This is a genomic window from Wenjunlia tyrosinilytica (genome assembly GCF_014646055.1).
Lineage (GTDB): Bacteria > Actinomycetota > Actinomycetes > Streptomycetales > Streptomycetaceae > Wenjunlia > Wenjunlia tyrosinilytica.
On record NZ_BMMS01000019.1, the window covers coordinates 1 to 183,254 of the forward strand.

The following is a 183,254-nucleotide window of genomic DNA, read 5'->3' on the forward strand; positions in this document are numbered from 1 at the left end:
ACCGCGCACTGTCCGCAGCGCGGGCACCGGTCGAGCGCGGCGTCGCACGTCTGAAGTCGTGGCGGATCCTCCGCAGGGCACGACGCAGTCCGAATCGAATGTCGTCAATCACCGCAGCCATCCTCGCCCTGGAGCGGCAGCGCTGAAAACGCTCAGTGGACCGACTCGGGGGAGACCCATGACGACCGCGGGCTGAAGAACCGGCCGACCGAGGACGTCAGGCGGGTGCCGATCCCGCCTCACCTCGTCGCCGTGCTCCGCGAGCACCTGGCCACCTTTGGCACAGCGGACGACGGGCGGCTGTTCTTCAGTGAGAAGGGGTCGGTCGTCCCGTCCTCGACCTACTACCGCGTGTGGCAGGAAGCTCGGCTCCTCGCGCTTCCGCCGGCAGTCGCGGCCTCGCCGCTCGCGAGTCGGCCGTACGACCTCCGGCACTCGGCTCTCTCGACGTGGCTCAACGCCGGTGTAGACCCAACCGAGGTGGCCGAGCGAGCCGGCAACAGCGTCGAGGTGCTCCTGACCCGCTACGCCAAGTGCCTCGACGGACGGCAAGACGTCGCCAACCGGCGTATTGAGGATCTGTTGCGCGAGTACGAGTGATCGCAGACGACGGTAGCTCCGATGCCCCCGGACTTGTTCCGGGGGCATCGGCATGCTTTGGCCGTCAGGGGCGCTCCTCTCCTGCGGAATTCCGCGCCGGTGGCTCCGGGGTGTATGTCGGGCCGGGCCATGAAGTCAGGTCGGCTTCCCTCACTCGTTCAGAGGCGCCTCTCATGCGCATTACGCGTATGAGGCCCAGAGTTGACCACGTCTAATTGCGTCTACTTGCAGGGGTAAAGGATCATGCCGACGTTTGTTGCGCTGCTGAACTGGACCGACCAGGGAGTCCGCGGCTACAAGGACACCCCGCAACGCGCCGAAGCCTTCACGGCAGCGGCTCAGAAGCTCGGGGTGAAGGTCCTGAACCTCTTCTGGACCGTCGGCCCGTACGACATCGTGGCTGTCGTGGAGGCGCCCGACGACGAGACTGCCACCGCAGTGCTCCTACAGGTCGGCGCGTTGGGCAACGTCCGTAGCACGACCCTGCGAGCCTTCGGCCGGGAGGAGATGGACCGCATCATCGCCAAAGCCACTGGCTGAGGGACTTCCACGTCGAGGTTCTGTTGGTACGAGTGACACGCTCAAGGCGGTACCCCCCACGGCCCCTAGACCTGTCCGGGGCTTGGGGGGACGGGCATGACCTGCGCTTACGTCCCAAGATCCCGTCCACGCCTCGTCCACAGCCCCCGACATACGCCCGCTCCGAGCGGCACACGCCTGCACATACGCGAAGACCCCGGCTTCAGCGTTTCCGCTGGTGACGGGGTCTTTAGGCACCTCATACAGGGTGCCCCCGGCAGGATTCGAACCTGCGCACACGGCTCCGGAGGCCGTTGCTCTATCCCCTGAGCTACGGGGGCGTGTCGTTGTGCGACGTGCAGAACACTACCAGCTCCGACCGGGTGGCCGGGTACAGGGTTTTGGGGTCCTACCGCGCCCTCGCCTCTTGATCACGACTGGGCTCGGGCGCCCGTCTCGGGTGCTTGCGGCCCGTCTTGCCAGGGCCTCCGCCAGCCCCGCCGCCTCCGCGCGGAGTGCCTTGTCCTCCTCCGCCATGCCCCGCCCCCGCGGAGCGCCGTACCCTCCCCCGCACCCACCGGGTGCCCGCCCGGCCCGCTTTCCCCGGGACCAGGTTCGCCGTCCCGGCGGCCCCCCCGCCCTCCGCCGCGGCGAGGCGCACGGCCCCCGCGCCTCGCGGGCCCACCCCCCTCGCTGCGAGACGGGCGCCCCCGCCTCCCGCGGCGAGGCGCACGGCCCCCACCCCCCCTCGCGGGCCCCCGCCGCCCTCGCACCCCTCGCGGCGAGATGTCCGTCCACTCCCCTCGCACCCCTCGCGGCGAGATGTCCGTCCACTCCCCTCCGCCTCCCGCGCCGAGCGCGTTGCCGCCCCCCGCACCCCCGCGCCGAGTGCATTGCCGCCCCTCGCACCCCTCGCGGCGAGATGTCCGTCCACTCCCCTCCGCCTCCCGCGCCGAGCGCGTTGCCGCCCCCCCGCACCCCCCCCGCGGCGAGATGCCCGTCCCCTCCCCACGTCCCCCGGCGCCGAGCGTTTTACCGCCCCCTCCCCTCCACGAGCGCATTGCCGCCCCCCGCTCCGCCCCCGCGCGAGCGCGTTATCATTCTCCGCCCCGCACGTTCAGGCTCCCCGTCGGACGTCCCTCTCACGGGGCCGAAGTGGGCAAAACGCGGACGCACCGTGCGGCGCGCGCCTAGGCTCTCGGTTGTGGCTGGCATGTCCGGTCGGGTCCTTGTCGTCGACGACAGCAAGGTGATCCGGCAGTTGATCAGGGTCAACCTCGAGCTTGAGGGCTTCGAGGTCGTGACCGCGGCCGACGGTGCCGAGTGCCTGGAGATGGTCCAGCACGTCCGTCCGGATGTCGTCACTCTCGATGTGGTCATGCCCAGACTCGACGGCCTGCGCACAGCCGCCCGGCTCCGGGCCGACCCCGCCACCCGCGACCTCCGCATCGCCATCGTCAGCGCCTGTACCCAGATGGACCTCGAGAGGGGGGAGGCCGCCGGCGTCGACGCCTACCTCGGCAAGCCCTTCGAGCCCGTCGATCTGGTCCGCGTCGTGAGGCAGCTGATGCACATGGGGCAGCAGGACGCCGCTGAGGCGGAGGAGCCCGGAGCGGCCTCCGCCAGCGGGCGTCCCGGAGGGTGAAACCCGATGGCGGGGGGACCCCCGTTCTCCCATACCCTTGACCCGTGACACCCGCAGAGCTCTCCCACGCCATCCTGTCCGCAGTTCGCTCCGCCGTGGAGGCGGGGGAGCTGTCCGTTCCCGTGCCCGAGCAGGTCACGGTCGAGCGACCGAAGAACAGGGACCACGGCGACTACGCCACCAATGTGGCGCTCCAGCTCGCCAAGCGCGCGGGGAAGCCGCCGCGGGAGGTCGCCCAGGTCCTCGCGGAGCGGCTGAAGGCGGCGTCCGGGGTCAAGAGCGTGGACATCGCGGGCCCCGGCTTCCTCAATGTCACCCTCGACGCCGCCGCCCAGGGCGAGCTGGCCCGGACGATCGTCGAGGCGGGCCAGGCGTTCGGGCGCAACGAGACGCTCAAGGGGTTGCGGATCAACCTCGAGTTCGTCTCGGCCAACCCCACCGGCCCCATCCACATCGGCGGTGTCCGCTGGGCCGCCGTCGGTGACTCCCTCGGCCGGATCCTGCGGGCCTCGGGCGCCGAGGTCACCACCGAGTACTACATCAATGACTTCGGTGTGCAGATCGACAAGTTCGCGGGCACGCTCCGGGCGGTGGCCAACGGCCGGCCCGTACCCGAGGACGGGTACAAGGGGGAGTACGTCGACGAGCTGGCGAAGAAGATCGCCGCGGGCCACGCCGGGCTGCTGGAGAAGGACGAGCGGGAACAGCTCGCGGTCTTCAAGGCCGAGGGCCTCAAGCTCATGATCGCCGAGATCCGGCGGTCGATGGAGGAGTTCGGGGCGCACTTCGACGTGTGGTTCTCCGAGCGGAGCCTGCACGAGTCGGGCGAGGTCGAGCAGGCGATCGAGCGGCTGCGGGCCCAGGGCCACGTCTTCGACCGGGAGGGCGCGGTCTGGCTGCGCACGACCGACTTCGGCGACGACAAGGACCGGGTGCTGGTCAAGGCGAACGGGGAGACCACCTACTTCGCCTCCGACGCCGCGTACTACCTGGACAAGCGGGACCGGGGCAACGAGACCTGCGTCTACATGCTCGGAGCCGACCACCACGGGTACGTGGGGCGGCTCAAGGCGATCGTCGCCTGCGCCGGTGACGATCCCGAGCACAACATCGAGGTGCTCATCGGGCAGTTCGTGAAGATGCTCAAGGACGGTGAAGAGGTCCGCATGTCCAAGCGGGCCGGCAACATCATCACCATCGACGACGTGATCGACTGGATCGGCGTGGACGCGGCGCGGTACTCCCTCGCCCGCTCCAGCACCGACTCGACGCTCACCCTCGACATCGACCTGCTCACCAGCCAGAAGACGGACAACCCGGTCTTCTACGTGCAGTACGCGCACACCCGGATGTGCGGTGTGCAGCGCAACGCGGCCGAGATGGGCGTCGACAAGGGCCCGGCCGAGGACTTCAAACCCGAGCTGCTCACCCATGAGCGGGAGAACGAGCTGCTGGGGGCCCTCGCCGAGTTCCCGCGGGTGGTCGCCGCCGCGGCGGATCTGCGCGAGCCGCACCGGGTCGCCCGCTATCTGGAGCGGCTGGCCGGGATGTACCACCGCTTCTACGGTGACTGCCGGATCCTGCCGCTCGGCGACGCCGAGGTGACGGATCTCAACCGGGCCCGGCTCTGGCTCGCCGACGCGACCCGGACGGTCATCGCCAACGGTCTCGACCTGCTCGGTGTCTCCGCGCCCGAGCGCATGTGACACGAACTTCCCTGGAGAACCTGTGAGTCGCTCCGCACACCCCGCAGGGCCGCGCTACGCGGACGTGATCCCCGAGGGGCACTACGCCGCCCCGCCCGCCGATCTGAATGTGCTCGACCCCCGGATCTGGTCCCGGACGGTCGACCGCAACGAGCACGGGGCGGCCACCGTCGGCGGGCTGGACGTGCGCGCTCTCGCCGAGGAGTTCGGCACTCCCGCGTACATCCTCGACGAGGACGACTTCCGGGCCCGGTGCCGCGCCTGGCACGAGGCGTTCGGTGGCGAGGCGGACGTCTTCTACGCCGGGAAGGCCTTCCTCAGCCGGGTCGTGGTCGCCTGGCTGAAGGAGGAGGGCCTCAACCTCGACGTGTGCTCCGGCGGCGAGCTCACCACGGCGCTGGCCGCCGGGATGCCCGCCGACCGGATCGCGTTCCACGGCAACAACAAGACGATGGACGAGCTGGAGCGGGCGGTCTCCGCCGGGGTCGGCCGGATCGTCGTCGACTCGTTCCAGGAGATCGTCCGGCTGGCGGACGTCGCGGCCCGGCACGGGGTGCGGCAGCGGGTCCAGATCCGGGTCACGGTCGGTGTCGAGGCGCACACGCACGAGTTCATCGCCACCGCGCACGAGGACCAGAAGTTCGGCCTCGCGCTCAGCGGCGGCCAGGCCGCCGAGGCCGTCAGGCGGGTGCTGAACCTCGACTCGCTCGAGCTCGTCGGCATCCACTCGCACATCGGGTCGCAGATCTTCGACACCTCCGGGTTCGAGGTGGCCGCGCACCGGGTCGTCGGCCTGCTGCGGCAGATCCGCGACGAGCACGGTGTGGAGCTGCCCGAGATCGACCTCGGAGGAGGCCTCGGTATCGCCTACACCTCGGGCGACGACCCGAGTGAGCCGCACGAGATCGCCAAGGCGCTCGCCGAGATCGTCACCCGCGAGTGCACGGCGGCGGGGCTGGCCGTGCCGCGCCTGTCGGTGGAGCCGGGCCGGGCCATCGTGGGCCCGACGGCGTTCACCCTCTACGAGGTGGGCACCGTCAAGCCGCTGGAGGGCCTGCGCACCTACGTCAGCGTGGACGGCGGGATGTCGGACAACATCCGTACGGCGCTGTACGACGCCGAGTACACCGTCGCGCTGGTCTCGCGCGCCTCGGACGCCGAGCCGATGCTCAGCCGGGTCGTGGGCAAGCACTGCGAGTCCGGGGACATCGTGGTCAAGGACGCGTTCCTGCCGGCGGACCTGGCCCCGGGCGACCTGCTGGCGGTCCCGGCGACCGGCGCGTACTGCCGGTCGATGGCCAGCAACTACAACCACGCGCTGCGCCCGCCGGTGGTCGCCGTCCGCGACGGCGTGGCGCGCGTGATCGTCCGACGCGAGACCGAGGAGGATCTCCTGCGTCTGGATGTTGGATGACGGAAATCTCATCTCAGATCCTGGACCGGACATAGATCTGTCCGGCAGGTCAACGAGACTGGTTTCGACGAGTGCACGCGAGAAACGAGGTCGGATGATGCGTACGCGTCCGCTGAAGGTGGCGCTGCTGGGCTGTGGAGTGGTCGGCTCAGAGGTGGCGCGCATCATGACGACGCACGCCGACGACCTCGCCGCGCGTGTCGGAGCTCCCGTCGAACTCGCCGGAGTGGCCGTGCGCCGCCCGAACCGGGTCCGCGAGGGCGTTCCCGCGCACCTGATCACCACCGACGCCGTCGAGCTGGTCAAACGCGACGACGTGGACGTGGTCGTCGAGGTGATCGGAGGGATCGAGCCCGCACGGGGCCTGATCACCACCGCCATGGAGCACGGGGCGAGCGTGGTCAGCGCGAACAAGGCGCTGCTCGCCGAGGACGGGGCCGCGCTGCACGCCGCCGCCGTCGAGCACGGGGTGGACCTCTATTACGAGGCCGCCGTCGCGGGCGCGATCCCGCTGATCAGGCCGCTGCGCGAGTCGCTGGCCGGGGACAAGGTCAACCGGGTCCTCGGCATCGTCAACGGCACCACCAACTTCGTGCTGGACCGGATGGACTCCACCGGCGCGGGCTACTCCGACTCGCTCGACGAGGCGACCGCCCTCGGGTACGCGGAGGCGGACCCCACCGCCGACGTCGAGGGCTTCGACGCCGCCGCCAAGGCCGCGATCCTCGCCGGAATCGCCTTCCACACCCGGGTGACCGCGGCCGATGTGCACCGTGAGGGCATCACCGAGGTCACCGCCGCCGACATCGCCAGCGCCAAACGCATGGGCTGTGTGGTCAAGCTCCTCGCGATCTGCGAGCGGTCCGCCGACGGGAAGTCCGTGACCGCTCGGGTCCACCCGGCGATGATTCCGCTCAGCCATCCTCTGGCCAGCGTTCGTGAGGCGTACAACGCGGTCTTCGTCGAGGCCGACGCGGCCGGGCAGCTGATGTTCTACGGTCCGGGCGCGGGCGGCGCGCCGACCGCCAGCGCCGTCCTCGGCGACCTGGTCGCCGTGTGCCGCAACAAGCTCAACGGGGCCACCGGGCCCGGCGAGTCCGCGTACACGCGGCTTCCGGTCAGCCCGATGGGCGATGTCGTCACCCGCTACCACGTCAGCCTCGACGTGGCCGACCGGGCGGGTGTGCTCGCCCAGGTGGCGGCAGTCTTCGCCGAGCACGGCGTCTCCATCGACACCGTGCGGCAGCAGGGCAAGGACGGGGAGGCCTCGCTGGTCGTGGTCACCCATCGCGCGCCCGACGCGGCCCTGTCGGGAACCGTCGAGGCCCTCCGGAAGCTGGAGACGGTCCGCGGCGTGGCGAGCATCATGCGTGTGGAAGGGGAGTAACCCAGTGAACGCTGGAACGGCGAGCCGCCGAGTCGGGGAGCGTGACCCAATGAGCCCAGTCGCCGACCGGCCGGTACAGGCAGCCACGCACCAGTGGCGCGGCATCATCGAGGAGTACCGCGACCGGCTGCCGGTCACCGCGGACACTCCCGTCGTCACCCTCCTGGAGGGTGGCACACCGCTGGTCCCGGCGCAGCTGCTCTCCGAGCGCACGGGCTGCGACGTCTACCTGAAGGTCGAGGGAGCCAACCCCACGGGCTCGTTCAAGGACCGCGGGATGACGATGGCCATCACCAAGGCCAAGGAGGCCGGCGCGCAGGCCGTCATCTGCGCCTCCACCGGCAATACCTCCGCCTCGGCCGCCGCCTACGCCGTCCGGGCGGGGATGGTCTGCGCCGTGCTCGTCCCGCAGGGCAAGATCGCGCTGGGCAAAATGGGCCAGGCGCTGGTCCACGGCTCGCGGATCCTCCAGGTGGACGGCAACTTCGACGACTGCCTCACCCTGGCGCGCGGCCTGTCGGAGAACTACCCGGTGGCCCTGGTGAACTCGGTGAACCCCTCGCGCATCGAGGGGCAGAAGACGGCCGCGTTCGAGATCGTGGACGCGCTCGGCGACGCCCCGGACGTCCATGTCCTCCCCGTGGGCAACGCGGGCAACATCACCGCGTACTGGAAGGGCTACACCGAGTACGCGGCCGACGGTGTGTCGACCCGCAACCCGCGCATGTGGGGCTTCCAGGCCTCCGGGTCCGCCCCGATCGTGCTCGGCGCGCCGGTCAAGAGCCCGCAGACGATCGCGACCGCGATCCGGATCGGCAACCCTGCCTCGTGGAAGCAGGCCGAGCTGGCCCGGGACGCGTCCGGTGGCTTCATCGACTCGGTGACCGACCGTCAGATCCTTTCCGCCTACCGGCTTCTGGCGTCCCGTGAGGGCGTCTTCGTGGAGCCTGCGTCGGCGGCGAGCGTCGCCGGGCTGCTGAAGGCGGCCGAGGAGGGCAAGGTCGACCCGGGCCAGCGGATCGTCTGCACGGTGACCGGGAACGGGCTCAAGGACCCGGACTGGGCCGTGGCGGGCGCGCCGCAGCCGGTCGTCGTCCCCATCGACGCGGAGGCGGCGGCCAAGCAGCTCGGGCTGGTCTGAACGGACGCCACCTGACGGGTGTCACCCGGACGGGGCCGGCGGGGAGACGAGGGGCGGGCGGCGGAAACGCCGACGACGTCACCGTTCGCCCGTGTTTGGGCCGCCTTTGAGCCACCGACAGGCCGGGGAGCACGGCCGGGCGCTCGACACGCATCGTGCGCTCTCCGTGCGCCGTATGTCGCAGGTGAACCTGTCTTCGATAGGCTGTGCACATCCAGCGGCATATTCCGCCGCCCAGGATCACCCGTCGGGTCGCGGCCGAAGCGGGTCGCGGGGGCCGTCGCGGGCCCCGCGGCACAGGTCACCGACACCCCCACCCGGCAAGCACAGCAGCACCCCGCCCAGCGGCGCCCGCGGCGAAGCGAGCCCCGCACCGCAGGGCAGGGGAGTACGGCAGATCCACATCAAGGAGAGTCCCCGCGTATGGCCGGTCCAGCGTTCCGCGCCGCCGCAGTCCGGGTGCGCGTCCCCGCGACCAGCGCCAACCTCGGCCCCGGATTCGACGCCTTCGGTCTCGCCCTCGGGCTGTACGACGACGTGGTCGTGCGCGTCGCCGACTCCGGTCTGCATGTCGACATCGCGGGTGAGGGCGCCGACACCCTGGCGCGCGACGAGCGGCACCTCGTCGTCAAGGCCATGAGGACCACGTTCGACCTGCTCGGCGGCCAGCCGCGCGGCCTCGAGGTCGTCTGCGCCAACCGTATCCCCCACGGCCGCGGGCTCGGCTCGTCCTCCGCCGCCATCTGCGCGGGCATCATGGCCGCGCGGGCGGTCACGATAGGCGGCCCGGAGCGCCTGGACGACGCCGGACTGCTGGAACTCGCCACCGAGATCGAGGGCCACCCGGACAATGTCGCCGCGTGCCTCCTCGGCGGCTTCACGGTCGCCTGGAGCGAGAACGGGGCCGCGCGCGCGATCAGACTCGACCCGAACTCGTCCCTCGCCCCAGTGGTGTACGTACCCTCCGTCCCCGTGCTCACTGAGACCGCGCGCGGCCTGCTGCCGCGCAACGTCCCGCATGTGGACGCGGCCGCCAACGCGGGGCGGGCCGCGCTGCTCGTCGAGGCGCTCACCCGCCGCCCCGAGCTGCTGCTGCCGGCCACCGAGGACCGTATCCACCAGGAGTACCGTGCTCCCGCGATGCCGGAGAGCCTGGCGCTGGTCGCCTCGCTGCGTGCCGAGGGCGTCCCCGCGGTGATCTCCGGAGCGGGCCCGACCGTGCTCGCCTTCGCGGAGGAGGGCACGGCGGACAAGGTGGCCCACCTCGCGGGGGAGAGCTGGGCGGCACACCGCCTGGAACTGGACACGGCGGGAGCGTGCGTGCTCCCGCTGGGCGCATGACCGGCGCCGTCCGCCGGGGCGCGGCCCGCTCCAGCACCGGCGGAACGACAACTGGGGGAGGCGGGAAGCGTTGACCTTCGCTGTCGGAAATCCGACGACCCTCGCGGTCGAAGGGGTGAGAAGCCCGGCCGTTGGAGGGCTGGGGATCTCGGCCATCGACGGGCTGGGGATCACGGCCCTCGACGGGGCGAGGATCTTGGCCCTCGACGGGGCGGGTACCTTTGCTGTCGGACGGTCCGCCGTGTTCGCACGAGCGGCCGGGTTTGAGCATCCGTCCCGCCGGGGAACGGAATGCACCGGGATCGAGCAGGCGGCGCTGAGCGCCGGGACCGTGCCGGGCAGCGCCGCCGCGGTACCAGCTGCCCGAAGCGCCCGTCGCGACCGGAACGGGAGCGCGCGGGGATGCCGCGGCCGCGCCGGAGGCCCCGCCCGGGCCCGCGCGACGGAACCGCGACACGATTGGCGGTTCGGGAGAGGGGGAATGTTTGTTGGATCCGGTAGTGTTAACCTCATGTCTGCACCAGACGCCCTGAGGGGCGCGGTGCTCTGTGTTCCGACACAAGGGGGACCCCGATCGCGGGGGTGACCCGAAATTCGGGACCGCCATTCTTCCGGGAAATCACCCCACCATCTGCGCATCCTGCCTGAGTGGTGACGGCTGTCCAGTACCGGAACCGGCGCGAATGACCGCACATCTCTTTCGCGCCTCCTGCCGGCCGAGAAGACCAGCAGGGTTGGATCTCTCCGCCCGCAGGGCGGACCACCGCCCCGGATCCGTGCCGAGGAAGGCACAGATCCGGACAGCACAACCGGTCGCCGAGCCAGACAGGCCGACGCCCGCTCCAGGGAAGGACCCTTCGTGAGCGACACCACCGATCTGATGGGCGTGCGCCCGGACGCCGCGCCCGCCCCGGACGCTCCTGCCGCGCCTGCCACCGGTGCTGCCCCCAAGCGCCGCCGGTCGGGCACTGGCCTGAACGGCATGGTCCTGGCGGAGCTCCAGCAGCTCGCCTCGGGGCTCGGAATCAGCGGGACCGCGCGGATGCGCAAGAGCCAGCTGATCGAGGTGATCAAGGAAAAGCAGGCCGCGCAGGGCGGCGGCGAGGCCGCGCCCAAGGCCGCGGCGGCCACCGAGAAGGCCGGCGGCGAGGCTCCCGAGAAGCCCAAGCGCCGCACCACCTCCCGGGCCCGTACCGGCGAGAAGGACGGCGGAGAGAGCGCCGCCCAGCAGCAAATCGACATCCCCGGCCAGCCGGTCTCGGACGAGCCGCCGGTCGAGCGCCGCCGCCGCCGTGCCACCTCGGCCGCCGGTTCCCCCGACACGGCCGTGGCCGAGACCGCCGCCGCCGAGGTCGAGGGCACCAAGGACGCCAAGGCCACCGCGGCCGTGGACAGCGCCGAGGGCAGGGCCGCCAAGGCCGCCGACAAGCCCGCCGCCGAGGCCGCGAAGGCCGGTGACGACCGCGAGGGCGGCCGCCGCGGCCAGCAGGGCCAGCAGAAGGACGGCCGCCGCGAGCGCGGTGACCGCGGCGAGCGGGGCGACCGTCAGCAGCAGCGTGACCGCCGCAAGGGCGGCGACACCGACGGCGGCGGCGACCGCCAGCAGCGCGGCGGCGGGGACAACCGCGGCAGCCAGCAGCCCCAGGACGACGACGACTTCGACGGTGGCGGCCGCCGCCGCCGTGGGCGCTACCGCGACCGGCGGGGCCGTCGCGGGCGCGAGGACTTCGGCAATGAGCCGCAGGTCGCCGAGGACGACGTCCTGATCCCGGTCGCGGGCATCCTCGACATCCTCGACAACTACGCGTTCATCCGCACCTCCGGCTACCTGCCGGGCCCGAACGACGTGTACGTCTCGCTCGCCCAGGTCCGCAAGAACGGCCTGCGCAAGGGCGACCACGTCACCGGCGCCGTGCGCCAGCCCCGCGAGGGCGAGCGCCGTGAGAAGTTCAATGCTCTGGTGCGCCTGGACTCCGTCAACGGCATGGCGCCCGAGACCGGCCGCGGCCGTCCAGAGTTCGGCAAGCTGACCCCGCTGTACCCGCAGGAGCGGCTGCGCCTGGAGTCCGAGCCGGGCGGCCTGACCACCCGGATCATCGACCTGGTCGCGCCCATCGGCAAGGGCCAGCGCGGTCTGATCGTCTCGCCGCCGAAGGCCGGCAAGACGATGGTGCTCCAGTCGATCGCCAACGCGATCACCCGAAACAACCCCGAGTGCCACCTGATGGTCGTCCTGGTCGACGAGCGTCCGGAAGAGGTCACCGACATGCAGCGGTCGGTCAAGGGCGAGGTCATCTCCTCGACCTTCGACCGTCCGGCCGAGGACCACACCACGGTCGCCGAGCTCGCCATCGAGAGGGCCAAGCGCCTCGTGGAGCTGGGCCACGACGTCGTCGTCCTGCTGGACTCCATCACCCGTCTGGGGCGCGCCTACAACCTGGCGGCCCCGGCCTCCGGACGCATCCTGTCCGGTGGTGTGGACTCGACCGCGCTGTACCCGCCGAAGAAGTTCTTCGGCGCCGCGCGCAACATCGAGGACGGCGGCTCGCTGACCATCCTGGCCACCGCGCTGGTCGAGACCGGCTCGCGGATGGACGAGGTGATCTTCGAGGAGTTCAAGGGCACCGGCAACATGGAGCTCAAGCTCGACCGCAAGCTCGCCGACAAGCGGATCTTCCCCGCGGTGGACGTGGACGCGTCCGGTACCCGCAAGGAGGAGATCCTGATGAACGGCGAGGAGCTGGGCATCGTCTGGAAGCTGCGCCGGGTGCTGCACGCCCTGGATCAGCAGCAGGCCATCGAGCTGCTGCTGGACAAGATGAAGCAGACCAAGGGCAACGGCGAGTTCCTGATGCAGATCGCCAAGACGACGCCGGGTATGGGCAACAACGACTGACGTCGTCCCCGTCGTTCTCCGGGCTCGGGGCCCTTCCGTCCGCGTTCTTCTCCGCGGGTGGGAGGGCCCCGAGTCGTTCCCGGATGCTCCATTCGTGACAATGGGGACAGAATGGGATCGCAGGGATTATTGATAAGGAAAGGATGGGATAGGCCGCAGGAGCCACAGAAGGCCCGGTACCGGGTCCACGTGCTCCCCGACGTCTCGCGTCCGCGCGAGATGTCACTCGTCTCCCCGGTCGCGCCGGGGCGGACGAGGAGAGGGGTGCAGAGAGGGCGGAGAGCGGATGGCGGACGAGCAGCGCGAGGGGGCCCGTGGCCGGCGTGGGGGGCGCCCCCGTACGCCCCGGCGCCGGGCCCTGGTGGTCACCGCGTGGGCGGCGGCCGGGGTGGTGCTGCTGGGCGGGGGCGGACTGGCGTACCTGTACTTCGAGTTGGACGGGAAGCTGCGGGGCGTGGACATCGACCGCGCGCTCGGGCGGGACCGCCCCGACAACGTCGACAACGGCTCCATGGACATCCTGGTCCTCGGCTCCGACTCCCGGTCGGGGGACAACCGCGTGTACGGCGACGACGCGACAGGCACGGCCCGCTCGGACACGGCGATGGTGGTGCACATAGCGAAGGGCCACCGGAAGGCGGGGGTGGTGAGCATCCCGCGCGACACGCTGGTGGACCGTCCGGAGTGCCGGCGGACCACGGCGGGCGCCGATGGCAAGAGCGCCAAGGGGTCGATAGCGCCAGCCGCCAATCGGGTGATGTTCAATGAGTCGTACGAGATCGGGGGGCCGGCCTGCACGGTGAAGACCGTGGAGGCGATGACGGGGATCCGGATGGACCACTTCATCGAAGTGGACTTCTCGGGCTTCAAGGGGCTGGTGGACGCCCTCGGCGGTGTGACGGTCACCACAACGGAGCCCATCCACGACCTCGACAGCCGCCTCGACCTCCCGCCGGGCGCGCACCACCTCAATGGAGAGCAGTCCCTGGGCTTCGTCCGGACGCGGCACGGGATCGGGGACGGCAGCGACCTGGGGCGGATCGGGCTCCAGCAGCAGTTCCTGACGAGCCTGCTCACGCAGGTGCACGACATCGGGGTGTTCGGCAGCCCGGCCAAGCTCTACAAGGTCGCGGACGCCGCCTCCAAGGCCATCACGACGGACTCGGAGATCGCGTCGATCAGCGGCCTGCGGAAGCTGGCCGCCGGCCTGAAGCGCATCGACGCGGGCGACCTGACGAAGGTGGTCCTCCCGGTCGACTACGACGCCACCGACCCGAACCGCGTCATCCCGAAGGATCCCGAGGCGGACCAGGTCTGGTCGGCCCTGCGCGAAGACCGCCCCATCCCCTGGACGGCGACGACGGACGAACCGGCCCTGGCCGAGCCCAAGCCCGCCCCACCCACCCCGAAGTCCCCGGCAGTCCCAAAGCTGACCCCGAGCCCCAGGTAGCGGCGCCCGCGGCGGGCTGCGGCCTCCCCGCCGCGGGGGTGGAATATCTCGGGGGCGGCCCCGGTTTGGGGAGTACGTGCCTGTCCTGGCAGACTGGTACGTCGGCCCCGGTTCACGCACGGCAACAGGCCGTGTGACCCGGTGCCCTCCCGATACCTAGGAGAATCCCTTGAAGCCCGACATTCACCCCGAGTACGTGGAGACCCAGGTCACCTGCACCTGTGGCGCTTCCTTCACCACCCGCAGCACCGCGAAGGAAGGCGCCATTCGCGCCGACGTGTGCTCGGCGTGCCACCCGTTCTACACGGGCAAGCAGAAGATCCTCGACACCGGTGGCCGCGTGGCCCGTTTCGAGGCGCGCTTCGGCAAGAACGCCGGGTCCTCCAAGAAGTAGCGACTCCCCAGCGCCGGTCCTCGGTCGCCCCCGTTTCCGCAAGAGGGCGACCGGACCGGCGCTTTGTCGTCCCCTTGAGTCCCCTTCGTCCCCCCATCCACACACCCGAGGCGCAACCAGAGGGGTGCCCACACCATGTTCGAGGCGGTCGAGGACCTGATCGGCGAACACGCCGACCTCGAGAAGAAGCTTGCCGACCCGTCGGTCCACGCCGACCAGGCCAACGCACGCAAGCTCAACAAGCGGTACGCGGAGCTGACGCCCATCGTGGCGACCTACCGCGCGTGGAGGCAGCACGGGGACGACATCGAGACCGCCCGGGAACTCGCGGCCGAGGACCCCGACTTCGCCGCCGAGGTGAAGTCGCTCGAGCAGGGGCGCGAGGAGCTCACCGACCGGCTCCGCCTCCTCCTCGTCCCCCGTGACCCCAGCGACGACAAGGACGTCATCCTCGAGATCAAGGCGGGCGAGGGCGGCGAGGAGTCAGCCCTGTTCGCCGGAGACCTCCTGCGGATGTATTTGCGATACGCCGAGCGCGTCGGCTGGAAGACCGAGATCATCGAGGCCAACGAGTCCGATCTCGGCGGCTACAAGGACGTCTCCGTCGCGGTCAAGGCCCGCCAGTCCTCTTCGGGGGCGAACGCCGAGGCCGGCCAAGGCGTCTGGGCGCGCCTGAAGTACGAGGGCGGCGTCCACCGCGTGCAGCGCGTGCCCGCCACCGAGTCCCAGGGCCGCATCCACACCTCCGCCGCCGGTGTCCTCGTCCTGCCCGAGGCCGAGGACGTGGACGTGGAGATCAACCCCAACGACCTGCGGATCGACGTCTACCGCTCGTCCGGCCCCGGCGGCCAGTCCGTCAACACCACCGACTCCGCCGTGCGCATCACCCACCAGCCCACCGGCATCGTGGTCTCCTGCCAGAACGAGAAGAGCCAGCTCCAGAACAAGGAGCAGGCCCTGCGCATCCTGCGCGCCCGGCTCCTCGCCGCCGCCCAGGAGGAGGCCGAGAAGGAGGCGTCCGACGCCCGCCGCAGCCAGGTCCGCACCGTGGACCGCTCCGAGCGGATCAGGACGTACAACTTCCCGGAGAACCGGATCTCCGACCACCGGGTCGGCTTCAAGGCGTACAACTTGGACCAGGTGCTCGACGGCGACCTGGGCACGATGATCCAGGCGTGCGTGGACGCCGATTCCGCGGCCAAACTGGCCGCGGCCCAGTGACCCCGCCAGGAGGGCCTCAGTGAACCTGCTGCTCGCGGAGGTGGCCCAGGCCACCCAGCGGCTGGCCGACGCCGGCGTGCCGTCTCCGCGTTTCGACGCGGAGGAGCTGGCCGCCTACGTGCACGGGGTCAAGCGGGGAGAGCTGCACAACCTCCCCGACGCCGACTTCGACGCACGCTACTGGGAGGCCGTGGCCCGCCGGGAGGCGCGCGAGCCGCTCCAGCACATCACCGGCAGGGCGTTCTTCCGCTACCTCGAGCTCCAGGTGGGCCCGGGCGTGTTCGTCCCGCGCCCGGAGACCGAGTCGGTCGTCGGCTGGGCGATAGACGCCCTGCGCGCCATGGACGTCGCCGAGCCCCTCGTCGTGGACCTGTGCACCGGCTCGGGCGCCATCGCGCTCGCCCTGGCCCAGGAGGTGCCGCGCAGTACGGTCCACGCCGTGGAGCTCGACGAGGGGGCCCTGGAGTGGGCCAGGCGCAATACCGAGGGCAGCCGCGTCGTCCTGCACCAGGGCAACGCGCTGACCGCGCTTCCGCACCTCGACGGCCAGGTCGACCTGGTCATCAGCAATCCGCCGTACATTCCCCTCGAGGAGTGGGAGTACGTCGCCCCCGAGGCGCGCGACCACGACCCGCAGATGGCGCTGTTCTCGGGCCAGGACGGCCTCGACACCATCCGCGGCCTCGAGCGCACGGCCGGCCGCCTGCTGCGCCCCGGGGGCGTCGTGGTGGTCGAGCACGCGGACACTCAGGGCGGCCAGGTCCCGTGGATCTTCAACGAGGAAGCGGGCTGGACCGACGCCGCCGACCACCGGGACCTCAACAACCGGCCCCGGTTCACCACCGCACGCAAGGCCACGCCGTGACGGCCGCGGCCACCGCCCCCCCGCCAGCACCCGCTCCCCTCCCAGCCACCGACCAGCTACCGAAGTGAACGCCGCCAAGGAGGCCCCCTGATGGCACGCCGCTACGACTGCTCCGACGCGTCCGACCGCGCCATCGGACTGCGCGAGGCCGCGTCCGCGGTACGCCGCGGAGAGCTCGTGGTGCTGCCGACCGACACGGTCTACGGCGTCGGCGCCGACGCCTTCTCCGCCGAGGCGGTCGCCGATCTCCTGGCGGCCAAGGGGCGGGGCCGCTCCATGCCGTCGCCGGTGCTCGTCGGCTCCCCGAACACCCTGCACGGCCTGGTCACCGACTTCTCCGAGCAGGCCTGGGAGCTCGTCGACGCCTTCTGGCCGGGCGCGCTGACCCTCGTCGCCCGGCACCAGCCGTCGCTGCGCTGGGACCTCGGCGACACCCGCGGCACCGTCGCCGTGCGCATGCCGCTGCACCCGGTCGCCATCGAACTGCTCACCGAGACCGGCCCGATGGCCGTCACCAGCGCCAACCTCACCGGCCGGCCCGCCCCGCAGGACTGCGACGCCGCCGAGGAGATGCTGGGCGACTCGGTCTCGGTCTACCTCGACGGCGGCCCCACCGCGGACAATGTCCCCTCCTCCATCGTGGACGTCACCGGCCGGGTGCCGGTGCTCCTGCGCGAGGGCGCCCTGTCCGCCGAGGAGTTGCGCAAGGTCGTACCGGGCTTGGGGGTAGCCAGTTGACCAGGCCCCAGGGGCCGGCAGCACGCGGACATGCGGTGTACGAGAGGGCCATATCGGCCGCCGTGTCCCCGCATGACCGTTTCCGTATCCTCCACGTGTGCACCGGCAACGTGTGCCGCTCCCCGATCGCCGAGCGGCTCACCCGGCACGAGCTGCGCAAGCGGCTCGGCGACCGGGCGTCCGGCATCGTCGTGGAGAGCGCGGGCACATGGGGCCACGAGGGCGCCAACATGGAGACCAACGCCGCCGCCGTGCTCACCGAGTACGGCGCCGACACCGAGGGCTTCATCGGCCGTGAGCTCCTCGACGAGCACGTGGTCGAGGCCGATCTCGTCCTGACCGCCACGCGCGACCACCGTGCCCAGGTGATCTCCATGGGGCACGCGGCCGGGCTGCGCACGTTCACGCTCAAGGAGTTCACCCGCCTCGTGCGGGCCATAGACCCCCACACCCTCCCCGAGGAGGGCGGAGTGATCGAGCGGGCCCGCGCCCTGGTGCGGGCCGCCGCCGCGCTGCGGGGCTGGCTGCTCGCCCCCACCCCGGACGCGGACGAGGTCTACGACCCCTACGGCGCCCCCATCACCGTCTTCCGCAACTGCGGGGACGAGATCTACCACGCCCTCGCCCCGGTGGTGACCGCTCTGACCGGCGTATGCCGCTGAGCGCACCTACAGTGGGAACCGAGTACTCCGTCCCACGCCGGGAGCCCTCATGTCGGTCGCCGGTCTGCCGCCCTCTCCCTCCGACGTGCTCCAGCGCGCCGCACCAGCCACCGCGGGCCCGGACTTCGGGGCGCTCGCGGAGCGGGACCCCGAGCTCGCCGGGATCCTGGCCGCCGAGACGGACCGGCAGCGCGGTGGCCTCCAGCTGATCGCGGCGGAGAACTTCACCTCCCCCGCCGTGCTCGCCGCCCTCGGCAGTCCGCTGGTCAACAAGTACGCGGAGGGCTACCCGGGCCGCCGCCACCACGGCGGATGCGAGGTCGTCGACCGCGCAGAGCAACTGGCCGTCGACCGCGCCAAGCGGCTGTTCGGCGCCGAACACGCCAATGTCCAGCCGTACTCGGGCTCCTCGGCCAACCTCGCCGCCTACGCCGCCCTGCTCGTCCCCGGCGACACCGTCCTCGCGATGTCCCTGGAGCACGGCGGGCACCTCACGCACGGCTCGGCCGCGAACTTCTCCGGGCGCTGGTTCCGCTTCGCGGGATACGGGGTGCGGCCCGACACCGGTCTCGTCGATCTCGACCAGGTCCGCGACCTCGCCCTGACCCTGCGCCCCAAGGCCATCGTCTGCGGGTCCATCTCCTATCCGCGCCACCTCGACTACGCGGCGTTCCGGCGGATCGCAGACGAGGTCGACGCCTACCTGGTGGTGGACGCGGCCCACACCATCGGCCTGGTCGCGGGCGGCTCCGCCCCCAACCCCGTGCCCTACGCGGATGTGGTGTGCGCCACCACCCACAAGGTGCTGCGCGGCCCCAGGGGAGGGCTCATCCTCACCGGCGCCGCGCTCGCCCGGCGCATCGACCGGGCCGTCTTCCCGTTCTCCCAGGGCGGCCCGCACATGAACACCGTGGCCGCCAAGGCCGTCGCCTTCGCCGAGGCCGCCGCTCCCGCCTTCGCCGAGTACACCCGCCAGGTCGTCGCCAACGCCCGCGCGCTCGCCGACGGCCTGGCCGACGAGGGGCTCGAACCCGCCACGGGCGGCACGGACACGCATCTGGTGGCCGCGGGGACACGGCCGCTGGGCGTGGACGGGCTCGAGGCGCGCTCGCGCTGCGCCCGCGCCGGCATCGTGGTCGACAAGTGCAGCCTGCCCTTCGACGAGCGGCCGCGCAGCTCGGGCTCCGGGATCCGGGTGGGTACGTCCTCGGTGACCACGCAGGGGATGCGCGAGCCGCAGATGGCCGAGGCCGCGCGGCTGATCGGCCGGGCGCTGCGCGACGCCGACGGCACCCGGGCATCGGGTCCGGACGGTACCGCGGCCGCGGTGGCCGCGCTCGCCGCCGCCCACTCTCCGTATCCGCCGCGTTGAGCGGTCCGGGTGCCGCCGCCGTATGTACTTCCGGGCGGGCCGCAACCGTCCACGGTCGGCAGGTGTCTTCTCCTGTGTCCGCCGTGTCGCGGACGTGCCTGGAGTACGCTCGCCGTTCGCAGTGCGGGGAAGGACGCTAATAGGGTGTGACGGGTGAGGACCAGCGAGACCAGCCACCGAAGCGGGGCCAGCCGTGCGTGAATATCTGCTGACCCTCCTGGTGACAGCGACCGTGACGTACCTCCTGACCGGCCCGGTCAGGAAGTTCGCCATCGCCGCCGGGGCCATGCCGGAGATCCGCGCGCGTGACGTGCACCGCGAGCCGACTCCGCGGCTGGGCGGGATCGCCCTGTTCGGCGGGCTGTGCGCCGGACTGCTGGTCGCCTCCCAATTGCGCGACCTCGGCAAGGTGTTCACCGAGACCGACGAGCCCCGTGCGCTGCTGGCCGGGGCCGGGCTGATCTGGATCCTGGGCGTCCTGGACGACAAGTGGGGCGTGGACGCGCTGATCAAGCTCGGTGGCCAGATGGTCGCCGCGGGCGTCATGGTCATGCAGGGCCTGCAGATCCTCGCGCTTCCCGTGCCGGGCCAGGGTGTGGTCACCCTCACGCCCGTGCAGAGCACATTGCTGACCGTGGCGCTCGTCGTCCTCACCATCAACGCGGTCAACTTCGTCGACGGCCTCGACGGCCTCGCCTCCGGCATGGTGTGCATCGCCGCCATCGCGTTCTTCATGTACGCGTACCGGATGTGGTTCGGGCACGGCATCGAGGGGGCCGCGCCCGCCACGCTGTTCAGCGCGATCCTCATCGGCATGTGCGTCGGCTTCCTGCCGCACAACATCCACCCGGCGCGCATCTTCATGGGTGACTCCGGGTCGATGCTGATCGGCCTGATGCTCTCCGCGTCGGCGATCTCCATCACCGGTCAGGTCGACCCCGATCTCCTCGCGGACTTCAGCGGCTCGCAGACCAAGGCCGTGCACGAGATGGTGCCGGTCTACATCCCGCTCCTGCTGCCGCTGACCGTCATCGCGGTGCCCATGGCGGACCTCTTCCTCGCGATCGTGCGCCGCACGTGGAACGGCCAGTCGCCCTTCGCCGCCGACAAGCAGCACCTGCACCACCGGCTGCTGGAGATCGGGCACTCGCACAGCCGAGCCGTGCTGATCATGTACTTCTGGTCCGCGCTGATCGCACTGGGCGCCGTGGCGTTCTCCGTGCAGTCCAACACCACGGTGATACTGCTGATCATCGTCTTCCTGTGCGCGGTGGGACTCGTGGTGCTGCTGATGCCGCGGTTCCGTCCGAGGGTCCCGCTCTGGGCCAACGCGATCGTGCCCCCGCGCTACCGCCACCGCGGTCTTCGTCACCCACAGCGCGGCGAGCCCGTTGAGCCCGCGTTGGAGGAGCCGCTGAGCGAGGCGGACCAGGCGGCGCTCGGTTCGCTCAACGGCGCGACGGCCGTCGGTGAACGGCACCGGTTCGGTGCCCGTCCGCCCGCCCACTCGGGCGCCGGATCGCCTGGCGCGGAAGGGTAGTTGGGGGTTCTGTCGTTGTCAGCACCGGCGACGCCTGGTAATCCTTGGGTGTGACGGGTACCACAACAAACAGGTAAAGCTCTCATCAAATAGTTTGTGATACCGTTCACTAACACCCAGGGGAACAGCCGAAAGACCAAGACGAGACGGTCTTCCGGCGTGAGGCACGCCTCCCTCCTGGGGATACGCTTCTGATCGACGTCCGACCGCTTTCGCGTCACCGTCAGTCACCATGTGTACATCGCCCCCAACTTCCGCTGGAGCTGCCCACATGCAGTCCAACGACGCCCGGATCCTTCTGAGCGCCGCGATCCCCACCGCAGCCGCCGGCCTCGTCGCCGTGGGTGCCAGTGGGTGGATCTCAGGTGGGAAGGGCGCCATCGGTGCGGCTGTGGGGGCAGCTCTCGTGATCGCGTTCTTCAGCGCCGGGCTCATCGCCCTGCAGAAGACGGCGAAGGCGCTGCCGCACCTGTTCCAGGCCATGGGGCTGCTGGTCTACACGACGCAGCTCCTCCTGCTGGCGATCGTGCTCGCCGTCTTCCGCGGCACCGATCTGTTCAACCTGCGCACGTTCGCCCTCTCGCTTCTCGCGTGCACCGTGGTCTGGGTGATCACCCAGGTCCGCGGCCACATGAAGGCCAAGATCCTCTACGTCGAACCCGAGACCGCGGCCAAGTCGCCGGAGCCTCGGACATGATCGTCGGGGGCGGCTTCAGGGGCCTTCCCGGCGCCTGCTATCGTCCGGTGCCAACTACGGCTGAACGCGCCAAGGCGGCCGCGGCCCACGGGACGGGCCGGCCGCTCACGCCGATGACGCCTCCCGGGCTTCTGCGCCCGCCCTCAATCTGCAAAACCAGTCCAGTGCCGTTCCGCGGACGTGTGCCGCGCCGACACATCGAGGTTGCCGTACCCATGCGTCACGCCGAAGGAGCTCGCGGTGAGTGCTGACCCCCAGATGCTCGCCAACGAGATCGACTGCCACATCTTCGCTGATTGCGGCTTCCCCTCTCCTGGCCTCAACTCCTTCATGTTCAAGCCGATGTTCGAGGTCGGCGGCATCGAGTTCAACAAGCCGATGCTGCTGGCGCTGATCTCGACGATCGTGGTGACCGGATTCTTCTGGGCGGCGTTCGCCAGGCCGAAGGTCGTCCCCGGCAAGCTCCAGATGGTCGGTGAGGCGGGCTACGACTTCGTCCGCCGCGGGATCGTCTACGAGACCATGGGCAAGAAGGACGGCGAGAAGTACGTCCCGCTGATGGTGTCGCTGTTCTTCTTCATCTGGTTGATGAACCTCTGGTCGATCATCCCGTTCGCCCAGTTCCCGGTGACCTCGCTCATCGCCTTCCCGGCGGGACTCGCCGCGCTGGTGTGGTTCACCTGGATGACGATCAACTTCAAGAAGCACGGCTTCGTCGGCGGCATCAAGAACCTCTGCTACATGCCGGGCCTGCCGAAGGCGATCTACCCGCTGCTGATCCCGATCGAGTTCCTCTCGAACGTGATCGTCCGCCCCTTCACGCACGCGGTCCGGCTGTTCGCCAACATGTTCGCCGGCCACCTGCTGCTCGTGATCTTCACGATCGCCAGCTGGTACCTCCTCAACGGTGTAGGCATCGCCTACGCGGGTGTGTCGTTCGTGATGGTCATCGTGATGACCCTCTTCGAGATCTTCGTCCAGGCGTTGCAGGCGTATGTGTTCGTGCTCCTGGCCTCGAGCTACATCCAGGGCGCCCTGCACGCCGACCACTGATCCACCCGAACCGTCCCCGCCACACTCGTCCGGTGGCCAACCCCCACCGGCCAACCACCCCGCAAAGGAAAAGCAGACATGCTGAACCTGCTCGCTGCCGCCTCCAACGGCTCCGGCGTCTACGGCTCCGTCGCCTCCATCGGCTACGGCCTCGCTGCGATCGGCCCCGGCATCGGCGTCGGCATCATCTTCGGTAACGGCACCCAGGCCCTCGCGCGCCAGCCCGAGGCCGCCGGTCTGATCCGCCAGAACCAGATCCTGGGCTTCGCGCTCTGCGAGGCGCTCGCGCTGATCGGCATCGTCATGCCGTTCGTCTTCGGCCAGGGCCCCAAGGGCTTCTGACCAACACCTCTTAGACGAAAGGTCCAGACGTGAATCTCCTGCAGATCGCTGCGGAGGAGCAGAACCCTCTGATCCCCGAGATTCCGGAGCTCGTCGTCGGCCTGCTCGCCTTCGCGATCGTCTTCGCTCTCTTCGCCTGGAAGCTCCTGCCCAGCATCAACAAGGTGCTGGACGAGCGCCGGGCGTCGATCGAGGGCGGCATCGAGGAGGCCGAGGCTGCCAAGGCCGAGGCTCAGCGGGTGCTCGAGGAGTACCGCGAGCAGCTCGCCGACGCACGCCACGAGGCCGCGCGCCTGCGCCAGGAGGCGCAGGAGCAGGGCGCGACGCTCATCGCAGAGATGCGCGCCGAGGGCCAGCGGCAGAAGGAAGCCATCATCGAGGCCGGCCACGCTCAGCTCGAGGCCGACCGCAAGCAGGCCGCCGAGGCGCTGCGCCGGGACGTCGGCAGGATCGCCACCGATCTGGCCGGCCGTGTCGTGGGCGAGTCGCTCGAGGACCACGCCCGCCAGAGCCGTGTGATCGACCGCTTCCTCGCCGAGCTCGACGAGCGGGCCGAGGAAGGCGCTGCCCGATGAGTGCCGGAACGGCGATCCGTCGAGCGGGCCCGCGCAGTGCCGCAGTCGTCATCGAGCTTCAGGGCTCGCGAGACGGGGAGCGTGACCGATGAGTGCCGGAACGGCGATCCGTCGAGCGGGCCTGCGCAGTGCCGCAGTCGTCATCGAGCTCGTGGGATCGCGAGACGGGGAGCGTGACCGATGAATGGAGCGAGTCGGGAGGCGCTTGCCTCCGCGCGTGAGCGCCTCGACGCCCTGGCGGACAACCGGTCCGTGGACGTCGCGAAGCTCGCCGAGGAGCTCGCCGCCGTCACCGCGCTGCTCGACCGCGAGGCGTCGCTGCGCCGGGTCCTCACGGATCCGGCACGGGAAGGGCAGGCCAAGGCCGGCCTCGTCGCCGGGCTGCTGTCCGGCCAGGTCGGTGCCGAGACGATCGACCTGCTCAGCGGCATGGTCCGCTCGCGCTGGTCGAAGCCCCGCGACCTGGCGGACGCGCTCGAGGAGCTGGCGGCCACGGCCGAGCTCGTCGTCGCCGGGCGTTCCAACGGCCTCGACGAGGTCGAGGACGAGCTGTTCCGGTTCAGCCGGATCCTTCAGTCGTCGACCGAGCTGCGGCTGGCGCTGACCGACCGCACCGCGAGCAACGCCGCCAAGGCCGAGCTCATCGGCTCGCTGCTGGGCGGGCGGGCCAACGTGGTCACGCAGCGGCTCATCACGCGACTGGTCTCGCACCCGCGTGGCCGTAGCCTTGAGGTGGGCCTGGAGGCCTACTCCAAGCTCGCCGCCGCACGCCGCGGGCGCACGGTGGCCGTGGTCACCACCGCGGTCCCGCTCGACGCGCGGCAGAAGGCCCGCCTCGGCGAGGTCCTGGCCAGGCTGTTCGGGCGTGAGGTGCACCTGAACCTCGACGTGGACCCCGAGGTCCTCGGCGGGATCAGCGTGCGGGTCGGTGACGAGGTCGTCGACGGCTCGATCAGCAGGCGCCTCGAAGAGGCGGCGCGCCGCCTCGCCGGCTGAGCGAGGCCTCGTGCCGGGCACCGCCACGGTGGTCGGCCACAAGTCAAAAGCATTGATTGATGCGGCCCGAGTTGGGCCGTGCCAGATACGCGGTCGCCTGTGCCGGCGGCCCGGGCCCAACTAGGGAGAGCAGGGACACCAGATGGCGGAGCTCACGATCCGGCCGGAGGAGATCCGGGACGCGCTGGAGCACTTCGTCCAGTCGTACAAGCCGGACGCGGCCTCGCGCGAGGAGGTCGGTACCGTCACCGAGGCCGGTGACGGCATCGCCAAGGTCGAGGGTCTGCCCTCGGCCATGGCCAACGAACTGCTGAAGTTCGAGGACGGCACCCTCGGCCTCGCCCTCAACCTCGAGGAGCGCGAGATCGGTGTCGTCGTCCTCGGTGAGTTCAGCGGCATCGAGGAGGGCCAGCCGGTCCAGCGGACCGGCGAGGTTCTCTCGGTCGCGGTCGGCGAGGGTTACCTGGGTCGCGTCGTCGACCCGCTGGGCAACCCGATCGACGGCCTCGGCGAGATCGAGACCTCCGGCCGCCGCGCCCTCGAACTGCAGGCCCCCTCGGTCATGCAGCGCAAGAGCGTCCACGAGCCGATGCAGACCGGCCTGAAGGCCGTCGACTCGATGACCCCGATCGGCCGTGGCCAGCGTCAGCTGATCATCGGCGACCGCCAGACCGGCAAGACCGCCCTGGCGATCGACACGATCATCAACCAGCGTGACAACTGGCATTCCGGCGACCCGAAGAAGCAGGTCCGCTGCATCTACGTCGCCATCGGCCAGAAGGGCTCCACCATCGCGTCCGTGCGTGGCGCGCTGGAGGAGGCCGGAGCGCTGGAGTACACCACGATCGTCGCCGCCCCGGCGTCGGACCCGGCGGGCTTCAAGTACCTCGCGCCCTACACCGGCTCCGCCATCGGCCAGCACTGGATGTACGAGGGCAGGCACGTCCTCATCGTCTTCGACGACCTGTCCAAGCAGGCCGACGCCTACCGCGCCGTCTCCCTCCTGCTGCGCCGCCCGCCGGGCCGCGAGGCCTACCCGGGTGACGTCTTCTACCTGCACTCGCGTTTGCTGGAGCGCTGCGCCAAGCTCTCCGACGACATGGGCTCCGGCTCCATGACCGGTCTGCCGATCGTCGAGACCAAGGCGAACGACGTGTCGGCGTTCATCCCGACCAACGTCATCTCCATCACCGACGGCCAGTGCTTCCTGGAGTCCGACCTGTTCAACGCGGGCCAGCGCCCGGCGCTGAACGTGGGTATCTCGGTCTCCCGTGTCGGTGGCTCCGCCCAGATCAAGGCCATGAAGTCGGTCGCCGGCCGGCTGCGTGTGGACCTCGCCCAGTACCGCGAGCTCGAGGCGTTCGCCGCCTTCGGCTCCGACCTGGACGCGGCCTCCAAGGCGCAGCTCGAGCGCGGCAAGCGCATGGTGGAGCTGCTCAAGCAGGGCCAGTACGCGCCGTACCCGATCGAGGAGCAGGTCGTCTCCATCTGGGCCGGTACCACCGGTCAGCTGGACGACGTGCCGGTGAACGACATCCGCCGCTTCGAGCGGGAGTTCCTGGACTACCTGCGCCGGGAGAAGAAGGACCTGCTCACCGTCATCTCCGAGACCGGCAAGCTCCCCGACGAGACCGTCGAGGCACTGACCGAGGCCGTCCGCACCTTCAAGCGCCAGTTCGAGACCTCGGACGGCAAGCTTCTCGGTGAGGACACGCCCCAGGTCAGCACCTCCAAGTGACGAGAGGGACCTGCTGACCCATGGGATCCCAGCTTCGGGTCTACAAGCGCCGAATCCGCTCCATCACCGCCACCAAGAAGATCACCAAGGCGATGGAGATGATCTCCGCCTCGCGCATCGTCAAGGCGCAGCGCCAGGTCGCGGCGTCGACGCCCTACTCGAGCGAGCTCACCCGCGCGGTGACGGCGGTGGCGACCGGCTCCAACACCAAGCACCCGCTGACGACCGAGGCGGAGGCCCCGACGCGGGCCGCGGTGCTGCTCATCACGAGCGACCGCGGCCTGGCCGGAGGGTACTCGGCCAACGCCATCAAGGCGGCGGACCGGCTCACGGAGCGCCTGCGCTCCGAGGGCAAGGACGTCCGGTCGTACATCGTGGGCCGCAAGGGTGTCGCCTACTTCAGCTTCCGCGAGCGTGAGATCACGCAGTCGTGGACGGGCTTCACCGACCGGCCGACGTACGCCGACGCCAAGGCGGTCGCCTCCGCCCTCATCGAAGCCTTCACCACGGCGACGTCCGAGGACGGGGTGGACGAGCTGCACATCGTCTTCACCGAGTTCGTCTCGATGATGACGCAGGCGCCGGTCGACCACCGGCTCCTCCCGCTCAGCCTCGACACCGTCGAGGAGGCCCAGGAGAAGAAGAGCGACGAGATCCTCCCGCTCTACGACTTCGAGCCGTCGGCGGAGGGCGTGCTCGACGCGCTGCTGCCCCGGTACGTCGAGAGCCGGATCTACAACGCGTTGCTGCAGTCGGCCGCTTCCGAGCACGCCGCCCGCCGCCGCGCGATGAAGTCGGCGACCGACAACGCCGAAGAGCTCATCAAGTCGCTCACGCGGCTTGCCAACGCGGCCCGCCAGGCCGACATCACCCAGGAAATCAGCGAGATCGTCGGTGGCGCCAACGCCCTGGCCGACGCGACCGCGGGGAGTGACTGACAACTATGACCACCACTGTTGAGACGGCCACGGCGACGGGCCGCGTCGCGCGGGTCATCGGCCCGGTCGTCGACGTGGAGTTCCCCGTCGACGCGATGCCGGAGATCTACAACGCGCTGCACGTCGACGTCGCCGACCCGGCCAATGCCGGCGAGACCAAGACACTGACCCTCGAGGTCGCGCAGCACCTCGGCGAGGGCCTCGTCCGCGCCATTTCGATGCAGCCGACGGACGGCCTCGTCCGCTCGGCGGTCGTGACCGACACCGGTTCCGCCATCTCGGTCCCGGTCGGCGACATCACCAAGGGCAAGGTGTTCAACACCCTTGGCGAGATCCTGAACGTGGACCCGTCCACGGTCGAGGTCACCGAGCGCTGGCCGATCCACCGCAAGGCCCCGGCGTTCGACCAGCTCGAGTCCAAGACCGAGATGTTCGAGACCGGACTGAAGGTCGTCGACCTGCTGACCCCGTACGTCAAGGGCGGCAAGATCGGCCTGTTCGGTGGTGCGGGCGTCGGCAAGACGGTCCTCATCCAGGAAATGATCATGCGTGTGGCCAAGCTGCACGAGGGTGTTTCCGTGTTCGCCGGTGTCGGTGAGCGCACCCGTGAGGGCAACGACCTCATCGACGAGATGACCGAGTCCGGCGTTCTGGACAAGACCGCGCTGGTCTTCGGCCAGATGGACGAGCCCCCGGGCACCCGTCTTCGGGTCGCGCTCGCCGGTCTGACCATGGCGGAGTACTTCCGCGATGTGCAGAAGCAGGACGTGCTGCTCTTCATCGACAACATCTTCCGGTTCACCCAGGCCGGTTCCGAGGTGTCCACCCTGCTCGGCCGTATGCCGTCCGCGGTGGGTTACCAGCCGAACCTGGCGGACGAGATGGGCATCCTCCAGGAGCGCATCACCTCGACCCGCGGCCACTCGATCACCTCGATGCAGGCGATCTACGTCCCGGCGGACGACCTCACCGACCCGGCCCCGGCCACCACGTTCGCGCACCTCGACGCGACCACGGTGCTCTCCCGGCCGATCTCGGAGAAGGGCATCTACCCTGCGGTGGACCCTCTGGACTCCACCTCCCGCATCCTGGACCCGCGGTACATCTCGCAGGACCACTACGACTGCGCGACCCGTGTCAAGGGGATCCTGCAGAAGTACAAGGACCTTCAGGACATCATCGCGATCCTCGGTATCGACGAGCTCGGCGAGGAGGACAAGCTGGTCGTCCACCGCGCCCGCCGTATCGAGCGCTTCCTGTCGCAGAACACCCACGCGGCGAAGCAGTTCACCGGTCTCGACGGCTCGGACGTCCCCCTGGACGAGTCGATCGCCGCGTTCAACGCGATCGCCGACGGGGAGTACGACCACTTCCCCGAGCAGGCGTTCTTCATGTGCGGTGGCCTCGACGACCTGAAGGCGAAGGCCAAGGAGCTGGGCGTCTCCTGAGCCCTGTGCTCCGGTGGAAGGGGCGGCCCGGTGCCGCCCCTTCCCCGCACTCCCGTTATTCTTTGAACCGACAACGCCTGTCAGGTCAGACAGGCGCTGACCCGAGGAGCCGTCTTGGCTGAGCTGCACGTCGAGCTGGTCGCCGCCGACCGCAAGGTCTGGTCGGGCGAGGCCACGATCGTCGTCGCGCGCACAACGTCGGGCGACATCGGCGTCATGCCGGGACACCAGCCGCTGCTCGGCGTGCTGGAGTCCGGGCCGGTGACGATCCGCACGACCGACGGCGGCACGGCCGTCGCCGCTGTGCACGGTGGCTTCATCTCGTTCGCGGACAACAAGCTCTCGATCCTCGCTGAGGTCGCCGAGCTGGCCGACGAGATCGATGTCGAGCGTGCGGAGCGGGCGCTCGAGCGCGCGAAGTCGGACGCGGACGCTGTCGCCGAGCGGCGCGCCGATGTCCGGCTGCGTGCCGCCACGGGCACGCACTGACCGGTCGCCGAGCAGTCGGCCGCCGATCGCGGTCGGCGCCCGGTGGGCCACACGTATTGGCAGGTGGAGATCGGCAAAACCTAGGCGAGGAGGTCGGTGCGCGTGATCCTCGCTTTGCAGGTGTTCGGCGCCGTTGTCGCGGTGGGTCTGCTCGGGCTGTTCGTCTTCGGCCTGCGCAGGCGCCTCATTCAGCGCTCGGGGGGCACGTTCGACTGCTCCATGCGCCTGCGCATGCCACAGGATCTGCCCGCGCCCGACCATGAGGAGCCCTCCGAGGACGGCGAGGAGCCGGCCTCCGGACCCGAGCCGGGCGGCAAGGGATGGGTCTTCGGGGTCGCCCGCTACAGCGGGGACCGCGTCGAGTGGTTCCGGGTCTTCAGCTACGCGCCCCGTCCCCGCCGGGTGCTCGAACGCTCCGAGATCGAGGTGCTCCGCCGCCGCACACCGAGAGGCCAGGAGGAGCTCGCCCTGCTGTCGGGGGCCGTGGTCCTGACCTGTCGCCACCGGGGTTCCCTGCTCGAGCTCGCGATGAGCGACGACGCCCTGACCGGCTTCCTGGCCTGGCTCGAGGCCGCGCCGCCCGGGCAGCGCGTCAACGTCGCCTGACGCCTGACAGCTGACGCCTGGCGTCTGCCTTCGCACCTCCGCGCCGCATCCGGGTCCCGCAACCCGGGAGGCGGCGGGCGGTTGCCGCCTCCCGGGCCGTTTCTCGGGGCCCGGTGGGCCCGCGGGGGCTACTTCAGACCGCTGTCCAGCGCGGTCATCAGCGTCCCCGTGTCACCGGACATCTCCCAGACCATGCCTCCGAGCAGGTTCTTGCTCTTGATCCAGGCGGTCTTCTTCCCGATCGACCAGGTGTCGTCGAAGCTCCACCACTGGCCATTGGCGCCCGAGTAGCCATAGGTCGCCACCGACTGCTCGTCGTGGTACACGGTCATGGGCACCGAGGCGATGAGGTTGGCGTAGCCGCGTGTACCGGCCTCTTCCGGGAACTGCCCCGGCGCCGCCCCGTTCGCGCTCTGCCACTCGCCGTGCACCCCGCCGTCGGCCACCTGCTGCCAGCCTCGGCCGTAGAAGGCCAGGCCCACGGTGAGCTTGCGCGGGTCCACTCCGGCGCCGAGGTAGTGCTGGATCGCCGCGTCCACGCTGAAGTGGAACGAGTACGGGTCCTGGTCGTCCTTGTAGAGGTTGCCCTGGTGGCCGGTGCGGTTGGGCTCCCAGGAGTTGTCGCTGCCGGCTCCGTGGAAGTCGTACCCCTGGACGTTGGCGAAGTCCATGTAGTCGAAGACGCTGGGTGTGCCGTCCTTGGTGGTGATGTCCCAGCCCGCGTCGACCTTGGCCGGGTCGGCCGGGGTGAACGCGGTCAGCAGGTACTTCTTGCCGGTGGTGGCGGACAGCGCGTCCATCTGCTTGCGGAACTCCGCGCACAGCAGGGTCAGATTGGCCTTGTCGGCGGGGGAGACATGGTTGCCGGGGTGGCCCTCGGCGCCCGGCCACTCCCAGTCGAGGTCGATGCCGTCGAAGACTCCGGCGGCGGCACCGGTGCCCCCGCGGCCGTTGGTCACGGGCAGGTTGCCCTTGATGTACATGTCGACGCAGGACTTCACGAACTTCTGCCGGGACGCGTCGGTCTTCGCGGCGTCGGAGAAGTACTTGGAGTAGGTCCAGCCGCCCACCGAGATCGTGGCCTTGAGGCCCGGGTACTTGGCCTTGAGCTTCTTGAGCTGGTTGAAGTTTCCGGCGAGGGGCTGGTCCCAGGTGTCGCCGACGCCGTCGACGGACTCCCCGGCGCTGAAGCCCTTCTCGTAGTCGGCCCACGAGTCGCCCGCGCCGTCACCCTGGTTGGGGTCCTGGGGGTTGGGCGAGGTGGCCTTGGTGACCCCGTTCATACAGGTCAGGTCGGTGGGGTTGATGTTGCTGAAGGCGTAGTTGAGGTGGGTGAGCTTGGACGCGGCACCGGTGGTGTCGAGGCTCTTGATCGTGTAGGCGCGGCCGTAGATGCCCCACTGGACGAAGTAGCCCACCTTCACGAACGACCCGGGGGTGCTCCCGCCGGTCGTGCGGACGGTCACCGGGTCGCCGGCCGGTCCCACCTGGTCGGCGGTGTCGCGGGCCCTGACGGTGAAGGTGTAGTCGGTGCCCGCGGTCAGCCCGGTGACGGTCGCGGTGGTGCCGGTCACCGTGGTGGCGACGGTGGCGCCCCGGTAGACGTCGTAGTTCTTGACGCCCTTGTCGTCGGTGGCGGCGCTCCAGGTGAGCTTGACGGAGGTGTTGGTGATCTCGCTCGCCGCCGGGGTGCCGGGCTTGCCGGGCGGCTGGTCGCTGCCGCCGCCGCTGGTGCGGATGGTGGTGGCGGGGCTCGCGGGGCCGGTCTGCCCGGCGGTGTCTCGGGCCCTGATCGTGTACGTGTAGGGGGTGTCGGCGGTCAGGCCGGTGTCGGTGAACGAGGTCCCGGTGACCGTGCCGACGACGCTGCCGCCGCGCAGCACGTCGTAGTTCCTGATGCCTTTGTCGTCGGTGGCCGCCGCCCACGTCAGCGAGATGCTGGTGGCGGTGACTCCGGCCGAGGCGGGGGCGCCGGGGGCGCTGGGCGGGCTGTCGGCGGAGGAGCCGTCGCAGGGCCCGCCGTCGAGCTTGCAGCCGCTGGGGCTGCCGGTCCCGGAGGCGACGAATCCGAAGGTGGCGCTGGCTCCGGGCGCTATGGAGCCGTTGTACTCCCGGTTCTTGGCCGTGTAGTGGTTGGCCGGGGCCTGGGTGATCAGCGAGTCCCAGTAGGCGCCCACCGAGGTGCCGGAGGGGAAGTCCCACTCCACCGTCCAGCCGCTGATGGGCGAGGTGCCGGTGTTCTTGATCGTGTACTGGGCCTGGAAACCGGAGTCCCAGGTGGAGGTCTTGGTGAAGGTCGCGGTCGCGGTGGCGGCCCGCGCCGGGGAGGCAATGGCCACCAGGGCCGCGACAGGCAGGAGGAGGGCGGCGAGGGCGGCCGTCGTTCTGCGTCTGAAGGCCCTCGATGGAGTGGTCGCCTTGCGGAGTGCAGTTCTCAAGGGTGCTCCTCGAGTTCGCGGGTGGAAGGAGCCTGCACCGCCCGGGGAACGCGTCGTGACCCGCTGTCATGGCACGCTCACCGCATTGCCTGGAGAGTAGAAAGGACTAGACCAACGGTCAATAGGTCTAGACCCACAGATCGTCCAGACCCGCGGATCGCCGCCGGGATCGTTCACCACCGTGACCCGTCGAGGCCGGAGCCGACGGATCGTCAGGGGCCCGCCGATGCCCGGCCGCCGACGGGGGCGATGGAGACCGGACCCGTGCGGCGGTGCTCGGCGGCGGTACCTCGGGCCCGGCGCCTCAGCGAGGGCCGGGCCGGTGCCACGGCCCTCAGAGGCCGGTGCTCAGCGATTCTCGCCGGGGACCCACAGGACGTCCCCGCGCTCCTTGTTCGCCGTCCGCGCCAGGATGAACAGCAGGTCCGACAAGCGGTTCAAATACGTGGCCGTCAGCGGGTTCATCGTCTCGCCGTGCGTCTCGAACGCCGCCCACGTCGAACGCTCGGCCCGTCGCACCACCGTGCACGCCTGGTGCAGCAGCGCCGCCCCCGCGGTACCGCCCGGGAGGATGAAGCTGCGCAGCTTCTCCAGGTCCTCCAGAAAGGTGTCGCAGTCCGCCTCGAGCCGGTCGATGTACTGCTGCTCCACCCGCAGCGGCGGGTACTTCGGGTCCGGCACCACCGGAGTCGCGAGGTCCGCGCCCACGTCGAACAGGTCGTTCTGGACGCGGGTGAGGACGGTGACGACCTCTGGCGGCAGGTCGCCCAGCGCGATGGCCACCCCGATGGCGGCGTTCGCCTCGTTGGTGTCCGCGTAGGCCCCGATGCGCGAGTCCGTCTTGGCGGTGCGGCTCATGTCGCCGAGCGCGGTCGTGCCCGTGTCGCCGGTCCGGGTGTAGATGCGCGTGAGGTTGACCATGGTCCGAGCCTAGCGAGGTGGTGGCGTCGGTCCCCGGATGCGTGGCGAACCGCACATACGATTCACCGATGGAACGGTTCCGAGTGGTGGGCGGGGCACGTCTCGCGGGCAGCGTGACGGTCCCCGGAGCCAAGAACAGCGCGCTCAAGCTGATGGCGGCCGCCCTGCTGGCCGAGGGCACCAGCCGCCTGGGCAACATCCCGCGCATTCTCGACGTCGAGATCATGGCCGAGCTGCTGCGCCGCGTCGGCTGCGTCGTGGACCTCGAATGGACCGGTGACGGCGGCCACTCGGGTACCGCCTGGATCACCTCCCCCGAACGCCCCGGCCACGAGGCCGACGAGCAGCTCGTGCGGCGGATGCGGGCCTCGATCAGTGTGCTGGGGCCCCTGCTCGCCCGGCGCGGCGAGGTGCGGATCGCGCTGCCGGGCGGTGACGCCATCGGCTCCCGCGGCCTGGACATGCACATGAGCGGGCTGGTGGCGCTCGGCGCCGAGGTGGTCACCGAGGACGGCTGCCTGGTGGCGAGGGCCCCCGACGGGCTGCGGGGCAGTCAGGTGAAGCTGGACTTCCCCAGCGTCGGCGCCACCGAGAACATCCTCATGGCGGCGGCGACCGCTCGCGGCGCCACGGTGATCGACAACGCGGCCCGTGAGCCGGAGATCGTCGACCTGTGCACCATGCTCCAGGACATGGGCGCCAAGATCGGCGGCGCGGGCACCTCCACCATCGAGGTGCAGGGTGTGGACCTGCTCTCGCCGGTGGTCTACGAGACGCTGCCCGACCGGATCGTCGCCGGTACCTACGCCGTGGCCGCCACCATGACCCGCGGCGATGTGACGGTGCGCGGGGCCAGGCCGGAGCACCTGGAGATCGCCCTGGACAAGCTGGTCACGGCGGGGGCGTCCGTGGGCCGGGTCCCCGACGGCTTCCGGGTGCGGATGGAGCGCCGTCCGACGGCCGTGGATGTGATCACCCTGCCGTACCCGGGGTTCGCCACCGACCTCCAGCCGCAGTTCGCCGCGCTCAACGCCGTCGCCGAGGGCTCGGCGATGGTCACCGAGAACATCTTCGAGGCGCGGTTCGTCTTCCTGCGCGAGCTGACCCGGCTGGGCGCGCAGATCGAGATGGACGGCCATCACGCGGTCGTGCGCGGTGTCGAGCGGCTGACCGGGGCGGAGGTGATGGCCAGCGACGTCCGGGCGGGGGCCGGCCTGCTGCTCGCGGGGCTCGTCGCCGAGGGGGAGACCACCGTGGGAGAGATCCACCACATCGACCGGGGCTACGCCGGCCTGCTGGAGCAGCTGCGGGGCCTCGGTGCCTCCATCGAGCGGATCGGGGACGAAACGGCCGGGGGCGAACGGACGGGTGACGGACCGGCGACGTGACGCTCGCCTCCATTAGCTGCGGCGCCGGGTGAACGAGCGTTAAGGTCCGGCCAGGAACACCGACAAGAGGGGACAGGCAGTGGCGAAGAAGCTCGTCGTCATCGGAGCCGGGCTGATGGGCTCGGGCATCGCTCAGGTGTCGGCCCAGGCCGGGTACGACGTGGTCCTGCGCGATGTCACGGACGAGGCGCTCGTCAGCGCCAAGGCTGGCATCCAGGCCTCGTACGAGAAGTTCGTCTCCAAGGGCAGGCTGGAGGCCGCGGACGCCGAGGCAGCGCTGGCCCGCATCACCACGACCACCGATCTGGACGCCGCCGCCGAGGCCGACATCGTGGTCGAGGCGGTGTTCGAGAAGATCGAGGTCAAGCAGCAGATCTTCCGCGACCTCGACGGCATCGCCAGTGACGAGGCGGTGCTCGCCTCCAACACCTCCGCCATCCCGATCACCAAGATCGCGGCGGTGACCAAGCGCCCCGAGCGCGTGGTCGGCACCCACTTCTTCTCGCCGGTCCCGCTCATGCAGCTGTGCGAGCTGGTGCGCGGCTACAAGACCGACGACGCGACGCTGGCCGCGGCCCGTGAGTTCGCCGAGAGCGTCGGCAAGACCGTGATCGTCGTCAACCGCGACGTCGCCGGGTTCGTGACCACCCGTCTGATCTCCGCCCTGGTGGTCGAGGCCGCCAAGCTCTACGAGTCGGGGGTGGCCTCGGCCGAGGACATCGACATCGCCTGCAAGCTGGGCTTCGGCCACGCCATGGGCCCGCTGGCGACCGCCGACATGACCGGTGTGGACATCCTGCTCCACGCCACGAGCAACATCTACACCGAGTCGCAGGACGAGAAGTTCGCCCCGCCGGAGCTGATGCGGCGCATGGTGGACGCGGGCGACATCGGCCGCAAGAGCGGCAAGGGCTTCTACAGCTACTGAGCCACCCGGTGTCCACGCACCGCTCTGACGGGCCCTCGGCTCCCCTCGCTTGCCGCCGCTCTGCACCCCACCTCCGTTCGAACCGGTGGGGCGCAGGGCCGTCGCGACGGCGCCGACCCCCCGCCGGGGTGAATTCGGTATCGGTTCGTTCACGGACAGCGACTTGGGGGTGCGCTCGGCCGTCGGATGTGATGAACCGTATGACATGAACTTGGCCGTATCTTCAGAACCCGCGGGAGCGCGAATGCATATCAGGGGCGACCACGCCGTGCTCGCCGTAGGAGGCCGCCTCGATGTCCGGAGCGCCGCGGACGCCCGCACCGTCCTGCACACCGCGGTCGACGCGGGCCAGGGGGACCTCGTACTCGACCTCAGCGAGCTCGACTCGTGGGACGCCACCGGACTCGGCGTCATCATGGGAGCGCACCGCAGGGCCGGCCGCCGCGACCGCACGCTCGTCCTGCGCGCCGTGCCCCCGCAGATGCAGCGCCTGCTCGTCGCCACCCGGCTCCACCGCATCCTCTGCGTCGAGGGCGGCATCTCGGTCGACGGGGGCGGTCCGGAGGATCACGCCCGGGAGGACGGCAACGGGCTACGGGCGGATCACGTATCACCTCTGCCATTGGTTGATGGCCGCGCGACGGTCTAAGGTTCGTTTTTCAGCGCGTCATCCGGCGCGCCGCCGTTGACAACCGGCAAGGCCGAGGACCCCGGCACAACGCAACAGGGGGCGGAAGCGATATGGACCCACACACCGGGGGATCCGAGGAGCACCAGCCGGATCCGTTCGAACTGCCCGAACTGCCCGAGCTGCCCCGGCGCGGCGAGGAGCCGACCGGCGGCGCACCGGCTTCGCCGAACGACCCCTCGTCGACGACCGGCTCATCCACGTCCGGTCCCTCCTCGTCCGGTCTCCCCGCCTCCGGCCGGCCCTCGTCCGGCCCGCGCGACTCCTGGCCGAGCGCGTCGGGACTGCCCAAGTCCGTGCCGCCGACGTTCCCCACGTCCGGCCTGCCCAAGTCCGGCCTGCCCAAGTCCGGTGCGCCCAGTGCCAGTGAGACGACCGGCAGCCTTCCCGTCCTGCGGCAGACACCACCCGTGGCCGCCCGCGTCGAGCGCCCCGTGGACATCGTTGCCGGTGACTTCCTGCTGACGATCAACACCGTGGACGGCAGCGAGGTCACCCGCTGCCCCGACGGGATCAGGCCGCGGCCGGAGCGCCTGTCCCGCGAGCAGCGCGAGTTGGCCCGCCGCTCCGAGCAGGCGCCGCCGCTCGCCGGGCGCCCCGGCCCCCAGATGCCCCTGCTGGAGCGGGACGAGGAGCGCGACCGCCTGGTCCGCCTGCTCTCCCGGGGACGCTCGGTCCGGGTGACCGGGCCCTCCGGCTCGGGCCGGACCTCCCTGCTGGCCGACGTCGCCGACAGCTGCGCCCGTGTCGCCCCGGACGGGGTCATCCATCTGTCCGGCTACCGGCGCACTCCCCGCGACCTGCTCCACTCGCTCTACGCGGCCGTGCACCGCGCCCCCGGATACCGGCCCGACCGGGCCCGCCTGCTCGGATATCTGGGCGACGTGGGCGCGGTGGTCGTGGTGGACGACGTCGAGTTCGGCGGCGCGGCGCTGGACGACCTGATCGCCTCGGCGCCGGAGTGCGCCTTCCTGATCGCCGCAACCCCGGATGTCCCCTCGCCCTCTCCCGAGTCGCCGATCGAGGAGGTCTTCCTCTCCGGGCTCAGCAGGGTGGCGTGCCTGGAACTCCTCGAACACTCCGTGGACCGGCTCCTGGAGGACGAGGAGGCGGCCTGGGCGGCCGATCTGTGGTTCGAGTCCGAGGGCCTGCCGCTGCGATTCGTCCAGGCGGGCGCCCTGCTGCGCCAGCGGGACGCCCACAGGACCCGGCTCGCCGAGGACCTGGAGGCGTGCGAGCGCAGCCCGTTCGACGCCGACGAGGCCGAAGAGGGCGCCGACGACACCCCGTTCACTCCTCCGGCGGCCGCCGTGCCGCTTCCCTCACTGGCCGAGAGCGCTGCCCCCGCGGCCCGGCTGGCCGGTGAGCTGACCGAGGCGGGGCGCGAGACCCTGCGGTTCGCCGTCGCGTTGGGCGGTGAGTGCCCCAACGCGGGGCATCTGCCCGCCCTCGTCGGAGACACCCACGGCGACACCGCGCTGGCCGAACTGGTCGCCCGCGGTCTCGCCGTCCCCGTCGCCGGGCACTACCGCCTCGCGGCAGGGGTGCGGACGCAGCTCATCGGCCTGGAGCCGCCGGGGGACCACGCGCTGACCGCCGCCCGGCACTTCGCCTGGTGGTCGGGGCACCGTTCCGTCACGGTGGAGCGGGTCGCCGCCGAGTCGGAGGCGCTGCTGGCGGCCATGGCCGCCGCCCGCGACCAGGGGCACCACAGCGCGGCCGTCCTCCTGGCCCGCTCCGCCGCCCCGGCGTTCGCCGCCGCCCTGCACTGGAGCGCCTGGGAGCGGGCGCTGCGGATCGGGCAGGAGGCCGCCCGGCTGGCGGGCGAGGTGGCGCAGGAGGCCTACTTCCACCACGAGTTGGGCGTCCTCGCGCTGTGCACCAACAACAGTGACCGGGCCCGGGCCGAGCTCGAGGCGTCCATAGCGCTGCGCGGCGCGCTCGCCGACCGCACCGGAACGGCCGTGGGGCGGCGTACTCTCGCCCTGGTCTCCGAGCGGCCGCCGGTGCCCGACCCCGAGCCCGTCCCGCCCGGGGGGCGGCCTCCGGGCGGCCCGCGCTCGCAGATCGTGACGGCGGCCCTGCCCTCGCTGCCCACCGGCCCGCAGGCCGGGCACGGCGCCGACACCGGGGCGACGACCGTCATATCGCCCCGGCCGACGCCGCGGGGCGCGAACCGCCCGGCCGCGGTCGGCGCCCGAAGAAACCTTGTTGCGGCCGGTGCCGGCCTGCTGCTCGCGGCCGTGCTGGGCACCGTGGTGACCCTGGGGAGCGTGTCCGGCGCCGGAGACGAGACCAAGACACCGATGAAGGTGGCCCCGGTCGAGTCGCAGACCGCCACGGACACCGACGACACCGTTCCTGCTCCCGACCCGGCGAAGCCGTCCCCGGCGCCGTCCAGGAGCGGCAGCGAATCGCCAGCCGGCCCGTCGGGGCAGCCGACGGTGAGGCCGCCCATGGGCAACCCCGGTGGCGGTCTCCCGCACCAGAACGGGCCGACGCCCAGGCCGACCAAGAGCCACGGCGACGGGAGCAGCAGCAGCAGCCCCAGCAAGTCGCCCAAGCCCAAGCCGTCGGGGTCCTCGAGCAAGCCGTCGGACGACCAGTCGCCCACGCCTCCGACAAGCCCCTCGCCGTCGCCCTCGCCGACGACAGGGCAGCCCCAGCCGCCGCACAACTCGGCCAGTGGCAGCGCCTCCCCCTCCGGAAGCGGCGCCACGCAGAGCAGCGCCCCGCCGGTGGCGTAGGGCCGCGCCGGCAGGCCCATGGAACGCCGGGAGGTTCCGTCCGCAGCCTGTGGACGGAACCTCCTTCGCTTGTGCGGCGGCGGACCGGGGACCGGACCGCCGTGCGGGACCGCGGTCCCCGCGCACGCGGGCGCCGGACGGCCGTGCCGGGCCGCGGGCGCGGCACCGGCGCACCCGAGCGCCTGGCGGCGGCGCACCGTGGGCGCCTGGCGGCGCGCTGCACCGTGGCGTGGCGCCTGGCGGCGCCCGGAACCGCCGCTAGAACAGCCGCAGCTTGTCGTCCTCGATACCGCGCAGGGCGTCGTAGTCCAGCGTCACGCAGTCGATGCCGCGGTCGGTGGCCAGGACACGGGCCTGGGGCTTGATCTCCTGCGCCGCGAACACGCCCTTCACCGGGGCCAGTACCGGGTCGCGGTTGAGCAGTTCGAGGTAGCGGGTGAGCTGTTCGACGCCGTCGATCTCGCCGCGCCGCTTGATCTCGATGGCGACGGTGGCGCCCGCCGCGTCGCGGCACAGGATGTCGACCGGGCCGATCGCCGTGGGGTATTCACGCCGAATGAGGGACCAGCCGTCGCCGAGCACCTCCATCCGGTCGGCGAGCAGCTCCTGGAGGTGTGCCTCCACACCGTCCTTGATCAGTCCGGGGTCCACTCCGAGCTCGTGGGAGGAGTCGTGCAGCACCTCCTCCATGGTGATCACGAGCTTCTCCCCGGTCTTGTTGACCACCGTCCATATGCCGCTCTCCTCCTTGAGGGTGCAGGGCGGGGACATCCAGTTGAGTGGTTTGTAGGCCCGGTCGTCCGCGTGGATGGACACCGAGTTGTCGGCCTTGACGAGGATGAGCCGCGGGGCCGACGGCAGGTGGGCGGTGAGCCGGCCTGCGTAGTCGACGGAGCAGCGGGCAATGACGAGACGCACGGTCCGCAGGCTAGTCGACCGGGTGCCGCGGGGGCGATTCGAGCGGTCATCGCGGTTGATCCCGGACGTCGGACGTCTGGCCGGTTGTCGCCGTATTCGCCTGGCCGGAATTTCCCAACTGCCCTACCTTGCAGGGGAGGACCGCGTCCGCGGTCCATTCCGCGCGCAACCGGCATGGCGGTCACAGACCACTCATAGCCGCTCGACCGTCTTCGTGAGGCCCCCCGGACCCGGGGGCCGCGAGAGGAGAACCCCATGTCGCTCGACGTCTCACCGGCCCTGTTGGATCAGGCCGAGCGAGGCGAGGTCGACGAAGCGGACTTCGTCGACTGCGTCCGAACCTCCCTGCCGTACGCATGGGAGATGGTCAGCTCCCTGGTGGCACAACTGAAGGTGGACGGCGGTGACTTCGCCGACAACCAGGTTCCTCCGCCGGACGAGCAGGCACGTGGGCAACTCCTGAGGGCTCTTGCCAGTGATGCCATCCGCGGCTCGCTGGAGCGGCATTTCGGAGTACGTCTGGCGTTCCAGAACTGCCATCGCGTCGCGGCCTTCCCGCTGGCCGGGACCTCCGACGACCGGTACACGAAGTTCACCTCGCCCCGCGCTCAACTGCTCAACCAGTCGCCGATGCTGAGGGACTGCTGAGAAGACTTCCGAGGGAGCTTCCCGAGGCCACTTCCGAGGGCGGTCCGAAGCGACTCGAGGCGATCCGGAGTGATCCGAGGCAGCCGAGGAGCAGGTCGGGGACCGCCGTGTCCCGGGGGTGCTACCGCAGCCGGGGTAGCACCTCGCCGCCCAGCCGGGCCACATTCCGCTCGGTCTCGGCAACGTCTCCCGAGCCCTCGACCAGCAGGGCGAAACGGCGGATGCCGGTGCGTTCCGCCGTCTCGTTCAGCCGCCGCGCACACAGCTCCGGCGGTCCCACGGCGTGCAGCGAGCACAGCAGATCGGTGTAGGCGTGCGGGTCGCGCATCCTGCGCTCGCGCCCGTCCACGGTGACATGCGCGCCCAGTCCCTGCCTCAGCCAGCCCGGCATCGCCTTGACGAGGGTCTCCACGGCCTCCTCACGGGTGTCGGCGACCTGGACGACGCCCGCCGAGACATGCTCGATCCGGTGCACCTGCTCCAGCGAGTGCCCGTGGGCCAGCGCCTCGGTCCGGTAGGCGGCGACCATCCTGGCCTTCTCGTCGTCCCCGCAGTGCATCCCGAGCAGCATGGGAACGCCGTACCGGGCGGCGAGCCGCAGCGAGGCCTGGGAAGTGCAGGCGACCACGACGGGCGGGGCGGCTCCCGGGCCCGCGACGGGGGCGTGCGGGAGCTCACTGGGGCGCGGCACCACGGGTACTTCGCGGAACGAGTACCGGGGCCCGTCGGCGCCCACGGCCGGCTCACGCAGCCAGCGCATCAGCAGATCGAGCGATTCCGGGTAGCCGGCCTCGTAGGCCTCGACCCCGGCGCCGAACACCTCGAGGTCGACCCACGGCCCTCCGCGGCCCACACCCAGGGTGAACCGGCCACCGGTGGTGAGGTGGAGCAACGAGGTCTGCTCGCCGAGCGCCACCGGATGCGAGGTCGGCAGCACACTGACCGCGGTGCCCACCCCGATCCGCCTGGTGCGCCCGAGCAGGAGCGCCGCGAGCGTCACCGCCGACGGGCAGACGCCGTACGGAACGAAATGGTGTTCCGCCACCCACACATCGTCGAGACCCGCCGCCTCCGCGGCCTCGGTGGCACGCAGCACACGGTGCAGCGCCTCCGTGTGCCCCTGGCCGGGGAACTGAGCGGCGAGAAGAAATGCCCCCACGCGCATGCGGCACCCTCCTTGAGTGCGATGCCCCCGCGCCTTCTGCGGCATTAACGCCTGACACATGCCCAGGACACGGAGACAATCGGAATAGAGGTGATTATCAGCCACGCAGGATGTGAGGGGGCGGAGATTGACGAGCCGGTGACCGGGTACCTCGCGGTTGCGTACCCTTGACGGTGACCCTTTTGCGCACGCGGACCGCGTGCCCGCCCAAGCGAGAGGCTGATCTCCGTGTCACCGCGCCGCAACCGCCCGCAGCGGGCCGACTCGCCCGAGTCGCCCGAGACCTCAGGCGTCGGCGGCGGCTACGGGCTCGAACGCACGGAGGACTGGCGCGGCGAGGACTGGGTCGTCCGCCCCGTGGCGGGCAGCGCGGGCAAGCACTACCGCTGCCCGGGGTGCGACCAGGAGATCCCGCCGGGCGTCGGCCATGTGGTGGCCTGGCCCCAGTTCGGGGGAGTGGACGACCGCAGGCACTGGCATCGCGCCTGCTGGACCGCACGCGAACGGCGCGGCGCGAAGATCCTCAGAGGGAGGAACGCGCCGCGCCACTGATGCCGCGGGTCGGGCGTCGAAGGGCCGGGCTCGAACGCTGACGGGCAGGCCGGTCAGACGTCGGCGTCGGCGGGCAGGCCGGTCAGACGTCGCGGCCGCGCAGTACCGCGTACGCGGCGCCCAGCATGCCTGCGGTCACGAGGCCGAGCAGGCCGAGCAGGCCCCATCCGCCGTCGTCCCCGTGGATCGGGACGCCGTACAACTGGCCGACCAGATTGGGCATGGAGTACTCCTGGAGCTTCTCCTTCACCGAGATCTGGGAGATGAACAGCGAGGCCAGCAGCGGCAGCAGCACCACCCCCAGCATCGAGGTGATCGCACCCGCGCTGTGCCGCAGCAGCACCCCGACGGCGAGCGAGAGCAGACCGAGCAGGGCCATGAACAGGCCCACGCCGACCGTTGCCCGCAAGAACTCACCCATGCTCGCCGAGGCCGTGTCCACCTGGTGCTCGGCGGAGCCGTCGAACCGGTTGATGCTGCGCCCTTCCAGCGCGGCCTTGTTGAGCAGCGCCACGATCGTGCAGGCCAGCGTGGACAGCGTGAAGGTCACCAGGAAGAAGACGATCGCCTTGGCGGCCAGCACCCGCCCGCGCTGCGGCGAGGCGGTGAACGTGGTGCGGATCATGCCGGTGCCGTACTCCGAGGTGATCACCAGCACCCCGAGCGTCACGATGCACAGCTGCCCCAGGAGCACCCCCGGCAGTCCGAAGCTGAGGATGGGCGAGTACTCGTACTCGTTCTCGCCCACGGTGCCGGTCATCAGCATGCCGATGCCGACCACCAGAAGGAACATCACACCGAGCGACCACAGCGTGGAGCGGACGGTGCGGATCTTGGTCCACTCCGAGGCGATGGCGTGCCCGAGGTGCGTACGCACCACCGGGATGGGGGAGCTGTAGGCGCCGGGCGGGGCCGGCAGGGGGGCCTGGGCGGGAGCAGGGTAGTGGGTCATGGCTTCAGGACTCGCTCTCGCGCTTGGACAGACTCGGTGCGGCCGCGGGGGCGGGAGGCGCGTCCTGCGGCGGAGGCGGAACGGCGGGCGGCACCGCTGTGGGCGGCGCGGCGACCGGCGGTGCCATCGCCCCGGGATGCGGCCCGGCGGGAGACACGCCGACAGGCCCGGCGGGCGGTGCTCCGAAGCCCTGCGGCGGCGGGGCCGTCTGGTACGGGTTGGGGCCGGGCGCGGGCTGCCACTGGTGCTGCGGCGCGGCGTGGGGCGGCGGGTAGCCGCCGTACTGCGCCTGGGCCGGGACCGGACCGGCCTGCTGGAGGCCGAAGCGCTGGTCCTGCGTCGACCGGTAGTCCACGGCGGCCTGCGTCATCCGCATGTACGCCTCCTCCAGCGACGCCTGGTGCGGGGAGAGTTCGTGCAGCCGCACACCGAGGTCGAACGCCAGGTCGCTGATGTGCGGCAGGGCGAGCCCCGACACACGCAGCGCGCCGTCCTGTTCGGGCTGGACGTGCGCGCCCGCCTCGGACAGCGCGCGGACCAGCTTCTCGGAGGTCTCGGGGGTGCGCACCCGTGCGTACCCGGCGGAGTTGCGCGCGATGAAGTCCTTCACACTCATGTCCGCGAGCAGCTGTCCCCGGCCGATCACGATCAGATGGTCGGCGGTGAGCGCCATCTCGCTCATCAGGTGGCTGGAGACGAAGACCGTGCGGCCCTCGCCGGCGAGCTTGCGCATGAGGTTGCGCACCCAGTGGATGCCCTCGGGGTCGAGCCCGTTGACCGGCTCGTCGAACAGCAGCACCTGCGGATCGCCCAGCAGCGCGCCCGCGATGCCGAGGCGCTGCCCCATGCCCAGGGAGAAGCCCTTGGAGCGCCGGTGTGCCACCTCCTGGAGCCCTACGACGCCCAGGACCTCGTCCACCCGGCGCGCGGGTATGCCGGACAGCTGCGCCAGGCACAGCAGGTGCTGACGGGCGCTGCGCCCGCCGTGGACGGCCTTGGCGTCGAGCAGGGCGCCCACCTGACGGGGGGCGTTCGGCAGATCGCGGAAGCGCCGTCCGCCGACCGTGACCTGGCCCGACGTCGGGGCGTCGAGCCCCAGGATCATCCGCATGGTAGTGGACTTGCCCGAGCCGTTCGGGCCCAGGAAGCCGGTCACCGCGCCGGGCCGGACCTGGAACGTCAGGTTATCGACCGCTGTCTTGACGCCGTAGCGCTTGGTGAGGCCGACTGCCTCGATCACATTTCCCGCCCCTCGTAGTGAACCGATCCCCCCGAAGGGCCCGCGTGGGCCCCGTGGGAGTTGAGAGGCTACTTGGCGGGTTTTGGTTCCGTGGGCGACGGGTCGGACACGGCAGGAGAGCGGGTCGGCCGTGCCGGCGCGCACGGCCGAACGCCTCGGCGGGACTCAGGCGTCGCGCCTGCTCATCACCAGGTACCCGCCGAGGAGCGCCACGGCGACCCAGGCGCACATGATGCCCAGCCCTCCCCACGGCCCGTATGCGGAGCCGTCGCTGGAGGGAACGACCTGCATGATCTTCTGGCCCGCCTGGTCGGGGAAGTAGCGGGCCACGTCCTTGGCGACGGGAACGGCGGCCAGGATCGTCGAGATCAGGAAGAAGAACGGCATCAGGATGCCCAGCGACAGCAGGGGGCTGCGCAGCATCGCGGCGACGCCCATCGAGAACAGCGCGATCAGCGTCATGTAGAGGCCGGCGCCGAACACCGCGCGCAGCACACCGGGTTCGCCGATGCCCGTGCGGTGCGAGCCCAGAAGCGCCTGCCCGAGGAAGAACGAGGCAAAGCTCGTCACCATGCCGACCACGAACGCCAGAGCGGTGGCCACGGCGAGCTTGGAGAACAGGAACGCGGCCCGCTGCGGCACGGCGGCGAGCGAGGTGCGGATCATTCCCGAGCTGTACTCGCCGGCGACCACGAGCACACCGAACACGATGACGGCGAGCTGCCCGAGGAACATCCCCGAGAAGCTGGTGCCCGCCGCGTCGAAGGTGAGCCGGTCCTGCTGGGAGAGGTTGTCGAACTGGGCGTTCGTCAGCGCGCAGAGGCCGGCGCTGAGCGCCACGGTGACCAGGAGCGCCGAGGCGAGCGTCCACATCGTGGAGCTCACGGACCTGACCTTGGTCCACTCCGACCGCAGGACCGCGGGTGTGAAGATCATCGTGCCGACCCCTTCCTCCGCTTCGCCGACCAGTCCGCGCCCCAGACCGGCACGCCCTCCCGACCGCCCTCCCGATCGCCCACCCGATCGCCCACCCGATCGCCCACCCGACCGTCCTCCCGACCGCCTGCGACGCCGCCGTCCCCGCCTTCCTCCAGGCCTCGAGGCGCCGCCGCCCCCTCCCGGTCGCCCGGCGCATCCGCCAGGCCCGCGGTGCTGTGCGCGTGGTACTCGACCGACTCGGCCGTCATCCGCATGAACGCCTCCTCCAGCGACGCCTGCTGCGGGCTCAGCTCGTGCAGGGTGACATGGTGCTGCGCCGCGAGCTCGCCCAGCTTGGCCGCCTCCATGTCGGCGACCTCGAACGAGCCGTCCGCCGCCACCTGCGGTGAGACGCCCACCGCCGAGAGGACATCACGCAGCCGCTCAGGCTCCGGGGTGCGCACGCGCACGAAGGAACGGGAGTTCTGGCCGATGAAGTCCGACATGGAGGTGTCCGCCAGCAGCCTGCCCTGCCCGATCACCACCAGATGGCCGGCGGTCAGCGCCATCTCGCTCATCAGATGGCTGGAGACGAAGACGGTGCGGCCCTCGGCGGCCAGCCGCTTCATCAGGTGGCGAATCCAGTGGATGCCCTCGGGGTCGAGCCCGTTGACCGGCTCGTCGAACATCAGGATCTCGGGATCGCCCAGCAGTGCCGCGGCGATACCGAGGCGTTGGCCCATGCCGAGGGAGAACCCCTTGGTGCGCTGCCGGGCCACCGCGCTCAGTCCCACGACGTCCAGGACCTCGTCCACCCGGGAGCGCGGGATGCGGTTGCTCTGCGCGAGGCAGAGCAGATGGTTGTACGCGCTGCGCCCGCCGTGGACGGCCTTGGCGTCCAGCAGGGCGCCGATGTACTTCAGCGGCTCCTTCAGCCGGGCGTAGCGCCTGCCGTCGATGCGTACCTCTCCACCGGTCGGGTGGTCGAGGTCGAGCATCATCCGCATGGTCGTCGACTTGCCCGCGCCATTGGGGCCGAGGAAGCCCGTGACCACACCGGGCCGCACGGTGAACGTCAGACGGTCCACGGCGAGCTTGTCGCCGAACCTCTTCGTCAGCCCCTCGAGCTCGATCATTACGTCACGCTAAGCGGACAAAGGGCCCATCGCCACCCGAAGCGGCGAAGGGCCCGAGCCGGCCGGACCGGCGGGAGGGAACGGCGCCCAGGACGCGCCGCTCCCTCCTGATCGTCGTACCGCTGCGCTGCCGCAGTGGTGCTGTTGTCGCTGTGCCGTTGTCGCTGTGCCGTTCTCCGTGCGTCGTTCTCGGTGCGCCCCGCTCAGCGGGACTGCTGCGCCGGAACCCCGCGGGAGATCGGCTCGTCCTCGGGAACCGTGGCTGCCGCGACCGCCGCGCCGGTGAGCGTGGCGAGCATCTCGCGCACGTTCGTCAGCTGGGCGTTGATGCTGTCGCGGCGGTTGGTGAGGGCGGCCAGCTCGCGCTCGGACTCGCTGCGGATCCGGTCGGCCTTGGCGTTCGCGTCCGCGACGATGTCCTCGGCCTGGCGCTGCGCGGTCTCCACCGTCTGGCGGGCGCGGCGCTCGGCGTCGGTGCGCAGCTTCTCGGCCTCGAGGCGCAGCTGCTCGGCGCGGTGCTCGATCTCGGCCAGGCGCTTCTCGGCCTTGGCCTGACGCGAGGCGAGGTCCCGCTCGGACTGCTCGCGGCGCTTGGCCAGGTTGGTCTCGAAGTCGGCCGCGGCCTGGGCGGCCTTGGCGCGGGTCTCCTCGAAGAGGGCGTCCGCCTCCTCGCGCTTGTTCTGCGCGTCCTTGCTGGCGTCGGCGCGCAGCTGCGACGCCTCACCCTTGGCCTTCTCGACGATCCGGACGCCGTCGTCCTCGGCCTTGGCCTTGCGCTCGGCCGCGTACGCCTCGGCGTCGGAGCGGACCTGGGCCGCGGCGCCCTCGGCGAGCTCGCGGTGCTGGTCCGCGGCGCGACGGGCCTCCTCGCGAAGGTCCTTGGCCTCCTCCTCGGCGAGGCGAAGGATCTTCTCGACTCGGGCACCCAGGCCGGCGTACGAAGGCTCGGCCTCGTTGATCTGCGCCTGGGCGTTCTGCGTCTCGAGGTGGAGCTCCTCGATGCGCTTCTCAAGTGCCGTGATCCGGCCCAGGGCACTGTCGCGGTCGGCGACCAGCTTCGTGATGCGATCGTCCACCTGCGTGCGGTCGTACCCGCGCCGCACGAGTTCGAAGCCGAAGGGGGAGGAAGTGTCGCTCATGGGGTTCCTGTCGAGTGAGACGTCGATGAGACCGGTGAGGTGATAGAGGGAATCCTAGGGCTGAGTGCGGCGTGTCATCGAGTCAATGCGGTGGGAATCTGGAGAATGACCGCTCAATCGAGTGGAGCGTCATCGGAGCGCTTGCCACTCGTACGGGTGGTCCCGGCGCCCGCTCCGGCCTTCACGCCGCCCTTCGGGGTCCCATTGGCACCGTTTGACGGACCCTCGAAACCTTCCAGTGCTTCCAGGACATCCTGGACACGGGCGATCTCCGCGTTGATGTCCTTGCGCCTTCGCACCAGTTGGTCGAGCTCCCGCTTGCCCTCCTCGACGATGCGCCGGGCCTCGGCCTCGGCCTCCGCCTTCGCCTGCGCCCCCTCCTTCTCCATGGAGACCTTCTTGAGCTCCGCCTCCTTGAGCAGGCCCTCGGCCTTGCGCACGGCGGCGATACGGACCTTGCTCGCTTCCGAGGAGGCGTTGGAGGCGACCTCGGACGCCTTCTCCTCGGCGTCGGCCACGAGCATGCGGGCGCGCTCCTCGGCCTCGGCCATCTGCTCGGTGGCGGCGGCGACCAGCTTGTCCACGCGCTCGCCCGCGGACTTCATCGCCTCCGCGGACTCCTTGCGGGCCCGCGAGTGCAGCTCCTCGACCTCGGCCTCGACGCGCTCGCGCAGCTCCTCGGCCCGCTCCCTGATCGCGGTGGAGTCACGGCGGGCCTCGGCCAGCATGGTGTCGGAGTCGGTACGGGCCCGCTCCACCATCGTGTTGCCCTCGACGGTGGCCTCGGAGACCAGCCGGTCGGCCTCCTTGCGCGCGGCGCCGACGAGGGCGTCCGCCTGCTCCTCGGCGGTCGCGGCGGTGCGCACGGCCGCCTCACGGGCCTCGGAGGTGAGCCGCTCGGCCTCCTGCGACGCAGTGGTGACCAGGGTGTCGGCCTGCTCTGCGGCCTCGGCGCGCCGCCGGTTTGCCTCCTCGCGGGCCTCGGCCCGCAGCCGGTCGGCCTCCGTGATCGCCTCGTTGACGGTGCGGTCGGCCAGCGACTTGGCGGCCTCGGCCTCCTCGTTGGCCTCGGCGCGGGTCCTCGCCGCCTCCTTGGAGGCGCGCTCACGCTCGGCGTGGGCCTCGGACCGCAGCTGGTCGGCGGCCGCCTGGGTCTCCCCGCGCAGCCGCTCCGCCGCGTGCTCGGCGGCCGAGCGCAGCCCGGCGATCTCCTGCTCGGCGGCCTCGTGCAGTCCGGCGACGGACTCGCGCACCTGCTGGGCGGTGTGCTCGGCGGCGGCGACGAGCTCGGACGCGCGGCGGTCGGCCTCGCTGACCAGCCGGTCCGCCTCGGTGCCGGCCTCGTCCACCCGCTTGCGCGCGGCGGCGAGCAGTTCCTCGCTCTCCCGCCGGGCGGCGGTGCGCTCCTGCTCGGCCTCGGTACGGGCCGCGCTCAGCAGCTCCTCGGCCTCCCGGCGGCGGCGGGCGGCCTCCTCCTGGGCGGCGGTCAGCTCCTGGGCGGCCTCGGTGTCGGCGCGCTCACGGGCGGCCTGCGCCTCGCTGCGCAGCCGGTCGGCGTCGGCCTGGGCGTCGGCGCGCAGCTGCTCGGCCTCCGCGGCGGCCTCGCTGCGCAGGCGCACGGCGAACGACTCGCCCTCGGCGCGTGCGGCGGCCGCGTCGGAGGCGGCCTCGGTCCTGACCCGATCCGACTCCGACTCCGCCTGCTCCTGGAGGGTGCGCACACGCTCGGCGGCCTCGCTGCGGATGCGCTCGGCCTCGGCGACCGCGTCGGCGCGCAGCCGCTCGGCCTGGGCCTTGGCGTCCTCCAGCTCGCGCTCGGCGGAGGCGAGGCGCTCGTCGGCCTCGGTCCGGCGGCGGTTGATCTCCTCGGCGGCGTCGGAGGCGAGCCGGGCGGCTGCCTGCTCGGCCTCGGAGCGGACCGCGGCGGCCTGACGCTCGGCCTCCTCGACCTTCTGCTCGGCCTGGCGGCGGCCCTCGGCCACCAGTTCCTCGGCCTCGTTCCCGGCGCGCTCCAGCGCGGCCCGGGCCTGCGTGCGCAGTGTCGCGGCCCGCTCCACCGCCTCGGTGCGCACCCGCTCGCTCTCGGTGCTCGCGCCCTGGCGCAGCTCGTCGGCGTCGCTCTTGGCCTTGGTCAGCAGCTCCTCGGCGGTCCTGGCCGCCTCCTCGATCTGCTGGACGGCCTCACGGCGGGCCTCGCCGCGGATGCGCTCGCCCTCGGCGACGGCGTCGGCCCTCAGCTGCTCGGCCTCGCCGCGCAGCCTGCGGGCCTCGTCCTGGAGCTGCGAGGTGCGCTCGCGGAACTCCTTGGTGTCGTCGTGAGCGGCGTTCTGCAACTGGGCGGCGGCCTCGGCCGCCTCGGTGCCGCGCCGGTCGGCCTCCGCCTGGGCCTCGGCGCGGATGCGCTCGGCCTCCTCGGCGGCGGCCTGCGTGGTGGCCTTGGCGTCCGCGGACGCCTTGGTCAGGATCTCCTCGGCGGTCTTGGCGGCCTTGGACAGATGGGCGGCGGCGTCCTCGGAGGCGGCGGCGCGGGCGGCTTCCGCCGCCTCGGCCTTCACCCGTTCGGCGGCGCCCTGGGCGTCGGCCCTCAGCTGCTCGGCCTCCGCCTTGAGGGCCTCGGCCTCCTTGGTGGCCTCCGCGACGAGCCGGGCCACTTCGTTGCGGGCGGTGCGGGTGCGCTGCTCGTTGTCCGCGTCCACGTTGGCCAGGCGCCTGGCGGCGGAGGCCGCGGCCTCCTCGCGCAGCCGCTCCGCCTCGGCGCGCGCCTCGCGCAGCAGCGTCTCCGCCTCCTGCTTGCGCTCCTCGGCGCGGCGGGTGAGCTCCACGACCTCACGGCGGGTCGTCTCGGCCTCGCTGCGGGTCGAGGTGCGCAGTGACTCCGCGTGATCGGTGGCCTCCTGGGCCTGGGTGGAGGCGGCGTTCAGCAGCCGCTCGGCCTCCGTACGGGCCCGGCGCAGCAGCGCCTCCGCCTCGGCCCTGGCGGCCTCGGCGTCGGAGGCGATCCGCTCACGGGCCTGCTCCGCCAGGCGCTGGGCCTCGGCGCGGGCGGCGGCCAGACCTGCCTCCGCCTCGGCCCTGGTCTCCTCCAGGAGGCGCTGGGCCTGCGCCTCCGTGCGGGCGCGAAGCTGCTCGGCCCACGCCACGTTGTCGTTGACGTGGCTCTCGACGGTGCTGCGGCGCTCGGCCAGCTCCTCGTCGAGCCTGCGGCGTCTGCTGACCGCCTCGGAGTGCCACTCGGACTCGAGCTGGGACTGGCGCTCCGCGGTCTCCTGGAGCATCCGCTGGGTGGCGGCGCGGGCCTCGCGCAGCTCGCGCTCGGCGTCGGTGCGCAGCTGGTCGGCCTGGATCTGGGCGTTGCGCAGGAGCTGCTCGGCCTGGTGGCTGATGCCCTCGTAGGCCCGGGGCTGGGCAAGCTGGCGGCGCGCTTCGTGCAGCTTGGCCCGCAGGACCTCCACCTGGTAGGCGAGGTCCTCGGCATGGTCGACCGCCTTGTTCCGCTCGGTACGAACCCGATCCATCTCGGCTTCGAACTGAGAGAGGTGGTCGTCAACCTCGTAGCGGTCGTTGCCCCGCACTGCGCGGTCCCATCCGTCTCCTGGTCGAGGGCCCGTGACCGGGCGGCGCTGGCCGCCCCGCCTTCCCGATGAGCCTTCTTGGTGAACATGGCCTTGCGGAGAATGGTGTCAGATCAACGGCGGGGCGTGGGCCGTCCACCGGCGCACCCCCGTCGCGACCGTCCCCCATCACCGCGCCGACCCCCGCACTCTACCGGGCACGGGCGATCTGCCGGACCTGTCGGGACCAGCGGATTCGCCCCGGCGAGCCGGGGCGGGCCCCGTGTCAGTGCTTCTCGGCCGAGGTGACCAGCTCGGTGAGGACGCCTCCGCAGTCCTTGGGGTGCAGGAACGTGATGCGCGAGCCCATCGAGCCGACGCGCGGCTCGTCGTAGAGGACTCGCACGCCCTTGTCCCGGATGGCGGACGAGTCGGCGTCCACGTCCTCGGTCCCGAAAGCTATGTGGTGCACCCCCTCGCCGTTCTTGGCGAGCCACTTCGCGACGGTGGAGTCCTCGCGGGTGGGCTCGAGGAGCTGGAGGTAGGAGGCGCCGCCGTCGGAGGTCTCGTTGATCTTCAGCATGGCCTCGCGAACGCCCTGCTCCTCGTTCACCTCCGTGTGGAAGACCTCGAAGCCGTAGGTCGACCGGTAGAACTCGACGGTCTTGTCGAGGTCGAAACAGGCGATGCCGATGTGGTCGATGCGGGAGAGCATGGGGGATGCCTTCCGTGAGTGGCGCCGAGGAGGGTCGTGGACTCGACTGCGGTCCTGGCTGTGCGGTCCTGGCTGTGCGGTCCCGGCGTTGTGGTCCTGGCCGGGGATACGTGGCCGAAGGGGTGGTCCACTCAAGTCCATCGCGCGTTTGTGCCGTAACGCAACGTGCCCGCCGTCACACCTCGGCGCCGATGACGCGGCCGGTACCGCTCAGTATCTTGGGCGATAACCCTCGTTAACCGCCACCCTCATGCCGCGAAGGGGCCGTGCCATGACTTCCAAGGCAACAACGTCCGTGATCGTTGCGGGCGCCCGCACTCCCATGGGCCGCTTGCTCGGCTCGCTCAAGGGCTTCTCAGGAGCCGAGCTCGGCGGGTTCGCCATCAAGTCGGCGCTGGAGCGCGCGGGCATCACCGGCGACCAGGTCCAGTACGTGATCATGGGCCAGGTCCTCCAGGCAGGTGCGGGCCAGATCCCGGCACGCCAGGCGGCCGTCAAGGCCGGCATCCCCATGAGCGTTCCCTCGCTCACCGTCAACAAGGTGTGCCTCTCCGGCCTCGACGCCATCGCGCTGGCCGACCAGCTGATCCGCGCGGGTGAGTTCGACATCGTCGTGGCCGGTGGCCAGGAGTCGATGACCAACGCCCCGCACCTGCTGCCCAAGTCCCGTGAGGGCTACAAGTACGGCGCCGTCCAGATGCTCGACGCGATGGCCCACGACGGCCTCACCGACGCGTACGAGAACATCGCGATGGGTGAGTCGACCGAGAGGCACAACACCCGTCTGGGTATCGAGCGCGCCCCGCAGGACGAGTTCTCCGCGCTGTCCCACCAGCGGGCGGCCGCGGCGCAGAAGAACGGCGTCTTCGAGGCCGAGATCACCCCCGTGGAGGTCCCGCAGCGCAAGGGCGACCCCGTGGTCGTCAGCCAGGACGAGGGCATCCGGCCCGAGACCACCGCGGAGGGTCTGGCCAAGCTGCGCCCGGCGTTCACCAAGGACGGCACCATCACCGCGGGCTCCTCGTCCCCGATCTCCGACGGCGCCGCGGCCGTCGTCGTGATGAGCCGGGCCAAGGCCGAGGAGCTGGGTCTGGAGTGGATCGCGGAGATCGGCGCCCACGGCAATGTGGCCGGCCCCGACAACTCGCTCCAGTCGCAGCCGTCCAACGCCATCCGGCACGCCCTGGGCAAGGAGGGCCTGAGCGTCGGCGACCTCGACCTGATCGAGATCAACGAGGCGTTCGCGGCCGTCGCGGTGCAGTCGATGAAGGACCTGGGCGTGTCGCCGGAAAAGGTGAACGTCAACGGCGGCGCCATCGCGCTGGGCCACCCGATCGGCATGTCCGGCGCCCGTATCGTGCTCCACCTGGCGCTGGAGCTCCAGCGGCGCGGAGGCGGCGTCGGCGCGGCCGGGATGTGCGGCGGCGGCGGCCAGGGCGACGCCCTGATCGTCCGGGTGCCGAGCGCCTGAGCGCCCCGCCGACCGGACCGGACCAAGGAGCCACGTGAGCACCAGGACCATGGACGTGCCCGCCCTCGTCGAGCAGGCGAGGGCGGGGCGGCCCCGCGCGGTCGCCCGGCTGATCTCGCTCGTCGAGGGGGCCTCGCCGCAGCTGCGCGAGGTCATGGCGGCGCTGGCGCCGCTGTCCGGGAACGCGTACGTGGTGGGCCTGACCGGCTCGCCGGGCGTCGGGAAGTCCACGACGACGTCCGCCCTGGTGACCGCGTACCGCAAGCTCGGCAAGCGGGTCGGCGTGCTGGCGGTCGACCCCTCCTCCCCGTTCTCCGGCGGTGCGCTGCTCGGTGACCGGGTGCGGATGCAGGAGCACTCGGGGGACTCCGGGGTCTACATCCGCTCCATGGCCACCCGGGGCCACCTCGGCGGCCTTGCCTGGGCGGCTCCGCAGGCCATCCGGGTGCTGGACGGGGCGGCCGGGTGCGACGTGATCCTCGTGGAGACGGTCGGCGTGGGGCAGTCCGAGGTGGAGATCGCCGCCCAGGCGGACACCTCGGTGGTGCTGCTGGCCCCCGGCATGGGGGACGGGATCCAGGCGGCGAAGGCGGGGATCCTCGAGATCGGTGACGTCTACGTCGTCAACAAGGCCGACCGGGACGGCGCCGAGTCCACGGCCCGCGAGCTCAACCACATGCTGGGCCTGGGCGAGTCCCGTGAGCCCGGCGACTGGCGGCCGCCCATCGTGAAGACGGTGGCGTCCAAGGGGGAGGGCATCGACGAGATGGCCGAGGCGCTGGAGAAGCACCGCGCCTGGATGGAGGAGCGCGGGGTGCTCTCCGCGCGCCGCCGCAAGCGGGCCGCGGGCGAGGTCGAGAGCATCGCGCTGACCGCGCTGCGCGAGCGCATCGGGGACCTGCACGGCGACCAGCGCCTGGACGCGCTGGCCGGGCGCATCGTCGCGGGGGAGCTCGACCCGTACGCCGCCGCGGACGAACTCGTGGAAGGGCTCACCAACGGCGGGACGGCCGACCGTGCCTGAGACGGCCGCCCCGCGGCCGCCCTACGGCCGCAGGGTCCGCAGGTGCTCCACCACCGGGATGAGCGCCTCGTGGTAGTCCGCCAGCGACCTCGGGGTCATCCGGTCGATGAACAGGCGCCGCACCGACTCCACATGCGCGGGAGCGACCTTGCGCATGGTGTCCCACCCGTGGTCGGTCAGCACGGTGTAGAGGCCGCGCCGGTCGGACTCGCAGTTCTCCCGCCGCACCAGGCCGGCGTTCTCCATCCGGGTGATCTGGTGGGACAGGCGGCTCTTGGACTGGAGGGTGGCCTTGGCGAGATCGCTCATCCGCATCCGCCGCTCGGGCGCCTCCGAGAGGTTGACCAGGATCTCGTAGTCGTTGGACGTGAGCCCGAACGGCTGGAGGTCGCGTTCCATCTGGTGGTTGAGCAGTCTGCTGACCTCCAGGTGCGTGCGCCAGGCCTGCTGTTCCTTGCCGGAGAGCCAGCGGGGCTCCGTCGGATCCTCGCCGCTGTCTCGGCTGCCGTCGTGCTTGTCCATGGGGAAGATTCTAACCTAAAAGTTTAAGATTAAACCAGTTGTGCTCCGGACGTGCGCCGACGCCCGTCCGATCGGTCGGCCCGGTTCCCCGAGCCGACCGACCGAGCGGACGCCTGCTACCCGAACACTACTTCTATAGTCCCAAGCGGCGCTGGATACTGCCCAACTGACCCGACAGCTGGGGCATTCCGGGGATGCCCTGCGCCTGGCCGCCGGCCGGTCCGCCCGCGTGGCCGGGGCCCGTCGCGCCGGTCGCCTGCTCGGGCATCAGCACCTCGGTCGACTGCAGCAGGACCTGGCCCTCGCCCACGAACTCGAACTGGTGCTCCTCGCCCGACGTCCCGCCTATGCCGGTCAGCGCCCGGATACCGCCCAGGACCCCGCGCATGTAGCCGTGGTCGTAGTGGTGGCAGGGCGAGGGGCAGTCCGCCCAGCCCACCAGCGCCTGCGGGTCCACCCGGATCGGCGGCTCCACGAAGTGCACGGCGCCGTTGGAGGCGGCGACGAACTTCCCCGTCCCGATCAGGGTGAGGAACCCGGGGATGATCGACTGCTTGAGCGACAGCCCCGGCTCGAAGGCGAGCAGATTTCCCGAGCGGATGGTCAGATTGCCGTTCTCCAGATCGTACGAGTTGATGTCGAACGCCCGGTCGGCCAGCAGCATCTTGCCGTTGCCCTCGGCGACCACCCAGTCCGAGGCGTGCAGCGGGGAGTGGAAGTTCGTCGCCACGAGGCGGTCCAGCGGCCCGTGCCCTATGCCGTGGAAGTCGATCTGCCCGTAGTAGGCGATCATCTTCCCCTTCTGCAGGAACCACTGGCCCTGGAGATCGACGCTGAAGGCGTACGGGTTGACGTTGTCGTTGCTCGGCAGCGTGTACGGGTCGAAGACGACCGGCCCGCCACCGGACTGGTACTGGGTCACAGCTTCTCCTCCGACGCCTGCACGTACACCGTCCCATTGCCGGAGAGCTCCAGCTGGAACGCCTCACCCGAGCCGCGGCCGACCATGTCCCGCCAGCCGAGGGCGGTCGACAGCTTGTTGCGTACGTCGCCGCGGTGTGCGACGTACGCCTGCGGGTCCACATGGATCGGGCGCTGCGGCGTTATCGGCAGCTCGATCACACCGCCGTGCGCCATCACCGCCACCGAGCCCTTGCCCGCCAGCGTCGTGGTGAACAGGCCCTGGCCGGTCACCTGGCCCCGGATGACGCCCATGACGCCGCCCTGCGAGCCCATGAACATCGTGCCCTGCTGGAGCGTGCCCTCGAAGGCCAGCAGCCGGTCCGCCTCGACGTAGAGGGTGTCGCCGGCCATGTCGATGCAGTGCACGTTGTGACCGCCGTGCCCGAACATCACCGAGCCATGGCCCTCGACCGTCATCAGCGGCACCTGCTCATTGGCGACCCGTCGGCCGATCATCGAGCCGATCCCGCCCTGGCCGCCGGTCATGTTCGGCGTGAAGGTGACACTGCCCTTGTACGCGAGCATCGCGCCGCGCTGGCTGAACAGCTTCTGACCGGGGACGACCTGCGCCTCGATCATCTTGGAGTTGATCCGGTGGAAGCCCATCAGAGGTCGCCTCCGATCGTCTGGCGCTCGCTCGGCTGCACATAGACGAGGCCGTCGCCCTCGAAGCGGATCTGGAATGTCTCCCCGGAGCTCTCGCCGACGAATGTGCGCCAGGTCACACCCGTCTGCAGGTCCTGCCGCAGATTCCCGGTGTGCGCCACATAGGCGCCCGGGTCCACCAGCAGCGGAGTGCCCGCCGAGACCCGCAGCACTATCGCGGGGCCGTCCGACATCAGCGCCGCCTGCCCCACGCCCTCGACGGTCGTGGTGAACAGGCCGTTGCCCTGCGTGGCCCCCCGAAGCCCCGTGAAGGTCGTGCCGGTACGCAGCGTCGCCTCGGTGCACAGCAGATTGCTGGCCTCGACGTAGAGCTTCTCGCCGTTGAGCCGCACCAGATTGATCTCGGTCGCCCGCTCGGCGAAATAGCAGGTCCCGTGCCCCTTGACCTCCATCACCGTCATGCTCTCTCCGGTGAGCCGCCGCGTGACCATGCCACGCAGCCCCTCACCGCCCCCCGACATCTTCTTGAAGGACATCTGGCCGTCATAGGCCACCATGGATCCGTTGCGGGCCTTAACGGCGTCGCCCGTCATGTCGACGGCGAGCACCTTGGTCCCTTGGAGTCGAAACTGCGCCACGGAACGAGAAGGTATCCGCCGCAACCGGGGGCGACCAGGGGCGGAGCCGCTTTGTGGCACCTCTGAGACAGACCCGGCGGAAGCCGGGCAATGAAGCCGGGCAATAATGGAAGCGCTTGTGCTTGCGTTCACAAACTCAGGAGGCAACCCGTGAAGACCAGCACCGCCCTGCGCCGCCTGCGCCTCGTCTCGACGCCGGAGGCGATCTCGTTCCTGCTACTGCTGGTCTGCTCGGTCCTCAAGCGCACGACCGACTTCAACGCCGTCCCGGTGATGGGCAGCATCCACGGCGTGCTCTTCATCCTCTACGTCGTCTTCTGGGCCGACGCCCGGAACAAGGTCCGGTGGAGCAACGGTCGCGGCCTGCTCCTCCTCGCCCTGTCCGTGCTGCCGACCGGCGGCTTCTTCGCCGACCGCATGCTGCGGGCCGAGGAGCGGACCGTCGCCGTCACCGACACGGCCGCGGCCACGGCCTGATCGCCGCCTGTCCGCTGACGTCCCTACGCGGACGTCAGCACGCGGATGTCAGCACGCGGACGTCACCCGAGGAGGACACGCCGCGGATCACACGCGGAGAACACACTGGCCGTGCGGCCCGGCAGCGGGCACCACGGCCAGGTCGTGCGGTGGAGCGTCGTGCGGTGGAGCGGGGTGCTACTTGACGTTGACCCCGGCCCAGGCCTTGTTCACGGCCTTGTACTCGGCGCTGGTGGAGCCGTACAGCTTCTTCGCCACCGCCAGGGTGCCGGTGCGGGCGCCGTGGTAGTCGGTGGTCGAGGTGAACTGCGTGGTCAGCGACTTGTACCAGATCAGCGCGGCCTTGGTGCGGCCGATGCCGGTCACCTTGGAGCCGTCGTAGGTCGGGCTGTTGTAGGTGTTGCCGTTGATGATCTTCTTGCCGCTGCCCTCGGCGAGCAGGTAGAAGAAGTGGTTCGCGATACCGGACGTGAAGTGCGGGTCGTCGTTACCCACACCGTCGAACCAGTAGTCGTACGAGATGCCGTCCTTGGACGGCTTGTCCATGTACCGCAGCGGCTTGCCGTTGCCGAAGATGTTGATCTTCTCGCCGATGTAGTAGTCCGGCTTGTCGACGGTGAGGTTCTTCTTGAACTCCACCATCGTGCCGTAGATGTCCGAGGTGCCCTCGTTGAGGCCGCCGGACTCGCCGAAGTAGTTGAGGTCGGCCGTGGCGCTGGTGACACCGTGGCTGATCTCGTGGCCCGCGACGTCGAGCGAGGTCAGCGGACGCTTGTCGCCCTCACCGTCGCCGTAGGTCATGCAGAAGCACGCGTCGGACCAGAAGGCGTTGACGAAGCCCTTGCCGTAGTGGGTACGGCTGAGCGAGCCCTTGTTGTCGTTCTTGATGCCCTTACGGCCGAAGGCGCTCTTGTAGTAGTCCCACGTCGCCTCCGCGCCGAAGTGGGCGTCCACGCCGGCCGACTGGCGGCTCGTGGTCTTGCCGTTGCCCCAGATGTTGTTGGCATCCGTGAAGAGCGTGCCCTTGCCGTCGCTCTCCTTGTTCCCGAGGTCGGTGGTGTACAGACCGCCGCGGGTGTTGTCCTTGAGCTGGTACCGGGTGCCGGACTTGTGCGTGGTGATCGTCACCTTGCCGACGCGCACACCGTTGCCGCTGCCGGTCTTGATGCCCTCGAAACTGGCGATGACGGCGCCGGTCCTGGCGTCCGTCACCACGTGCAGCTCGCTGGGCGCGCCGTCGTGCTGGACACCGTCGACCACGGTCTCCCAGGCGAGGGCGGGCTTGCCGGAGGCGGCCCACACGACCTTGCGCGGGGCGGCGGCGGCGCCGACCGACTTGAGGGCCTCGTCACCCTTCTTGTGCGTCTTCAGCAGCGCCTTGGCGGTGGCGGACGCCTTCGCCTTGGCGGCGGAGGCGGCCACGGCCGGGGTGGTGCCGGCGACGGCGATCTTCGCACCGGTCGCCTTGGTGACCGACGTCGTGGCGCCGTGCTTGTCCTGGTGGACGACCAGGTCGCCCCCGAGGACGGGCAGGCCCGCGTAGGTGCGCTCGTAGCGGAGGTGGCGGCTGCCGTCCGCGTCGACTATCGCATCCTTGACCTTGAGCTGTTCCTTGGCGCCGAGCCCGAGGCTCTTGGCCACCCCGGCGGACTCGCTGCGAGCGAGCGAGAGCGCGTCGGCCTGGCTGCGGCCGATGGGGGACTGGTTGTTGGGCGTGGCGGTGGCGGAACCGGAGAGGACTCCGGTAACGACCATCGCGGAAGCGGCGGCGACTGCCCCGAGGGCCAACTTCTTGCGCAACATATCTCCTTGTGTCCGCTGTTTGTGAGGCAGCGGGCGAGGCCCGGATCCGCCTGTCGCGGTCCGGGCACTGTGAGGACGCGGGTTCGCGTTGTTGGAGCTTTGCACCGTTACCTATTCGAATGCAGCTTCATACGCATGTTCGGCTCGTTGTGTAGGTCACACTTCGTCAAGCGGAATCCGCGATGAGGCTGATATGGCGACAAAATTCCCTGTGGACCGTTGTGTTCCGCTGCTGTCGAGGCGTCAGAGGCCCTCGAACCAGCCAGATTTGAGCCACGGGGCGGTAAGCGGCGTGTCGGTGACAGTTCGGGGTCGAAGGGGACGTATCCTCCGTCCGCGCGAAGCGGCGGCACCACCCTTGTACACGGTGGTGCGGCCTTCTGTTCGCTTATCACTGGTTTCTGTCTCTACTCGACCGGCGTCCGGCGAGCGGGCGGAGCGGCTGCCGGTACGGGCGCCCTGGCGATGAACTCCGCCGGGGCGCCGAAAGATGTCGCAGTCGCCTCGCCGAGGCCGACGGACTCGCCCGAGGACTCACCCGAGTGGGTGAGATCGGCGGTGGCACCGGTTCTCGGGTCCGGAGGGAGGAGTCGGGCCGGTCGTGGTGGCCGGAAACGGCGCGGCGCCACCGCGGCACCGCCGTTGGAAACGCCGCGCCGGGTCGGGTCTCTCGCGATGGTTCCGGTGGCTGAGACAGGGACGAGGCGCCGATGACCGGCCGGTACGGTGGAGCCGTGCCGAAGCCGCTGAGTCTGCCGTTCGACCCCATTGCCCGAGCCGACGAGCTGTGGAAGAAGCGCTGGGGATCGGTCCCGTCGATGGTCGCGATCACCTCGATCATGCGCGCCCAGCAGATCCTGCTCGCGCGGGTCGACGCCGCCCTCAAGCCGTACGGTCTGACCTTCGCCCGCTACGAGGCGCTGGTCCTGCTCACCTTCAGCAGGGCCGGCGAACTGCCGATGTCCAAGATCGGCCAGCGCCTGATGGTGCACCCCACGAGCGTGACCAACACGATCGACCGGCTGGAGCGCTCGGGCCTGGTGGCCAAGCGCCCCAACCCCGCGGACGGCCGGGGCACCCTCGCCTCCATCACCGGGAAGGGCCGCGAGGTCGTCGAATCGGCCACCCGGGACCTCATGGCGATGGACTTCGGGCTCGGGGTGTACGACGACGAGGAGTGCGCGGAGATCTTCGCCATGCTGCGGCCCCTGCGGGTGGGGGCCGGCGACTTCGAGCCGCAGTGAGGAAGAGGAAGGCGCCAGGAGTGTGGGGGCCCGCCCCCGTCGGCCCGGGTCCGCGATGTCGGCCAGGGCTTGCGTCCCAGGCGGCCCGGACCCGCAGGTCGAGCCGCCGCCCCCACCCCTGTCCAGCGCCCGTCCAGCGCCTGTCCTGGGGGCAGCGGTCCGCGGCCCCGGGCCGGGTGCGGGTCCGGCGGGGAGTGGGGCCGGTGCAAGGCGCAGGCGCGGCGGGGTTACGCTCGTGCGCATGAAGTCGAGTGTCTTGACCCGGTACCGCGCCATGGCCTACATCACGGCCGTGATGTTGCTCGTGCTCTGCACGTGCATGGTCTTCAAGTACGGGTTCCACCGGGGTGAGGGCCTCACGCTCGTGGTCTCCCAGATCCACGGTGTCCTCTTCATCATCTACGTGGTCTTCGCCTTCGACCTCGGCTCCAAGGCGAAGTGGCCGCTGGGCAAGCTGCTGTGGGTGCTGGCCGCGGGCACGATCCCGCTGGCCGCCTTCTTCGTCGAGCGCCGGGTGACGAGCGAGATCGCGCCCCTGGTGAGCGGCGAGCGGCAGACGGAACCGGCCAAGGCCTGATCCGCGCCCCGCGCCCGTACGCGTCCGAGAGCGGCCGCCCCCGACACTGGAGGGGGCGGCCGCTCTCGCCCTGTCCGGCGTTCGGCGTCCGAGGTTCGGCGTCCGAGGTTCGGGGACCGGCGTTCGACGTCCCCCGTTGGGCAGGGCGGCCGCGGTGCCACGGCCGCGGCGCCGAAGGCTCGCTTTGCCTGTGACGGGGGTCGCAGCCATAATTAGTTGGACGTCCTACTATTTTTACGAGGGCGACGGGGCCCGAGACACGAGGTGGAGGACGACATGGACGCTGCATCCATCGAGGAGGGCCGCCGCCGCTGGCAGGCGCGCTTCGACTGCGCACCCAAGCGCGACGCCGACTTCACCACCCTGTCCGGCTCGGAGGTCGAGCCGGTGTACGGCCCCGCGCCGGGCCAGGACGTCGAGGGCTTCGAGCGCATCGGATGGCCGGGGGAGTACCCGTTCACCCGGGGCCTGTACCCGACCGGCTACCGGGGGCGCACCTGGACGATCCGGCAGTTCGCCGGGTTCGGCAACGCCCGGCAGACCAATGAGCGCTACAAGATGATCCTCGAGGCCGGCGGCGGCGGCCTCTCGGTGGCGTTCGACATGCCGACGCTGATGGGCCGGGACTCCGACGACCCGCGTTCGCTCGGCGAGGTCGGCCACTGCGGTGTGGCCATCGACTCGGCCGCCGACATGGAGGTGCTCTTCGACGGCATCCCGCTCGGCGACGTCACCACCTCGATGACGATCTCCGGCCCCGCCGTCCCGGTCTTCTGCATGTACCTGGTCGCCGCCGAGCGCCAGGGGGTGGACACCGGCGTCCTCAACGGCACGCTGCAGACCGACATCTTCAAGGAGTACATCGCGCAGAAGGAGTGGCTGTTCGCCCCCGAGCCGCATCTGCGCCTGATCGGCGATCTGATGGAGCACTGCGCGAGCAGGATCCCGGCGTACAAGCCGCTCTCGGTCTCGGGCTACCACATCCGCGAGGCGGGCTCCACGGCCGCCCAGGAGCTGGCCTACACCCTCGCCGACGGCTTCGGCTACGTGGAGCTCGGGCTCAGCCGCGGCATGGACGTCGATGTCTTCGCGCCGGGCCTGTCCTTCTTCTTCGACGCCCATCTGGACTTCTTCGAGGAGATCGCCAAGTTCCGCGCCGCCCGCCGGATCTGGGCCCGCTGGATGCGCGACGTCTACGGGGCGAAGACGGACAAGGCGCAGTGGCTGCGCTTCCACACCCAGACCGCCGGTGTGTCGCTGACCGCCCAGCAGCCGTACAACAACGTCGTTCGCACCGCCGTCGAGGCGCTCGCGGCCGTGCTCGGCGGCACCAACTCCCTGCACACCAACGCCCTGGACGAGACCCTCGCCCTGCCCTCCGAGCAGGCGGCGGAGATCGCGCTGCGCACCCAGCAGGTGCTGATGGAGGAGACCGGCGTCATCAATGTCGCCGACCCCCTCGGCGGCTCCTGGTATGTCGAGGCGCTGACCGACCGCATGGAGGCGGAGGCGGAGCGGATCTTCGACAAGATCAAGGAGATGGCCGAGCGGGCGGTGCCCAACGGCGACCACCACATCGGGCCGATGACCTCCGGCATCCTGCGCGGTATCGAGGACGGCTGGTTCATGGCCGAGTCGGCCGAGGCCGCCTTCCAGTACCAGCAGGCCCTGGAGAAGGGCGACAAGAAGGTCGTGGGCGTCAACTGCCACCACGGCTCGGTCACCGGCGACCTGGAGATCCTGAGGGTCAGCCACGAGGTCGAGCACGAGCAGGTGCGCGTCCTGGCCGACCGCAAGGCCCATCGCGACGACGCCAAGGTGCGCGACGCGCTGGAGGCGATGGTCCGCGCCGCCAAGGACGGTGCCAACATGATCGAGCCGATGATGGACGCCGTCCGCGCCGAGGCGACCCTGGGCGAGATCTGCGGCGTCCTGCGCGACGAGTGGGGTGGTTACACGGAGCCCGCGCGCTTCTGACGGCCCGGCGGAGTGCGCGGCCCCGCGGCGCTCAGGCGAGCGCCGCCAGGCCGTCCAGCAGGAGTGCGGTGAAGCGGCCTGCCCAGTCGCCGTCGACGGGCTCGCCGCTCACCAGCGTCCGGTGCACCACGGCCCCGGCGATGACATCGAAGATCAGGTCGATGGCGGCGCCGGGGTCGCTCGTGTCCGGCGGAAGCTCCCCGCGCTCCTGGGCGCGGGCCCGGCCCCTGACCACCAGTCGCTTCTGCGGCTCGACGATCGTCTCCCGGATGCGGCGGCGCAGCTCCGGATCGCGGGTGGACTCGGCCACGACCGCCATCAGCGCCGTCTTGGTCTCGGGCCGGTCCAGCAGGGCCGCGAACTGCTGCACCACGCCCTCCACGTCCGCGCGAAGGCTTCCGAGGTCGGGCAGCTGTATCTCGTCGAGCAGCGCGGCGACGGCATCCACGACGAGTTCGTTCTTCGAGGGCCAGCGGCGGTAGAGGGTGGTCTTGGCGACCCCGGCCCGGGCCGCCACGTCACCCATCGACAGCTTGCCCCACCCCAGCTCGACGAGGGCGGCACGGGTGGCGTCCAGGATCGCCCGGTCCGCCTCCGCGCTGCGCGGCCGGCCGGCCCGTCGGAGGTATCCGTGGCCTCTGCCTGTCTGTGGCACGCGCAGACCCTACCTTTCCGCCTCCGAGCCGCCATGGCCTGAAGTGAGCCAAATCACCACCGATGGCGCACGCGGGGTTGCGGAGCGCGGTCCGGCAGGTATTACGCTACGGGTCGTAGCGAAAGAGCGCGACCACTGGCAGGACGTACGGGCCGAGGTGGGGACCAGGGCCCGGGGAACACGCACAAGAACGGGGGAACCACCGCTCGGGCACAGCACGTGTGCGGCGGTTCACGGACTCATTTCACGGGTACCGCGTCGAGGGGGGAGGATAAGACCTATGCAGCCACGGAACATGTCCATGAGCGGCGTGGTCGACCTCGCCGCGGTGAAGGCGGCGGGAGAAGCCGCGCAGAAGGCCCAGGAGGCCCGCGAAGCAGCGGCCAGGGCCGGAGACCAGGGCGGCCTCCCCGGGGCCGCCGAGGGCCTGGTCTTCGATGCCTCCGAGGCCACTTTCGAGACCGACATCCTCCAGCGTTCCGCCCAGGTGCCCGTCGTCATCGACTTCTGGGCGGAGTGGTGCGGTCCCTGCAAGCAGCTCGGACCGGTCCTGGAGAAGCTCGCCTACGACTACGCGGGCCGGTTCGTCCTCGCGAAGATCGACGTCGACTCCAACCAGGCGATCGCCCAGCAGTTCGGCATCCAGGGCATCCCGGCCGTGATGGCGGTCGTCGCCGGCCAGCTCGTCCCGCTCTTCCAGGGCGCTTTGAACGAGTCGCAGGTGCGGCAGTATCTCGACCAGCTCATCCAGGTGGCCGAGCAGCAGTTCGGCATCGTCGGCACCGCCGCCCCGGCCGGTGCGGAGGACGAGCGCGCCGAGGCTCCGCCCGTTCCGCAGTCGCCGGAGGACATCGCGCTGGCCGCCGCCCACGACGCGCTCGACAAGGGCGATCTCGGCGGGGCCATCCAGGCGTACAGGAACGTGCTGGCGCAGAGCCCGGCCAACGCCGAGGCGAAGGTGGGCCTCGCCCAGGCCGAGCTGCTGAAACGCGTCCAGGAGTCGGACCCGGCGAAGATCCGTGAGGCCGCCGCGTCCGCGCCGGACGACGTGGAGGCGCAGATCGCCGCCGCCGACCTGGACATGGTGGGGGGGCACGTCGAGGACGCGCTCGGCCGCTTGGTGGAGGCTGTGCGCCGGACGTTCGGCGAGGACCGCGACAAGGCCCGGCTGCACCTGCTGGAGCTCTTCGAGGTCCTCGGGGCGGACGATCCGCGCGTCGTGCAGGCCAGGGGGGCGCTCGCCCGAGTGCTCTTCTGATCACGCGCGCCCTCCAGGCGCCGTAGCACGCGCACCGGCTGACGATTTGTCGGCTTGCTGATCCATGACTCCCCGCTTTACCAAAACTTGGCAAAGCGGGGAGTTGGCTACCCTCGGTGAAATGCCCGCCTGTCTTCGTGTCGATGCAGGCGGGATTGTCGTTTTTCCTGACGGCTTCCTTACGCACTCTGCGTGTTCGCCGTTGTTTACGTGACCATGGTTTCGCCATCGCGCCGTTACTCGCTAGTAACGAACCACTTGTGCGCCCGCTCTCGATGGACCACGATCGGCCAAGCTCGGTCCATTCCTCCAGCCCGACAGCCACTCGGTGCTGTGGCGGGTGGGTCCCCACCGGGCCGGACGACGGCGCCGTCGCCGTCCGCGGACAGGGGGGTCCCCGCTGACCTAGCAGGGCCTGTCCGGCAAGGTTGCGCGAGAGCGTGGCCAGTGGTTGTCGCTCGGGGGTGATCGCCGATGCCGCCGGTCTCACCGTCCGCGTTTCCGCGGAGGGTTAGGGCTGGGGTCAGTGCCGGAAAAGGCGCTGTGCCGCCACGCCGTGACCGGTGGGAGCCGACGGCGCTCTCCTTCCCGAGGACGTAGCACTTCTCCCATCCCAGGCCCGTCCGCACCAGCGGCGCAGCCGGAGATGTACGTCCGAGAAGGAGGAAAGTCATGATGTCCCAGGCTCGTGGCCGCACCAGATGGAAGCGGTTTGCGGTAGTCATGGTGCCGAGTGTGGCCGCGACCGCCGCGATAGGCGTCGCGCTCGGTCAGGGTGCGCTCGCCGCGTCGTTCAGCGTCTCCGGCCAGCAGTTCAAGGTGACCGCCGACACGCTCGACGGCACCGGTTTCAGCCAGTACGGCGCCATCGACTCCGGTAAGTCCGGTGCGCACCCGGTTGCGGTGGTCGGCCTCGACCACGCGAACATCAGCAACCTGTGCCAGTCGGTCGTCGTCCCCGTTCCGGTCTTCGGCGACATCTCGCTGAAGCTCACCGCGGGTACCGGCGCGAAGAAGGTGGAGGCCGACAACCTCTACATCGACGCCGACGACCTCAGCGCGAACGCGACGTTCCACAAGATCGACATCGGTGTCTCGGTCGACGACCTCTCCAAGGGTCCGAAGCCGTCGAAGGGCGACAAGGTCCTGCCGGACTCCTTCGCCCAGCAGGCCGAGTCCGTCCACTTCGAGGACGTCAAGCAGCGTGCGTGGGCGACCACCGCGGGCACCTTCAAGCTGAGCGGTCTCGGCATGAAGGTGGAAAAGGGCAAGCACGAGTGCTACTGAGCACTGCCCCGCCCTTGACGCGCTGAACGGTGCGCGGGGACGGGGCCGTCCACGGACCACCGCGGACGCTCCGTCCCCGCCACCGGCCGAGCCGCCCCGCCCCGCGCGCGCCCAAGAGACCCTCCTGACCGGTGCCGGGCCAGGAGGGACCGCTCAAGAACCACCGAACGACCAGTCCAGGGAGCTGCCGAGATGAGTGCCGAGTCGCGACGACGGCCGACCGAAGGTGGATTCGGCCGAGCGCGCGTTTCTTTCCGGAACTGGCGCGGCCAACGCCCATTCTGGGGTGGTCTGCTGACACTGCTCGCCGGACTGCCGATCGCCTACTTCCCGTACGCCAACCTCTCGCTCGGCTCGCTCACCGTGCGGATGGCCACGACGGCCGGTGCCGGTTCGCTGATCATCGGCGTCCTGCTCATGGTGCTGGGTCTGACCATGTGGTTCCAGCCGATGTCGAGGGTCTTCGCCGGTGTCGCGGCGATCCTGCTGTCCCTGGTCTCGCTGGTGGTGTCCAACTTCGGCGGATTCGTCATCGGCTTCCTGCTGGGGCTGATCGGCGGCGGGCTCGGTATCTCCTGGGTGGCCGGAGAGGTAGTGGAGGACGGCGACGACGGCGACCCGGCCACGCGCCCGGGCCCCGCACCCGACGCGGGCGGCGAGCCGGCGGCTGCCCCGGCGCAGCCGGTGAGCGCGGGTTCCACCGACCAGCCGACGAACGGGAGGGACCACCGTGCCGGGTGACCAGGCTCAGGACGTGACTCACGTCCAGAACCGGCCCACAACGGGACCACGCCACGCAGCCCCGAAGAAAGCCCTGCTGACCCGGCTCCAGATACCGGCCGGCAAGGCCATAGCGATCGCGGCGATGCCGACCGCCGTGCTGATGGGCATGGGGCTCACCCCGCGGCTCGCCCAGGCGGACGAGACTCCCGGCAAGAACTCCTTCAAGCCCGGTCCGTGCGTGACCGCGTCCGACTCCCCCTCCCCCTCGGCGCAGGCCAAGGACGCGAAGGACGGCAAGGACGCCGAGAGCACCAAGGACTCGAACGACGGCAAGGGCGGCGCCAGCGCGTCCCCCTCGCACTCCTCGAAGCCCGGCAAGTCCCCCACGCACTCCCCGAAGCCCGGCAAGTCCCCCACGTCCGTGGACCCCTCGGCCGACGGCCCCGGCGACGACAACTCCAAGCCGGAGCCGAAGCCCTCGCAGAGCACCACCCCCGCTCCGCAGGAGTCCGAGCACGGCGGCATCCTGGACCCGATCCTGGATCCGCTCGGGGACATCCTCACCGGCGGTCACAGCGACGACGGCGCCAAGCCGGAGCCGAGCGACTCCGCCACGCCCACACCGTCCGCGACCCCGTCCAAGCCGGGCTCCGAGGGCAAGCCGGGCGGCGGCGGGGACGGCGGGACCACGGGCCCGAAGGCCGACGCGACCAAGCCGAGCGACGACGCCGACAAGCCCGGCGGCAGCGACGACGACGCGCCGGGCAAGCCCAGGCCCAAGAACAGTGCCTCGCCCTCGCCGAGCGCGAGCGCGAGCCCGAGCGAAGACGCCTCGCCCACCCCGGACCCGGACGGCAAGACGCCGTACCCGTGCCCGGAGGAGGGCCACGTCAAGGGCGACAACGAGCAGACCCCGAACATCCTGCCCAAGGACCCCTGGACGCTCAAGGCCAGCCGGCTCGGACTGCACGGCCTCAAGTACGACGGCGTGGTGAATGTGAGGACTTCGGCGGGCACCACCAAGCAGGCACTGAAGTTCCGTGCCTCCGGGATCGACATCGGCGACCTGCACCAGCTGGTCGACGGGCCCCTCGGCGTCACCATGCACATCGAGGCCCGGTCGGGCAGCACCTCCACCATCCGCGGTGGCGAGGTGACGATGTACACGGAGAAGCTGTCGGGCAAGCTGCTCGGGATCATCCCGATCACCTTCACCCCGGAGTCGCCTCCGCCGCTGACGCTGCCGGAGCTGTTCTTCACGGACGTCACGGTGGTCCAGGCGGGCCAGTTCGGTGGCAACCTCACCGTCCCCGGGCTGCACGGCTACTCGACCAAGTAGCGCGCGACCGAGCGGTCCGCAGCGTTCGGGAGAGCAACGCACAGCGCGGCGAAGGGCGCCCCTTCCCACGGGAGGGGCGCCCTTCGCCGCGCGGGTGAGCCGCTTACGGCTGCTCGTTGGCGCCGAGGTGGTGCACCCGGACCATGTTGGTGGTGCCGGGGACACCGGGCGGGGAGCCGGCCGTGATGATGACGGTGTCGCCCTCGGTGAACTGCGGGAGCTTGAGCATCGCCAGGTCGACCTGCGTGACCATGTCGTCGGTGTTCTCGATGAACGGCACGACGGACGCCTCGACACCCCAGCTGAGCGCCAGCTGGTTCTGCGTGGACTCGTCGGTGGTGTACGCGATGATCGGGATCGGGGAGCGGTAGCGCGACAGGCGGCGTGCGGTGTCACCCGACTGGGTGAAGGCGACCAGCGCCTTGGCGTTGAGGTAGTCACCGATCTCGGCGGCGGCGCGGGCGACCGATCCGCCCTGGGTGCGCGGCTTCTTGCCCGGGACGAGCGGCTGGAGGCCGCGGGAGAGCAGCTCCTCCTCGGCGGCGGAGACGATCTTGGACATCGTCTTGACCGTCTCGATCGGGTACTTGCCCACCGAGGACTCGGCCGAGAGCATCACGGCGTCGGCGCCGTCGAGGATCGCGTTGGCCACGTCGGAGGCCTCGGCGCGGGTGGGCCGCGAAGAGTTGATCATCGACTCCATCATCTGGGTGGCGACGATCACCGGCTTGGCGTTGCGGCGGCACAGCTCCACCAGGCGCTTCTGGACGACCGGCACCTTCTCGAGCGGGTACTCCACCGCGAGGTCGCCGCGCGCCACCATGACGGCGTCGAACGCGTCCACGACCTCCTTCATGTTCTCCACGGCCTGCGGCTTCTCGACCTTGGCGATGACGGGGACACGGCGCCCCTCCTCGTCCATGATCCGGTGGACGTCCTTGATGTCCTTGGCGTCCCGGACGAAGGACAGCGCGACCATGTCGGCACCCAGCCGCAGGCCGAATCGCAGGTCCTCGATGTCCTTCTCGGACAGGGCCGGGACGTTCACCGCGACACCGGGCAGGTTGATGCCCTTGTGGTCGGAGACGACCCCGCCCTCGATGACGATCGTGTGCACACGCGGTCCGTCGACCTCGGTGACCTCGAGGCAGACGGCTCCGTCGTTGATGAGGATCCGCTCGCCCTTGGTGACGTCGCCGGGCAGACCCTTGTAGGTCGTGCCGCAGATGTGCTTGTTGCCCTCGACGTCCTCGGTGGTGACGGTGAACTCGTCACCGCGTTCGAGCTCCACCGGGCCGTCGGCGAACGTCTCCAGGCGGATCTTCGGGCCCTGGAGGTCGACGAGGACGCCGATCGGGCGGCCCACGGCCTCCGACGCCTCCCGCACGCGGTGGTACCGCTCCTCGTGCTCCGGGTGGGAGCCGTGGCTCATGTTGAAGCGGGCCACGTTCATGCCTGATTCGATCAGCAGCTTCAACTGTTCGAGGCTGTCGACGGCAGGGCCCAGGGTGCAGACGATTTTCGAGCGGCGCATGAATGTGATCCTATCCACATGATTTTACTGACAGAAACTGACGTTATGTGACCAGAGGGTGACGCTTGGGGGGTGTCGGCGGTCACGCGCTGCTCACCAAGGCATACGCCTGCTGTGCGATCTCCAGCTCCTCGTCGGTCGGGACGACGGCCACGGCCACGCGGCTGCCGTCGGTTGAGATCAGTCGTGCCGAGTCGTCGCGCACCGCGTTGCGGACCGCGTCCACTTCGATGCCCAGCGCCCCGAGGCCCTGCAGTGCCGCCTGCCGGACGGCGGCCGAATTCTCTCCGACGCCCGCGGTGAACGCCACGGCGTCCACCGTGCCCCCGGTTTCCGCCGCGAGCACGGCGAAGTATGCACCGATGTACTTGCGAAGGCGGTGGGTGTACACGTCGAATGCGAGTTGAGCCGCCGCGTCCCCGGCCGCCATCCGCCGGCCGATCTCGCGCATGTCGTTGTCCCCGCACAGCCCCAGCAGGCCGCTCCTGCGGTTGAGCAGGGAGTCCACGGCGTCCGTTGACATGCCGGCGACCCTGGTCAGATGGAACACGATCCCCGCGTCCAGGTCACCCGAGCGGGTGCCCATGACCAGGCCCTCCAGCGGGGTCAGGCCCATTGAGGTCTCGACACACCGCCCTCCGGCCACGGCGGACGCGCTCGCGCCGTTGCCGAGGTGCAGCACCACCGAGTTGACCTCGGAGGGGTCCTTGCCCAGCAGCCGCGCGGTGGCGCGGGAGACATAGGCGTGGGAGGTGCCGTGGAAGCCGTAGCGGCGCACACCGTACTTGTCCGCGACCGCGGTGTGGATCGCGTACCGCGCGGCGTACTCCGGCATCGTCGCGTGGAAGGCGGTGTCGAAGACCGCCACCTGCGGCAGATCCGGGCGCAGTGACCGGGCGACCTCCAGGCCCGCGATATTGGCGGGGTTGTGCAGGGGCGCCAGCGGGACGAGCCCGCGGATCGTCTCCAGTACCTCGTCGGTCACCAGCGTCGGTTCGGTGAACGCGGTGCCGCCGTGCACCACACGGTGGCCCACCGCGGCAAGCTCCGCGGACTCCAGACCCAGCCCCTGCCCGTCCAGCTCACGGGCGACGATGCGCAGGGCCTCGCGATGGTCGGCCACCGCTCCCTCGCCGATCCGCTCGACGATCCCCGCGGCCGCGCGGGACTTGTCGGCCATGTCGATGAGCTGGTACTTCACCGACGAGGAACCGGAGTTCAGGACGAGGACCCGGGTGGGCTTCACTGGCGCTTCCCCCTCCTGGGGCTTGCTTTCGCGTTCTTCTCTCGGTGGCCGCGGTCCCGGTGGTCGCGGTCTCGATGGTCACAGCGACTGGGCCTGGATCGCCGTGATGGCCACGGTGTGGACGATGTCGGTGACCAGGGCGCCGCGCGACAGGTCGTTGACCGGTTTGCGGAGCCCCTGGAGCACCGGGCCGATGGCGACGGCGCCCGCCGAGCGCTGCACCGCCTTGTAGGTGTTGTTGCCCGTGTTCAGGTCGGGGAAGACCAGGACGGTGGCCCGGCCCGCCACGGGGGAGTCGGGGAGCTTGGTGGCGGCCACGGTGGGATCGACCGCCGCGTCGTACTGGATGGGGCCCTCGACCAGCAGGTCCGGGCGGCGCTCGCGCACGAGCTCGGTGGCCCTGCGCACCTTGTCGACGTCCGCCCCCGAGCCCGAGGTGCCGGTGGAGTACGACAGCAGGGCGACCCGGGGCTCCACACCGAACTGGGCGGCGGTGGCTGCCGAGGAGATGGCGATGCCCGCGAGCTGCTCGGCGTCGGGGTCGGGGTTGACGGCGCAGTCGGCGTAGGCGAGGACCTTGTCGGCCAGGCACATGAAGAACACCGAGGAGACGATCGACGCCCCTGGGGCCGTCCTGATGATCTCGAATCCGGGGCGGATCGTGGCGGCCGTGCTGTGGACGGCGCCGGAGACCATGCCGTCGGCCAGGCCCTCGTGGACCATCAGCGTGCCGAAGTAGTTGACGTCCGCGACGACGTCCTGGGCCAGCTCCACGGTCATCCCCCGGTGCGCCCTGATCCGGGCGTACACCTCGGCGAAGCGCTCCCTCAGCGGGGAGGTCGAGGGGTCCACCACCCGGGCACGGGCCGGGCGGGCGGGGTCGAGGCCGGCCGGCCGTGAGGCGTCGGGGCCGAGGGCGTCGGTGCTGTCGGCGGAGGGGGAGTCGGCGGAGGGGGAGTGGGCGGAGGCGGAGTGGGCCGAGAGGGGGTTGGCGGCGAGGGAGTGGGCCGAGAGGGGATTGGCGGAGGGGGTGCCGGGTCCGGCGGCGTCGAGCCCGAGATCGATCCCCAGGTCGGCGATCCGCTTGCGGATCACCTCCTCGTCGCCGAGCAGGGTCAGATCGCACACATTGCGGCGCAGCAGCACCTCGGCGGCACGCAGCACCCGTTCCTCGGCCCCCTCGGGCAGCACCACATGCCTGCGGTCGGAGCGGGCGCGCTCCAGCAGCTCGTGCTCGAACATCATCGGGGTGACCCGCTCGGTGCGCGAGACGGACAAGCGCCGGGTGAGCTCGGCGGTGTCCACATACAGCTCGAACAGGCCCAGCGCCATCTCGGCCTTCCTCGGGCTCGCCCCGGTCAGCCGTCCCTCCAGCGCGCTCAGGGATGTGGCGGTGGGGTAGCTCAGCGCCGGTACGGAGATCACGGGGGTGCCGGGGGCGAGGCGGGCGGCCAGCGCCGTGACATGGGCGGACGGCCGCTCGTCGAGGGTCAGCAGGATGCCCGCGATGGGCGGGGAGCCGGCCGCGTGGGCGGCCAGCGAGCCGATGATCAGATCCGCTCGGTCTCCGGGAGTGAGGACCAGGCACCCCTCGGTGAGGGCTTCGAGGAAACGGGGGAGCATGGCGCCCCCGATCACGATGTCGCGTACGTCCCTGGCCAGGCCGTCCGCGTCCCCGAGCAGCACCTCGCCGCCGACCGCCTCCACCACCTGGGAGACGGTGGGGGCCGAGAGCGCGGGCTCGTCGGGCAGGGCGTAGACGGGTATGGGCGCCGACTCGTTCAGCGGACGGGCGACGGCGGCCCGGTCCCCGGGCGCGACCCGGTTGGCGATCATGGCGATGATGTCGCAGCCGAGGTCGTGGTAGGCCTGGTAGGCGTTGCGGACCTCGGCCCGCACGGACTCCGGGCTGTGTCCGAGCCCGCCGACGACCGGCAGGACGGAGGAGCCGAACTCGTTCGCCAGGCGGGCGTTGAAGGCCAATTCCGCCGGGAGGTTGGTGTCGGCGAAGTCGGTGCCGAGGACCAGCACCACCTCGTGGTCGCGGGCCACGTCGTGGAAGCGTTCGACCAGCCGGGAGACCAGTTCGTCCGGTCCTGACTCGGCCTGGAGCTCGGCGGCCTCCTCGTACGTCGTGCCGTACAGGCGTGAGGGCGGCAGGTCGAGGCGGTAGCGGCCACGCAGGAGGTCGGCGGCGTGGTCGGTGCGGTAGCCCGTGGGGGAGCCGGGGTCGGCGTGCCGCAGCGGACGGAACAGCCCCACCCGGTCCACCTGGCGGGTGAGCAGGTCCATGACCCCGAGCTCGACGACCTGGCGGCCGTCGCCCCGCCCGATTCCCGTGATGTACACGCTGTGCGCCACGCCTGCTCTCCCGTCTCCGGCTCGCTGCCGTGTGCTGCTCGTGCCGTCCCTCGTACCTGCTTCGTGCGGTCCTCTGTGGTCCTGCGGCCCGGCCCGGGCGGACCCCGGACGACTCCAATGCCGGTGGGCAAACCCGGTGGGCAAACCCGGTGGGCAAACCCGGTGGGCAAACCCGGTGGGCAAACAAGGACGATTGTCCCTGGATCCCCCTTGACAGTACCGGTGCCGCTGGGTAAGTAGCTCGGTGGCCCTTGGTCCCTGACATGCCGGTCCGGACCGGCATGTCCGGTCTCAGTGAATCGATCTCCGCGTTCGACCCCGGCGACCGTCCCCCGTCCCCGTCACCCTGCCCACCACGGCCCGCGGGATGCGGCCGGGACCTGTGGAACGATGACTTTCCCGGTCAGGGCGATCGATCGGGGAGACCTGCTGTGCGCATCGGCGTCATGCCGTCGTCATGCGCATCGGCATCCCGACCAGCGGCGGCGACCGCGCCGGGCCGAACGCGGTGACCAGGTCCGCCGTGCACCGCGGGACGACCGAGCGCAACGCTCAAGACCGCGGCGGAGCCCCACCAGCGTGATGGTGGTGGAGGTGATGGGCCGTCATACGGAGTGGGTCACCCCGCGGGAGTCGGGCAGCAAGGACATCTTCGGCCAGGTGCGGTTCGCCGGGATCGGCAACCGCCTCGGCACGCGGTCGAGGCGGCGCGCAAGGGCGCGTTCGGGATGACGGCGCCGCGCGGCACGGCGATTTGAACTGGCGCCGCGCGGCGGCGGAGGTGGCCACCCGCCTGAAGACCGTTCCGCCGGAGCGCGTGGGACGGGGCCGAGTCGGTCGTCCAGCTCCATGACCGTCCCGGCCCCGCCCCGCGGTTCAGCCGTTGTACATGTCGGCCGCCGTCCGTGGCGGCCGTTGTCCGTGTCAGCCGTTGTACGTGGCCAGCACCTTGGTGAAGTCGTACGTGTTCTGGCTGATGCCGCTGCACGAGTCGGCGTCGGAACCGGAGCCGCACTTGCGGTCGCGGTTGACCGACCAGAAGCTGACCCGCGCCAGGTGGTGGCTGGTGGCGTAGGAGACCATGGACTTGAAGTTGGCGAGCGAGACGGTCTCACCCGCGACGTCCGTCTTGCCGTTCATCGACGAGAAGCCGCTCTTGCGGTAGGCGGCGTCGGAGGAGAGGCCGTAGGCGCTCGCCACCGTGTTCTTCAGCCCGTCCACGGCCGACTTGGTGGCGGCGGCCATGTCCACGTTGCCCTCGTCGAAGTCGAACGGCATGAGGGCCCAGCCGTCTATGTCCAGGCCGTTGGCCGCACCCCGCTTGACCAGGTCCTTGCCGTTGGAGTCCGGGCCGGAGCGGGTGGTGCCGAAGGTGACGTAGACGGTCACCCCGGGGTTGTTCGCCTTGATGATCTTCAGCGCGTCGACGACCCGCTCGCGGACGGTCGAGCTGGTGAACTCGCCCGCCTCGATGTCGATGTCGATCGACTTGAGCTTCAGCGCGTTGATCGCCTTCTGGTAGGCCCCGGCGAGCGCCGTGGCCGACGAACACTTCTGGCCGAGCTTGTTGCCGCTCCAGCCGCCGAAGGAGACCGTGACGTCGCCGCCGGCGGCCCGGATCGCGTTGATTGTCGACTGGTCGGCGCCGCCCGTGAGCGCCCGGTCGCCGTCCCACTTGGGGTTGCACCCGCCGTCGGAGAGGATGAACGCCATGGTGAACTGCTTGATGCCGGTGGCGCTCATGACCGAGGTCGCCGACGGCGGGTTGCCCCAACCGAGGTAGAGGTAGGGGCCGTTGAGGCCGACCGGGCCGGCGAGCTTCGGCGCCGCCGCGGGGGCGCCCGCGTGGTTGGGGGAGGCCACGGCGGTGGCGCCCAGGGCGGCGCAGGCGGCGAGGCCGGTGGCGGCGGCCAGTGCCAACTTGCGCGGCCCCTTGCGGCGGGCAGCCTTGTTCTCACCGTTCATATCGCTGATCTCCTGTGTGGGGGGGGAAGGGCGGTGCCGGGAGTCACGGGGTCCAGTAGTTGTGTGTGACGACGAGCATCGACTGCAGCTGCACGCTGGTGGAGTAGTAGTCGGTGCTGCTGGGGGTGGTGGCGAGCATCTTCTTCCAGAGCGCGTCCAGCCATGCCTGGCTGCCCGAGTCGGTCATCGCCGAGACGGCGAACGGGGCGAAGAACGCGGGCTCGTTGTTGCTGCTGAAGGCGCTGCCGTTGAGCTTGTAGCCGTCGTAGATCTTCGACGGATTGCCCGCGGTCTTGGTCTTGACCCAGGCATTGAGCTTGCGCGCGGCCGTCTTGGACTTGGCGTCGCCGTTGATGACCGCGTCGGAGCCGATGCGCCACGGGTCACGGCAGGCGTTCCAGTTGTAGTGGCCGTCGTGTTCGTCCTCCAGGACCTCGCCCGGCGCGGGCTTGGGGGTCGTGGTGGTGTTGACGACGAAGTCGGGGAGCAGGCCCGTGTCCGGGGCGTAGGAGGACTGGAGGTTGGCGATGACGGTCTGGGTCTTGCTCAGGACGGCGTCCCAGGTGGTGTCGCCGGTGGCGGCCTTGAACGCCTTGAAGTGGCCGGCCATCCAGTCCGAGGTGCGGGAGATCTTGTCGTCGCTGCCGGAGGACCAGTCGCCGAGCTTCATCAGCTTGGTGCTGCTGTTGAGTTCGCTCGCCTTGATGGCGTTGATCCTCTTCTTGGCCAGATCCAGGTAGTCGTTGGTGCCGTCGCTGCCCCACTGCTTGTCCGCGAGGAGGAGGCCGTAGGCGATGTCGAGGTCGCCGTCGGTGGCGGAGTCCGAGCCGTTGACGCTCTTGCAGCTCTTGTCCTGTTCGGCGGCGTGGAGGTTGGAGTTGTTCACCGACTTGTGCGCGAGGACGTACTTGAGGATGCCGTCGAAGATCTTCTTGGCGTCGGGGTCGGAGCCCGCCATGAGGGCGGTGATGACCATGCCGTAGCCCTGCGCCTCGGCGACGTAGGGGTGGTCGGCGTCGGCGGCGTAGACCTCGTACCAGCCGTTTCCGCAGTTCTGCTTGATGAAGTACGACTTCCACTTGTTGTAGAAGTTGACGACGGCCTTGTCGAGCACCGCCTGATCGCCCGTGGGCTTGAGGGTGCCCGAGGCGTAGGAGAAGGAGTGGCTGCCGAAGGGAACGGCGGGCGTGTCGACGGCGCTCGCTCCCGGGGCGAGGCCGAGCCACGCACCTCCGCCGCAGATGACGGCGGTGGCGGTGAGGAGGGCTGTGGATTTGCGACTGGACATCGAACCTCCATGCGAGGGCTGCCGTGTTCACGGGAGCTGGCGCGAGAGGAAGTTATCCAGCCGTCATGGCCTGTACAAGAGATAGGTTAGTAAAGTTTCCTAACGGTTACCCGGAAGCCAGTGGACAAGGACCGGTTCGCGCCGCAGCCCCCGCCTGCGGCGGGCGTCCGGGGGAGCGTCGGGCGGCTGCGGCGGGGCTGGCGGCGCAGGGCAACGGTCGCACCTGCGGCGCGGTGAGCAGGCGGGAAGCGGCGCCTCTGTGGCGCGCGGCGGCGCCGACGGCGGTACCGGCGCAGGGGTGGGCGCAGGGGTGGGCGCCTGCGGCGTGCTGGTGGCGCGGGGAAGCGGTCGCGCCTGTGGCGCCCGCGCGCGATGAACCGCTTGCGCGGCGGCGGGGGATGGGTGCGGGGGTTCGTCGCCGACGCGCCACCGAAGCACAACGCCCGCGGCGGGTCGGCAGGTGGGCGCGGCGCGGGCCGATGTGGATCGGTGCGCCGACGACGGCGCCGGCACCGGCCGTGGAGGCGGCCAACCCGGCTCTGCCGGCGGCGGCGCGGTGGAGCCGACGGCCCGGCGGGTGCGCCGCGGCATCGGTCCGCGCCCGAGGGCGACGTGACGCGTGGTTGGCCGGGCGGCGCGGAGTCCGGGATTGGGGTGACCGGCGGTGTGCGGTGAGTCGGCGGCCGTGCGCGGGCGGAACGCCGCCCCGCAACCCTCGACGGCGCCGGGTGGCGAGCGGGCATGCTCACGCCGGCGAGCGGGCGCGCTTGCGCCGGCGGGCGGCCGAGCGGGTGCGACTCGGCGGCGGGACGCCGGCCCGAGTGGGCGGCGCCGAGTTCTGGTGTGCGCGGTGCCCGGCCCCCACTGCTTCCTTCACGAGGGGAGTGGCAGTCCCTCGCTCCTGCTCTCTCCTGCGCAACTCTCCCATGGCGAAGCACGGCCCTGGCGGGGTGCCGCCCCGATTGCCCTCCCGGCCCCGAAAGGGGTTCTCGGGGCCGCCGTCCTCACAGCGGCGGCCCCGAGAGTCTGCGGGTGTCGGAGGCCGGTGACCCCCGCTGACCGATCCGATCATGTCCGTGGCAGCAAACTCTGCGCCATCCTTTCGATCAGGACTGAAAGGTCTGCTCACTTTTCGGACAGAATCGAGAAATTGTTCGGTCAACTACCGTCTAGAGGTCGGCCAGCGTATTCCAGAACATCAGCTCGTACCCCTGGAGCATCCGGCCGTACCCCCGCGACCGCTCCAGCGACGCCCCCATGTCCAAACCCCACTGCACGGCCCGCAGCGACTTCTCCTGCACCTCCGGATCCGGCTCCGCGAAGAAGTCGAAGAACCCCCGTGCCTGCGCCCCGAAGCCGTAGTGCCGCTCCAACGCCTCGCTGACGGTCGCGCAGTAACCGCCCCACGCGGCGAAGTTGGCCGTCAGGGCCAGCGGTACCGACGTCGGGTCGGCGTTGAGCGCCATCCACGCCATGTAGGCCGGATACCCTTGGCACCCCGGCTGAGGCTCATAGGAACGCAGCGAACTCCCGTCGTGCCCGCACGCGACGGCGAACGGTGTCAGCCTGCCCAGCGCCTCGGACTCCCCCCGCGCCAGATCCTCGAAGAACTCCGCGACGGGCGAGTCCGCCGGCGAACGCGCGGCCAAGTGCAGGAAGCTGCGGCGGTCGCTCGAGACGATGTGCCTCTGCTCGGCGGCCAGCGCTCCCAGGGTCCGGCGGGACGCCTTTCCTTCGGCGATCAGCCCCACCAAGCGGTTGGCGCCGCTCTCCGGCGCCAGCTCCCGCTGGACCGCCTCCACCGCTTCCCATGCCGAACGGGCCATGCCATCACCCCTGTGCACTCGGGTCCGCTGTCAATTGTGCCAACGATCCCGGCCCTGTCGGGGGTTCGGTGTCCGGGGCCACCGTCCCCTCCCCGGTGGCCCCGGGCACCGGGGCATGCAGAATGGCCATGGCATACGAAGAACCACCATGGTTTCGTTCAGCGCCGAAACCAAGGGGTGAGTTTCGGCCGCAATCACCCCGTCCCGAGTGAACAGAGCATGTACTGCTCCCCATCTTCGCGGGGCGAAGGCCGAAAAGCGTGGTTGCCGCCGAACCCCAGTACGTAAAGTCTGTGTGTCATCGACTTGTCACGGCGCGTCACCGAGGCGTGCCGGAAGAGGCCATGGGGTGCCGAGTGCTTCTCATCGCGTTCACCACGCAGGACCTGGCCAAGGTCTCGTTCCGCGGCTTCGACCCGTGGACGGAGGCCGTCCTCAGTATCCGCGTCCTGCGCGACAGCGGCCGTGCGGGCGCCTTCGGCGAGTGGCGGCGGACGACAGCAGGGGAGATCGCCGGGCGGGGGCTGGGCCCCGAACTGCACGTGCTCGCCAAAGGCGCCCCGCAGCCACCGGACGACGGGCCGCTGCGCGAGGCGCTCGACTGCTACCGCGCCTTCGCGATCGAGCCGTACCGGCGCCGCATAGCCGCCGTCATCGAGGCAGAACTCCAGGCCCGCGCCAAGCTGCTGATGCAAAGCGGCCATGCCATGGCGCTGGACGGGCTGGGCTCGCACACCCGCTGGTCGGGCTCGGTCCTCGAGGCCCGTTCCGCCGAGCCCGGCGAGGTGCGCCTCGGCGGTGGGGGACTCGTCCTCCAGCCGTCGTTCTTCTGCCCGCCGGAGCATGTCCTGCTGACCGGCCCTCAGGAGCGGCCGGTCCTCGTCTACCCGGTGCGCCAGAGCGCCGGCGCCCCCGACGACCTCGCCGAGGACGACGCCCCCCGATACGACCTCGGGGCCCTGCTCGGGGTGACGAGGGCGACGGCGCTGGAGGCGATATCGGACCGGTGCAGCACCACGGAGCTGGCCCGGCGGCTGCACACCTCGCTCGCCACCGCCAGCCAGCACGCGGCCGTGCTGCGCGAGACCGGGCTCGTGGCCACCAGTCGCTGCGGCCGCAAGGTCGAGCACACCCTCACGCCGCTGGGCGAACGGCTCCTGATCACCGCCGCCGGAGCGGCCGGCGGCTGACCCGGCGGCCGATGGCGGACCCAGGAACCGGCCCGAGCGTCGGACCAGAACCGGACCAAGAACCGGCCCGAGCATCGAAGGACGGGCACGGGGCAGCCGACACAGAAGGGGAGGAGGGCTGCCCCGTGCCCGGTTCAGGAGTGTGCGCTCACGCGTCCACGGTCGCCCGGTCCGGCTTGTCCAGTGACGGAGCCGTTCCGGCCGGGACAACCGCCTCGCCCGCAGGAGCCGCCTCCCCGTGCCCGTTCTCCACGAGCGTGGTCTCGTCGAACGGGATCCGCCCGGCGAGCACCTGGTCGGCCCTGGCCCTGTCGAACTCCTTGGTCCACGTACCGATCAGGACGGTCGCCACCGCGTTGCCCGCGAAGTTGGTCAGCGCCCGCGCCTCGGACATGAAGCGGTCGATTCCGACGATGAGCCCCACACCGTCGACGAGTTCGGGCCGGTGCGACTGGAGGCCGCCCGCCAGGGTCGCCATGCCCGCACCGGTCACCCCAGCCGCACCCTTGGACGCGATGACCATGAAGACCAGCAGAGAGATCTGCTGACCCAGCGAGAGCGGCTTGCCCATGGCCTCGGCCACGTACAGCGAGGCCATCGTCAGGTAGATCGCGGTGCCGTCGAGGTTGAACGAGTAGCCCGTCGGCACGGTGATACCGGCCACCGGCCTGCTCACGCCCAGGTGCTCCATCTTCGCGATCAGCCTCGGCAGCGCCGACTCCGACGACGAGGTGGACAGGATCAGCAGGAACTCCCGGCCGAGGTACTTCAGCAGCGCCAGCAGGTTCAGCCCGGCGAAGACGCGGAGCATCGTGCCGAGGACGAGGAAGACGAAGACCAGGCAGGTCGCGTAGAAGCCGAGCATGATCACGGCGAGGCTCTTGAGCGCGTCCACGCCCGTCTGCCCGACCACCGCGGCGATCGCGCCGAAGGCACCGACCGGGGCCGCCCACATGATCATCGACAGGACTCGGAAGACCAGACGCTGGATGTGCCCGACGCCCCGCAGGATCGGCTCGCCGGCCGAGCCCATCGCCTGGATGGCGAAGCCCGCCAGCAGGGCGACCAGCAGGGTCTGCAGGACCTGGCCCTCGGTGAACGCCGACACCATCGTCTTGGGGATGATCCCCAGCAGGAAGTCGACCGTGCCCTCGCTGCCGCCCGCGGCCTGCGTGTGCCCGGCCGCCTTCGCCGCCTCGGACAGGTGCAGCCCGTCGCCCGGGTGCAGGATGTTGCCGACCACCAGGCCGATGGCCAGCGCCACCGTGGACATCACCATGAAGTAGGCGAGTGCCAGACCGCCGACCGCGCCGACCCTGGCGGCCTTGCGCACCGAGCCGACGCCCAGCACGATCGTGCAGAAGATGATCGGCGAGATCATCATCTTGATCAGGCTCACAAAGCCGTCACCGAGCGGCTTGAGCTCCACCGCCGTGTCCGGAGCCGCGAACCCCACGGCGATACCGAGGAGCACGGCGACGATCACCGCGAGGTAGAGGTAGTGGGTCCTGTCCCGGCGCCGCCCGGGGGTGAGGGCCGTCCGCGGCGCCCCGGGGGGCTCTGGGGGGCCGGCTTGTGCGCTGTCCGCGGCCATGGAGGTCTCCTTCGTGCGTGTCCCGTGGGGTGGAGTCCCGCTGAATATGCGCCCCGGAGTGACACGGGTCACGCTTGCGTTCATTTCGTTCACGCCACGGCACCGAAACGCCTCGTTCACCCCGGGGAAACGATTCGGCCGCGAGGTGCACACTGGTGGGCATGCCGGAGCACCACCCGCCCCGTCCCCGTCCCCGCCGCCCCGACCCCCGCCGCTCGCACCCGCGCCGCCGCAGCCTCGCGGGACAGCTGTTCGCGATGCAGGTCGTCGTCGTGGCCGCGGTCGTGGCCGGGTGCGCGGTGCTGGCTTATTTCAACGCCCACACCCAGGTCCGTGAGGCCGCCCGCAAGCAGGTCGTCGCCACGGCCGCCGCCATCGCCGCCGCCCCCACCGTCCGGAAGGCCGTCCAGGAGCCCGACCCCAGCCGTACGCTCCAGCCCTACGCCGAGAAGGTCCGGCACGAGTCGGGGGTCGCCTTCGTCACGATCATGGCGCCGGACGGCACCCGCTACACCCATCCCGACCCCAGCCGCATCGGTGAGCATTTCCTCGGCCACACCCGCAGGGCGCTTCAGGGCGAGACCTTCACCGAGACCTACACCGGCACCCTGGGGCCCTCGGTCCGCGTCGTCACCCCGGTCTTCAACGACAGCGGCAGGGTCAGCGCCCTGGTCAGCGCGGGGATCACCGTGGACGCGATCTCCGGGCAGGTCCGCAAACAGGTGCTGCCGATGATCGGCGTCGCCGCCGCCGCCCTGATCCTGTGCGGGCTGGGCACCTACTTCGTCAACGCCCGGCTGCGCCGCCACACCCACGGCATGGGTGCCGGTGAGCTCAGCCGGATGTACGACTACCACCAGGCCACCCTCCACGCGGTCCGGGAGGGCCTGCTCCTGCTCGACGGCAGACGCCGGGTCGGCCTGTGCAACGACGGCGGGCGCGAACTGCTCGGCCTGCCGGAGGACGTCGAGGGCAGCGAGGTCGCGGCGCTCGGCCTGCCCGCGTCACTGACCGCCGCCCTGCTCTCGGACGAGCCACGGGTGGACGAGGTGCATCTGACCGACCAGCGGGTCGTGGTCGTCAACACCTCGCCCATCGCCACCGAGAGCGGAGGCACGGTGGTGACCCTCCGCGACCACACCGACCTCCAGGCCCTCACGGGCGAGCTGGACTCCGTGCGCGGCTTCACCGAGGCGCTGCGCTCGCAGGCGCACGAGGCCGCCAACCGGCTGCACGCCGTGGTGTCCCTCATCGAACTCGGTCGCGCCGACGAAGCCGTGGAATTCGCCACGGCGGAGCTGGAGCTCGCCCAGGCGCTCACCGACCAGGTGGTCGCCGCGGTCGCGGAACCGGTGCTGGCGGCGCTCCTGCTGGGAAAGGCCGCGCAGGCCAACGAGCGCGGGGTCGAGCTGTCCATCACCGCCGACAGCGAGATCGACGACGGGGTGATTCCCTCGGGGCTCGGCTCCCGCGACCTGGTGACGATCCTCGGCAACCTGATCGACAACGCGGTGGACGCCGCCATCGAGGGCGCCGGCCGCCGGGGGAGCCGCCCCAAGGTGACGGTGACCGCGCGCGCGGCCGGGGGAGAACTGCTGATCCGCGTGGCCGACAACGGACGGGGGGTGGACCCGGCCGCCGCCCGCGAGGTCTTCCGGCGGGGCTGGTCCACGAAGACCGGCGCCACGGGTACCGGGACGGTGGCCGCCACCCGCGAGTCCCCCGCCGACGCGGCCGCTTCGGCCGACGCCCCCGGAACCCAGCCCTACGGCCGCGGCCTGGGACTCGCCCTCGTCGAGCAGGCGGCCCGCCGCCACGGCGGGTCCGTGGACATAGGCCGGGACGAGGGAGCGGTCTTCACCGTCCGCCTGCCCCTGGACCGGGTCGAGGTGGCCGGGTGATCCAGGTGCTCGTCGTCGAGGACGACGTGGTCGCGGCCGACGCCCACCGGATGTACGTGGAGCGGGTCGACGGCTTCGCCGTGGCCGGGGTGGTCCACTCGGGCACCGAGGCCCTGCGCTTCCTCAACCAGCCGGGACCCGACCGGCCGCAGGTCGACCTGGTCCTGCTCGACCTCTACCTCCCCGACGGGCACGGGCTCCAGGTCTGCCGGTCGCTGCGGGCCGCCGGGCACACCGCCGACGTCATCGCGGTGACCTCGGCACGGGATCTGGCGATGGTGCGTCAGGCGGTGTCCGTCGGCGTGGTCCAGTACCTGCTCAAGCCCTTCACCTACCCGACGCTGCGCGACCGCCTCGAGCAGTACGCCCGCTTCCGCGAGGACATGGCCGGGGCCGGGCAGGCCTCGAGCCAGGACGACGTGGACCGGGCGCTGTCGGCGCTGCGCGGTCCCCGTTCCGCCGTGCTGCCCAAGGGGCTCAGCGGCCCGACCCTGGAGGCCGTGACGACGGCGCTGCGCGAGGCCGGGGAAGGGCTGTCCGCCGGTTCGGCGGGCGCCGCCGTGGGTGTCTCCCGGATCACCGCCCGCCGCTATCTCGAGCACCTGGTGGACACCGGTCTCGCCGAACGCACCCCCCAGTACGGCCAGGTGGGCCGCCCGGAGCTCTGCTACCGCTGGGCCGGGGCCACTTCGCCGTGACCCCGGCCCCCGCCCCGGACCCGGACCCCCCGCCCCCGGGCCGTGTGGAGCGGGCTCGGTGGAGCGGGCTCACTGGAAGAGCTGCCCCCGCACCGCCCCACCGGGGAACTGCGCGGTGTGGACGTTGGCGTAGAAGCCGCCCGGGTGGTGGCGGACCTCCTTGACCACGGCGGGGTTCTGGTTGGGCACGGTCCCGGAGATCGCGAAGATGTTCTGCGGCACGGGCGTGGTGAACAGGGGCACCTTCACATCGCCGTTCTTGCCGAAGCCGCCCTGGTGGATGTGGCCGAGCGTGGGCGCGCCGATGTTGACCCAGGCCAGCGAGTAGTCGACCTCGGTGCCCCGGGGGTGCAGGAAGGCGATGGCGTGCCCGTCGGGGTCGCCGACCGCGACCTTCGGGTCGGCACCGGGGACCTCCTGGCCGCCGTCGGCCAGCGCGTGCAGCTTGCCGCCCCGGACGATGTCGAGCGGGTTGACCGGGTGGCTCAGCGGCTTGAGCTGTCCGCGCACGGCACCGCCCGGGAACTCCTTGCTGTGCAGGTTCACGTAGAACCCGTCGGGGTTGCTGCGGATGTCCTGCGCCAGCTCGGCATCGGTCACCGACACCTGACCAGCCGCGGAGTCCACGGTGTCGGGCATCGCCGTGCCGAACAGCGGCACCTTCACATCCCCGTTGGCCCCCGCCTTCCCCTGGTGGATGTGGCCCAGCGTCGGGGCGCCGATCCCCCTCCACTGGAGGGCGAAGGTCACCCGGTCGCCCTGGACGCGGACCAGTGCCACCGCCTTGCCGTCGGGATCACCCACGGCAGGGCCGCCCGGCGCCTGCACTTCCTGGCCACCGGTCAGCCGGGCGCCCAGGAAGACCGAAGGGCCATGGGCCGGGGTCATCGGAGCGGACTGATGTGCGGAGCCCTCAACGGCCCCGTGCCCGGCGCCGTGAGTGCCATGGGCCACCGCGGGGGAGGCGGCGGCGATGCCGAGGGTCAGTGCGGCGGCCGAGAGGGTGAGTGCGCTCTTTCGCATGGTTTGCATCCTTCCGAGAAGTGTGAGTGCACCCGGGAATACGCGACCCCCGTCCGAAGCGTTCAATCGCTTCCAGGATTAGACGGATTCAAAAACTATTGAACCTCTGGGCGCCCCCGTCCGTAGTGACTCGTGAACACCGGTCAGGAAATATCTCTACGAAACGACGAGGACGGTCACCATGCGTGCACGAACCGCTCTGCTCGCGACACCGCTGGCGCTGCTCGGTCTTGCCGCCTGCGGCGGGGGCGACGGGGGAAGCGGCAAGGCAGCGGACTCCCCGAAGGGCGGTGCGAAAGCCGCGACTTCGGTCAAGGTGGCGCAGTCCGACCTCGGCCCGATCCTGGTGGACCAGCAGGGCCGCACCCTGTACGCCTTCACGAAGGACAAGGACAGGGCGAGCAACTGCGACGCCGACTGCATCGCGGTCTGGCCCGCGCTCACCGGCAAGGACCAGGCCTCGGCGGGCAAGGGCGCGGACAAGGCGCTGCTGGGGAAGGCCGAGCGCACCAAGGGCGCCGTGCAGACGACGTACGGGCAGTGGCCCCTGTACTACTACGTGGGTGACTCCGCCGCGGGGGACACCAGCGGCCAGGGCCTGGACGGCGAGTGGTTCGTGGTGGGCGCCGACGGCAAGCTGATCCGCAAGTCCGCCTGAAGGCGCGGCTCCCGGTGCCTACACCGGCTTCAGCCACACCGTCGCCAGCGGCGGCAGCGCGAGCTGGATGCTGCCGCGGCGCCCGTTCCAGGCCACGGCCTCTGCCTTGACCGACTCCGGCGCCACCACACCGCTGCCGCCGTAGGACAGCGCGTCGGTGTTGAGGACTTCGCGCCAGGCCTCCCCGGCGGTGTCCGGGACCCCCACTCGGTAGTGCTCGCGCACCACGGGCGAGAAGTTGCTCACGCACACCAGGGGAGTGCCCTGGTCGTCGTAGCGGACGAAGGAGAGGACATTGTCCTCGGCCGCCTCGCCGTCGATCCAGGAGAAGCCGTCGGGTGAGGCGTCGAGGCTCCACAGCGCGGGGGTGTCCGCGTAGACGTGGTTGAGGTCGCGGACCAGGTCGCGGACGCCGCGGTGGTCCGGCTCGGCCGGGTAGGCCGGGTCGAGCAGCCACCAGTCGGGGCCGCGGTCGTGCGACCACTCCGCGCCCTGGGCGAACTCCTGGCCCATGAACAGCAGCTGCTTGCCCGGGTGGGCCCACATGAAGCCCAGGTAGGCGCGGGTGCTTGCCCGCTGCTGCCACCAGTCCCCGGGCATCTTCGAGACCAGGGAGCCCTTGCCGTGCACCACCTCGTCGTGGGAGATCGGCAGGCAGTAGTTCTCCGAGTAGGCGTAGACCATGGAGAACGTCATCCCGTGGTGGTGGTACTTGCGGTGCACCGGCTCCTTGGACATGTACTCCAGGGAGTCGTGCATCCAGCCCATGTTCCACTTCAGGCCGAAGCCGAGGCCGCCGAAGCCGCCGGGCCCGGTGTGGTGGGTGGCGCGGGTGACCCCGTCCCAGGCGGTGGACTCCTCGGCGACGGTCACGACGCCCGGGCAGCGGCGGTAGACGGTGGCGTTCATCTCCTGGAGGAACGCGACCGCGTCGAGGTTCTCCCGGCCGCCGTGCCGGTTGGGCGTCCACTGGCCGTACTCGCGCGAGTAGTCGAGGTAGAGCATGGAGGCGACCGCGTCGACCCGCAGGCCGTCGATGTGGAACTCCTCGCACCAGTACACGGCGTTGGCGACGAGGAAGTTGCGGACCTCGTTGCGGCCGTAGTCGAAGACGAGGGTGCCCCAGTCCGGGTGCTCGGCCGTCGCAGGGTCGGGGTGCTCGTAGAGGGTGGTGCCGTCGAAGCGCGCCAGCGCCCACTCGTCCTTGGGGAAGTGCGCCGGCACCCAGTCCATGATCACGCCGACCCCGGCGCGGTGCAGGGCGTCGACCAGGAACTTGAAGTCGTCCGGGGTGCCCAGCCGCGAGGTGGGGGCGTAGTAGGAGGTGACCTGGTAGCCCCACGACCCGCCGAACGGGTGCTCGGCCACCGGCATGAGCTCGACATGGGTGAAGCCCAGGTCCTTCACGTACCGCGGAAGCTCCTCGGCCAGCGCCCGGTAGTCCAGCCCCGGCCGCCAAGAGGGCAGGTGGACCTCGTAGACGGAGAACGGCGCCTCGTGCGCCGACCGCTCGGAACGCGTCCGTATCCAGCTCTGGTCGGACCAGACGTACTCGGAGACGGTCACGACGGAGGCGGTGGCGGGCGGGACCTCGGTGGCCCGCGCCATGGGGTCGGCCTTCATCGTCAGGGAGCCGTCGCGGCGGGCGACCTCGTACTTGTAGAGCGTGCCCGCGCCCACCTCGGGGACGAACAGCTCCCAGACACCCGACGAGCCGAGCGAGCGCATCGGGTGGCTGGTGCCGTCCCAGTTGTTGAAGTCCCCCGCCACCCGCACGCCCAGCGCGTTGGGCGCCCAGACGGTGAAGCGGGTGCCGGTGACCGTGCCGACCGTGGTGACATGCGAGCCGAGCGCCTCCCACAGCCTCTCGTGGCGGCCCTCGCCGATCAGGTGCAGGTCCAGCTCGCCGAGGGTGGGCAGGAAGCGGTAGGGGTCCTCGACGGTGTGCTCGGTGCCGTCGTAGGTGACGACGAGCCGGTGGTCGGGGATGCAGGTGAGCGGCAGGGCCGCGGTGAACAGCCCTCCGGCCTGGGGGATCAGCTCGGCCCGCAGGCCCTCGGCCTCCACTCGGACGCTCTCGGCGAACGGGCGCAGCACCCGCACGGCGATGTCGCCGTCCGGGAGCCGGTGGGCGCCCAGGACCGAGTGCGGGTCGTGGTGGACGCCACGGCGCAGGCGGTCGAGCTCACCGGACGTCAGGGAGGCCGGGGATGCCTGCGGCCGCGTGGCGGAGGCGGCGGCCGGGGGCGCGGGGTCGGCGGAGGCGGCGGTCGGAGCCGGCTGCGGCTGCGTGGAGGGAACCGGACGCTTTCCGCTGCCGCCGTCCTCACCTGGGGTGGGCTGGGGAAGGAAAGCGGGCTCCCCGGATACGGACTCGGACGGTTGGCGCGGGGTCACGGGAGGTCCTCCTGGTAACTGGTCAGTGGCTGGGGGATGCGGACAGGCGCTCGATCGCGGACATGGGGATGGGCAGCCACGCCGGGCGGTGCCGGGCCTCGTAGAGGCACTCGTAGACGGCCTTGTCGGTCTCGAACGCGCGCATGAGCACATGTTCCCCGGCCGGGTCGTGGTCTCCGGTCGTCGCGTATCCGGCGAGGAACGCCGAGCGGTTGCGCTTCGCCCAGGCCTCGGCGAGCGGGCCCGCGCCGTGGTGCCTTGCCGCGTAGTCGAACGAGCGCAGCATGGCGGCGACGTCCCGGACGGCGGGCTGCGGGCGGCGCCGCTCCTCGATCGGCTGGGCGGGCTCGCCCTCGAAATCCAGCAGCACCCAGCCGTCGGGGGTGCGCAGCACCTGCCCGAGGTGGAGGTCGCCGTGGACCCGCTGGGCGGGCAGGGTACGGCCACCGTGGCCGAGTTCGGCGAGGTCCTGGAACGCCGATCGCAGCGCGGTGCGGTACGGCTGGAGCGCGGGGACGGCGGAGGCGGCGGCCTCCAGACGGGCGGTCATGCCGTCGGCGAGGCCTTCGATCTGGGTCTCGCCGAGGGTCTCGACCGGCAGTGCCCGGGCGAGCGCGGTGTGCACCTCGGCGGTGGCCTGCCCGAGCAGGAACGACTCGGCGGTGAAGTCGCCCTCGGGCACGGAGGCCAGGGCCAGCTCCCACCCGTCGGCCGTGCCGGGCAGGAAGCGCTGGAGCAGCCCCAGGGTGACGGGCTCGCCCGCGCCGTCGCCGTCGCCGTACGGCCAGACGGTCTCGAACCAGCCCACCGGCGCCGGTACCCGCGTGCTGCCCGCCGCGGCCAGCGCCAGCGTCAGCTCCAGATCGGGGTTGGTGCCGGGGCTGACCCGGCGGAAGACCTTGAGGATGAGCGAGTCGCCGAAGACCACGGAGGTGTTGCTCTGCTCGGCGGTGCCGACCCTGGGCCCCAGCCCGGTGGGGATCTCGGCGCCGGGGGAGCGGTGGAAGCCCAGGCATGAGAAGCGGTCGCCGTCGCGCAGATGGCCCAGCAGCCGCCCGGCCAGCGCGGGATCGTGCAGCGCGTCGAGCACCAGCAGTCCGTCGTGCGCCCCGCCGTCGATGCGGCCGATGAGGGCCGGGGCCAGGGACGTGGGCAATGTGGTACGGGTGCCGACCAGCAACTGGTAGGTGTCGCCCGCGCCGGAGCCCAGGTGCCGCACCCGCAGGAGCAGGTGCACCAGGCCGGAGGAGTCGCCCGCGGGTGCGGCGAGTTCGGTGCCGGACAGCACCCGGATGTCCGTGATGGGTCTGCCCTTGCCGGAGAACCACCGCTGCTGCGGCAGCCATCCATGGATCAGGGGGAGCAGGGCGTCGAGCAGCTCGCCGCCCGCGGCAGGGGCCCGCCGCAGGCCGGGCGCACCACCCGTCCGCGCGGCGGAGGTGCTCCAGGAGGTGTCTGACATGACGTCCTTTCCCCGGGGGCCTCTCTCGGTGGCCGGGAGTGTCCCGGATTACGACGGTGGCTGTCCGGCGGAAGGCGCCGTGTCGTGCGAGGATCGTCCGTCCAGGGGGTGCAACTGGCCCAGGGGGCCTGACGGCCGGCCCGGTGGCGCCGGGGACCGTGCCGCGGTCTCCCGGATGCGCCCCGAGGGGCGCCGGCGCCGGGGTGGCCGGCCGGTCCGATGCTGGGAAGCCTGCCCGGGGCTGCTCCGGGGAAACCGTTCCGCCCGCACTCTTCGCGGCAGTTCGGGCGGATCGGTCGACACCTCGTCAGCCCGCTTCGTCCCGGCGCAGCCTGAACCAGTAGAAGCCGTGTCCCGCGAGGGTCAGCAGGTAGGGCCACTCACCGATCGCCGGGAAGCGCACCCCGCCGATCAGCTCCACCGGATGGCGTCCGTTGAACGCCTGGAGGTCCAGCTCCGTCGGCTGGGCGAACCGCGAGAAGTTGTTGACGCACAGCACCAGGTCGTCCCCGTACTCGCGCAGGTACGCCAGCACACTGGGGTTGCTCGACGGCAGCTCGGTGTAGGAGCCGAGGCCGAAAGCGATGTTCTGCTTGCGGATCTCGATCATGCGGCGGGTCCAGTGCAGCAGGGAGCTGGAGTTGCTCATCTGCGCCTCGACATTGGTCACCTGGTACCCGTAGACCGGGTCCATGATCGCCGGGAGGAAGAGCCTTCCGGGGTCCGAGGAGGAGAAGCCCGCGTTGCGGTCCGGCGTCCACTGCATCGGGGTGCGCACCGCGTCCCGGTCGCCGAGCCAGATGTTGTCGCCCATGCCGATCTCGTCGCCGTAGTAGAGGATCGGAGACCCGGGAAGGGACAGCAGCAGGGCGGTGAACAGCTCGATCTGGTTGCGGTCGTTCTCCAGCAGTGGGGCCAGCCGTCGGCGGATGCCGATGTTGGCCCGCATACGCGGGTCCTTGGCGTACTCGGAGTACATGTAGTCGCGCTCTTCGTCCGTCACCATCTCGAGCGTCAGCTCGTCGTGGTTGCGCAGGAAGATGCCCCACTGGCAGCCGGACGGGATCGCCGGGGTCTTGGCCAGGATTTCCGAGACCGGGTAGCGGGACTCGCGCCGTACCGCCATGAAGATGCGCGGCATGACGGGGAAGTGGAACGCCATGTGGCACTCGTCGCCGCCCTTGGAGAAGTCGCCGAAGTAGTCGACGACGTCCTCGGGCCACTGGTTGGCCTCGGCGAGCAGCACGGTGTCCGGGTAGTGCTCCTCGATCTCCTTGCGCACCTGCTTGAGGAAGTCATGGGTGCGCGGGAGGTTCTCGCAGTTGGTGCCCTCCTCGGAGAACAGATAGGGCACGGCGTCGAGCCGGAAGCCGTCGATGCCGAGGTCCAGCCAGAACTTCAGCGCGGCCAGGATCTCATCCTGGACCTGCGGGTTCTCGTAGTTCAGATCCGGCTGGTGGCTGAAGAACCGGTGCCAGAAGTACTGCTTGCGGATCGGGTCGAAGGTCCAGTTCGACGTCTCGGTGTCCACGAAGATGATCCGGGCGTCCTGGTACTGCTTGTCGTCGTCGGCCCAGACGTAGTAGTCGCCGTAGGGGCCCTCCGGATCGGAGCGGGAGGCCTGGAACCACGGATGCTGGTCGCTGGTGTGGTTCACGACGAAGTCGATGATCACGCGCATGCCGCGCTGGTGGGCGGCGTCCACGAATTCCACGAAGTCCGCGAGGTCCCCGAACTCGGGGAGCACCGCGGTGTAGTCGGAGACGTCGTAGCCTCCGTCGCGCAGCGGGGAGGCGAAGAACGGCGGCAGCCACAGGCAGTCGACGCCCAGCCACTGCAGATAGTCCATCTTGGCGGTCAGGCCCTTGAGGTCCCCGACGCCGTCACCGTTGCTGTCCTGGAAGGAGCGGACGAGGACCTCGTAGAAGACGGCCCGTTTGAACCATTCCGGGTCCCGGTCCTTGGCGGGGGTGTCCTCGAACGTGTCCGGGACGGGTTCGTTGACGATCAATTGGGTGACCCTCCGATCTGCGAGGTGGGTCGCAGGGAGAAGACGTGCGCCGGGGCACGGCCCGGTTCGAGGCGCACGTAGTTGTCCCTGCCCCAGTGGTAGGTCTCGCCGGTGAGCTCGTCGCGCACGGCGAAGGAATCGGCCCAGTCCAGGCCGAGTTCCGGCATGTCCAACGAGACGGTCGCCTCGCGGGTGTGGTGGGGGTCGAGGTTGACGATCACGAGAACCGTGTCGTACGCCGGGACGGCCTCGTCCTGGTCGTCCCCGTGCCCGCCCGTCCTCAGCCGTGACTCCTCCGGCAGACGGGTCCGCTTGCTGAACACGAGCACCGCGTCGTTGTCCGCGTGGTGGAACCGCACGTTGCGCAGCTCCTGGAGCGCCGGATGGCGCCGCCGTGCCCGGTTCAAGGTGGTGATCAGCGGGGCGAGGCTCCGCCCCTGCGCCTCGGCCGCGGCCCAGTCGCGCGGACGCAGCTGGTACTTCTCCGAGTCCAGGTACTCCTCGCTGCCCTCGCGCACCGGGGTGTTCTCGCACAGCTCGAAGCCCGCGTACACACCCCACGTCGGGGAGAGCGTCGCCGCCAGCACCGCGCGAGCCTCGAACGCGGCGCGGCCCCCGTGCTGGAGGTAGGCGTGCAGGATGTCCGGGGTGTTCACGAAGAAGTTCGGCCGCATGTAGGCGGCGGCCTCGCCGGACAGCTCGGTGAGGTACTCGGTGAGCTCGCCCTTGCCGTTGCGCCAGGTGAAGTACGTGTACGACTGCTGGAAGCCGATCTTCCCCAGGGTGTGCATCATCGCCGGCCGGGTGAACGCCTCGGCCAGGAAGATCACGTCGGGGTCGGTGCCGTTGATGTCGGCGATGACCTTCTCCCAGAAGACCACCGGCTTGGTGTGCGGGTTGTCGACGCGGAAGATCCGCACACCGTGGTCCATCCAGTACCGCAGGACCCGGACCGTCTCGGCGACGATCCCCGCCATGTCCTTGTCGAAGGAGATGGGGTAGATGTCCTGGTACTTCTTCGGCGGGTTCTCGGCGTAGGCGATGGTGCCGTCCGCCCGGTGGGCGAACCACTCCGGGTGCTTGGCGACCCATGGGTGGTCCGGCGAGCACTGGAGCGCGAAGTCGAGGGCGACCTCCATGCGCAGCTCACGCGCCTGCTCCACGAAGTGGTCGAAGTCCTCGATCGTGCCCAGGTCCGGGTGAACGGCGTCGTGGCCGCCCTCGGGGGAGCCGATCGCCCACGGCGAGCCGACGTCGTGCGGGCCCGCCGACAGCGCGTTGTTGGGTCCCTTGCGGAAGGCTGCGCCGATCGGGTGGATGGGCGGCAGGTAGACCACGTCGAAGCCCATCGCGGCCACGGCGGGCAGCCGCTTGGCGGCCGTGCGGAAGGAGCCCGACCGCGGCGCCCGGGCCCCCCTCGGATCGACCACCGCGCCCTCGGAGCGCGGGAAGAACTCGTACCAGGAGCCGTACAGCGCCCTTCGCCGCTCGACCCGCAGGGCCTGGGGGCGGGAGGAGGAGACCAGTTCACGCAGCGGAAACCTGCTCAGGACCCGCTCCACCTCGGGCGTCCGGGTCGCCGCGAACCGCGCCATGGGGGTGCGGTCCTCGTCCCGCAGCGCGTCGAGCGCGTCCAGCACCAACGGCCGGCCGTCCTCCTTGGGCACCCGGCGCGCGGCCCGCTCGAAGAGGGCGGCGCCCTCCGCGAGCATCAGCGGGACGTCGATGCCGGCGGGGATCTTGATGCCCGCGTTGTGCTTCCAGGTGGCGACCGGGTCGCTCCACGCTTCGACGGTGAACGACCACCTGCCCTCCGCCGTCGGCGTGACCTCGGCTCCCCAGCGGTCGGTGCCGGGGGCGAGCTCACGCATGGGCGTCCAAGGCCCGCGTCGGCCGCTGGGGTCGCGCAGGACCACGTTCGCGTTGACCGCGTCATGCCCTTCGCGGAAGACCGTGGCGGTGACGTCGAAGGTCTCACCGACCACGGCGCGGGCGGGCCTGCGCCCGCATTCGACGGAGGGGCGGACGTCCAGGACGGGGATGCGACCGATCATTGCCTCACCTGGGGGTTGCTGATCGTGCTGGGACCGAGGAGAACGCTCGGGTGGGGACAGGAATACGTACTGGCCGTGCTTCGGGGGAGCCTTCCCCGCCGATCCGCAAGGATGCCTGGGGGCAGCGGTTCTGGTTTCCACATGTGACGATCAAGGCATTGTAAAAGCAACGTAACGGTGAAACCGCGATTTTAACGACGTTTCGGGCATGGCGAAGCACCGGCGCCCGACCCCGTACGCGATGACACGTGACGCTGACCAGCACTCTATGGAGCGATCCGGCCACAGTCGATGGTGCACCGTCAGCAGAGTCGTACGGGTGAAATCCTCGTATACCTTCCGTGCGTTGAGCACGCCGTTCGGCGCCAATGCGAGAGCGGATGCAGTCCGTGCCGTTACCGTCGGACCTTGTGAAGGCTATTCGTCGGTTCACCGTGCGTACGGTGCTGCCGGAACCCCTGCAGCCGTTGACCGAGCTGGCCCAGAACCTGCGCTGGTCCTGGAGCCCCGAGACCCGAGAGCTGTTCGAATCCCTCGATCCCGAGACCTGGCAGGCCACCGGGGGCGACCCGGTGAAGCTTCTGGGCGCCGTCTCCGCCCAGCGCCTGGCGGACCTCGCCCAGGACAGCGCGTTCCTCGAGCGGCTCGCGGCCGCCTCCGAGGACCTGCGCGGCTACCTGACCGATCCCCGCTGGTACCAGGCAGCGATCGAGAACGCCCCGCCCGCCCCCCACGGGGACGACGCGGAACTGCCCGCAGCCATCGCCTACTTCTCCCCCGAGTACGGCATCACCGAGGTCCTCCCGCAGTACTCGGGCGGCCTCGGCATCCTCGCCGGGGACCATCTCAAGGCCGCCAGCGACCTGGGTGTGCCCATCATCGGGGTCGGCCTGCTCTACCGCCACGGATACTTCCGCCAGTCCCTCTCCCGCGAGGGCTGGCAGCAGGAGCACTACCCCGTCCTCGACCCCAATGAGCTGCCGCTGACCCTCGTCCGCGAGGACAACGGCACCCCCGCTCTGATCAGCATCGCCCTGCCCGGCGGCCGCTCCCTCAAGGCGCACATCTGGTGCGCCCAGGTCGGCCGGGTCCCGCTCCTGCTGCTCGACTCCGACATCGAGGAGAACAGCGCGGGCGAACGGGACGTCACCGACCGCCTCTACGGCGGCGGCAGCGAGCACCGCCTCCTCCAGGAGATGCTGCTCGGCATCGGCGGAGTCCGTGCCGTGCGCGCCTTCTGCCGCCTCACCGGGCACCCCGCACCCGAGGTCTTCCACACCAACGAGGGCCACGCCGGCTTCCTCGGCCTCGAACGCATCCGGGAGCTCGTCGCCGAGGGCAACGGGCTCGGCTTCGAGGCGGCCCTCGAAGCCGTCCGCTCCGGAACGGTGTTCACCACCCACACCCCGGTGCCCGCGGGCATCGACCGCTTCGACCGCGAACTCGTCTCCCGCCACTTCGGCGAGGACGGGGCGCTGCCCGGCGTCCCCCTGGAGCACATCCTGCCGCTCGGCAGCGAGAGCTACCCGGGCGGAGAGCCGAATCTGTTCAACATGGCGGTGATGGGCCTGCGCCTGGCCCAGCGCGCCAACGGCGTCAGCACACTGCACGGCCAGGTCAGCCGGGAGATGTTCAACGGCCTGTGGCCCGGCTTCGACTCCACCGAGCTGCCCATCACCTCCATCACCAACGGCGTCCATGCCCCCACATGGGTGGCACCCGAGGTACTGAAGCTGGGGGCCCGGCAGGCCGGCGCCGAGCGGGTGGAACGCGCCATGATGGTCGGCGCCTCGCCCCGGTGGGAAGCCGTCGCCGAGATCCCCGACGCCTCGATCTGGGAGCTGCGCAGGGTCCTGCGCGCCCAGCTCGTCGAGGACGTGCGGCGAAGGCTCTACGACGCCTGGCGCCAGCGCGGCGCGGGCGCCGCCGAACTCGGCTGGGTCTGCGATGTCCTGGACCCCGACGTGCTGACCATCGGCTTCGCCCGCCGGGTTCCGTCCTACAAGCGGCTCACGCTGATGCTGCGCGACCGCGACCGGCTCACCGAGCTCCTGCTGCACCCCGAACGGCCCATCCAGATCGTCGTGGCGGGCAAGGCGCACCCGGCCGACGACGGCGGCAAGCGGCTGGTGCAGGAGCTGGTCCGCTTCGCCGACGACGCCAAGGTGCGCCACCGCATCGTCTTCCTGCCGGACTACGGCATGAAGATGGCGCAGCACCTGTACCCGGGGTGCGACGTCTGGCTGAACAACCCGCTGCGCCCGCTGGAGGCGTGCGGCACCTCCGGGATGAAGGCGGCGCTCAACGGCTGCCTGAACCTGTCGGTGCTGGACGGCTGGTGGGACGAGTGGTTCGACGGTGACAACGGCTGGGCGATCCCCACCGCCGACGGCATCGGGGCCGAGGGGCATCCCGAGCCCGACCGCCGCGACGACCTCGAGGCTGCGGCGCTGTACGACCTGGTGGAGAACCAGGTGGCACCGCGCTTCTACGACCGGGGCGCTGACGGCGTGCCGCAGCGGTGGATCGAGATGGTGCGGCACACCCTGGTCACCCTCGGCCCGAAGGTGCTGGCCGGGCGCATGGTCCGCGACTACGTGGAGCGGCTGTACGCCCCGGCGGCGCAGGCCAACCGCAGGCTGGCCGCGGGCGGCGCCTCCGAGCTGGCCTCATGGAAGGCGAGGGTCCGGGCCAACTGGTCCCGGGTCGCCGTCGACCATGTGGAGACCACCGGGCTCGGTGACGCGCCGGAGCTCGGCGGAGCGCTCTCGCTGCGGGTGCAGGTGGCCCTGGGCGACCTGGACTCCGGGGATGTGGACGTGCAGGTGGTGGCGGGCCGCGTCGACGACGGGGACCGGATCACCGACGGCACCGCGGTCGCGCTCAAGCCCGCGGGGCGGCCGGACCTGGAGGGCCGCTGGCTCTTCGAGGGACCGCTCGCCCTCGACCGCACCGGCCCGTTCGGCTACACCGTGCGGATCCTGCCCTCGCACCGGCTGCTGGCGTCCGGCGCCGAGCTGGGGCTGGTGGCGATTCCCGCGGAGTCCGAGGGGATGTCGTCCGGCGTGCTGCGGTAGCCCCTGGGGACCGCGGTACCGAGTACGGCACGAGCGCCCGGCAGCGTCATCGCCACCGGGCGCTCGGCGCTTGCGGGCTACGGCTAGAAGGTGAGCTTCCAGCTGTCGATGTAGCCGGTGTCGAACGAGTACACGTCCTGGACCCGCAGCTTCCAGACGCCGTTGGCGGCTTCACTGGAGGCGTTCACGGTGTAGGTCGTGATCACGTTGTCGGCGGAGTCGCTCGCGCTGGAGTTCTTCAGCCGGTAGGCGGACCCGTCGGGGGCGACCAGGTCGATGACGAGGTCACCGCGCCAGGTGTGCTTGATGTCCACACCCACCTGGAGGTTGGAGGGGGCGCTCCCGGTACGGCCGCTGACCGTGATCGGGGACTCCACCGCCGCGCCCGCGTCGGGGATGTTGACGTTGTTGGTGTTCTCGAAGACGTTGCCGCCGCCGACCGGGTTGACCGTCCAGGTGAACGAGGCGGTGCCGGTCTTGGCCTGGGAGTCGGTCACCGTGACGGTCACATTGCTGGTGCCCGCGGTGGTCGGGGTCCCGGAGATCAGACCGGTCGAGGAGTTGATCGACAGGCCGGCGGGCAGCCCGGTGGCCGAGTAGCTCAGGGCGCCGGGGTTGGTGCTGGTCGCCTGGATCTGCAGGCCGGCGGCCTGGCCCACGGTGCCGGTCTGGTTGCCCGGGTTGGTGACCGAGACACCGCTGACGATGCGGCTGCCGACACCGATGCCCGCGAACGCGTTGGCCACGTTGTTGTAGCTGGTGCTGCCGTTGCCGAACAGGTCGGCGGCGGCCTTCAGCGCCTGGGTGCGGGCGTCCGCGTAGTTGCTGTTGGACGTCAGGTACGACGACAGGGCCTTGAACCAGACCTTCTCGGCGTTGGCGCGGCCGATGCCGGTGACCGGCTGGCCGTCCTTGGTCGGGCTGTCGTAGTGGACCCCGTTGATGTCCTTGGGGCCGCTGCCCTCGGACGCCAGGTAGAACCAGTGGTTGATCGGGCCCGACGAGTAGTGCACGTCGATGCCGCCGATGCCGGAGTACCAGCTGTCGGGCGAGGTGCCGTCGCGGCTGGGCTTGTCCTGGTAGCGCAGCGGGGTGCCGTCGCCGTTGATGTCGATCTTCTCGCCGATGAGGTAGTCGCCGACGTCCTTGCTGTTGTTGGCGTAGAACTCGACGGCGCTGGCGAAGATGTCGCTGGTGCCCTCGTTCAGGCCGCCGGACTCTCCGCTGTAGACCAGCTTGGCGGTGGCCGCGGTCACGCCGTGGGTCATCTCGTGGCCGGCGACGTCGATGGACGTCAGAGGCTTGGCGTTGCCCGAGCCGTCACCGTAGGTCATGCAGAAGCAGGAGTCGCTCCAGAACGCGTTCACGTAGGCGTTGCCGTAGTGGACACGCGAGTAGGCGCCGACGCCGTCCCCGCGGATGCCGCTGCGGCCGTGCACATTCTTGTAGTAGTCCCAGGTCAGGGCCGCGCCGTAGTGGGCGTCGACACCCGTGCTGGCCGCGTCGCTGTTGGTCCCGTTGCCCCATACGTCGTCGGCGTCGGTGAACAGCGTGCCGGTTCCGGAGCTGCCGTGGTTGAGGTTGTAGGTCTTGTGGGCACCGCGTGCGGTGTCGTTCATCTGGTACGTGCTGCCGGACTGCGCCGTGCCGATGGTCACCTGGCCGCTGTAGATGCTGTTACCGGTGCCCTGCTTGACGCCCTGGTACTCGTACAGCTTGGCGCCGGTGGTGGCGTCGGTGATGACGTGCAGCTGGCTCGGGGTGCCGTCGTCCTGGAAGCCGCCGACGACCGTCTCCCATGCGAGGGTCGGCACACCGCGGGCGGCCCAGATCACCTTGCGCGGCGCGCGGTCGGCGCTCGCCTTCTTGGCGCCCTGGGAGCGGGCCGACTTCAGCGCCGCCGCCTGCGCCTTGGCCGCCGTGTACGCGGCGGTGGTCGAGGGGACCTTGATGGTGGCGTTGGTCGCCCTGGTGACCGACTTGGTGGCCCCGCTGCTCGCGCGGTGCACGATCAGGTCGCCACCGAGGACGGGCAGTCCGTCGTAGGTGCGGTTGTACCGCGTGTGGGTCGTCCCGTCGGCGTCCTTGACGACGTCGGTGACGATGAGCTTCTCCTTGCCGCCGAGGCGCAGGGCCTTGGCGGTGTCGGCCTTGGTCTCGTTGGCCGACCGCAGGAGCTCGGCGCGGTGCGCCGGGGTGAGCTTGAGCGGCAGGGCCCCGGCCCTGACCTTTTCCACGACCTTTTGCGGCTGGGCGCGGCCGCCCGGCCTGGCGCCGGCCGGCGCCGACTGGACACCCACGGCGAGCAGGGCGGTCACGGCGACGAGTGCGCCCGCGGCGGTGCGGCGTGAAGCCGAGGTTCTGCCGCCGGGCATGGTGGAGCGGGAGGATCGTCTCACTCGGACTCAATCTCCTTCTGCATCGGTCACGCTGTCGTGACCGTGTGAGGAACCGGCTCCGGCAGGGTGTGCCGTCCGGGCAGAGCGATGAGCACGGTGCGGAAAGTGCGAACTGCGGAATCGGCCTCCGGCGGCGGGAGTGAGGTTCCCGCCAGTCGGCCGAAGGAAGCCTGCCACCGATGGGGCACTTCTGTCAGGAGCGCGACAAAAATTGGCCGTATTGCGTCAGACGCTCTTGCGAACGGGCAGCTCAGGCTGGCACTGTCCGTTGTGCTGTTGCCTGGGTTCGGATAACGGAACGCCGCACGGGTTCGAAATGGGCTCGAACACAGTCTGAACAGCCGTACGGAAGAGGGTCTAGACCAGACTGTCGCGCCACGCCCTGTGCAGCGTCGCGAACCGTCCGGTTCCACCGATCAGCTCCGCCGGCCGCCCGTCCTCGACGATCCGCCCCGCGTCCATCACCAGCACCCGGTCGGCGATCTCCACGGTCGACAGCCGGTGCGCGACGATGACCGCCGTACGGCCGGCGAGCACCGTGTGCATGGCCCGCTGCACCGCCCGTTCACCCGGGATGTCCAGCGACGACGTCGCCTCGTCCAGGATCAGCACCGCCGGGTCCGCCAGCAGTGCCCGCGCGAACGCCACCAACTGGCGCTGACCCGCGGAGATGCGCCCGCCGCGCTTGCGGACATCCGTGTCGAATCCCTCCGGCAGCGCGGCGATGAAGTCGAACGCGCCGATCGCCCGCGCCGCCTCCTCGACCTGCTCGCGGGTGGCGTCCGGGCGGCCCACCGCGATGTTCTCGGCGACCGTCCCCGAGAACAGGAACGACTCCTGAGTCACCATCACCACCCCCCGGCGCAGCTCCGGGGTCTCCAGGTCTCTCAGGTCCACGCCGTCGAGCCGGACCCGCCCGCCCGTGGGGTCGTAGAAGCGCACCAGGAGCTTGGCCAGCGTGGACTTGCCCGCGCCGGTCGCCCCCACCACCGCGACCGTCTGCCCCGCCGGGATCTTCAGATCGAAGCGCGGCAGCACCTCGACGCCCTCGCGGTAGGCGAACCGGACCCCGTCGAAGACGACCTCCCGGCCGGGCTCCTCGCCCTGGGGCGCTGGCAGTGGCACCGGCTGCCGCGGCTCCGGCACGGCGGGACGGTTGGCCAGCAGCGCGGCGATCTTGTCGAGCGCGGCCGCCGCCGACTGATAGCTGTTCAGGAACATCCCCAGCCGGTCCACCGGGTCGTACAGGCGGCGCAGATAGAGCACGAAGGCCGCCATCACACCCAGCTCCAGACCGCCGTCCGCCACCCGGTAGGCGCCCCAGACGAGGATCGCGGCGATCACGGCATTGGCCATGGTCCGCGCGCTGACCACGAAACGCGCCATCTCCAGGGCCGAGTCGCCGTTGGCCCGGCGGTAGGCGCTGTTGAGCCGGTGGAACTCCTTGTCGTTCGCCTCCTCGCGGCGGAAAGCCTGCACCGGCCGGATCCCGTTCATCGTCTCGGTGAACCGCACGATCACCGAGGCCACCGCCGTACGGGTGCGCCGGTAGACCTCCCGGGTGCGGCGGCGGAAGGACCGGGCGATGAAGTACAGCGGCACGAAGGAGGCCGCCGCCGCCGCCCCCAGCTCCCAGTCCAGCGCAAGGAGGACGACCGAGATGTAGACCGCCGACAGCGCCACTTGGATCAGTTCCTCGAGCCCCTCGGACAGCAGCTCGCGCAGCGCGTCCACATCGCTCGTCGCCCGCGCGATGATCCGGCCGGAGGTGTAGCGCTCGTGGAAGTCCAGGCTCAGCGCCTGGGCATGGCGGAAGATCCTTCCCCGCAGGTCGAGCAGGACATCCTGGCTGACCCGGGCGGACACCCGGATGAACAGGGCCTGGAGCAGCCCGGAGGCGAGAGCGCAGACGATGTAGACGCAGACCACCGCGATCAGCGGGCCGGAGTCGTCGCGCCGCAGGGCCGGGATCGCCCGGTCGATGGCGAACGCCACCAGCAGGGGCCCGGCCAGGACCGCGGCCTGCTGGAGCAGGATGACCCCCATCGCCAGCGCGGTGCGCCACTTGTGCGGGCGCAGGAGCGAGCCCAGCAGGGCCCGGGAGACCCCGGGGGGTGACGGGTGCTCGTCGGTGTCGTCGTCGGGAGCGGCGGGTGGCGGTGTCCCCGGGGACCGCGCGGGTTCGCGATGGGGAGCCTCTGGAGCCTGAACGGTCTGCGCCGGCCGGCCGTCGGCAAGGGCGCTGCCGTCCTCCTCGGGCGGTTCGGTGACGGTGGTCATCGGATGGGGCTCCTCTCACCGGACATCAGTTCGCGGTAGGCGGGAGAGCTGTCGAGGAGTTCATGGTGGGTTCCGACCGTCGAGATCCGGCCATTGGAGAGCAGGGCGACACGGTCGGCGAGGAGCACCGTGGACGGCCGGTGGGCCACCACGAGGGCCGTGGTCGTCGCCAGCACCTGCCGCAGCGCGCCCTCGACCAGTGCCTCGGTGTGCACATCGAGCGCGGACAGCGGATCGTCGAGCACCAGGAACCTCGGCTGCCCCACCACCGCCCGCGCCAGGGCGAGCCGCTGGCGCTGCCCCCCGGACAGGCTCAGGCCCTGCTCGCCGACCTCGGTGTCGAGCCCCTGGGGCAGCCCGTGCGCAAAGTCGGCCTGAGAGGTGGTCAGGGCCTTGTGCAGCGCCGCCTCCCCGGCACCGGGCGCCCCCATGGCGACGTTCTCCCGGACGGTGGCCGAAAAGAGGGTGGGCTCCTCGAAGGCGACCGCGACCAGCTTCCGCAGCCGGTGCCGGGGGAGCTCGGCGATGTCCACTCCGTCGAGGGTGATCCGGCCGCCGGTCGCCTCGTACAGCCGGGGCAGCAGCGCGGTCAGTGTCGTCTTGCCGCAGCCGGTGGCACCGACGAGCGCCATCGTCTCGCCGCTCCTGATGTGGAGGTCCACACCCGTCAGCAGATCCGGCGACCCCTCGGGGGCGTCGGGGTAGCGGAAGCGCACCCCCTCGAACCGGATGCCGTCGGGCGCGGCCGGGGCCTTCGGTGTGCGGGGGGACCTGGGTGGGTCCGCGGCCATCGGCGTTCCCCCGGTGTCCGCGGTGTCGGCGGTGTCTCCGGTGTCCCCGGTGTCGGCGATGTCTCCGGTGTCCCCGGTCTCCGGCGCGTCCGGGGTCGTGGGGGTGTCCATGACCTCGAAATACCGGTCGGCGGCCGAGGCGGCGTCATTGCTGTACGCCAGCAGCCACCCCAGTGACTCCACCGGCCAGCGCAGCGCCAGGGCCGTGGTCAGGAACGCGACCAGTGTGCCCGCCGTCAGCTCTCCGTCCGCCACCCGCGTGGCACCGATCGCCAGCGCCGAGCCGATCGCCACCTCGGGCAGCGTCATGATGACGGCCCAGATATCGGCGAGCAGCTCGGCCTTCCTCAGCTCGGTGGTCCTCAGCTCCCGGCTGCGCCGCCAGAAGTCCCGGGCCATGCTGCGGTGACGGCCGAACGACTTGATGACCCGGATGCCGAGCACCGACTCCTCGACCACGGTGGCGAGGTCGCCCGCCTGGTCCTGTGCCTTGCGGGCGGCGAGCGCGTACCGGGTCTCGAAGTAGGAGCACAGCACGACCAGCGGCGCGGTCGGCAGGAGCAGGACGAGGCCCAGCAGCCAGTCCTGGCTGAGCAGGACGACGATGCCGACGACGAACGTGACCGCGTTGACGAGCAGGAACACCAGCGGGAAGACCAGGAAGAGCCGCAGCACGGACAGATCGCTGGTCGCCCTGGAGAGCAGCTGCCCGGACGCCCAGCGGTCGTGGAACGAGGTCGGCAGCCGCTGCAGATGCCGGTACAGGTCCGCGCGCATCGACGCCTCGACCCCGGCGAGCGGGCGGGCCACCAGCCATCGCCGCACACCGAACAGCCCCGCCTCCGCGAGGCCCAGCAGGAGCACCAGCGCCGCCGGCCACCACACCCCGCCCGGATCGCCGTGTGCCACGGGCCCGTCGACGATCTCCTTGAGCACCAGGGGAATGACCAGTCCGACGCAGGAGGCGACCGTCGCCACGGCAGCCGAGGCCAGCAGGCGCACGCGGACCGGGCGGACATAGGGCCGCAGACGCAGCAGGGAGCGGACGGGGGAGCGTTTGGAGGGAAGGTGCGACGGATTCCTGGACATCACGTGCGAGCTTAGGGAACGGTACTGACACTCCTCATCTGCTTTTCCCGCCGCGTCCGGCGGGCGCGGCACGGGCCCGGCCGTGGCGCGGGCACGGCGCCCCTGCCGGGCCCGTGTGCCCGAAGCGCCCCGAGCGCCGTCGCACCCCCGCCCCGCCTCACCGCCTCACCGCCTCACGGAACAGCCACCACCCCTGCCCGCCCCACCGGCACGGCCCTCATCAGCATCAGCGACCGGCCGCGCAGCGTGACACACCCCCCGGCCGGATACCGCGCCTCGGGCCCGTCCGACTGGTCCTCCAGCGCGGTGTCCACGACCACCTCGTACTCCTTCGCCCACGGCCGCCCCGGCAGGGTGAACCGCATCGGCTGCGAGGACGAGTGCAGCACCAGCAGGAAGCTGTCGTCGACGACCGGCCGCCCCTTGCGGTCCCGCCGGGGTATGTCACGGCCCGACAGGAACATCCCGAGCGTGGCCGTCGGCGCGTACCAGTCCTCCTCCGTCATCTCCCGCCCGCGCGTGTTGAACCAGGCCAGGTCCCGAAGTCCCCCCGGGTGCTGCGGACGACCGGAGAAGAACGCGTGGCGGCGCAGCACGGGGTGCCTGCGCCTCAGCGAGATCAGCCGTGAGGTGAGGTCGAACAGGGAGCGCCATCCCTCGTTGCCCGGGCGGTCCTCCAGCAGGGACCAGTCGACCCAGCCGATGGGGTTGTCCTGGCAGTACGCGTTGTTGTTGCCGCCCTGGGTGCGCCCCATCTCGTCGCCCGCCACCAGCATGGGCACACCCGTGGACAGCAGCAGGGTGCCCAGCAGATTGCGCAGCTGCCTGCGCCGCAGCGGGACCACGGCCGGATCGCTGGTCTCACCCTCGTAGCCGCAGTTCCAGGAGCGGTTGTCGTTGGTGCCGTCCCGGTTGTCCTCGCCGTTGGCCTCGTTGTGCTTGCGCTCGTAGGTGACCAGGTCCCGCAGGGTGAAGCCGTCGTGCGCGGTGATGAAGTTGACCGAGGCGTACGGTCGGCGGCCGTTGTGCGCGTACAGGTCGGAGGAGCCGGACAGCCGGTAGCCGAGGTCGCGCACATCGGGGTGGGCGCCCCGCCAGAAGTCCCGCACGGCGTCGCGGTACCTGTCGTTCCACTCCGTCCACAGCGGGGGGAACGCTCCGACCTGGTAGCCGCCGCTGCCGATGTCCCAGGGCTCGGCGATGAGCTTGACCCTGCTGAGCACCGGGTCCTGGGCGATGACGGCGAGGAACGGCGAGAGCATGTCCACGTCGTGCATGGAGCGGGCGAGGGCGGCGGCCAGGTCGAAGCGGAAGCCGTCCACGCCCATCTCCGTCACCCAGTACCGCAGGCTGTCCGTGATGAGCCGCAGCACGTGCGGCTGGACGACCGCCAGGGTGTTGCCGCATCCGGTGTAGTCGGCGTAGCGGCGGGGGTCGTCCTGCACCCGGTAGTAGCCGCGGTTGTCGATGCCGCGCAGGGAGAGCGTCGGCCCGAGCTCGCTGCCCTCGGCGGTGTGGTTGTAGACCACGTCGAGGATGACCTCGATCCCCGCGTCGTGCAGGCCGCGCACCATCCTCTTGAACTCGCCCACCTGCTGGCCGCGGGTGCCCGAGGCGGCGTACGCGGCGTGCGGGGCGAAGTAGCCGATGGAGTTGTAGCCCCAGTAGTTGGCCAGCCCCCGGCGCTGGAGATGGTCCTCGGAGGCGAACTGGTGCACGGGCAGCAGCTCCACGGCCGTCACCCCGAGCCGGACCAGGTGCTCCACGGCGGCGGGGTGGGCCAGCCCGGCGTAGGTGCCGCGCAGCTCCTCGGGGATGCCGGGGTGCGTCTTGGTGAAGCCGCGCACGTTCATCTCGTAGATCACGGAGTCGGCCCACGGCGTCTTGGGGCGCCGGTCCTCCGACCAGTCGTAGCGGTCGTCCACCACCACGCCTTTGGGGACGAATGGGGCGGAGTCGCGATTGTCCCTGACGGTGTCGGCCACCTCCGGTTCGGGCCAGTCGCGCACATGGGCGTACACCTCGGGCGGCAGGGCGAACTCCCCGTCCACCGCGCGGGCGTAGGGGTCAAGCAGGAGCTTCGCCGGGTTCCAGCGCGCTCCCGTCCAGGGGTCCCAGCGGCCGTGCACCCGGTAGCCGTACCGCTGCCCGGGGCGGATGCCGGGTACGAATCCGTGCCAGATCTGGTGGGTCTGGTCGGTCAGCAGGCGCCGGGTCTCTTGCCCCTCGTCGTCGAACAGGCACAGCTCGACGGCCTCCGCGCCTCCGGCCCACATCGCGAAGTTGGTGCCCGGCAGACCGTCGGGGCCGATGTGGAAGCGGGCGCCCAGCGGCTGCGGTCGCCCCGGCCACACCTCGACCTCGGGCACGCCGGGGACGGCGTGGACCCTGGCCGTGTCCGGGACCGCCTCGACTCTGAGCGGCCGCGGTCCGGCGCCCGCGCGCAGCGCGATCACCGGTCCGGGCCGCCCGTCCGTCCCGTCCGCCTCCTGTGCCTCCTGCTGGGGTGCTTCCGACACCGGCTCGACCTCCCGCGGCTCGCAGCGGCCCGCCCGCCGCGGCCCCGTACGCAGCATGCGGCGCCGCTTCTCCACCAACTACTTCCCGGAACGAGTGCAAGTGTCACGTTTCCTCATCGGAGGGGCGGTCGTTGACACCGGAGGGAGATGCTTCGGCCGAGAGGTAGAGAGCCAGTGGAGGCAGTGGGAGGCGCCCGCGGGGCCGTGCTGCGTGTGGCCGTCGGACTGGCGTTGTTGCTGGTCACGGCGTGCGGGGACCTGGGTGGCCGGGCGCACACGGAGGCACGTCCTCAGGTGTCGCGGGCCGTGGTGAAGGTCACGCCGGGAAACGCGACCGAGAATGTGGCCCCCGCGGACGAGCTGAGGGTCGACGCGATTCACGGTGAGCTCACCCGGGTGGCGGTACGCGGCTCCGACGGCCGGGTGGTTCCGGGGCGGTTCAGCCGGGACCGCCGCAGCTGGCTGCCGGACCACCCGCCGGCGCTGGCGACCGCGTACACGGTGGACGCCGTGGCCGTGGACGCGAGCGGCCGGGAGGCGGCGAGGCACTCCACGTTCACCACCCTCGTGCCCAAGGACACGTTCAAGGGCTTCTACACACCCGAGCACGGCTCGACCGTGGGGGTCGGGATGCCGGTGTCGGTCAGGTTCAACCGGCCGATCACCGACCGGGCGGCGGTGGAGCGCGGCATCACGGTGACGGCGGAGCCGGCCGTGGAGGTGGCCGCGCACTGGTTCGGCAACCGGCGCCTGGACGTGCGGCCGAGGGAGTACTGGCTGCCGGGCACCAGAGTGACGCTGCGGATGCGGCTGAAGGACGTGGAGGGCGGGCCCGGGGTCTACGGCACGCAGACCAGGACCGTCCGCTTCACCGTCGGCCGCTCGATGGTGAGCACGGTGGACGCGGCCGCGCACACGATGACCGTGCGCCGCAACGGCCGTGTGGTCAAGGTTCTGCCGATCACCGCGGGCAGCCCGCGGAACACCACGTACAACGGCCGCATGGTGATCACCGACCGGTACGAGCTGACCCGGATGAACGGGGACACCGTGGGCTTCGGCGGCGAGTACGACATCCCGGATGTTCCGCACGCGATGCGCCTGACCGACTCGGGCACCTTCATCCACGGCAACTACTGGGCTCCGCAGGAGACGTTCGGCACAGCGAACGTCAGCCACGGCTGCATCGGCCTGCAGGACGTCAAGAGCGGCGACCGCGAGGCCAAGGGAGTCGTCCCCGCCGCCCGTTCCCTCACCGGCCGCACCCCTGCGGCCTGGTTCTACACCCACTCCATGTCCGGTGACGTGGTGGAGGTGGTCAACTCGCACGACCGGACGGTGGCCGCGGACAACGGACTCAACGGGTGGAACATGGACTGGCCGACATGGGTCGCCGGCAGTGCGCTGACGAGATGAAACGTCCGCCTTTGTCCAGTCGTGCACGCGGTGGATCCGGCCACCAGACGGGCACCACGGCGTTCTTGGGACCGAACGGTGACAATCCGGCGGGCATTTGGGGCCGCGGGGTGTGGTTATCTAATCGGCGTGCGTGGTGCAAGAGGTTCTGCCCGCGCAGCACGCATGGGGGTCAGGGTGAACTCGGCCGGGAACCAACTGAGACAGGGGCGCGCACAAGCGCGGCACCGGGCGGTCGGCCGCGAGGGGAGAGACGAGTTGAAGCCGATACGGGCGGCGCGCGCCACAGCGCTCCGAAAGAATGCGCCGCTGGGCGCCCGCAACCGCAACGCCGCGCTGGCACTGCTGGTGGGTGCCGTGATGCTGGTGGCCACCGCGTGCGGTGGCGATGACGGCGGTGACGCCAAGGGCGGCTCGGGCGGCTCGGGCAAGGGCGGCGGCAAGAACGCCGCCTCCGCTGCCGTGGTGAACATCGTCCCCAAGAACAAGGCCGCCGACGTCGCCACCGACGGCACGCTCAAGGTGACCGCGTCCAAGGGCAAGCTCACCAGCGTCGAGGTCGCCGACGACAAGGGCGACAAGGTCCCCGGCAGGATCACCAAGGGCGGCACCGCCTGGGAGCCGTCGGAGCACCTCGGCCCCAACACCAAGTACACGGTGGACGCCGTGGCCAAGGACGCCGACGGCCGGGAGTCCGCCAAGCACTCCACCTTCACCACCGTGGTCCCCAAGGACACCTTCGTCGGCTACTTCACGCCGGAGGACGGCTCCACGGTCGGCACGGGCATGGAGGTCTCGCTCAACTTCAACCGCCCGGTCACCAACCAGAAGTCGGTCCAGCAGGCCATCACGGTCACGGCCAGCCCCTCGGTGCCCGTCAAGGGCCACTGGTTCGGCAACCAGCGCCTGGACTTCCGCCCGGAGAACTACTGGGCCAAGGGCACGAAGGTCAAGCTCAGCCTGCGTCTGAAGGGCGTCGAGGGCGCGGACGGTGTCTACGGCACCCAGTCCAAGGACGTGAACTTCACCGTCGGACGCAGCCAGGTCAGCGTGGTGGACGCCGCGAAGCACACCATGAAGGTCACCCGCGACGGCAAGCTCATCAAGACCGTGCCGATCACCGCGGGCTCTCCCTCGACGACCACGTACAACGGCAAGATGGTCATCACCGAGAAGTACAAGGTCACCCGGATGAACGGTGACACGGTCGGCTTCGGCGGCGAGTACGACATCAAGGACGTCCCGCACGCGATGCGTCTGACCACCTCGGGCACCTTCGTCCACGGCAACTACTGGGCCGGGCCCTCGACCTTCGGCTCGGCGAACGTCAGCCACGGCTGCGTGGGCCTGCTGGACCACCGCGGCGCCAATGACGCCGGCACCCCGGCCGCGTGGTTCTACGACCAGTCGATCATCGGTGACGTGGTCGAGGTGAAGAACTCCAAGGACAAGACGGTCGACCCGAGCAACGGGCTCAACGGCTGGAACATGTCCTGGGCGGAGTGGACAGCCGCCCAGTAGTACCGCATCGGACGCGGCCGGGCCCAGGTCCCGGTCCGCCTCCCACGGGACCGCGAGCGCGGCCCGGCCCCGCACACGCCGCGGGGCCGGGCCGCGCTCAGTTGCGCGAGACGCCGTTGTTACGCTCGCCGCGCGACGGCCCCACGTCGGCCGGCACGTGACCCAGTACGTCAGCCGGCACGTCCCCCAACGCCTTGGAGGCGCTCCATGACCGTGACCCTCGAGGTCGCAGACGGCGTCGGCATCATCCGCCTCGCCCGCCCCCCGATGAACGCCCTCGACATCGCCATGCAGGACTCGCTGGGCGAGGCGGCGGCCGAGGCGGCGGGCCGCTCCGATGTGCGTGCCGTGGTCGTCCACGGCGGCGAGAAGGTGTTCGCGGCGGGCGCGGACATCAAGGAGATGCAGGCCATGTCGTACACGGACATGGTGGACCGCGCGCGCGGGCTCCAGGACGCCTTCACGGCGGTCGCCCGGCTGCCCAAGCCCGTCGTGGCCGCGGTGAGCGGCTACGCGCTCGGCGGCGGCTGCGAGTTGGCGCTGTGCGCGGACATCCGCATCGCGGCCGAGAACGCCAAGCTGGGCCAGCCCGAGATCCTGCTCGGCCTGATCCCGGGCGCCGGCGGCACCCAGCGCCTGGCCCGCCTGGTGGGCCCCTCGCGCGCCAAGGACCTCATCTTCACGGGTCGGCAGGTGCGCGCGGACGAGGCGCTGTCCATCGGCCTGGTCGACAAGGTCGTCCCCGCCGAGGAGGTGTACTCGGCGGCCGTGGAGTGGGCCTCCCGGCTCGCCAAGGGACCGGCGTACGCTCTGCGGGCGGCCAAGGAGGCGGTGGACGCGGGCCTCGAGACCGACATCGAGACCGGACTGACCATCGAGCGGAACCTCTTCGCGGGCCTGTTCGCCACCGAGGACCGGGCGATCGGGATGCGCAGCTTCATCGAGGAGGGTCCGGGCAAGGCCAAGTTCAACTAGCGCCGCGGGGGCGGGGCGCCCTGGGGGCTTGTTCGCAAGCCTCTTTCCATTGGCGCCCCGTTTCCATTGGCGCCCCGCGTCGATGCGGTGAGGCCGTCTTGCGGGGACGATGTCCGTCACCTGATGTCATCGCGGCGTCACCGCAGGCCCAAGCCCTGGTGGTGATCCAATATGCCCTGCGCATATGCCGGAACCACCCCGCGAACGGGCCGTGCCCGTGGCTCAATTCCCCCGGATCCACCCCGAACGGCCCGAGCGGCGGCCATGATGGGGGCCATGACGGGCCGGGGAGGACCAGAGCAGTCGCAGCGGCCGATGGTGGAACCGGCGCTTGAACGCACCCTTGCCCCCGACGATCCGCGTTCCCCGGTCATCCTCGATCTCGTCGGCAACCCCGCCCTCAAAGAGGTCCAGCTCTCCTCCCGCCCCGAGCAGGCGGGCACGGCGCGCAAGCTCACCGTCGCCGTGCTGCGGCAGTGGAACGTCGGTTCGCTCGCCGAGGTGGGGGAGTTACTCGTCTCCGAACTCGTCGGCAACGCGGTGCGGCACACCGGGGCGCGGACCTTCGGACTGCGGATGGGGCGGCGGCGCGGCTGGGTGCGCGTCGAGGTGAGGGATCCCTCGAGGGCGCTGCCCTGCCTCGTGCCGATCGTGCGCGACCTCGACGAGAGCGGCCGGGGGCTCTTCCTCGTCGACCGGCTCTCCGACCGGTGGGGCGTGGACCTGCTGCCGCGCGGCAAGACGACGTGGTTCGAACTGCGCGCACCCCAGTGAGCGAGTGAATCGCGCCACCGGCGAGCGCACAACGCAGAGGCCCCCTTGCGCCTCGTGGGCGCGTCGGGGGCCTCTTCTGCGTCGCCGCGGAGCAAGGGGGTGTGATCCGCGGCGGATTGCACACGACCGTGGCCCGGGTCAGTGGGGGTCGTTGCCCGCGGTCCGGACGGCGTCCCGTCCGGACACCTCGACTATCCCAGATGAATCCGGCCGTGAGCAAACGTTTTGCGAGTGAAGCGGCCCACTGGCCTTATAAGTAGGGGATAAGGCTCCCGGTGTACCTTAGATTTTCCTCAAATCGTCAGTGGTTGTCCTTGTGGTGCCCCCCCGGTGTCGTACCGGTACCGCCGCCTCCGGCCCCGCGGTCGCCCACCGGGCGCGTCCACCGGGCGCGGTGGCGAAGGTACCGGTGGCGTACCGCCTCGAACCGCTCCAGCCCCCCCCTGCCAGGAGCCCGATCCACCGGCGGCCCCACCTGTCCGGGGCAGGACCGATGCGGCCGTCCGCACGCGATGTCGTGGCGTGCCACGCCGCCGGGCGCGGGGCGGGGCGGCGCGGGGCGATCATCCGATGGATGGGCCGACTGCGGACACCCGACTCGCCGCCGTCCGGGTGACGGTCCTGAGCCCCGCGCCCCCGGCCCGAAATCTTGACCCGCATGATCACCCCACGCCCGTGGCGCCGCGCAATGGTCGTCGCGCTCTCCCTCTGCGGCGCCCTCGCCGCGCCCTCGGTCGCCGCGCCCTCGGTCGCCACCCCCTCGGCCGCCACCCCGGCCGGCGCGCCTTCCCTCGCCCCGCTCGCGGTACCCGCCCCGGCGGCGCCTCCGGCGTACCCGACCTCCCTCGGCCCGAGTTGCGACCTCCTGCCGACCCGGATCAGCTCCGCCTGCGACGGCGAGCTGATCGGTACGCCCACCAGGCCCGTTGTGGCGGTGGTCGTCGGCGGCCACCGCCTCGACTTCGTCGACCGCAACGAGCTGGCCAGGTCCCAGTGCTCCGACCGCCCGGTGCACATCGTCACGCAGGCGGTCTTCGACGCCGTCCCGCCCGGCCCCGACCCGCTGTACGCGGCAGCCGAGCGCGAGGTGGCCGTGGACCGCATCACCCCGGCCCCCTCGTACCGCATGGACTGCAAGCCGCTGTACCGCGCCGACGGCCGTGGACCCGACATCGTGTTCGAGGAGGGCTTCCACCCCAAGGACACGGTGAACGGGCAGTACGACGTGCAGAGCTACGTCCTGAAGAACCAGCCCTCGCCCTATGTCAGCACCACCTACGACCACGACCTCTACAAGCAGTGGAAGACCGCCTACAACTACTACGTCGAGGCCCCCGGCGGCATCGACGTCAACCGCACCATCGGCGACACCCACAAGTGGGCCTTCCAGGTCGAGGTGGCCTTCCCCGGCGGCATCGACCGCAAATTCATCGAACGGGCCTGCCCGGTGGACAAGCAGACCAAGACCGAGATCACCAGCCAGTGCGTCGACAACCCGCACTTCGCGGCGTGGCGCGGTGAAGCGACCATCTTCTAGCCCGCCCGGCCCAGTCGCGTTGCCGGTGCCGGGGTCCGGTGCGACCGTGATCACGACGGCTTGTCCGCCATGACTCGGGGGGCCGTGTCATGCCCCGGAGGCCAGCTTGCAGGCGTTCATGCACATGATCGGCGTCTTCGCCGTCCGCTTCCGCTACGCCGTCGTCGCCGTCTGGGTGGCGGCGGCCGCGCTGGCCATGCTCTTCCTCCCGTCCCTGGCCTCGGTGACCAATCCGGACAACACCTCGTTCCTGCCCTCCGACACCGGCACCGCCGAGGCGATCAAGCTCGCGGCCCCGTTCGTCCCACCCGGGCAGTCCAGTGCCACGATGGTCGCTTCGCGCACCAGCGGGAAGCTCTCCTCGTCGGAGCAGTCGGCGTTCCGTCAACTGGAGTCGTCGGTCGCCAAGCTGCCGCATGTGACCTCGGTGACCGACCAGGGCGTCTCCGAGAACGGCATGGCGCAGAAGGCGCAGATCGTCGTCGACGTGGCGTCCAGCAGCCCGGACGCCGGTGACGTGGTGGACGACATCCGCGACACCATGTCCTCCACGCCCCACGACTCGGCTGTCGCCGAGCATCTGACCGGCTCGATCGCCATCTCGGTGGACAACCAGCGCTCCCAGGAGGACGCGCAGCGGCTGACCGAGATCCTGTCGAACGTCGTGATCCTGGTGATGCTCTTCATCATCCTGCGCTCGGCCCTGGCGCCACTGATCACCCTCATCCCGCCGGTGCTCGTCCTCAACCTGTCCAGCCCGATCATCGCCGAGGCCGCCGCGCAGGGGGACATCGACGTCTCCTCGGTCACCCATCCCATGCTGACCGTGCTCCTGCTGGGCGCCGGTACGGACTACGGCCTCTTCCTCGTGCTGCGGATGCGCGAGGAGATGGAGCGGGGCGCTCCTCCCCGTCAGGCGATCGTCAAGTCCGTCGAGCGGGTCGGCGAGTCGATCACCTTCTCCGCCGGGACCGTCATCGGCGCTCTGCTGTGCCTGCTCCTGGCATCGTTCGGCCTGTACTCGGGACTCGGCCCCGCGCTGGCCATCGGTGTGGCCCTGATGCTCCTCGCGGGGCTCACCCTGCTGCCCGCGCTGCTGGCGATCTTCGGCAAGGCGCTGTTCTGGCCGCGCAAGCTCAAGCCGCACGAGCACGAGCCGGACTCCGGCTGGATCAAGGTGACCCACCACATCCTGGAGCGGCCCAAGACCACCCTGGTCGTGGGCGTCGCCGTCTTCCTGGCCCTGTCCGCGGGCATCTTCGGCTACAGCTCCAACGGCTTCGGCGGCAGCACCAACGGCCCCAGCGGCAGCGACTCGGCAGCGGGGACGGCCGCGCTGGAGGCCAACTACCCTCCGGCCGTGGTGAATCCGACCGTCGTCCTGTTCAAGTATCCGGCGTCGGTGTGGCAGGACCTGAGCAATCTCAACAACGCCGAGAACGACCTGGCGGGCAAGTCCGTCTTCGCCTCCGTCAACGGCATGTTCAACCCGAACGGCACACCCCTGTCCGTCCAGCAGCTCTCCACCCTCTACGCCGAGCTGGGCCCGCCGGGCAAGCTGCCCGCGACCCCTCCGGCCAACAGCCCGGTCCCGGCCGACCAGTACGCGGCCTACCGGGCGCTGAGCCAGTTCGTCAGCTCCGACGGGCAGACCGTGCAGTTCTACACGACCCTGAAGGCCGGATCCCCGGACTCCACAGCCGCGATCGACGCCGTCCCCGACGTACGAGCCGCGGTCACCGATGTGCAGAAGTCCAGCGGCGCCTCGCAGGCCGGGGTGAACGGGCTCGCCCCCGCCTCCTACGACGTCAGCACCGTCTCCAACAGCGACCTGACCGAGATCGTGCCCATCGTCCTGGTCCTCATCGGGATCCTGCTGGGCGTGGTGATGCGCAGCCTCGTCGCGCCCCTCTACCTGGTGGCCAGTGTGGCGCTGTCCTACTTCGCGGCGCTGGGCCTGGCCGTCATCGTCTACATCGGCCTGTCGGGGGAGGACGGCGTGGACTTCGTGCTGCCGTTCCTGATGTTCATCTTCCTCATGGCGCTCGGTGAGGACTACAACATCCTGGTGATGAGCCGCATCCGGGAGGAGGCCCACTCGATGCCGCTGCGGCGGGCGGTGGCCGCCGCGATGCACGCCACCGGCACCACCGTCACCTCCGCCGGCCTGATCCTCGCCGCGACCTTCGGCGTCTCCGCCATCACGGGGGCCACGGACGAGATCAAGGAGCTGGGCGGGTCCATCGCGATGGGCATCCTGCTGGACACCTTCCTGGTCCGTGTCCTCCTCGTTCCCGCGACCGTCATCCTGCTCGGGCGGTGGAACTGGTGGCCCTCCGCCCTCTCCCACCGCCCGGCGGACCCCCCGAAGCCCGGGGGTACCCGCGGCGCGCCCACCAGCGCGCCGCCGAAACCGGGCGGGTGAGCGACGGCGTCTGACGGCGCGAACGCCTCCCGCGAAGGCGCGGTGGGTGCCGGCCGGGACACCCGCGGCCATCGCGCGCCACGCAGCCGAGGCGCTGCTCGCCCTGGGGTGAGGCAACGCCCTGGGCCCGGCTACTCAGACCACCTGAGTAGCCGGGCCGATCACAGGCCGCGCCGAGGCCGGTTGGATGGCTCCATGTCCGAAACGATCACTTCACAGCAGGAACTCCGCAGCCTGGACCGGGGGCTGCGCATCACCGCGGGAGTCGGTCTGGCGCTGATCGTCCCGACGGTGATCGGCTCCGCCGTCGTCGCCCTGACCTCGCCCCGGGCCGGCCGCTGCCTCACCTACGGCGAGCAGTGCTCCCAGGTCTCCGGCGGGCAGATCGCCGCCGCGCTCGTCGCGGCGGTGGTGTTCGGCATCCTCGCGGCGGCCTGGCCGTCCGGCCGACTGCCGTTCACCGCGGCCCGCGTGTGCGCCGTGTGCCTTCAGGCGGTCGCCCAGCTCACGTTGGCGGGCCTGATCCTCGGCTACGGCTGACCCGCAGACCACGCGGGAACCGGGGCCGTTCGGCGTCGGGTGCGCCGGGAGAGACCGGAGAGGCGCCGGACCGGCGGCGGCTGACCGCGGGGATGCCGAGCGCCGGGACAAGAGCCTCCGCCGCCCGTGGGCGGTCGCGGTGCGAGGAGAACCGATTCGGCTCCTTGGGCACGGCGGTTCCGACCCCGCACCGCTTTCGGTCAGCACTCGATGACGTTCACCGCGAGCCCGCCGCGGGCCGTCTCCTTGTACTTGACCTTCATGTCCGCGCCCGTCTCCTTCATGGTCTTGATGACCTTGTCCAGGGAGACGTGGTGGCGGCCGTCGCCGCGCATCGACATCTTCGCGGCGGTGACCGCCTTCACCGAGGCCATGCCGTTGCGCTCGATGCACGGGATCTGGACGAGGCCGCCGACCGGGTCGCAGGTCAGGCCGAGGTTGTGCTCCATGCCGATCTCGGCCGCGTTCTCGACTTGTTCGGGGGAGCCGCCCAGGACCTCGGCGAGGCCGCCCGCGGCCATGGAGCAGGCGGAGCCGACCTCGCCCTGGCAGCCGACCTCGGCGCCGGAGATCGAGGCGTTCTGCTTGAAGAGCATGCCGATCGCGCCCGCCGCGAGGAGGAAGCGGACGATGCCGTCCTCGTCGGCGCCGGGGACGAAGTTCGTGTAGTAGTGCAGGACGGCGGGGATGATGCCGGCCGCGCCATTGGTGGGGGCGGTGACGACACGGCCGCCCGCCGCGTTCTCCTCGTTGACCGCCATCGCGTAGAGGGTCACCCACTCCATGGCGTGCGCCTCGGCGTTGCCCTCGGAGCGCAGGGCGCGGGCCGCGGTGGCCGCGCGGCGGCGGACCTTGAGGCCGCCGGGGAGGATGCCCTCACGGGCCATACCGCGCTCCACGCACGCCTTCATGACCTGCCATATCTCCAGCAGGCCCTCGCGGATCTCGGCCTCCGTGCGCCAGGCCTTCTCGTTCTCCAGCATCAGGGCGGAGATGGACAGGCCGGTGTCGCGGGCCAGGCGCAGCAGTTCGTCGCCGGTGCGGAACGGGTGGGTCAGGACGGTGTCGTCGAGCTTGATCCGGTCCTCGCCGACCGCGTCCTCGTCCACGACGAAGCCGCCGCCGACCGAGTAGTAGGTCTTCTCCAGCAGCGGCACACCGCCACCGTCGTAGGCGAACAGCGTCATGCCGTTGGCGTGGTACGGCAGCGAGCGGCGGCGGTGCAGGACGAGCTGGGTCGACTCGTCGAAGTCGATCTCCTGGGCCTCGCCGATCTCGGCGCCGAGCAGGCGGAGTTTGCGGGTGGAGCGGATGCGCTCCACCTCGGCGTCGGCGTTCTGCACGTCCACGGTGCGGGGGGAGTTCCCCTCCAGGCCCAGCAGGACGGCCTTGGGGGTGCCATGGCCGTGGCCGGTGGCGCCGAGGGAGCCGAACAGCTCGGCGCGGACGGAGGCGGTCTGGGCGAGCAGGCCGTCCTTCTTGAGCCTCCCCGCGAACATCCGAGCCGCACGCATCGGGCCGACGGTGTGGGAGCTGGACGGCCCGATGCCGATCGAGAAGAGGTCGAAGACGCTGATGGCCACGGGGACTCCGTTGTCTGTACGTGGGTGGTGCGAGGGACGTTCGGGTTCGGTGGAGACCGACGCGAGGGGGTGTCTCACCAGTGGGGACGGGGGCTGGACCTACGGGGTGGTCGGCCATTGCACCCCGCGGGGCACCGGGTCGCTGTCCAGTGTGCGCCACTGTCCGCAGGTCGCCGGTGCCCCAGGGGTGTTGCCTCGCCTACAGCCCGGGGTACAGCGGGTGCTTGTCGGCCAGCGCGGTCACGCGGGCCTTGAGTTCCTTGCCCTTGGCCTCGTCGAAGTCCGGTTTGAGGGCCTCGGCGATGATGTCGGCGACCTCGCGGAAGTCCTCCGCCTGGAAGCCGCGGGTGGCCAGCGCCGGGGTGCCGATCCGCAGGCCGGAGGTGACCATCGGGGGGCGCGGGTCGAACGGCACCGCGTTGCGGTTGACCGTGATGCCCACGGAGTGCAGACGGTCCTCGGCCTGCTGTCCGTCGAGCTCGGACTTGCGCAGGTCGACGAGGACCAGGTGCACATCGGTGCCGCCGCTGAGCACGGACACGCCCGCCTCGACGGCGTCCTCCTTGGTCAGGCGCTCGGCGAGGATCTGGGAACCCTCGAGCGTGCGCTGCTGGCGCTCCTTGAAGGCGTCCGAGGCGGCGACCTTGAAGGCCACGGCCTTGGCGGCGATCACATGCTCGAGCGGGCCGCCCTGCTGGCCGGGGAAGACCGCCGAGTTGATCTTCTTCGCGTACTCGGCCTTGGACAGGATGACGCCGCCGCGCGGGCCGCCCAGGGTCTTGTGGGTGGTCGTGGTCACCACGTCCGCGTACGGCACCGGGCTCGGGTGCAGACCCGCGGCGACCAGGCCCGCGAAGTGGGCCATGTCCACCATCAGGTAGGCGCCGACCTCGTCCGCGATCCGGCGGAACTCGGCGAAGTCCAGTCGGCGCGGGTACGCCGACCAGCCCGCGATGATCAGCTGCGGCCGGTGCTCCTTGGCCAGGCGCTCGACCTCTTCCATGTCGACCAGGTTGGTCTTCTCGTCCACGTGGTAGGCGGCCACGTGGTAGAGCTTGCCCGAGAAGTTGATCTTCATGCCGTGGGTCAGGTGGCCGCCGTGGGCCAGGTCCAGACCGAGGATCGTGTCACCGGGCTTGAGGAGGGCGAACATCGCGGCCGCGTTCGCCTGGGCGCCGGAGTGGGGCTGGACGTTGGCGGCCTCGGCGCCGAACAGCTCCTTGATCCGGTCGATGGCGAGCTGCTCGATGACGTCGACGTGCTCGCAGCCGCCGTAGTAGCGGCGGCCGGGGTAGCCCTCGGCGTACTTGTTGGTGAGCACCGAGCCCTGGGCCTGGAGGACGGCGACCGGAGCGAAGTTCTCCGACGCGATCATCTCGAGGGTGGACTGCTGGCGGTGCAGCTCGGCGTCGACGGCGGCGGCGACGTCGGGGTCGATCTCGTGGAGGGAGCTGTTCAGTACCGTCATGGTGTGTCTGTCTTCCCGGTGGGCTGGGGGCGGGGCCTCGCTGGATGGACGCCGGACGTGGGTGGTGCCGGGCTCCGGCGCGTGTCGGGCGCTGGTGACGCGGGTCAGGCGCTGGTGATGAAGGACTCGTACTCGGCGGCCGACAGCAGGTCCTGCGGCTCGTCGGCGAGCCTGACCTTGAACAGCCAGCCGCTCGTGAACGCCGCGGAGTTCACCAGCGCAGGGTCGTCGACCACGTCCTGGTTGATCTCCGTGACCTCGCCGGAGACGGGCGAGTACAGGTCGCTGACGGACTTGGTCGACTCCAGCTCGCCGCAGGTCTCGCCGGCGGCGACCGTGTCGCCCACGTCCGGCAGCTGCACGTAGACCACGTCGCCGAGGGCGTCGGCGGCGTGCTGGGTGATGCCGACGGTGGACACGCCGCCCTCAGAGGCGGACAGCCACTCGTGCTCCTTGCTGTAACGGAGGTTCTCGGGGTTGCTCATGACGGAATTCTCCCGGATCGAGGATGGCACATCGTTTGGGGGCGGCTGGACGGGTGCTCGCGGCTCGGTGTCAATGGCCCGGTGTGCGGATTGGACGGGCCCGCGCGGTGCGTGGACCCGTGCACGGGCCCATGCGGGGTGCGTGGGCGCGGGCTCAGCGGGCGCGCTTGTAGAACGGGAGCGCGACGACCTCGTAGGGCTCGGCGTTCCCGCGGATGTCAACGGCGACCCGGGTGCCCGGCTCGGCGTGGGCGGCGTCCACGTACGCGATGGCGATCGGCTTGCCGAGAGTGGGGGAGGGGGCGCCGGAGGTGACCTCGCCCACGGCGGTGCCGTCGGTGCCGACCACGGCGAACCCGGCGCGCGGGACCCGGCGGCCCTCGGCGACCAGGCCGACGAGCTTGCGCGGCGGGTCGGCCTCGGCGGCGTCCGCGGCCTTGGCGAGCGCGTCCCGGCCGACGAAGCTCTTGTTCTTGTCGAACTTCACCACCCGGCCGAGCCCGGCGTCGAACGGGGTCGTGGCGGTCGTCAGCTCGTGCCCGTACAGCGGCATGCCCGCCTCGAGGCGGAGCGTGTCACGGCAGGACAGGCCCGCGGGTACGAGGCCGTGCGCGGCCCCGGCCTCGGTCAGCGCCTCCCACAGCGCCTCGGCGGCCTCGGGGGCGACGAACAGCTCGAACCCGTCCTCGCCGGTGTAGCCGGTGCGGGCGATCAGCGCCTCGGTCCCGGCGACGGTGCCGGGCAGGCAGGCGTAGTACTTCAGCCCGTCCAGCTCGGTGTCGGTCAGCCGGGCCAGGATGCCGGCGGCCTCGGGGCCCTGCACGGCGATGAGAGCGTAGGCCTCGCGGTCGTCGCGGACGTCGGCGCCCTCGACGGCGGCGACGCGGCAGGTCAGCTCGCTCAGGACCACCTCGGCGTTGGCCGCGTTGGCCACCACCATGAACTCCTGCTCGCCGGTGCGGTAGACGATCAGGTCGTCCAGGATGCCGCCGTCCTCACCGACGATCATGGTGTAGCGCGCCCTGTTGACGGCCAGCGCGGAGAGGTTGCCGACGAGGGCGAAGTCGAGCGCGGCGCCGGCCGCGGGGCCGGCCACGGTGATCTCGCCCATGTGGGAGAGGTCGAACAGGCCCGCCGTGGTGCGTACCGCCACGTGCTCCTCGCGCTCGCTGCCGTACCGCAGCGGCATGTCCCAGCCCGCGAAGGGCGCGATGGTGGCGCCCAGGCGCCGGTGCACGGCGTCGAGTGGGGTTTTCCGGGTGGGCGCGGTCGTCATGCGGGGCTCCAATGCAGGCGTACGGGACTGTCCTCCCCATCTGTCATCGGAACCTGAGAGGTTCGCCTGAGCGTCTGTGGAGCGCCCGGCTTGCACCGTGGGTGGGACGAGCCGCCCGGGGGCCGCTCTGTCCGCTTTTCAGATGTGCCTCGTCCGCGCGGTAGCTGTGCCTGAGAGATTCCGGGGAGGACTTGCTCCTTCGGCGCCCTGCTCCAACGGGGTATGCCCTGGCAGGGACTCTCCCGCGCGGCCTCGAACGGCCTGTATGGAATTGGCTGGGCCATCATTGCACGGCCGCCACGCCGACAGCCAGGGTCGTTGCCGGGGCGCGGTGACACAGGGCGCCATTACTCTTTCTTGAAGGACGGGGGACGAGCAGGGGGAGGGGCGGTTCCGGTGCAGTGGCGGAGCGCGTACGCGACGACGGCAGGTGCGCTCACGGGCGCGCTGCCGACCCGGAAGAAACCACAGGACCCGCCGGGCCCCGGGGCACCGGGCGCGCCACGGCAGCCCTGGGAAAGGACTCCGGCCCCGTGCGCCGTCCGGCCGGGCGGCCGGCTCCGCCCGAAAGGCGCGGTGGACCTGCGCCGGTCGGCCCGGCGCGCCGCCCAGCCGCCCCTGCCCCTCACGGTCCACGCGGCCCCGGATGACCGTTTGCTCCCGAACCCGGAGTCCTCGAACGCCCGGCCGGGCCCGGCGGCCGCGTCGGCCTCGGTGGCCTTGACGCCCGTGCCCGCATCGGCGGTGCTCGCGGCTCGTCCCGGGCCCGTGGTCCCGCACGAGCCCGTGCGGACCCTTCACTACCCCGCGGGGGACATCGTGGTGGTCTCCGGGCTGCCGGGGAGCGGGAAGAGCACGCTCATTCGGCAGACCGTCGCCGACCGGGGCGCCGTGGAGCTCATTGACTCGCAGGATGTGCGGGAGCGGTACGAGCGGGTGGTGCCCGCCTGGATGCCCTACGCCGTCTACCGGCCCGTCGTCCGGGCCGCGCACTACCGGGGGCTCTACCGGGCGGTCCGGTCCGGGCGGAGCCTGGTGGTGCACGACTGCGGGTCCATGGCGTGGGTGAGGCGGTGGCTGGCCCGTACCGCGCTGCGCCGCGGGGGCGGGATGCACCTGCTCCTCATGGACGTCACCGCCCGCGAGGCCGCCGACGGTCAGCATGCGCGCGGGCGGCGGGTCTCGGCCTATGCCTTCGCCCGTCACCGGGGGGCTTCGCGCAGGCTCATCGGGGCCGCCGAGGAGGCCGCTCGGTGCGGGGGCGCGCCGCTCGCACGCAGGCGGTCGCGGCTGCCCAAGGGCTGCGTCTCCGCCGTGCTCATCGACCGGTCCGCCGCCGGCGCGCTGCGCGAGATCCGCTTCGGCGACTGACTTCCCCAGTGACTTCCCAGGGGCCTGCCCCACTGGCTTCCCCGATGGTGGCGCGGGCCCGTGGTCCACGTAGGTCCACAGCGGAGCGCGGGCCCGCGCGGCTCGGTGGTGACTACTTCGCGGGCGGGTTGGCCTCGGCGGGCAGCGTCGACGCCGAGGGGATCGGCGGCACGGTGGGGATCTCGGGCAACTGGGGGATCAACTGGCCCAGCGCGTCCAGGACGGCTTGGAGGGCGGTCGCGATGGCTGCCGGGTCGCCCGACATGATGGCGGCCACCAGCGCGTTGATGGCGGCCTCCAGCGCCGCCAGGTCCGCCGACCTGGTCTTCGCCGAACTCCGGTCGGTGGCCGTGGGCGGCGTGGTCGTGGACGCCGTTCCCGACGTCGTGGGAGCCGCCGCCGTGCCCGAGGCCGCACTCGGCGCCTTCTCGGAGACCCTGGTCACCGATGCCAGGGCGTCCTCAACGGCCTTGCGGAACGAGGGCGTCGTGGGCAGCGACGACAGGGACGGCAGGGACGACGGCGACATGGAGGACGTCGAGGACGATTGACCGCCGGAGGCGTTGAGCACCGAGGTGACCAGGTCCGCCACGGGCGTGAGGCTGCCGCTCATCCCGCTGAGCCGGCTCGCCTGCTCCATCAGCGCGTCGAGGCCCGGCAGTGGGACCGGTGCCGCGGCCCGGGCGGCGGAACGCGGTGCCCGCTTCTCGGCGGGGTCGACGGCGTGGGCCGCGGCGGTGAAGGTGAGGCAGCCGCAGACAGCGGCAGCGACGACGGTGGCTGCCGTCCTGGTGCAACGCATTGACGTTCCTCTCTGTCGGATCTCTTCTGTCGGATCTCTCGGATCTCTCGGATCTCCGTCGGATCTCCCCGCGGTATCGCTATGGATCAACCGTGCGAGAGGTGTGCACTCCCTGCAACTCGGCGAAAGCGCAGAGTGACCGTCGAGTGGCCCATTCCGCGTCCCGTATTCCGGATGTGCGCAGCCGGGGGACCGTCTTCGCCGTGCAGCCGTTAGGGTGCCCTGTGCGGCAGCAGACGGCGTGAGGAACGCCAGAGACGGTGGTTTGGCGGCAATGAGCATCCCGACGCAGCGAAGCGGAAGCAGTCTCCCCGAAACCGGTGCTCCCTTTGCCGGTGCTCCCATGGCCGGCGTGCCCTTGAGCGACCCCGGGGCCGACGCGAGCGCCCCCGCGACGGGCGCCGCGGCCACCGGCTTCCCCGCCAACGAGCTCGAGCACGTGCTCGCCGCCTCGCTCGGCAATCCCGACGCCACCCCCCGCCTGCTGGAGACCCTCGCCAGGTCCCCCATCTGGATCCCGCTGCCCTCCGGCGGCAGCCCCGACAGCCCCGACCTCGACCTGCCGACCATCGAGCTGGAGGGGATCGCCTACGTCCCCGTCTTCAGCTCGGAGGAGCAGTTCCTCCGCGTCGCGAACGGGCTGTCCTTCGCCGTCGCCCCCATGTACGAGTTCGCCCGAGGCCTGCCGCCCGAGGTCGGCATCGCCGTCAACCCGGACGGCGCGGTCGGTGTCCCCGTCCCGCCCGCCGCCGTGCCCGAGCTGTGCCGCGGCCCCGTCGGCGACCCCCGTGACGGCGCCACCCGCCCCACCGGCCACGACGCCGCCGCGCGGGCCACCGGCGCCCGGGTGCGCATGTGGGAGCCGGACCCGGACATCGAGCCCGTGGACTTCCTGGCCACCGCCGCCGGTGAGTTCGCCGTCACCCCCGTCGTCCTGACCGCCCGCAGGGCCCTGGCCAGCATCGAGGGCGGCGAGCCCGCGCTGTTCGTCGGGGTCGAGCTCGACAGGTGGCAGGAGAGCGACCGGGCCGCCGCCATGGACGCGCTCGGACGCGCCCTGGGCGCCGTCCCCCTGGTCTGGCCGGTCAATCTCGTCCTCCTCGACATCGCCCAGGACCCGGTGGGCGACTGGATGCTGGAGCGGGTCGAACCGTTCTTCTCCCGCTACTGACCCCGCCTCCGGGCCGGCCCGCGGTGACCCGTCCCCGGTCGCTCGGGCGGGCCCTTGAGGACCAGTCCCCGGACGTGGTGCCACCGCCGACCCTTAACCTGGTTGGATGACGGGCGGGTGTACTCGTGTGCATGGATCTCGATGGCTGACGGAAGCTGGGAGAAGGGGCGGACCGGAGTGAGCGCGGGCGCGGGAGGAGGCGCGGCAGCGGCCGGCCAGGTCGAGCACATGCTGCACCAGGTCGCGCCCGGCCGTTTCGACGCGTACGAGGCGCTTCTGCGGGCGATCGCCGACGGCGAGGTCTGGATGCTCCTGTGGCACGGGCAGCCCGGCTCGCCCGACGCCCAGTACGGGAACATGGACGTGGAGGGCTTCAACTACGCCCCCTGCGTGACCTCCGCCAAGGAGCTCGCCGCGAGCGGGTGGAACCGGGCCCACGAGGTCGTCACCGGCCCCGCCATCGCCAACTCCCTCTTCCGCACCCGCTACGGCCTGTGGCTCAATCCCCACGCGCCGGGCGGAGGCGTCGGCGTCCCGTGGCTGGACCTGCGCCGTATCGCCTCGGGCCTCGACCGGCTGCCCGCCGGTCCGCTGCAGCTGAGCGAACCCACCCTCCAGCTGCCCCAGTTCTACGCGCTCCTCGCGCAGAACGCGCACCGGACGCCTCCCGTGCGCTCCCTGCGGCGCGCCTGGGTGCAGCCCGCGCTGGGAGAGCCGTATCTGGCGATCGGCCTCGACCTGTACGACGCGGGGCCGCAGGCGCTCGAGAGCGTCCGGCAGATGGTGCAGCACGCCCTCGGCGCGGCGCCGGAGGGGCTGCCCGTCTCCACCGTGGCCATGGCCGACGAGTACGACCCCGTGGCCATGTGGATGCGCGCCCACCAGCGGCCGTTCTTCGACCGGGACGGGTTCGGGGGCGGAGCCCCGGCGCCACAGCAGGGCTGGCAGCAGCCTCCCCCGAGACACCCCGGCTCCCACCCGGGCTGGCCCTCCTACTGAGCCGGCTCCTGACCGCCCCGAGGCCACCCGCCCCGGGGGTCACCCGCCCCCGGGCTCAGCGCCCTCCAGTGCCGACGCGATCAGCCCCAGCGGCGGGCTCCCCAGCGCCATCAGCCCGGTGTGGAAGCGCTCCAGCGAGAACCCCGCCCCCCACTGCCGCCGCGCCCGCTCCCGCAGGTCCATCAGCTCCAACTTCCCCCAGGTGTACCGCCCGTAGGCCGCGTCGAACGTCCCCCGCCTCGCCTCCGACGCCGCGCCCGCCCTCGGCAGATGCGCGTCCTCGACGAACCACTGCGTCGCCTCCTCGACATCCATCGCCCCCGTGTGCAGCCCGATCGCGCAGGACAGCCGCGTCACCCGCACCAGCGCCTCCAGGGCCACCCCGATCGCGAACCGCGGATCGCCCTCGCGAAAGCCCTCCTCCAGGCACACCTCCTCGATGTAGTGCGCCCACCCCTCGCAGAACGACAGCGAGTGCAGCACCCTGCGCACGGGAGTCGGCGCGTGCCGCAGCGACCGGCCGTGCGCGAAGTGCCCGGGAGCGACCTCGTGGACGGTGATCGACGGCAGGCTGGTCCTGCTGAACACCTGGAGCCACTCCTCCTGCTCCACCTGCGGCCAGCTCGGATCGGGAGGGGTGACGTGGTACCAGGACGGCGCGTCCGGCTCCTGGGGCGCCGCCCACGTCATCATCGCCATCGACCAGCGGCGCGACGGCGGCGCGGGGCCGATCAGGCACTCGCCGTCGAGGTGCGGAGCGAGTCGCTTGGCGCGGCTGAACGCCAGCACCTCCTGCGTCAGCCGCGTCGCCTCCGCGATCACTCCGTCCGCGTCGGGGTGGTCGGCGTGCAGCTCGGGGATCAGCTCGTCGACGGACCGGGTGGGGTCGTAGGCACGGCAGGCCCGCGCCAACAGCTCGCGCAGCCGGTCGCGTTCGGCCTGCGCCCGGTCGGCGAGCCGGGACAGGTCGACCTCCAGACCCTCCTGGCTGCCCATCAAGGACGCCAGCGCCGCCCCGCCGAGCCTGGCGTCCGGATCGCCGAAGTCCGCGGCCCTCGCCACATGGGCAACCAGCCGCTCGTGTGCCTTCAACGCCGCCGCGACCTCCGGGCCCCGGTCCGGATCGAGGTCCGCCGCGAGCCCGCGCACCGCGCCGAGCAGCGCCCCCGCCACCGGCGCGCTGAGCCGGTCCAGGGAGGCCACGGCGGCGTCCACCGCGTCCGGCCAGCCCGCCAGATGGTCCAGCCGCGCTCGCGCGCGTTCCTCCGGGGGCGCGTACTCCCGGTCGTAGGCGGTCAGTTCGAGATTGGACAGGTGAAGGTACGGGTCGCGGCGGTGGAGTTCGAGCTCGGCGAACTGCACCCGCAGCGCGTTCTCGAAGACCGTCAGATGGGCCTCGTCGTGCGGGTCCGCCAGGGGCCGGGGGTGCTCCTTGCGGGCCCTGTCCAGGGCGTAGAGGCCGGAGCGCACCCCTTCGGGCGACAGGTCCTGCATCCGCCCGTCGTACTCGTGCAGCCCGGCCATCTCCCGGACCGTGGGGACCATGAGGTCGCACACCGCGCGCAGCCGATCATCCATGAGGCGACGGTAGCGGGCGGGACGCGGCAGTTCACCGTTTACAACCCGCAACATCACCGCAACCAACCCTTGTCTGTTGCGTACGTCACAGTTGCGCAAACATTCGCATAGGGGGCTGGCGGGTGATCGGCCCGTCGTTGAAGAGTTTGCCCGCGACACGGACCACCGGTGGGCACCCGGTCCCTGCCGCCCGCACCATTTGCTCCGCACAGCACGGCCTGCTCCGCGCACCGCCCGTATCGCTGAACGTTGAGCCACCCCGGCAGCCGCACGTCGAGTCACCGAGACAGCCGCACGTCGAGCCGTCCGACAGCTGCACGTCGCGCCACCCAACACCGCACAGACACCGCCTCGTACAGCGGCCGTCCGCCGAACCGGTCGTTCGGTCGTCCGGTCGGCATCCCCGGCGAGACATCCCCGGCGAGAGGGGTCAACCGCGCAATGACCGCACCGCTTCATGACACCGGGGCCGCCGGGACGGCGCCCACCGATGTGACCGCGGACATGCCCGCCCACCGGATCGAGGGGCGTTCGCCCGGCCGGATCGCCTGGATGCGCCTCAAGCGCGACAAGGTCGCCCTCGCCGGCGGCGTCGTCGTGGTCCTGCTGGTGCTCGTCGCCGTGTTCGCCCCAGTGATCGTCAGCCTTCTGGGGCATCCGCCCAACGAGTTCCACGAGGACCGGATCGACCCGCTGTTCGGCACTCCCACGGGCAAGTGGGGCGGTATGAGCTCCGACTTCCTCTTCGGAGTCGAACCGGTCAACGGGCGCGATGTGTTCAGCCGCGTCGTCCACGGAGCCCGGATCAGCCTCCTCGTCGCGTTCCTCGCGGCCTTCGTCGCCGTGCTGCTCGGCACGTTCTTCGGAATCGTCGCCGGGTACTTCGGCGGCTGGATCGACTCGCTCATCAGCCGCACCATGGACCTGCTGCTGGCCTTCCCCCAGCTGCTGTTCATCATCGCCCTGATCTCCGTGGTCCCCAACAAGCTCTGGGGATTCACCGGTTCGGGTGTGCGCATGGGCGTGCTGGTGGTGGTGATCGGGTTCTTCGGCTGGCCGTACATCGGCCGCATCGTGCGCGGCCAGACGTTCTCGCTGCGCGAGCGCGAGTACGTCGAGGCGGCCCGCGGCCTCGGCGCCGGCCGCACCTACATCCTCTTCCGCGAGCTGCTGCCCAATCTCGTCGCGCCGATCACCGTCTACACGACGCTGATGATCCCTACGAACATCCTCACGGAGGCGGCGCTGAGCTTCCTCGGCGCGGGTGTGAAGCCTCCGACGCCGTCGTGGGGCCAGATGCTCTCCAAGGCCGTGAGCACCTACGACACCGACCCGACGTTCATGGTCATCCCCGGTCTGGCGATCTTCGTCACCGTGCTGGCCTTCAACCTCCTCGGCGACGGCGTGCGCGACGCCCTCGATCCGAAGGCCAACCGCTGACCCCGCTGCCCCACCCCTGGCCAACTCGACCGCCGACCCTGCAAAGCCCCGTCCCTGGCGGCGCGTCAGGGGCCGAACACCCAAAAGGACCCGCGGACGAGTTCCGCGGGCCGCGAATCACGGAGGTTGCGAGAAAGTGACATCCACACGCTCATCGCGGCGCGCACTCGCCGCGGGTACGGCCGTCGTGATCGCGGCCCTGCTGTCCACGTCGGCCTGCGGCGGCGGGGACGACGAGTCCGACGGCGGGAACAGGCCCGCGGGCTTCAACGCGGCGACGAAGGGCGTCGTCAACACGTCCACCGCCAAGGGCGGAACGCTGAAGTTCATCGGCTCCCAGGACTTCGACTCCCTCGACCCGCAGCGCATGTACTACGGCTTCGCCTGGGACTTCTCCCGCTTCTACACCCGCCAGCTGATCACCTACGACAACAAGCCCGGTGCGAAGAGCACCTCGCTGGTACCGGACCTGGCCACGGCGAAGGCCGAGATCTCCAGTGACGGCAGGACGTACACCTACCGTCTGCGCGACGGGATCACCTTCGAGGACGGCTCGCCGATCACCGCGCAGGACATCAAGTACGGCATCGAGCGCATCTGGGCGCAGGACGTCATCTCCGGCGGCCCCACGTACCTCAAGCAGATCCTCGACCCCAAGGGCGAGTACAAGGGTCCCTACAAGGACAAGGACCCCAAGAAGCTCGGCCTGAAGTCGATCGAGACCCCGGACGCGAAGACGATCATCTTCAAACTCCCCAAGCCCAACGGCGACTTCGAGCAGATCCTCGCCCTGCCGTCCAGCTCCCCGCTCAAGCCCGATCGGGACAAGGCCGCCAAGTACGCCCTCAAGCCCTTCTCGTCGGGCCCGTACAAGTTCGAGTCGTACTCGCCGAACAAGGGCGCGGTGCTGGTGCGCAACGACAAGTGGAGCAAGTCCTCCGACCCCATCCGCGCCGCCCTGCCGGACAAGGTCACGGTGACGATCAACAGCAACGCCGACGACGTCGACAAGCGCCTGATCAAGGGCGACTACGACCTCGACATCAACGCCACCGGTATGACCCAGTCCGGGCGCACCACGGCCCTCAAGCAGCACAAGGCGAACGTCGACAACGGCACGACGAGCTTCATCCGGTACGCGGTCTTCCCGGAGAAGGTCAAGCCGATGGACAACGTCCACTGCCGCAAGGCGGTCATCTACGCCGCCGACAAGAAGGCCCTGCAGACCGCCCGCGGCGGACCGCTGGCCGGTGGCGACATCGCCGCCAACATGCTGCCCAAGAGCATCAAGGGCGCGGACGACTACGACCCGTACGGTGCCCTCCAGAACGGCGGCGCGGCCAATACCGCCAAGGCCGAGGAGGAGCTGAAGGCCTGCGGCAAGCCCGGTGGCTTCTCCACCGTGATCTCGGTGCGCAACAACAAGCCCGCCGAGGTCGCCACCGCCGAGGCGCTCCAGGAGTGCCTGGGCAAGGTCGGGATCAAGGCCGACGTCGACCAGATCGACGGCGCCCAGTCCAGCAGCATCACCGGCTCGCCCTCGGTGGTGAGGAAGAAGGGCTACGGCATCATCATCACCGGCTGGGGCCCCGACTTCCCGACCGGCCAGGGCTTCTCCCAGCCGCTGGTCGACGGCCGGTTCATCGCCCAGAGCGGCAACTACAACAACAGCGAGCTCAACGACCCGGCGATCAACAAGCTGTTCGACGACGCGATCGCCGAGACCGACCCGGTCAAGGCGGGAGAGATCTACAAGCAGATCAACCACAAGGTCTCCGACCGCGCCGACTACCTGCCCTTCGTGTACGAGAAGACGATCACCTGGCGCAGCTCCCGGCTCACCAACGTCTACACGGCCGACTCCTACAACGGCCGGTACGACTACGTGTCCCTGGGCGTCGCCAAGTAGGACTCGAGGATCCGTCAACTCAGCCGCCGCACCCGCTAGGCCCGAAGGGCAGGTGATGGCCGCGCGCGGTGGGCCCCCGGGCGGTGCCGGACGACTCCGGCACCCTCCGGGCGCCACCGCTCGGCCGAGCACAGTGCTCGCTTACCTCATCCGGCGCTTGACCGCCGTCGTCGTGATGCTCCTGATCGTCACCCTGGCGACCTTCGCGATCTTCTTCATGATCCCGAAGCTGACCGGCACCGACCCCGCTCTGCTGTTCGTCGGCAAGCAGGCCGACCCCGCGGCCATCGAGGGCATCAGGGAGAAGATGGGCCTCAGCGACCCCGTCCTCGTGCAGTTCTGGAAGTTCGTCGAGGGCCTGGTCGCGGGCCGGGACTACGCCAACGGTGTGGATGTCACCCACTGCCCGGCGCCGTGCTTCGGCTACTCCTTCCGCAATGAGCAGGAGGTCTGGCCCGTCCTGACCTCCCGACTGCCGGTCACGCTGTCGCTGGCGGCCGGCGCCTGCCTGCTGTGGGTGATCGGCGGTGTCGCCGCGGGCGTCGTCTCCGCCCTCAAGCGCGGCAGCGTCTGGGACCGCTCGGCGATGTCGGTGGCGCTCGCGGGTGTCTCCCTGCCGATCTACTTCACCGGTCTGGTCTCGCTGGCGATCTTCAGCTACGCGCTGGACCTGATCAACGTCGACTACGAGCCGCTGACCCAGAATCCGGGCAAGTGGTTCGAGAGCCTGATCCTGCCCTGGATCACCCTCGCCTTCCTCTACGCGGCGATGTACGCGCGGCTGACCAGGGCGACGATGCTGGAGATCCTGGGCGAGGACTACATCCGCACCGCCAGGGCCAAGGGCCTCGGCGAGGGCGTCGTGATCGGCAAGCACGCGATGCGCTCGACCATGACCCCGATCCTGACCATCCTCGGTCTCGACCTCGGGGCGCTGCTCGGCGGCGCGGTGCTGACCGAGACGACCTTCAATCTGCCGGGCCTCGGCCAGGGGGCGGTGCGGGCCATCAGCGACAAGGACCTGCCGATCATCCTGGGCGTCACCTTGATCGCCGCCTTCTTCATCGTGATCGCCAACCTCGTCGTGGACCTCCTCTACGCCGTGATCGACCCCCGAGTGAGGCTCTCATGACGATCAATCAGCCGGAGCTGGTCGCCCCGAGGGCCCCCGCTGGGCAGTTCCTCGCCGTGCGCGACCTGCGTGTGCACTTCCCGACCGACGACGGCCTGGTCAAATCGGTCGACGGGCTCTCCTTCACGCTGGACAAGGGCCGCACCCTCGGCATCGTCGGTGAGTCGGGCTCGGGCAAGTCCGTCACCTCGCTCGCCGTGATGGGCCTGCACACCGCCGGACTGCACGGCAATCAGGTCCGCGCCCGGCTCTCCGGCGAGATCTGGCTCGACGGCAAGGAGCTTCTCGGCAGCGACCCCGACGAGGTCCGCAGGCTGCGCGGCCGCGAGATGGCGATGATCTTCCAGGACCCGCTGTCCGCGCTGCACCCGTACTTCACCATCGGCCACCAGATCGTCGAGGCGTACCGGGTCCACAACGAGGTGACCAGGCAGGCCGCACGCAAAAGGGCGGTGGAACTCCTCGACCGCGTCGGCATCCCGCAGCCGGACAAACGCGCCAAGGACTACCCGCACCAGTTCTCCGGCGGCATGCGCCAGCGCGTGATGATCGCCATGGCGCTGGTCAACAATCCCGAACTCCTCATCGCCGACGAGCCGACCACCGCCCTCGACGTGACCGTGCAGGCGCAGATCCTCGACCTGATCCGCGACCTCCAGAAGGAGTTCGGCTCCGCGGTGATCATCATCACCCATGACCTGGGAGTCGTCGCCGAGCTCGCGGACGACATCCTGGTGATGTACGCGGGCCGCTGCGTCGAGAAGGGCCCGGCCGAGCAGGTCTTCACCACCCCCCGGCACCCCTACACCTGGGGCCTTCTGGGCTCGATGCCGCGTCTGGACCGCGAGCGCTCCGACCGGCTCATCCCGGTCAAGGGATCCCCGCCCAGCCTGATCAACGTCCCCTCCGGCTGCGCCTTCCATCCGCGCTGCCCCTACGGCGAGCGGGTCGGCGCCGTCACCCGCACCGAGGTCCCGGTCCTGCGTGAGGTCGGCCCACGCCATGAGGCGGCGTGCCACATGGCCGCCGAGGAGCGGAGCCGGGTCTGGACCGAAGAGATCGCCCCGAAGCTGTGACTCCCGAAGCTGTGACCCCTGAAGCTGTGACCGCCGAAGATGTGACCCCCGAGGCTCGGAACGACGAGCACGCAGAGGAGGCCGACGTGGCCGTGGCCGTGGACAAGGTGCCGGGCCCCGCCCCGGCGTCGGACGCGGAGCCGCTGCTGAGGGTGGAGGGGCTGGTCAAGCACTTCCCGATTCACAAGGGGCTGTTGCGCAGGCAGGTCGGCGCGGTGCAGGCCGTGGACGGCGTCGACTTCGAGGTGGCGCCCGGCGAGACACTGGGCGTGGTGGGGGAGTCCGGCTGCGGCAAGTCCACGACGGGCCGCCTGATCACCCGGCTGCTGGAGCCGACCGCCGGGAGGATCACCTTCGAGGGGCGGGACATCACCCACCTCGGTACCGCGGCGATGCGCCCGATGCGCCGGGACGTCCAGATGATCTTCCAGGACCCCTACTCGTCCCTCAACCCCCGGCACACCGTGGGCTCCATCGTCGGCGCCCCGTACCGGCTCCAGAAGGTGCGCACGGAGAACGGGACCAAGCGGGCCGTCCAGGAACTGCTGGAGCTCGTCGGCCTCAACCCCGAGCACTACAACCGCTACCCCCACGAGTTCTCCGGCGGCCAGCGCCAGCGCATCGGCATCGCCAGGGCCCTCGCGCTGCGCCCCCGCCTGATCGTCGCCGACGAGCCGGTCTCCGCGCTGGACGTGTCGATCCAGGCGCAGGTGGTGAACCTCCTGGACGACCTCCAGAACGAGTTCGGCCTCACGTACGTGATCATCGCCCACGATCTGTCCGTGGTCCGGCACGTCTCGGACCGCATCGCGGTGATGTACCTGGGCAAGATCGTGGAGCTGGCCGACCAGCGCTCGCTCTACACCCGGCCCATGCACCCGTACACCGTCGCCCTGATGTCAGCGGTGCCCATCCCCGACCCCGCCAGGCGCACCAAGCGCGAACGCATCCTGCTGACCGGCGATGTCCCGAGCCCCATCGCACCGCCGTCCGGCTGCCGCTTCCACACCCGGTGCTGGAAGGCCCAGGACCGGTGCCGGGGGGAGGAGCCACCGCTCGTGGCGCTGCGCACCGGACATCGGGTGGCCTGCCACTTCCCGGAGAACGCTCCCTCGGAGCCCTACCGGGACGTCGAGGAGGTACCGCCGGAGAAGGCTTCCAAGGCTTCCCCGGAAGGCGGCGGGGAGGAAGGAGCCCCGGCCCCGGACAAGAGCCCCTAGCCGGTCGCAGGGTAGAACTGCGGGGTGCCGTCCGATCTGTATACGCCCCACCTGCAACACACCCTCGACATCATCGGGATCTTCGTCTTCGCGATCTCCGGTGGTCTGCTCGCCGTGCGCAAGAACTTCGACATCTTCGGCATCGCCGTGCTCGCCCAGGTCACGGCGCTGGGCGGAGGGGTCCTGCGCGATGTGCTGATCGGGGCGGTCCCGCCCGCCGCCTTCACGGACATGTGGTTCTTCTTCACCCCGCTGGTGGCGGCCGCCCTGGTCTTCTTCCTCCACCCGGAGGTGGAGCGGATCAACAAGGCGGTGCAGTTCTTCGACGCGGCCGGCCTCGGCCTGTTCTGTGTGACGGGCACGATCAAGGCGTACGCCTACGGGCTCGGCCTGGTGCCCTCCGCCGCCCTGGGCGTGGCCACGGCGGCGGGCGGCGGTGTGGTGCGTGACGTTCTCGCCAACCAGGTGCCCTCGCTCCTGCGCTGGGACGAGATCTACGCGGTGCCGGCGATGGTGGGGGCCACGCTGGTGGCGCTCCTGATCAGGTTCGACGAGTTCAACGCCACGACCGGGACGCTGTCGGCGGTCGTGGCGTTCGTCCTGCGGCTGCTGGCGATCCGCTTCGAGTGGCGGGCGCCCAGGGCCTGGCACCGCAGCAGCGCGGCCAAGGAGTCGGACGCGTAGGCACCGCCACGGCGCCCGCGCCACCCGCGTGGCGTCAGACCGCCGAGACCGCCGCGCGCTCGGTTGTCGCGATGGTCGCCGAGCCCACGACCCGCGTGCCGTCGTACAGCACGACCGCCTGGCCCGGCGCGATACCGCGGGCGGGCCGCGCGAGCCGCACCCTCAGCTCTCCGTCGGCGAGCTCCGCGGTCACCGGGACCTCGCCTCCATGGGCCCGCAGCTGCGCGGTGTACTCGGCGGGCCCCTCCGGCACCTGCCCGCACCAGCGCGGCTTGACGGCGGTCAGCGCCACAACGTCCAGTGCCTCGGCGGGACCCACCGTCACCGTGTTGTCCACCGGCGAGATGTCCAGGACGTAGCGCGGCTTGCCGTCCGCCGCGGGGTGCCCGATGCGCAGGCCCTTGCGCTGCCCGACCGTGAAGCCGTAGGCACCGGAGTGGGTGCCGACCTTGGTCCCTTCGGTGTCCACGATGTCGCCCTCGGCGGTGCCGAGGTGCTTGGCGAGGAATCCCTGGGTGTCGCCGTCGGCGATGAAGCAGATGTCGTGGCTGTCGGGCTTGCGGGCGACGGCCAGACCGCGCCGCTCGGCCTCGGCCCGGATCTCGTCCTTGGTCGTCTCGGTGTCCCCGAGGGGGAACATCGCGTGGGCGAGCTGCCGGGCGTCGAGCACGCCGAGCACATAGGACTGGTCCTTGGCCCAGTCGGCGGCGCGGTGCAGCTCGCGCCCGCCGTCCGCCGTCTCCACGATCTTCGCGTAGTGGCCCGTGCACACGGCGTCGAAGCCGAGGCCGACGGCCTTGTCCAGCAGCGCGGCGAACTTGATCTTCTCATTGCAGCGCAGGCAGGGATTGGGCGTGCGCCCGGCGGCGTACTCGGCCACGAAGTCGTCGATCACGTCCTGGCGGAATCGCTCGGCGAGGTCCCAGACATAGAACGGGACACCGATGACGTCGGCCGCCCGGCGCGCGTCGCGGGAGTCCTCGATGGTGCAGCAGCCACGGGCCCCGGTCCGGAACGACTGGGGGTTGGCGGACAGCGCGAGATGCACTCCGGTGACCTCGTGCCCGGCCTCGGCGGCGCGGGCGGCGGCGACGGCGGAGTCCACCCCGCCGGACATGGCGGCGAGCACCCGCAGGGGGCGGCCCTCGCGCGGGGCGGTCGGATCGGTCGGTGCGCCGGGGAAGTCAGTCATGGTCCATCCAGGGTAACGAGGCCGCGCGACTGCTCCCGACTCCTTTGTTCGCCCGTGTTCGCCGCTCGAGCGGTTCTACCCGCCTCTCGAGCGGTGTGGCTCGCTCAACCCGTGTGGCACTTCGGCTGCGCTGCCCGGCGCGCCCGTTCGACCACCGGCCCGATCGCCGCGGCCAGCGCCTCGACGTCGTCCTGGGTCGAGGTGTGCCCCAGCGAGAAGCGCAGCGAGCCACGGGCCCGTTCGGCGTCCGCGCCCATCGCCAGCAGGACATGGCTGGGCTGGGCCACCCCCGCCGAGCAGGCGGAGCCGGTCGAGCACTCGATGCCCTGGGCGTCGAGCAGGAGGAGCAGGGAGTCGCCCTCGCAGCCGGGGAAGGAGAAGTGGGCGTTGGCGGGCAGCCGCCCCTCGGGGACCGGGTCGCCGTTGAGCACCGCGTCCGGCACGGCCTTGACCACCCGCTGGACGAGATCGTCGCGCAGGGCCCCGATCTCGTGGGCGAACTCCTCGCGCCGCTCGGCGGCGAGCTCACCGGCCACGGCGAACGCGGCGATCGCGGGGGCGTCCAGCGTGCCCGAGCGCACATCCCGCTCCTGCCCGCCGCCGTGCAGCTGCGGAACGGGCTTGTGGTCGCGGCCGAGTACCAGGGCGCCGACTCCGAACGGCCCGCCGATCTTGTGCCCGGTCACTGTCATGGCGTCGAGGCCGGACTCCGCGAAGTCGACCGGCACCTGCCCGAACGCCTGCACCGCGTCGGCGTGCAGCGGGATGCCGAACTCATGGGCGGCCTCGACCAGTTCACGGACCGGCTGGACAGTGCCGACCTCGTTGTTGGCCCACATGACCGTGGCCAGCGCGATGTCCTGCGGGGTGTCCCCGACGGCCTGCCGCAGCGCCTCGGGGTGCACCCGGCCGACCGCGTCCACGGGCAGCCACTCCAGCCTCGCTCCCTCGTGCTCCTCCAGCCACAGCACCGCGTCGAGCACGGCGTGGTGCTCGACCGGGCTGACCAGGACACGGGTGCGTCTGGCATCGGCGGCGCGGCGGGACCAGAACAAGCCCTTGACCGCGAGATTGTCGGACTCCGTGCCGCCCCCGGTGAAGACGACCTCACTGGGGCGGGCGCCGAGCGCGGCGGCCAGGGTCTCGCGCGACTCCTCGACGACGCGCCGGGCGCGCCGCCCCGCCGCGTGCAGCGAGGATGCGTTCCCGGTGCGGCCGAGCTGCGCGGTCATCGCCTGGACCGCCTCCGGAAGCATCGGAGTGGTGGCGGCGTGGTCGAGGTAGGGCATGGTGGGCCCAATCCTAGTGCGCGGCTGTCGCGGTTCTCAGTCCGCCCCGGTCCTCAGCGCACCCTCCCGGGCGCCTTCGCGAGCTGCCTGGACTGCGCCACGAGCCGGTCGGCGCTGTCCCACACCTCCGCGTCCTCCTCGAGGAAGCCTCCGGCGAGGTTGCGGGTGCTGATCTCCACCCGCAACGGGCCCGGCGACGGGATCGCCCGCACATGGACGGTGAGTTCCAGGGTCGGCACCCAGCCGTTGAGTCCGAGGTCGAACGCGGTGGGCGGCAGGACGTCGGTGGCGAGCAGGACCGACAGCGGGTCGTTCTCCCGGCCGTCGGCGAGCCGCAGCCAGCCCCGGATCACGCCCTTGCCCGAGGGGTCGCCGAGCGCCCAGCCGACCGTCGCCGGGTCCAGTCGCAGGTCCAGCCGGTCGATCAGCCCGTTCGACGCCTTGGACCCGAAGACGCCGCCGGGGGCCGTCTCCGCGCCGACGCACCGCTCGACGGGCGGCAGGGCGGGCGCGGTGGCGCTGGTGCGTACGTCGTCGGTGAGCCCGGCCAGGTCGCGGTGGTGGGCGACGACCCGCAGCCGCTCGACCTCGTTGCCGTCGTCGTCGGTCTGGAACAGGGACGCCTGCCCGGTGGACATGGTCCGGCCGGTGCGCACGACCTCGGTGCGCACGACGGCCGGTCCCGGCAACGACGGCGTCAGGTAGTAGGCGCTCACGGAGAACGGGTCGCGGTGCGGCAGCACCCGCCCGAGCGCGCGGTCGGCGAGCGCTATCAGATAGCCGCCGTTGACACCTTTTCCGATGGTCCAGCCCGCGGAGAACTCCGTGTCGAAGACGAACGGGTCGTCCGTCCGCGCGATCACCGCCGTGTCCCGGTCGAACTCGCTGGTGAACGCGCCCGACTCGCTGGTGAACTCGCTCGCGCCGAGCGGCAGCTCCGCGGCTGGGTGGGTCATCGTTGCGCCTCCATCGAGGGCGGGCCGGGCTCCGTGAAGAGCCCGGCCCGCGGGGTGTGCTCGCTGTGCTGGAGGGTCTCAGCCCTTGCGGGCCGCGACCTCCTCCGTCGCCTGCGGCAGGACGTCGAACAGGTCGCCGATCACGCCGAAGTCGACCAGGTCGAAGATCGGCGCCTCCGCGTCCTTGTTGACCGCAACGATCGTCTTGGACGTCTGCATTCCCGCCCGGTGCTGGATCGCGCCCGAGATTCCGGCGGCGACGTAGAGCTGGGGCGAGACGGTCTTGCCGGTCTGGCCGACCTGCGACTGGTGGGGGTACCAGCCGGAGTCGACGGCGGCGCGGGAGGCGCCGACGGCTCCACCGAGGGCGTCGGCGAGTGCCTCGACGACGGTGAAGTTCTCGGCTCCGTTGACCCCGCGGCCACCGGAGACCACGATCGACGCCTCGGTGAGGTCGGGGCGGCCGGTGCGGGACTTGACCACGCGTTCGGTCACGGTGGCCAGCTTCGCCGACGCCGACAGCTCGACGGCCACGTCCACGCGCTCGGCGGCGGCCGGGGCGGGCTCGGGCTGGGTGGCGTTGGGCCGTACCGCGACGACCGGGGTGCCGCGGGTGATCGTGGAGTGCACGACGGTCGAGCCGCCGAACACGGACTGCTCGGCCACGATGCCCTGGTCGGACGCGACCACGTCGACGGCGTCGGTGATGACCCCGGAGCCGGTCTTGATCGCGAGTCGGGCCGCGACCTCCTTGCCCTCGGCGGTGCCGGGGACGAGGACGGCGGCCACATCGCCGTCGGCGACGAGCTTGGCGAGCAGTTCGGCCTTGGGGGCGACCGGGTGGGCGGTCAGCTCGTCGGCGTCGGCCACATGGACCGTGGCGGCGCCGTACTCGGCCAGCTTGTCCTTCGCCGTGTCGAAGCCGGAGCCGACGAAGACGGCCGAGACCTCGCCGAGGGAGCGGGCCTTGGTGAGCAGTTCGAGGGTGACTTTCTTGACGTCCCCGTCGAGGTGGTCGACCAGGACCAGGATTTCAGCCATGGGGTTCTCTCTCCTGGATACGGGAAGGCCGGGTCAGACGAGCTTGCGGGAGGCGAGGAAGGAGACGAGCTGCTTTCCGCCGTCGCCCTCGTCCTTGACGAGCTCGCCGGTGGTACGCGGCGGGCGCACGGCGAAGTCCTCGACCTTGCTCCAGGCCCCGGCGGCGCCCACCTCGGCGGCGTCCAGGCCCAGGTCGCCCAGGTCGAGGGTGCTGACCGGCTTCTTCTTCGCGGCCATGATCCCCTTGAAGGAGGGGTAGCGGGGCTCGTTGATCTTCTCCACGACGGAGACCACGGCGGGCAGCCCCGAGGTCACGACGTCGTGGCCGTAGTCGGTCAGGCGCTCCACGGTGACGTTGGCGCCGTCGGTGTCCACCTTCTGCGCGAAGGTGAGCTGCGGCAGACCCAGGCGCTCGGCGAGCATGGCCGGCACCAGCGAGGTGCGGGCGTCGGAGGCCTCGGAGCCGAGGATGATCAGGTCGTACGCGCCCCCGGCCCCCTCCTCGGACGCCAGCGCGGCGGCGAGCACGGCGGACGTGGCCACGGCGTCGGAGCCGTGCAGCGCGTCGTCCACCACGTGGATGCCCTTGTGGGCGCCCATCGACAGGGCCTTGCGGATGGTCTCGGTGCCCTGGTCCGGGCCCATGAGAAGGACGGTCACCTCTCCGTCGGTGCGCTCGGCGAGCTGGAGCGCCTCCTCGACGGCGAACTCGTCCATTTCGTTCATCACGGCGTCCACGGCGTCGCGGTCGAGGGTGGAGTCCTCGGACCGCAGCGCCTTCTCGGACGCGGTGTCCGGTACCTGCTTCACGCAGACGACGATCTTCATAGGGATCAGACCGACCTCTCGAACGGGTTGGTGGGACGTTGGTACGACCACCCCCGCAGGGCGGACCGACCTTGACCGGCGTAATGTTACCCACGGGTAGCCAGGTGGAGTCCACTCCGATCGGGCGCAAACGTGCGTGATTCGCACCACGGACGCGCACCGCACGCACAGGCCTCCCGGCGCATCCGCCGCCGCGCCCGCGGCCCCTCTGCGGCGCGCGAGCACGACGGCGAGCACGACGGGGACGGCCGGTCGCACGGGCACCGGCCACGGCGATCAGCCGTGGTAGGCATGGGCCATGAGTACCCATGTGATCACCGGCGCCGGCTCGGGGATCGGCGCCGTCGTCGCCGACCGGCTCGCCGAGCGCGGGGACCGGCTCGTCCTGCTGGCCCGAAACGACGAACGCGCGGCGGAACTCGCCGAGCGCTTCCCCGGCAGCACCGCGGTCGTCGCCGACCTCGCCCGGCCGCGGACCCTCTCCGCCGTCGAACTCCCCGAGCGCGTCGACTCCCTGCTGCACATCGCGGGCGTGGTCGAACTCGGCAGCGTGGAGGACCTCGACGCCGACACCTGGACGCACACCCTCGCGGCCAACCTCGTCGCCCCCGCCGAGCTCACCCGCCGCGCCCTGCCGGGACTGCGCGCCGCCCGCGGGCACGTCGTCTTCGTCAACTCCGGCTCCGGCCTCAACGCCCACGCCCGGTGGAGCGCCTACGCCGCGAGCAAGCACGGCCTGAAGGCCCTGGCGGACTCGCTGCGCCAGGAGGAGCACGGCAACGGCGTGCGGGTCACCTCCGTCTATCCGGGCCGCACCGCCACACCGATGCAGGAGAAGGTGCACGCCCAGGAGGGCAAGGCGTACGACCCGCAGCCGTGGATCGCGCCGGAGTCGGTCGCCACGGCCGTCCTGACCGCCCTCGACCTGCCCCGTGACGCCGAGATGACCGATGTCAGCATGCGTCCGGGCGGCTGAGCCCGAGCCCGGGGTGCGCTGGCTACTCTTCGGGGGTGAGTACGCAAGCGAGCTTCCCCTGGCCGCACGGTATGGCGACCGGTGTCGGGTCCATGCCCGGCACCGACGCCCGTGAGAGCGCCCGCACGGTCGTCGAGTCCCTGGAACTGCTGCCGCATCTTCCCGAACTGCCCGCCCGAGGCCCCGGCGCCGACATGATCGGGCGCTCCCTCGGTCTGCTCGCGGAGCTGTACGCGCATGTGGAGCCGTCGGGTTGGCGGTTCTCGGACCGGCCCGGCCGCGACAGCAGGCGGGCCGACTCCTGGCTCGGGGAGGACCTCGACGCCCTGGAGGAGTTCACCCAGGGATACACGGGCCTGCTGAAGATCCAGGCCGTGGGCCCCTGGACGCTGGCCGCGAGCGTGGAGCGGCGAAGCGGGGAGGCCGCGCTCGGCGACCCCGGCGCGCGCCGGGACATCACCGCCTCGCTCGCCGAGGGGCTTCGGCTGCACGCCGAGGACGTGCGGCGCAGGGTTCCGGGCGCCCGGCTGGTGGTCCAGCTCGACGAGCCCTCCCTGACCTCGGTCCTGACCGGCCGCGTCCCCACCGCCAGCGGCTACCGCACCCACCGCGCCGTGGACCGCTCGGTCGTCGAGGGCGCCCTGCGCCAGGTGATCGGCTCCGTCGACGCGCCCTTCGTCGTGCACTCCTGCGCCCCCTCCGTGCCGATCGCCCTGCTGCGGCGCTCGGGGGCGGCGGCGGTGTCGCTGGACTTCGGACTGCTCACCGAGCGTGACGACGAGGTGATCGGTGAGGCGGTGGAAGGGGGCACCCTGCTGTTCGCCGGTGTCGTCCCGTCCGCCGAGGGCCCAATGTCCGACCCTGGCGGTAGCGTCGAGGGTGTTCGGAAGCTGTGGCGCAGGTTGGGGCTCGATCCGGCCGCTCTGGGGAGGGCGGTGGCGATCACCCCGACCTGCGGTCTCGCGGGGGCCTCGCCGGCCCGTGCCAGGGCCGTGCTCGCCACATCTGCCCGAGCGGCGAAGGCACTCGTCGACAACCCCGAGTAATCGGGGAGGCGAGTCGGGAATCGAAGACGGAGGACTCACCGTGGGCCGCGAACAGCAGTCGAGTGCCGCATCGGACCTCATCCCCGAGGTTCGGGAGCGGCACGCCCTCCTGAGCCAGGACATCGAGGACCACCGGTTCCGGTACTACGTCAAGGACGCCCCCGTCGTCAGCGACGCGGAGTTCGACCGCCTGCTGCGGGAGTTGGAGTCGATCGAGGACGAGTACCCCGAGCTGCGCACGCCCGACTCGCCCACCCAGAAGGTCGCCGGGCGGTACGAGACGGAGTTCACCTCCGTCGAGCACCGCGAGCGGATGCTCAGCCTGGACAACGCCTTCACGTTCGACGAGCTCGACGCCTGGCACGACCGGGTGGTCAAGGAGCTCGGCGAGTCCGGCTGCCGCTACCTGTGCGAGCTCAAGGTCGACGGCCTCGCGGTCAATCTGACGTACGAGCACGGCAGGCTCACGCTGGCCGCCACCCGCGGCGACGGCCGCACCGGCGAGGACATCACGCCCAACGTGCGGACGATCGCCGAGATCCCGGACAGGCTCCAGGGCGACAGCGTTCCCGATCTGGTCGAGATCCGGGGCGAGGTCTTCTTCCCGGGCGAGAAGTTCGAGGAGCTCAACGCACGCCTGGTCGAGGCGGGCAAGGCCCCGTTCGCCAACCCGCGCAACGCCGCCGCAGGATCGTTGCGCCAGAAGGACCCTCGGGTCACCGCCACCAGACCCCTGCACATGGTGGTCCACGGCATCGGCGCCAGAGGCGGCTTCGACATCGACCGCCTCTCCGAGGCCTACGCGTTGCTGCACGAGTGGGGCCTGCCGACCGCGAAGCACAACAAGGTGGCGAGCGGGATCGAGGAGGTCAAGGAGTTCATCGAGTACTTCGGCGAGCACCGGCACGACGTCGAGCACGAGATCGACGGCGTGGTCGTCAAGGTCGACGAGATCGCGCTCGAGGGCCGGATGGGCTCCACCTCGCGGGCGCCACGCTGGGCCATCGCGTTCAAGTACCCGCCGGAGGAGGTCAACACCAAGCTCCTCGACATCCGGGTCAACGTCGGCCGGACCGGCCGTGTCACGCCCTACGCCGTGATGGAGCCGGTCAAGGTGGCGGGCTCCGAGGTGGAGATGGCCACCCTGCACAACCAGGACGTGGTAAAGGCCAAGGGCGTGCTGATCGGCGACACCGTGGTGCTGCGCAAGGCCGGCGATGTCATCCCGGAGATCCTCGGCCCCGTGGTCGACCTGCGGGACGGCAGCGAGCGGGCCTTCGTGATGCCGTCCGAGTGCCCCGAGTGCGGCACGGCCCTTCGGCCCATGTCCGAGGGCGATGTGGACCTGCGCTGCCCCAATGCCCAGCACTGCCCCGCCCAGCGGCGCGAGCGCCTGTACTACCTCTGCGGGCGCAGCAGCCTCGACATCGAGGGCCTGGGCTATGTGGCCGCCACGGCGCTCACGCAGCCGCTGGAGCCCGAGGAGCCGCCGCTGAAGGACGAGGGCGACCTCTTCGGCCTGACGGAGGGTCAACTCCTTCCGCTGCGGGTCAAGGTGCTCGACGCTGACACCGGCAAGGCCAAGCTCGACCCGAAGACGGGCGAGGAGAAGATCGTCACCTTCTTCGCCAACCAGAAGGGCGAGGCGAAGAAGAACACCGGCACGATGCTCGCGGCCATCGAGGCGGCCAAGACCCGGCCGCTGGCCAGGTTCCTCGTGGGCCTGTCGATCCGTCATGTGGGGCCCACGGCCGCCGAGGCGCTGGTGCGGCAGTTCCGCTCCATGGACCGCGTCTTCCAGGCCGACGAGGCCGAGTTGGCCGCCGCCGACGGGGTGGGGCCGATCATCGCCGCCGCCGTCAAGCAGTGGTACGAGGAGGAGTGGCACCGTGAGATCATCGAGAAGTGGCGCCTGGCCGGGGTGCGGCTGGTCGAGGAGGGGTCGGACGAGGGGCCGCGGCCGTTGGAGGGGGTGACCGTGGTGGTGACGGGCACTTTGACCGGCCACACGCGGGACGGCGCCAAGGAAGCCCTTCAGCGCAGGGGCGCCAAGGTCTCGGGTTCGGTGTCCAAGAAGACCGATTTCGTCGTTGTTGGGGACAATCCCGGGTCGAAGTACGACAAGGCGATCCAACTCAAGGTTCCGGTGCTGGATGAGGACGGTTTCGCCGTTCTGCTCGAGGATGGGACGGAAGCGGCCCGAGCCATGGCGACGAATCCGGCCGAATAGCCGATCCGCCCTGCTCAAGAGGTTCACGGATCACTCGAACGGCGCATATCAGAGCTAGAGGGGTGCGCAGGTTGCATTAGGGCAACCGCTGTGGATCGCTGCCCCGTTCAGCCTTTTCGGGCCTACTGTTGGGGTTGCGCGCCTGCATCCGCTTGTCAACGGCTGCCTTCCCGCCGCCTCGCGGGCACGACACCCCCCGGACTGCAAAAGGGCCCACAGGCTGCGAGAGGGACGGGCATGGAACTCAGGGACAGCGCACCCTCGGCGCTCGAGACGTGCCGCCGTGCCGTGCCGCCGGTTCCCCTGGTGATCATCGCGGCAGGGGCCACCGCCCTGACCGCGGGGGTCGCCCGGGTGCTGAGCCGGGGGCAGGCACTGTTCCCGGCGGGCTCGATCGGCTGGGCGTTCGCGGTGCTCACCGGAGTCGTCGTCGGGCACCTGGTCGCGCTCGGGCGTGACCGGTGGTGGGGCGGCGCCGGTTCGGGCGCCGCCCTCACCCTCGCCGTTCTGATGCTCAACGGCTGGGTGCCCGCAGGGCTCGTGAGCATCGCCGTGGTCGTCCTGGTGGGCGCGGCCCGCCGCCATCGCTGGCGCGAGGCATGCCTGCGCGGCGCCGTGGACATCCTCGGCATCGGGGCGGCGGCTCTTGCCCTGGCCGTCTTCGGGATCCGGCCCTCGGTGGAGAACCCCTGGATGCCGTACGAGTGGGGGGCGAGCGCCGTGCCCGCGGTGTTCGCCTCCGCGCTGGCCTACCTGGCCACCACCAGAACGCTGCTGTGGATCGGCACCGCGCCGCTGACGGCCGGTGTGCGGTCGGTGCTGCGCACGGAGATGCTGCGCCAGGGGCTGGTGGGTGTCTCGCTGCTGGGCATATCCCCGCTGATAGCGGCGGTCGCGGCGGACCGGCCGATCCTGCTGCCGCTGTTCGCGGTCCCGCTGATGGCGATGGACAGCACGCTGTGGATGGCGCGGGCCCGCGCCGAGGAGCAACTGCGCGACCCGCTCACGGGGTTGCCCAACCGGCAGTGGCTGCTGGAGCGGGTGTGGCTCGCCCTGGACGAGGCCGAGCACAATCACGAGCGCGCGGCGCTCGTGCTGATCGACCTCGACAAGTTCCGTTCCGTCAACGACACCCTCGGGCACCTCGCGGGGGACCGGCTCCTGCTCCAGGTGGCGGACCGGCTGCGCGGGGCGCTGCCGAGAGGTTCGGAGGTGGCCCGCCTGGGCGGTGACGAGTTCGCGGTCTTAATCCCCACCGCCGACTCCCCGACGCGTGCCCAGCGTGTGGCCCGGATGTTAGTGGCGGCGCTCAACACCCCGTTGAACCTCGACGGGTTGACCCTCGTCCTCGAGGCCAGCGCGGGAGTGAGCGTCTTCCCCGATCACGCCGTGGACGCGGAGGGCCTGCTGCGGCGTGCGGATGTGGCGATGTACCAGGCCAAGCGGGACCGCAGCGGTGTGGAGGTCTACGAGTCCTCCCGCGACGGCAACACCCCCGACCGGCTGGGCCTGCTGGGCGATCTGCGGCGGGCGCTGGAGACCGGCCAGATAGACCTGCACTACCAGCCCAAGGTGCGCTTCGACGGGCAGGTGGCGGGCCTGGAGGCCCTGGTGCGGTGGGTGCACCCGGAGCGGGGTCGGGTGAGCCCGGACGAGTTCGTCACCCTGGCGGAGACGTCGGGGCTGATGCCGCAGCTGACGGAGTACGTGCTCGAGGAGGCCCTGAGCCAGGTCGCGCGCTGGCGGGCGGCGGGGTTCGAGGTGCCGGTGGCGGTGAACGTCTCCCCGAGGGACGTCCACAGTCCGGGCTTCGCGGGGGCGGTGGCGGCGAGACTGGCCCGGCACGGGGTGCCGCCGGGGGCGTTGCAGTTGGAGATCACCGAGCATGTGCTGCTGGAGGACCCGCAGCGGGCGGCTGACACGCTGGCAGGGCTGACGGGGCACGGCGTGAAGATGTCGCTGGACGACTTCGGGACGGGGTACTCGTCACTGGTCCACCTGCGGCGGCTGCCGGTGAGCGAGCTCAAGATCGACCGCTCCTTCGTGGCGAAGCTGGCGGTGGACCCGGAGGACGCGGAGATCGTGCGCTGCACGGTGGAACTGGCGCACTCACTGGGTTTGGTGGTGGTCGCGGAGGGTGTGGAGGACGACGAAACGTGGGAGCGCCTGCGAGACCTGGGCTGCGACGCCGTCCAGGGCTGGCTGGTGGCGGCGGCGATGCCCCCGGACGAAACCACGGCGTGGCTGCTGAGCCGCGGCGCGGGCCCGCTCCCCGCCGCGGGCTCGCTCCCCGCCGCGGAGGCAGCGACCCCAGAAGAACTCCCCACCGCCCAACCCCGCCCGTGAACGCAATGGAGCCGCCGGTCCGGCGGTCCGATCTGCACGCTGCCGCGCGAAAGCCAAGAGCGCTGGCGGCGGTGGGGACCCCTGGTCTGACGGTTGCGCCGCCGGGCCGTCGGTTTGATGTGCGCGCTGTCGCGCGAAGGCCAAGAGCGCTGGCGGCGGTGGGAGTGGGTCGCGGTGGGGGTCGGTGCTGGCCGGGTGGCGGTTGGGGTGCGCCGCTTCGCGTCGAGGGGGCGGGAGGCTGGCTGCTGTTGTGACGGCGTCGTTTCCGGCCGTCGGTCAGTCTGCGCGCTGTCGCGCGAAAGCCAAAAGCGCTGGCAGCGGCGGGAGCTGGGCGCGGGGTGGGCCGCGCTGGCCGGGTGGCGGTTGGGGTGCGCCGCTTCGCGTCGAGGGGGCGGGAGGCTGGCTGCTGTTGTGACGNCACCGGGTCCCGGTCGGGCAGGGGTATGGGGGTACCGTTTTTGGAATTGGTAGTGAATCCAGCACTGCACGCCCCCGCGTGCACCTCTCCGCAGACACGTGAAATTGCACCACCTTTTCCAAAAACGTCCCCCATACCCCCCGCCGCTGGCCCTGCTTTTGGTCTTTCGCGCGGTAGCGCGCAATCAAGCCCGCCGCCCGGGGGGGCAGGACCGTCAGTCCAGCGTGGCTGGGTCCCACCGCGGCTGGCGGGTTGGCCTCGCGCGAAGCGCGCTCACCCAACCGCCGCCCGCTCGCTCACCGCACCTGGCAGCTCGCCCCGGGTGTGCTGTCGCTTACCGGCCCGGGCGCCCCCGGCTCACCTCGCCAGCGCTTTTGGTCTTTCGCGCGGTAGCGCGCAATCAAGCCCGCCGCCCGGCGGCAGGACCGTCAGTCCAGCGTGGCTGGGTCCCACCGCGGCTGGCGGGTTGGCCTCGCGCGAAGCGCGCTCACCCAACCGCCGCCCGCTCGCTCACCGCACCTGGCAGCTCGCCCCGGGTGTGCTGTCGCTTACCGGCCCGGGCGCCCCTGGCTCACCTTGCCAGCGCTTTTGATCTTTCGCGCGGCAGCGCGCAGACCATCCCGCCGCCCGGCGGCAGGACCGTCAGTCCAGCGCGGCCGCTCCGCACTCCGGCTCCGCACTCCGGCTCCGCACTCCGATTCCGACTCCTCGGGGCCGCGCGGCAGCGCGCGCAGACCGTCAGTCCAGTGCGACCGCCCCGCGCAGGGGTTCCCCCCCGCCTGCCCCCGCCGATCACCGCCTCCCGCCGCCGGGCGGAAAAGCCGTGGCGCCGAAGCCATAGGATTGGCCCCGAAGACTAGTCCGCATCACACTCACCCTGAGGACCGCTGCATGCCTGGCATCACGCGCGAGGAGGTCGCCCACCTCGCTCGGCTGTCGCGCCTTGAGCTGAAGGACGAAGAGCTCGACCACTTCGCCGAGCAGCTCGACGCGATCATCGACGCGGTGGCACGCGTCGGGGAGATCGCGGCCGACGACATCCCGCCCACCTCGCACCCTCTCCCGCTGACCAACGTCATGCGCCCCGACGAGGTCCGGCCCTCCCTCACCCCCCAGGAAGCCCTGGCCGGGGCCCCGGCCTCGGAGGAGCAGCGTTTCAAGGTGCCGCAGATCCTGGGAGAGGACTGAACCACATGTCTGACCTGACCAGGCTCACCGCGGCCGAGACCGCCGAGGCCGTCGCCTCCGGCAAGACCTCCGCCGTCGAGGTCGCCGAGGCCCACCTCGCCCGCATCGACGCGGTCGACGAGAAGGTCCACGCCTTCCTCCACGTCGACCGCGAGGGCGCCCTCACCGCCGCTCGCGCCGTCGACGACAAGCGGGCCAAGGGCGAGACCCTCGGCCCGCTCGCCGGTGTGCCGCTAGCTCTCAAGGACGTCTTCACCACCAGGGGCATCCCCACCACCGTCGGGTCGAAGATCCTCGAGGGCTGGATCCCCCCGTACGATGCCACCCTCACCCGCCGCCTCAAGGAAGCGGGCGTGGTGATCCTCGGCAAGACCAACATGGACGAGTTCGCCATGGGGTCCTCCACCGAGAACAGCGCCTACGGCCCCACCGGCAACCCCTGGGACCTCACCCGTATCCCGGGCGGTTCCGGCGGCGGCTCGTCCGCCGCCCTCGCCTCCTACCAGGCCCCCCTGGCCATCGGCACGGACACCGGCGGTTCCATCCGCCAGCCCGCCGCCGTCACCGGCACCGTCGGCGTCAAGCCCACCTACGGCGCCGTCTCCCGCTACGGCCTGGTCGCCTTCTCCTCCTCCCTGGACCAGGGCGGCCCGTGCGCCCGCACGGTCCTGGACGCGGCCCTGCTCCACGAGGTCATCGCCGGCCACGACGCCCTTGATTCCACCTCCATCGACGCCCCGGTCCCGGCCGTGGTCGAGGCCGCGAAGCTCGGGAACGTCAAGGGCATGCGCATCGGCGTCGTGAAGGAGTTCTCCGGCGAGGGCTACCAGCCCGGCGTCGAGCAGCGCTTCCGGGAGGCAGTCGAGCTCCTGCGCGAGCTGGGCGCGGAGGTCGTGGAGATCTCCTGCCCGTCGTTCACCTACGCCCTCCCGGCGTACTACCTCATCGCCCCGAGCGAGGCCTCCTCGAACCTCGCCCGCTTCGACGCCATGCGCTACGGCCTGCGTGTCGGCGACGACGCCACGCACTCGGCGGAGGAGGTCACCGCCCTCACCCGCGCGGCCGGGTTCGGCCCCGAGGTCAAGCGCCGGATCATGCTCGGCACGTACGCCCTCAGCTCCGGTTACTACGACGCGTACTACGGGCAGGCGCAGAAGGTGCGCACGCTGATCACCCAGGACTTCGCCAGGGCCTTCGACCAGGTGGACGTGCTGGTCTCCCCGACCACGCCCACGACCGCCTTCCCGATCGGTGAGCGCGCCGACGACCCCATGGCCATGTACCTGGCGGACCTGTGCACCATTCCGTCCAACCTTGCGGGCAACGCGGCGATGTCCCTGCCGTGCGGCCTGGCGCCCGAGGACGGGCTCCCCGTCGGCCTGCAGATCATCGCCCCGACGATGGCCGATGACCGGCTCTACCGTGTCGGTTCCGCGGTCGAGGCCGCGTTCACCGCACGCTGGGGTCACCCGCTGCTTGAGGAGGCACCGTCACTGTGAGCAAGCTGGCCAAAGCCAAGAACTTCAGGAAGAGCAAGACCGGCACGTACCTGTCGATCGGCACCACCCTCTTCGGCGCGATCAGCGTGGCGAAGCAGGCGAAGCACGCGAGGGGCGAGGGCGACAAGCTCCAGCTCCTCGACGCGGCCGTCAGCGCGGCCGCCATCGCCACCGGTGTGGCCCTGCTGGTGCGTGAACTGCGCCGCCGTGACCACGGCGACATCCTGGCCGACTGAGCCCAATGAGCCTGGGCCCAATGAGCCGACCGACCGGCTGACTGAGAGGTATGGAGACTGTGAGCGTCATGGACCTGGTGTCGTACGAGGACGCCCTGGCGTCGTACGACCCGGTGATGGGCCTCGAGGTCCACGTCGAGCTGGGCACGAACACCAAGATGTTCTGCGGCTGCGCGACCACGTTCGGCGCCGAGCCGAACAGCCAGGTCTGCCCGACCTGCCTGGGCCTGCCCGGTTCGCTGCCGGTGGTCAACGCCACCGCCGTCGAGTCGGCGGTCCGCATCGGCCTGGCGCTGAACTGCGAGATCGCCGAGTGGTGCCGGTTCGCCCGGAAGAACTACTTCTACCCGGACATGCCGAAGAACTTCCAGACCTCGCAGTACGACGAGCCGATCGCCTTCAACGGCTATCTGGACGTCGAGGTCGACGGCGAGACCTTCCGGGTGGAGATCGAGCGCGCCCACATGGAGGAGGACACCGGCAAGTCCACGCACGTGGGCGGTGCCACCGGCCGCATCCACGGCGCCGACCACTCCCTGCTGGACTACAACCGCGCCGGCATCCCGCTCATCGAGATCGTCACCAAGCCCATCGAGGGCGCGGGGGAGCGGGCTCCCGAGGTGGCGAAGGCGTACGTCGCCGAGCTGCGTGAGCTGATCCGGGCCCTGGGTGTGTCCGAGGCCCGGATGGAGCTCGGCCAGATGCGCTGCGACGCGAATGTGTCGCTGCGCCCCATCGGCCGGGAGAAGTACGGCACCCGCAGCGAGACCAAGAACGTCAACTCGCTGCGGTCGGTCGAGCGGGCCGTCCGCTTCGAGATCCAGCGGCACGCCACCGTCCTCAAGGAGGGCGGGACGATCGTGCAGGAGACCCGCCACTTCCACGAGGACGACGGCACCACGACCGCCGGCCGGGTGAAGGAGGAGGCGGAGGACTACCGCTACTTCCCCGAGCCCGACCTCGTTCCGGTGGCCCCGTCCCGTGACTGGGTGGAGGAGCTGCGCGGCACCCTTCCGGAGCTGCCGCGGGTGCGCCGCCGACGCGTCCAGGCGGATTGGGGGCTGTCCGACCACGAGATGCAGTCCGTGCTCAACGCGGGCGCGATCGACCTCATCCTCGAGACGATCGACGCCGGGGCCCCGGCGGACGCCGCCCGCAAGTGGTGGATGGGCGAGCTGTCCCGCCGGGCGAACGAGGACGGCGTGGAGCTGTCCGCGCTCGCCATCACCCCGACCGAGGTGGCCCGTGTCTCGGCGCTGGTCGTGGAGGGCTCGCTCAACGACAAGCTGGCCCGCCAGGTCATCGAGGGCGTCCTCGGCGGCGAGGGCGACCCGGACACGGTCGTCGAGAAGCGCGGTCTGAGGATCGTGTCGGACGAGGGCGCGCTGGGCACGGCGGTGGACGAGGCGATCGCCGCCAACCCGGGTGTCGCGGACAAGATCCGCGACGGCAAGGTCGCGGCGGCGGGCGCCCTGGTGGGCGCGGTCATGAAGGCCACCCGAGGCCAGGCCGACGCCGCCCGGGTCAAGGACCTGATCCTGGAGAAGCTCGGCGCCCAGGGCTGATCCCGCGGCCCGACAACGCGTCAAGAACACAGCGCCGACAGTGCGTTCAGGGGCGGCCCGCCCACCTGGGGGCCGCCCCTGAACGTTCCCGCCCGGACACCCGGCAGCCTTCCGCAGTCCACCCCTTCCTACTACTGTCCGACCCGCCGCGCACACCCCGACGCGGTCGCACAGGATCCAGGGAGGGTTCCGTTTGTCACCCGACTTCTCTCGCAGGCGCTTGCTGGCGGCGGGCGCCGGTACCGCAGGAGCCGCAGCCGCCGCCTCCGTTCTGCCCCCGTCGCTCCAGGCCGCGCTTGCCGCGGAGCCTGCGCGCGGCGGGCTCGGCGCCATCAAGCACGTCGTTCTCCTTATGCAGGAGAACCGTTCCTTCGACCACCTCTTCGGCACTCTCCGCGGCGTCCGAGGCTTCAGCGACCGCAACGCGATCGCCCTGCCCGGCACGGGAGGCACCCCCGGCACCCCCGGCAAGCCCGTTTTCGAGCAGCCCGCCGACCCCGGCCGCACCGTCCTTCCCTTCCCCGTCCGCGGCGCCGCCGAGACCCAGAAGAAGGACCTCCAGTACATCGGCGCCCTCGACCACAGCTGGGACGGCGGCAACTCCGCCTGGCACGGCGGCTGGATGGACAACTGGATCTCCGCGAAGTCCGCGGCCACCATGGCGTACTACGACCGCCGTGACGTGCCGTTGCACTACGAGCTCGCCGACACCTTCACGATCTGCGACGCCTACCACTCCTCGATCCACTCCTCCACCAGCCCCAACCGCAACCACTGGGTCAGCGGCTGGACCGGCTACGAGGCCGACGGCGAGCGCGCGGTCGACAACGATGCCTACGACGAGGACACCCACCCCGGCTACACCTGGCCCACCTACGCCGAGCGGCTGGAGAAGGCAGGGCGGACCTGGAAGGTCTACCAGGAGTGGGACAACTACCAGGACAACAACCTGGAGTTCTACGCCACCTTCAAGGCCGTCGCCCGCAAGGCCCTCGCCAAGGCCGGTGACTTCAAGAGCCTCGACAGCTTCTACAGCGCGGTCTTCAAGGCGAACCCCACGGAGCAGGAGCGCCTGCTCGGCCTGCTGGAGGACGGCGTCAAGGCCCTGTCCAAGGCGGACCGCGGCCTCTACGAGCGTGCCCTTCGCCGAGGCCGCCCTCACACCCTCGCCGAGGACTTCCGCGCCGACGTGGCCGCCGGCCGCCTGCCCGAGGTCACCTACCTGGTGCCCTCCGCCGCCGACTCCGAGCACCCCAGCGCCTCCTCGCCGATCGCCAGCGCCACCATCACCTACCAGGTGCTGGACGCCCTCGCCTCCCACCCCGAGGTCTGGCGCCACACGGCCGTCTTCATCACCTACGACGAGAACGACGGCTTCTTCGACCACGTCCCGCCGCCGGTGCCCTCGTCGCAGGACCCGCACGGCAAGGACGAGATCTGGAAGGGCCGCCCGACCGGCCTGGGCGTGCGCGTGCCCCTGCTCGTCGTCTCGCCGTGGACCGTCGGCGGCTACGCCTGCTCCGAGGTCTTCGACCACACCTCCCAGATCCGCTTCCTCGAGAAGTGGCTGGGCATCGAGGAGCCCAACATCACCCCCTGGCGCCGCCAGGTCACCGGCGACCTCACCTCCGCCTTCGACTTCAAGCGCGGCCGCGGCCTCCCGGAGCTGGACCGGCCCGGCCCCGTCCCGCCCTTCACCGGCCGCTGGAACCCCGCCCCGCCCGCCGACCAGCGGATGCCCGCGCAGGAGCCCGGCACCCGCCGCGCCCGCCCCCTGCCGTACCAGCCCAACGCCCAGGGCCATGTGGACGGGGGCACCTTCCGCCTGACCCTCACCAACACGGGCCGCTCCAGCGTGCACTTCGCGCTCTACCCGTACGCGGGCGAGTTCACCGCCCCGCAGCACCAGGACGTGCGCAGGAAGGGCGTCTGGCAGGTGCCGCTGCCCGGCGAGCGGTACAACTTCACCGTCACCGGCCCGAACGGCTTCCGCCGTGAGTTCGCCGGTTCCCGCGACGGCTGCGCCGAGGTCTGCGCCCATATCGACGCGGGGGACCGGGTAGTGCATCTGACGCTGTCCAACCACGGCGACGACGACGCGGTCTTCACGCTCCACCCCAACGCCTACGCCGAGGACCGTGCCGCCCGCGCACGCCATGTCCCGATCAAGGCAGGCAAGAGCCGTACCATCGCCTACTCGGCCGACCGCGACCACGGCTGGTACGACGTGACGCTCACCACACCCGCCGATCCCGCCTTCCACAGGCGCCTCATGGGCCACATCGAGAACGGCGGGGAGAGCGTCACCGGATGATTTGGCCCCATTCGGGACCTTGTGCCTAGGGGTTTATGGGGACTTTATGCCCCTGTGAGCGTGGCCACTGGCGTCTGGTTCCCGCCGCATTCCGTGCCAGAGTGGAGAGCCAAGGGAGCGGTCCTCGACTGCGAGGCCCGCTCCTTCGGTCTGCTCATAGAAGCCACGGAAGCGGGGAAGTACGCCCATGGCCGCTCTGGCCCGCTGGTGTCTCGGGCACCGCCTTGTCGTCGTCATCCTCTGGGTGTCGGCGCTTCTTGGCGTCGCCGTCACCGGAACCGTGGCCGGGACGCAGTACTCCAACGCCTACGACGTGCCGGGCACCGAGTCCACCCACGCCATCGCCCTGCTCCACAAGGCATTTCCGCAGGCCTCCGGCGACACCGACACCGTGGTGTGGAAGACCGACGGCCACACCCACACCTCCGTGCGGGACGAGGCTGTTCACCGGCGCATGGACCACGCGCTGAAGGAGATCTCCGCACTGCCGGGCGTCTCCACGGTCAACAGCCCCTACCGCGCCGAGGGCTCCGGGCAGATCAGCAGGGACGGCTCCACCGCCTACGCACAACTCGTCTTCGACGCCCAGGCCGGCCAACTCCACGCCGCACAGGTCAAGAAGGTCGTCGACACAGCCAAGTCCGCGCAGGACAAGGGCCTCGACGTCGAACTCGGCGGCAGCGCCATCAGCCGCACCGAGAAGCCACCCGCGCACATCAGCGAGATCGTCGGCCTCGCCGCGGCCGCCGCGGTGCTGCTGTTCGCCTTCGGCTCGCTGACCGCGATGCTTCTGCCCATCATCACCGCGGTGGTCAGCGTCGGCATGGCCATGCTCGGTATCGGCCTGCTCAGCCACACCATGGTCGTCGCGGAGTTCGCCCCCATGCTCGGCATGCTGATCGGGCTCGGTGTGGGCATCGACTACGCCCTGTTCATCGTCACCCGCCACCGCCGCGGGCTCAAACAGGGCCTGTCCGTCCAGGAGTCCGCCGCACGGGCGGTCAACACCTCCGGACGGGCCGTCGTCTTCGCGGGCGCCACCGTCTGCATCGCTCTGCTCGGCATGCTCGTGCTGCGTCTGAGCTTCCTCAACGGGGTCGCGGTCGCCGCCGCCGTCACCGTCGTGCTGACCGTCCTGGCCTCCGTCACCCTCCTGCCCGCCATGCTCGGCCTGCTCGGACCTCGCGTCCTCAGCCGCCGCGACCGCCGCCGCCTCGCCGAGCACGGTCCCGAGCCCGAGATGGCCACGGGCCTCGCCGCCCGCTGGTCCGCTTTCGTCGAGCGCCATCCGCGTGCCCTCGCCGCCGTCTCCGCCGCGGTGATGCTCGCTCTGGCCGTGCCCACCCTCGCCCTGCACCTCGGCTCCTCCGACCAGGGCAACAACCCGGCCGCCTCCACCACCCGCAAGGCGTACGACATGATCGCCGAGGGCTTCGGCCCCGGCGTCAACGGACCGCTCCAACTCGTGGCCGAGACCCCGCACCCCGGTGACCGGGTGGCGCTGCACGACCTGGTGGAGACCCTGCGCCACACCCCCGGAGTGGCCGCAGCCCAGCCCGTGCCGACCGGGGAGAACGCCGGTGCCTCCATCGGCATCATCGAGGTCGTCCCCACCTCCGCCCCGCAGGACCAGGCCACCGACAAGCTCATCAACCACCTGCGCGACGACGTGATCCCCGAGGCGGAGGACGGAACGACACTCGACGTCCACGTGGGCGGAGTGACCGCCACCTACAAGGACTTCGCCTCCGTGCTCGTCGGCAAGCTGCCGCTCTTCGTCGGAGTGATCGTCGCGCTGGGCTTCGTCCTTCTCCTGCTGGCCTTCCGCAGCCTCGGCGTACCGCTGACGGCCGCCGCGATGAACCTGCTGGCGGCGGCGGCCTCGTTCGGCATCGTGGTCGCGATCTTCCAGTGGGGGTGGGGCGCCGAGCTCATCGGGGTCGGCCGGGCGGGGCCGATAGAACCGTTCCTGCCCGTGATCATGATCTCCATCCTCTTCGGCCTGTCCATGGACTACCAGGTCTTCCTGGTCAGCCGGATGCACGAGGAATGGGCCCAGACCCGCGACAACCGGGTCGCCGTCCGCGTCGGGCTCTCCGAGACCAGCCGGGTGATCAACTCGGCGGCGGTGATCATGATCTGCGTCTTCGGCGCGTTCGTGCTCAGCGGGGACCGGGTGATCGGGATGTTCGGCATCGGCCTGGCCGCCGCCGTCGCTCTGGACGCCTTCGTGCTGCGCACCCTGCTGGTCCCCGCGATCATGCATCTGCTCGGCCGCGCCAACTGGTGGCTGCCCGGCCGGCTGGACCGCCGCCTGCCGCGTCTGACGGTCGAGCCCGAGGAGGAGTCGGTCGAGCCGGTCTCCGTCTCGGAGCTGGACGACGCCCCGAAACAGCTCAGCGCCTAGCCGCCACAGCCGGAGCGGGCCACAAGGATCAGGCGGGTGCGTCCAGGAGCTGGGCCAGGTCCCTGGCGGTCACCTCGTCACGGGCGATCACCAGGTCCGGGATGCCGGTGCCCTGACTGAGCGCCCTCATGATGGCGGCGCTGGCCGTCCAGGGCTTCCACGCGGGCCCGAACTCCCCGAGCGGCCGCACCGTGAGCCCGTGGGCCGCGGCCACGAGCGCCAGGGCGGCGTCCAGTACAGCGCACGAGGAGTTCACCCCGGCCGGGGCGCTGTGGGCGAGCAGGGCGTCGGTGATGGCGGCACTGGTGACATCGGCGAAGTAGATGTCATGATATGTCGCGCGCAACCGATTCTTCTTCTCCATCATCCCCTGCGGCAGCACCACATGCCCTCCGTCCGCGGGCTGCCGGGTGGTGTCCTCGGTGATCTCCTCCCACTCGTCCTCGGGCACACGCAGGCGGTAGGCGCTGGAGCAGTCACCCGCCAGGGCAAAGCGTGTGGTGACCACGGCGGCCGCCAGCGCCCCGCTCATCCACACCAGGATGGAGACGGCCATGCGGTCCGGAAGCCCCGTGGTGAGCGAGTTCCTTAACGAGCCGTTGATGGACAGCGAGACGAACGGCCGGTTCTCCTCACGGCACGCCTGCGCCTGCGACAGCCGCGCGGCGCCGTCCCCCTTGGCGCCGATCACCTCGATCCCGCGCACCCGGGACCGGACGGCGTACTCGAGCTCGGCGAACAACGAGTCGCTGGCGAACTGGGTGTTCTGCCACCACTGCGCGGCCGCTCCGGGAGCCGCCGTGGGAGGCCGCCGGTCGGGCAGCGGCACGTAGTCCTCGGCCAGCAGGTCGATGTGCCCGGCGTGGGTGCGCGGCATGGGAATCTGATGGAGTGTCTCCTCCACGTCCGGGTCGCGGTAGAGCCCCGCGTGGACGCCCCGCAGCGTGCCCTGTACGGCTGCGGCGCTGAGTCTGGCTATCTCGGGTGCCCCTGGGGGTACCGGCTGCCCGAAGGGGCCGGTTACGAGAGGGTTCCTGCTGGGCACGCCAATCCTCCACGGTGAGTTGACGGTGCATCGACTTGCCGCACGCACCTGCTGCGGGCAACCCTACTCGGCTACAGCACTTCAGGAAGTTTTCAACATGCGGCGATATGGATGTCATGTTGAACGGAAGTGGGCACGTCGCAGATTGCGACCTACCGAACTGCGAGAGTTACCTCAACTTGTAGTACACGCAGGTATGGTGAAGTCACGCAGGGGAACCGCCCCGGCGCGCGCGGGCCCCGGACACGGACCGCGCTCGGGTACGTGGGAGGGACTCATGGGCCAGTCGCCGGCCGTCACGCGGCGGCGGTGCCCGACCTCCGCAGATAGGGGACCAAGTGACTGACGACAACCTCCGGAAAGCCCGTCAAGAGGACAAGGAACGGCAGCTTGTCGTGTCGGTGCGCTTCCCCGAAGGGCTGCTGCAGCGTGTCCACGCCTTCGCGGCGGTGAAGGAGTCCACGGCCAACGCGGTCATCCGCGAGGCCGTCGAGGACCACATCCGTCGCGTGGTGCGCACCCCCGAGTTCCAAGAGGCCAGCCAGGCCCATGTCCAGCGCGCCCAGGCCGCGGTCGCCGCGCTGAGCGAGGACGAGGACACGGCTGTGGCGTGACCCCCGTGAGTGCTGGGCTCCGCGCCCTGCCTGACACCCCGTCACGACAACGTTGCCCGGAGCCCGGGCGTGCCAAGGGGTCCGGAGAACTCCTCCGGACCCCGCGGTGTGCGATCAGACCCGGCTGGTGAACACCGTGCCGCAGAGCTCGCGGTGGAGCGGGGACGTGTCGACCAGGACATGGCGCGATCCCCCGCGTTGCTCGATCGCAGGACCGGGGGACCCGTGCTCGATCACTTCAAGCCGTTCCACGGCCCTTTGTCCCAGGTGGCCGGGCACCCGGACCGCCTTAAAGAAGACACCGGCCTTGTGGAGACGGTGCCCGGATCCCGGGACACAGTGACTTTCCGTATTCATGGGTCCACTGTCGGTCCCTCGTCGTAGGCTCGCCAGTAACGGACCGTGGACGCGCGGCTACTGTCAAGTGCGGCTTGTCGTGCGTTGCACCATGTTGAGGGGGTGGCCTGAAATGGCCAGGACTCGCAAGAAGAGTACGGCTGCTACGGCGACGCAGTATTTCGCGCATCTGCTGCGGATGCTGCGGACGCAGGAGGGGCTGTCGCAGGAGCAGTTGGGCAAGCGGATGGGGTACACGGGAGCGCTGGTGAGCGCGGTGGAGACATGCGCGCGGTTCCCGACCGAGGAGTTCATCGCGAGGGCGGACGACGCCTTGAAGGTGGGCGGGTTACTGCTGGCGGCGACGGAGTATCTGGCGGACGACAGGTATCCGCAGTTCTTCCAGGAGTTCGCGTTGTTGGAGGCGCAGGCCCTCAGCGTTTCGTCCTACAGCACGCTGGTGCTGAACGGCTTGGTGCAGACCGAGGCGTACGCCCGCACGCTGATCGAGGCGCATTTTCCACCGTTGGACGAGGAGGAGGTGGATCGCCTGGTCACGGCCCGGATGGAGCGCAAGGCGCTCCTCACTCGCAAGCCGACAGCCGTGGTCAACTTCGTCATCGAGGAGTCGGTGTTGCGGTGGCCGGTCGGCGGTAAGGAGGTCATGCGGGAACAACTCGCCCACCTGGCCAGTTGTGCCGAGCTGCGCAATGTCAATGTCCACGTCATGCCGCAGTCCCGGGGGGCGCATGCCGGGGTTGATGGCCCAATGACGCTGCTCGAGACGCCCGAGCATACACACCTGGCCTATCTGGAATCGCAAGGGAACAGCTTGCTGCTCAACGACGCAGATGAGGTGGGGCGGATGATGCAGCGGTATGCAATGATCCGCTCGCAGGCCCTCAGGCTTGACGAATCTGCAGCCCTCATCAAGCAGTTGGCGGGAGAGCTATGAGCGAACTGGTCTGGTTCAAGAGCAGCTACAGCGGCGGTGCTGGCGGCGAATGTGTCGAGGTCGCCTTCGACTGGCGCAAGAGCTCGTACAGCGATCAAAGTGGCGGCGAGTGTGTCGAGGTGGCGTTCGACTGGCGCAAGAGCTCGCACAGCGATCAAAGTGGCGGCGACTGCGTCGAGGTCGCCATCCATCCCACCACCGTCCACGTGCGGGACTCCAAGGATCCCGAGGGTCCGGCCCTCGCCTTTTCGGCCGAGTCCTGGGCCGTGTTCCTGCGGGGCCTTCCGGAGAACTGAGGCCGTCCCCAGGCATCTAAGGCGCCCTTGAGGCATCTGGGGCCTGGGGACTAAGGCCCTGGTGGGGCAGGAGATCGGGCAGTCTCCCGATGTGGGGGACCCCCCTGGGACGCGAAGCTCTTAGTACGGCAACGGAGAACGGCTCCGGAGCCCGAACGGAGGCCAGGACCATGTACCACTACGAACTGCACCAGGAGATCGCCGCCGACATGCTGCGCAAGGCCGAGCAGGAGCGCCTTGCCCGTTCGGTCGTCAGTGGCAAGCGGGCCGCCCGCAATTCCCGGAAGAACGAAGGCGAGGGGCGGGTGAGCCAGCACCTGGTATCGGGGCGCTTCCGCCCTGCCGCGTGACACCAGTTCTGTGACACCAGTTCTGTGACGGCGTGGTTACGCAAGCGTGGAAAAACACTCCGGGACTGTCGGACCCCTGTGCGATGCTCAACAGCGTGCACACCACATCCGTCAGTCCCGTTTTCATTGGCCGCACCACCGAGCTCGATGTCCTGACCAGCGCTCTCGCCCGCGCCGAAGCGGGGGCGCCTCAGGCGCTGGTCATCGGTGGTGAGGCCGGCGTGGGCAAGACGCGGCTGCTGGAGGAGTTCCTTTCCGTCGCCGAGGCCGCCCAGGCCGTCACCGCCCTCGGTGCCTGCCTGGAGATCGGCGCCGACGGACTGCCGTACGCCTCCGTGGTCGGAGCGCTCCGCTCTCTGCACCGGCGGCTCGGTCCCGAGCTGGAGCAGGCCGCCCTCGGTCATGAGGAGGAGCTGGCCAGGCTCCTGCCGGATCTGGGGGAGGTCGGGCGCGAGGCCGCCGAGGAGTCGGGGCGGGGGCGGCTGTTCGAGCTCACCGTCGATCTGCTGGAGAAGCTGTCGGAGCACCGCACGATCGTCCTGGCCATCGAGGATCTGCACTGGGCCGGGCGTTCCACGCGCGATCTGCTCTCCTTCCTCTTCCGGTCCGTCCAGCGCGGGCGCCTGCTGGTCGTGGCCACCTACCGCGCCGACGACATCCATCGCAGGCATCCGCTGCGGCCCTTCCTCGCCGAGCTGGAGCGGTTGCGGGCCGTGGAGCGGATCGATCTGCCGCGCTTCACGCGGGACGAGGTGGAGCGTCAGCTCTCCGGGATCCTGCGGGCCACGCCGGAGCATTCATTCGTCTCCCAGGTCTACCAGCGCTCCGAGGGAAACGCCTTCTTCGTCGAGGAGCTGGCCTGCTCGATCGGCTCCGGCTGCGGAGTCGGCATCAGCGACTCCCTGCGCGACCTTCTTCTCGTGCGGGTCGAGGCGCTGCCCGAAGAGGCTCAGCGGGTGGTCCGGGTGGCCGCCGAGGGCGGGTCGAGTGTGGAGTATCCGCTGTTGGCCGCCGTGGCCCAGTTGCCCGAGGACGATCTGATCGAAGCCCTGCGCGCCGCGGTCGGGGCGAGCATCCTGTTGCCGACGGCCGATGGCGACGGGTACCGCTTCCGGCACGCCCTGGTGCGCGAGGCCGTGGGGGACGACCTGTTGCCGGGCGAGCGCAGCAGGCTCAACCGCCGCTACGCGGAGGCGCTGGAGGCCCAGCCGGGACTCGTCCGCAAAGACGAGCGGGTCACGCGCCTGGCCAGCTACTGGTATTACGCGAATGACGCCGACAAGGCCGTGCCCGCCGTGCTGGCGGCTGCGTTCAGCGCCCGGCGCCGCAGTGCCTACGGCGAGCAGCTGGCCCTGCTGGAGCGGGCGATGGAGCTGTGGGAGTCGGTCAGCGAGGAGACCAGGGAAGGGCTGCGGTATCGGGACGGCGCGGCCGAGGTCTATCCGCCGTGCGGCTGCTACTCCGACAGTGAGGACAGCCGCCTGCGCTATCTGGACATGCTGGCGGAGGCCACCGTGGCGGCTCGCCGTGGCGGTTCACGGGACCGCGCCTACACGCTCCCCAAGCGCGCGCTGCGCCTGATCGACGCGACCGAAGACCCGCTGCGGGCGGCCTGGTTCTGGACACAGCGCTCGCGGGCGGTGGTCTCCCTGCGGCGCGGTGACGGCCGGGCCGAGCTGTTGAAGGCCAGGGCGCTGGTCGACGGGTTGCCGCCGTCAGCCGTCCAGGCGGATGTGCTGAGCCGGTTCGCCGCGTGGGAGATGCTGTATCAGGCCACCGAGGAGGGGGTGCGCACGGCCGAGGAGGCGGTGCGGCTGGCCCGCCAGGTCGGCGCGCGGGAGGTTGAGTTGCACGCCAGGATCACCCTGGCCGTCCTTCACTCGCATCTGGAGCCGGCCGAGAGGGCGCTCCAGGAGCTGGACGAGGTGATCGCCGAGGCCAAGACCTCCCACGACCCCGACCTCTTGGCCCGTGCCTATACGAATATCTCCTCCGTCATGGAGTCGGTCGGGCTGTCGGCCCGCTCGGCGGAGGTGGCCCGTTCGGGCGCGGCGGTGGCCGAGCAGCATGGACTGGCCCGTGACAGCGGGGCGTTCATCGTGGGGAATCTCGTCGAGGCGCTGATCTCCACGGGGGAGTGGGACGAGGCGGAGAAGCAGTCGGCCCGGGGCCGGGATTGGGCACGCGCGGAGAACACGCTTGGCTCGCTGGCCACGCATGACGCGGAGCTGGCTTTGCTGAGGGGTGATCTGGCGCGGGCCGAGGAGTTCCTGGAGCGCTCCTGGGAGAATCTGGGCCGCAAGTACCTGGAGCCCCAGCAGGCGATCCCGATGGCCGACCTGGTGGTGCGCATTTCCCGGCGCACGGGGCGGTTCGCCCAGGCTCGGGCCACGGCCCTGGAGTCCATCGAGGCGGGCTTCCCGCCCGGCACGGAGCGGTATGCGTGGCCGTTGCTGTTCCACGCGGCGCAGGCGGAGGCGGACTCGATCGGCCTGCCCGACGCGGAGCCGGGGCGGGCGGATGTGCTCGCCAGGATCCATGCGGCGGCGGACGGGTTGAGGGTCACCGCGCCGGTGTGGCAGGCGTGGGCGTACATGGCCGAGGCGGAGCTCACCCGTGCGGGCGGCCACAGCGACGCCGCCCTGTGGTGCCGGGCGGTGGCCGCCCTGGAGCCGCTGGAGCGGCCTTATCAGCTGGCGACGGCCCGCTTCCGCCAGGCCGAGGCGCTGGTGGGCGCGGGCGACCGCGAGGGCGCGCAGGAGCCGCTGTCGCAGGCGGCGCAGTGCGCGGAGCGCTTGGGCGCGGCCCATCTGCGCCGAGAGATAGCCCTCCTGGCGGAGCGGGCCCGCATCCTGCTGGGGCCGCGGGAGCCCCGCGCCGCCGAACCGCCGTCCCAGGACGGCGGCTTGGGCCTGACCCGTCGCGAGAGCGAGGTCCTTCGCCTGGTCGCGGCGGGCCGCTCCAACCGTCAGATAGCCGAGGAGTTGTTCATCTCGCCGAAGACGGCGAGCGTCCATGTCTCCAACATCCTGGCGAAGCTGGGCGTAGGCGGCCGAGGCGAAGCCGCGGCCCTGGCCCACCGCTTGGGCCTCTTCGTCCCCCACGGGACCACGCACACGGCCTCGGCATAGCGCTCCGCGCGCTGCCGCGCGAAGGCTAAGGACGCTGGCCGGGTGGGGGTTGGGGTGCGCCGCTTCGCGGCGGGGGGGGGTGTTGTGACGGTTGGGGTGTTGGGCTGGGGGTTTGGTGTGCGCGCTGTCGCGCGAAGGCTAAAAGCGCTGGCAGCGGCGGGAGCCGGGTGCGGTGCGGATCTGCGCTGGCCGGGTGGGGGTTGGGGTGCGCCGCTTCGCGGCGGGGGGTTGTTGTGACGGTTGGGGTGTCGGGCTGGGGGTTTGGTGTGCGCGCTGTCGCGCGAAGGCTAAAAGCGCTGGCAGCGGCGGGAGCCGGGTGCGGTGCGGATCTGCGCTGGCCGGGTGGCGGTTGGGGTGCGCCGCTTCGCGTCGAGGGGCCGATGCCGGGTCGGGCAGGGGTATGTGGGTACCGTTTTTGAAATTGGTAGCGAATCCAGCGCCGCGCGCCCCGGCGTGCACCCCTCCGCAGACACGTGAAATTGCACCACCTTTTTCAAAAACGCCCCCCGTACCCCCCGCCGCCCGGCAGCAGGACCGTCAGTCCAGCGCGGCCGCCGCCACGGCGGCTAGCGCCGCTGGCCCCGCGCGAAGCGCGCCCACCCAACGACCAGCTCGCTCGCTCATCCCCCGCCCGGCAGCCCGCCCGGGGGCGCTGTCGCCTACCGGCTCGGGCCACCCTGGTTGACCTTGCCAGCGCTTTTGTCCTTCGCGCGGCAGCGCGCAACCAAGCCCGCCGCCCGGCAGCACAACCGTCAGTCCAGCGCGACGGCCCCGCACCGGCCTCCCCGGGGGCGCTGTCGCCTACCGGCTTGGGCAACCATGGCTCACCTTGTCAGCGCTTTTGGTCTTTCGCGCGGCAGCGCGCAGACCACCCCGCCGCTCGGCGGTGTAACCGTCAGTTCAGCGCGACGGTCCCCCGGCGGCTAGCGCCGCTGGCCCCGCGCGAAGCGCGCCCACCCAACGACCAGCTCGCTCGCTCATCCTCCACCCGGCAGCCCGCCCCGGGGGCGCTGTCGCCTACTGGCCTGGGCAACCGCGGCTGACCTTGCCAGCGCTTTTGGTCTTTCGCGCGGCAGCGCGCAGACCACCCCGCCGCTCGGCGGTGTAACCGTCAGTTCAGCGCGACCGTCCCACGGCGGCTAGCGCCGCTGGCCCCGCGCGAAGCGCGCCCACCCAACGACCAGCTCGCTCGCTCATCCTCCACCCGGCAGCCCGCCCCGGGGGCGCCGTCGCCTACTGGCCTGGGTCACCCTGGCTGACCTTGTCAGCGCTTTTGTCTTTCGCGCGGCAGCGCGCAGACCACCCCGCCGCTCGGCGGTGTAACCGTCAGTTCAGCGCGACGGTCCCCCGGCGGCTAGCGCCGCTGGCCCCGCGCGAAGCGCGCCCACCCAACGGCCGCTCGCTCGCTCATCCCCCGCCCGGCAGCCCGCCCGGGGGCGCTGTCGCCTACCGGCTCGGGCCACCCTGGCTGACCTTGCCAGCGCTTTTGTCCTTCGCGCGGCAGCGCGCAACCAAGCCCGCCGCCCGGCAGCACAACCGTCAGTCCAGCGCGACGGCCGCCGCGCCGCTACGCGCCGCCCGCGCCGCCCCCACTGCCCGCGCGCGGAGCGCGGCTACTCGCGGGGCCTCGGCTTGATCACGACCACACCCGACTCGAAGTCCACCGGACCCTTGCCGGGGTCGGACTCGCCGGGCTCATCGCGCGTGAGCTCAAGGCGGTTCCGCTCGTCCTCGGTGTGCTTTCGGGCAGGCGCGAAGAGCTCTTCGAAAATGCTGCCGAACATGTGTTCAGCCTGCGTCACCGCAAGGTCAGACGCAAGATGAGATCGTCACCGGACCGCACCCGCCCCCGGCCGTCGGTGTTGCTCGTGGTCAGCCACAGCGTCCCGTCCTTGGCCCGCACCACCGTGCGCAGACGCCCATACGTGCCGGTCAGGAACGCCTTCGGCTTTCCCGCCTTCTCCCCGCTGATCGGGATCCGCCACAGCCGCTCGCCCCGCAGACTCGCCATCCACACCGCGCCGTCCGCGAACGCGACCCCGCTGGGGGAGGCATCGTCGGTGTGCCACACGGCGACCGGGTTGACGTACTTCGCCTTGTCCGCGGGCTTGTCGGAGACGCCCTCGACCACCGGCCAGCCGTAGTTCTTCCCCGGCTTGATCAGATTCAGCTCGTCCCAGTTGTTTTGGCCGAACTCCGACGCCCACAAGTGCCCGTCGCCGTCCCACGTGAGGCCCTGCACATTGCGGTGCCCGTAGCTGTAGATCACCGAGTCCGGGAACGGATTGCCGGGCGGGACCGAGCCGTCCGGCTTCATCCGCAGGATCTTGCCGCCGAGCGACTTCTCGTCCTGGGCCAGCTCCCGCTGGTAGCGCTCGCCGGTGCCCGCGTAGAGCAAGCCGTCGGGGCCGAACGCGATCCGGCCGCCGTTGTGGTTGCTGCCCTTGGGGATTCCGGTGATCACCGTGGAAGGGGTGCCCAGCCGGCCGTCTTCGTACTTCATGCGCACGATCCGGTTGTCGCCCGCCGCGGTGAAGTACGCGTAGACCCAGTGGTCCTTGGTGTACGTGGGCGCGACGGCGAGGCCGAGGAGCCCGCCCTCGCCCTGCGCGACAACTCCCGGCACCTTCCCGGCGTCCTGCTTGCGCCCGTCCGGGCCCACCCGCACGACCTTCCCGGTGTCGCGGGAGGCGGCCAGCGCGCTGCCGTCGGGCAGGAAGGCCAGCCCCCAGGGGGTGTTGAGGTCCTCGGTGACCCTGGACACCTTGCCGATCGTGGCCGCCCGGCCCGACGGGGTCGACGAGTCGGGGGAACGGGACGGGGAGGAGGCGCTGGGGGAGGAGCCGGGGGAGGAGCCGCCGGGTGCGGGGCTGCGCGAGGCGTTCGCCCCGGAGCCGCCTCCCGAACAGCCCGTCACCGCCACCAGCACGGCGACGGCGACGGCGGTGAGGACTCGGCGGGTGACCGCTCGGTGCGTGAACACTCCTTCAGGTAAACACGATCGCCGCCCACGCACACCGGGAATCGCTCCCCAACCACCGCACCGGCCCCACAAGCCCCGTCAGCCCCCAGGCCCGCCCCAAGCCCCCAGGCCCCCGCACCCAGCCCGGGCCCGCACCCAAGCCCAGGCCTGCCCTCAGCCCGGGCCCGCACCCCATCCCAGGCCCGTCTCAAGCCCACGGCCCCGCCCCCAGACCAGGCCCGTCCCAAGCCCCCAGGCCTGCCCTCAGCCCGGGCCCGCACTCCAGCCCAGGCCCGTCCCAAGCCCCCAGGCCTGCCCTCAGCCCGGGCCCGCACCCCATCCCAGGCCCGTCTCAAGCCCACGGCCCCGCCCCCAGCCAGGCCCCGCCCCCAGCCAGGGCCTGCCCCCAGCCCGGGCCTGCCCCAAGCCCGAGCCCGCTCCAAGCCCTCGGCCCCGCTCAGTCCCACGACCCCAGCGCTTGCGGCAGGGCCGCGATCTCCGCCATATCCTCATCCGTGAGCCTCAGCTCCGCCGCGCCCGCGTTCTCCCTGGCCCAGTGCTCCCGCTTCGTTCCCGGCACCGGCACCACCCCCGCCCCCTGCGCCAGTACCCACGCCAGCGCCACCTGCGCCGGGGTGGCGCCGTGCCGCTCCCCGATCCGCCGCAGTCCCACGACGATCGGCTGGTTCGCGGCCATCATCTCCGCCGTGAACCTCGGGTGCCGGGCCCGCACATCGTCGGGCTCGAACCCCTCCCCGGGCCGCAGCGTCCCACTGAGGAAACCGTTCCCCAGCGGCATCGCCGCCATGAATCCCACTCCCCGCGCCGAGCACCACGGCAGAAGCGCGTCCAGCGCCTCGGTGGACCACACCGACAGCTCCGCCTGCACACATGACACCGGGAACACCTGCTGCGCCCGCCGAAGTTGACTCAGCGTCACCGAGTGAATACCAGTGCGCCCCGACGCGCCTCCGCGTCGGTTCGCGCGCGCCCCCACCGCGCACAGCCCCAGCGAGCGGACCTTGCCCACCGAGACCAGCTCCGCCATCGCCCCCCAGGTCTCCTCCAACGGCACCTCGGGATCGACCCGGTGGAGCTGGTAGAGGTCGATGACATCGGTCTGGAGGCGCCTCAGCGAGGTATCGCACGCCCGCCGTACGTACCCCGGCCGCCCATTGGCCACCACATGCTGCTCGCCCACCAGGAGACCGCACTTGGTGGAGACGAACGCCTCCGAGCGCCGTTCCTTCAGCGCCCTGCCGACGAGCAGCTCATTGGTGAACGGCCCGTACATGTCCGCCGTGTCGAGCAGCGTCACCCCGCTGTCCAGCGCCGCGTGCACCGCCCGCAGCGAACTCTCACCGTCCTGCCGCGAGGCGGTGTACGCCCAGCTCATCGGCATGCATCCGAGACCGACGGCGCCCACTTCAAGAGCCGCCGCCCCGATCGTCCTGCGCTCCACCCGTACGTCCTCTCGCACTGCCCCGTCACGGCGGCAGCACCAAACTAACCTCTGCTGACTTAGCCTCCTGACATGGCACTGGCTAAGAAAGCTCCGAAGGTCTGGCTCTCCCTTCCGCCCGACGAAATCGACGGCCTGCCCGACGGCCCGGATTACTCGTACTGGAACGGAGAAGGCGAACTCCCGTCCGGAATCGAAGAAGTGGAATTCTTCGTACCGCCATACTTGAAGGGACCCTTGGCGGTCCCGCTCCTGCCCCGGATGCGGAATCTGCGCGTCGTGCAGACCCTCACCGCGGGTGTGGACAACCTCCTTCCACACATTCCCGAAGGGGTGACGCTGTGCAACGCGCGCGGCGTCCACGACGCCAGTACGGCGGAGCTCACCCTGGCGCTCATCCTGGCCTCGCTGCGCGGCATCCCGCGCTTCGTGAGGGGGCAGGACACCGAGCGGTGGTACGCCGGCTTCTACCCGGCGCTCGCCGACCGCACGGTGCTCATCGTCGGCTACGGCGCCATCGGCGAAGCCATCGAGGAACGCCTCGTTCCGTTCGAGTGCGACGTCGTGCGCGTCGCACGCTCCGCGCGTGCGACTCCCAGGGGTCCCGTGCGCTCCCTGAGCGACCTCCCGCACCTGCTGCCCCAGGCAGACGTGGTCGTGCTCGTCACACCGCTCACTCGGGAAACAGAGGGCATGGTCGACGCGACCTTCCTCGGCCGCCTCAAGGACGGCGCCCTGGTCGTCAACGTCGCCAGGGGCGCCATCATGGACACCAAGGCCCTCCTGGTGGAGCTCGAATCCGGTCGTCTCAACGCCGCCCTCGACGTCACCGACCCCGAACCGCTGCCCGCCGGACACCCGCTGTGGCACGCGCCCAACACCCTCATCAGCCCCCACGTGGGCGGCAGTACGAGCGCGTTCCGGCCCCGCGCCGAGCGTCTGGTGATCGCTCAGCTGAACCGTTATCTCACCGGAGAATCATTGGAAAATGTCATTGTCATGAGCTGAGTTGCCCTATTCCGAGAACGGATCGGCGATTGGCGGACTTTCGGCTGCACTGTGTGTCTGTGACACCCGATCCGGTTACGCTCGGTAGAGCAACTATGTCCCTGTGTGACCGGTCTGGTGTATCGTCCGGATGGGGATGCGCCGTTACTCCCAATTGGTGGGGGCGGAGTGCGAGCGCCTGAAACCAAGTGAGTCACGGACCTAAGGGGGGCGACGGGCGATGTGCGGCCAATGGACCTACTGCTGGACCAACCACCCGACGCGGACATGGACGCCGAGGCTTCCCGGAGGGCGGGGAGTGAGGTGAGCGCCCAAGGGGCGGTGCTCGCCCGGCCGCCCGCTCTGGGCGGTCGGGGCGGTCTGCTTCCGCAACTGGTCGTCGCGCTGCTGTGCGGCGGCTACGCGGTCGGCTCGGCCGTCGGCTGGGGGACCCCCGCCGTCGCCGGGTTCATGGGCGACTTCGGCCTCTCGGCCGCCGCCCTCTGCTCGTGCGTGTCCTGCCTGTGGTACGCGCGCAGAGTCTCCGGACCCAGCAGACCCGCGTGGATGCTCTTCGCCACCTCGTCCTTCATGGTGTCCCTCGGGAACGGCGTCTGGGGGTGGTACGAGGTCGTGCTGCGCCGGCCCGTCCCGCTCACCTCCGCCGCGGACTTCTGCTTCCTCCTCTTCGCGCCCCCGGCCATCGTCGGCCTGCTGGTCCTGGCCAAGCGGCCCTGCACCCGACTCGGCTGGGTCTGCCTCGCCCTCGACAGCTGGCTGATCGCCGGATCCCTGATCACGCTGAGCTGGAGCCTGGCGCTGGCCCGCACCGCCGAGGGCGACTCCGGCAGCTCCCTGCGCACCGCGCTCGCGCTCGCCTACCCCATGCTGGACATCGTCCTGGTCAGCATGGTCATAGCACTCCACTTCCGGCGCGCCTCGGTCAACCGCGCCGCCGTCAACACCGCGTTGGCCGCGCTCGCCCTCACCGTCCTGTGCGACGCGCTGTTCACCGCCCCCGGGCTGCGGGACAACTACCATTCCGGCCAGATCCTCGACGCCGGATGGTTCGCGGGCAGCATGCTGCTCGCCTACGCCCCCTGGGTCAGCGCCCGTGAGGACGCCGCGCTCGCCCGCCGTCAGATCCCGCGCGCGCCCGCGCGCCGGGTCACCGGGTCCCTCACGGCGCTCACGCCCTACATCGCGGCCGCCGTCTGCACGCTGGGGATCCTCCTCAACGTCCTGCACGGGCGCCACATCGACCGGTTCGTGCTCTTCACCGCGTGCATGGTCGTGCTCGCCCTCGTGGTGCGCCAGGGCATCATGCTCATCGACAACGTCTCGCTCACCCAGGAGCTGGCGCAGAAGGAGAACCACTTCCGCTCGCTCGTCCAGGGCTCCAGCGACGTCATCATGATCGCCTCGCCGACCGGGGTGCTGCGCTACGTCAGCCCGGCGTCCAAGGGCGTCTACGGGCGCGGCGCCGACGAGCTGGTCGGCACCGAGCTGGCCGGCCTGGTCCACCCCGACGACCTCGGCCACCTCCTGTGCGAGCTGCGCCGCTTCCTCGCCGCCTCCCCGGCCGACGAGCCGGCCACCCGCACCGAGTGCCGTATCCGCTCCGGTGCCGGCTCCTGGCTCAATGTCGAGTCCACCGTCAACCGCTACCAGGACGGCCTGATCTTCAACAGCCGCGACGTCACCGAGCGGGTCCGGCTCCAGGCCCAGCTCCAGCACAACGCGTCTCACGACTCGCTCACCGACCTGCCCAACCGGGCCCTGTTCACCGAGCGTGTCCGCCAGGCCCTGAGCGGGCGGCGCAGCGGCGACGGCATCGCCGCGGCCCTGTTCATCGACCTCGACGGCTTCAAGGCGGTCAACGACTCCGTGGGCCATCAGGCGGGCGACGAACTGCTCGTCTGCGCCGCCCGCAGGCTCCAGGACGCCGTCCGCGCCGTGGACACCGTCGCCCGCTTCGGCGGGGACGAGTTCGCCGCCCTCATCTGCGGCGGCAGCGACGACCGCTATGTGCGCGAGCTCCAGATCAGGGAGGTGGCCGAGCGGCTGCGCTGCGCCCTGTCCGAGCCCTACCGGGTGGGCGGCGCCGAGGTGAGGGTGGCGGCCAGCATCGGCATCGCCTTCGCCGATTCCGGCATCAGTCCCACCGAGCTGATGCGCAACGCGGACCTGGCGATGTACCGGGCCAAGTCCACCGGCAAGGGGCGGGTGGAGATGTACGTCCCCCAGCTCCAGGCCGACGTCGCCCGCCGGGCGGAGCTGGCCACCAGGCTGCGCGCCGCGCTCCACGAGGGCGAGTTCACCCTGCTCCACCAGCCCGTCGTGGACCTGGTCACCGGGGAGATCACCGCGGTCGAGGCCCAGGCGCGCTGGCGCTCCGCGCAGGGCATCCTGTTCACCCCGGCTGAATTCCTGCGCATGGCCGAGGACACCGACCGCACCGCCGAGCTGAGCCGCTGGCTGGTCGAGGAGGCCGTCGAGCAGGCCGCCCGCCGCTACCGCAACGGGCTGGACATGCCCATCGCCGTGCGGATGTCCGCCAAGCGGCTGCTGGACCGCGGAGCCCCCGCCCACAGCATCGAGGCGATCATCACCAGCCGGGGGCTGCCGCCGGAGGCACTCGTCCTCGAGGTGTCGGAAAGCGATCCCCGGGACTCCATGGAGGAGCTCGAGCGGCGCCTGGTGGGGCTCAAGCGGCTCGGGGTGCGCATCGCGCTGGACTGCTTCGGCGCCGGCTCCGGGTCGATGACCGCCCTGCGCCGCCTGCCCGTGGACATCGTCAAGATCGACCGCAGCTTCGTCGAGGGGGTGGTCGAATCCGCGCGGCTGCACAAGCTCACCGCCGGGATGCTCAGGATCTGCACCGAGCTGGGCCTGGTGACCGTGGCCGACGGGGTGGACCTGCCCGAGCAGGCGATCGCGCTGCGGGCGCTCGGCTGCACCCACGCCCAGGGCGCCGTCTTCGCGGGCCCGCTGGAAGAGGGACGGCTGAACAGGTCACTCTCGCGGGGCGAGTACCCTGTGCCACATACCGCCCCACCTGCACCGGTGCCCGCGGGAGCCCTTCCCGTGCGCCGTCCCTTCCGACCGAATAATGAGACGTCCGTCCCACCGGCTTGACACTCTGACCGCTCTCGGAGGAAGGTCGGTTCCATGCGCACCCGAATTCTCGTACTTGGACGGCGCGTCGGCTGATCCAGGGCTCATTGAAGCCCGTGATCGCACAGCTGACGCGCTCCCCTCGCTTGCCCTACGGCACGAGGGGTTTTTTGTTGCCGCAAACACCCTCCGCACCATCCTCTCGAGAAGAGAACGCAGATGACCGAGCAGGCCACTGGGGCCCACCATCCGCAGCCGCGGCCCCGCAACCCGGCGCAGCCCGCCGTTGAGCGAGTGACGGGCGCGCAGTCCCTCATCCGTTCGCTCGAGGAAGTGGGTGCGGACACCGTCTTCGGTATTCCCGGCGGTGCGATCCTCCCCGCCTACGACCCGCTGCTCGACTCCACCCGGGTGCGTCACGTCCTCGTCCGCCACGAGCAGGGCGCGGGCCACGCGGCGACCGGCTACGCGCAGGCCACGGGCAAGGTCGGCGTCTGCATGGCGACCTCGGGACCCGGTGCCACCAACCTGGTCACCCCGATCGCCGACGCGCACATGGACTCCGTCCCGCTCGTCGCCATCACCGGGCAGGTCGCCAGCAAGGCCATCGGCACGGACGCCTTCCAGGAGGCGGACATCTGCGGCATCACCATGCCGATCACCAAGCACAACTTCCTGGTGACCGACGCGGCCGACATCCCGCGCACCATCGCCGAGGCCTTCCACATCGCCTCCACCGGCCGCCCCGGCCCGGTCCTGGTCGACATCTCCAAGGACGCCCTCCAGGCCCGGACCACGTTCTCCTGGCCGCCCACCGCCGACCTGCCCGGCTACCGCCCGGTGACCAAGCCGCACGCCAAGCAGATCCGCGAGGCCGCGCGCATGATCACCGCCGCGCAGCGCCCGGTCCTGTACGTCGGCGGCGGCGTCCTGAAGGCCCGGGCCACGCGGGAGCTGCGGATCCTCGCCGAGCTGACCGGCGCCCCCCTCACCACCACGCTGATGGCCCTGGGCTCGTTCCCCGACAGCCACCCGCAGCACGTCGGCATGCCGGGCATGCACGGCTCGGTCCCCGCCGTCACCGCGCTGCAGAAGGCCGACCTGATCGTGGCCCTCGGCGCCCGCTTCGACGACCGGGTCACCGGCAGGCTCGACACCTTCGCCCCCAACGCCAAGATCGTCCACGCGGACATCGACCCGGCGGAGATCTCCAAGAACCGCCTCGCCGACGTGCCGATCGTCGGCGACGCCCGCGAGGTCATCGCGGACCTGATCGTCGCCGTCCAGGCCGAGCACGACGCGGGCCACCGCGGGGACTACGCCGACTGGTGGGCCAGGATCGACAGCTGGAAGGCGACCTACCCGCTGGGCTACGAGACCCCGGACGACGGAAGCCTGTCCCCGCAGCAGGTCATCAAGCGCATCGGCGAGCTGAGCGACCCGGACACGATCTTCGCGGCGGGCGTCGGCCAGCACCAGATGTGGGCCTCGCAGTTCATCGGCTACGAGAAGCCCTACACCTGGCTGAACTCCGGGGGCCTCGGCACCATGGGCTACGCCGTCCCCGCCGCCATGGGCGCCAAGGCGGGCCAGCCGGAGCGGACCGTCTGGGCGATCGACGGCGACGGATGCTTCCAGATGACCAACCAGGAGCTGGTCACCTGCGCCCTCAACGGCATCCCGATCAAGGTCGCGATCATCAACAACGGCGCGCTGGGCATGGTGCGCCAGTGGCAGACCCTCTTCTACGGCCAGCGCTACTCCAACACCGTGCTGCACTCCGGCCCCACGGTCCCCGAGGGCGGCGCCACCGAGGGTGAGATCAAGACCCCCAGCGGCGGCACCCGCGTCCCCGACTTCGTCAAGCTCTCCGAGGCCATGGGCTGCTACGGCCTGCGCTGCGAGTCGCCCGACGAGCTCGACTCCGTCATCGAGCAGGCCATGAAGCTCAACGACGCCCCGGTCGTCATCGACTTCATCGTCCACGAGGACGCCATGGTCTGGCCGATGGTCGCCGCCGGCACCTCCAACGACGAGATCATGGCCGCTCGCGACGTCCGCCCCGACTTCGGCGACAACGAAGACGACTGACGACGAGGATCGAAGGTAACCGCCACCATGACCAAGCACACGCTCTCCGTCCTCGTCGAGAACAAGCCGGGCGTGCTCGCCCGCATCACGGCGCTGTTCTCCCGCCGCGGCTTCAATATCGACTCCCTCGCCGTCGGCACCACCGAGCACCCCGACATCTCCCGCATCACCATCGTCGTGAGTGTCGAGGAACTGCCGCTCGAGCAGGTCACCAAGCAGCTCAACAAGCTCGTCAACGTCCTGAAGATCGTCGAACTCGAGCCGTCGGCGGCCGTCCAGCGCGAACTCGTTCTGGTGAAGGTCCGCGCCGACAACGAGACCCGCTCGCAGATCGTCGAGATCGTGCAGCTGTTCCGCGCCAAGACGGTCGACGTCTCCCCGGAGGCCGTCACCATCGAGGCCACCGGCAGCTCCGACAAGCTCGAGGCCATGCTCAAGATGCTGGAGCCCTTCGGTATCAAGGAGCTCGTCCAGTCCGGCATGGTCGCGATCGGCCGCGGTGGGCGTTCCATCACCGACAGGTCGCTGCGCGCCCTCGACCGGTCGGCCTGACCCCGCCGGGCCGACCGGCCCGATTCCCTCGGTCCGGTCGGTCCGACCGGATACCGAGACCGCGAAGCCCGCTCCCGCCCGCCCGTCGTAACGTGGGCAGCACACCCCGAATCAAGGAGAAACCCGAAGTGGCCGAGCTCTTCTACGACGACAACGCCGACCTGTCCATCATCCAGGGCCGCAAGGTCGCGGTTCTCGGCTATGGCAGCCAGGGCCACGCGCACGCGCTGTCCCTGCGAGACTCGGGCGTCGACGTGCGCGTCGGCCTCCCCGAGGGCTCCAAGTCGCGGGCCAAGGCCGAGGAGCAGGGCCTTCGCGTGGTCACCGCGGCCGAGGCCGCCGCCGAGGCCGACGTGATCATGGTTCTCGTTCCGGACCCGATCCAGGCCGACGTCTACAAGGAGGCCATCGAGCCGAACCTGAAGGACGGCGACGCCCTCTTCTTCGGCCACGGCTTCAACATCCGTTTCGGCTTCATCAAGCCCCCGGCGGGCGTCGATGTGTGCATGGTCGCCCCCAAGGGCCCCGGCCACCTCGTGCGCCGCCAGTTCGAGGAGGGCCGCGGCGTTCCCTGTATCGCGGCCGTCGAGCAGGACGCCACCGGCAAGGCCTTCGACCTCGCCCTGTCCTACGCCAAGGGCATCGGCGGCACCCGCGCCGGCGTCATCAAGACCACCTTCACCGAGGAGACCGAGACCGACCTGTTCGGTGAGCAGGCCGTGCTCTGCGGCGGCGCCTCCGCGCTGGTCAAGGCGGGCTTCGAGACCCTGGTCGAGGCCGGCTACCAGCCGGAGATCGCCTACTTCGAGTGCCTGCACGAGCTCAAGCTCATCGTGGACCTGATGTACGAGGGCGGCCTGGAGAAGATGCGCTGGTCGGTCTCCGAGACCGCCGAGTGGGGCGACTACGTCACCGGCCCCCGCATCATCAACGACAACACCAAGGCCGAGATGAAGAAGGTCCTCGGCGAGATCCAGGACGGCACCTTCGCCAAGAACTGGATGGCCGAGTACAAGGCCGGCCTGCCGAAGTACAACGAGTACAAGAAGGCCGACGCCGACCACACCCTCGAGACCACCGGCAAGAAGCTGCGCAAGCTCATGAGCTGGGTGGACGAGGAGGCGTAAAGCCGCTCCAGTGTGATTCCAAGCGCTGTCGACGGGCGGCGGTCCACCCTGGTGACAGGGCGTGCCGCCGCCCGTTGTCCATAGTGTCCACCCCCGAAGGGGTGATCCATACGCAACGGCGCGAGATCGCTCCGACACCGTCGCTAGACTGCAAGAGCGCGTCAGGCTCACAGCGTCGTGCGTCTTCCACGCGGCATGTAATCCTTCATTCCGCCTCCCCCGCGTACGCCGAAGGGACCGGCCGTGCGCGAAGGATCAAGTGAGGACCACGTGAGCAAACCCGTCGTACTCATCGCCGAAGAGCTGTCGCCCGCAACCGTCGACGCCCTGGGCCCCGACTTCGAGATCCGCCACTGCAACGGCGCCGATCGAGCCGAACTCCTGCCCGCCATCGCCGACGTGGACGCGATCCTCGTCCGCAGCGCGACCAGGGTCGACGCGGAGGCCATCGCCGCCGCGGACAAGCTCAAGGTGATCGCCCGCGCGGGCGTCGGCCTCGACAACGTGGACGTCTCCGCCGCCACCAAGGCCGGTGTGATGGTCGTCAATGCGCCGACCTCCAACATCGTCACCGCGGCCGAGCTCGCCTGCGGTCTGCTGATCGCCACCGCGCGCAACATCCCGCCGGCCAACGCGGCCCTGAAGAACGGCGAGTGGAAGCGCAGCAAGTACACGGGCGTGGAGCTGAGCGAGAAGACCCTCGGCGTCGTCGGCCTCGGCCGCATCGGCGTCCTGGTCGCCCAGCGCATGTCCGCCTTCGGTATGAAGATCGTCGCCTACGACCCCTACGTCCAGCCGGCGCGCGCCGCCCAGATGGGCGTCAAGCTCCTGCCGCTCGACGAGCTGCTCGAGGTCTCCGACTTCATCACCGTCCACCTGCCCAAGACCCCCGAGACGCTCGGGCTCATCGGCGACGAGGCGCTGCGCAAGGTCAAGCCGACCGTCCGCATCGTCAACGCCGCCCGCGGCGGCATCGTGGACGAGGAGGCGCTGGGCAGCGCGCTCAAGGAGGGCCGGGTCGCCGGCGCGGGCCTGGATGTGTTCTCCAAGGAGCCCTGCACCGATTCCCCGCTCTTCCAGTTCGACAACGTGGTGGCCACCCCGCACCTGGGCGCCTCCACCGACGAGGCCCAGGAGAAGGCGGGCGTGGCGGTCGCCAGGTCCGTGCGCCTTGCGCTGGCCGGCGAGCTCGTGCCGGACGCGGTCAACGTCCAGGGCGGTGTCATCGCCGAGGACGTGCGCCCCGGCCTGCCGCTGGCCGAGAAGCTGGGCCGGATCTTCACCGCGCTCGCGGGCGAGGTCGCGGTGCGCCTCGATGTCGAGGTGTGCGGCGAGATCACCCAGCACGATGTGAAGGTGCTGGAGCTGTCCGCCCTCAAGGGCGTCTTCCAGGACGTCGTGGCCGAGACGGTCTCCTATGTCAACGCGCCGCTGTTCGCCCAGGAGCGCGGTGTCGAGGTGCGCCTCACCACCAGCAGTGAGAGCCCCGAGCACCGCAATGTCATCACCGTGCGCGGCACCCTCGGCAGCGGTGACGAGGTCGCGGTCTCCGGCACCCTGGTCGGCCCCAAGCACACGCAGAAGGTCGTGGGCGTCGGCGAGTACGACGTGGACCTCATGCTCAGCGACCACATGGCGTTCCTGCGCTACGCCGACCGTCCCGGCGTGGTCGGCACCGTCGGCCGCGTCCTGGGCGAGGCGGGGATCAACATCGCCGGTATGCAGGTCGCCCGTGCGGCCCAGGGCGGGGAGGCGCTGGCAGCGCTGACCGTGGACAGCGCGATCCCGCAGCCCGTGCTCAACGAGATCGTTGGCGAGATCGGTGCCACCTCGGCGAAGGCGGTCAGTCTCACGGACTGATACACCTACGTTTTCGCAGGTCAAGGGCCCATCCCCGCGGGGATGGGCCCTTGACTGTCTCAGATACTAGGAAACCCTAGTAATCGGCGAGACTTCCCGGCCTGGCTGGCTTACCGTTGTAAACGCCAAGCTCTTCGCTGGATCAGTGAAGGCCTGGGCGAGCGAAGTGCCTGGATCAGTGACGGGCACAGAGCAGCCGGTGCACACCGCAGGCCACCCCTGCCGCATCCGGGACTGCCCGCCCCACTCCTTGGCGTTCTCCGCCTTCCTCGAATCCTCGAGCTGCCCGATCTTGCTGCCCGCACTTCCGGAATGGAGTCAGTCATGGACGAGACCGCCCGCAAGGAAGCCGCCGAAGCCCTGCAGCGCGCCCTCGACCGCCGCGACAACGGCGGCAGCACCGGCCACTGAGCCGCTGAAGCGACCGGGCGGCGGCCGCTGAGCCCGCCCGCCGCACCTGGGCGACAGCGGCCCCGCGACGACCGCCCTCGACCGCTCGCGGCTACTTCGCCGTCCTCGCCAGAGTGAAGTGGTCCACGCGCTCGCCGGTGTCGGACACGGCGCTCACGGCCAGCGTGGTGGTCCTGCCCTTCGCGGCGGGCACGGCGTGGACCTTGATGAACGAGAAGCCCGTGTAGCGAACCCGCGACCAGTGCACCGTCTCCGGGGCCTTCTCCTTCGATTTCGTCCAGTGGTAGGTGCGGACGTCGTCGATCCTCTTCTCGTGGCCCTCGTAGCTGTCGGCCACCGGGAAGCTGTAGAGCGCCCGCCCGGCGCCCCCCGCCGTCACATAGACGATGCCGTCCCGGTCCGGGTGGGCTGTAGCCCCGATCGGCACCTGCTTGGACACGGCACCGTCGCGAATGGCGTCCGAGCGCTCGTACACGTGGTTGTGGCCGTTCACCACCAGGTCCACCTTGTGCTTCTCGAACAGCGGGACCCACTTGTCGCGCACACCTGCGTCCGAGGCGTGCGCGCTCGTCGTGGAGTAGGCGCAGTGGTGGAAGAACACCACGATGAAGTCGATCCCCGCCAGTTCCCGCAGACGCGCCAGCCGCTCGTCGAGCCAGGCGGTCTGCCTGCCGTGCGTGTAGCCGTAGTTGGCCGGGATCTCGTAGGAGACGTCATTGGCGTCGAGGGCGACCACACCGACATTGCCGTAGGTGAAGGAGTAGACGCCGGGGGCGTCGGCCTTGTCGGGGCCGGTGCCGGGGAAGGCGAACCGGGCCTCGTTGCCGCCGTAGCCGTTGGGGGAGTACCAGGCCTCCATGTCGTGGTTGCCGGTGGTGACCATCCACGGCACCCGTGAGGCCACCGACTCGGTCTGCGCGAAGAACTGGTCCCAGGTGCGGGCGTCGTAGTCCTTGCCGTCGGCAGGCAGGCCCTGGCCGTCCGGGTCGGCGTAGCAGATGTCGCCCGCGTGGAGGTGGAACACCGGGTTCTGCGCCAGGACCAGGCTGTCGTTGGCGATCGCGTGGTAGCCGACGCCCTGGTCGCCGAAGGCGGTGAAGGTGAACGGCGCACGGGTGCCGCGCGGGGGCGCGGTGGTGAACGAGCCGATGGTGGCGAAGGCGCGCGGCGACGCCGGGTCGAAGCCGTCGTGCCCGACCCCGTAGTAGTACGTGGTGCCCGGCTGGAGCCCGTCCAGCGCGGCGTGCAGATACACCTGGTCGACCGCCGCGCCCTTGTCGCTGAGCGCGGGGGTGTGCAGCGCACGCACCTCGGCGGGGATCTTGTGGCCGAGCTCCCACGGCTCGACGCCCACCCGCAGATAGGGGTGCTTGACGGCCACGGGCACCTGCCAGGAGACCCGCATCTGGGTGCGGGGGTCCCCGCCGAAGGCGAGGTGGCGGCCGAACGGGGCGACGAGGGCACCGTCGACGTGCCCGGTCGCCGGGCTGGTCACCAGGGTGGGGCCGGTGCGGGCCGTGGCGCCGGCGCCGACCGCGTTCGCGGAGCCCCCGAGCAGACCCGCCCCCGCGACGGATCCGGCCACGGCGGTGCCACCGCGCAGCAGACCGCGCCGGGACAGCCTGGAACGAAGGTATTCGTGCTGCTCGGCCATGCTCAGCCGCTCGACGAGGCGCTCCGGCATGCCCATACGTGGTGTCTCCATGCATTCAACTTGCCATCGGGGCCATGCGCCTAAAAGGAACTCAGGTGAACTGCGGCCGTCCGGACGATGGCGGACCTTCACGGCCGGAGCCCCGTGTCGAACGCTTCCTCGAACACCGCGTCCGGATGGTGGACGGGTATGTGTCAAGCGGTGGGACGGCGAGTAGTGTGCCCACATGTCTCGCAGCCTCCGCCTCGCAGTTGTCCCCGGTGACGGTATCGGCCAGGAAGTCGTGGCCGAAGGACTCAAGGTCCTCGATGCCGTCCTTGGCGACGACGTCTCGGTGGAGACCACCGAGTACGACCTCGGCGCCCGCCGCTGGCACGCGACCGGTGAGACCCTGCCGGACGAGGTGCTCGAGGAGCTCAAGGGCCACGACGCCATCCTGCTCGGCGCCATCGGCGACCCGTCGGTGCCGTCCGGTGTCCTCGAGCGCGGCCTGCTGCTGAAACTGCGCTTCGCCTTCGACCACCATGTGAACCTGCGCCCCTCGAAGCTGTTCCCGGGCGTGGAGTCGCCGCTCGCGGGCAAGCCCGAGATCGACTTCGTCGTCGTCCGCGAAGGCACCGAGGGCCCCTACGTCGGCAACGGCGGCTCGCTGCGCACCGGCACCCCGCACGAGGTCGCCACCGAAGTCAGCCTCAACACCGCCTTCGGCATCGAGCGCGTCGTCCGCGACGCGTACGCCAGGGCGCAGGCCCGTCCGCGCAGGAAGCTCACCCTGGTCCACAAGAACAACGTCCTGGTCCACGCCGGCCACCTGTGGAAGAACATCTTCGACAAGGTCGGCGAGGAGTTCCCCGAGGTCACCACGGACTACCTGCACGTGGACGCGGCGACGATCTTCTTCGTCACCCAGCCCGAGCGGTTCGACGTGATCGTCACCGACAACCTCTTCGGTGACATCCTCACCGACCTCGCCGCGGCGGTCACCGGCGGTATCGGACTCGCCGCGAGCGGCAACATCAACCCCGGCGGGCAGTTCCCGTCCATGTTCGAGCCGGTCCACGGCTCGGCCCCGGACATCGCCGGCACCGGCAAGGCGGACCCCACGGCGACGGTCCTGTCCGTCGCCATGCTCCTGCGGCACCTCGGCTTCGACGCCGAGGCGGCCCGGGTCGAGGCCGCGGTCAGCGCCGACCTCGCCGAGCGCGCCGACACCCAGAGCACGCGCACCACCTCGCAGACCGGCGACGCCCTGGCCGCCCGAGTATCCGGCTGACCTGCCGGTCGACCTTGAATTCCCAGCCGGGACCGGCCGGTCAGCAGCTCTCTTCCTGGCTGTGGCATCCGGTGGCTGGGTTTCCCAGCCGCCGGGTGCGACCATCGACCATGGGCCGTACCCGTACCTCCGCGACGCCCGGCACCCGTAGCAGCGATAATCGGCACAGGGGCCGCTGTGCGACGGGATGCTTGGACGTCCGACTACCAGGGCGCAGGCGCGGTCCACACACGACCACACGGTGAAGGACACCCCATGACCACGCCCGCACCACTGCCCATCGAGCTCAAGCCGTCCGCCCAGCCGCTGCCCGACGCCGAGCGGACCGCCCGCCTGGCCAGCCCCGGCTTCGGCCGGATCTTCACCGACCACATGGTCACCATCCGCTGGACGGCCGGCCGCGGCTGGCACGACGCCCAGCTCGTCCCGTACGGCCCGCTCGAGATCGACCCGGCGAACATGACGCTGCACTACGGGCAGGCTGTCTTCGAGGGCCTCAAGGCGTACCGGCAGCCGGACGGCGGCATCTCGACGTTCCGCCCGGAGCGGAACGCCGCCCGCTTCCGTGCCTCCGCCCGCCGCCTGGCCATGCCGGAGCTGCCCGACGAGACGTTCATCGCCGCCGTCGAGGCGCTGGTGCGCCAGGACGCCGCCTGGGTCCCCACCGAGGCCGAGCAGAGCCTGTACCTGCGCCCGTTCATGTTCGCCATGGAGAACGGGCTCGGGGTCAAGCCGGCCAATGAGTACCTGTTCATGCTCATCGCCTCTCCCGCGGGCGCCTACTTCCCCGGAGGGGTCAAACCCGTCTCCGTCTGGCTGTCCAAGGAGTACGTCCGCGCGGCCCCCGGAGGCACCGGCGCCGCCAAGTGCGCGGGCAACTACGCCGCCTCCCTGGTCGCCCAGGCCCAGGCCGCCGAGCACGCCTGCGACCAGGTGGTCTGGCTCGACGCCGCCGAGCGCCGCTGGATCGAGGAGATGGGCGGGATGAACCTGTACTTCGTGTACGGGTCCGGCGAGAAGGCCCTGATCGTCACTCCCGAGCTGACCGGCTCGCTGCTGCCCGGCATCACCCGAGACTCCCTGCTCACCCTCGCCGGCGATCTCGGCTACGGCACCGCCGAGGCCAGGATCTCCGTCGGGGACTGGCAGCAGGGAAACGCCGACGGCTCGCTCACCGAGGTCTTCGCCTGCGGCACCGCCGCCGTCATCACCCCGGTCGGCTCGGTGAAGTCCACCGACGCCAACTGGACGGTCGGCAGCGGGGAGCCCGGCGAGGTCACCATGCGGCTGCGCAGGGCGCTGCTGGACATCCAGACCGGTGCCGCCGAGGACACCCACGGCTGGATGCACCCCATCGCCTGACGGCCGGCGCCGACGGCCGACGCCGACGGTCGATTGCGACGGTGAAATGCCGACGCGGCACGTCGACGGCGAATGACGGCGCACGTCGACGGCGAACCGGAGCCCGATCGGATGCGGGCGCCCGGCCATCGGACCGGGGGCCCGCATCGTGAGACGGACTTGTCCAACCCGGGCGGTGCTGTGTCACACTGCCAGCGTGCTCTCGTATGCCGCGATGATTATTGGCAGCAGGCGCGCCGGTCCGCAGTGACCGCTCCGTGAGAACCCGGCACGGCAGCGGCCACCGTGTCCTCAGACCCGCGCGCAGACCTCTCGCACCCGCGAGAGGTCTTTTGCGTTTCGGCGGCGAACCCGCCGGACGCCCGGCGCGAGGGATCATAGGGGGACGGTGGAGCCGGTCATTCCGGTAGACCGCATCCGACAGGAGAAACCAGTCATGAGCCGACCCGACGAAGGCTTCCACGTCTTCGACACCACGCTGCGCGACGGCGCCCAGCGTGAGGGCATCACCCTCACCGTCGCCGACAAGCTGACCATCGCGCGGCACCTCGACGACTTCGGCGTCGGCTACATCGAGGGCGGCTGGCCGGGTGCCAACCCCCGCGACACCGAGTTCTTCTCCCGCGCCGCCTCCGAGCTCAAACTGCGCCACGCCCAGCTCGTCGCCTTCGGTGCCACCCGCAGGGCCGGAGCCAAGGCCGAGGAGGACCCCCAGGTCGCCGCGCTGCTGGCCTCCGGGGCGCCCGTCGTCACCCTGGTCGCCAAGTCCCACGACCGCCATGTGGAGCTCGCCCTGCGCACCACCTTGGAGGAGAACCTCGCCATGGTCCGCGACACGGTCGCGTACCTGCGTGAGCAGGGCCGCCGGGTCTTCGTGGACTGCGAGCACTTCTTCGACGGCTACAAGGCCGACCCCGAGTACGCCAAGGCCGTGGTGCGCGCCGCGCACGAGGCGGGGGCCGAGGTCGTCGTGCTCTGCGACACCAACGGCGGCATGCTCCCCGCCCAGGTCCAGGCGGTCGTCGGCGTGGTCCTGGGCGACACCGGGGCACGCCTCGGCATCCACGCCCAGGACGACACGGGCTGCGCGGTGGCCAACACCCTCGCCGCCGTGGACGGCGGAGCCACGCATGTGCAGTGCACGGCCAACGGCTACGGCGAGCGCGTGGGCAACGCCAACCTCTTCCCCGTCGTCGCCGCCCTGGAGCTCAAGTACGGCCGCAGGGTGCTGCCCGACGGCTGCCTGGCCGAGATGACCCGGATCTCGCACGCCATCGCCGAGGTGGTCAACCTCGCCCCCTCCACCCACCAGCCCTACGTCGGTGTCTCCGCCTTCGCCCACAAGGCCGGCCTGCACGCCTCGGCGATCAAGGTGGATCCCGACCTCTACCAGCACATCACCCCCGAGCTGGTCGGCAACAGTATGCGGATGCTCGTCTCCGACATGGCCGGGCGCGCTTCCGTGGAGCTCAAGGGCAAGGAGCTCGGCTACGACCTGTCCGCCGACCGCGACCTGCTGGGCCGGGTCGTCGCCCGGGTCAAGGAGCGCGAGAACGAGGGCTACACCTACGAGGCCGCCGACGCCTCGTTCGAACTCCTGCTGCGCGAGGAGGTCAACGGCCGTCCCGAGCGGTACTTCACCGTGGAGTCCTGGCGCGCCATCGTCGAGGACCGCCCCGACGGCACCCACGCCAACGAGGCCACGGTGAAGCTGTGGGCCAAGGGCGAGCGGATCGTGGCCACCGCCGAGGGCAACGGCCCCGTCAACGCCCTCGACAAGGCGCTGCGCGTGGCCCTGGAGCGCATCTACCCGCAGCTGGCACGGATGGAGCTCGTGGACTACAAGGTGCGCATCCTGGAGGGCCGCCACGGCACCGAGTCCGTCACCCGCGTCCTGGCGGAGACCACGGACGGCCAGGGGGAGTGGTCCACGGTCGGCGTCGGCACCAATGTGATCGCGGCGTCCTGGCAGGCGCTCGACGACGCGTACACCTACGGCCTCGTACGCGCGGGAGTGCGCCCGGCGAAGTAGCGGGAGGACCGGTCGGGACGAGCAGCCGGGAGGTCGTCGCGCAATTGGCGTGCGTGGGCCCAGGGTTCACCGGGGCCCTCTGGTCTACGGGGGTAGAACTCGGCATCATCGGGAGCGCTCCGCAGTCCCGTTGGTCGCACGGTTCTGAGGAAGGACTCCCCACGCATGTCCATGACCCGGTTGCGCGCCACCATCGGCGCGCTCGCCATGGCAGCCACGCTCCTGTTCGCCCCGGGCGTCGGCCTCGCCTCCACCACGCAGGCCCACGCCGTCACCAAGCTCAGCCATGCCGACGCGGCCGCCCGCTTCCGCGCCTCGGGGATCACCTGGTCCTCCAGCGGCGGCTGCTCGGACCGCAACAACCCGACGTGCACGTCGTTCGAGCAGATCAACCTCGCCACGGTGCAGGGCGCGCAGACCCTCAGGAGCGCCAGCGGCTGCGCGCTCAACATCACCGGTGGCACCGAGGCGGGCCACGCCGGCGGCACCTACAGCCACTGGAACGGCTACAAGCTGGACTTCAGCCCCTACAGCTGCCTGAGCGGCTACATCACCGGCAACTTCACCTACATAGGCCCGCGCCCGGGTGACGGTGCGGCCCAGTACCGCTCCGGTGCGGGCAACATCTACGCCCGTGAGAGCAACCACTGGGACGTCCTGTTCTACAACTGCGGCGGCTGCTAGGCGGCTGCGGGCGCAGGAGAAAGCCCCGAACGCGGAAGGTCCCCGCACGCGGCGGCGTGCGGGGACCTTCCGCGGTTGCGCGGGTGCTGAAGCCATGTGGACGGCCGGCGCTGCGATTACAGCCGTCCTTTGACGGCACGTCAGCGAAGACGGGCCATCAGAGCGTGCTCCACGAGCGTGATCAGCGCCGACTTGGTCTCCCCGCGGTTGCGGGCGTCGGTGGTGATGATCGGGGTGTCCGGGCCGATCTGGAGGGCGTCGCGGACTTCTTCGGGCTTGTAGGGCTGGTGTCCGTC

The 183,254-nt window shown here is 70.8% G+C and carries 138 protein-coding genes, 1 tRNA gene, 4 pseudogenes and 2 riboswitches; of the genes and pseudogenes, 91 read left to right on the forward strand and 52 right to left on the reverse strand.

The genetic code is table 11. The features are described from left to right. The 3 genes and pseudogenes from IEY86_RS21425 to IEY86_RS21435 all read left to right on the forward strand — a co-directional run. A pseudogene (locus tag IEY86_RS21425) lies at positions 1-146 on the forward strand (IS5/IS1182 family transposase); the annotation flags it as partial. 7 nt (positions 147-153) lie between these two features. Next, a pseudogene (locus IEY86_RS21430) lies at positions 154-600 on the forward strand (site-specific integrase); the annotation flags it as partial. A gap of 243 nt (positions 601-843) precedes the next feature. Continuing rightward, on the forward strand, positions 844-1,140 hold the full coding sequence (locus IEY86_RS21435) for a GYD domain-containing protein (protein ID WP_031077045.1): 297 nt from the start codon (positions 844-846) through the stop codon (positions 1,138-1,140). 248 nt (positions 1,141-1,388) lie between these two features. Here IEY86_RS21435 and IEY86_RS21440 read toward each other — a convergent pair. Further along, positions 1,389-1,460, reverse strand: a tRNA-Arg gene (locus IEY86_RS21440). A gap of 872 nt (positions 1,461-2,332) precedes the next feature. On the opposite strand from IEY86_RS21440, the gene IEY86_RS21445 reads away from it, so the two are divergent. From IEY86_RS21445 to IEY86_RS21565, 25 genes are all read left to right on the forward strand, one after another. Further along, positions 2,333-2,764, forward strand: a complete 432-nt coding sequence (locus tag IEY86_RS21445) for a response regulator (RefSeq protein WP_189133423.1) — start codon at positions 2,333-2,335, stop codon at positions 2,762-2,764. A 44-nt stretch (positions 2,765-2,808) separates the two neighbouring features. Then, positions 2,809-4,470 carry an arginine--tRNA ligase gene (gene argS / locus IEY86_RS21450; RefSeq protein WP_189133424.1) on the forward strand — a complete coding sequence of 554 codons (1,662 nt, stop codon included), beginning with the start codon at positions 2,809-2,811 and terminating at the stop codon, positions 4,468-4,470. 22 nt (positions 4,471-4,492) lie between these two features. Next, entirely contained in the window at positions 4,493-5,884 is a 1,392-nt protein-coding gene (gene lysA / locus IEY86_RS21455) for a diaminopimelate decarboxylase (RefSeq protein WP_189133425.1), read from the forward strand. 94 nt (positions 5,885-5,978) lie between these two features. After that, positions 5,979-7,271: a homoserine dehydrogenase gene (locus IEY86_RS21460; RefSeq protein ID WP_189133426.1), complete on the forward strand. Its 1,293-nt coding sequence runs from the start codon at positions 5,979-5,981 to the stop codon at positions 7,269-7,271. A 49-nt stretch (positions 7,272-7,320) separates the two neighbouring features. Beyond that, positions 7,321-8,412 (forward strand): threonine synthase, encoded by a 1,092-nt coding sequence (thrC, locus tag IEY86_RS21465; protein ID WP_189133427.1) that lies wholly within the window; start codon positions 7,321-7,323, stop codon positions 8,410-8,412. Positions 8,413-8,835: 423 nt separating this feature from the next. Further along, positions 8,836-9,753, forward strand: coding sequence for a homoserine kinase (gene thrB / locus IEY86_RS21470; protein WP_189133428.1), 918 nt, complete (start codon positions 8,836-8,838; stop codon positions 9,751-9,753). Between the two features lie 859 nt (positions 9,754-10,612). Continuing rightward, entirely contained in the window at positions 10,613-12,649 is a 2,037-nt protein-coding gene (gene rho / locus IEY86_RS21475; protein WP_189133429.1) for a transcription termination factor Rho, read from the forward strand. A 286-nt stretch (positions 12,650-12,935) separates the two neighbouring features. Beyond that, positions 12,936-14,099: an LCP family protein gene (locus IEY86_RS21480; RefSeq protein ID WP_189133430.1), complete on the forward strand. Its 1,164-nt coding sequence runs from the start codon at positions 12,936-12,938 to the stop codon at positions 14,097-14,099. A gap of 169 nt (positions 14,100-14,268) precedes the next feature. Next, entirely contained in the window at positions 14,269-14,493 is a 225-nt protein-coding gene (gene rpmE, locus IEY86_RS21485) for a 50S ribosomal protein L31 (protein WP_189133431.1), read from the forward strand. 135 nt (positions 14,494-14,628) lie between these two features. Then, positions 14,629-15,714, forward strand: a complete 1,086-nt coding sequence (prfA, locus tag IEY86_RS21490; RefSeq protein WP_189133432.1) for a peptide chain release factor 1 — start codon at positions 14,629-14,631, stop codon at positions 15,712-15,714. A 19-nt stretch (positions 15,715-15,733) separates the two neighbouring features. Next, positions 15,734-16,579: a peptide chain release factor N(5)-glutamine methyltransferase gene (gene prmC, locus IEY86_RS21495; RefSeq protein ID WP_189133433.1), complete on the forward strand. Its 846-nt coding sequence runs from the start codon at positions 15,734-15,736 to the stop codon at positions 16,577-16,579. A 90-nt stretch (positions 16,580-16,669) separates the two neighbouring features. Continuing rightward, the gene (locus tag IEY86_RS21500; protein WP_189133434.1) at positions 16,670-17,317 is read left to right on the forward strand and encodes an L-threonylcarbamoyladenylate synthase; all 648 of its coding nucleotides are present in this window, start codon (positions 16,670-16,672) and stop codon (positions 17,315-17,317) included. After that, entirely contained in the window at positions 17,314-17,979 is a 666-nt protein-coding gene (locus IEY86_RS21505) for an arsenate reductase/protein-tyrosine-phosphatase family protein (protein ID WP_373287065.1), read from the forward strand. Before IEY86_RS21500 ends, IEY86_RS21505 begins: the two co-directional genes overlap by 4 nt. 49 nt (positions 17,980-18,028) lie before the next feature. Then, positions 18,029-19,351, forward strand: a complete 1,323-nt coding sequence (glyA, locus tag IEY86_RS21510) for a serine hydroxymethyltransferase (RefSeq protein ID WP_189133436.1) — start codon at positions 18,029-18,031, stop codon at positions 19,349-19,351. A 193-nt stretch (positions 19,352-19,544) separates the two neighbouring features. Then, on the forward strand, positions 19,545-20,891 hold the full coding sequence (locus tag IEY86_RS21515) for an MraY family glycosyltransferase (RefSeq protein ID WP_189133437.1): 1,347 nt from the start codon (positions 19,545-19,547) through the stop codon (positions 20,889-20,891). A 271-nt stretch (positions 20,892-21,162) separates the two neighbouring features. Then, the gene (locus IEY86_RS21520; protein WP_189133438.1) at positions 21,163-21,588 is read left to right on the forward strand and encodes a Cg1360 family ATP-synthase-associated protein; all 426 of its coding nucleotides are present in this window, start codon (positions 21,163-21,165) and stop codon (positions 21,586-21,588) included. Between the two features lie 258 nt (positions 21,589-21,846). Then, positions 21,847-22,641 (forward strand): F0F1 ATP synthase subunit A, encoded by a 795-nt coding sequence (gene atpB / locus IEY86_RS21525; protein ID WP_189133543.1) that lies wholly within the window; start codon positions 21,847-21,849, stop codon positions 22,639-22,641. Positions 22,642-22,719: 78 nt separating this feature from the next. After that, entirely contained in the window at positions 22,720-22,983 is a 264-nt protein-coding gene (atpE, locus tag IEY86_RS21530) for an ATP synthase F0 subunit C (RefSeq protein ID WP_189133439.1), read from the forward strand. Between the two features lie 29 nt (positions 22,984-23,012). Next, positions 23,013-23,558 (forward strand): F0F1 ATP synthase subunit B, encoded by a 546-nt coding sequence (locus tag IEY86_RS21535; RefSeq protein WP_189133440.1) that lies wholly within the window; start codon positions 23,013-23,015, stop codon positions 23,556-23,558. Positions 23,559-23,738: 180 nt separating this feature from the next. Beyond that, complete coding sequence (locus tag IEY86_RS21540; RefSeq protein ID WP_189133441.1) at positions 23,739-24,554, forward strand: F0F1 ATP synthase subunit delta; 816 nt, start codon at positions 23,739-23,741, stop codon at positions 24,552-24,554. Positions 24,555-24,696: 142 nt separating this feature from the next. Beyond that, positions 24,697-26,292 carry a F0F1 ATP synthase subunit alpha gene (gene atpA / locus IEY86_RS21545; RefSeq protein WP_189133442.1) on the forward strand — a complete coding sequence of 532 codons (1,596 nt, stop codon included), beginning with the start codon at positions 24,697-24,699 and terminating at the stop codon, positions 26,290-26,292. Between the two features lie 20 nt (positions 26,293-26,312). Further along, a complete protein-coding gene (locus IEY86_RS21550; protein ID WP_189133443.1) occupies positions 26,313-27,230 on the forward strand; it encodes a F0F1 ATP synthase subunit gamma in 918 nt (305 codons plus the stop codon). Between the two features lie 5 nt (positions 27,231-27,235). Continuing rightward, the gene (gene atpD / locus IEY86_RS21555; protein ID WP_189133444.1) at positions 27,236-28,678 is read left to right on the forward strand and encodes a F0F1 ATP synthase subunit beta; all 1,443 of its coding nucleotides are present in this window, start codon (positions 27,236-27,238) and stop codon (positions 28,676-28,678) included. A gap of 114 nt (positions 28,679-28,792) precedes the next feature. Beyond that, on the forward strand, positions 28,793-29,167 hold the full coding sequence (locus IEY86_RS21560) for a F0F1 ATP synthase subunit epsilon (protein WP_229698645.1): 375 nt from the start codon (positions 28,793-28,795) through the stop codon (positions 29,165-29,167). 102 nt (positions 29,168-29,269) lie between these two features. Then, the gene (locus IEY86_RS21565; RefSeq protein ID WP_189133445.1) at positions 29,270-29,773 is read left to right on the forward strand and encodes a DUF2550 domain-containing protein; all 504 of its coding nucleotides are present in this window, start codon (positions 29,270-29,272) and stop codon (positions 29,771-29,773) included. Positions 29,774-29,901: 128 nt separating this feature from the next. On the opposite strand, the gene IEY86_RS21570 is transcribed toward IEY86_RS21565, so the two are convergent. Together IEY86_RS21570 and IEY86_RS21575 are read right to left on the reverse strand one after the other, a co-directional pair. After that, positions 29,902-32,211, reverse strand: coding sequence for a glycoside hydrolase family 18 chitinase (locus IEY86_RS21570; protein WP_189133446.1), 2,310 nt, complete (start codon positions 32,209-32,211; stop codon positions 29,902-29,904). 348 nt (positions 32,212-32,559) lie between these two features. Next, on the reverse strand, positions 32,560-33,132 hold the full coding sequence (locus IEY86_RS21575; RefSeq protein ID WP_189133447.1) for a cob(I)yrinic acid a,c-diamide adenosyltransferase: 573 nt from the start codon (positions 33,130-33,132) through the stop codon (positions 32,560-32,562). A 68-nt stretch (positions 33,133-33,200) separates the two neighbouring features. Between IEY86_RS21575 and murA the strand changes: the two genes are divergently transcribed. From murA to IEY86_RS21595, 4 genes are all read left to right on the forward strand, one after another. Continuing rightward, positions 33,201-34,520 carry a UDP-N-acetylglucosamine 1-carboxyvinyltransferase gene (gene murA / locus IEY86_RS21580; protein ID WP_189133448.1) on the forward strand — a complete coding sequence of 440 codons (1,320 nt, stop codon included), beginning with the start codon at positions 33,201-33,203 and terminating at the stop codon, positions 34,518-34,520. Between the two features lie 79 nt (positions 34,521-34,599). Next, the gene (locus IEY86_RS21585; protein ID WP_189133449.1) at positions 34,600-35,448 is read left to right on the forward strand and encodes a 3-hydroxyacyl-CoA dehydrogenase family protein; all 849 of its coding nucleotides are present in this window, start codon (positions 34,600-34,602) and stop codon (positions 35,446-35,448) included. 244 nt (positions 35,449-35,692) lie between these two features. Then, the gene (locus IEY86_RS21590; RefSeq protein WP_189133450.1) at positions 35,693-36,097 is read left to right on the forward strand and encodes an STAS domain-containing protein; all 405 of its coding nucleotides are present in this window, start codon (positions 35,693-35,695) and stop codon (positions 36,095-36,097) included. 92 nt (positions 36,098-36,189) lie between these two features. Continuing rightward, entirely contained in the window at positions 36,190-38,883 is a 2,694-nt protein-coding gene (locus IEY86_RS21595; RefSeq protein WP_189133451.1) for an ATP-binding protein, read from the forward strand. 258 nt (positions 38,884-39,141) lie between these two features. Here IEY86_RS21595 and nucS read toward each other — a convergent pair whose 3' ends face one another. Then, the gene (gene nucS / locus IEY86_RS21600; protein WP_189133452.1) at positions 39,142-39,801 is read right to left on the reverse strand and encodes an endonuclease NucS; all 660 of its coding nucleotides are present in this window, start codon (positions 39,799-39,801) and stop codon (positions 39,142-39,144) included. A 255-nt stretch (positions 39,802-40,056) separates the two neighbouring features. Here nucS and IEY86_RS21605 point away from each other — a divergent pair, with 255 nt between their 5' ends. Continuing rightward, positions 40,057-40,449: an SCO5389 family protein gene (locus IEY86_RS21605; protein ID WP_189133453.1), complete on the forward strand. Its 393-nt coding sequence runs from the start codon at positions 40,057-40,059 to the stop codon at positions 40,447-40,449. A gap of 121 nt (positions 40,450-40,570) precedes the next feature. On the opposite strand, the gene IEY86_RS21610 is transcribed toward IEY86_RS21605, so the two are convergent. Beyond that, the gene (locus IEY86_RS21610) at positions 40,571-41,614 is read right to left on the reverse strand and encodes an LLM class flavin-dependent oxidoreductase (RefSeq protein WP_189133454.1); all 1,044 of its coding nucleotides are present in this window, start codon (positions 41,612-41,614) and stop codon (positions 40,571-40,573) included. 228 nt (positions 41,615-41,842) lie between these two features. Here IEY86_RS21610 and IEY86_RS21615 point away from each other — a divergent pair, with 228 nt between their 5' ends. Further along, entirely contained in the window at positions 41,843-42,166 is a 324-nt protein-coding gene (locus tag IEY86_RS21615; protein WP_189133455.1) for an Rv1322 family protein, read from the forward strand. Positions 42,167-42,248: 82 nt separating this feature from the next. On the opposite strand, the gene IEY86_RS21620 is transcribed toward IEY86_RS21615, so the two are convergent. The 7 genes from IEY86_RS21620 to mce all read right to left on the reverse strand — a co-directional run bounded on the left by IEY86_RS21620 (position 42,249) and on the right by mce (position 51,817). Beyond that, on the reverse strand, positions 42,249-43,118 hold the full coding sequence (locus tag IEY86_RS21620) for an ABC transporter permease (RefSeq protein WP_189133456.1): 870 nt from the start codon (positions 43,116-43,118) through the stop codon (positions 42,249-42,251). 4 nt (positions 43,119-43,122) lie between these two features. Then, positions 43,123-44,358 carry an ABC transporter ATP-binding protein gene (locus IEY86_RS21625; protein ID WP_189133457.1) on the reverse strand — a complete coding sequence of 412 codons (1,236 nt, stop codon included), beginning with the start codon at positions 44,356-44,358 and terminating at the stop codon, positions 43,123-43,125. A 165-nt stretch (positions 44,359-44,523) separates the two neighbouring features. Then, positions 44,524-45,294, reverse strand: a complete 771-nt coding sequence (locus tag IEY86_RS21630) for an ABC transporter permease (protein WP_189133458.1) — start codon at positions 45,292-45,294, stop codon at positions 44,524-44,526. Further along, the gene (locus IEY86_RS21635) at positions 45,291-46,412 is read right to left on the reverse strand and encodes an ATP-binding cassette domain-containing protein (protein WP_189133459.1); all 1,122 of its coding nucleotides are present in this window, start codon (positions 46,410-46,412) and stop codon (positions 45,291-45,293) included. Before IEY86_RS21635 ends, IEY86_RS21630 begins: the two co-directional genes overlap by 4 nt. Before the next feature lie 203 nt (positions 46,413-46,615). Then, positions 46,616-47,551: a coiled-coil domain-containing protein gene (locus tag IEY86_RS21640; protein WP_189133460.1), complete on the reverse strand. Its 936-nt coding sequence runs from the start codon at positions 47,549-47,551 to the stop codon at positions 46,616-46,618. 113 nt (positions 47,552-47,664) lie between these two features. After that, positions 47,665-51,123: a polarized growth protein Scy gene (scy, locus tag IEY86_RS21645; protein ID WP_189133461.1), complete on the reverse strand. Its 3,459-nt coding sequence runs from the start codon at positions 51,121-51,123 to the stop codon at positions 47,665-47,667. Positions 51,124-51,388: 265 nt separating this feature from the next. Continuing rightward, positions 51,389-51,817, reverse strand: coding sequence for a methylmalonyl-CoA epimerase (mce, locus tag IEY86_RS21650; RefSeq protein WP_189133462.1), 429 nt, complete (start codon positions 51,815-51,817; stop codon positions 51,389-51,391). Between the two features lie 271 nt (positions 51,818-52,088). Between mce and IEY86_RS21655 the strand changes: the two genes are divergently transcribed. Both IEY86_RS21655 and meaB read left to right on the forward strand, forming a co-directional pair. Beyond that, on the forward strand, positions 52,089-53,288 hold the full coding sequence (locus IEY86_RS21655; protein WP_189133463.1) for an acetyl-CoA C-acetyltransferase: 1,200 nt from the start codon (positions 52,089-52,091) through the stop codon (positions 53,286-53,288). 49 nt (positions 53,289-53,337) lie between these two features. Continuing rightward, complete coding sequence (meaB, locus tag IEY86_RS21660) at positions 53,338-54,312, forward strand: methylmalonyl Co-A mutase-associated GTPase MeaB (RefSeq protein WP_189133545.1); 975 nt, start codon at positions 53,338-53,340, stop codon at positions 54,310-54,312. A 21-nt stretch (positions 54,313-54,333) separates the two neighbouring features. Here the strand turns inward: meaB and IEY86_RS21665 are convergent, their stop codons facing one another. The 4 genes from IEY86_RS21665 to IEY86_RS21680 form a co-directional block, all read right to left on the reverse strand. Then, positions 54,334-54,834, reverse strand: coding sequence for a MarR family winged helix-turn-helix transcriptional regulator (locus IEY86_RS21665; protein WP_189133464.1), 501 nt, complete (start codon positions 54,832-54,834; stop codon positions 54,334-54,336). A gap of 133 nt (positions 54,835-54,967) precedes the next feature. Continuing rightward, a complete protein-coding gene (locus tag IEY86_RS21670) occupies positions 54,968-55,756 on the reverse strand; it encodes an AIM24 family protein (protein WP_189133465.1) in 789 nt (262 codons plus the stop codon). Further along, positions 55,753-56,403, reverse strand: coding sequence for an AIM24 family protein (locus IEY86_RS21675; protein ID WP_189133466.1), 651 nt, complete (start codon positions 56,401-56,403; stop codon positions 55,753-55,755). Before IEY86_RS21675 ends, IEY86_RS21670 begins: the two co-directional genes overlap by 4 nt. Beyond that, the gene (locus IEY86_RS21680; RefSeq protein WP_189133467.1) at positions 56,403-57,041 is read right to left on the reverse strand and encodes an AIM24 family protein; all 639 of its coding nucleotides are present in this window, start codon (positions 57,039-57,041) and stop codon (positions 56,403-56,405) included. Before IEY86_RS21680 ends, IEY86_RS21675 begins: the two co-directional genes overlap by 1 nt. A 90-nt stretch (positions 57,042-57,131) precedes the next feature. Between IEY86_RS21680 and IEY86_RS21685 the strand changes: the two genes are divergently transcribed. After that, the gene (locus IEY86_RS21685; RefSeq protein WP_189133468.1) at positions 57,132-57,518 is read left to right on the forward strand and encodes a DUF3817 domain-containing protein; all 387 of its coding nucleotides are present in this window, start codon (positions 57,132-57,134) and stop codon (positions 57,516-57,518) included. Between the two features lie 177 nt (positions 57,519-57,695). On the opposite strand, the gene IEY86_RS21690 is transcribed toward IEY86_RS21685, so the two are convergent. Further along, positions 57,696-59,321 carry a M4 family metallopeptidase gene (locus IEY86_RS21690; protein WP_189133469.1) on the reverse strand — a complete coding sequence of 542 codons (1,626 nt, stop codon included), beginning with the start codon at positions 59,319-59,321 and terminating at the stop codon, positions 57,696-57,698. 734 nt (positions 59,322-60,055) lie between these two features. On the opposite strand from IEY86_RS21690, the gene IEY86_RS21695 reads away from it, so the two are divergent. From IEY86_RS21695 to icmA, 3 genes are all read left to right on the forward strand, one after another. After that, positions 60,056-60,565, forward strand: coding sequence for a MarR family winged helix-turn-helix transcriptional regulator (locus tag IEY86_RS21695; RefSeq protein ID WP_189133470.1), 510 nt, complete (start codon positions 60,056-60,058; stop codon positions 60,563-60,565). A gap of 241 nt (positions 60,566-60,806) precedes the next feature. Continuing rightward, positions 60,807-61,142: a DUF3817 domain-containing protein gene (locus tag IEY86_RS21700; RefSeq protein WP_189133471.1), complete on the forward strand. Its 336-nt coding sequence runs from the start codon at positions 60,807-60,809 to the stop codon at positions 61,140-61,142. Positions 61,143-61,418: 276 nt separating this feature from the next. After that, a complete protein-coding gene (gene icmA, locus IEY86_RS21705) occupies positions 61,419-63,119 on the forward strand; it encodes a coenzyme B12-dependent isobutyryl-CoA mutase large subunit (protein ID WP_189133472.1) in 1,701 nt (566 codons plus the stop codon). 31 nt (positions 63,120-63,150) lie between these two features. Here the strand turns inward: icmA and IEY86_RS21710 are convergent, their stop codons facing one another. Then, positions 63,151-63,774: a TetR/AcrR family transcriptional regulator gene (locus tag IEY86_RS21710; protein WP_189133473.1), complete on the reverse strand. Its 624-nt coding sequence runs from the start codon at positions 63,772-63,774 to the stop codon at positions 63,151-63,153. 280 nt (positions 63,775-64,054) lie between these two features. On the opposite strand from IEY86_RS21710, the gene IEY86_RS21715 reads away from it, so the two are divergent. The 4 genes from IEY86_RS21715 (at position 64,055) to IEY86_RS21730 (ending at position 68,381) form a co-directional block, all read left to right on the forward strand. Next, positions 64,055-65,032 (forward strand): tetratricopeptide repeat protein, encoded by a 978-nt coding sequence (locus IEY86_RS21715; protein ID WP_189133474.1) that lies wholly within the window; start codon positions 64,055-64,057, stop codon positions 65,030-65,032. A 672-nt stretch (positions 65,033-65,704) separates the two neighbouring features. Beyond that, positions 65,705-66,319 (forward strand): DUF6230 family protein, encoded by a 615-nt coding sequence (locus IEY86_RS21720; protein ID WP_189133475.1) that lies wholly within the window; start codon positions 65,705-65,707, stop codon positions 66,317-66,319. Positions 66,320-66,511: 192 nt separating this feature from the next. Further along, complete coding sequence (locus IEY86_RS21725) at positions 66,512-67,060, forward strand: DUF6114 domain-containing protein (RefSeq protein ID WP_229698648.1); 549 nt, start codon at positions 66,512-66,514, stop codon at positions 67,058-67,060. Between the two features lie 13 nt (positions 67,061-67,073). After that, positions 67,074-68,381 (forward strand): hydrogenase expression protein HypF, encoded by a 1,308-nt coding sequence (locus tag IEY86_RS21730; RefSeq protein WP_229698649.1) that lies wholly within the window; start codon positions 67,074-67,076, stop codon positions 68,379-68,381. Positions 68,382-68,484: 103 nt separating this feature from the next. On the opposite strand, the gene pyk is transcribed toward IEY86_RS21730, so the two are convergent. The 3 genes from pyk to pta all read right to left on the reverse strand — a co-directional run bounded on the left by pyk (position 68,485) and on the right by pta (position 73,522). Further along, complete coding sequence (gene pyk, locus IEY86_RS21735) at positions 68,485-69,915, reverse strand: pyruvate kinase (protein WP_189133476.1); 1,431 nt, start codon at positions 69,913-69,915, stop codon at positions 68,485-68,487. Positions 69,916-69,997: 82 nt separating this feature from the next. Further along, on the reverse strand, positions 69,998-71,161 hold the full coding sequence (locus IEY86_RS21740) for an acetate kinase (RefSeq protein WP_189133477.1): 1,164 nt from the start codon (positions 71,159-71,161) through the stop codon (positions 69,998-70,000). A gap of 78 nt (positions 71,162-71,239) precedes the next feature. Continuing rightward, positions 71,240-73,522 carry a phosphate acetyltransferase gene (gene pta / locus IEY86_RS36625; protein ID WP_229698650.1) on the reverse strand — a complete coding sequence of 761 codons (2,283 nt, stop codon included), beginning with the start codon at positions 73,520-73,522 and terminating at the stop codon, positions 71,240-71,242. Positions 73,523-74,119: 597 nt separating this feature from the next. On the opposite strand from pta, the gene IEY86_RS37595 reads away from it, so the two are divergent. Beyond that, positions 74,120-74,254 (forward strand): hypothetical protein, encoded by a 135-nt coding sequence (locus IEY86_RS37595; RefSeq protein ID WP_265805186.1) that lies wholly within the window; start codon positions 74,120-74,122, stop codon positions 74,252-74,254. Between the two features lie 192 nt (positions 74,255-74,446). Here IEY86_RS37595 and IEY86_RS21755 read toward each other — a convergent pair whose 3' ends face one another. The 3 genes from IEY86_RS21755 to IEY86_RS21765 form a co-directional block, all read right to left on the reverse strand. After that, the gene (locus IEY86_RS21755) at positions 74,447-75,487 is read right to left on the reverse strand and encodes a chitinase (RefSeq protein WP_189133478.1); all 1,041 of its coding nucleotides are present in this window, start codon (positions 75,485-75,487) and stop codon (positions 74,447-74,449) included. A 43-nt stretch (positions 75,488-75,530) separates the two neighbouring features. Continuing rightward, positions 75,531-76,775 (reverse strand): family 8 glycosyl hydrolase, encoded by a 1,245-nt coding sequence (locus IEY86_RS21760; protein WP_189133479.1) that lies wholly within the window; start codon positions 76,773-76,775, stop codon positions 75,531-75,533. A gap of 1,169 nt (positions 76,776-77,944) precedes the next feature. Next, positions 77,945-78,601 carry a TenA family protein gene (locus tag IEY86_RS21765; RefSeq protein WP_189133480.1) on the reverse strand — a complete coding sequence of 219 codons (657 nt, stop codon included), beginning with the start codon at positions 78,599-78,601 and terminating at the stop codon, positions 77,945-77,947. Positions 78,602-78,957: 356 nt separating this feature from the next. Between IEY86_RS21765 and IEY86_RS21770 the strand changes: the two genes are divergently transcribed. Then, on the forward strand, positions 78,958-79,791 hold the full coding sequence (locus IEY86_RS21770; RefSeq protein ID WP_189133481.1) for an ArsR/SmtB family transcription factor: 834 nt from the start codon (positions 78,958-78,960) through the stop codon (positions 79,789-79,791). Positions 79,792-79,939: 148 nt separating this feature from the next. On the opposite strand, the gene IEY86_RS21775 is transcribed toward IEY86_RS21770, so the two are convergent. Continuing rightward, positions 79,940-81,385, reverse strand: coding sequence for a cation:dicarboxylate symporter family transporter (locus tag IEY86_RS21775; RefSeq protein ID WP_189133482.1), 1,446 nt, complete (start codon positions 81,383-81,385; stop codon positions 79,940-79,942). A gap of 161 nt (positions 81,386-81,546) precedes the next feature. On the opposite strand from IEY86_RS21775, the gene IEY86_RS21780 reads away from it, so the two are divergent. After that, positions 81,547-83,286 carry a sensor histidine kinase gene (locus tag IEY86_RS21780; protein ID WP_373287066.1) on the forward strand — a complete coding sequence of 580 codons (1,740 nt, stop codon included), beginning with the start codon at positions 81,547-81,549 and terminating at the stop codon, positions 83,284-83,286. Next, entirely contained in the window at positions 83,283-83,984 is a 702-nt protein-coding gene (locus tag IEY86_RS21785; RefSeq protein ID WP_189133483.1) for a response regulator, read from the forward strand. The genes IEY86_RS21780 and IEY86_RS21785 overlap by 4 nt, the downstream gene beginning before the upstream one ends. A gap of 69 nt (positions 83,985-84,053) precedes the next feature. On the opposite strand, the gene IEY86_RS21790 is transcribed toward IEY86_RS21785, so the two are convergent. Continuing rightward, positions 84,054-85,007 (reverse strand): CHRD domain-containing protein, encoded by a 954-nt coding sequence (locus tag IEY86_RS21790; RefSeq protein WP_189133484.1) that lies wholly within the window; start codon positions 85,005-85,007, stop codon positions 84,054-84,056. A gap of 181 nt (positions 85,008-85,188) precedes the next feature. Between IEY86_RS21790 and IEY86_RS21795 the strand changes: the two genes are divergently transcribed. Further along, on the forward strand, positions 85,189-85,665 hold the full coding sequence (locus tag IEY86_RS21795) for a COG4315 family predicted lipoprotein (protein ID WP_189133485.1): 477 nt from the start codon (positions 85,189-85,191) through the stop codon (positions 85,663-85,665). Positions 85,666-85,683: 18 nt separating this feature from the next. Here the strand turns inward: IEY86_RS21795 and glgB are convergent, their stop codons facing one another. The 4 genes from glgB to IEY86_RS21815 all read right to left on the reverse strand — a co-directional run bounded on the left by glgB (position 85,684) and on the right by IEY86_RS21815 (position 93,589). Next, positions 85,684-88,062, reverse strand: coding sequence for a 1,4-alpha-glucan branching protein GlgB (glgB, locus tag IEY86_RS21800; RefSeq protein ID WP_373287067.1), 2,379 nt, complete (start codon positions 88,060-88,062; stop codon positions 85,684-85,686). A 22-nt stretch (positions 88,063-88,084) separates the two neighbouring features. After that, the gene (locus IEY86_RS21805) at positions 88,085-89,524 is read right to left on the reverse strand and encodes a maltokinase N-terminal cap-like domain-containing protein (RefSeq protein ID WP_373287068.1); all 1,440 of its coding nucleotides are present in this window, start codon (positions 89,522-89,524) and stop codon (positions 88,085-88,087) included. A gap of 307 nt (positions 89,525-89,831) precedes the next feature. Further along, the gene (gene treS / locus IEY86_RS21810) at positions 89,832-91,535 is read right to left on the reverse strand and encodes a maltose alpha-D-glucosyltransferase (protein ID WP_189133487.1); all 1,704 of its coding nucleotides are present in this window, start codon (positions 91,533-91,535) and stop codon (positions 89,832-89,834) included. Then, on the reverse strand, positions 91,532-93,589 hold the full coding sequence (locus IEY86_RS21815) for an alpha-1,4-glucan--maltose-1-phosphate maltosyltransferase (RefSeq protein ID WP_189133488.1): 2,058 nt from the start codon (positions 93,587-93,589) through the stop codon (positions 91,532-91,534). Before IEY86_RS21815 ends, treS begins: the two co-directional genes overlap by 4 nt. A gap of 410 nt (positions 93,590-93,999) precedes the next feature. On the opposite strand from IEY86_RS21815, the gene IEY86_RS21820 reads away from it, so the two are divergent. Further along, positions 94,000-96,666, forward strand: a complete 2,667-nt coding sequence (locus IEY86_RS21820; protein WP_189133489.1) for a glycosyltransferase family 1 protein — start codon at positions 94,000-94,002, stop codon at positions 96,664-96,666. A gap of 83 nt (positions 96,667-96,749) precedes the next feature. On the opposite strand, the gene IEY86_RS21825 is transcribed toward IEY86_RS21820, so the two are convergent. The 4 genes from IEY86_RS21825 to glgX form a co-directional block, all read right to left on the reverse strand. Further along, entirely contained in the window at positions 96,750-99,041 is a 2,292-nt protein-coding gene (locus IEY86_RS21825; RefSeq protein WP_189133548.1) for a M4 family metallopeptidase, read from the reverse strand. Between the two features lie 381 nt (positions 99,042-99,422). Next, entirely contained in the window at positions 99,423-101,345 is a 1,923-nt protein-coding gene (locus tag IEY86_RS21830; protein ID WP_189133490.1) for an ABC transporter ATP-binding protein, read from the reverse strand. Next, positions 101,342-103,225, reverse strand: coding sequence for an ABC transporter ATP-binding protein (locus tag IEY86_RS21835; protein WP_189133491.1), 1,884 nt, complete (start codon positions 103,223-103,225; stop codon positions 101,342-101,344). The genes IEY86_RS21830 and IEY86_RS21835 overlap by 4 nt, the downstream gene beginning before the upstream one ends. A gap of 173 nt (positions 103,226-103,398) precedes the next feature. After that, positions 103,399-105,744 (reverse strand): glycogen debranching protein GlgX, encoded by a 2,346-nt coding sequence (gene glgX, locus IEY86_RS21840; RefSeq protein ID WP_373287071.1) that lies wholly within the window; start codon positions 105,742-105,744, stop codon positions 103,399-103,401. A gap of 147 nt (positions 105,745-105,891) precedes the next feature. On the opposite strand from glgX, the gene IEY86_RS21845 reads away from it, so the two are divergent. From IEY86_RS21845 to IEY86_RS21875, 7 genes and pseudogenes are all read left to right on the forward strand, one after another. After that, on the forward strand, positions 105,892-107,160 hold the full coding sequence (locus IEY86_RS21845; protein WP_189133492.1) for a L,D-transpeptidase: 1,269 nt from the start codon (positions 105,892-105,894) through the stop codon (positions 107,158-107,160). Between the two features lie 360 nt (positions 107,161-107,520). Continuing rightward, on the forward strand, positions 107,521-108,681 hold the full coding sequence (locus IEY86_RS21850) for a L,D-transpeptidase (protein ID WP_189133550.1): 1,161 nt from the start codon (positions 107,521-107,523) through the stop codon (positions 108,679-108,681). Between the two features lie 207 nt (positions 108,682-108,888). Then, positions 108,889-109,656: an enoyl-CoA hydratase/isomerase family protein gene (locus IEY86_RS21855; RefSeq protein ID WP_189133493.1), complete on the forward strand. Its 768-nt coding sequence runs from the start codon at positions 108,889-108,891 to the stop codon at positions 109,654-109,656. Positions 109,657-109,971: 315 nt separating this feature from the next. Beyond that, on the forward strand, positions 109,972-110,430 hold the full coding sequence (locus IEY86_RS21860) for an ATP-binding protein (protein ID WP_373287072.1): 459 nt from the start codon (positions 109,972-109,974) through the stop codon (positions 110,428-110,430). A gap of 926 nt (positions 110,431-111,356) precedes the next feature. After that, a pseudogene (locus IEY86_RS21865) lies at positions 111,357-111,967 on the forward strand (ADP-ribosyltransferase). Positions 111,968-112,073: 106 nt separating this feature from the next. Then, positions 112,074-114,392 (forward strand): MMPL family transporter, encoded by a 2,319-nt coding sequence (locus IEY86_RS21870; RefSeq protein WP_189133495.1) that lies wholly within the window; start codon positions 112,074-112,076, stop codon positions 114,390-114,392. A gap of 195 nt (positions 114,393-114,587) precedes the next feature. Continuing rightward, positions 114,588-114,932 carry a hypothetical protein gene (locus IEY86_RS21875; RefSeq protein WP_189133496.1) on the forward strand — a complete coding sequence of 115 codons (345 nt, stop codon included), beginning with the start codon at positions 114,588-114,590 and terminating at the stop codon, positions 114,930-114,932. Positions 114,933-115,132: 200 nt separating this feature from the next. On the opposite strand, the gene IEY86_RS21880 is transcribed toward IEY86_RS21875, so the two are convergent. From IEY86_RS21880 to gcvT, 4 genes are all read right to left on the reverse strand, one after another. Continuing rightward, on the reverse strand, positions 115,133-116,515 hold the full coding sequence (locus IEY86_RS21880; protein WP_189133497.1) for an L-serine ammonia-lyase: 1,383 nt from the start codon (positions 116,513-116,515) through the stop codon (positions 115,133-115,135). A gap of 199 nt (positions 116,516-116,714) precedes the next feature. Next, entirely contained in the window at positions 116,715-117,983 is a 1,269-nt protein-coding gene (gene glyA, locus IEY86_RS21885) for a serine hydroxymethyltransferase (protein WP_189133498.1), read from the reverse strand. Between the two features lie 104 nt (positions 117,984-118,087). Next, a complete protein-coding gene (gcvH, locus tag IEY86_RS21890; RefSeq protein ID WP_189133499.1) occupies positions 118,088-118,468 on the reverse strand; it encodes a glycine cleavage system protein GcvH in 381 nt (126 codons plus the stop codon). Between the two features lie 154 nt (positions 118,469-118,622). Continuing rightward, positions 118,623-119,744 carry a glycine cleavage system aminomethyltransferase GcvT gene (gene gcvT, locus IEY86_RS21895; protein WP_189133500.1) on the reverse strand — a complete coding sequence of 374 codons (1,122 nt, stop codon included), beginning with the start codon at positions 119,742-119,744 and terminating at the stop codon, positions 118,623-118,625. Between the two features lie 30 nt (positions 119,745-119,774). Further along, a riboswitch (glycine riboswitch) is annotated at positions 119,775-119,891 on the reverse strand. A 1-nt stretch (position 119,892) separates the two neighbouring features. After that, positions 119,893-119,999, reverse strand: a riboswitch (glycine riboswitch). A 474-nt stretch (positions 120,000-120,473) separates the two neighbouring features. Here gcvT and IEY86_RS21900 point away from each other — a divergent pair. Next, a complete protein-coding gene (locus IEY86_RS21900; RefSeq protein ID WP_229698653.1) occupies positions 120,474-121,115 on the forward strand; it encodes an AAA family ATPase in 642 nt (213 codons plus the stop codon). Between the two features lie 112 nt (positions 121,116-121,227). On the opposite strand, the gene IEY86_RS21905 is transcribed toward IEY86_RS21900, so the two are convergent. Beyond that, a complete protein-coding gene (locus IEY86_RS21905) occupies positions 121,228-121,917 on the reverse strand; it encodes a hypothetical protein (protein ID WP_189133501.1) in 690 nt (229 codons plus the stop codon). Positions 121,918-122,260: 343 nt separating this feature from the next. Between IEY86_RS21905 and IEY86_RS21910 the strand changes: the two genes are divergently transcribed. Beyond that, positions 122,261-123,088, forward strand: a complete 828-nt coding sequence (locus tag IEY86_RS21910; RefSeq protein ID WP_189133502.1) for an enhanced serine sensitivity protein SseB — start codon at positions 122,261-122,263, stop codon at positions 123,086-123,088. A 141-nt stretch (positions 123,089-123,229) separates the two neighbouring features. Beyond that, positions 123,230-124,087 (forward strand): enhanced serine sensitivity protein SseB C-terminal domain-containing protein, encoded by an 858-nt coding sequence (locus IEY86_RS21915; RefSeq protein WP_189133503.1) that lies wholly within the window; start codon positions 123,230-123,232, stop codon positions 124,085-124,087. Positions 124,088-124,126: 39 nt separating this feature from the next. Here the strand turns inward: IEY86_RS21915 and IEY86_RS21920 are convergent, their stop codons facing one another. Further along, complete coding sequence (locus tag IEY86_RS21920; RefSeq protein ID WP_189133504.1) at positions 124,127-125,665, reverse strand: DUF885 family protein; 1,539 nt, start codon at positions 125,663-125,665, stop codon at positions 124,127-124,129. Between the two features lie 441 nt (positions 125,666-126,106). Here IEY86_RS21920 and IEY86_RS21925 point away from each other — a divergent pair, with 441 nt between their 5' ends. From IEY86_RS21925 to IEY86_RS21950, 6 genes are all read left to right on the forward strand, one after another. Continuing rightward, positions 126,107-127,105, forward strand: coding sequence for an ABC transporter permease (locus IEY86_RS21925; RefSeq protein ID WP_189133505.1), 999 nt, complete (start codon positions 126,107-126,109; stop codon positions 127,103-127,105). Between the two features lie 136 nt (positions 127,106-127,241). Then, positions 127,242-129,014, forward strand: coding sequence for an ABC transporter substrate-binding protein (locus IEY86_RS21930; RefSeq protein ID WP_189133506.1), 1,773 nt, complete (start codon positions 127,242-127,244; stop codon positions 129,012-129,014). A gap of 157 nt (positions 129,015-129,171) precedes the next feature. Beyond that, positions 129,172-130,146 (forward strand): ABC transporter permease, encoded by a 975-nt coding sequence (locus tag IEY86_RS21935; RefSeq protein ID WP_373287070.1) that lies wholly within the window; start codon positions 129,172-129,174, stop codon positions 130,144-130,146. Next, positions 130,143-131,222, forward strand: a complete 1,080-nt coding sequence (locus tag IEY86_RS21940) for an ABC transporter ATP-binding protein (RefSeq protein ID WP_189133508.1) — start codon at positions 130,143-130,145, stop codon at positions 131,220-131,222. The genes IEY86_RS21935 and IEY86_RS21940 overlap by 4 nt, the downstream gene beginning before the upstream one ends. 86 nt (positions 131,223-131,308) lie before the next feature. Then, entirely contained in the window at positions 131,309-132,442 is a 1,134-nt protein-coding gene (locus IEY86_RS21945; RefSeq protein ID WP_308425160.1) for an ABC transporter ATP-binding protein, read from the forward strand. 24 nt (positions 132,443-132,466) lie between these two features. Then, positions 132,467-133,126: a trimeric intracellular cation channel family protein gene (locus tag IEY86_RS21950; protein ID WP_189133509.1), complete on the forward strand. Its 660-nt coding sequence runs from the start codon at positions 132,467-132,469 to the stop codon at positions 133,124-133,126. Positions 133,127-133,160: 34 nt separating this feature from the next. On the opposite strand, the gene mnmA is transcribed toward IEY86_RS21950, so the two are convergent. From mnmA to IEY86_RS21975, 5 genes are all read right to left on the reverse strand, one after another. Then, positions 133,161-134,318 carry a tRNA 2-thiouridine(34) synthase MnmA gene (gene mnmA, locus IEY86_RS21955; RefSeq protein ID WP_189133510.1) on the reverse strand — a complete coding sequence of 386 codons (1,158 nt, stop codon included), beginning with the start codon at positions 134,316-134,318 and terminating at the stop codon, positions 133,161-133,163. Positions 134,319-134,422: 104 nt separating this feature from the next. Continuing rightward, complete coding sequence (locus IEY86_RS21960; RefSeq protein ID WP_189133511.1) at positions 134,423-135,607, reverse strand: cysteine desulfurase family protein; 1,185 nt, start codon at positions 135,605-135,607, stop codon at positions 134,423-134,425. A 53-nt stretch (positions 135,608-135,660) separates the two neighbouring features. After that, a complete protein-coding gene (locus IEY86_RS21965) occupies positions 135,661-136,542 on the reverse strand; it encodes a thioesterase family protein (protein ID WP_373287073.1) in 882 nt (293 codons plus the stop codon). A gap of 99 nt (positions 136,543-136,641) precedes the next feature. Next, positions 136,642-137,604 (reverse strand): electron transfer flavoprotein subunit alpha/FixB family protein, encoded by a 963-nt coding sequence (locus IEY86_RS21970; RefSeq protein ID WP_189133513.1) that lies wholly within the window; start codon positions 137,602-137,604, stop codon positions 136,642-136,644. Positions 137,605-137,637: 33 nt separating this feature from the next. After that, positions 137,638-138,438, reverse strand: a complete 801-nt coding sequence (locus IEY86_RS21975; RefSeq protein WP_229698659.1) for an electron transfer flavoprotein subunit beta/FixA family protein — start codon at positions 138,436-138,438, stop codon at positions 137,638-137,640. A gap of 292 nt (positions 138,439-138,730) precedes the next feature. On the opposite strand from IEY86_RS21975, the gene IEY86_RS21980 reads away from it, so the two are divergent. The 10 genes from IEY86_RS21980 (at position 138,731) to IEY86_RS22025 (ending at position 154,657) form a co-directional block, all read left to right on the forward strand. Continuing rightward, positions 138,731-139,408 carry an SDR family oxidoreductase gene (locus IEY86_RS21980; RefSeq protein WP_189133515.1) on the forward strand — a complete coding sequence of 226 codons (678 nt, stop codon included), beginning with the start codon at positions 138,731-138,733 and terminating at the stop codon, positions 139,406-139,408. A gap of 71 nt (positions 139,409-139,479) precedes the next feature. Continuing rightward, positions 139,480-140,454 carry a methionine synthase gene (locus IEY86_RS21985; protein ID WP_189133553.1) on the forward strand — a complete coding sequence of 325 codons (975 nt, stop codon included), beginning with the start codon at positions 139,480-139,482 and terminating at the stop codon, positions 140,452-140,454. 40 nt (positions 140,455-140,494) lie between these two features. Beyond that, on the forward strand, positions 140,495-142,684 hold the full coding sequence (gene ligA, locus IEY86_RS21990) for an NAD-dependent DNA ligase LigA (RefSeq protein WP_189133516.1): 2,190 nt from the start codon (positions 140,495-140,497) through the stop codon (positions 142,682-142,684). Between the two features lie 237 nt (positions 142,685-142,921). Next, positions 142,922-145,030, forward strand: coding sequence for a putative bifunctional diguanylate cyclase/phosphodiesterase (locus IEY86_RS21995; RefSeq protein ID WP_189133517.1), 2,109 nt, complete (start codon positions 142,922-142,924; stop codon positions 145,028-145,030). A gap of 1,309 nt (positions 145,031-146,339) precedes the next feature. Continuing rightward, entirely contained in the window at positions 146,340-146,636 is a 297-nt protein-coding gene (gene gatC / locus IEY86_RS22000; RefSeq protein WP_189133518.1) for an Asp-tRNA(Asn)/Glu-tRNA(Gln) amidotransferase subunit GatC, read from the forward strand. A gap of 5 nt (positions 146,637-146,641) precedes the next feature. Next, on the forward strand, positions 146,642-148,135 hold the full coding sequence (gatA, locus tag IEY86_RS22005; protein ID WP_189133519.1) for an Asp-tRNA(Asn)/Glu-tRNA(Gln) amidotransferase subunit GatA: 1,494 nt from the start codon (positions 146,642-146,644) through the stop codon (positions 148,133-148,135). Continuing rightward, a complete protein-coding gene (locus IEY86_RS22010) occupies positions 148,132-148,371 on the forward strand; it encodes a hypothetical protein (RefSeq protein ID WP_189133520.1) in 240 nt (79 codons plus the stop codon). Before gatA ends, IEY86_RS22010 begins: the two co-directional genes overlap by 4 nt. A 59-nt stretch (positions 148,372-148,430) precedes the next feature. Then, entirely contained in the window at positions 148,431-149,936 is a 1,506-nt protein-coding gene (gene gatB / locus IEY86_RS22015; protein WP_189133554.1) for an Asp-tRNA(Asn)/Glu-tRNA(Gln) amidotransferase subunit GatB, read from the forward strand. Positions 149,937-150,129: 193 nt separating this feature from the next. Continuing rightward, a complete protein-coding gene (locus IEY86_RS22020; RefSeq protein ID WP_189133521.1) occupies positions 150,130-152,250 on the forward strand; it encodes a phosphocholine-specific phospholipase C in 2,121 nt (706 codons plus the stop codon). A 187-nt stretch (positions 152,251-152,437) separates the two neighbouring features. After that, complete coding sequence (locus IEY86_RS22025) at positions 152,438-154,657, forward strand: MMPL family transporter (RefSeq protein WP_189133522.1); 2,220 nt, start codon at positions 152,438-152,440, stop codon at positions 154,655-154,657. A gap of 28 nt (positions 154,658-154,685) precedes the next feature. On the opposite strand, the gene IEY86_RS22030 is transcribed toward IEY86_RS22025, so the two are convergent. Continuing rightward, positions 154,686-155,702 carry a hypothetical protein gene (locus IEY86_RS22030; protein ID WP_189133523.1) on the reverse strand — a complete coding sequence of 339 codons (1,017 nt, stop codon included), beginning with the start codon at positions 155,700-155,702 and terminating at the stop codon, positions 154,686-154,688. A 338-nt stretch (positions 155,703-156,040) separates the two neighbouring features. On the opposite strand from IEY86_RS22030, the gene IEY86_RS22035 reads away from it, so the two are divergent. Then, entirely contained in the window at positions 156,041-156,316 is a 276-nt protein-coding gene (locus IEY86_RS22035) for a hypothetical protein (protein WP_189133524.1), read from the forward strand. Between the two features lie 114 nt (positions 156,317-156,430). On the opposite strand, the gene IEY86_RS22040 is transcribed toward IEY86_RS22035, so the two are convergent. After that, a complete protein-coding gene (locus IEY86_RS22040) occupies positions 156,431-156,568 on the reverse strand; it encodes a hypothetical protein (protein WP_189133525.1) in 138 nt (45 codons plus the stop codon). A gap of 217 nt (positions 156,569-156,785) precedes the next feature. Here IEY86_RS22040 and IEY86_RS22045 point away from each other — a divergent pair, with 217 nt between their 5' ends. From IEY86_RS22045 to IEY86_RS22060, 4 genes are all read left to right on the forward strand, one after another. Beyond that, positions 156,786-157,607 carry a helix-turn-helix domain-containing protein gene (locus IEY86_RS22045; RefSeq protein WP_189133526.1) on the forward strand — a complete coding sequence of 274 codons (822 nt, stop codon included), beginning with the start codon at positions 156,786-156,788 and terminating at the stop codon, positions 157,605-157,607. Then, the gene (locus IEY86_RS22050) at positions 157,604-157,903 is read left to right on the forward strand and encodes a DUF397 domain-containing protein (RefSeq protein ID WP_189133527.1); all 300 of its coding nucleotides are present in this window, start codon (positions 157,604-157,606) and stop codon (positions 157,901-157,903) included. The genes IEY86_RS22045 and IEY86_RS22050 overlap by 4 nt, the downstream gene beginning before the upstream one ends. A gap of 170 nt (positions 157,904-158,073) precedes the next feature. Beyond that, entirely contained in the window at positions 158,074-158,253 is a 180-nt protein-coding gene (locus IEY86_RS22055) for a hypothetical protein (protein ID WP_189133528.1), read from the forward strand. Between the two features lie 95 nt (positions 158,254-158,348). Continuing rightward, a complete protein-coding gene (locus IEY86_RS22060; protein WP_308425159.1) occupies positions 158,349-161,384 on the forward strand; it encodes a helix-turn-helix transcriptional regulator in 3,036 nt (1,011 codons plus the stop codon). A gap of 1,613 nt (positions 161,385-162,997) precedes the next feature. On the opposite strand, the gene IEY86_RS22065 is transcribed toward IEY86_RS22060, so the two are convergent. The 3 genes from IEY86_RS22065 to IEY86_RS22075 all read right to left on the reverse strand — a co-directional run bounded on the left by IEY86_RS22065 (position 162,998) and on the right by IEY86_RS22075 (position 165,808). After that, on the reverse strand, positions 162,998-163,168 hold the full coding sequence (locus tag IEY86_RS22065) for a DUF6191 domain-containing protein (RefSeq protein WP_189133530.1): 171 nt from the start codon (positions 163,166-163,168) through the stop codon (positions 162,998-163,000). A gap of 14 nt (positions 163,169-163,182) precedes the next feature. Beyond that, positions 163,183-164,367 (reverse strand): PQQ-dependent sugar dehydrogenase, encoded by a 1,185-nt coding sequence (locus IEY86_RS22070; RefSeq protein ID WP_189133531.1) that lies wholly within the window; start codon positions 164,365-164,367, stop codon positions 163,183-163,185. Positions 164,368-164,803: 436 nt separating this feature from the next. Continuing rightward, entirely contained in the window at positions 164,804-165,808 is a 1,005-nt protein-coding gene (locus IEY86_RS22075) for an aldo/keto reductase (RefSeq protein WP_189133532.1), read from the reverse strand. 72 nt (positions 165,809-165,880) lie between these two features. Here IEY86_RS22075 and IEY86_RS22080 point away from each other — a divergent pair, with 72 nt between their 5' ends. The 6 genes from IEY86_RS22080 to serA all read left to right on the forward strand — a co-directional run bounded on the left by IEY86_RS22080 (position 165,881) and on the right by serA (position 175,542). Next, positions 165,881-166,816: a 2-hydroxyacid dehydrogenase gene (locus IEY86_RS22080; protein ID WP_189133533.1), complete on the forward strand. Its 936-nt coding sequence runs from the start codon at positions 165,881-165,883 to the stop codon at positions 166,814-166,816. A 267-nt stretch (positions 166,817-167,083) separates the two neighbouring features. Further along, on the forward strand, positions 167,084-169,933 hold the full coding sequence (locus IEY86_RS22085) for a putative bifunctional diguanylate cyclase/phosphodiesterase (protein ID WP_189133555.1): 2,850 nt from the start codon (positions 167,084-167,086) through the stop codon (positions 169,931-169,933). 198 nt (positions 169,934-170,131) lie between these two features. Then, entirely contained in the window at positions 170,132-172,003 is a 1,872-nt protein-coding gene (locus IEY86_RS22090) for an acetolactate synthase large subunit (RefSeq protein ID WP_189133534.1), read from the forward strand. 27 nt (positions 172,004-172,030) lie between these two features. Continuing rightward, positions 172,031-172,555, forward strand: coding sequence for an acetolactate synthase small subunit (ilvN, locus tag IEY86_RS22095; protein WP_189133535.1), 525 nt, complete (start codon positions 172,031-172,033; stop codon positions 172,553-172,555). 128 nt (positions 172,556-172,683) lie between these two features. Further along, the gene (gene ilvC / locus IEY86_RS22100; RefSeq protein WP_189133536.1) at positions 172,684-173,682 is read left to right on the forward strand and encodes a ketol-acid reductoisomerase; all 999 of its coding nucleotides are present in this window, start codon (positions 172,684-172,686) and stop codon (positions 173,680-173,682) included. Positions 173,683-173,952: 270 nt separating this feature from the next. After that, complete coding sequence (serA, locus tag IEY86_RS22105; RefSeq protein WP_189133537.1) at positions 173,953-175,542, forward strand: phosphoglycerate dehydrogenase; 1,590 nt, start codon at positions 173,953-173,955, stop codon at positions 175,540-175,542. 502 nt (positions 175,543-176,044) lie between these two features. Here the strand turns inward: serA and IEY86_RS22110 are convergent. After that, positions 176,045-177,658, reverse strand: a complete 1,614-nt coding sequence (locus tag IEY86_RS22110) for a purple acid phosphatase family protein (RefSeq protein ID WP_189133538.1) — start codon at positions 177,656-177,658, stop codon at positions 176,045-176,047. Positions 177,659-177,833: 175 nt separating this feature from the next. On the opposite strand from IEY86_RS22110, the gene IEY86_RS22115 reads away from it, so the two are divergent. From IEY86_RS22115 to IEY86_RS22130, 4 genes are all read left to right on the forward strand, one after another. Continuing rightward, the gene (locus IEY86_RS22115) at positions 177,834-178,880 is read left to right on the forward strand and encodes a 3-isopropylmalate dehydrogenase (protein WP_189133539.1); all 1,047 of its coding nucleotides are present in this window, start codon (positions 177,834-177,836) and stop codon (positions 178,878-178,880) included. A 255-nt stretch (positions 178,881-179,135) separates the two neighbouring features. Continuing rightward, a complete protein-coding gene (locus IEY86_RS22120) occupies positions 179,136-180,242 on the forward strand; it encodes a branched-chain amino acid aminotransferase (RefSeq protein WP_189133540.1) in 1,107 nt (368 codons plus the stop codon). Positions 180,243-180,678: 436 nt separating this feature from the next. Continuing rightward, positions 180,679-182,274: a citramalate synthase gene (cimA, locus tag IEY86_RS22125; protein ID WP_189133541.1), complete on the forward strand. Its 1,596-nt coding sequence runs from the start codon at positions 180,679-180,681 to the stop codon at positions 182,272-182,274. Between the two features lie 165 nt (positions 182,275-182,439). Continuing rightward, positions 182,440-182,958, forward strand: coding sequence for a hypothetical protein (locus tag IEY86_RS22130; RefSeq protein WP_189133542.1), 519 nt, complete (start codon positions 182,440-182,442; stop codon positions 182,956-182,958). A 140-nt stretch (positions 182,959-183,098) separates the two neighbouring features. Here the strand turns inward: IEY86_RS22130 and IEY86_RS22135 are convergent. Further along, positions 183,099-183,254 (reverse strand): annotated as a pseudogene (locus IEY86_RS22135) (ATP-binding protein); the annotation flags it as partial.

Excerpts from the sequence above, each read along its gene's own strand:
- IEY86_RS22120 (WP_189133540.1), top strand. The coding sequence starts at position 179,136 with ATGACCACGCCCGCACCACTGCCCATCGAGCTCAAGCCGTCCGCCCAG.
- glyA (WP_189133436.1), top strand. The coding sequence starts at position 18,029 with ATGTCGGTCGCCGGTCTGCCGCCCTCTCCCTCCGACGTGCTCCAGCGC.
- IEY86_RS22085 (WP_189133555.1), top strand. The coding sequence starts at position 167,084 with ATGGACGCCGAGGCTTCCCGGAGGGCGGGGAGTGAGGTGAGCGCCCAA.
- IEY86_RS21760 (WP_189133479.1), bottom strand. The coding sequence starts at position 76,775 with ATGTCCAGTCGCAAATCCACAGCCCTCCTCACCGCCACCGCCGTCATC.
- IEY86_RS21675 (WP_189133466.1), bottom strand. The coding sequence starts at position 56,403 with ATGGGCTTCCACCGGATCAACTCCAAGATGATCGAGGCGCAGGTCGTC.
- IEY86_RS21595 (WP_189133451.1), top strand. The coding sequence starts at position 36,190 with ATGGACCCACACACCGGGGGATCCGAGGAGCACCAGCCGGATCCGTTC.
- IEY86_RS22115 (WP_189133539.1), top strand. The coding sequence starts at position 177,834 with ATGTCTCGCAGCCTCCGCCTCGCAGTTGTCCCCGGTGACGGTATCGGC.
- IEY86_RS21550 (WP_189133443.1), top strand. The coding sequence starts at position 26,313 with ATGGGATCCCAGCTTCGGGTCTACAAGCGCCGAATCCGCTCCATCACC.
- mce (WP_189133462.1), bottom strand. The coding sequence starts at position 51,817 with ATGCTCTCCCGCATCGACCACATCGGCATCGCCTGTTTCGACCTCGAC.
- IEY86_RS21610 (WP_189133454.1), bottom strand. The coding sequence starts at position 41,614 with ATGCGCGTGGGGGCATTTCTTCTCGCCGCTCAGTTCCCCGGCCAGGGG.
- IEY86_RS21790 (WP_189133484.1), bottom strand. The coding sequence starts at position 85,007 with ATGCGAAAGAGCGCACTCACCCTCTCGGCCGCCGCACTGACCCTCGGC.
- IEY86_RS21640 (WP_189133460.1), bottom strand. The coding sequence starts at position 47,551 with ATGAGCGACACTTCCTCCCCCTTCGGCTTCGAACTCGTGCGGCGCGGG.
- IEY86_RS21985 (WP_189133553.1), top strand. The coding sequence starts at position 139,480 with ATGGCGACCGGTGTCGGGTCCATGCCCGGCACCGACGCCCGTGAGAGC.
- atpB (WP_189133543.1), top strand. The coding sequence starts at position 21,847 with ATGCTCGCCAACGAGATCGACTGCCACATCTTCGCTGATTGCGGCTTC.
- ilvN (WP_189133535.1), top strand. The coding sequence starts at position 172,031 with ATGACCAAGCACACGCTCTCCGTCCTCGTCGAGAACAAGCCGGGCGTG.
- IEY86_RS21500 (WP_189133434.1), top strand. The coding sequence starts at position 16,670 with ATGGCACGCCGCTACGACTGCTCCGACGCGTCCGACCGCGCCATCGGA.
- IEY86_RS21435 (WP_031077045.1), top strand. The coding sequence starts at position 844 with ATGCCGACGTTTGTTGCGCTGCTGAACTGGACCGACCAGGGAGTCCGC.
- IEY86_RS22050 (WP_189133527.1), top strand. The coding sequence starts at position 157,604 with ATGAGCGAACTGGTCTGGTTCAAGAGCAGCTACAGCGGCGGTGCTGGC.
- icmA (WP_189133472.1), top strand. The coding sequence starts at position 61,419 with ATGGACGCTGCATCCATCGAGGAGGGCCGCCGCCGCTGGCAGGCGCGC.
- IEY86_RS21755 (WP_189133478.1), bottom strand. The coding sequence starts at position 75,487 with ATGAACGGTGAGAACAAGGCTGCCCGCCGCAAGGGGCCGCGCAAGTTG.
- IEY86_RS21590 (WP_189133450.1), top strand. The coding sequence starts at position 35,693 with ATGCATATCAGGGGCGACCACGCCGTGCTCGCCGTAGGAGGCCGCCTC.
- IEY86_RS21725 (WP_229698648.1), top strand. The coding sequence starts at position 66,512 with ATGAGTGCCGAGTCGCGACGACGGCCGACCGAAGGTGGATTCGGCCGA.
- IEY86_RS22130 (WP_189133542.1), top strand. The coding sequence starts at position 182,440 with ATGTCCATGACCCGGTTGCGCGCCACCATCGGCGCGCTCGCCATGGCA.
- gcvH (WP_189133499.1), bottom strand. The coding sequence starts at position 118,468 with ATGAGCAACCCCGAGAACCTCCGTTACAGCAAGGAGCACGAGTGGCTG.
- IEY86_RS21715 (WP_189133474.1), top strand. The coding sequence starts at position 64,055 with ATGCAGCCACGGAACATGTCCATGAGCGGCGTGGTCGACCTCGCCGCG.
- mnmA (WP_189133510.1), bottom strand. The coding sequence starts at position 134,318 with ATGACTGACTTCCCCGGCGCACCGACCGATCCGACCGCCCCGCGCGAG.
- IEY86_RS21815 (WP_189133488.1), bottom strand. The coding sequence starts at position 93,589 with ATGATCGGTCGCATCCCCGTCCTGGACGTCCGCCCCTCCGTCGAATGC.
- IEY86_RS22090 (WP_189133534.1), top strand. The coding sequence starts at position 170,132 with ATGACCGAGCAGGCCACTGGGGCCCACCATCCGCAGCCGCGGCCCCGC.
- IEY86_RS21970 (WP_189133513.1), bottom strand. The coding sequence starts at position 137,604 with ATGGCTGAAATCCTGGTCCTGGTCGACCACCTCGACGGGGACGTCAAG.
- thrC (WP_189133427.1), top strand. The coding sequence starts at position 7,321 with ATGAGCCCAGTCGCCGACCGGCCGGTACAGGCAGCCACGCACCAGTGG.
- IEY86_RS21795 (WP_189133485.1), top strand. The coding sequence starts at position 85,189 with ATGCGTGCACGAACCGCTCTGCTCGCGACACCGCTGGCGCTGCTCGGT.
- IEY86_RS21620 (WP_189133456.1), bottom strand. The coding sequence starts at position 43,118 with ATGACCCACTACCCTGCTCCCGCCCAGGCCCCCCTGCCGGCCCCGCCC.
- IEY86_RS21765 (WP_189133480.1), bottom strand. The coding sequence starts at position 78,601 with ATGGCCCGTTCGGCATGGGAAGCGGTGGAGGCGGTCCAGCGGGAGCTG.
- IEY86_RS21835 (WP_189133491.1), bottom strand. The coding sequence starts at position 103,225 with ATGTCCAGGAATCCGTCGCACCTTCCCTCCAAACGCTCCCCCGTCCGC.
- IEY86_RS21460 (WP_189133426.1), top strand. The coding sequence starts at position 5,979 with ATGATGCGTACGCGTCCGCTGAAGGTGGCGCTGCTGGGCTGTGGAGTG.
- IEY86_RS21685 (WP_189133468.1), top strand. The coding sequence starts at position 57,132 with ATGAAGCCGGGCAATAATGGAAGCGCTTGTGCTTGCGTTCACAAACTC.
- IEY86_RS21720 (WP_189133475.1), top strand. The coding sequence starts at position 65,705 with ATGATGTCCCAGGCTCGTGGCCGCACCAGATGGAAGCGGTTTGCGGTA.
- IEY86_RS21850 (WP_189133550.1), top strand. The coding sequence starts at position 107,521 with ATGCTGGTGGCCACCGCGTGCGGTGGCGATGACGGCGGTGACGCCAAG.
- IEY86_RS21860 (WP_373287072.1), top strand. The coding sequence starts at position 109,972 with ATGGTGGAACCGGCGCTTGAACGCACCCTTGCCCCCGACGATCCGCGT.
- IEY86_RS21825 (WP_189133548.1), bottom strand. The coding sequence starts at position 99,041 with ATGCCCGGCGGCAGAACCTCGGCTTCACGCCGCACCGCCGCGGGCGCA.
- IEY86_RS21995 (WP_189133517.1), top strand. The coding sequence starts at position 142,922 with ATGGAACTCAGGGACAGCGCACCCTCGGCGCTCGAGACGTGCCGCCGT.
- IEY86_RS21940 (WP_189133508.1), top strand. The coding sequence starts at position 130,143 with ATGACGATCAATCAGCCGGAGCTGGTCGCCCCGAGGGCCCCCGCTGGG.
- IEY86_RS21845 (WP_189133492.1), top strand. The coding sequence starts at position 105,892 with ATGCTTCGGCCGAGAGGTAGAGAGCCAGTGGAGGCAGTGGGAGGCGCC.
- IEY86_RS22055 (WP_189133528.1), top strand. The coding sequence starts at position 158,074 with ATGTACCACTACGAACTGCACCAGGAGATCGCCGCCGACATGCTGCGC.
- atpE (WP_189133439.1), top strand. The coding sequence starts at position 22,720 with ATGCTGAACCTGCTCGCTGCCGCCTCCAACGGCTCCGGCGTCTACGGC.
- IEY86_RS21700 (WP_189133471.1), top strand. The coding sequence starts at position 60,807 with ATGAAGTCGAGTGTCTTGACCCGGTACCGCGCCATGGCCTACATCACG.
- gatC (WP_189133518.1), top strand. The coding sequence starts at position 146,340 with ATGCCTGGCATCACGCGCGAGGAGGTCGCCCACCTCGCTCGGCTGTCG.
- IEY86_RS22065 (WP_189133530.1), bottom strand. The coding sequence starts at position 163,168 with ATGTTCGGCAGCATTTTCGAAGAGCTCTTCGCGCCTGCCCGAAAGCAC.
- prfA (WP_189133432.1), top strand. The coding sequence starts at position 14,629 with ATGTTCGAGGCGGTCGAGGACCTGATCGGCGAACACGCCGACCTCGAG.
- IEY86_RS21910 (WP_189133502.1), top strand. The coding sequence starts at position 122,261 with ATGGCCGGCGTGCCCTTGAGCGACCCCGGGGCCGACGCGAGCGCCCCC.
- IEY86_RS21960 (WP_189133511.1), bottom strand. The coding sequence starts at position 135,607 with ATGCCCTACCTCGACCACGCCGCCACCACTCCGATGCTTCCGGAGGCG.
- thrB (WP_189133428.1), top strand. The coding sequence starts at position 8,836 with ATGGCCGGTCCAGCGTTCCGCGCCGCCGCAGTCCGGGTGCGCGTCCCC.
- meaB (WP_189133545.1), top strand. The coding sequence starts at position 53,338 with ATGGACGTGCCCGCCCTCGTCGAGCAGGCGAGGGCGGGGCGGCCCCGC.
- IEY86_RS21480 (WP_189133430.1), top strand. The coding sequence starts at position 12,936 with ATGGCGGACGAGCAGCGCGAGGGGGCCCGTGGCCGGCGTGGGGGGCGC.
- IEY86_RS21980 (WP_189133515.1), top strand. The coding sequence starts at position 138,731 with ATGAGTACCCATGTGATCACCGGCGCCGGCTCGGGGATCGGCGCCGTC.
- cimA (WP_189133541.1), top strand. The coding sequence starts at position 180,679 with ATGAGCCGACCCGACGAAGGCTTCCACGTCTTCGACACCACGCTGCGC.
- gatA (WP_189133519.1), top strand. The coding sequence starts at position 146,642 with ATGTCTGACCTGACCAGGCTCACCGCGGCCGAGACCGCCGAGGCCGTC.
- IEY86_RS21605 (WP_189133453.1), top strand. The coding sequence starts at position 40,057 with ATGTCGCTCGACGTCTCACCGGCCCTGTTGGATCAGGCCGAGCGAGGC.
- IEY86_RS21920 (WP_189133504.1), bottom strand. The coding sequence starts at position 125,665 with ATGGATGATCGGCTGCGCGCGGTGTGCGACCTCATGGTCCCCACGGTC.
- IEY86_RS21575 (WP_189133447.1), bottom strand. The coding sequence starts at position 33,132 with ATGGTCAACCTCACGCGCATCTACACCCGGACCGGCGACACGGGCACG.
- IEY86_RS22045 (WP_189133526.1), top strand. The coding sequence starts at position 156,786 with ATGGCCAGGACTCGCAAGAAGAGTACGGCTGCTACGGCGACGCAGTAT.
- IEY86_RS21635 (WP_189133459.1), bottom strand. The coding sequence starts at position 46,412 with ATGATCGAGCTCGAGGGGCTGACGAAGAGGTTCGGCGACAAGCTCGCC.
- IEY86_RS21925 (WP_189133505.1), top strand. The coding sequence starts at position 126,107 with ATGACCGCACCGCTTCATGACACCGGGGCCGCCGGGACGGCGCCCACC.
- murA (WP_189133448.1), top strand. The coding sequence starts at position 33,201 with ATGGAACGGTTCCGAGTGGTGGGCGGGGCACGTCTCGCGGGCAGCGTG.
- gcvT (WP_189133500.1), bottom strand. The coding sequence starts at position 119,744 with ATGACGACCGCGCCCACCCGGAAAACCCCACTCGACGCCGTGCACCGG.
- IEY86_RS22080 (WP_189133533.1), top strand. The coding sequence starts at position 165,881 with ATGGCACTGGCTAAGAAAGCTCCGAAGGTCTGGCTCTCCCTTCCGCCC.
- IEY86_RS21445 (WP_189133423.1), top strand. The coding sequence starts at position 2,333 with ATGTCCGGTCGGGTCCTTGTCGTCGACGACAGCAAGGTGATCCGGCAG.
- glyA (WP_189133498.1), bottom strand. The coding sequence starts at position 117,983 with ATGACGGTACTGAACAGCTCCCTCCACGAGATCGACCCCGACGTCGCC.
- IEY86_RS21655 (WP_189133463.1), top strand. The coding sequence starts at position 52,089 with ATGACTTCCAAGGCAACAACGTCCGTGATCGTTGCGGGCGCCCGCACT.
- IEY86_RS21915 (WP_189133503.1), top strand. The coding sequence starts at position 123,230 with ATGGCTGACGGAAGCTGGGAGAAGGGGCGGACCGGAGTGAGCGCGGGC.
- IEY86_RS21665 (WP_189133464.1), bottom strand. The coding sequence starts at position 54,834 with ATGGACAAGCACGACGGCAGCCGAGACAGCGGCGAGGATCCGACGGAG.
- IEY86_RS21520 (WP_189133438.1), top strand. The coding sequence starts at position 21,163 with ATGCAGTCCAACGACGCCCGGATCCTTCTGAGCGCCGCGATCCCCACC.
- IEY86_RS22110 (WP_189133538.1), bottom strand. The coding sequence starts at position 177,658 with ATGGAGACACCACGTATGGGCATGCCGGAGCGCCTCGTCGAGCGGCTG.
- IEY86_RS22025 (WP_189133522.1), top strand. The coding sequence starts at position 152,438 with ATGGCCGCTCTGGCCCGCTGGTGTCTCGGGCACCGCCTTGTCGTCGTC.
- IEY86_RS21540 (WP_189133441.1), top strand. The coding sequence starts at position 23,739 with ATGAATGGAGCGAGTCGGGAGGCGCTTGCCTCCGCGCGTGAGCGCCTC.
- pyk (WP_189133476.1), bottom strand. The coding sequence starts at position 69,915 with ATGCGCCGCTCGAAAATCGTCTGCACCCTGGGCCCTGCCGTCGACAGC.
- atpA (WP_189133442.1), top strand. The coding sequence starts at position 24,697 with ATGGCGGAGCTCACGATCCGGCCGGAGGAGATCCGGGACGCGCTGGAG.
- IEY86_RS21630 (WP_189133458.1), bottom strand. The coding sequence starts at position 45,294 with ATGATCTTCACACCCGCGGTCCTGCGGTCGGAGTGGACCAAGGTCAGG.
- IEY86_RS37595 (WP_265805186.1), top strand. The coding sequence starts at position 74,120 with ATGGGCCGTCATACGGAGTGGGTCACCCCGCGGGAGTCGGGCAGCAAG.
- IEY86_RS21775 (WP_189133482.1), bottom strand. The coding sequence starts at position 81,385 with ATGGCCGCGGACAGCGCACAAGCCGGCCCCCCAGAGCCCCCCGGGGCG.
- IEY86_RS21875 (WP_189133496.1), top strand. The coding sequence starts at position 114,588 with ATGTCCGAAACGATCACTTCACAGCAGGAACTCCGCAGCCTGGACCGG.
- IEY86_RS21855 (WP_189133493.1), top strand. The coding sequence starts at position 108,889 with ATGACCGTGACCCTCGAGGTCGCAGACGGCGTCGGCATCATCCGCCTC.
- IEY86_RS21830 (WP_189133490.1), bottom strand. The coding sequence starts at position 101,345 with ATGACCACCGTCACCGAACCGCCCGAGGAGGACGGCAGCGCCCTTGCC.
- IEY86_RS21780 (WP_373287066.1), top strand. The coding sequence starts at position 81,547 with ATGCCGGAGCACCACCCGCCCCGTCCCCGTCCCCGCCGCCCCGACCCC.
- IEY86_RS21805 (WP_373287068.1), bottom strand. The coding sequence starts at position 89,524 with ATGTCAGACACCTCCTGGAGCACCTCCGCCGCGCGGACGGGTGGTGCG.
- atpD (WP_189133444.1), top strand. The coding sequence starts at position 27,236 with ATGACCACCACTGTTGAGACGGCCACGGCGACGGGCCGCGTCGCGCGG.
- IEY86_RS21905 (WP_189133501.1), bottom strand. The coding sequence starts at position 121,917 with ATGCGTTGCACCAGGACGGCAGCCACCGTCGTCGCTGCCGCTGTCTGC.
- IEY86_RS21690 (WP_189133469.1), bottom strand. The coding sequence starts at position 59,321 with ATGTTGCGCAAGAAGTTGGCCCTCGGGGCAGTCGCCGCCGCTTCCGCG.